The organism is Tritonibacter scottomollicae, assembly GCF_032924845.1.
Classification (GTDB): domain Bacteria; phylum Pseudomonadota; class Alphaproteobacteria; order Rhodobacterales; family Rhodobacteraceae; genus Epibacterium; species Epibacterium scottomollicae.
In genome coordinates this window covers 1,714,900-1,940,860 of the sequence record NZ_CP136704.1, presented here as the reverse complement: position 1 = coordinate 1,940,860, position 225,961 = coordinate 1,714,900, and the positions used below count along the sequence as shown (strand labels likewise).

Genomic DNA, 225,961 nt, shown 5'->3' with positions numbered 1-225,961 from the left:
GCTGGCGCGCACCAGCTCCGGCACGTTGATGCTGGCGCAGGATCAGCGGGGCTTGCGGGTGGAAACAGAGCTGGATCCGCAGGACCCGGACGTGCAGCGGATCCTGCCGAAGATGCGGCGCGGCGATCTTTCCAAGATGAGCTTTGCCTTCATTGCGGAGAAAGAAACCTGGGACGAGAGCGGCGATCACCCGCTGCGCTCGATTGGCTCGGTGCGGCTCTTCGATGTCTCGATTGTGACCGACCCTGCCTACCAGGGCACCGAGATCGGCCTGCGCTCGAAGGCGGCAGCCCTGGGCGGGGGCGCGCAGCTGTGTCGCCGCCGCATGCAGATGCGCGGGCGTCTGTCTGGCCTGCGCTGAGGGGCGCCGGTCATTGCCCTGTCCCGCGCCTTGGGCAAGCGCAAAAAGTTCACATCCATGAGGGTATTATGAGCAAGATCAAAGAACTGCGCGAACAGGCGCAAACCGTCCTGACCGAGGCCACCAGCCTGCGCGACGGGATCACCGACAAGACGCCGGCGGAAGAGGCCCGCGCGGCGAATGACAAGTTCGACACGCTGATGGATCAGTATGACGGGCTGGTGCGGGACGCGGATCGCGAAGAGCGCGCAGCAACCGCCCAGCGGGAGGCTGAAGAGCGCCGCGAGCAGGAAGAGCGCGCCCAGCGGGAACAGAACCGCCCCGGCCAGGACGAAAGCCGCCACCAGCCCGAGGGGGATGTGAGCGAGGAATATCGCGAGGCGTTCCGCCAGTATCTGGCCAATGGTGCGGATCTGTCGGAGATGGATCGCGAGGCACGGGCGGCCCTGCGAGGTGGCGCGCGGGAGGTGCGCACGCAGACCTCGGGAACCGGGGCGCAGGGCGGCTTCCTGGTGCCCACCACGCTTGCGGGCTTTATCAATGTCGCCGCCGCGGCGCATGGCCCGATGATGGATGGTCAGATCGCCACCGAGATCAACCTGGCCAATGGTGCGCCGTTTGATCTGCCGACGGTGGATGACACCGCAGAGGAGGCCAAACCCCATGCCGAGGGCGAAGAGGGTGTTGATGATGACAGCGGCGACATCGAGCTGGGCAAGACCACATTGCTGGCCTATGCGCTGGTGACGCCCTGGATCAAATGGTCCTTTGAGCTGGCACAGGATTCCGCCTTTGGGTTTGAGCCGCTTCTGGGCAAGCTGATCGGGGAGCGCATCGGGCGCAAGGGCAATGCCTGGCTGACCACCGGCAGCGGCAACAACCAACCGCTGGGCTTTGTCACCGGGGCGCCGGTGGGCCATGTTGCCACTGCCACGGATGCCATCACCTTTGATGAGATCTTTGATCTGGAGCACTCCGTCGACCCGGCCTATCGCGGTGGGCCCAAGGTGCGCTACCAGATGCATGACCAATCGGTGAAGGCGCTGCGCAAGCTGAAGGACGGCAACGGGCGCTATCTCTGGTCTGATGGCGATGTCACCAAGGGCGTGCCGGCCACGCTCAACGGGCGGCCCGTGTCGTTCAACCAGGCGATGGCGCAGATCGGCGCCGGCACCAAGCCCATCGCTTACGGTGACTTCTCGGAATATTACGTGCGCAAGGTGGGCAATCCGCTCCTTGGCGTGGCGCGCGAGAAGTTCTTCCCCAACCTCGGCATCATGGGTGTGCATCGCATTGACGGCGCGCCGGCGCAGACCAAGGCCATCAAGGTCCTGCAGATGAAAGCGGCCTGACCCATGGCGATGGATCGTCTTGTCCCACCGGCGGAGCCGCCGGTGGAGCTCGCCCAACTGCGCGCGCATCTGCGGCTGGAAGAGGGCGAAGAGGATGGCCACCTGCAACAGTGCCTGGATGTGGCGGTGGCGCAGTTTGATGGCGATGATGGTGAGCTGGGCCTCGCGCTGGTCCGCCAGCAATGGCAGCAGAGCTATCCCCATGTGCCCGGTGCCGGTGGCTCTGTTGAGCTGATCCTGGGGCCGGTGGCTGCGGTGGACCAGGTCGAGGTCTTCACCCCGGCGGAGATCTGGGACGCGGTGGCATCGCCGGAGCTGTTTGAGTTGGGCGGGCGGTTTTATGTCCGTGCCCGCAGCTGGCCGCGCCCGGGCCGCTGCGCGCTGCCGCTCAGGGTGCGGTATCAAACCGGCTTTGGTGCGGCAGCTGATGTGCCCAAGCCGATCTGCCATGCCATTCTGCTGTTTGCGGCCCATCTCTACCAGGCGCGCGAGCCGGTGGTGTTCGAGGGCACGCCGGCGGAGGTGCCGCTGTCGATCGCGCGGCTGATCGCGCCCTTCAAAAGCTGGTGGCGGTGATGGCAGAGGTCACCGAGCGAGATCGCCGCATTGTCTTTCTGGAGGCGCAGCGCGCGGAGAATGATGCAGGCGAAGAGGCCATCATCGGCTGGAACACGTTGTTTTATCGCTGGGCGGCCTATGAGCCGGTGAGCGATGGCGAGCGGCTCCGGGCGGCAGCGGTGGAACAGCGCAGCGATGCGCGGTTCCGGGTGCTGTGGTCGGGGCCAATGGTGCAGATCACCGGCGCGCATCGGCTGCGCTTTGACGGCGCGGATTGGCAGATCACCGGCCTCAAGCAGCGCGGCTTTAAAGGAGAGATCGAGATCACCGCCTGGAAGATCCCGGAGGTCGCCTGATGAGCGTCAAGATGAAGATCGAGGGCGCGGGCGACATCGAGCGCGCGCTGGCGGCGCTGCCGCGCGGCACCGCCAAGGGGGTGATGCGGCGCGCCATGAAGAAGAGCCTCAAGCCTGTGGCGCAGATGGCGGAGGCGGCCTCGCCCTTTACGGTTGCGGTGACCTCCAAGCTGACCGCGCGGCAAAAACGCGAGGCGCGCCAGGACCGGGGGCGCAGCAAGGTGGTGCTCTATGTCGGCCCGGTTGATGCGGCAGGTGACGGTGAGCCCCATGCCCATCTCTATGAGTTTGGCACCGGGATCCGGGTGCAATCCTCCACCGGGCGCAGTACGGGGCGGATGGCGGCGCGTCCGTTTCTGCGCCCGGCCTGGGATGCCAATCAGGCGCTGATGCTCGCCACGCTCAAACGCGAGGTCTGGGGCGAGATCGAGCGGGCGGTGGAGCGCGCCCGGCGCAAGGCGGCGCGGGCCGGCAGATGAGCATGGAACGGGAGCTGAAGGATCTGTTGAAGACCCTCGGGGCGCCGGTGGTCTGGGGGGCGTTTGACAGGGATGTGGGCTTTCCCCGGATCACCCTGCAGCGGATCTCCACGGTGACGCGCTACTCGCTCAAGGGGCGCGGAGATCTCGAGACGGCGCGGGTGCAGGTGAATGTTGCGGCCAAGACGTATGGCGCGCTGCTGAGCCTCGGTCGCGAAATCTCCACCACGCTCACCGACTATCGCGGCGGATCTGTGATCCGCATCAAAGAACTCTCCCGGCGGGATTCCACACAGGAGACCGGCGGCGATGTGATCCGGCTGCAAATGCTGGATGTGCAGGTGCGCTACCGCGCCTGATCTGGCCGGGCAACCGGCACTTCCCAAACAGTATGAAAGGACGAGCCATGGCAGAGAATGTCATCGCAGGCGATCTGGCGGACATTGAATGGTCCCCGGATGGAGAAGAGGCGACGTTTGTCGTCATCAAGGGCTGTAAAACCGTGGGGATCCCCGAGGAGAACCCGGAATACCGGGATCGCACCTCGCTCGATAGCCCCGGTCGGTCGCGTGAATGGGGCGTTGGCCTCACCGATACCAGCGAGCTGACGCTCAGCTGCTTTTATTCCGCCGCGCTTTACGAGTTGGCCGCCGGCTATAAGGCCTCCGGCAAGCCGGTGTTCTTCCGAGTGAAGCTGCCCATGATGGAGGGTCAGGCCACCACGGGGGATGTCTTTGCCTACAAGGCCTTCGTGAACCCCTCGGTTCCTGCGGTCGACCATGAGGGAGATCTGATGACGGATCTCAAACTGCGCCCCACCGGGCTCATCAGCTGGACCAAAGGGAGCTAAGGAATGATTGCTGCAGCAACACTGAAGCAGGGCAGAACGACCCATAAACTGCGCTTCACCACCGGCGCGCTGATGCGCTTTGAAGAAGACAACAACGGCAAGGCCTTTGACGTGCTGCTGGATGATTTGATCCAGGGCAAGGGCGGCGTGCGCCTGCTGGTCTCGGCTCTGTCGGCGGGGCTCGACAATGGCGCCGGGGTTGCGCGCGAGGAGGCGATTGCCCTGGTCGATGCCGCCGGTGGTGCGCGCCAGGTGGTGCCGTTTGTGGGCGATGCCATCGCCAAGGCCTTCCCGCCGCCCTCGGGCACGGGAGAGGGTGATGCACCCGGCAGGGGCGATGGGGATAAGACAGCGGGAAAGGTCAGCCCCCCGGCGGGGGCGTAGACTGGAGCGCGCTTTATGCGTCGTGGTGTGAGCTGGGCTTGCACCACGAACGCTTTGAGGCGGTCACCTTGAAGGAATACGACCTCATCACCCGTGCGCGGATCCGGGCCAGGGATGCGCAGGTGGAGGCGCGCCGGGTGCTGAACCAGGAGCTTGGCGTGCTGGTCAGTCACGCCTTCCACAATCCCAGGAAGATGCCGGATTTTACCAAAGCCGCGGGCCGCAAGGGCCACGGCAAAACCGACCCTGCGCAGGAGCTGGAACAGCTGCGCGCCGGTCTGATGAACATGCACTTCGAGAGTAAAAAGGGGCCGTAGATGTCGGCAGTTATTGGCGCGCTGCGGGGCGTGCTCTCCATGGATTCCGCCGCCTTTGAGACGGGTGCGAAGCGGGCCAAGGCCACCATGGGCACGGTGGAGCGCCGCATGGTGCGGCTGGCCGGGCGGATGGAACGGTCGGGGCGGCGCATGGCGCTTGGTCTCACCCTGCCGATGGCCGGGGCGGCAGCAGTGGCCATCCGCTCCAGCCTGCAGATCGTCGATGCGCAAGCCAAGATGGCGCAATCTCTGGGCACCACAGTAGCCTCGATGCAGGTTCTGGAGCGCGCCGCAGATCTCTCCGGGGTCTCCATGGGCGAGATGCAACAGGCCACATTGCAGCTCACCAAACGTCTAAGCCAGGCGGCGGGCGGCACCGGGGCGGCGGCCAAGGCGCTCGACCGGCTGCACCTGAGCGCCGCCGCGCTGCAGGCGCTCCCTCTTGATCAGCGGCTGGAACAGATCCAGGGCGCCCTGGCGGAGTATGTGCCGGAGGCGGAACGCGCGGCGGTGGCGTCAGAGCTGTTTGGCAGTCGCGCCGGTCTGATCTTCACCCGCGTGGATGGCGCCGCACTGCGCACGGCGGCGCAGGATGTGAACCGCTTTGGCGTGGCGATCTCCGAGGTGGATGCGGATCAGATCGAGCTGACCAATGACGCGCTGTCGCGGATGAGCCTTGCGGGCCGGGGTCTGGCCAACCAGGTGACCGTCGCGCTGGCGCCGGCGCTGCAGGGGCTGAGTGATCGGGTGGCGGATGTGGTGACCTGGTTCAACGGTCTGTCGGAGGGCACCAAACGGTTCCTCGCCACCAGCGCCTTGATTGTCGGCACGGTGGGGCCTGCAGCGCTGGCACTGGGGCTGGTGCTGAAGGTGGCCGCGCCGCTGGGGGTGGCGATGGCGGGGATGATCTCGACCGTGGCGCTGGCGCCTCTGCGCTTTGCGGCGGCGGCAAAATCGGCCATAGCGCTGGAAGTGGCGCTTGGGGCCACCTCGACCAAGGCGGCGGTGACCAGCCTTGCCATGAAAGGCCTGCAGCGCGGGTTGCTGTTGCTGCGCGGCGCGGTGATTGCCACCGGCATTGGCGCGCTGGTGGTGGGGGCGGGCTACCTGGCAATGAAGTTCCATCAGCTGGTGGTGGCCACCGGTGGCTGGGGCGCGGCGCTGCGCGCGCTTGGCGATCTTGCAGCGGGCGTCTGGCAGGGCATCCAGACCAGCGCCACGGCGATTGGCCCGGCACTGGCGGCGATCTGGGCGCGGGTGCAGGCGGGGTTCACCCGCATGGTGCAGGATCTGTCCCTGAGCTGGGGCAACTTCCTGTGGACGCTGTCGGAGGGGATGCATGGCATTCCGGCCCTGTCGGATGTGCAGCACCGCCTGCGCGACGCCTCCGACGGCGCCATCGACAAGGTGATGGAGCTGGATCTTGCTGCCAGCACGCTGGAGGGTCGGATGATCCGGCTGCGCAAGGAAGCCGGCGGCAAGCTCAAGGAGGGGTTCAAACAGGCCGGGGCGGCGATGGAGCGGTTGTCCGGTCAGATGGACAGCGCTAATTCTGAGCTGTCCGAGGGCGATGACAGCGCAGATGCGCTTGCCAGCTCTCTGGATGGTCTTGGCGAGACGCTGGATGACGGGTCCGGCGGCGGCGTGGCAGGGGGCCTGTCCAAAACCACCGAGGCGGCAGAGGATCTGGGGCAGGAGATGAGCGGGCCGCTGTCCTCTGCCGTGGATGGCGTGGCGCGCTCCTTTGGCGATTGGATCGCAGGGGGGCTGCGCAACTTCCGCTCGATGTGGGACGGGATCAAAGACGCGGCCCAACGGGGCCTTGCGGATCTTGCCGCCAGCTTTGCCAAAAACCAGATCCGCATCGCCCTGGGGCTGTCGCTCTCGGGGGCAGGCTCTGCAGCCAGTGCCGCCGGTGGGCTTTTTGGCGGTGGTGCCGGGGGCGGCGGCGGTCTGCTGTCGGGTATTCTGGGGCAGGGGGCAAGCGGCCTGTTGGGCGGCGGTGGCATTCTCGGCGGGCTGGGATCTGGTCTTGGCGGCGTGCTCTCCGGCGGTGGGCTGGGATCGAGCTTTGCCAACCTCGGTGGTTTGCTCTCCGGCGCGTCTGGCGGTCTGGGCGCCATCGGCGCGGCAATCCCGGCGCTTGGCATTGTGCTTGGCGGTGCAGCCCTTCTGAAGAAGGCGTTTAGCCGCAAGTTCGCCTTCTCCGCGCTGGAGGGCACGGTGGGGGCGGACGGCTTTGATGGCTATGCGCGGGACTTCTACAAGGGCGGCCTGTTCCGCAGTGACAAGAACGTCCATCGCGCCCTTGATGGCGGGCTGGATGCGGCGCTGGATCAGCAGGTGGCGGGGATCACCTCCGGGCTGTTGTCGATGTCGGATGCGCTGGGGCTTGGCTCTGATGCTTTGGCGGACTTCGAGGGCTACACGCTCTCGGTGATGACCTCGGGACGGACGCAGGAACAGATCCAGCAGGACATCGCGGATCACATGGCTGCGGCCTCCAATCAGATGGCGGATCTGATCCTGGGCACCGATGCGTTCACCCGCAGCGGGGAGAGTGCCTCGGAGACGCTGGCACGCCTGTCGGGCAGCCTGGTGGCGGTCAATGACGCCATGGATCTTCTGGACCGTGCCGCCTTTGATGTCTCGTTGGCCGGGGCGGATCTGGCCTCTGATCTGGTCGAGGCCTTTGGCGGCGCGGATCAGCTCTCCGCCTCGGTCACCTCCTACTTCTCGGGCTTCTATACCGAGGCGGAGCAGAGCGAGGCCGTTCTGCGCCGCCTGCGGGATGAGTTCGAAAGCCTCGGCATTGCCATGCCGACCTCGCGCGATGGCTTCCGCCAGGTGGTCGAAAGCCTCGATCTGACCACCGAGGGCGGGCAAAACCTTTATGCAGAGCTGCTGCGCCTTTCGGGCGCGATGAATGAGGTGCTGCCGCAGGTTGGGGCCTTCACGGCGGAGCTGGCGGGCCTTGCGGATGAGGTTGGCGGCGAGATCGGCGTTCAGATCGATGCCGCCCGCGACATGATCAGCGCGGCCCGCGCCGCCGCAGAGGAGTGGCGGCGCACGTCGGACAGTCTGCGCGGCTTCGTGTCGGATCTGGTCAACACCGAGCTGAGTGCGGCCAGCCGCAGCCAGTCGGAGGCGGTGCAGCGGGCGCGCCTTGATGCGGCCTTTGCAGGTGTCGAGGCGGGGGATGCCGAGGCGGCGGCAGGCCTGCCGGATCTGGCGCGGGCCTATCTGCGCAGTGCTCGGGATCAGGCGGGATCTGATCTGGAGTATCGCCGGATTGCCGCCGAGGTGCAGGCGCGCATGACCCGTGCCGCCGGGATCGCGGATCTGGAGGCGGGCAATGATGAGGTGCTGGCCGGTCTTTATCAGCAGCAAATCGATGTGCTGACCTCGCTCGGCCACTTCCTGCAGCTGGAAAGCCTGACCGGTGATCAGGTGGCGGAGCTGAGCGAGGGGGTGCAGGCGCTGGCGGCGGATTGGGATGGCACGGTATCGGCCTTTGAGGGCTCACTCTCCGCCCTGCAGGACGCCATCGAGACCGCCGAGGCCTTCAGCTATGACGACCTGGTGGGGGCGCTGGATGTGGCGGTGACTCTGGATGACAGCGCCCCGGTCTGGCTGCGGGAGCTGGTGGAGCAGGCCGACACCGGCATTCGCACGACGCTGGACTTCATCCTCCGGCGCGATGATCTGAGCGCGGCGGATCGCTGGATTGCCACCCATGCCCTGTCTCAGCATGTGGCGACGCTGGATCTGGTGCTTGGCGAGGATCTAGATGAGGCCACCCGCAGGCTGGCCCTGACCACGGCGGCAGACGTGCGCCGCAGCCTGCGTCTGGATCTGGCGCAGGATCTCGACCCCGACACCCGCGCTCTGGTGCTGACCCGCTCGGCAAACCTGTCACGCCGCATCAATGTGGCGCTCACCGGCAGCGGGGCGGAGACCGTGGCACAGCTCACCGAGATTGCCGGGCTGGTCGGCGATGGCAATGGCAGTGGTCGGCTGACCTTTGGCGGCGGCGTGGTGCTGGAGGCGGATGATGTCTTTGGCGATCTCGTTGATCGTACCGGCCAGTTGGTGGAGCCCATGGAGCGGCTGCGGGGCATGTTGGGAGAGCTGCGTGCAGCGGTCGATGCGGATCGTGAAGCGCGTGGGGCGCAGCAGCAGCTGGCCAACTTGCAATCGCAGGGACGGGGGCTGGCGCTGGGACTGGAGGATCGCGGTGAGGCCTCCGGAATTATTGCGCAGATCGCGGCACTTGAGCAGCGCACCGGCGTCTCGCTGCGCCGCAGTGGCAACCGCGACGCAGAGCTGCACGTTGATGGGGAGACAGGTCGCATCCAATATGATGCGGATTGGGTCTCTTATGGTTCGGGCGCGGATCTTGCTGGCTTCCGCCGCGCCTTCTGGGCGGATGGCGGGCTGGAAGATCAGATCGCGGCCTACAATCGCCGCCAAACGCAAAGCACCCGCCAACTGGAGCAGCTCAGGGCGCAGATCCGGGACCTCGGTGGCATTCCGGCCTTTGCACGGGGCGGCGCCCATCAGGGCGGCGCGCGCATCGTCGGCGAACGGGGCTGGGAGATCGAGAGCACCGGCCCCTCGCGCATTCACAGCCACGCGGAGTCTGTGGCGATGCTCGACAACCGACCGCTGGCCAAGGGGGTGGAAGATCTGACCCGCCATGTGGTGGCGCAGGGGCAGGTGGTGCGCATGCTGGTGGACCGGATCGCCAGTCACCTTGATGGCTGGGATGAGGTGGGTCTGCCGGGGGAGCGGCGCTGATGGACTTCAACATCCTCTCCCCGATGGCCGTCACAGAGGCCGAGCTGGTCGCCACCAATGTGCCCGAGGACGATCACCCGGACTGGAGCGCGACCGAGACCTATGAGGCCGGCGCGCGGGTGATCTCCACGGACACGCATCGGATCTATGAAAGCGTGATCGACAGCAACACCGGGCAGGATCCGACGCTGGATGATGGCAGCGCCTGGCTGGAGCTGAGCGTGACCAACCGTTGGCGGGCCTTTGACCAGAACCGCTCCAACACCGCCCGGCAGGCGGATCGGATCACCTATTCGATCGTGCCGACGCAGGACTGCGATGCGATTGCGCTGTTTGGGCTCACCGCCGGCAGCCTGCGGATCGAGGTCTGGGATGGGGGCGCACGGATCTATGACCAGCGCTTTGCCATGGTGGACGCGGGCCATGTGGTCAGCGCCTATACCTGGTTCTTTGGCAGCGTGGTCTATGCCCGCCAGAAGGTGGTGAACGGCTTTCCGGGCTATCTCGGGCACCGGATCGACATCACCATCGATGCCCCCGGTGGTGTGGCCGAGGCGGGCCATATCGTGATGGGGCGCAACAACCTGCTGGGCCGAGTGCTGAACCTGCCGAGCGTGCGCTTCGTCAGCCACAGCCGCAAAGGCTATGACGACTTCGGCAATGAGATCCTGGTGAAGCGCGGCTCCACCCGCAAGGTTGATCTGTCGCTGCTGGTGCCCACCCATCAGGCGCAGCGGGTGATGGATATCGTGGCCGAAGTGGATGGGCTGGCGACCGCTTTTTATCTCTCGGGAGACGGTCCGGGCTACGGCATCGAGGGGCTGGGGTTTGTGGATGACCACAGCCAGCCCATCGATGTGGCCGGCGAGTCCGTCTTCCCCCTGATCATCAAAACTCTCAAATAGGAGACACTCCCTCATGAGCATTCCCGGCTTCTCGCCGTTCCCCCCAATCCCCAAACGCAGTACGCCGGAGGCGGATTTTGACGCCAAGATGTATGCGCTGTTCCAGCACTTCGCGGTCACCCATCGCAATGAGCTGCTGGCCTTCATCGACTTCCTGGAGCGCAACGTCACCGCCATCGAGGGCGCGATCAATGGCGTCTCCGTGGGGCTGACCCATCCGGCGGCGGCGAAGTTCACCGATTTGGAGGTGCTGGGCGCGCCCGGCGTGCTGGCCAGGTTCCGCGACGGCGTGGCGTCGAACTTCTATGTGCAGACCGAGGGCAACAAGACCACCATCGGCAATGCTGCGGGCAGTTCCCGGCTGGCGCTGATGGCAGGTAATCAGGAGGCTATCGAGTTCGACAGCGCCGGTCGCGCCAGCGGCGCGGCGGTGCAGGCCAGCCTGACGGATCCAACCGCCGATCTTCTGATGAAAGTGGGCGCGTTTGGGCTGGGTAGCTCAATGATCGAATTTATCGGCGATATTGACGATGCCGGTTCGATGCCAAGTGGATTGTATCGTGTCCGGGGTGGTTCCACTGGCACACTACCACCGGGCCTTGCTGCTTTTAACCTGTTGCAGATACGCCGTGCAGCCGCTGATCCTCACAGCGAAACAACCCAGATCGCATTTGCGGCCAACTTCTCTTGCCTGCGCCAGAAACAAGGTGGCGTATGGGGCGCGTGGTCCGCTCATTACGGCCAGGGCAACCTTCTTGGCATGGTCTCCGAAAGCGGCGGCACGCCCACGGGCGCGGTGATCGAGCGCGGCAGCAATGCAAACGGCGAGTATGTACGCTTTGCCGATGGCACGCAGCTCTGCTGGCACTCCTTTCTGACAAGCAACAGTGCGGACAGTACTTGGGCATATCCGGCGACGTTTAGCGGTGCGCTCCGGGCCTTCGGGGCAGCGGAGAGCAGTATCGCGCGGATCGGAACGGTGCATCTGCCGGAGATCTCGTCTTTGCGATGCAATGTGTGGGACCTGGCAGGTGCCCGAACCGGCACTCGCATCAATTTAATGGCAATTGGCCGCTGGTTCTAAAGGAGCATCACAGCATGCAAATCTCATTCACGCCCACGCGCTGCGACACGGCGCTGACCGCAACCCGGCAGGGCGATGTGCTGACCCTCAACGGCGAGGCCTTCGACTTCACCGCATTGTCCGAGGGCGACGTGCTGCCCCGCGAGGCGGTGACCTGCGACTGGCTGGCCTCGGAGGCCACCCGTCAGAACGGCGAGATCCACCTGACCCTGATCCTGCCCCATGGTGCGGACGCGCCGGAGGAAACCCGCTTTCCGCAGCCCGTGACCCTGACCGGCGACGGGTCAGTGCCGCTGCCGCCCTATGAGGTGGTGCAGGCCGTAACGGATGAAGCGGAGGGTGAAGCATGAGCAATATCGACTTTTCCAAAGTGGTCACCGCTGCCGCGCGCATCGAACAGGACCGGGCCAAGGCACTGGCAAAGCTCGCCGACATTCGCTGGCAGTGTGCCATGGCGGGCGTGGTCCTGCCGGGTGGTCTGCAGGTGCCGGGCGATGGGGCGACGCGGCTGGCGCTCTCCGGCGCGGTCAGTGCCTTGCAGCAGGGCATGATCAGCGCGCCATTGGCGTGGAAAACACCCACCGGCTTTGTGGAGCTGACAAAGCCGCAGGTCGAGGCGGCGGCGCAAGCCGTGGTGCAGCACATTCAGGCCTGTTTTGCCGCCGAGGCCACAGTGGCGGCGCAGATCGAAGCGACGAGCGATCCGGCGGGCTTTGACGTGGCTGCGGCGTTCGGCACGGCGCTGGCAAACTGAGGACAGGACATGACCATGATCGAAAACAGCGACCGCGGGATCACGTTGAACAAGTCGCTGGCCTGGACCGTCGCCTGCGGGCTGGTGGGCGCGGGGCTCTGGGTCGGCTTGCAGGTCGCAACGCTGCGCGGAGAAACCGAGAGCCTTGCCCAAACAATCAACGGGCTGCGGGTCGACCTGACGGCCTCAGAGGCGCGGCAGACCGCCTTGACCGGGCGTGTGCGCGCCAATGAAACAAGCCTCGCCCGTCAGGATGAGCGCCTGTCTCTGATTCTCTCCACCCTGAACAAGATCGACAACCGGCTGGAGCGCATGGAGCGCCTGCCGATCCGCTAGCAACCGCAAATTTATCAACTCAACCAGCCCGCCAGCGGGCTCTTTTGCCATGGAGACATCCCATGAAACTCATCACTGATTGGAAATCCACCCTCACCGGTGCCTGGTCTATCCGCCTGCTGATCTTGGCGGCGGTGATCTCGGTGCTGCCGGTGTTCATCGCCTTGGTCAGCCCGGATCTGTTGGGGGTGAATCCGCTGATCTTTGCCGCCATTGCTGCCGGCGTGAATCTGATCGCCATCCCGGCGCGGGTTCTGGTGCAGCCCACCTCAAGCCTCTGGGCCCGATTCCGCCGCGATGAAAGCGGGGCCGTGCACAAGAAGACTGTCGGCGTGTTTGCTGCCGGCGGTGTCGCGCTGGCCTCGGCCGTCACCTTCATCGGAGATTGGGAAGGCCTCAGGACAACTGCCTACCGCGATATCGTGGGCGTCTGGACTGTCTGCTATGGCGAGACCAAAGGTGTGCGCCCCGGTGATCGCTACAGTGAGGCTGAATGCGACGCCATGCTGGCCCGCGAGATCATCGCCTATGAGGCCGCGCTGGATCGCTGTCTGCAGCCAGAGGTGCCGGTGGGCATGAAGATCGCGCTGGTGTCCTGGGCCTACAATGTCGGGCCTGGCGCGGCCTGCCGATCCACTCTGGTGCGCAAGGCGAACGCTGGCGATCTCGCCGGCGCATGCAAAGAGCTGCCGCGTTGGAACCGGGCAGGGGGATCGGTCATCCGTGGCCTTTCCAATCGGCGCATGTCGGAACGTGCCATGTGCCTGAAGGCGCTGGAGACGTGAGATCTTGGGGAATGATTGCGGCGCTGGGGCTTTCTGGTGCCGTCGTCTTATGTGCAGCGGGGTGGGGAATCTGGTCCCGGGGCTATCAAGCCGGCGTCGCTGCCGAAATTCTGCGTCAGGACAAGGTACGACAGCACCGGCAACAAGATCTGTTTCGTCTTGCGGATCAGCTGTCTCAACGCGAAACCGAATTGGAGACCTACCGCCATGCACAACAGATCCACGCGCAGGCGCTCGAGGAGGCCGCGCGTGCGGATCCTGATAGCACTCGTCCTGGGATCAGCTATGACGGGCTGCAGCGCCTGGAGCGGCGCTGGAGGCCTGCGCCTTGATTCTTTGCCGCCGGCGGTTGCGGCGTCCTGTCCGCATCCCTCAACACTTCTGAGCCGTGGCGGCACTGTTACAGATGACGAGATCAGCCTTGGGCGGATCGGAGATGCCTTGATCCAGTGCGGGCAGGAAAAAGCCATCGCCGTTAAAGCCTATAATGGTGTACGGAGGGTGTTGGTGCAGTAGTCGCGCGAGCACCTGCACATTGCTCCCTGCTTGCGCAGCGATGTGGCGGTGTACAAGCGTCACTCTAGGACATCCTCGAAGATGCCTTTCGAAACGGGAGCGTTGTTCCGACCTATGGCATAGGAAGACATTCTACGACATGTTGTGCAAATGAAAGAACTGCACAGAGCCATCAGGTTACTCTACACGGGTCATAGCCAGCGCGCCCGCCGGTTTCGCTATGGGCTGATCTTATTTGATGCGCTGACCATCATCTATTTTATCGCGACTGCAGCACTGCCCACGACGCCGACAATGTTCGCAATCAATACCGCGCTTGGGGTGCTGATACTATTGGACCTTGCGGCGAGGTCTTGGATATCCCAGAATTTGCGCAGAGAGCTTATGCGCATCTATACGCTGGCAGATTTGGTTGTTGTGGCATCACTGCTGTTCGCGCCGCTTCTCACCGGAAACTTTGCCTTCTTGCGTGTTCTGCGCGGGCTGCGTCTTATTCACGCCTACCATCTACTGCGTGACCTCAGGCGCGAGAGCCTATTCTTTCGACGCCATGAGGACGCGATCCTCGCGGCAGTAAACTTGTTTGTCTTCATCTTCGTGACCACGTCGCTGGTCTTCGTCCTGGCCTTCGATGAAAAGGCTGGTCTCACTGGCTATATTGATGCGCTTTATTTCACGGTGGCGACGCTTACAACGACGGGCTTTGGTGACATTACCATGACGACACCAAGCGGGAAGCTGCTATCAGTGTTCATCATGGTTGTAGGTGTGGCGCTGTTTGTGCAGCTGGCACGCGCCATCTTCCAGCCGTCTAAGATCAAGTACAAGTGTCCTCAATGTGGCCTGAACCGGCATGAACCGGATGCTATTCACTGCAAGCATTGCGGCGAGTCGGTGAAGATTGAGACCGAGGGCGAAGTAGGGGCATAGGGCAAGCTAGGCCGCGCCCTTCCCTGTGGTTGGCGCAACGTGGACGACGTTCTCGTCAAGGTTGACCATCACGTCGCCGTCCTGGGAATTGACCTGGAGCTTGATCGAGCGGCTGGCCAGATCGGCCAGTGCAGCAGTATCGGACACTGAAAAGTCGAGCTAGTGTTCTTACCCTTTTGATCGCGGTTCGGCCCCTAGCTGCCATCGGTCAAAGCCATCGACGCCGCGATGCGGCTTCCCAGATGTGGATGTAACGTTGCCGCTCAACCCCAATTGCTCCTACCTTCGGCGGTCTTTTAGCGTATTGGGAGAGAAACTCTTAGAAGGACGAACAATGGCAAACTCACAGCCCCTACCGGAACTGGTTCATGCAGCGCAGCGCTCGGCAAAGGCGTCCCTGGACCGGGTTTCAGAAATTTTGAAATGTGCCGAGGGTCAAACCCTTTCGGACGCACAAAGCAAAGAAATCGCATCTGAAACGGACTCTATTAAATTGGTTTCCGTGGATATTTTCACCATGTTTGAAGCACGGATGCAGCGCCATTTCAAACGCGGCCCGCTGTCACGCAAAGTAGAGGCCGCGCTTTTGGCGGCTGGGCATGCCGGCGTCGCTGATCGCCTTCACCAGTACTATTTGGCGATCAATGTCTTGAAGCACGGCCGAGGCGCGAGCCACCGCGAGCTACTGAACAACAAAAGTGCGATGTTGGTAGCGACGCAGGACAATGTTGAGGAGGCGGAATCACAGGGCGTGCCCACGTGTTTGATCGATGTAACCTCGCCGCACTTCTTTGATGAGCTGGCAGCAACCATACTTGACGCCTACCAATTTCTTGAACGCAGACAAAGCTAGCTGGCATGATCGGCTCAGACCGGACACTGTTAAGCTTTCTAGTAGACTGCATCGCAGCACACAAAAGCAGTCACTCATCGCGTGTGCGCAGCGTGGATTTATCCAGCTTTATTGGGTTTCTGCTTTGCTCGTTTTTGGTACTCTACATTAAGGTTGCCAAGAAGAAATTGAGCAATAAGGATTGGTAGATTATGCGCGACACGCTCCGTCGTATTTGTGAACTTCAGCCTACATACTCTTCCGAAAATACGCCGGCAATGCAGGAGCGTGGGCGGCTTATTCGCCAAAAACTTGTCGAGGAAATCCGCGCGCTCCGCAATCCACTGACACGCGCGCTCGGTCCTTTCGGCCATGACTTCCATGTTGAAGGTTCAGACGGGATTGGTCGCAAGACTGAGCTCGCTTGGGTACGTTTTTGTTCGAAAGAGATGTCGCCGCGCCCGACCGATGGCTTTTATGTCGTCCTGCACTTCTCAACCGATGGTTCAGGTGTAAACATCGCTGTCGGATGTAGCTCCTCCAAGTTCCACAATGGCTCTTCGATAGTTTTGCCGCTAGAGGAACTGGATAAACGCTGCGAATGGGCACGTGAGATTGTCTTTGAGGAACGCGGTAGGCTGAAATCTTTCACAGATGCGAATGATTTTGGCGCGAGAGCGAAGCTTCCCAAATCGTTCGAGCGCGCTTGCGCACTCGTGAAAAAGATCGCTTACAGCGACATTGAAGATGGTGTCATGGAGCAGCACTTGATCGAAGCCGCGGAAATGCTGCGGTCGATTTACGCGGCGCAGAGAATGGGCAGAGAGCTCTCCCCGGCAGACCAGGCCGAACTCGATATGCTCGACATCACTCGCCCGGCATCCGATGCACGAAAGGGTCAGGGCTTTGGCCTCAACGCCAAGGAACGTAAGGCAGTAGAGCTACGCGCCATGGATATCGTTGAGGATTGGTTGCGATCCCACGGGTATAAGCCAAGCAACACCTCTGCTACCAAGCCTTACGACTTCGAGGCCACGAAAGATGAGGAAACACTCTTTGTTGAGGTAAAAGGCACGACCAGCGATAGCGCTGATGCAATTGCAATGACGCATGGCGAGGTTGCGCTGCATCGCAAGGCGAAGGGGCGTACGGCTCTGATGATTGTGACATCCATTCGTTTAAAGAGGGATGAGACGCAGCCCGAAGCATCCGGCGGAATACTGGAGACACTTGTCCGCTGGGATATCGATGAATGGGTGCTGGAACCGACCTCGTTCCGCGTCTCGCGCGGCGAAGCAACCTAAGACCAATCGACTTGCTTGGCGGGTACGCCGGGCCAGAGCATGTCGGTATGCTTCTCGTGAACCCAATTGAATGGAAGTCCGCTAGTATTTTTGCAGAGCTCAAGAGCTTCCTCACCGCTCAACGCTAAGGCCCAGCCCCATTTTGAGTGCTGCTTCTCTTCGGATCGGCTGGCTTCGAGCTTCCATACACGCATGAGCATAAACTGATAGGCATTCGTTAAAGAAAGGTTTCCATTAATGAGAAGTTTTCCCTGAAGGCCGTAACTAGCAAGTCATTTTTCGACGCGACCCAAACAGTAGGTCTTGATCGTGTCTACTTGGACTTTGTTTCCGTCATCACTCCATCGGGACAAAACCACTCGTCCACTGGCGAAGTCACGGCTTGGCGCACAGATCACACGACATGTAGGCTTGCTCTGGCTTCAATTGATAGTTCCGCAAATCAGGCAAGCTTTATGTTGGCTTGCACGTAACGGCCCATACCGGGCATTGGCCCAACCTTCGGGTTGCTGCGCCTGCAACCCGCATAGCCGACATTCACTGCAGGTGCGCGATCTGGAGATATTCGAACTCACGGCCTGCGGACAATCGTAGCTGTGCAGAATTAGTCACGGGCTCCGGCATCACTCAGAAGCATCTTGAAGAGCGCCTGCTGGGTCAGATTGAGGCCGCTGATAAATGCCCTTTGGCGGTCTTCCAAATTGCGTTTGCGCCTCGCGTCGGTTGCGCCATGCACGATCGCCGAGCGAACGTCATAGAACTGCTTGATTGCAGCTCGTATGTCGTCCTTATGTGTTTCATCGACACCCAGCAATTCAGCCATCCCATCTTGGAGTTTTTGGCTGATCCGACCGCCTTTAGGCCTAAACATCAATTCCAACGATTGCGAAATGTCCAGAATTTGATCGTTGGCACCAAAACGCCCCAAACGCGCCAGAGCTTCTGAGAGCCGATGAATGATTGGCGCAAGGCGTTCAAATTCCTCGTCTCTTCGTTTGATATAGGCTTGTTTGGCCAGATTGATCGAGCTGTTCTGAAGCTGTGGAGGGGCTCGAAAAGGGTCGTGCCGACGTCCGACTTGACGTATCGGTTGGACACCACCTTGACTGTGAGCCAAGCCCAACAAGCTATGTGCGGATCGATGCACACACCCGTGCATCAACATGAAAGGTAAGATCGGCGTTTGGTTCGCAATGGACAGGATTTCCAGAAACGTGAGAGCGTCATCCTCAAATCTTGGCGGCCAACTGGGCCGCTCCTCCCGATAGTCAGTCTTCCTCCGAAACACCGGTCGCCAGTGGAACGGCCGCACCACAGCGCCAATCTGCCGCCAATCACGTCGATCCATCTCTTCTGGCACAAAATCCCGGATCCATTCGCGATCCAGATAATCAGAGAGGACGGCAGCAGGTTTGACGATTAAACCCTCCTGAATCTCAAATTCGTTGCGAATTTCGGGACCATGGAAGAGCAGTAGATCGTAGCCCAGACCGAGCCCGTTTGGGACATCGATTTCTAAGGTCGTCGAACTCAGATCAAGGACCGATCCAAGTTCGTTCGCAGCTTTTTCAAACCCGCCGTCGCCATGGGCATAGGCGCGCTCCAGTAGACCGGCCACGATCTGTGTCAGCCAGGTGAGCGATGTCCCGTTCAAAATTTTGACGTGAAATTCGTCATTTCCGATACACGTCCCAAGCGGCCTGGCGAGTGTCGGGTGTGACCTCAGGATACCTCTTACCGGGTCAAGCGATTCGCGAAGCGGCTTGTAGTATTTCTTCTCAATAGATCGTGAGGCAGAGCGCGCGAGATCATAGAGATGGGCCAAATCATCCTTTGGAAAGGGTGTTTCATCTTTGCCGTTGAATGACACGCGAGGCGGGTAAGAATTCGCCTGCCAATATGCTTCAAGAAATGGTTCTTGAACTTTGGCGAGATGGCCCAGTGATGACGCCAGGCGGGCGCACCATGAATTCAAAGAGTATGTCATCAGACACATCTAGCTGAAAATGGTGGAGATGACATCGGCCCATTGCAGAAATTGACCTGTGATCTGGATCGCTGCTGTGCGGCTCATCGAAGGAGACATTCGCTGTGAGCGCTAAATCTGGTGCTCGACGAAACGCTTGGCGAAGAAACAACTATCTACGAAGCTTCGTCCACGCAGGCCGACGCGGGTTTCGCAGAGGAATGCCTAGGCCAGAAACACGCACTTTCACACGCCGCCTTCCCACCTGCCGCCCGTTAAGTCTGACTACCACATCCATGAAATGGTCTCCTTTGTAGGCGCTGCTTTCTGTGTTTCGGATACCTGTCCCTGCGACGTGTCCTAAATCGTTCACAGACTCTGCCTCTGAGCCTTCGTTGCGAACCGTCCAAAAGACTTGGCAGCCTTCAGGAAGTTTTCCTGGCTCCGCAATAGAAAATGAGAGCTCACATCCTCTCGGGATCGGACCGATTTCGTTGTACCCGCTCCACCTTCGATTTCCTGCCGTTGCAGCAACGGCAATATCGGGGTCGCAGCGATACACAGAGACGGCACCATTTACCACTTTGGTACTTTCGGATTGCGTTTCTTTTTCCGGGAAGGGGAAGAAGTGCCGGAACGCTTCTGACCAAACATCCGCACTCTCGTACTCGTCGATTGCGTCGAGCGCCCGATCAGCGATTCCTAGGAACTTCTCCAACTCTACCTGAAGGGCCTCAAAGTCGTCTTCAGAGAGACGATTGAGGTCTTCTGCGCTGTTTGCTGGATTTCTAACAACACTCGAACTACTCAGACGATCTAGGATACCTTTGATCACGGCTCGCAAGATTTCATCATCACCCGACAGGTTGTCCGTAGCTGTTGCAACTAACGTTCTAGCAACGAGCACCGTGAGTAGAATGGAAGACGGCCTAGATGCCTCTTCAAAAGTTAGAGCCGCCCACATCTTTAGGTAGCGTGTCAGACGTCTGGCCCGGTCCCGCTCATTCCCGTCAAACTGATCCTTCCACCAAACATAGATCGCCTTTGGGTCGCTGTTTTCCCATTCGTCGTCTTCAGTGGCTAGCTCGCGCGCATCATCTTCACGATCTAGATGATAGCTTGGAACATCGATGTGAAAGTCTTCAGTGAACCGAATTCTGTTGCAGCGCGTTTTCGGCGCTGTCACCTCGGAAGCATCATTGGCATCGTCGTTGGCATAGTCTGAAAGGATCTCTTGAACTCTGTCTTTCAGCTGTTTTGCACCGACATCCCCGTCTTGTGCACTTCCATGCCATTCTACATACACGCCGAGGTCGATATCGAATTCTTCGTTTAAGCGTGCAGGTCTGATTTGCGTACCAAACTTGTAGGACCCTTGTAACCACGACGAGACCGGTTTGCTGAACTCTGACTTGAGACCCTCTTTGAGTACGCCAGCAAGGTCGTTCCAACGTTCTTGTTGGTCTTGCACTTGCTGCTCTGAGGGGCGAATTCGATACGAAAGAGTATTCTCACGATTTGATGTGCTGTGGAAAAGGAGTGCCGCAATGCCCATGTTCAACCTCTCAAACGTTTTAAATACAGCGAAACTTCCTCTCGCTGGAGAAAGTCTTCTTCGTCCACGGTATGGTCAAGTATTCCCGCAGCCCTAATCGTGGGTAGATAGTCACGGAGCGAAGATTCTGCTAAACCCATCAAGTCCTTGGCCACTTTGGGGTTGGCATTGTCCAGCGTGATATCAGAAAGCTGAGCAGCTGATGGCTCTGCATCAACCCTAATGTATCTGTCGCCAAGACGATGGCGCATAACAAAATCCGTATTCATTTGCTGCGCTGCAATCATCACAGAAATTGCCCGTTGCTCTTGAATCCAATCGAGCCAACTCATGTCGCTGGCTACGCTGGCTGGAAAGCTGAATTTCGATGTCGTTGTACCGATGCTCAGCACTTCTACGTCACCCAAATCCTGATCCAAGAAGTACTGAGCTTCATGAATGGCCAAATCATCAGGGCTATTAGCGTACATCCCGCCATCAGCAAAACGCTCGCTTCCAATGGTATGCAGCGGGAAATATGAAGGTGCCGCCGATGTCGCCATGGCCACATCCACAAGAGGTAACTTCCAATCACGGACAAGGCGCGGGTGGTGCGGTGTCTTGAAAGCTTGTGGGCTGCCCTTGGTCACGTTCACGGCAGGCACCAAGACCTTTTGCTTGAGGTCCCCGATGTAAGTGTCCTCTCCGACTAGTTCGGCGATCAAGTTTCTGAGCGGAGCCGGATCGTAGCGCGCAGCGCTCTTCGTTTTCCAATAGTCGAGATACTGCGCCATCTTGCCTTTGGGCGGGTTATCCTCGCCGAAGATGGCCGAGCCTTGGGATTCCATCGCGGCCGCAACTTCCTTCATCGACGTCTTCCCAGACGCTATTGCCAAAGCGAGAATCCCACCAATAGAAGTCCCGGCAATTAGATCGAAGCGACGGTGTAGCGGCACGTCCCCGCTCTCCTCCTCTAATCCAGCCAGGACTTGAGCAGTGTAAAGGCCGCGGTAGCCACCACCAGAGAGAGTCAGAATTCTAAATACCACCACCACAAGATAGTGATGTTTTGTTACCATGCAACTCTAGATGTGTCGTTTCTTGCGCCACACGGAAAACTCGTGAATGTCAGTTTAAGAACGAACAACGCAGAAGTTTCGCATTTGCAGCGAATGGCCGCTCTCCGCCGATTTTGTGGAAAAACTAACGTTTGCGTACGCAGAAATAGCTGCTCAAAATCCATCGCGAGCGCCTTTCTTATCAGGCTTTGCGCGTTTGCTGCGGTGCAGGAAGGATCTTGGCTAGTTTGCGGAGGTTTTGGGCGGTGGCGGCGAGGAGGAATTCGTCATTTGCTCCGCACGGCCCACGTAATCGTAGTCGTCCGAGTCCGAGAATGCGTTTCAGATGGGCGAAGAGCATTTCGACCTTCTTCCGAAGCTTCATCGCAATCACGTATTCATCAGTTTTGGCCAAATCCCTGGCAACTTGGCGGGCATCTTCGTGTTCTTCACGGGTGATCGACCTGGTGTCAGCATTGGGGCAACACTTCGGCTTGGATGGGCAAACCTGGCAGGTCAGTTTCAGAGCACGATACTTCGCGCGGCCCTTGCCGGTCGGGCCCCGGTCCGGATCGGAATAATTCCGACGGAACTGCTTGAGCGCGTGACCCTCGGGGCAGATATATTGATCGTTCTGTGCATCCCAGTCGAAATCTGTGCGCGCCCAGGTGCCATCAGGGCGTCCGGCCTTGTCGATCACCGGGATGTAAGGATCGATCTTGCGATCTACAAGCCAGCCGAGCATTGGGCCGGAACCATAGGCTGTGTCGGCGATCATCCAGTCAGGGACCAATCCGAACTTGTCTTTTACCCGCGTTAGCATGGTTTTTGTCGATCCAACCTCGGCTTGCCGGATCGAACGGGTGGGTTCCACGTCCAAGATAACACCGTGATCTGTGTCGATCAGGTAATTGTCGGAATAGCTAAAGAAAGCAGGTCCTTTCCGCGCCGCTGTCCACTGACTGGCCGGATCGGAATGCGAAGTGAACTTGGGCTGGACATCGCTGGCCGCGCCAAACGCAGCCTCATCCAGCGTGTCGAAATACTCTCGGACTGCGCGGGGTGCATCTACGGCATCGATGGACGACGCATCCCACTCTTCCTTCGGTGTTGAGTTTTGCTTGTTCGCATCCGCTTCGATCAGACTGGCATCGACTGCCATGCGCTGACCGCTGGCGAGACCTTCCTCGATACAGCGGGCGACGGTCGTCTCGAACAGGTGTCGCAGAAGTTCGCTGTCGCGAAAACGCCCATGCCGGTTCTTGGAAAACGTTGAATGATCCGGGATCCTGTCGGTCAGGTCGACGCGGCAAAACCACCGATACGCGAGGTTCAGATGCACCTCCTCGCAGAGCCGCCGCTCAGACCGGATGCCGAAGCAATAGCCCACCAATAGCATCCGGATGAGGAGTTCGGGATCGACGGAGGGCCGCCCGGTGTGGCTGTAGAAATCTGCCAGATGTGTCCGAATGCTGCTCAGGTCGACGAAACGATCAATGGATCGCAGCAGGTGATCCGTGGGGATGTGATCCTCCAGCGAGAACTCGTAGAAAAGTGCTGCCTGCGCTTCCTGCCTAGGTCCCAACATCCGCCACTCCTACCGCTCACGGGACGAATTGAATCAGCAGTTCAGGCCTCAATCAAGGAAGAGTTTTTCAACAAAATAAGCCCCTTGCATCACACGACGTGAACGGCCCAGAGCTGCAGTTCGCACAAAGCGCGGCGGATGACCGGCCAGCCTTAAAAGACGACCTATCGTAACATGGCGCAGCAAAACCGGTTGACAAAGGGTGACCTGCAACAAAGAGCACCATCAATATTGACCCTATACTGCAAATGTAGGAGAGGAGGGGTACCTCATCGTGTCTCATGTAGCAGATGCCAAGTGCGCTCGCAGCACAAAAAAATCTGGCTGACAGCCTAGCGTATTAACCTCGAACGCTAGAAACTAGGCCGGCGCTATAGTATGATTAGGTCAAAGCCCTGAGAGCATTGCGACTTCTATGATTATATTCCATTCTAGCTTCACAGCCGAAATTACGGATTTTCTACCGTTGACACACTTCGGAACGTATGCAGCTGCACGTGACAATATAGAGAGAAGTCGCAAAAAAAATCAGTGTAATGGTCCAGGCTATATTTATAAATGTAGCATTACATCACCCGACAAGATTATATCAATATCGGATCCAGGAACTACAAGGCCTTACGCTATTGTGACCTCGCTAGCCAAATCAAAATTTTTCGTTCCAAGCGGAGATTTTGAAGCCAACTGGAAAGCTTCCTCCCAAATACGAACGGAGCTAACAAAATTAATGGATGAGAATGAGGATGAGTCAGAGATTTTTCCTGGTGACAAGGAGCTATATAGAAATTGCAGGTGTCACCTTGCCAATTTCCTTGTCTCACAAGGCGTCAAGATGATGAGCTATAAGAATGAAGTTGAGGACACTGGCTCGACTTCATTTATCGTTGTGGACCCGACGATACTAGCGAATAAAAATTGCATGACGCGCATTTGAGAGATGAGTGTTAGTAATAGTGCATTCGTTACGCGGAAGAGGCAGAAGTGCGGCGAACGTCAACTGTCAGACCGCGATTTAGATCTCTCCGGCTTTGGATCGGATCACGGTGAGATGTCCGCTTCCATGTCTTGGCAAGGGTGCGTTCGCGCATGCTGAGAAAGTCGGCTCCCGGCCCTTGGCGTCGATCGAACGGGCTTCGGCCCTGATCCTCGCCTGAATGTCCGCTTCGGCGGTGCGGCAAGGGTGCCTTTGCGACCGCTGCGAATGACCGCTCTCCGCCCTTCGTTTCAGAACCTGGTCGCATCCGGCGCTTTGTACGAATGGGTAAGAATGGCTGGCAATGCCGCCACTGTCCACGGCGACGGGAGCGGCGGTTTCGTCCGCACCGTTCCCGTTCGATGAAGTCTAGAGGTTGCACCTGCGGTAATCCGCAGGCGTATCAGCAGTGGCACTACGATGGCGGTACACAAGGTTCGCCCGTCGAAGTGTGGTTCGCGTGTGAACTTCACTGATCGGCGGCTGGTGGATAGGGTGTGTTTGGCGGACAAGCCGACCATCGCGGAGTTGCAAGGGGGTAGATGGAGCGTTAGGGGGGCAGCCCTCAGGCATCCGTTGTACATCCCACAATCCTAACACCGCCCCGTGTGCTGACTTCGTATCGGCAGCTACACCTGACAAAGTAGCTGAAGAATTTCGAGTCGCTTATTGAATTTTCGATCCGTAGAAATGCGTTTTCGGGCGTGGTCCACCCTCATTGTAAGTGATTGATTTATTTAGAGGCGTATAGCCCTCGTTCGTGGTCCATATGCCCCCTGTATAATGGGGGTGAGACACTGATATGCGTTGACCGTGTGGGGGCACCATTTTACATTTCGATGTAAATCTCAGACAAATCTGAAATGTTATAGTGGTTTTTGGAGCTTGCTAGCCGTTTTCGCAATCGCATGCCGATGGGAATGGCCATTTTGCTTGTCGCACACACCCGTGCTCCGCCATAGTTGGACTTCATCAGGCACCCTCCTGCTTGCGCAGCTGGATCCTGTTTACGGCCAACCTCGTCTTCGTCGACGCCAAGAGGGCGACCGCGCGGTTCGACCGCCTTATCCACCATTGTGTTTTTGCCGAAACTGGCAGACGGAGTTGGCGCTTCAGAGACCGCGATGAGACGGTATCGCGCTTGCCCGATAGGGTGAAGGCGACACCGGTTCGGGCCATCTGCGGGTGTATATGAGACTGAGGTATACCCAAAGCAGCCATTCGCGGTGGTCAGAGCGGATGTTCCTCATGGCGTCCTGCATGATGGCGAAAGAGCACCGGGTGGGCGTTGGGGGGACGCTCTCCCACACTGCCGAGACATGCGAGCAGGCGTGTTGCTCTGATCACACCGGAATGGCATACCAGAACCGGCAAGGTGGGCCCGGCGGAGGCGCAACAGTCACGGATCGCTGCATGGACGCGCAGGATCATGTCGTTCCAGCCATCGCCGCCGTCGGGCGTTTCGTCTCGGGGGGGCAACCGGGTAAGCGGGCGTCCTTCGAAGACTCCCCAGTCGCGTTCTCGTAGCCCCGCATGCGGCGTTGTGACACGATCAGGAAAGCCAAGCTGGGCGGTTTCCTTCGCGCGCGCCATCGGGCTGCAGAACACTGTAATCGGTTCTTCCCAGGTCAACGTGGCCAGGCTGCGGGCCTGGCTGCGGCCATGGTCTGTCAGCGTGACGTCCAGGCGGCCGGCGATGATGCTGTCGCGGTTGGCCGTCGTCTCGCCATGGCGGATCAGGCAGATCGTGCGCGGCGGGAGGGGGGGCAGATCTTCCATCACAATGTCACCGTCTCATGCAGGAAAACCTGCGCCTCAAAGCCATTTTCCACAAGGTATTCCTCGGGCAAGGTGCAGAAGGCCGGGGCAAACCGCGTTGCACCAAGGCGCTGGATCATGGCGATTTGATCCGACAACGGCGGGTGGACGTTCCAGCGGCGGAAATAGCCGCCCTCAACGGTTTCGACACCACGGGCATGGGCGGTCATATGTCCGGTGAAAACCACATGCGCGTCGCGGCCCAACCGCCCGCTTTCACGCCACGCACGGACATAGGCCCAGGCGGCCCCGCCGTCGGCATTGGGCGTGTCGCAGATCAGAAACCGCGCCTCGTCCAGTGGGCCGCGCTCCAGCAACGGAGCGATTTCCTGTGCGCGATCCGCGACACCGCCAGAGGCAAGTGCGGCGCGCAATCTCATGCAGCATTCCGGGTCCAGCAAAACCGCCTCTGGTCCGAAGCGGCGCATCAGATGCAGCGCGAGTTCGCCGGCGCGCCCCGAGGGCGGCACGGGAAACAGGACCTGACCGGGCAATGTGTCGATCAGCGCGTCAAGGTCGGCGAGGCGTTGGGATTGAGGCACATTGCTCAGGTGATAGGAGCAGTCGATGATCGCGGTGGCCGCCTTGGGTGGCAGATCAAAGGCGAACCATGCGCTTTCCTCCGACCAATCGCCCGAATAGAACAGCCCTTCACCCAGATCAAAATGGAACCACACGCCGCCAAGCGCGTGCCCGTTGAGGCCGGTGGTCAGGCGAATGCCGTCGATCAGCATCTCGCCGCGTTCTGGCAGCTCGATCACCTGCGCCGATGGGGGAAGCGCCTGCGCAGTATGGCGGGTGGCGTAGATCGGCAGGCCTGCCTCTACCGCGTAGGCCGCGCCGCCGATGTGGTCGATATGGTCGTGTGTTACAAAGACCGCATCGACGCCGTCGAGCCAGCTGGGGTCGAATTTCGCATTGGCTTCGGGACCAAACCCGCAATCCAGCAACCAGCGCTGACGCCCGGTGTCCAGGCGCATGGCGGCGGGGCCCTTGTCTCCGATGCCGGAGAGAACGGTAATGGTGCTCATGTGTCTCTCCGGATCAGGCGGCAGCAAAGGCCCAGGGGGCCGTCAGCGCGAGGCCGATATGTTCGCCCGGCGCGTAGCGGGTGTTTGACTGGGTGACGAGAGGCTCGCCGCTTGCGGCCACCAGATCGAGCCGGTAGCGCCCGCCCAGATAGGTCACACGTTCCACGCGGGCGCGGATGTCGCCGGTCTCGGCAATCGTCAGGTTTTCCGGGCGCAGACAGGCCATCTCCGGGGTTGGGCTGTCCGTTTCAACCCTCAGTCGCGTGCCGAGCAGGGTGGCCTCACAGGCGCTGTCGGAATGGCTGGTCCCAGTCAGGGGCACAACGGCGCCATCGCCGATGAATTCGGCGACAAAGCGACTTCGGGGGCGGGCATAAAGCGCCTCGGGCGTGTCCAGCTGTATGATGCGCCCCTCATTCATCACCGCGATCCGGTCCGCCATCGCCATGGCTTCGGCCTGATCGTGAGTGACATACACCATGGTCGCGCCCGTGCGCTGGTGAAAGTCGCAGAACACGCCCTGCATGGAGGCCCGGAGTGCCACGTCGAGGTTGGCGAGCGGCTCATCCAGCAGCACGGCAGTGGGATCAGACACAAGGCAGCGCGCCAGGGCAACGCGCTGTCGTTGCCCGCCAGAGAGGTCGGAGGGCATGCGGTCGCCATAGGGACCGAGGGCCGTGGCCTCAAGAGCCGCATCGATGCGGGCCTCGCGATCAGACTTTGACAGTTTTCTGATCTCCAGCGGGTAGCCCACGTTACGGCGCACCGTCATATGCGGCCAGAGCGCGTAGGACTGGAACACATACCCGATGTTGCGCTCTTCCGGCGGCACAATCAGGCGCGTGTCTGCGTTGGCGACTTCGCGATTGCCGATGCGGATCGACCCTGCGTTGGGCTGTTCAAACCCGGCCAGCAGACGCAACAGTGTGGACTTGCCGCAGCCAGAGGGGCCGAGAAGGGCCAGAAATTCGCGATCATTCACACGAGTGGTAACCGATTGCAGGGCGGGGGCGCCGCCGAAATGCTTGCCGATGTTTGTGAGGGTCAGCTCTGCCATGGGACAACTCCTTTGGGCAGGCGGCGGGATGTAAGCTGGATCACCGCCATCAGGATCATGACGACAAAGACGATGGTCATGGCGACGGCAGAGGCCATCACCGTCTCGCCGCTGTCGTCGAGGTTGAAGATCACCACGCCAAGGGTTTCCGTGCCCGAGGACCACAGCAGGGCGGACACGGTCAGTTCGTTGAACGCGGTCAGAAAGACGAGGATCGCCCCCGCAGCGGCCGCCGGAGCGGAGAGCGGCAGAACGATATCGCGCAGGCGGCGCCAAAGCGGTGCACCAACAGATTGTGCGGCCTCGTTCATCGCGGGATCAAGCTGTCGCAGGCTGGATTGCACGGGCCGAAACATCACCGCAAAAAACCGGGCGAGATAGGCGAGGAAGATAATCCAGATCGTGCCGTACAGAGTCAGGTCGGTGAAGGGCAGGTTGATCAGTAGCAGGATCATGGCGATCGCCAGCACCACACCGGGCAGCGCGTAGGGCAGGTCCAGAAGACTGTCAAAGGCGCGGCTCAGGCGGGTTTGATGGCGGTCCATCAGCCAGGCCAGTGGCAGGCACAGGGCCATCAACACAACGGCAGCACCGATCGACAGACCAAAGGAATTCACAAAGGCCCGCCGGGTCGAGGGCTGACGAAACAAGGCCTCATACCACCCATCAAGCGACACCGTGTCGAGCCGAAGTGGCACGCCGTAGGCGGGCACCAGCGATGTTGCGAGCAATCCCATCATCGGCAGCACCAGAATCCCGGCAATCACCAGCCAGAGCGTGATTTCGACCGGCAGACGTGCCCGTCCCAGCGGTATTGCAAGCGGGCGGCCGGTACTTCCGACCAGATGTACACGTTGGCGGCGTTGGAAAAAGCGCTGTATCAGAATGCCGGTGATGGCCACGATGCCGATCAGGATCGCCAGCACTGCGACCTCTGCCAGAACGGTTGTGCCCATGCCCGCAAGCCGTTGATAAATCAGGGTCGGAAGGGTGGCGTAACCTGCGGGAATACCAAGCATTGCGGGGACGCCGAAATTGCCAAGCGCGGTCACAAAGGTGATTGCTACCCCGGCCAGCAGGCTCGGCAGTGTCAGGGGCAGCACCACTTGCCACCAGATGCGAAACCCGCGCGCGCCCGAAATCCGTGCGGCTTCGACCACCTCTTGTGGGATCGCGCGCAGACCAGCGCGCAGGGTCAGGAAAATGATCGATGTATGCTGGATTCCGAGAAGCAGAATGATCCCCCCAGGCGAATAAAGCGGCTGCGGCGCGCCAAGGGGCGGGGCAAGGCCAAGCGTCTTCAGCAAGACCGAGGACGGTCCCATCATCTGCGTCCAGGACAGGGCGGTGATCTGCGGCGGGATCATCATCGGGATCATCAGGCAGAACACCAGCGCAGCCTTGCGCCGCAGATCCGTCAGGGCCACCAGAAAGGCAAAGACACTGCCGATGAGAACGGAGATCACCGTTCCCAATCCGGCCGTCACCAGCGAATGACGCAGGGCGGAGTGGGTCGCAGGTTTGGCCAACACTTCGGAGAAAAACGTCAGGTTGAGGCTTCCGCCCGCAGTGACACCTTCAAAGAACAGTCGCGCGACAGGGGCGAGGGTCACCAGGATGGCCAGCCCCAGAATAAGCGACAGCAGCCGGCCCTCGGACCGGCTGCTGCTGGGATTTGCGGATGCGAGGGTCATTCGGCGCCGAAAAGCTCTGCGAATTTCGCCTTGTTGGCGTCAGCTGTGGACAGCGCCTGTGCCGGATCAAAGGACATCAGTTTGATGTCGTCACGGGCCGGGAAGCCTGCGGGCACGCCCATGTCGTTGCGGGCCGGGATGTAGCCCATGTCGAGGACCAGGTCCTGACCTTTCTGGGACAGCACGAAGTCGACGAACTTCTGCGCGGCATCGACATTCTTCGCGGTGTCGAGGATCGCAACAGGTTCGGTCACATAGGAGACACCTTCCTGCGGGAAGACGAATTCCACGGGGGAGCCGTCGGCCTTGTTGCGGATCGCGAGGAAGTCGACAACGACGCCATAGGGTTTCTCACCCGAGGCCACGGCCTTGAAGGTGCCGCCATTGCCGCCCTGTGCGCGCGCCTCGTTGGAGGCGAGATCGGTGTAGTAATCCCAGCCCAGAGCCTTGTCGCCGGTCAGGGTCGCCAAGTGAATGAGCGCGGCACCGGAATAAAGCGGCGAGGGCATCGCGACCTGACCCTTGAGGGAGGGATCGGCCAGATCGGACCAGGAGGTCGGCTGGACCTCGGCGCCGGTGTTGTAGACGATGCCGGTGGTGATCAGCTTGGTCGAGTGATAGAACCCCTCGGCGCTGTAGAGCGCGGGGTCATAGGCTGCGGCTTCCGGCGATTGGTAGGCCTTCAGGTGGCCGTCCTGTGCCATGCCCTCAAGCGTGACGGTGTCTGCGATCAGCAGGACATCGGGCTGCGGGTTGCCGGCTTCGATTTCCGCCATCAGACGGGCCATCAGCTTGGTGGTGCCGTCGCGAACCCACTCAACCTCGATCTCCGGGTTGGCTTCGGTGAAGGCATCGACGGTCATTTGCGCGTCAGCATTGGGTTGCGATGTGTAAAGGGTCAATGTCTCGGCAAACGACGCAGATGCGGTCAGGGCGAGGGCGGCGGCGGACAGAAGGGGTTTCATCCGAAATCTCCAATTTGGCTTTCGTTCGAAAGTTATGACGCTGCCCGTATCCACTGAGTTTGAAACGGTTTTGTGACGGTTTGGCAAAGAAAATATTATCTTGCTCGCTGCTGAATGCGCTTGCTAGGACCGTGGGGTGACTTGTTCACTTTCAAAGGAAAGCGAATGCGACGAAGCGAGTTAAATCGGCGGCGAGACGCCATCATCGGCCTGTTGTGTGACATTGATGAGATGTCTGCCGCAGCGCTCGCCGGCCAGCTGGAGGTTTCGGTTCAGACCATTCGCGCCGATCTGCGCGATCTGGATGAGGCGGGGCTGGTGCAGCGGCGGAACGGTGTCGTGCGCCTGCGGCAGCAGTCGGAGAACATTGGCTATGCGCCTCGGATCAGCGTCGCACGGGGAGAGAAGCAGCAGATCGCCCTCGAGGTACAACACCTCGTGGCGGACGGCGCGCGGGTGGCGCTGGGCACGGGAACCACGGTCGAGGCTTGCGCCCGGATGCTGGCGGCGACGCGCAAGGAACTGTTTGTGGCCACCAACAACATGCATGCGGTGATGGCGCTGCAGGGGGCGTCCGGTGCGACCGTTTCGCTGGCTGGAGGCGCCGTTCGGTTGCGCGATCTTGACCTGATCGGCACAGCCAGTCGTGAATTTTTTGCAAATTATCTCGCGGATATTGCGATCTTCAGCTGTGGGGGCGTGTCTAGTGCGGGCGAGGTGCTGGACTATAACACCGATGAGATCGCGGCCCGGGTTGCGGTCTCTGGCTGCGCTCAGCGGAAGGTTCTGGTGATGGATTGTGCGAAATTTGGTCGCGAACTGCCCTGTCGGAAACACATGCTCTGGGACTACGATGTCATTGTTACCGGGGCGGAATTCCCATCGACGCTTTTGGCGCGCTGCGCGTCAGAGGGATGTCGGGTGATCCAAGTGGAACGATCCGCAGAGCCGATGCGCGCGCCCCTCTGATCGATATATAAACTGGGCTTAGCGCAGATTTTTGGGGCGTCAATTTTCTGACAATCTAAATGATAATAATTTTAATAAATTTTGAAAATCATTTCGCTCGAATGGGGTGCGGGTGATTAAGGTTTCGGAAATAACTCTGCAACATCCTGCTGAAGTAGGCTGATAATCCAAAACGGATTCTTGGTGATGTCTCTATTCAGTAGGATGGTGAAATGACGAGTGTTTCTATTAAAGCCGCATTTGCGGTCGCAGCCATGGTCTCGATGTCGGCCTGTGGTGGCGATGTGCGATCTGATTATGATGCGTTCAATAGTGTCAGTACCCGATTGAATGTGGACAACGATCTGTCCAGCCTGACCCGCGTTGCGATTGCACCAACGCAAGAACAAAGCATGAACGCGTATCTGACAGGCTATAGCTGGTGGGATAACACGCCGCGTGGATCGGCCCAGATTGCGCGCCCGGTCATCCATCGCACCGCAGGTGGTGTCGGGACATACAAGGATCCCATCACGCTCGCCGTCGGGCACCGTAAAACCGGTGGCCGCAGTATCATGGACTACAAGCCGGGAACGCGCTTCTATATCGAAAACCTGAAGAAATACGCCATTGTCGAAGATATGTGTGGCGATGGACCTCGCCCGCAAGAGGGGCCGTGTCACACCGGACATCGCGGGCATGACTGGATCGATATCTATGTGGGGGGACGCCGCATGGACGAGGCCTCGGTGGATGCCTGCATGCGCCGGATTACCGGGATCCAGTCGGTTATCCTCAATCCGCGACCGGGCTATCCGGTTGTACCGGGCGAGATTGCCTCCACCGGGTGCCGCACGTTCTGATGGCAGGGGCAGGTCGCATTAAAACCGCTCAGCCAGTGGTGTTTAATTTATGCGCGATCGCTTGCAGGATGATGCTGTTGGTATTGAGGTCGGTGTAATTCTTGGTGGCGCGGCCCGTCTTGACGAAAATGCTGGACGCAAACCCATTTTGTGTTTTTGCGGTGTCGCGGACGTAATGCGTCAATCTATCAGAATAATCATGGGGCTGCATCGCCGACCATAAATAGGCCGCCTTGCTGCTGACCGCGAGGAATTCGTCACGGAATTCAGGCGTTCGATATTCCGGTTCTCGACCAACGGTGTCCATCGCCCAGGTCCGGCTTTGCGCGTCGAGCTGCAACCCTTGGTACAAGAACCACGGCGCGCTGTCGATCGGACCTTCGGAGACGCAGATCATGCGACCTGTCTCGCGATATTCCTCAAGCTGGGTGGTGAACAGCACGTCGGCCAGATATGCGCTTTCGTCACTCATGCCCAGTTCCAGGCCCTCCAGCAGGAGCGGCTCGGCGCCGATCGGGCCGATGCCCACCACCGCTTCGAGAAGTGCTATCTGGCCATCGTTGACGGAGCGCCCTGAAAACACCTCATAGGGAGATCGCACCTGATGCCCCCAACGCCGAAACGCCAGAGCCGAATAGTGGGCACTGTGTGAGATATAGGAGCTGTGCAAGGCCCCGTCGGTGACGGAGAATATCTCGCCATCACGGATCACCTGATCCAGATCATAGGACGCAACCAGCTCCTCCAGCTGATCTCCGAATGTGCTGTGGCGACGCAGGTTGTCGAGGGACGCAAGCAAGCGTCCGGCGTCGCTGCCATCAAAGTTCTTGTTCCCCCAGCGGGTGCGATCCGTGCGAATCCATCCCTGCGGCAGGCGCCGATCCTGTGAGACGCGGCCTGCGATATTGGGCAGAATCTTGGTGATTGCGGCTGCAAAATCCTTTGAGCTGATCAAGCCAATCTGCGAGGCCGCGACCAAGCCGTTGATCTGGCTGCCCACGTCCCACATTGTGACCGCCTCGTGCAGACGCCCGCCGGGAGAGAAATCCACAGTGGATGGGCACAGCCCCGTCTCGGGATGCGTGAACTGGTCGAGGTAGCGCCACGCCGCCTTGGCATCGTCAAGCAGAGTGTCTCGGGCGCGTTCCGACAGTCCGCCAACGGGGGGCACAAGTTCTGGTCGGGCCGCTGCCACGCGCCTGTGGCGCATGGGCACGGGCCCTTTGGGGACCACGCGTCGCGCCAGGTCATTGATCGAAATGCAGGTGGTGATGGCGTCAGCGCGCAGGGTTTCCAAGTGACGTTTCAGCGCGTCCGTTGCGTCCTGCGTGGCAAAATCTTCGGGGCGCAGCAGGACAACCATGTCGTCGACGCCAGCAAATGCCGCAGCGAGCGTGTCGGCTGTCACGGGCGTCTGGATGGTGCGCTGGGGCAGCGTCAAGACGCCCTCGGCGTCCAGCCCTCGTCGTGTCTGAGTGCTGGGGGCAATACGAACCGCGATGCCAGCTGCAAGCGGGCGGGTGGTGCGAATGGATGTGGTGCCGTCTGATTGCGATGCGATCAGGCGGATCGGGTGGGGTGCAGGCGGCGAAGGGGCTTCGCCCTCGGCGGGCGTAGGCGGTTCGGTGGGCACCCACATTCCAAGGTCCGCGTTCGGAGTGCCGGGTTCGATATCGGGGCCACGAGAGAATGGCAGCTCCATCTCGGCCAGCAGATCGAGAAGCGCATCGTGACCGGCCTGATCTGCGCCGGCGCTGCGCAACGGGTCAGTGACATGTAGGCAGACGAAGCGGTTGAACTGATAGGCGTCGCGCAGCTGTAGGTCGGACACGGGCAGCAACGACGCCGTTCCGTCCAGCTCTTGTTGGGTCAGGCGTTCGGCATAGGCCGCGGCTGCGGCCTCCAGGTCGTCCAGCGGCAGTTCTGAAAAGGCCCGTGCGGAGAGGTAGGCCACCGTTTGGGTCGGTGTCGTCCCGTCCTCTGCTGGTGGCGTATCTGCCGCAAGATCAACGCGGCTGCCACCAAACAGCCGGGCCACACCGTTCTGCCAGGTTTCGGAGCGCACCGGGGCGCTTTCCTCTGGAAGGCAGAGAATATTGAAGACCCCGGCCGTGCGCACCGCGATGGGGGACATCGGGCTTGCCACATCGTGACAGGCCAGGGTCTGAACTCGGATGGGGAGTCCGAGTGTTCGTTCCACGGGTTGCAGCATGCCCTGCAGGGCTGCGACCGCGTCATGTGCGGCGCGTGCCTGAAAATGCTGCGACAGCGTGGCGAGTTCTGGCTGAAAGGGCGCGATCTCGATGCCGCTGCCCCCCAGTAGAAAGCCGGAGAGTAATCGTGCCAGCGGGCTTTGTGGGCCCAGTGGGTGTCCCTGATCGTCGAAGGGTGAAACCAGGCAGGTCACTGGAATATTGCGGGCCCAGAACGCATCGAGCACGGCGATCAGATGCGGCGCGGACGTGCTGGCATCAATGCCGGCAATCACCGGGTAGGTCTGCGGCGCAACCGCTCCGATGAAACCGGAGGCAAAGGATTTCACCGGAATGAGCGCCGCCCCTGCGGCGACCGCTGATGTCAGGAATGTTCTGCGTTTCATGAGCCGCTCGTTGCCAGGGCGTAGTCCCGTCCCAATCGCTTCTGCGTGCCCCAGCTGAACAGACGTCCAGTGATGGCGCGCAGGATGGCCCGGATGACCGAATAGTAGAGCAACGGACGGTAAAAAATACGTTGAACCGGGAACAACAGCAGGGTCCACAGGCTCTCGTCCTTGTCGCGCGCCAGCGCAAAGGCTGCGATCAGCAACTCCAGCACGGGCAAGGTCAGATAGGCCAGTAGGTACTGCGCGGGTTGCGAGCCGAGCATGCCTGTGCTCTCGCCGCTCCAATCGCCGGACAGCAGCTTGTACAGCATGATCGCCACAAACAGATCCGCAAGCGGGGCCAGCAGTGGAAACAGATAGCCGAAGATGAACATGTCGGGGATCGAAACCAGGCCGACCGCGCGTCCTTCGAACAGGGCTTTCTTGTGCTTCCAGGCGCTCTGGAACATGCCGAACGACCAGCGCAGGCGTTGCTTCAGAAGCTGACCTACGCGTTCGGGGACTTCGGTATAGCCCCGCGCGTCGGGTTCATAGACGATGCGATAGCCAGCCCGGTTGACCTTGATTGTCAGGTCGGTGTCTTCGGTCATGGTTTCATCGCTGAACAGCCCGGCCTTGCGCAGCGCGGAGACGCGCCAGGCCCCCAGCGCACCGGGCACCACGAGAATGCCGTTGATGAGGTCAAAGGCCTTGCGCTCGACGTTTTGCGAGGTGGCGTATTCAAAGGCCTGCAAGCGGGTCAGAAGGTTGACCTTGTTGCCCGCCATGATCTTGCCTGCAACCGCGCCGATCTTGGCGTCGTTGAAGTGCTTGACCAGATGGCGGATTGCACTTTTTTCGATCTGCGTGTCGGCATCGATGCAAACGACGATATCCGAGGACACATTCAGCATGGCGCGGTTCAATGCGCTCCATTTGCCCTGGTTGGGCTGAGAGATCACGCGCACGTCCTGCTTGTGGCTGAAGGAAAACACCTCGTTGAGCGTGTTGTCAGAGGATCCATCATCCACCACGATAATCTCGATGTTCTTGTAGTCACTGGCGCGCACGCTCTCGATGCACTTGCGGATGACTTTTTCCTCATTGTAGGCAGGGATGACCACTGCGACGCTCGGGTCGATCAGCGAAACGGGGCTGCGGCCGCGCCAGTTCAGGATCGACAGCAGCAGGATCGCAAGGGAGCGGATGACGCCGATCCCCAGTGCCACCCAGAACAGGGTGACAATTGCCGACTGCACCCAGACCACCATCGAAAAGGACACCCGGTCGAATGTCTGGTAGCCACCCTCCGCCACGGGCATCAGATCTGCGCGTGTCGCACCTATCAGCTCCGCCAGCGTGGTAAACTCATAGCCTTTTGCGGTCAGCTCGCGGATGATGAGCGCCGTTGCCTCGACCGAGGCGGCGCGATCCAGTCCGCCATCGTGCAAGAGGATCACGTTGCCGGCGTCCTCTTCGACCTGCTTCACGACATAGTCGGCGATTTCACGGCCGCTCCACCCGGACCAGTCGTAGGGGACGATATCCATGCCGACCACCTGCAAGCCGCGCTCCCAAGCGATTTCGAGCGCGGCAACACGGTCGGCACTGATCGGGCCCTTGCTGCGCTGAAACGGTTCGCGATAGAGCATCGGTTTGCGGCCTGCTGCACCGGCGACCACCTTGTCCAGCATCGCATATTCCAGCGTTGCGCGGGTCTGTGACACCTCGTCCATGCGCGGGTGCGAGAAGGTATGCGCACCAATTTCATGGCCCTCGTTGATCATGCGGTTGAGCACGTCAGGCGCGTCCATCACGCTCTTGCCGGTCACGAAAAAGGCCGCGGGCGTATCTGTGTCCTTCAGAATGTCGAGGATCTGTTGGGAAAACACCGGATGAGGTCCGTCATCGAACGTCAGCACCAGCTTGCGCCCCTCGGGTTTGCCGTAGCGCTCCAGCGCGTAGGGGCGGGGCAGGATGTCATACTCCTGCGCGCTCACCCGTCCGGTGACCTCATCCATGCGCACTTGCCGGATGCCGGGCGATTGGCGATGCGTGAGCCGCAGCAGGGCACCTTCGCCCGTGTAGCTCACATGGTTTTCCAGCTTCACCAGAGCCAGCCCCGCACTCAGCGCATCTGGCGTCTTGTCGCGGGACCGCAGAACCGTCCAGACACCGGGATCTTCCATCCCCAGTGACCAGATACCGGTCGCGGAAATGCCCAGATCCGCCAGCGTCTTCAGTTGGTTGTGCAAGGTGGCGGCGTCCTGCATCCAGATTTTATGCGTGCGGCCGATCTCGTCGCGGTAGGAGGCAAAGCTGCCGGAGGTCTTGCTGCTGAAGCGGACGTCCGCGTCGGCCTCTGCAATCTGTTCCATCGCGGCGGCGTAGGAGAGCGTCTTGGGCATCGGGGTTCCCGACACCCATTCGACCGCAAAACTGCCAAGGGCGACCACCAGCTTGTCTTTGCCAAGCGTCTCAAGCGCCAGGCCTGCGGTTTCTGAAAACCAGGGATCTGCCGCAAGCGGCGAGGGGGCGGCCCCGACCCAAGGGTCAAGGAACAGCTTCAGGATTACCTTGTCGAACAGCGCCATGGTCTCCGCGTCCTGCCACACCGCATTGCTGCCGCTCAGTATGATGCAGGAAGCCATGCCGTTGGCCTGAAAGCTGCTGCTCAGGGTTTGCAGGAACGGCTGAAGCGCTGGCAGATCGCTTTGCTGCACATCCTGGAAATCCAGACAGGCGCCATGTGCGTAGATCGGCTTCAACTCGTCCAGAATTTGCCGCGTGGTGCTCTGTGCGACATCCGCTGTGCTGAGGGATGCGTAGAAGGCGGCTTTGTCCTCGCCTGCGTCGATAGAAATGCTCGGCATGAGAACCGGCGTGTGAGCGGCACTGGAGCGATAGTCCTCGACCGGCGCGCGGTTGGATGCGTCCTCCACTGTGAGGGTCGGCGCGTTTCCATCCGCTTCGATCTGCAGCCAATCCGGCACCAGCACGCCGAGCTGGTTGCAGCTGTCGTCAAGCGACAGGTGTGCGCCGTCTATGTCGCTTGGGAGGTGCCCAAACATGACGGGCGATGCCGGATCTGCCATGGCCGCGAAGTAAGGTTGGCTTGGTGCGTCGCAGGCTGTTTCCGGCGGCAGATAGGGCCGGGTTGAGGCAAGACGCAATGCGTCGGGCGTGTCGGTGCGCGGGCTGCTGAGGACTGTTTGCAGCGCCTCGTTTCCACGCCAGTAGCCATTCAGCTCCTGAACCGCAGATTGCCAGGAAAAGGCCCCGTTTAACAGCAGGCACACCCAGCTGACAAAGGAGATCAGACCAAAGGCAAGGACCATTCGGAAGCGGCGAATGCGGATGCGGCGCGGATCGTCAAAGACTTTCCGCCCTTCTTGCTCCACCGCCAGCTTTTCATAATGAAAGGCAAAGCGGCTCAAAGGGAGACCTCCCCGGTGCCGTCAGGCACTATGGTAACGCGCGACAAGCCACGGCTTGCCACAAATGCACTTTGCGCAATGTCTGACACGGTTCCCCACAACCTGAATTAAGCCTCCAGCCACCACTGGTCGCGATGCGACAGGAGTCCCCACCCCCGTTCCGCAGCAGCTGCGAAGCTGTTTGTTTGATGTCAGCAGTGTCCCGCCGACGATCATTAGAGTCAAAATTCTCTTAATCTTAAAGTGAATTTACATCAAATTCTTATGATATGTTGGTGATAATCCTCGATCAGCGATGCGATTGTTCACGATCCTGACGCCAATCTAACCTTTGGGTCGGGGAGAGCTAAGCCAACGAATCGCATTTTGACCACTTGCGCGCCCATTGTCAGCGACACCGGGCTCTGGCACTCTTTGCCGCGCGGCGGCCTGTGCAGGCCTTGGGGGCGAGTGGGGCAGGGCATGCATTACATCAATATTTCCGATCTGGTGGATCGGGACTGGCGGTTTCTGGAACCCGTCTCTACTGCGCCCGAGCTGAGTTGGGATATGCGATATGGGCGGCCGCAAAACCGTCTGGAGCGGCTGATTACCCGTCCCGCAGTGGCGCGCTACCGCGCATGCATGTCTGCGGTGTGGTCCGCACGTCGGCGCTCCGATGCAGTTCTGGTGTCGCATCTGCCGAATGTCACGCTGGCCACCGCCGGTCTGGCCCGGCTGATTGCGCCCGGGCGGCCACATGTCGCTTTTGCCTTTAACTACACGCATTTGCCAGAGGGGCGTCGCCTGGCTCTGTCGCAACGCTACTTTCAGGATGTGGCAGAGTTCGTGGTCTTCTCGCGACATGAGGTTGGACTTTATGCGGATCTCTTCGATCTGCCCCCCTCGCGGTTTACCTTCCTGCCTTGGGCCATGCAGGCCCCCGAGGTTGCGTCCCATCACCCGCCACCCTTTGAGGGCGCATATCTCAGCGCGATCGGTGGGGAGGGGCGTGACTATCACGTCTTGGCAGAGGCGATGCGGGCGGCGCCGGATCTGCAGTTGGCGATCGTGGCCCGTCCGGCCAGCATCGAAGGGATCTGCTTTCCAGAGAATGTGAAGGTCTTCACCAATCTGCCGGGGCCTGTGACCTGGGCGATCGCGCAGAAGTCCTGTGGCATGGCGATCCCATTGCGCACGGATCGCACGCCCAATGGACATGTGACACTGGTTGGGGCGCAGTTGCTGGGGGTGCCACTGGCGGTCACGCGATCAGCGGGGGTGGCGGACTATGTGGACAGCGAAACCGCGTTGCTGGTCTCACCGCAGGATGCAGGCGAAATGGCCCATGCGCTCAGCGCTCTGACCGAGGACGCCGAGGCTGCTCATACCCGCGCTGCCCTCGCGCAGAAACGCGCGGGGCTGCGCAGTGATGTTGCGGTCTGGCTGCGCTACTTTACAGAGCTTGATTTGCGATTGTCCGACGGTCGGCTGTGATGGATTTGGTCCGCATCGTTCAGCTGCGCAACACATATCCCTAACGCCGCCAGTCTCGACTGGATGCACCTGCGACGGGATGCGCGGTGGCGACTGCGATTCCAGTTCAGCGCGTAGCTAGACTGGCAGGCTCTGGCGGGCTCAGGTGAGGCGATCACCAATCTTGAGGTCGCCGGTGGTCAGCACGGGTGCGGCATCCATATCGTCTGCGTTCAGCATTGCGGCAACCCGCTCGAGCGAGGCCAGAAGCTGCGCCTGTTCCCAATCCTTGAGCTGCTCGAAGGCGCGCACATATCTTTGCTGCAGGGCGTCCGGCGCCGCTTTGACCGCCTCGCGTCCAGACGGTTGCAGCACCACATTGGTCTGCCGGCGATCCGCGTCAGACCGCATCCGGGTCGCCATGCCGCGCGAGACGATCTTGTCGACCAGTGTTGTCACAGTGGCCTGCGCGACCCCCATCGTCTGGGCCAGCTCCTTCGGCGTGGCGCTGCCACCGCTGGTCGCCAACAGCTGCAGCACGCGCAACTGAGCCGGCGTCAGGCCGGAGGCCTGCGCCAGATTGCGGGAATACAGCTCGGTCGCGCGCAGAATACGTCTGAGCGCGATCAGGCTTTCATCTGTTCGGTCGCGGGGCCTGTCATTCATAACGCTCTAAAATGTCATGGATGGCGATTTCCTTCAATACGCTAAGTATCGTCGCAACATTTTCTCAGGTTAAAGCAGTATTTTTCGGCCTTCATTTGTCTTGCTAAGGAGTTTTTCCCTGTAAAAACAGTGATAAACACGCCGGGGGAATAAAATTGCTGAGGTTCTTGAAGTTTTTACCGCTTCACTATATTTAGAAAGGCGAACGATAATGGAGATGGTAAGCGATGCCCAAAGACATCCTGCAGACTGAGACCGAAAGCCCCCGAACTTGCCAGCCCCGCCTGCGCAAGCCAAATGCGACGGACGGGGCCGAGATTTGGGAGCTGGTCAAGGCCTGTGAGCCTCTCGACCGCAACTCCATGTATGCCAACCTGATCCAAGCGGATCATTTCCGCGACACCTGCGTGGTGGCGGAGCTGGACGGCGAAATTGTCGGCTGGATTTCCGGCCATTTGATCCCGGGCGATGATGCGTTCTTCGTCTGGCAGGTCGCGGTGGGTGAAGCCGCGCGCGGCATGGGACTGGGTAAGAAGATGCTGAAGGCGCTGATCGCGCGTGACGGCATTTCTGACGCTTCCGTGCTGAAAACAACCATCACCAAGGACAATGCGGCCTCCTGGGGCCTCTTCCGCAGCTTTGCCCGAGACATCGGCGGCGAACTGACAGACGAGCCGCATTTTGAGAAAGAGGCCCATTTCGATGGCGCGCATGACACCGAACACATGGTGTCCATCACGCTTGAAAGTGATGCCAAGGTCCTGAAGCGCGCGGCCTAACTCCTCTCTCCTCATCCAGAATTTATCTTATCCGAAAAGGATTCCCCCATGCCCAAAGACATGGCAACCAATTCGTCTATCTATGTGAGCCGCGAAAGCAATGCGCGCTCCTACTGCCGTTCCTTCACCGCGTCTTTCGACACTGCACGCGGATCCGAGCTGTTCACCGAGGATGGCACCCGCTACATCGACTTCCTCGCGGGCTGTTCTTCGCTGAACTACGGCCACAATGACCCGGACATGAAGGACGCTCTGGTCGAGCACATCCTCAAGGACGGCATTACCCATGGTCTCGACTTCCACACCGAAGCCAAGGAAGCCTTCCTGCACAGCTTCAGCGATCTGATCCTGAAGCCGCGTGGCATGGATCACAAGCTGATGTTCACCGGTCCGACCGGCGCAAACGCCGTTGAGGCGGCGATGAAGATCGCCCGCAAGGTTACTGGCCGCACCAATGTGATTTCCTTCACCAACGGCTTTCATGGTGTGACCATGGGTGCGCTGGCGGCGACAGGCAATGGCTACCACCGTGGTGGTGCCGGCATGGACAAATCCGGCGTGACCCGCGTGCCCTTCGACGCCTATGTTGATGGCCTCGACAGTGCCGCGCTGCTGGACAAAATGCTCTCCGATCCGTCCGGTGGTATCGACGCCCCGGCGGCGATCATGCTGGAAGTCGTGCAGGGCGAGGGTGGCCTCAACGCCGCCTCCGCTGAGTTCGTCAAAAAGCTTGAAACCATCGCCCATGCCCATGGCGCGCTGCTGATCATTGACGACATTCAGGCTGGCTGTGGCCGTACCGGCACCTTCTTCTCCTTCGAGGAGATGGGCGTGAAGCCCGACATCATCACCATGGCAAAGTCGATTTCCGGCTTTGGTCTGCCGATGGCGCTGGTTCTGGTGCGCCCGGAGCATGACGTGTTTGGCCCCGCCGAACACAACGGCACCTTCCGCGGCAACACCCATGCTTTCGTGACCGCCCGCGTGGCGATCGAGAAGTTCTGGGCCGATGATGCCTTCACCACCGAACTGGCCCGCAAGACTGAACTGGTCACCAGCGCGCTGCAGGAAGTGGCCAGCCACATCCCCGGCGCCTACCTCAAGGGTCGTGGCCTGATGCAGGGTGTCGATGTGGGCTCTGGCGAGCTGGCCGGTGACATCTGTGCCCGCGCCTACGAGCTGGGCCTGGTGGTGGAAACCTCCGGTCCCAACGACGAGGTCGTGAAGATCCTCGCGCCGCTCACCACCTCCGAGCAGCTGTTCTGTGAAGGCTTCGCCATTCTCAGCACCGCCGCCCGCGAAGTGTTCGCAAAATCCAAAATTGCCGCGCAATAACTCGAAGACCGGAGATTAAGACCCATGATCGTACGCGATTTCAACGAACTGAAGACCTCCGACCGTACTGTTGCGGATGCGCGCTGGACCTCCACCCGCATGTTGCTGGCCGATGACGGGATGGGGTTCTCCTTTCACATCACCGTGCTGGAAGCGGGATCGGAGCATCAGTTCCACTACAAGCACCACTTCGAGAGTGTCTACTGCATGAAGGGCAAAGGCTCGATCACGGATATCGCCACCGGCGAGACCCATGAGATCAAGCCCGGCGTCATGTATGCGCTGAACCTGCATGACAAACACATCCTGCGGGCCGAAGAAGAACTGCACATGGCGTGCTGCTTCAACCCGCCGGTGACCGGCACTGAAGTCCATCGCGAAGACGGCTCCTATGCTCCTGCGGAGGAGCTGGCCTGAGACACAGGTGACGCATGACACATACCGTTGAAAAAATCGGCGGGACTTCGATGTCCCGAGTGAACGAGCTGGTGGATACGCTGTTTACCGGTGGCCGCGGCGCGGCTGGCCTTTATGGCCGCGTCTTTGTGGTCTCCGCGTTCGGGGGCATTACCAACCTCCTGCTCGAACACAAGAAGACTGGTGAGCCGGGCGTCTATGCCCGGTTTGCCGACGCAGAGTCCGACCATGGCTGGCATGAAGCGCTCAGCCGTGTGGGTGACGAGATGCGCAAGGCGCATGAGGCGGTGCTCGAAAATGCCGGTGACGTGACGCAGGCAGATGCCTTTGTCGCCGAACGCATCGAGGGCGCGCGCAACTGCCTGATCGACCTGCAGCGCCTGTGCAGCTATGGCCACTTCCGCCTGGCTGAACACATGCTGCAGATCCGCGAGCTGCTGTCGGGGCTGGGCGAGGCGCATTCCGCATTCGTTACCGCGCTCCTGCTGCAGCGTGGCGGCGTCAATGCGCGCTTCGTGGATCTGTCCGGCTGGCGTGACGAGGGCGATGTGACGCTGGAGGAACGTATTTCCAAGGCGCTCGAAGATGTCGACCCCGCCACCGAAATGCCCATCGTCACCGGCTACGCGCAATGCGTTGAAGGGCTGATGCGGGAGTTTGACCGCGGCTATTCCGAGGTGACCTTCTCCTGTCTGGCAGCCCTCACCGGCGCCAGTGAGGCGATCATCCACAAGGAATTCCACCTGTCCTCCGCCGACCCGAAACTGGTGGGCGCAGGCGTGGCAAAAAAGCTGGGTCACACCAACTATGACGTGGCGGATCAGATGTCGAACATGGGGATGGAGGCGATCCACCCCAAGGCGGCCAAGACCCTGCGTCAGGCCGATGTGCCGCTGCGCGTCACCAATGCGTTCGAGCCGGAAGATCCCGGCACGCTGATCGACGACAAGCCGGCAGAAAGCCCGGCGGTGGAGATGATCACCGGCCTTGATATCATCGCGCTGGAAGTGTTCGAACAGGACATGGTCGGGGTGAAGGGATATGATGCCTCGATCCTTGAGGTTCTGACGCGTCACGATGTGCGCATCGTCTCCAAGACCTCGAACGCCAATACGATCACCCACTACCTCGACACCTCGCTGACCGTACTGAAGCGGGTCGAAAAGGATCTGGCACGGATCTACCCCAACGCCGAGATTTCGGCGCGGCTGCTGTCCATGGCCTCGGCCATTGGTCGCGACCTCAAGGGGCTGTCTGTGCTGACACGTGGTCTGCAGGCGATTGCCGATGTGGGGCTGGCCAGCCTTGGGGCCTCGCAGGGGCCGCGCAACGTGGACGTACAGTTCATCGTTGAGCGTGAGGATCTGAAGCCGGTGATCAGTGCCCTGCACAAGGTGCTGATCGAGGATAAATCTGCCAAGCAGGCCAAAACGTCCAAGGCTGACAAGCCGATCAAAGCGGCAGCCTGAGGCAACGTATAGCATTCGCTTCTGACAGGGGGGGATGCAGTAGATGCATGAAAAGGGGCGCCATATACGGCGCCCCTTTTCATGTTGAATATGTGGTTTGACTGTCAGAGCGGCTCTTTCGCAAACCCCTTGCCGTGGATTGGCCCGGTGGGCAATCCGGTAGGAGAGCCCCCCGATTGTTCAAACGTGATCTCATAGAGCTGCTCCGGTCCCGGCGGTGGCAGCCCGTCAGCCGCAAGCGCGGTGCCGCGATTTTCGGCAAGCAGGCCAAGCGAGACAGGCGGGCCGTCGTCTTCCGGTTTGGTCCAGACCTGCATCACCTGTCCCTCCGGTACGGCGGTCTGCCCCAGCAGGGTAACGCGAGTCAGGTTTGCCTCCGTGCCTTCAACCAACGCCACGGCCTCGCCAGTGGTGTCATTGATCAGCACCGCAATCACGGTCGGATCGGGACGCGTCATCACGACCCAGCCAAGTGCCAGCGCCAACATGACCGAGGCCGCCAGTCCGGTGCAGGCCGCCATGAACCATGACCGCGGCGCATGGGGCTCATTTGCGGGCAGGATGGTATCTGTTTCGGCGTCGAATTCCGGCACTGTTCCGGGGGGCACACCAACCGCAGAACCTCGCTCGTCCAGGCGCAGGGTCACCCGGTCCCACATATCTGCGGGCAGCGTTTCCGGCGTTGCGGTGTCGTCCAGTTCGGCAAGCCGCATACGCGCATGGCTCAGGGCGGCGGCGGCCTCCGGATCCTGCAGGGCGCGGGCTTCCAGCTCTGCGGCTTCAGCCTCATCTGCAAGGCCAAGGGCAACCTCCATCGCCAAATCCATCAGGGATTGATGATCGCTCATGCCAAACACTCCCGTAGCGCGATCAGTCCACGCCGTACCCAGGCCTTGACCGATCCGAGCGGTGCCTGAAGGCGGCCCGAAATCTCGCCATGGGTGTAGCCCAGCACATAGGCCTGCAGGATGGCGACCCGTTTGGGCGGCTCCAGCCGGTCGAGGCAGCGGCGCAGGTCGCTGTTCATGTCCAGCCTGCCATAGGCGTCCATCACGACCTCCTCATCCTGCCGTCGCTCCAGTATGTCGGCACTTTCAGCGATTTCCCAGCTCTCCTTGCGCAGCATCGTCAGGCATTGGTTGCGCAGAATGGTGGTGATCCAGCCGCGCGCGCCGCCCCGGCTGGCATCGAATTGATGGGCTTTGCGCCAGACGGAGACAAAACACTCCTGCAGGGCGTCTTCCGCCAGATCCCGGCGCCGTAGCATGCGCAGGGCAATACCCAGCAGGCGCGATCCTTCCTGATCCATGATTGCGCGTAGCGCGGTCCTGTCGCCCAATGCGCAGGCCTCTATCCGGTCTGCCAAGTCGCTCAATCGCCTGTCCTCGTCCATCTGCGCATTCAATGCGTCCATTGCCTCATGCGTTGGCCCCGCAGAGGGGGAGAACGGCATGCTTTGGTGAACCGTATGAGGGCAGGGGGATGCGGTCAACGTCATGATGTCTTGAGAAATCAGTGAGCCGGGGGGCATCAGGTATCAACCCGACGACCCCCGGGGAAACGGTTCCCCGTGATGAACTGCATCACGGGGAGATACTCGTACTAACACAACCTTAGCACGAATTACGTTCCGGGGTGCAACCCGAAAATCACATGGCGGTCATGAAGGTGATGTCGCGCAATGGCGCGTCGGCCTCCTTGATCTCCCAGCTTTCAAGGATTTCGCCAGTTTCCAGCGACACTGTGTTCAGCATGCCGTCGGTCGCCAGCCACGCCGTGTTCTTGCCCTCTGCGTCGGTCGCGATATCAAAGGCATAGCTGTCGCTGCCGTCGATCCCGAGTTTGCCGATTGCCGCCAATGTGCCGTCGTTGGGCGAGGTCTGCTGAATCAGCGCCACGATGGTTGCGTCGATGTCGTACATCGCAGTGGTGTCCGGCTGACCGTAGGAGTTGATATAGGCCGCCGCGACGATGGCCGGGGCCTCGCCCGCGTGCATGTCGGCGTCCTCAAACGCCAGCGAGCCGTCCACGGTCACAGCACCGCTTTCGATGTCCACGCGGTGGTTGGTGGTGCCGCTCATGAAGCGCAGCTTGTTGGCCTTGGGGTTGAAATCCACGATCACGGGCGCGCCCTCAGCGATCGGCAGTTCCTTGTCCATGGTGGAAATCACCGTGGCTTCGCCGGTCATTGGGTCAATCTCGACAATGTCAAAGGTGGAGGTGACGCCGATCAGCTGGCCGGTGGCCGGACGCAGATCGATGCCAAGCAGCTTGTCGACGCCCTTGACCGGCATGGAGCCGGTGACACCTGCGGTCTCGGCGTTGATCATATGCAGCATGTTGTCGCCGCTCAGCCCGATCGCCATCGGTGCGGCGTGGTCGTCAGCCTGCGCCAGCTGCGCGGTTGCGAAAATGGATGCGGTCACAAAAGCGGTCTTAAGGGAATGCATAAAAAGCTCCTCTCTGTTTGACGAAAACGCGGACCATCCGCGTGCTGTCAGGGAGGAGACTCCGCCAGGGCCGCATTTGGATGCAGCGGAGGGCGAATTTTTTCGAAAAAAATTTCGAACGTGCGCTCAGGCGGGCGACGGGGCCGCGCCGATGCGGGTGATCGCGTGGACCTGTTCGGTGGCCAGACGCAGGGCTGCGCCGGTGCAGGTCATCATGGCGGGCAGCACCATCCATTCCAGCGTCCACATGGCGCCGGAGCGTTCCTGCTCATGCACCATCGCCTGATGCATCAACGGCAGTTGGCCTGCGGTGTAGCGCGCCAGCGTCACCAACAGCTCTGCCGTCACCGGGTTCTGCTTATGCGCCATAGCAGAGCTGCTGCCACCGCCCTGCTGCGCCAGCGCATCGACGCCCTGCTGCGCCATCAGGCAGATATCCTGCCCGATCTTGCCGAGGCTGCCGGTCAGGGCCGAAAGCCAGCTGGCGTATGTCGCCAGCCCGTCGCGCTCCGTGTGCCAGGCGCGCTCAGGGGCGCTCAGCCCCAGTTCGGTCGCCATGAGACGGGTGATGGCGTCGCCATGGGGATGGCTGCGCTGGCGATCCCCCACCGGGCCGCCGAACTGCAACAGCTCCACCTCGGGGCGCAGCGCCTCCAGCCGTGCTCGGTGGCGCTGCAGAGGCGCGGCCCATGTGGTGACCCGGTGCCCGGCAGTGATCGGCAATGCTGCCTGCATCCGGGTGCGCGCCATCAGGACGTTCTCACCTTGTGTTCGCCCCAGCTCCTCCAGTGCGGCGCTCAACGCGTCCAGCCGGGACAGGTAGATTGCGTTTGCCGCACGGATCGCCAGCACCAGCGCGGTGTCGATCAAGTCCTGACTGGTGGCACCGGGATGGATCGCAGCGGCAAGCTCGGCTCCCGCATGGGCCTTCAGCTGCCGCACATAGCCCGGCACAGCCATGCCATCGACCATCAGATCCGCCTGCAATGCTGCCGTATCGGGGGTGAAATCCGTCATCGCCGCCAGCGCCCGCCGTGCGAGGTCATCCTCAATCTGACCCACTGCGGCGGCGGCGCGGGTCAGCGCCATCTCGAAGCCCAGAAAGGCCTCCGCCGTGGCGGCACCGGAAAACAGCCCGGTGATCGCCTCATCAGCAAAGAGGCCGGCAAAATAGGGGTTTGTCGAGGTCAGCGGGTTCACGGGGCAAACAGTCCTTGAATGCGGCGATGAGGTAAGGAGATCAGCCGCGCAGCGGCACGTCAAGGATCTCGCGCGCCTGTTGCCACGTGGCGACGGGGCGTTCATATTTGTCGCACAGCTCCGCCGCGCGCCGGATCAGCGCCGCATTGGAGGGCGCAAGCGTCTGGCGATCCAGCCGGACGTTGTCCTCCAGCCCTGTGCGCGTGTGACCCCCGGCGGCAATGGCCCATTCGTTGACCACCAGCTGATTGGCCCCGATGCCTGCCGCGCACCAATTGGCCTCCGGGGCGCGGCGTTTGACCAGATCGACATAGAGGTCAAAGACCTCCTTGTCGGCGGGCATGGCGTTCTGAACCCCCATCACGAATTGCACATAGAGCTTGCCATAAAGCGCACCCTCCCGGTGCAGCCGGATCGCCTGCAGGATATGGCTGAGGTCAAAGGCCTCCACTTCCGGCGTGATGTGATGCGTTCGCATTTCAGAGGCGAGCCAGTCGACCAGATCCGGCGGGTTTTCGTAGACGCGGGTGGGAAAGTTGTTCGACCCCACCGACAGGGAGGCCATGTCGGGCTGCAACGGCAGCATGCCGCCGCGCGTCTTGCCCGCGCCAGAACGTCCCCCGGTGGAGAACTGCAGGATCATGCCGGGGCAGTGTTTCTCCAGCCCTTCTTTCAGCGCCGCGAATTTCTCCGGATCGGAGGAGGGGGTCTGGTCGTCATTGCGCACATGGGCGTGACAGATGCTGGCCCCGGCCTCGAACGCCTCATGAGTGCTCTCGATCTGTTCGGACACCGTGATCGGCACCGCCGGATTGTTGGCCTTGGTGGGTAGCGAGCCGGTGATCGCCACGCAGAGGATACAAGGATTGCTCATGATCTGGCCTCAGATGTCGAAAAACACGGTTTCATTATGCCCCTGCAGACGGATTTCGAAATGGATGTGCCCGTCGCCCTTATCCTCGCCAATCAGGGTTTCGACGCGGGTCTGATGTTCGATGCGGCTCAGGATCGGGTCGGCGGCATTTGCGGCCTCTTCGTCCGGGAAATACATCCGCGTGTGCAGGCCGAGGTTGATCCCCCGTGCCACGATCCAGAGCGTCACATGCGGGGCCTGCATGCGGCCATCGACAAAGGGCACCGCGCCGGGCTTGACCGTGTCAAAGGCAAATTCACCCGTGGTCATATCGGAGGCACAGCGCCCCCAGCCGGTGAAGTTCGGATCTGCCGTGCCGCGCGTCTCGGCGGGGGAGTTGAACAGCCCGGCCGCATCCGGCTGCCAGATCTCGATCATCGCATCGCGCAGTGGCGTGCCGGTGCCGTCGATGACGCGGCCGGTGATGCGGATACGCTGACCCTGCACGTCGCCGGTGATCATCTCATGGCCGAGGTCTTGCGGATAAACACCTTCGATCTCGGCGAAATTCGGCGTGCAGCCTATGTGCACGTAAGGTCCGGCGGTCTGCGATGGGGATTCCTTCAGCCGCTCCAACGGTTGCACCATGGTCAAAGCCCCTCCATGCGGTTTTCAAACAATGTCTGGCGTCGCCCGCGCAGGGTGATGTCGAACTTGTAGGCCCGCGCATCCATCGGCACCGTGCGCGCCATATCCAATGCCGCCACCAGGCTCTCGATCCCCTCGCGGGTCGGGATGGTGTCGACGATGGGACAGTACCAGATCAGCGGGTCGCCCTCGAAATACATCTGGGTGATCAGGCGCTGGGCAAATCCCGCACCAAAGATGGAAAAATGGATATGCGCCGGGCGCCAGTCGTTCATCGTGTTGGGCCAGGGGTAGGGGCCGGGCAGGATGGTGCGGAATTCGTAAAACCCCTGTGCGTCGCTGATGCAGCGCCCGCAGCCGCCGAAATTCGGGTCCAGCGGTGCCAGATAGCTTTCCTTCTTGTGGCGATAGCGCCCGCCCGCATTGGCCTGCCAGACCTCGATCAACGCGCCCGGAACACCGCGGCCAAACTCGTCGCGCACCTGCCCATGCACGATGATGCGCGGGCCGATCGCCATGCCACCGTCCTTGGCAAAGTTCAGGATCAGGTCGTTGTCCCGCTCGCCCAACATATCGTGGCCGAACACCGGCCCGGTTTCCTCGACCAATGTGGTGGGAAAGGACAGCGGCGCGTGACGTGGGCCGCGCGCCACCGATGTCTTGTAGTCGGGCGTGAGGCTGGGCGGATGCCAGCGCCGGTCGCGGTTTACATAGCCGTTGGTCATTCTTCGCCCGCCTCCTGTTCCATTTCAGCGTAAGTCTCCTTGGCCAGTTTCAGCGCGTGATTGGCGCGCGGCACCCCTGCGTAGATCGCCACATGTTGGAATACCTCCAGCACGTCGCTCTTGCTGGCGCCGGTGCGGGCGGTGGCGCGGATATGCATCGGGATCTCGTCGAAATTCCCCAGCGCTGCCAGCAGTGCCAGCGTCAGCATCGACCGCTCCCGGTCGCTGATCGCCTCGCTGGCCCAAACATTGCCCCACGCGGTCTCGGTGATCAACGTCTGGAACGGCGCATCAAATGCGGTCTTGGCGGCCTCGGCCCCGTCCACATGGGCGTCACCCAGAACCTTGCGGCGGATCTGCATGCCGCTGATGTAGCGGTCGTTGGGGGGCTGTTTAGACATGGCCCAGCTCCTTCAGGAAATCGGTCAGCGCGCCAGCATAGGCGTCGGGGGCTTCGACACAGGGCAGGTGGCCCGTGTCCTCGATCAGGGTGAAGCGGGCGTCGGCGATCAACTCCAGCGTTGCCTCTACCAGCGCCGGCGGGCTGGCGCCGTCCTCACTGCCGGCAATTCCTAGCACCGGCTGGGTCAGCGATTGGCTGGTCGCACTCAGATCAGCGCCCGCGATGGCCTGGCAGCAGGCGACGTACCCTGCCTGCGGCGTGCGCTCCAGCATATGCCGCCAAGGAAGATGCGCCTCCGTCTGCAGGAAGCCGGGCGCGAACCAGCGCTCTAGGATCATATCCGTCAGGGCCGCAATCCCGTCCGCCTCGATGGCGGCAATCCGGTCCTGCCACATCTGCGGCTCGCCCATTTTGGCGGCGGTGTTCGACAGCACCAGCGCCGAGATGCGTTCCGGCGCGCGCACGGCCAGCGCCTGGCCGATCATGCCGCCGATGGAGAGGCCGACAAAGACGCAAGTCTCGACGCCTGCGTGATCCAAAAGCTCCAGCGCATCGCCCGCAAGGGTGTCGATGGAATAGGGGCCGGGCGGGCAGCTCGACAGCCCATGGCCGCGCCTGTCGTAGCGGATCAGCCGCAGGTGTCGCGGCAAACGCTCCACCACCGCGTCCCAAAGCCTCAGATCGGTGCCAAGGGAATTGGCAAAGACCACCGCAGGCCCCTCCGGGGGGCCATCCTCGCGCCAGTGCAGCGCCGCATCTGTCAGCTGCGCCATCCGCATCAGTAGGGCAGCCCGACGTAATTGGTGGCCAGCACCCGCTGCGCGTCCTCATTGTCACGCAGGAAGGCCAGTTCCGCCGCCTGCATCTTTACATCAAACGGGCTTTGGTCCGGAAACCGATGCAGTAGCGAGGTCATCCACCAGCTGAACCGCTCCGCCTTCCAGACCCGAGCGAGGGCTTTTTCGGAATAGCGATCAAGGCCTTCGCTGTCCTGGTCGTGGTAGAATTGCAGCAATCCGGTATAGAGATAATGCACGTCCGAGGCGGCGGTGTTCAGCCCCTTCGCCCCGGTGGGGGGCACGATATGGGCGGCATCGCCACAGAGGAACAGCCGCCCCCAGCGCATCGGCTCGCTGACGAAGGAGCGCAGCGGCGCGATGGATTTCTCGATCGACGGGCCGGTCACCAGCGCCTCGCCCACCTCGGCAGGCAGGCGGCGGCGCAACGTGTCCCAGAACCGCGTGTCAGTCCAATCGCCCACGTCATCGCCCAGCGAACACTGCACGTAATAGCGGCTGAGGTGGGCATTGCGCATCGAACACAGCGCAAATCCGTCCTCGGAATTGGCGTAGATCAGCTCGTCGTTGACCGGCGGGGTTTCCGACAGGATGCCGAGCCAGCCGAAGGGGTAGACCTTTTCATACTCGGTGCGCACGGAGGCCGGAATGGTGCGGCGGCTGACGCCATGGAATCCGTCACACCCGGCGATGAAATCGCAATCAATACGCTGTTCCCGCCCGTCCTTGTGAAAGCTCACATAGGGCGCATCGGTGTCCGCGTCGTGAATGGCCGCGTCCGACACATCAAAAATCGTCTGCGCGCCAACCTTTTCGCGTGCCTCATAGAGATCGCGCGTGACTTCGGTCTGACCATAGAGCACCACCGATTTGCCGATCAGCGCCTGAAAATTGATCCCGAACAGGTCTTGGTTGTGCGAAATCAGTGTGCCCTCATGGCGAAAGCTCTCCCGCTCCAGCCGCGCACCGACACCGGCTTTGTGCATCAGCTCCACCAGCCCCTGTTCCAGGATCCCCGCGCGGATGCGGCTGAGGACATGCGTCTTGCTGCGCCGTTCCAGCACCACAGTGTCTATACCCGCAAGATGCAGCAGCTGTCCCAGCAACATGCCCGACGGTCCGCCGCCGACGATCACCACCTGAGTCCGCATTGATGCCCTCCCTGTTTCCAGATGAGCGTATCATGCCGTTTCGGTATTCAAAAATGAGTTATCCGCGAATATACATATCGATATGGTAAACTATCAACGTTCTCGGCAGGTGAAGGTCCGGCATATGCAATGCCTGTCGGAGGTGGTGGCGCGTGGCAGTCTCAAGGGCGCGGCGGAGCATCTGGGCCTGACCCAGCCAGCGATGTCGCGCACCCTGAAGGAACTGGAGGAGATCCTCGGCACCACGCTGCTGCTGCGCAGTCGCGCCGGGGTGGAGCTGACCGAGGCGGGCGAGGTCTTTGCGCATTTTGCGGCGATGAGCCTGGCGGCGCTGGATCACGGGCTGGAAAGTGTCGACCGCACCCGTGGCGGCGTGCTGCGGCAGGAGGTCACCGTGGGGGCCTTGCCGAGTGTGGCCGCGGGGCTGCTGCCGAAGGTCGCCGAGGGGTTTCGGCGGCTGGCACCGGAAGCGGTGCTGCGGCTCTCGGACGGGCCGCATGGCATGTTGGTGGACCTGTTGCGCAGCGGCGCGGTCAGCATGGTGATCGGGCGGCTTGGCGATCCCGCGTCGATGCAGGGGGTGTCCTTCACCCAGCTTTATACCGAGGAGGTGGTCTGCGTGGTGCGCCCGGGTCATCCCTGTCTGGCGGCGCCCGACCTGAGCGACCTGGCCCGCTGGCCGGTGATCTTTCCGCCCACCACCGCCGCCATCCGCCCGCAGGTGGAACGCTGGTTGATCAGTCACGGGCTGTCCGAACCGCCGCAGCGGATCGAGACGGTTTCCGGCGCTTTTGCCCGGGTGCATGCGCGTGACACGGATGCGATCTGGATGATCTCGCATGGGGTGGTCCGCAATGAGCTGGCGGACGGGCGGCTGATCCGGCTGCCGTTTGACACCTCGCTCACCAAGGGGCCGGTTGGGCTGATGCAGCGACAGGAGGCGGAGCCGACACCGCTGGAGCGGCTGTTCGTGAAGGCGCTGCAGGAGGCGATCGGCGCGCTGGGCTATGATGTGAGCTGAGCTATTGTGTGCCGACCGGGGAGAGCTCCCGCGCCCGCAGGTGCCCGGCCCGCGGCAGGATCCGTTGGCGACCTTGGGCCCAGCGCCCGGACAGGGTCCGGGCGCAAGGGGGCGCTGCCCCCTCGGGCCTTGCGGCCCTCACCCCCGAGATATTTGGAAAAAGATGAAGGTGGGGCGGTGGCACGCCGCGCGCCAGCGCGGCGCCGGGCCCAACCGGGCAAGGGGATCTGTGATCCCTGCGGCCTGGGCGGGAGCCCTCCCCGCGTGGCGGTTGGGATTGGCGAATTGTGCCCTGCGTTTGGTCAGATGGGAGGTTTGCCGCGATACTTCTGGGTTAAGTCAGCTGGCACGTCATCCGCCTCATAGACTCCCAGCAGGATGCCCTTGCCGCGCGAGGCCCCGCGCCCGGAGATGATCTGCGCGTCGGAACGGGTGAGGCGCTGCGACATGCGCCGTCCCCATTGGCCCAGACGGGCATACATCAGATCGATCACCGCGCCATGATCGGCGCTCCGGCCAAGGTCGTGAAGCTCTTGCGGGTCGTTTCTCAGATCAAACAGCATTGGCGGCAGGCCACCTTCGGCGTGCATGAACTTCCAGCGTCCGTCGGTGATCATGAACAGTCGCGCATCGCGAGGGGCAATCCCCAGCTTCACGCTCATCGGCGTGCCGGAATAATCGTATTCGCTGACCGCATACTCCCGCCATTTTTCGGGTGCTCGGCCATGCAGCCAGGGCGTCAGCGCCCGGCCTTCGAGGATGTGATCGGCCACCTCGCCGCCTGCGGCCTCCACGAAGGTGGGCAGCAGGTCGATGTTTTCCACCAGCGCGTCGCAGGTGGTGCCACGGGTGGCATCGGCCGCGCGCCGGGGGTCATAGACGATCATCGGCACTTTCACGGAGGGGTCGTGAAAGAGATCCTTCTCACCCAGCCAGTGATCGCCCAGATAGTCTCCGTGGTCAGACGTGATCACGATCATCGTGTCCTGCATCCGGCCGGTGTCCTCAAGGTATTGAAACAGTCGCCCCATCTGGTCGTCGCATTGCTTGATGAGGCCCATATAGGCCGGGATCGCCGCCTGCCGCACCTCTTCGCGCGAGAAGGCCTGACCGATGGCATTGCCCATGAAGGCGCCGTAGACCGGGTGCGGATCGTCGCGCTCAGCGGGGTCTTTGACGGCGGGCAGCACATGGTCCGGCCCGTACATGTCGTGATAGAGCGCGGGCACGATATAGGGCCAATGCGGCTTGATGTAGCTCACATGCGCGCACCATGGCCCTTGGGCCTGTTCAATGAACTCAATAGTCTTGGTGGTGAGCCACGGGGTCTCGCTGTCTTCCTCATTGATGTTCGCGGCCTTGCGCGCATTGGCCATGAACCAACCGGAGGCCATCTCCTCGCCCTCAAGCCCCGCATTGGCGAAGTCGTGCCAGGGATTATGGCCCGCGTAGCCCTTTGATTTCAGGTACTCATTATAGGGGCTGCGCTTTTGGTCATAGAACCCGTCCGGCCCTTCGGCCCAGAGACCATCGTCCCGGATCCAGACGTCAAAGCCACATTCGGCTTGTCGTGCGCCAATCACGCTGTCGGGGCTGAGGCCAAGGCGGGCCATGCCTTCGCTGTCGGCACTCATATGCGTTTTACCAATGAGCCAGCAGCCCATGCCCGCCTTGCGCAGATGATCGCCCATGGTCCACTCCCCCACCCGCAAGGGCGAATTGTTCCACTGCGCCCCGTGGCTGGACACATAGCGCCCGGTGTAGCAGCTCATCCGGGCCGCGCCGCAGATGGGCGACTGCACATAGGCATTGGTAAACCGCACGCCGCGCTGTGCCAGCCGGTCGATATGCGGCGTCTCCAGATGCGGATGCCCGGCGCAGCTCAGATAGTCGAACCGCAGCTGGTCGAACATGATGAAGAGGATATTCATGGCGCGCGCTGCTCCCGTGGTGTCGGCACCAAGCCTAGAAGAGGGCAGGGGGCGCAGAAAACCTTTGTCAAATCGTGCCGCAGGGTGGCATGAGGGGCCATGCTGAAGGAAAACCGCTCACTTGATCGCGGGATCGAGATCTTGGAAACGCTCGCGCGCGAGGGCGCCATGTCGCTGGCGGATCTGCACCGCGCCACCGGATTGCCCAAGAGCACCATCCGGCGGTTGCTGCAGACGCTGATCCAGCGCAAGATCGTGCGCCGCTCGCTGGCGGATCAGCTCTATCGCACGCTGCTGGTGTTTCCCGATATATCCGGCGAGGTGATGCCGAAGGGTATGTTGCAGATGGCCGATGCGGCGATCCCGCGGGCGCTGGCGCTGACGCAGCAGATCGGCTGGCCGTCGGACATCCATATCCGCGAGGCGCGCAGCATGCGCATCATCGACAGCACCCGGCAGGCCAGCAATTTCCACGTCGAACAGGGTCAGATCAACCGGCAGGTCAGCCACTTCGGGTCAGCCACAGGGCTGGCCTGTCTGGCGGCAATGGGCGACGGCGAGATTGCCGCCATCTATGAGGCGCTGAAAGCCGACCGGCACTGGGGGCCGGTGCGCTTTGGCCTGGACCTTGCCACGCTGATGCAGCGGATCGCGCAGATTCGCGCCCAGGGCTATGCCGAGCGGCTGCCTGCGCATCTGAGCGACCGGGAATGGGACACTGACCTGCGCGCCATCGCGGTGCCGATCAAGGCGCGCGGGCAGGTGCTCGGCGGGATCTCGGTGCTGTGGCTCAGGACCTACAAGCCGGTGAAAGGTTTTGCGGCGCTGCATCTGGAGGCGCTGCAGCAGGCCGCCCGCGACATCAACGCGGCCCTGGATCTGGTCTGGGACGACGCCCCCGGCTGATCGAGCTGACCCGGGCTGATCCAGGGCCGCCGGATCAGAGCAGGCTTTCGGCGGTCTGTTTGGCAAGGAAGGCCGTGCGATAGAGCGGTGCCTTCAGCGCGCGGCCCCGGTCCGGCACCAGATCGGTGATCGGCAGCGGCAGGCTCTCTTCCGGTGCGCCGGAGAACAGCTCCGCCAGCGCCCGGCCAAACAGCGTGCCAGTGGTGATGCCGCGGCCATTGTAGCCCACCGGAGTGTAAAGCCCGTCATCCAGCCGGTGAATGCGGAACAGATGGTCGGGGGTAAAGGCGATCTGCCCGTGCCAGGCGTCCTCGAAACTCAGCGGCCCGAGGGCCGGGTACAGACGGCGCAGCTTGCGCTCCGCCCAGCGGCGCGACAGACCCGTGGTGCCGCCCACCACTGACCCCATTGAGCCGATGATCAACCGTCCGGCCTGATCACGGCGCAGCGAGAACATGATCTTGCCGGTGTCCCACAGGCCTTGCCCCTCGGGCAGGATCGCCTGCGCCTCCTCGCCGAGAGGAGCGGTGGCCAGCTGGAAGAACTGGATCGGGGTGAAGCTTTGTTCCAGTCCCGGCCACAGGCCGGTGCTATAGGCATTGGTGGCCAGCACCACCTGGCCTGCGGTAATGACGCCGCGCTCCGTCTCGACCTTCCAGATGTCGCCGTCCTTGGCCAGCGACAGCACCTTGGTGCCGGTTGAGATCTCCGCCCCTGCCGCCCTTGCCGCGCGGGCCAGTCCGCGTGCGTATCCCATCGGGTTGATGGTGCCGGCGCGGGCATCCAGCAGGCCGCCGTGGAATTTGCCTGTGCCGGTCTTTTCCGCCGTCTCTGCAGCGCTCAGCAGGCGCACCGGCGCACCGCGTGCCTGCCAGGCGGCGGCGCGGGCCTCCAGGTCGCGCAGGCCCGAGGGCGCATGGGCGGCGTGGATGGTGCCCGCACGGGTGGCCTCGCAGCGGATCTGATATTGCTCGATCAGCGAGAACACGTAGTCGGGCATATCCCCCAACTCCCGCACCAATGCGGCGCCATGGCGCTGGCCCAGCAGATGCTCCACCTCCTGCGGCGGCAGCCACAGCCCGGCGTTCACCAGACCGACATTGCGCCCGGAGCCGCCATGGCCGATCTCCTCGGCCTCCAGCACATGGCACGACAGCCCCTTGAGCGCCCCATGCAGCGCGGTTGACAGGCCGGTGTAGCCGCCACCGACGATGGCCACGTCGACTCGCGCATCCTGTTGCAGCGGCTCGGAATGGGTGGGTTCTGCGGACGAGCGGTCCCACAGGGAAATGGACGTGTCTGCGCTCACGTTGGACGCCTCACATGCTAGGGGTGCGCCCGGAGCGGGGATGCCCGCCGGGCCTGCAGGGAACACTGGGGCAGCGCAGAACGCCTGTCAATCGGCGGCGTGACACGGGCTGGCGCAGGGCTCCGACTGGGCCTAGAGTGCTGGAAACGCAGCAGGGCTCGACCCACAGCAGGAGGCGACATGATGGCCAAGCTCAAGACCTCATCGGCGGACATGGTGGCAGCAGCCCGCGCCCGCATCGCGGAGATCGACAGCGCGGATGCGATCGCGCTGCATGGGCGCGACGACGTGATCTTTGTCGATCTGCGCGACGTGCGCGAGCGTCAGCGCACGGGCTTTATTCCCGGCAGCTTTCACTGCCCCCGCGGCATGCTGGAGTTCTGGGTGGATCCCGACAGCCCCTATTTCAAGGAAATCTTCGCCGAGGAGGACAAGCGGTTCGTCTTTCACTGCGCGTCCGGCTGGCGCTCGGCGCTTTCGGTGGCGATGTTGCAGGACATGGGATTTGAGGCCGCGCATATCAGCGACGGCTTCTCCGGCTGGGTCAAGGCAGAGGGGCCGGTGGTGCCCGCGGTAGATAGCGCCGACTGATCCCGAATCCCTCAGTAAGCTCAGGAACTTTCCCCGCCGTGCTGCGGCGCGCCCTTTTTGTTTCGCCTTGTCGTGGCGCAGATCACCGCTGTCCTGCGCCCCGCAGGAGAGGGTGACGTGGCCATTTCATCACGGTTCATTTGGGAATAGTGACCCTGGCCCCCGTGTGAGGACTTTCCCGCCGCGCCTCAATTTGTTAACGCTTCGTTAAAATAAGAAGCAGTGACTGAGGCAGGCTAGAGCATGAAGACGGGCTTTCGTGGCACGTTTGTCATTTCCTGGACGCAGACAGAAATCGACGGTCTCGACGCAGCGCCGATATCTGCGCTCGATGTCGGTGCCGCGTGGTCATGGCATGGGGATGCCCTGCGCGTGGATGGACCGTCGGACCTATTGCGTCTCGACATGGCAGATGGCGAAAAGGATCTCCGCCGGCGCGCGGCGCATTCGGTGCGTCGTCTTGTTGGCGCAGCCGTGCAGAATCGCACTGATATTCATGCAATCAACGTCAAGGATCCGGTGATGGACAGCAGCTTTGTCGTCACCAATGGGGTGCGCAGCTATACGGTGACCGTGATTGATGCCGGCAAGGGGCGACCACCTCTGCTGATGTTTGTCGATGACATGCCGCCGCGCCACACCGATCTCTGGGTCGTACATCATGCGCTTGGGTCCTTGGGCGTGGCTCAGGCGCCGCGCGATCCTGGGGTGATCTGCTTTACCCCCGGCACCCGCATCGCCACACCGGATGGGCCCAGAGCCGTCGAAACCCTGCGTGAGGGCGACCGGGTGCAGACCCGCGACAACGGTGTCCAGATGATACATTGGATCGGCGCGCGACGCATGACGGGCGCGCGGCTCTTCGTGATGCCGCAGCTGCGGCCGGTGCGCATCGGCGCGGGCGCGCTTGGCATTGATCGCCCCGAACAGGAGCTGCTGGTCTCTCCCGAACACCGCATGTTGTTGCGCGGCCCTGCGGCGCAGGCGCTGTTCAATGAGCCGGAAGTTCTGGTGGCCGCGCGTGATCTGGTGAATGACCGCACGATCCAGGTGGACCGCGCCGTGACAGAGGTAACCTATGTCCATCTCCTGCTGGAGAATCATCAGGTGCTCTGGGCCAACGGAGTGGAGACGGAGAGCTTTCATCCGGCCCACGCGGCGCTGTCGGCGCTGGATGATTCTGATCGCAAGCGGCTGCTGCGGCAGTTGCCGGATATCGAAGGCGACCCGAGCAGCTACGGCGGTTTCGCCCGACGCAATCTCTCTGCTTCGGAGGCGGCCATTCTGCTGCATGACGCAGCCTAGCGCCGCCGCGTTGATCGCGCTGTGGTCCGGGATCTGTGAGGGCGGGCAGGGCATCCAGTCCCAGTGTTCCAGCAGATCTGCTGTTGTGACCTGACCGAAGGTCCCGGCGCGGCAATGGCCGCTGCATTGAACGGTGCCATAATCCGCGGCTTCTCCCTTGACACCACAGCGCGTTCCTATAGAAGCGCGGCTTCATTGGTGTTGGTGGCTCCCGCAAGGGAATGCCTGTCATGGCAGAGGGTCGCAAGATCCAAACCCAAGAGGACAACGCCCTTTATCGCCGTGGCGAGCCTGATCTGGTTCTGACGGTTGTGTGTCGCTCGCGTCCGCAACCGAAAAGTGGGAACCGGTTTTCGGAGCAAGTCGCGGAGCCAAATATAAAGGAGAACAGCCGTGACCAAACGCACGTCTGCCAAGTACAAAATTGACCGTCGCATGGGCGAAAACATCTGGGGCCGCGCAAAATCCCCGGTGAACCGTCGTGAATATGGCCCCGGCCAGCACGGTCAGCGCCGCAAGGGCAAGCTTTCCGATTTCGGTATCCAGCTGCGCGCCAAGCAGAAGCTGAAAGGCTACTACGGCGACCTGACCGAAAAGCAATTCCGTCGCATCTACGGCGAAGCCGAGCGTGTGAAGGGCGACACCGGTGAAAACCTCATCGGTCTGCTGGAGCGTCGTCTGGACGCCGTCGTCTACCGCGCCAAGTTCGTGCCGACCGTCTTTGCGGCCCGTCAGTTCGTCAACCACGGCCACGTGCTGGTGAACGGCAAGCGCGTCAACATCCCCTCCTACCGCGTGAAAGAGGGTGACGTCATCGAAGTGCGCGACAAGTCCAAGCAGAACGTTGCTGTTCTCGAGGCCGTGCAACTGGCCGAGCGTGACGTGCCTGACTACATCGAAGCCGACCACTCCAAGCTGACCGCCACCTTCGTGCGCGCGCCCTCGCTGGCCGACGTGCCGTACCCGGTGATCATGGAACCGAACCTCGTGGTCGAATTCTACGCCAAGAACTGATCCTGTCGCCCGCAGGGCGTATTGGATACGAGATTTGCAAAAGCCGCTCCCGAAAGGGGCGGCTTTTCTTCTGTTGTGTGGAGCGGGTGGGCTTGCGCGCCGCATGACGTCAGGAATCTCTTGGGTCATCGCGGGTTTGCTGCCTATGGTGCCCCTGACACCGGCCCCAACCCCTGAACAAATACGTGGTCCGGACAGATTGGGAGTTCACCATGTCGATCACATCCGCCACCCTTCGCACCCTCACGCTTGCCACCGGGCTGATTGCCGGGTTGGCCGCCGCCGCGGTCGCCGCCCCGGTGCAGCTGACACCCGCAGACCCGCAGCCTTCGGGGCTGAAGCCGGGGCTTTCGGTGCGCTATGCTTATCCCTCGGACGTCAAGAGCCTGGGCGCGGCCCGCAACGCGCTGAAATACAAGGTCGAACAGGGCGCGCCGCTCAAGGGGCTGGACTACCGCGACACCGAGCTGGGCGAGAATGTCCTCACCTCCAAGCGGGCCGAACGGGTGGTGGCCGATATTCGGGGCTATGTGCGATTTGACGCGCCCGGAGTCTACACCATCGATTTTCTGACCAACGACGGGCTGCACGCCGTGGTGGGCGGCCAGCTTGTTGGCGAATTTGATGGCCGTCAGGCCTGCGAGGAGACATTTGCGGTAGAGGTCGAGGTCCCGCAAGCGGGCTGGTATCCGCTGCAGGCGCTCTGGTTCCAGCGCACCAACACGGCTTGTTTGCACATGCGCGCCGCGCCGGCGGGCAAACGCCCGACCTGGATGCCCAACGCGGCCTTCGGGCACTGATCCGCGCGTCCGGAGCCACCGAAGAGCCCATGCAGATCACGTATCGCCCAGCGGAGCTTTCGGATGCGGCGGGGCTCTCCGCCGTGCTCGAAGCGCTGCGCAGGGCTGGCAAGCGGCACAAGGCTGGGGATGCCGCCTTTGTCCGGACGCATTACATTCGCCACTCCGACCAATTGGCCTGCACCGTTGCGACCGATGAAACGGGCGTGGTTCTTGGCTTTCAATCGCTGAAGCGCGCGGTGCCGGGCAACCCCTATGGCGCGCTGGTGGGTTGGGGCGTGATCGGCACCCATATTCATCCAAGCGCGGCGCGTTGCGGGATCGGGCGGGGGCTGTTTGCCGTCACCACGGCGGCGGCACGGCAGGCCGGACTGCCCGCCATTGACGCCCTCATCGGAGCCGCAAATGCAGAAGGGTTGGGCTATTACGCCGCCATGGGCTTCGTCGACCATCGCTCTGAACCCGGTGGCGTCGGCAAGGCATTCCATTTGCCGCGCGGCTAAGCCTCAGACCGGCAGCGGACGCCCCTCGGCGATTGTCTCCATCGCGAAATAGGACGTCACGCTGTCCAGTTCCACGCCGCCGATCAGCCGCTGATAGACCTTGTCGTAGCTGGCCATGTCGCGGGTCACCACCTTCAGCTGGTAATCGTAATCGCCACCGATGCGATGGAAATCCACCACTTCGGGAATGGTCAGCACATGGCGGCGGAACTGCGCCAGCCAGTCTGCCGAGTGATGCCGGGTGCGCAGCATGACAAAGACCACCAGACCGAGATCCAGCTGGCTGCGATCCACCTCCGCCCGGGTGCCGCGCAGAATACCCTTGTCCTGCAAGGCCCGGAGCCGCCGCCAGCAGGCGTTCTGCGACAGGCCGACACGCTCCGCCAGGTCGCGCTGCGACAGGCTGCCGTCCCTTTGCAGGATATGCAGGAGGTCGCGGTCAATCTGATCTATGGTTTTTGTCATATCTCGATCATATGATAGCGAATTAGCGCTGTCACCTGTGATGTTTTGTGAGAATGACCCTACTTCGGTGGTCTATGATGAGCAAAATAACCATGAGGGCGCAAAAATGATCCTGCAAGAGTTCAAAACGGCGATCAAACACACCGCGGATGCGGGCAAGCTGGCTGAAACGCTGATCGGCGAGGGGGTGATGATCCCCGGCCTGAACGGCGATGTGCCGCTGGTCTATGCGGATTACGTGGCCTCGGGCCGCGCCATGCGCCCGGTGGAGGCGTTCATCGCCGAGAAACTGCTTCCGTTTTACGCCAATTCCCACACCGAAGCCTCCTATTGCGGGCAATATGTGACCCGCCTGCGCCGCGAGGCCCGGGCCGAGATCGCGCGGCTTACCGGCGCGGGGCAGGCGTGCGAGGTGATCTTTGCCGGCTCCGGGGCGACGGCGGGGTTGAACCGGCTGGTGAAACTGCTCGGGGTCGAGCAGGCGGAGCGGCCGGTGGTCTTCATCGGCCCCTACGAGCATCACTCCAACATCCTGCCTTGGCGCGAGAGCCGGGCCGAGGTGGTGGAAATCCCCGAGGGCGCAGAGGGTGGCGTTGATCTGGCGGCCTTGGAGGCGGCATTGTTGCAGCATGCGGATGCGGATCTGAAGATCGGTAGCTTCTCGGCGGCCTCGAATGTCACGGGGATCGTCACCGATCCGGACCCGGTGACCCGGCTGTTGCGGGCGCATGGGGCGCGGGCGGTCTGGGATTACGCGGGGGGCGGACCCTATCTGCCGATCGATATGGGGGAGCATGGCGCCGAGCCAAAGGACGCCGTAGTGGTCTCGCCGCATAAATTTCCCGGTGGTCCGGGTGCCTCCGGGGTGCTGATCCTGCGCCGCGAGGCGGTGCGCTCGACCATGCCCTCCTGGCCCGGTGGCGGCACCGTCAGTTTTGTGTCGCCCTGGTCGCATCGCTACGCCGACAGTCTTGCCGCGCGCGAAGAGGCGGGCACGCCCAATGTGGTTGGTGACATCCGCGCCGCGCTGGCCTTTCTGGTCAAGGAAGCGGTGGGGCAGGAGTATATCGAGGCGCGCGAGGCGCAGTATGCGGCCAAGGCCCGCGCGGCATGGGGGGCGCTGCCGGGCTTGACGCTGCTGGGTCATGAGAGCGCACATCGGCTGCCGATCTATTCCTTTACGGTGCGTGGGGCCTCCGGTGCGCCGGTGCATCAGCAGCTCTTCACCCGCATGCTGAGTGATGTCTATGGCATCCAGGCCCGCGGTGGCTGTGCCTGCGCAGGACCTTATGCGCACCGGCTGCTGGAGATCGACCAGCCGCAGTCCGAGGCGTTGCTGGGGGATCTTCTGGCGGGGCGCGAGTTGCAGAAACCCGGCTGGGTGCGGCTCAACTTCTCCTACCTGATGGAGGAGGCAACGGTGGATTATGTGATCGAAAGCGTCGCTAAATTGGTGGCGGAGGCGGAACAAATCGCCGCGTCCTATGATGCTGATCCGAGTACCGCCCGGTTCCAGCCGCGCGCTGCGTAAAGACGTAGCGCATCGGATATCTGTGTTTGCATGAGCCGTTGAATTGAGAGGTTTCGCCTCGGGCTTTGCCCGAGGCGACCCGCGCCGCGCGCCCCTTTTGGGGCGCGCGGCGCGGCCCGGCCCAACGGGAGGATCTGTCCGTTTGCGGGCAGGGACGACGGGCGGGAGCACGCCCTCCCATCCCGGATTGCGCGCCACTGGTGTAGGCCTGCGCGCAGTTGCCGCTTTTCCCATCGCCTTCAGACCGCTATGAGAGACGGGTTCGCGAAGGAGCTCGACCGATATGACCCAAATCACGCCGCAACCCGGTATCATGGACATCGCCCTGTATCAGGGGGGCGCGGCCCATGTGGACGGGGTGAGCAATGTGACCAAGCTCTCCTCCAATGAAAACCCGCTGGGCGCCAGCCCCAAGGCGGTGGAGGCCATGGCCCAGGCTGCGGCCAAGATGCATCGCTACCCAAGTTCCGACCATGCCGCCCTGCGCAGCGCGATCGCCGAGACCCACGGGCTCGACGCGGATCGCATCATCTGCGGCGCGGGCAGTGACGAGATCATCGCCTTCCTCTGCCAGTGCTACGCTGGTCCGGGTGACGAGGTGCTATATACCGAGCACGGCTTTGCCATGTACCGCATCTCTGCGCTGGCCGCGGGCGCAACCCCGGTCGAGGTCAAGGAGCGTGAGCGTGTCACTGATGTGGACGCGCTTCTGGCAGGCTGCACACCGCAGACCAAGCTGGTCTTCATCGCCAATCCCAACAACCCCACCGGCACCATGATCTCCGAGGCCGAGGTGGCCCGGCTTGCCGATGGCCTGCCCAAGGGCGCGCTGCTGGTGCTGGATGGTGCCTATGCGGAATATGTCGAGGGCTTTGATGCCGGTGCAAAGCTGGTCGAGGCCCGCGACAATGTGGTGATGACGCGGACCTTCTCCAAGATCTACGGGCTTGGTGGTGCGCGCATCGGCTGGGGCTATGGCCCGGCCGAGATCATCGACGTGCTGAACCGTGTGCGCGGGCCCTTTAACGTGTCCTCCACCGCATTGGCGGGGGCGGAGGCGGCGGTGCGCGACCGCGACTACGTGGAGGCCTGCCGGGTTGAGAACGCGAAATGGCGCGGCTGGCTTGCCGATCAACTGGCCGAGGCGGGCGTGCCGTCGGATACCTCCTGCACCAATTTCATCCTCGCCCGCTTTGCCAGCCAGTCCGAGGCCGAGGCCTGCGATGATTTCCTCAAGGCTCGCGGCCTGATCGTGCGCCGGGTGGCGGGCTATAACCTGCCCACCGCGCTGAGGATCACTATCGGGGATGAGACCGCCTGCCGCGCCGTGGCTGCGGCCGTGAAGGCGTTTAAATCCGGGCAGGGCACAGAATGACCGAAGCGCAGGCTAAACCCGTCTACAACCGCGTGGCGCTGATCGGCTTGGGGCTTATCGCCTCGTCGATGTTCTGGGCGATGAAACGCTCCGGTCTTGCGGGCGAGGTCACCGGCTACGCCCGCAGCGCCGAGACCCGCGACACCGCTCGCCGCATCGGCCTGTGCGATCGCATCTGCGACACGCCACAAGAGGCCGTCGAGGGCGCCGACCTGGTGGTGCTCTGCGTGCCCGTCGGAGTGATGGGCGCTGTCGCCGCCGAGATTGCCCCGGTGCTGATGCCGGGGGCCACGCTCTCCGATGTGGGGTCGGTGAAGCGCCATGTGATCGAGGATGTCGCGCCGCATATCCCCGAGGGGGTGCATTTTGTCCCCTCCCACCCGCTGGCCGGCACCGAACACTCCGGGCCCGAATCGGGCTTTGCCGAACTGTTCGACAACCGCTGGAGCCTGCTGGTGCCGGTAGAGGGCAGCGACCCAGAGGCGGTGGCCTGTCTTCGCGCGCTCTGGGAGGGCATGGGCGCGCATGTGGAGGAAATGGACGCCGACCACCACGATCTTGTGTTGGCGGTGACCAGCCACGCGCCACACCTCATCGCCTATACCATGGTTGGCGTGGCCGATGATCTGCGCCGGGTCACGGATAGTGAGGTCATCAAGTATTCCGCCGCGGGTTTTCGCGATTTCACCCGGATTGCGGCTTCCGATCCAACCATGTGGCGCGATGTGTTCCTGACCAACAAGGATGCCACGCTGGAAATCCTCGGTCGCTTCACCGAGGAGCTCTTTGCCCTGCAACGTGCCATCCGCACCGGCGACGGTGAACATCTGCACGCCTATTTCACCCGCACCCGTGCGATCCGTCGCGGCATCATCGAGGCTGGCCAGGATACGGATGCGCCGGACTTCGGGCGTGGGCCGAAGAAATGAGCGTGCGGGCGCATATGAGGCTGGCCGGGGTTGCGATGGTTTTGCTCCATGCGGCCAGCGGTGTCACCACTGCTGCGCCGGAAACCACCCCGCGGCCACCGCTTGAACGGGGCATAGAGGTGGCACTGGCGGAGATCTCTGACCTGTCTGCGTCTACCGCAATCAGCGCGGCGGCCGCCGCCGTGATCATGCCATCGCTGGCGGCTCAGCTGCGCCCACAGATCCGCCCCGTGTCGCCACAGATCCTGGCCGCCGCCGCGCGCCCGATGGATCTGAGTCCGGTGGCGCCAGAGGTGACCCTGCGCCCGATGATGCGCACACCGGAGTTGATGCAGCAGGTGCTGTTTGGTCGCGCCAAAAAACGGCGCGGCTCGGTCTGCGGCGTCCTGGACATCCAGGGTGAGGTCGCGGGCGACATCCCTGGCAAGCTCAAGGGCTGTGGTGCCAAGAATGCGGTGCGGGTACGCTCGGTCTCCGGGGTTGCGCTCAGCACACCGGCGCTGATGACGTGCGACACCGCCAAGGCGCTGAACAAATGGGTGGCGCGGGATGTGGAAACGGCCTTTGGCCGGTCCAACCGCGTGGTGCGGCTACGGGTGGCCGCACATTACAGCTGCCGCACCCGTAACAATCGGCCCGGCGCTAAAATTTCTGAGCATGGGCGCGGGCGGGCGATCGACATTTCCGGGTTCACTCTGGAGAATGGCACCACCGTGAGCGTCCTCAAGGGCTGGCTCGACAAGCCCACCCGCAAGGCCCTGCGTCGCATGTGGAAATCCGCCTGCGGTCCGTTTCACACGGTGCTGGGGCCGGAATCCGACATCTATCACCGCGATCATTTCCACCTCGACACAGCCCGTCATCGCAGCGGCCGCTACTGTCGCTAAGGGCATCGTCGCGGATCTTGTGGTTCGCGCCGCGCAGTCAGCGCTGAGTCGTCCGGGCAAAATCGCTAGGGCAGGGCTCCCGCTCCCGCAGGTGCACGCCCCCTGACGTGGGCCTCCCCCTTGGCGGGGTTGGGCCTGGCAGCCTGTCCCGGATCGGGACAGGCTGCGGCGCCGGGCCGAAGGGCCCGGCGCCATGCCCAACGCGGAGCGATGTGCCCCGCAGGGGCGCAATGAACCGGGGCGGGAGCCCCCCCCCATTAGCCCTTGCGCAGCCTCAGCGGATGATCAGGCGCGGGGCAGGGCCAAGCGGGATCGGGCCGATGGTGATATAGCCACCGCGAAAGCCAAGCGTGATGTCCAGATCCTCCGGGTTGCCGCTGGCGCGCGCCAGTATCGCCACCACGCGTGCGGTCTGATCCCGGGCACCAGGGGTGATGAAGCCGGTATCCACCGCCATATCCAGAAACTCGGCCCAGGCTTCCACCTGCAGAGCCAGCTCGCCTGTGGGGACGCCCGAGGCATCTACATCCAGCGTTCCGGTGCTCTTCAGCCGCATCTGGCCCCATCGGGCCTCAAGCCGATCAAGGTCAATCCGGCGCGGTTGCGGGCGACGGTCCTCCAGTGCGCTGCGATCCCAGGCGGTGTCGAACGTCACATCTGCCTGCAGGGTCAGAGTGTCGAATGTTTGCGGCAGCTCGGGCGCGGCCCGCAACAGACGGCGTAGGCGGAGGCCGGGGCGAAAGGCGCGGGCCTGCATGTCGATCCGATACGCCTCCGGCTGTGCGCCTTGCACCATGCGCAGATCCAGATCCTCGGCGCTGAGCGTGATGGTCTCGCCATCACCGATGCGCCACGCGCCCGAACTCAGCCCTAGCTCTTCGAGCTCCAGCGCAAGACCGGGCGCGAGGAACAGATCCGCGCGCAGCCCTTCAGTGCCGATCACGGCGGTCTGGTCAAAATAGGACAGACGCTGATCTCCATCGGCAAACCGCAGGCTCTGACGTCCAGGCCAGATCGCGGGGCTGTGCAGTTCCAGCCAGTCTGCGCGCCACGCCGCCCCGGTGCCCGGATCGGCCAGTGTGGGGGCCTCGATGCGGGTCACATGGCGCCAGGGAAAGCCCCCCAGCGCACCACGGGGCGCAATGCCGCCCACCTCCACCTGCCAGCCGCGTGCTGCCTGTGTCTCAAACCAGTTCGCAACGCTTTGACGCAGGCCCCATGCCGCGACGGCCCAATAGAGCACCCAGATGACACAGAGCCCCAGAAGGACCTTCAACCCGCGTTTCATGCCGCACTGCCCCTTTTGTTTCCACCCGTTTTGCTGTTTACAGGCGCACGGAAAAAAGGACCAGTAACATGACGATGTGGGTATTCGGATACGGCTCTCTCCTGTGGAACCCGGAGTTCCCAGTGGCGCAGAGCGAGGTGGCAACGCTGCATGGCTTCGCCCGATCTTTCTGCATGCGGTCCATCCACCATCGCGGCAGCGACGAGGTTCCGGGCCTGGTGCTGGCACTTGATGCGCAGGAGGATGCCCATTGCAAGGGGCTGGCGCTCCGGGTGGAGCCGGGCCACGAGGAGACGACCCTCGCCGCGCTGCGCGAACGCGAGCTGATCTCCTCGGCCTATGTCGAACGTTTCTTTGACGTGGAGCTTGCCAGCGGCGAGCTGGTCAACGCGGTGGTCTACGTGATCGACCCGCATCACGTGCAATACTGTCATCTGGAGCTGGAAGAGCAGGCGCAGATCATCGCCCGTGCCGTGGGGGGGCGTGGTCCCAACAGCGAGTATCTGTTCAACACGGCCGGCCATCTGGATGAAATCGGGCTCAGCGATCCCGACCTCAGCTGGCTCACGCAGCGCGTCCGGCAAATTTTATCATAAATCCTTGGCGACCATGAGGTTTTCGGTCTAGGCTGCAGGCGCAGAACCACGTCGAAGCCTATCGGGAGCCGCAAGGAATGGCGCATCACGAACGCGAACGCCGGCCGCAGTTTTCACAGCCGGTGCGTCAGGTTGTCATGATGCTGATCGCATTGGCGCTGGCCGGGGCAGGGGCCGTGATGGCGCTGCCGCGGGTGATGCCGGTGTTCGAGGCGAACCCCTATCTCAACGGGTTTATCGTCTTTGTCTTTGTCATCGGGGTGCTGGCCACCTTCTGGCAGGTGCTGCAGCTGATCAACTCCGTGCGCTGGATCGAACGCTTTGCCGCCGAGATTACCACCGATGATGATCGTGCGCCCTCGATGCTTGCACCACTGGCCTCGTTGTTGCGATCCCGGGGTGCGCGAATGCAGCTGGGGTCCTCCTCGACCCGGTCAATCCTCGACTCCGTGGCCGAGCGCATTGATGAAGCGCGCGAAATCACCCGCTATATCGTCAACCTGCTGATCTTTCTCGGCCTGCTGGGGACCTTCTACGGTCTTGCCACCACGGTTCCGGCTGTGGTCGACACCATCCGCAGTCTTGCCCCGCAGGAGGGCGAAGAGGGCATCGCCGTCTTCAACCGTCTGATGACCGGGCTCGAGGCGCAATTGGGCGGCATGGGCGTTGCCTTTGCCTCCTCGCTGCTGGGTCTTGCAGGCTCGCTGATTGTCGGTCTGCTGGAGCTGTTCGCCGGGCACGGGCAGAACCGGTTCTATCGCGAGCTGGAGGAATGGCTGTCGTCCTTCACCCGCGTCAGTTTCTCGTCCGGGGAGGAGGGCGTTGGCGACAGCAACCTCGTGGCCGGTGTGCTTGATACCATGGCGGAACAGATGGACGCGCTGCAGGCGATGTTTGTTCAGACCGCCGAGAGCCGCGCCGAGGTGGATGGAAAACTGTCGCGGCTGGTCGAACTCGATTGATGACATGAACCGCCGTCAGGACGATGTCTCCTCGATCTCCGGGGCGCTGGAACGGGTCGCGTTGGGGCAGGAAACCCTGACAGAGCTGATGCGCGCCCATGGTGACGTGGGCATTGACGCCGAAAGCCGCATGCGCCTGCGTTCCATCGACGTGCAGATGCTGCGCATTCTCGAGGAACTCTCCGCCGGTCGTCAGGAAAGCCTCGCCGAGTTGCGCAAGGACATCGACCTTCTGGTCAAGGCCTTCGCCGGTCCGCGTGGCATGGATCGGGCGGCGCGTGTGGCGGCGCGGAAAGAGAGCTGATCCATGGCCCTGAAACGCCGTACCGGCCAACGTTTCCAGGGCGCGATCTGGCCCGGCTTCGTGGACGCGATGACCGGTCTTTTGTTGGTGCTGATGTTTGTGCTGACCATCTTCATGGTGGTGCAGTTCGTGTTACGCGAAACGATTTCCGGACAAGAAACCGAACTTGATGACCTGTCGACCGAGGTCCGGGCGCTGGCGCAGGCGCTTGGGGTGAAGGAACGCGAGGCCAGTCAGCTGCAGGCCCGTTTGGGCGCTTTGGGCGCCACGCTCAATTCGGCGCGCTCCGATCTGCAGGCCGCGCGGGATCAGATTTCGGCGCAGCAGGCGCGCATCAGCACATTGACGCAGGAGCGGGATGCGGCCACCTCTGATCTTGCCTCGGCGCGGACTCAGATTTCCGATTTCGAGGCCCAGGTGGCGGCGTTGATCGCAGGCCGGGACCAAGCCGAGACGCAGATTGCGGAACTCACCGCCGAACGGGACGATCTTGCGGCCGCGCGCAGCGAGCTGCTGTCGGAGCAGGACGCGCTGAACCTCGCGTTGGCGCAGGCGCGCGACGAGATGGATGCGCAGGTCGAGGCCGCGCGCTTGGCCGCCGCCCGCACCGAGGCGCTGCAGGCCCTGGTGGAGGATCTGCGCAGCGAAGACGACGCGCAGGCCGCCCGTGTCTCGGAGCTGGAAGAGGCGCTGTCCGAGGAGGAAGCTGCCCGCCTGACCGAAGCAGCCGCCGCCGAGGCGCTACGCAACCGGTTGGAAAATGCCGACGCCGAACTCACCGCGATGACGCTGGCGTTGGAAGAGGAGCGCAAGAAAGCCGAAGACACGTTGACGCTGTTGGCTGCCGCAGAGGCCGCTCGCGAGACGCTTGACGAGGAACTGGAACAGGCGCTGTCGACGATCGAGCAGGCCAAGGCACAAGCCCAGGATCGCGATGAATTGGCTGAACGGCTGACCCGCGTGCTGGCTCAGATGGAGGTCACCGAAAGCAGCGCCGCCGCCCGAGTTTCGGCATTGGAGGCGGAGTTGGAGCGTGTGCGTGCCGACAGCAGCGCCACGCGCGCCCGGCTGTCGGCAGAGGTCGACGCCGCACGTCAGAAGGCCGCAGACACCCGCAGCCAGTTGGAAACCGAACTGACCCGCCAGCGGGCCGCCACGGTGGAGACGGAAACCCAGTATCAGGCGCAGTTGCGTGCTTTGCAGGACAGCTTTGATGTCGAACGGCGCGCGCTGGAGGATCAGCTTGCCGCGCTGGGGGCCGAGGCGGACGAAACCCGCCGCACGCTCGAAACACAGCTGGCAGATCTTCGCGCCGAAACCGCAGAAACCCGCAGCGGTTTGCAGACGCGCCTCGACCGTGCCGAGGCCGATCTACAGGCCGCCCGCAGCGCCGCAAGCTCTACCGCGGAAGAGCGCGCCTCTGTCGAGCAGCGCCTGCTGGTCGCCTTGGAGGCGCTGGAGCGGGCGCAGGCTGCGGCCTCCGATCAGGATGTGTTGCAAAGCCGTCTGCTGGCCGCCTTGTCGGACAAGGACGAATTCGCCTCGCAGGCCGCCGAACAAAAGACCCTTGCCGAACAACGCGCCGATCTCCTCGCACAGGCCCGCGCCGCCCTTGCAGACGAGAAAGCGGTTTCCGAGGAGGCGCGACGCGAAACCGCGCTGCTCAACCAGCAGGTGGCGGCGCTGCGCGAGCAGCTTGGCGGATTGCAGGCGCTGTTGGATGACTTCAAGGAACGCGATGCCGCGCAGTCCGTGCAGGTGCAGTCGCTTGGCAAGGATCTCAACACCGCATTGGCCCGAGCCGCGTCAGAGGAGCGTCGCCGCCGCCTGTTGGAGGAGCAGGAGCGCAAGCGTCTGGAGGCCGAACGGGAGCGTCTGGCCAACCGGGCGGAGGATCTGGAGCGGTACCGGTCCGAGTTCTTCGGTCAGCTGCGTGATGTCCTGGGCGATCAAGAGGGTGTGCGAATCGAAGGTGACCGATTTGTTTTTGCTTCAGAGGTGCTCTTCGCGCTTGGCAGCGCCGAACTGTCAGAGGCGGGCAAGGTCGAGATCGCCAAAGTCGCGCGTATCTTGCAGAACGTGGCAGCGGTGATCCCTGAGGAGATCAACTGGATCATCCGGGTTGATGGCCATACCGACAATCTGAGTTTTTCGAGCACTGGGAAGTACGCCGACAATTGGGAACTCAGCCAGGGCAGGGCGCTGTCGGTTGTGCGCTACATGATTGATGCGCTTGGGATCCCTCCAGATCGGCTTGCCGCCAATGGTTTTGGCGAATTTCAGCCGATCAATCCAGCCGACACGCCGGCTGCGCGGGCGCAGAACCGCCGCATTGAACTGAAGCTCACCGAGCGCTGAAGTCAAAGATAAACATATGATATCTCTAAAATAAAAAGGCTCCGGCGACATGACATCGCCAGAGCCCGAACTGCTCAAATAACATCTTTGAAATCTGGACGTCTCCACCACTCACGGCTATTGGGTTCGCCCAGTAGGTGAGTAGCACGGCGACAGCTAAATTTCAATAAATTCTCATGCGTGAGAATTTTTATGTGCTATGCTGATCCTACAGATTATTTGCTTTGGCCCCTGGAGGGCATATGCATCTTCTTGGAGGGGCATTTTGATTGGATAGACTACGCGCGATCTTTGAACTTCGCGACATGTTGCGTCAGATGGAGCGCGACATAGGGCTGGAGGATTTGAGCCGGGCCGAAAAGGACGTGTTTCAGGCGGCACATAAATTGACGGATGAGCCCGGACAATTGGTGCGCTCCGAGCAAATTCGACAGCACCCTCTGACATGCGACATCACCCAGGCCACCTTTCATCGGGCATTGCGCTCGCTGCTGGATCTCGGCTTTCTCGAACGTCCCGAGGGCGCACGGGCCAAGCATTACATCGTTCGACGAGACTTGTTGCACGATTGATTTCGCAAAGGACGTGGCGTTTGTTCTCGGTTTGAGGGTCAAGGTCGCGACAGGAATTGTTTTGTGAATATGTGGGCGATACACCAGATGCATGAGAACTGCTGACGGCTTCATACCCGGTGTCCCCGGCATGGTGATGATCGCCATGGCCTATATAATTTGTCACGGTGCCACCATCTGGGTGATCGCGCCGGTGCAGCATTTCTTCTGGGAAAGCGCGTCCGTGTTTGCCAGCCTGGCGTATTTGCCGCACGGGGTTCGGGTGCTGAGCGTCTGGCTGATGGGGTGGCGGGCGATCCTGCCGTTGGTTCTTGGCGCGGTGCTTGCGAACCTGATCTTTACGGGAGCTGACATCCGAGACTTGATGCAGAACCGGATGTGGATCTCGATCTTGACGAGCACGCTTGCCACCTATCTGGCATTTGAGCTGCTGCGCGTGTTCGGCGTTTTTGCCTATGCCGGAAGCGGCAGACGCATGAATTGGCGGCAGCTGCTGCTGGCAGGGCTGCTGGCATCTGTTTTCAACTCGATGGGGCAGACGCTGGTGTTCTCCGGCATCGTTGATCCCAGCAGTCAGATTGGCGAGGTTGCTGCGTATATGGTTGGCGACATCCTCGGGCAGGTGGTGCTGATGATGGTTCTGATGTTGATCTTTCGCGCCTTGCGCAGTCCCATCCGCCGCAGCTGAGCCGCGACTTCGTGCGGGGGGCACTGTCCTGCTCGACGGGGCGATGCCGCGATATAGAGCAGTCTTTTTCCAGGGTGTGTTTGCTGAACATTTGGGGGGAGGGGCGGCACCCGCCGCAGTCTGAACTCTGACATGAAAAACGCCCACCTTCGACTGAAGGTGGGCGTTGTCCGTTGCTGCGCCTGAGGCAGGCAGCGCGCGTTATTCGGCGGTCAGCAGGGGTGGCTTGTTGCCACTGAGCTGCGGCTTGTTTGGTCCCTCGATCCGCAGGTCGAGCTTGCCGTCCTTGATACCAACCTGAACCACCCCGCCCTTGGCGAGCTTGCCAAACAGCAACTCCTCCGCCAGCGGTTTCTTGATGTGCTCCTGGATCACGCGACCCAGTGGGCGGGCGCCCATCTTGTCGTCATAGCCCTTGTCCGCCAGCCATTCGGCAGCTTTGCGGGTCAGTTCGATCGACACGTTGCGGTCCATCAACTGTGCTTCCAGCTGCAGCACGAACTTCTCTACCACCTGCAGGATGACCTCTTTCGGCAGCGCGCCGAAGGAGATGGTGGCATCCAGACGGTTGCGGAATTCCGGCGTGAAGGTGCGTTCGATGGCCGCTGTGTCCTCGCCCTCGCGACGGTCGCGACCAAAGCCGACAGCCGATTTCGCCAGCTCCGTGGCGCCCGCGTTCGAGGTCATGATCAGAACCACGTTGCGGAAGTTCACCGTGCGGCCGTTGTGGTCCGTCAGCTGACCGTTGTCCATCACTTGCAGCAGGATGTTGAACACATCCGGATGCGCCTTCTCGATCTCGTCGAGCAGCAGCACGCAATGTGGATGCTGGTCGACGCCATCGGTCAGAAGACCGCCCTGATCGAAGCCGACATAGCCCGGAGGCGCGCCGATCAGCCGTGAGACCGCGTGTTTCTCCATGTATTCGGACATGTCAAAGCGCAAGAGCTCCACACCCAGCGTATCGGCCAGCTGCTTTGCCACCTCGGTCTTGCCGACGCCGGTTGGGCCGGCAAACAGGTAGTTGCCGATCGGTTTTTCCGGCTCGCGCAGCCCGGCACGGGACAGTTTGATCGCCGAGGACAGCGCGTCGATGGCGGCATCCTGACCAAAGACCACGCGTTTCAAGCTGGCCTCCAGATCCTTCAGCACCTCGGCATCGTCCTTGGAGACACTCTTTGGCGGAATGCGGGCGATCTTGGCCACCACGGCCTCGATTTCCTTGACGCCGATGGTCTTGCGACGCTTGCTTTCCACCACCAGATGCTGGGCCGCACCGGCTTCGTCGATCACGTCGATGGCCTTGTCCGGCAGCTTGCGGTCGTTGATATAGCGCGCTGCCAGTTCCACCGCGGATTTGATCGCATCCGAGGTGAACTTGATCGAATGATGCTCCTCGAAATAGGGCTTCAGCCCCTTCAGGATGGCAATGGAATCCTCCACCGACGGCTCGTTCACATCGATCTTCTGGAACCGGCGCGACAGGGCGCGGTCCTTCTCGAAATGCTGGCGGAACTCCTTGTAGGTGGTGGAGCCCATGGTGCGCAGCTTGCCGCCCTGCAGGGCAGGTTTCAGCAGGTTGGAGGCATCCATGGCACCGCCGGAGGTGGCGCCGGCCCCGATCACCGTGTGGATCTCGTCGATGAACAGCACCGCGTCGGGGTGGTCTTCCAGCTCGGTCACCACCGCCTTCAGGCGTTCCTCGAAATCACCGCGATAGCGCGTACCGGCCAACAATGCGCCCATGTCGAGCGAGTAGATGGTGGTTTCCGACAGCACCTCGGGCACTTCGCTTTGCACCACCTTGCGAGCCAGACCTTCGGCGATGGCGGTCTTGCCGACACCGGGATCGCCCACCAGCAGCGGGTTGTTCTTGCGACGGCGGCACAGCACCTGGATGCAGCGCTCCACCTCGGAGTCGCGACCGATCAGCGGGTCGATGTCGCCTTCGCGGGATTTGGCATTCAGATCGACACAGTATTTCGCCAGTGCCGACTCTTTCTGTTCGCCTTCTGCCACGCCCGGGCCGCCGCCGAGTTCTTCCTCGGCCTCGGGTGCGCCGGACACGGGGCGATTTTCGCCATAGGCGGGATCCTTGGCGACACCATGTGCGATGAAATTCACCGCGTCATAGCGGGTCATGTCCTGGTCCTGCAGGAAGAAGGCCGCATCGCTTTCGCGTTCGGCAAAGATCGCCACCAGCACATTGGCCCCGGTCACTTCGGTTCGGCCCGAGGATTGAACGTGGATCGCGGCACGTTGAATGACGCGCTGGAAGGCCGCGGTCGGAACCGCCTCCGATCCGTCGATGTCGGTGACCAGATTGGCCAGATCTTCTTCTACGAACTCCAGAAGGGTTGATCGCAGTTCGTCAAGATTGACGCTGCAGGCGCGCATGACGCGTGCGGCATCAGGTTCCTCGATCAGTGCCAGCAGCAGATGTTCGAGGGTTGCGAATTCGTGACGCCGTTCATTCGCCAGCGCCAGCGCCGCGTGAATGGCTTGTTCCAAAGTGCTCGAGAATGAAGGCACGGGCGTGCTCCTCTGTCTTGGGTTATGGGGACCCGTCGCCACCGGGCGGCCCGGTCCTGTCCCATAACCATGTCCTCATACTGTTAGAGTTTGGTTGATAGAGCGTAAGCTTCAAGGGCTTTTTACGTGATTGTGGTCACAATTCCCGTCATTGTGCTCACATATCTTGCGTAGATTTGATGAGGCAGAGCCCCGGTGCGTTAGAACCTGTCCTTTGCCGACCGGATATGGGCAAAGACCTCGACGTCTGCAACCCCTTCCATGCCAAGGGTTTTCTTCATTTCCGCATCGCCTGCGCGCAGGAATGGATTGGTGGCTTTTTCCACGCCCAATGCGACGGGCACTGTGGGGGCGTTTTTTACGCGCGCCTGCGCAATTTCTTTTGCCCGGCGTTGCAGCGCGGCGTTGTCCGGGTCGATACTGAGTGCGAAGGAGGCGTTGGACTGGGTGTATTCGTGCCCGGAATAAACCATGATTTCGTCGGGCAGGGCGGCCAGCGACGTCAGCGACTGCCACATCATGGCCGGTGTCCCCTCGAACAGGCGACCGCATCCCAGCGCCATCAGGCTGTCGGCGGTAAAGAGCGCGCCGCCTTCCGGGTAGTAGAAGGCGATATGACCCAGCGTGTGGCCGGGAACCGCCAGAACCTGGCAGCGTCCCGCGCCGGTGCCGCCCTCAAATCCGGGCTCCAGCTCCATGTCGAGCGCTTCGCCCTGGGCAGCGATCTTGTCGGCCTCGGCCTTGGGGCCCATCACCGTGCAGCCGTATCTGTCGCGCAGCGCCTTGATGCCGCCGACGTGGTCGTGGTGATGGTGGGTGATCATCACCACTGCGGGCGTCCAGCCGCGCGCCTCAAGGGCGTCGATGATCGGAGCAGCCTCTGGCGCGTCAATCACGGCAACCCCGTCGGGGCCCTTCACCAGATAGGCGTAATTGTCCGACAGGCAGGCGACCGTGACGATTTCGAGGGCAGAAGCGGAGGTAGAGGCTTGATCGGGCATGGTCATTCGCTTTCACATTGCTAGACTGCCCCCAAACTGACCGAAGCAGTGGGCCTCTGCAATGCATCTGGACGTGCAGGATCTAAGGAACTTCTATTATCGCAGTACGCTGGGGCGTGCGGCACAAGCATCGATCCGGGGCCAGCTGTTGCGCATGTGGCCGGATGCGATAGGCGAGACAGTTGCGGGCTTTGGCTTTGCTGCCCCTCTGTTGCGGCCCTACCTGCCGGAGGCGCGTCGCGTGCTGGCGTTGATGCCGGGGCCACAGGGGGTGATGCAATGGCCTGCGGGGATGCCCAATGTCTCTATTCTGTGCGAGGAGACCTCCTGGCCGGTGGAGACGGGGCGGGTCGACCGTCTGGTGGTGTTGCACGGGCTGGAAACCTCAGAACGGCCGTCCGACCTTCTGGATGAATGCTGGCGGGTTCTGGGGCCGGGCGGCCGGGCGATCTTCATCGTGCCCAACCGGGGCGGCTTCTGGGCGCGTTCGGATGCCACGCCCTTTGGCTTTGGCCGTCCTTATACGCTGACCCAGGTGGAAAATCAGCTCCGAGGGCACCAGTTTGTCATCGAACGTCACGCGGCGGCGCTCTATCGCCTGCCGAGCCAACGGCGGTTCTGGCTCAAGTCCGGCGCCATGATCGAGCGGTTTGGACGGCGTTTGCCCGCAATGATGGCGGCGGGGGTGTTTCTGGTCGAAGTGTCCAAGCAGACCCACCCGCAGAAGGGCCATATGATCAAATCGCGACGCACAAACCCGATCCGGGTTCTGGAGGGGCTGTCCAATCCGGTTGCGGAACCGGCCTGATCTCTTGGGGCCGGCGCCATGCCGGGGGGCGTCCCCGCCGCGCTTCGGAGTGTCGCTGGCGTGGGGAGGGACACAGTCGACGCTTCATGTGCGAGATTCGACATTGTATGCGTCGGTGTACTGAAATAGCGCAATTTGTCACATCGGAATCGCATCCGGTTCGCTCGCGGACGTAATTTTTTTGCGGCCCGACCTGCAATAAAGCGTCGCACTTTTGTTAAGTGATTGAAAAACATAGAAATCGGTTTTTTGTGTCGCGGACAGAGGGAGTTGCTAGGTCGCAAAGGCTCTGCTACATCCACGCTGATTTCGATGCCCGGCCAAAATCGGGTTGACCTCACGCCCCCGGATGCAACCTGCCAGGACGCATTAAAAACCGGGGCCAAAATAATATCGGAAGGGTGGACGTGTCCGAACCAGCTTCGATTTCCGCAGGCATTGCCGACCGCTATGCCACAGCGATCTTTGATATCGCTGTCGAGAGCAATGCTCTTGATAAACTCGAGACAAGCATCAACGATCTGGCAGCCGCGCTGGCTGACAGCGAAGACCTGCGTACTCTCATCTCTTCTCCCCTCGTGTCGCGCGAAGAGCAGGCTTCGGCCATCTCCGCCGTAGCGGAGAAGATGGGGATTGACGAAGTGCTCCGCAATGCCCTGTCCGTGATGGCGGCCAAACGCCGCCTGTTTGCGGTTCCGGCGCTGATCACTGCGTTGAGCGCGCGCCTTGCCGAGGCCCGTGGTGAGGTCACCGCAGATGTCGTCTCTGCCAAGGCGCTGACCAAGACCCAAAGTGAAAAACTGGCCAAAACCCTCGCCGAGCGCGTGGGCAAGACGGTCAAAATCAATGCCACCGTTGATGAGAGCATCATCGGCGGTCTCGTCGTAAAAGTGGGCTCGAAGATGATCGACAGTTCGATCCGCTCCAAGCTCAACTCCCTACAGAATGCAATGAAAGAGGTCGGATAAATGGGTATCCAAGCAGCAGAGATTTCTGCGATCCTGAAAGACCAGATCAAGAATTTTGGTCAAGAAGCCGAAGTGGCCGAGATCGGCCGCGTTCTCTCCGTCGGTGACGGTATCGCCCGTGTCTACGGCCTCGACAACGTCCAGGCGGGCGAAATGGTCGAGTTCCCCGGCGGCATCATGGGCATGGCGCTGAACCTCGAATCCGACAACGTCGGTGTGGTGATCTTCGGCTCCGACCGCGACATTAAAGAAGGCGACACCGTCAAGCGCACCAACTCCATCGTGGACGTGCCTGCCGGTCCCGAGCTTCTGGGTCGCGTTGTGGACGGCCTCGGCAACCCGCTGGATGGCAAAGGTCCGATCGAAGCCAAAGAGCGCAAAGTTGCAGACGTGAAAGCGCCGGGCATCATCCCGCGTAAATCCGTGCACGAGCCGATGGCAACTGGCCTCAAGTCCGTGGACGCGATGATCCCCGTTGGCCGCGGCCAGCGTGAGCTGATCATTGGTGACCGTCAGACCGGTAAGACCGCGATCGCCCTGGACACCATCCTGAACCAGAAATCCTACAACGAAGCGGCAGGCGACGACGAGAGCAAGAAGCTCTACTGCGTCTATGTTGCGGTTGGTCAGAAGCGCTCCACCGTGGCGCAGCTGGTGAAGAAACTGGAAGAGTCCGGCGCGATGGAATACTCCATCGTTGTGGCCGCGACCGCGTCCGACCCGGCGCCGATGCAGTTCCTGGCACCCTACGCCGCGACCGCGATGGCCGAATACTTCCGCGACAGCGGCAAGCACGCGCTCATCATCTATGATGACCTCTCCAAGCAGGCCGTGGCCTACCGTCAGATGTCCCTGCTGCTGCGCCGCCCGCCGGGCCGTGAAGCGTATCCGGGTGACGTGTTCTACCTCCACTCCCGCCTGCTGGAGCGTTCCGCGAAACTCAACGAAGACTTCGGTTCGGGCTCGCTGACCGCGCTGCCGATCATCGAAACCCAGGGCGGCGACGTGTCCGCGTTTATTCCGACCAACGTGATTTCCATCACCGACGGTCAGATCTTCCTGGAAACCGAACTCTTCTACCAGGGTATCCGCCCGGCCGTGAACACCGGTCTGTCGGTGTCCCGTGTGGGCTCCTCGGCTCAGACCGATGCGATGTCCTCCGTCGCCGGGCCGGTGAAACTGTCTCTCGCCCAGTACCGCGAGATGGCTGCCTTTGCTCAGTTCGGCTCCGACCTTGACGCCGCGACCCAGAAACTGCTGGCCCGTGGCGCGCGTCTGACGGAGCTGATGAAACAGCCGCAGTATTCGCCGCTGACCAACTCCGAAATCGTCTGCGTCATCTTCGCGGGCACCAACGGCTATCTCGACAATGTCGACGTGAAGCAAGTGGGCCGCTTTGAAGCGGAACTGCTGACCTTCCTGCGCACCAAGAAGGCCGACTTCCTGGCTTGGATCACCAATGAAGATCCCAAGTTCAAGAAGGGTGAACCGCTCGAGAAGATGAAGGCTGTTCTGGACGAATTCGCCGCAGACTTCGCGTAAGGAGAGAGACAGCACATGCCTTCTCTCAAGGACCTCAAAAACCGGATCTCGAGTGTGAAAAACACTCGTAAGATCACCAAAGCCATGCAGATGGTCGCGGCGGCGAAACTTCGCCGCGCCCAGGAAGCGGCTGAGGATGCACGCCCCTACGCCGAACGGTTCAATGCCGTGATGGCGGGGCTGGCAGCTTCTGTCGGCCAAAGCGATACCGCGCCGAAGCTCCTCGCGGGCACCGGCTCGGATCAGGTTCAGCTCCTGTTGGTCATGACCGCCGAACGCGGCCTGTGCGGTGGCTTCAATGCCAATATCGCCAAGCTGGCACGTCTGAAGGCGCAAGAACTTCAGGCGGCTGGCAAGACCGTGAAGATCCTCACCGTGGGCAAAAAAGGCCGCGACGTTCTCAAGCGCGAGTTCGGCGAGCTGTTCATCGGCCATGTGGATCTGACCGAGGTGAAGCGCCTGGGTTATGTCGACGCGCAGAACATCGCCAAGGACGTGCTGGCACGTTTCGACGCGGGCGAGTTCGACGTTGCGACGATGTTCTACGCGAAGTTCCAGAACGTCGTGACCCAGATCCCGACCGCACAGCAGATCATTCCTGCTCAATTCGATGCTGACGACGCCGATGCCGCATCCGGTCCGGTGGATTACGAACCAAGCGAAGAGGCGATCCTTGCGGATCTCCTGCCGCGCGGTGTCGCCACCCAGATCTTTGCGGGGCTGCTGGAAAACGGGGCCTCCGAACAGGGGGCTCGGATGAGCGCGATGGACAATGCGACCCGCAACGCGGGCGAGATGATCGACAAGCTGACCATCGAGTACAACCGCTCGCGTCAGGCCGTCATCACCAACGAGCTGATTGAAATCATTTCGGGCGCCGAGGCGCTCTAAGAGACAACCGGAGACGAACAAATGGCAAATGCAAAAGGCAAGGTGGTTCAGGTCATCGGCGCCGTTGTGGACGTCCAGTTCGACGGCGACCTGCCGGCGATCCTGAACTCCCTGACCACCGACAACAATGGCAAGAAACTCGTTCTTGAGGTGGCACAGCACCTCGGCGAGAACACTGTCCGCACCATCGCTATGGACGCCACCGAGGGTCTCGTGCGCGGTCAGGCCGTGGCCGATACCGGCGCTCCGATCACCATCCCGGTCGGCAACGCAACCCTGGGCCGCATCCTGAACGTCGTCGGCGAGCCTGTCGACGAAGGTGAGCCGGTCAACGCGACCGAGCACCGCGCGATCCACCAGCCTGCTCCGGAGTTCTCCGAGCAGTCCACCGAATCCGTGGTTCTGGAAACCGGCATCAAGGTTATCGACCTGCTGGCGCCCTATTCCAAAGGCGGCAAGATCGGCCTCTTCGGCGGTGCCGGCGTTGGTAAAACCGTTCTCATCATGGAACTGATCAACAACATCGCAAAAGTGCACTCGGGTTACTCCGTGTTCGCCGGTGTTGGTGAGCGGACCCGTGAAGGCAACGACCTTTACCACGAGATGATCGAATCCAACGTGATCAAGCCCGACAACCTCGAAGAGTCGCAGGTTGCTCTGGTTTACGGTCAGATGAACGAGCCTCCGGGTGCGCGTGCCCGTGTTGCGCTGACCGGCCTGACCCTGGCCGAGCAGTTCCGCGACCAGTCCGGCACCGATGTTCTGTTCTTCGTGGACAACATCTTCCGCTTCACGCAGGCCGGTTCCGAGGTGTCCGCACTTCTGGGTCGTATCCCCTCCGCTGTGGGTTACCAGCCGACGCTGGCCACCGACATGGGGGCGATGCAGGAGCGTATTACCTCCACCAAGAACGGCTCGATCACCTCGATCCAGGCTGTGTATGTTCCCGCGGACGACCTTACCGACCCCGCGCCGGCAACCACCTTTGCGCACCTCGACGCAACCACCGTTCTCAACCGTGCCATCTCCGAGCTGGGCATCTACCCGGCTGTGGACCCGCTCGAACTCCTCGTCGCGCCTGATGGACCCGCAGATCGTTGGCGAAGAGCACTACAAAGTGGCCTCCGAGGTTCAGCAGATCCTCCAGCGCTACAAGTCGCTGCAGGACATCATCGCCATCCTCGGCATGGACGAACTGTCGGAAGAAGATAAGCTGACCGTGACCCGTGCGCGGAAAATCCAGCGTTTCCTCTCCCAGCCGTTCGACGTTGCGAAGGTCTTCACCGGTTCTGACGGTGTGCAGGTTTCCCTCGAGGACACCATCTCTTCGTTCAAGGCGGTTGTGGCCGGCGAATACGATCACCTGCCCGAAGGCGCCTTCTACATGGTTGGCGGCATCGACGAAGTGATCGCCAAAGCCGAAAAAATGGCTGCTGACGCGGCCTAAGGAGGGCCCTTATGGCTGATACGATGCAATTCGACCTCGTCAGCCCGGAGCGGAGCCTTGCTTCGCTTCAGGCCAGCGCGGTCCAGATCCCCGGGTCCGAGGGTGACATGACGGCCATGCCTTTGCATGCGCCGACCCTCACCACCCTGCGTCCGGGCATCCTGAAGGTCGATGCGCCTGAAGGATCGTCGGAGTATCTTGTCACCGGCGGCTTTGCCCAGATCACCGCAGAGGGCCTTTCGGTCCTCGCGGAGCGGGCAATTCCGATGGACGAGATGACCCGCGCCCATATGGACGAGCTCATCGAGGAAGCCCGCGCCATGTACAAGACCGCAAAGGACGATGACTCCGAGCACGGTCTGGTGGAAGACGCGGCCAAGCTGCTTTCGGACATGGAAGCGCTCGGGACCCACATGAGCCTCTGACGCCTGTCGTCAGACTGAAATCTTTGAAACCGGCCTGTTTACGCAGGCCGGTTTCTTTTTGGTAAGAAACCCGCGATAGTTTCACTTTGTCGCATATTTTACCTTTGAGGTTCGCCTTGCACTCCACTCGTCTTCACAGCGCACGCACCGGGATTATTCAGGGTGATGCAGAGATCTTCTCTGAATTTGAGTCCGGCGGCACCATGTGGACCGGAGAGGGGGAGCGCGAGCGCCGCCTGCACCTGCGTTTTGACGAGGCGTTTGCTGCCCCGCCTGCGGTGCATCTCACGGCTTCCCTGATGGACATGGACCACGCCGCCGCCTACCGCGCGGAACTGGTGGCCGAGGAGATCTCGGCCGAGGGCTTTGATATCGTGTTCCGCACCTGGTCCGACAGCCGCGTTGCCCGCGTGCGGGTGTCCTGGATGGCGATTGGCGATCTGCCGTTCGAGGATGACTGGGACGTGGAGTAGGGGCCGAGCCCAACCGCGCGGACACAAAATGAGGCTGGCAGGAAGCCGGATTTATGCACCCGCCCTCATGTCATCGCAGGTCGGTGTTGTGGCCTATGTACCGATGTTGCGCGTGGTGTGAGTGCCAGCGATGTGAAGCGATCAGGCACGACACCGCATTATTGTGAATGAGTGAGTACCAAGATGCCTGAGGAGGAGGATTTTCTTATGAATAGCTCCACCAGGATCAGGTTGATCGGGAAGCAGATCATATGCGCCAGCCCGTATCCGCGTTCCGCATCCAACCCCATCAGTGCGAACACCGCGACGAGCAGGTAGACGGTTAGAATTGCCATCAAGACGGCATAGCTTCTCAACATCCATTGTGCATGCTTCAGGTACTGTTTCTTTGAGATGTAGATGAACGAAACCACCACAAACCCGATGCCCAATGCGCCACCGATGACGTTGGAAATGATGGTCTTCGTGCCACCAATCATTGGGAGGGAAAATGAAATATAGGCACCTAGCCCCAATCCCAGGATCGCGGTGAAAGCATACAGATAGCCGCTCGCCCGATGCAGGAGCGGTGCGTTCTGCCGAATGAAAGGGGTCAGCTGCAAGATACCCGCGAGCAATGCTATTGATGCCGCACTAATGTGCCCGACAACTGCAAACTCGTTCAAATGATAGAGCGGTTTCTGACTGATGGAAAAACTGTACCAGAATGTGCTCTGCCGCCCCGAAAGATACTCCAGCAGCGCGTCTGTCTCGGAGAGTGCGGAAACGGCCTCCGCACCGTCGAAGAGATACCGAAGAGAGTGTAGAGCGATCAGCATTGTGAATGCCATGCCCATATACAGTACGATGTGTCTTGCGGTTCTGAACATGAGCTATCCTTGGTTCGGCTCACCCGCGCCTGTCCGTCTAGGACAAAGATGCGTGTACCTGCCGTCTGCATTGTAATAATTGACCACGGTCATATTGAGTTAATTGACCGCGGTCAATATTATTGATTGGCAAGAGAACAGGCACACTGAAATCACAAGGCAATTTGAAGGCGAGGGCATGGGTCTCGGGTCAGGGCTGAAGGGGGCAAAAAAATTTCGCCGTGCTGTTCATCGCAGGGATCGCGTTCCACACCGGTAGTTGAACGGGGAGAGTGGCCTGCATTTCTTTCTCTAGGAAAAAATCTCAAATTTCCCCTTGAGCCTCCAGTGACTGGAAGCCCTACATGGAAGGCAACAGGCAATAACGGAGTCGTTCCATGACCCAACCGATCACCGCCCGCCTCTCGATTAAGGGCATGACCTGCGCTGGATGCGTGGGGCGTGTCGACCGCACCCTGGCCGCACTGCCGGGGCTCAGCGATGTCTCGGTGAACCTCGCCAATGAGACCGCGCAGATCACCGCCACCACCCCGGAGGCGCTGCAGCAGGCCGACAGCGCCCTGCGCGATCTGGGCAAACCGGCGCGCCATCAGATGGTGCAGCTGTCCATCGCGGGTATGACCTGCGGCGGCTGTGTGGGCCGGGTGGAGCGCGCCATCAAGGCGCTGCCCGGTGTGGTCTCGGCCAATGTGAACCTCGCCGCCGAGAGCGCGCAGGTGGAGATCCTGCAAGGGGTGGTGACGCCGTCGCAGGTGGCGGCAGCCAGCACCGAAGCGGGCTATCGCGCCCGCCCGGCAGAGGCGCGCGACAGCGAGGACCGCAGCGCCCGCAAGCACCGTGAGGCACGCGATCTGCGCCGTCAGGTCTGGATCGCCGCCATGCTGACCCTGCCGGTGTTTCTGCTGGAAATGGGCGGCCACATGGTCCCGGCGGTACATCACTGGATCGCGCAGACCATCGGCATGCAGACCTCATGGGTGATCCAGGCCGTGCTGACCACGGCGGTGCTGTTCCTTCCCGGTCGGGCCTTTTTCACGCTGGGTCTGCCCGCCTTGCGCAAGGGCGCGCCGGATATGAACAGCCTCGTGGCACTGGGGGCAGGGGCCGCGTGGATCTATTCTCTGGTGGCAACTTTTGTCCCGTCTCTGCTGCCTGCTGATGTGCGTGCGGTTTATTTCGAGGCGGCAGCGATGATTGTCACCCTGATCCTGATCGGCCGCTGGCTGGAGGCCCGCGCCAAGGGCCGCACGGGGGCCGCCATTCAGGCGCTGGTGGGCTTGCAGGCCCGCCATGCGCGGCGACTGACCAAGGATGGCCAGCCCGAGGATGTGGACGTGGATGATCTTGCCCCCGGTGATCGCATCCTTGTGCGTCCCGGCGAACGCATCCCCACCGATGGCGAGGTGCTGGAGGGCAGCGCCCATGTGGATGAGAGCATGATTTCGGGCGAGCCGATCCCGGTGGAGAAAACCGCAGGCGCTGCGGTCACCGGCGGGACTGTCAATGGCGAGGGCAGCCTCACCGTGCATGTGACCCGGACTGGCGCGGACACGACACTGGCGCAGATCATCCGTATGGTGGAGGACGCGCAGGGCGCCAAACTGCCGATCCAGAGCCTCGTGGATAAGGTCACCCTGCGCTTTGTGCCAGTGGTGATGGGGCTGGCGCTGCTGACGGTGGCCGTATGGCTGATGGTGGGGCCGGAGCCTACAGTGACCAACGCATTGGTGGCCGGGGTGTCGGTGCTGATTATTGCCTGCCCCTGCGCCATGGGGCTGGCGACGCCGACCTCGATCATGGTGGGCACGGGGCGTGCGGCAGAGCTTGGCGTGCTGTTTCGCAAGGGCGACGCGCTGCAATCCCTCAACGAGGTCGACATCATCGCCTTTGACAAGACCGGCACCCTGACCGAGGGCCGACCTGCGCTGGTCGCGCTGCACCCGACTGCAGGGTTCGAGCGCGCCGAGGTGCTGGGTGCGGTGGCCGCGGTGGAGGCACGCTCCGAGCACCCCATCGCCCGCGCGCTGGTGACAGCCGCACAGGACAAGGGCCTGACCCTCGCGGAGGTCAGCGATTTCCAGAGCCACACAGCCCGCGGTGTCACCGCCAAGGTTGCCGGGCGCGAGATCCATATCGGCAGCGCGCGGCTGATGTCGGAGGCTGGCATCAGCGTCGATGCGCTGGCGGCAGAGGCGGTGGAGCGCGCCAACCGGGGTGAAAGCGTGCTCTACACCGCCATCGACGGCCAGCTTGCGGCGCTGCTTGCGGTGGCAGACCCGATCAAACCCACCAGCGCAGATGCGATCAGAGCGCTGCGGGCGATGGGCAAGGATGTGGCGATGATCTCGGGCGATGCCCCGGCTACGGCAGAGGCCATTGCCCGCGATCTGGGCATCTCCCATGTGGTCGCAGGGGTTCCGCCTGAGGGCAAAGTGGCCGCGCTCAGGGATCTTGCCTCGCGCGGGCGCAAGCTGGGCTTTGTCGGGGATGGGATCAATGACGCACCGGCCTTGGCGCAAGCAGACGTAGGCATCGCCATCGGCACCGGCACCGATGTGGCGATCGAGGCCGGCGATGTGGTCCTGATGTCGGGCGACCTGAGTGGTGTGGTGACGGCGATCCGTATCTCGCACAAGACGCTGATGAACATCCGCCAGAACCTCGGCTGGGCCTTTGTCTACAACGCCGCGTTGATCCCACTGGCGGCGGGCGCGCTTTATCCCGCGTTCGGCATATTGCTGTCGCCGGTCTTTGCCGCCGGGGCGATGGCGCTGTCGTCGGTCTCGGTTCTGACCAATGCGCTGCGGCTGCGGCGGGCCTGACCTGCAGTCGCAAAGGCTACATGAAAATCAATCGCCAGAAGACGGCCGCAGGACGAACTATCTTTCAATTGTGTCCTGCGGCCTGCAACATTCCGACATTGAGATGATTCTAAAATATTGGAGTGTTTGTCATGAAGCCCTTTGGACCGTCCATTGCTGCAATTGTTGCCGCGTCCTTTCTGCCCTCAATGGCTGTTGCGACCGAAATGGGGGTTTTAGCCTCCGACGACTGCATTCTGACCGCCGGGCGCGATGTCAAACCGAGCGCTGGCTTTGTTGTGCCGGTCGCGTTCATCGACATCACGCGCGAGACGCAAGCGCCTTCAGACACCAAGAGCGCAATCGCTGCGGCAATTGGCGTAAAGCTGGTGGAATTCGCCTTTGATGCAGGCGTCAATTACCTGAGTAAAAAGGCAAATCCTGAACCGGAAAAAGCCCAGGATGTGCTTCCGATCAATCTGTTTCGGGTCGAGAATGACATGCCCGTATCGGTCCCTGCCAAGACCAAAGAAGCCGCCGACAAAGAGGACACGAAGGCCCCTGAGAAAAAGACTGTCAGGCCGGTATTTTTGAACCCGGCGCTGAACTGCCTGACCATAGTGACTGCATCTGCTCCGGTCCTGACCGAGAATGGCTCGGTCTCCACCGCCGATCTGATCATGGCGATCGAGAACGACGGCAACAGCCTTGATCCATGGTCGCGCGAGGCAGAGATCAACGGGCTGAAAGATGAAACTGTCAATTACCGCCTCGCCAAAGCCGGTTTGTCTGTTTTTGATGGGGGCGAGATCGGATCCATCCTCGAGCTACGATTGGAGATTTCGGCGGATGGCAGCGCATTTCGATATGTTCCTGTGTATTTCGATGTCCGGCGCTTTGCGACCAGCGGCACCCAGGACCGCGACATCGCATTTACCGTGAAACTGTCGACGCCCGCGCAATCAGGCGATGAGAATATCGCCTTGGCGAGCTTTCACGCCACGAATGTGAAACGCACCGACAGCGGCGGTGTCCAGCGGGTGTCGGTGCAGGACAGCAAGGATTATTTGGGGTTTGGTCCCATGACGGCCGCAGCGGTGCTGGGGGGGCATGCGTGGTCGCAATTCACCATGCCGAAGTCTGATCCGCCGGAGAATATTGAAAAGCTGCTGAACTTGAGTCTGACAACCGAGGATAAGCAACTAGAGGGGTTGAGTGATTTTGCAGATGTCGTGCAGCGTTTGCAGACCACCCCCTTCACCTACCGGGCTATGAACGTCTCTGTGTCCTTTGAGGAAAGCACGGAACCGTCAAAAATCGTGGCCTTCCTGAACGACTTTGTCGAAGAGAATGACGGGCTGCAGGACAAGCTGGAGAAAGCGACGATCAAGGCCTTGGGGCTGCAGTCGGATGCCGATGCGCTGGCGGAGATTGTTGCGATCAAACAGCGGGAGATCGACGCGGCCAAAGCACATCTTGCCGTGTTCAAGGCAGATCCGAAACATCTGCTGCCCGCAAAGAAGGATTGGTTTGACAAGCAGGTCGCTGATCGAGAGAAACAAATCGCCAAGATGGAGGCCGCCCTCGCTGCGCGTCAGTATGGTGCGGACACTTATGTTCCGACAAAAGGCCTCGACAATCCTGAACCGGAGATCTAGGCGAAAGGCCGCGCGGACCCGCGGGGCGGGGCGATCATCGGGGCGATCAGGCCCGAAGCAGTGCAGGCGTGGGTGTGTGTGGCACATGCCGCTCCCGTATGGGGCGCGGTGCCACATGTCAGGCGACCTGAATGCGGCAAAGACACATAGGGCACTACGGAGGCGCAGGCAGGATGATCGGGCGTATTTCACCTAAGTCAGGCCGGACACCGGGGAAGGGCAGCGCATGACCTTCGAGCTGATCTTCGCCATCGGTATGGGCTGTGCTGTCGTTGGATTGATCGGCTTTGGGTTTTCCTACTACCTGACGCCGGAAGATGACAACGACGACATGCGCGAGGATGAGGAAGCAAGCCGCAGGTGACCGCTGCCTGACGCCAGTGTCAGGCCCGTGGTGCCATCTTTGACAGCCTGAGCCGCTGCACGACGAACCACGCCGGACAGCAAAACGCCCCGCAAAATTTTGCGGGGCGTATCGTGGTCCATCTCTGAATCGTCTGCGGCGTTAGCCGGTGTAAAGCGACTCGTAGATCGGGATCAGGGTCTTGTCCTCAAACAGCGAGGACACAGAGGTGCCATGCCAGATGTTCAGGATCGCCTGGGTGAACAGCGGTGCGGTGGGCACGATGCGGATGTTCGGCGCGTCCAGGATCGGCTGGGTCGGCTGGATCGAGTCGGTCAGCACCAGCGACTTCATCACCGAGTTTGTCACACGCTCCACCGCCGGGCCGGACATGACCCCGTGGCTGATGTAGGCGTGTACTTCCTTGGCGCCGTTGTCGAGCAGGATCTGCGCCGCCTTGCACAGGGTGCCTGCCGTGTCGCAGATGTCATCGACGATGAGGCAGATCTTGTCCTTCACGTCGCCGATGACGGTCATTTCGGCGATCTCGCCCGCCTTCTCACGCCGTTTGTCGACGATGGAGAGCGGCGCGTTGATGCGCTTGGCCAGCTCGCGGGCGCGGGCCACGCCGCCCACGTCGGGCGAGACCACCATCAGGTCGTCCATCTGGTCCTTGAACTGTGCCTTCACGTCCAGCGCAAAGATCGGGCTGGCGTAGAGGTTGTCCACCGGAATGTCGAAGAAGCCCTGGATCTGTGCGGCGTGCAGATCCATGGTCAGCACGCGCTCGATGCCGGCACCTGTTAGCATGTTGGCGACCATCTTGGCAGAGATGGGCGTGCGTGCCTTGGTGCGGCGGTCCTGACGGGCATAGCCGAAATACGGAATGACCGCGGTAATCCGTTGTGCCGAAGATCGGCGCAGCGCATCCGCGATGATCAGAAGCTCCATCAGATTGTCGTTGGCCGGATTCGAGGTCGGCTGGATAATGAACATATCCTCGCCGCGCACGTTCTCGTAGACTTCGACAAAGATCTCGCCATCGTTGAAACGCTCGACCCGAGCATTCACCAGGTTCTGATCGACCCCCCGGTGCATGCTCATACGGCGCGATATGGATTGGGCGAGAGGAAGATTGGCGTTCCCAGCGATCAGCTTGGGTTCGTTCAAGGTCGGCATTGGCTGATTATCCCCGGGCAGCAATGTGACAGATTCGTGATATTGAACCCCGCTTAACACGCACATAGGGTCAGGCCTAGTTCTAAGCACGAGGAATTCGTCCCATGGCCGCATCGATCCCATCAATCGACTATTATTTCTCTACCCTGTCGCCGTTCAGCTACCTTGCCGGGCAGCGGTTGGAGGAGATCGCGGCCCGCCACGGCGCTGCCATCACCTACAAGCCCTTCGACATCATGACGCTGTTTGCGCGCACCGGCGGCACTCCCCCCAAGGACCGGCACCCCGCGCGGCAGGACTACCGCCTCATCGAGATCGAGCGGCAGTCCAAACGCACCGGCCTGCCGCTGAACCTGAAGCCTGCGCATTGGCCCACCAATGCGGCCCCGTCCTCCTACGCGATCATCGCGGCCCAGAAGGCGGGGGGCGGTGATCCTGGCGCGCTGGTGCATGGCACCCTGCGCGCGATCTGGGCCGAAGATCGCGACATCGCGCAGGACGATGTGGTGAAATCCCTGCTCGAAAGCGCCGGTTTCGACGCCGCGCTGGCCGACAGCGGACTTCTGACCGGCGCGGAGATCTATGCGCGTAACCTCGAGGACGCTGTCAACGCCGGCGTTTTTGGCGCGCCGTTTTATGTGACCTCGGACGGGGCAAAGTTCTGGGGGCAGGATCGACTGGATGATCTCGACCTGCACCTTGCGGAGCAGGGCGCATGAGCCTCGACATGGGCGCATTGCCGCAAGAGGTGTTTCACCGCCGCTTTGGCCAGGGCACGCGGCCCGTCTTTGCGGTGCATTGCTCGCTGGCGCATTCCGGTGCCTGGCGCGGCCTGGTGGCGGCCCTGGGCGAGGATGCGGTGTCCTGCGGGGCCTTCGACATGCTGTCGCACGGCAAAAGTCCGGACTGGGACGGGCAGGGTCTGCTGCAGCAGCGCAATGCAGAGGCCGGGCTGCACCTGCTATCGGCTGAGGTCGAGGCTGCGGGTGCCCCCGTCGATCTGATCGGGCATTCCTTTGGCGCCACGGTGGCGCTGGCGATGGCGCAGGCCCGCCCGGATCTGGTGCGCACGCTGACCCTGATCGAGCCGGTGCTCTTTGCCGCCGCCAGCGCGCGCGACCCGGCAGCACTCGCGCAGATGCGCGCCGATCACATGGCGGTGCGGGAGCCTTTTGCCGCAGGCGATGTTGAGCTGGCCACCCGCCTGTTCAACCGCGCCTGGGGCACCGGTCACCCCAAATGGCCCGACCTGCCGGAGACCGCCCGCGCTGCGATGATACGGTCCTTCCCGGCGGTGATGGACTGCGACAGTCAGGTCTATGACGACGCCGCCGGTCTGCTGGCGCCCGGCGCGCTGGAAGCGCTGGCTATGCCGGTTCTGCTGATGCAGGGGGGCGCGACCCAGCCCATCATGTCGGCGGTCACCCAGGCACTCTCGGCGCGGATGCCGGAGGCGCAGGTCGCGGTCATCGAGGGCGCGGGCCATATGGTGCCGGTGACACATCCCGAGGCCGTGGCGGAGGTTCTGCGGTCGTTTTGGCCCTAGGGCGCGACGCCGCCGTCTCGGCGGAATCGCTCGACCCACTCTCGGCTTCTGGGGTCATCTATACGGGCAACATCCGGCTCTACACTGTCCGCGACCTGAGTTGGTAAATTAAGTTGCTCCAAGATGTCTCGTATCTGCGCTTGTGGAGCGTCTGCCAGAGTTTCATATGTCACCGTAAATGGCGCGACACCTTGCATGTTGAACCACGCTTGCCAGTTCTGATCCCATTCCGTGAGCTTTGCCACCGCCGCCGCGATGGCCTCGTATGAGTATGTTGGCAACTGCGGCGCCGCTGTGCGCTCCAACTCCGTTCCATCGGCGTGTCGATGCCACAGCCCGGTTTGTTGAGCCAATAGGTAGGACACCGCTTGGCTCACCTTGTCCGCCCGAGTCAGATAGATGAAGCGCAGCGGACCAAAGACCGAGGTGAGCCGGACCAAATCAGTCTGGGCGGCAGGGAAGAGAAGGGCGAGCTGAGCTTGCAGAAACGCGAAGCTATGCCATTGTTGGCGTAGGGCAAAGACCGCCGTGTCGCCTTTTCCCAATGCATGCGCCGCAGCCATAATGTCGCGGAGTTGCACTGTCGAGGATGCATCGGAGGGCGCAAGTGCCATGCGGCGCCGCCACTCAGCGAGGGAGGTGCCGAAGAACAACGAGGCGGGTGCCCCGGCGATGCCGGTTGTGCGCAACATTCGGCACAGAAGGGTGCTGCCACTGCGGGGAGTTGTGCATATAATATACGCGTTGGCCATCACGGCAGCCTAGCCGACTTCGATGACAAAGGAATGACGCCGTGCTCAGACCGGCTCTTCGATGATGTAGTCTTCCCATTCTTCCAGCGGCGTGTCGAATTCCGACACGGTCATGCCGCGCACCGAGACCCCGGCGCGGTGCACGCTGTCCGGATCGCCGGTCACAAGCGGGTGCCAGTCGGGCAGGGATTTGCCCTCCCACAGCCGGCGATAGGCGCAGGTCTGCGGCATCCAATAGGCGTGGGTGTCGAGGTTTTCGGGCTTCAGCACGATGCATTCGGGAATGAAACTGTGCCGCGTCTCGTAGTGCGCGCATTGGCAGGACTGATCGTCCAGCAGGCGGCAGGCCACACGCGTCAGCGCCACCTCGCCGGTGTCCTCGTCCTCCAGCTTGTTGAGGCAGCATTTGCCGCAGCCGTCACACAGCGCTTCCCACTCGTGCGCGGACAGCGTCTTTAGCGGCTTCCTTTCCCAAAACCGGTCGACGAGACCGTTGCGGTCGATTTGATTGGTCATATCCGCCCTCTCAGAGTGCGTTGAGGATGGCGCGCGCCTGATCACAATCGGCGTGCATCTGGGCGATGAAGGGCTCCAGCCCGTCAAATGTCAGCTCCGGGCGCAAGAAATCCACCAGTCCGACAGACAGATGCGCACCATAGAGGTTGCCCTTGAAATCAAAGAGATAGGTCTCAATGTTCGGCTGGTCGCCGTCAAACATCGGCCGCACCCCGACTGAGGCGGCACCGTGGTAGCTGCCCATATGGGGGCCGTCGAGCACATCCACCAGCACCGCGTAGACGCCAAAAGCAGGCGGGTGCAACCCGTCGATGGATTGGTTGGCGGTGGGAAAGCCAAGCTCGCGGCCGCGCTGCTCGCCGCCGATCACCTCACCCTCGATGCGGTGCCAATGACCCAGCATGGCGGCGGCGTCGCGCGGGCGGCCCTCGCTCAGGGCGGTGCGGATCGCGGTGGAAGAAACGGTGTGCTCGGAATATTCCATCAAGGGCGCGATGGTGACGCCAAAGCCCATCTCTTCACCGAAGCGCTGCAGATCTTCGGCGGTGCCGGCCCGCCCCTTGCCAAAGCAGAAGTCGGCGCCCACCACCACATGCGCCAGCCCCAGACCTTCAAAGATCACCTTGCGGGCAAACTCTTCGGGGGGAAGCGACGACAGTGCGTGGTTGAAGTTCAGCTGATAGAGCTTCTCGACGCCGATCTTCTCCAGCCGATGCGCGCGGGCCTCTGCCGACATCAGCCGGAAGGGCGGTGCGTCGGGGGCAAAGAATTCACGCGGATGCGGCTCGAAGGTCATCACGCCCAGCGGGGCGTCTGGTACCGCCTGACGTGCCAGATCCACCACCGAACGATGGCCGCGATGAACGCCGTCGAAATTGCCGATCGCAACGGTTGCCCCGCGATCCTGCTCTTCGACAAATTGATAGTCCCGGATGATGCGCATGGCGCTTCCCTAGCCGCCGCGGCTGGGCGGCGCAAGAGTGCTGTGGTCAGTGGCGACCTCTACCGCGCGACCTGCGCGTGAAATCCCTTGCCCGAAGGGCGGGAGCCAGAGAGGCAGCCGGCCTCCCCCGTTCACCTTCTTGTAAATATCCCCACCGGAGGCTCCTGCAGCGCGACAACCGACCCCGGTCTGAAGGACCTGTTGCGCTGTCGGCGTGCGCCCGCTTCACCGGGATCTCATTCGATGGCGTTAGGCTGGCCGGGATCGATCACCAAGATGGGGACGCGGGATAGCTGTGGGCAGCGCCGTGTCTAGGGTCAGGACCCATTGATTTTCGGTTGGCTGCGTGATTCACCGCATCAAAAATGGGCGGTGACGATGTCTGATCTTTTCTGGTTGAGCGATGCGCAGATGGCGCGTCTTGAGCGCTTCTTTCCCAAGTCTCACGGCAAGCCGCGAGTTGATGACCGGCGGGTCCTAAGTGGCATTATCTTCATCAATCGCAATGGCTTGCGGTGGCGTGATGCACCGAAGGAATACGGCCCACACAAAACGTTGTACAACCGCTGGAAGCGGTGGAGCGATAAGGGCATTTTCGCACAAATGCTGGTCGGTCTGGCCGCAGATCATCGCGAAGAACAAACTGTCATGATCGATGCGACGTATCTCAAAGCGCACCGTACGGCTTCCAGCCTACGGGCGAAAAAAGGGGACCTGGAGACAAGCGCGGGCGGGTGATCGGTCGCACAAAAGGCGGGATGAACACGAAGCTGCATGCGATCTGCGACAGCCGTGGTCGCCCGCTCAACTTGTTCATCACTGCCGGCCAAGTCAGCGATTACGTCGGAGCACGGGCTCTGTGCAGCAGCCTGCCGACGGTCGGATGGCTGCTGGGCGACCGGGGCTATGACGCTGACTGGTTCAGAGAAGCGTTGGAAGACAAGGGGATAAAGGCGTGCATCCCTGGGCGCAAACAGCGTAAAACCCCTGTCAAGTACGATAAGCGCCGTTACAAACGCCGCAACCAGATCGAGATCATGTTCGGCAGGCTGAAAGACTGGAGAAGGGTCGCAACACGATACGACAGATCACCAACAGTGTTCCTGGCAGCTATCGCTCTCGCCGCTCTCGTCATCTTCTGGCTATGAAGGATAACGAGTCCTGACCCTAAGGCAACGACCGGCCCCGATAAAAAGGGGGTGGATGATGCAGATGCACACCCAGCAGGCGCCGTAGTGCGACCTGTCCAGATGCCTGAGCAAGCGGTACCGCGACCCGTCCTGTATTGGATAGATCATCGGCTCCGACTATGAAAATGAACCGGCTTCATCGTCGGCACTCCGTCCGGGGGCATCCCCGAGGCGGCCTGATGCGCGGCCGCGCGTCAGTCGAACTTGCGCGAGGGGGCCATCACCATGGCCTCGCCCACCAGTACCTTTTGGCCCTCGACGATGCAGCGGCAATCCAGCTTCACCCGGCGCTTGTCGATCTGGATGTCGGTCACCTCGACCTCGGCCAGCACCATGTCGCCGGGGCGTACGGGGGCGAGGAATTTCAGGTTCTGACTCATGTAGATGGTGCCATGGCCGGGCAACTGCTCGCCGATCACCGCCGAGATCAGCCCGGCGGTCAGCATGCCATGGGCGATGCGCCCTTCAAAGATCGTGTCCTGCGCATAGCTGTCATCAAGATGCACCGGGTTGCGGTCGGTGGAGACCTCGGCAAACAGCTCGATGTCGCGGTCGGTGATCTGCTTGCGCAGGTAGCGGGTCATGCCCATCTCGATGTCTTCGATGCAGATGGTGCCGCGGGGGAAATTGTCCAACATCCCTGCCTCCCTGAAGGATTTGAGCGGCAATAAATATACCGCTGAATTGCGTGTTTGGTAATTTTATTACCTCGCAACTGCAGAAAGTCAAGCCCGCCCGTCCGGCCCCTATGGCGCAGGTATCCCAGCGGACGCCCTGACGGGCGACAGCAAAAGGCCCGCCCGCTCCGGGTGGAGCAGACGGGCCCGATTGGCGCGAAACTGCAAGTGTCAGCGCAAAAAGCCGATGCTGTAGGTCGGGGCCACCTGCTCTTGTGCCAGATAGGTCTCCAGCGCGGCCGGGTCGGGCTGCTGGTCGGTCTTGGTGTCCTTGGCCGCCAGCCCGCCGGTGATGAACAGCGTGTCCACGCCTTCGCCCATGCCGCCGGAGATATCCGTGTGCGGGCCGTCGCCGATTGCCAGGATCTCGCGGTCGCTGACATCATGTCCGATTTCGCTCAGACGGCGACGCGCCAGATCGTAGATCGGCGGGTAGGGTTTGCCGAAATAGAGGCTCTCGCCGCCCATCTCGGTATAGAGCTTCGCCAGCGCCCCGGCGCACCATTCCCGCACCTCGCCGCGGTCGACGATGATGTCGGGGTTGGCGCACAGCAGCTTCATCCCCATCTGCTTGGCGTAGAGGAACTCCGCCCGGTTCACTTCCGGATCGGCCATGGTGTCGAAGGGACCGCAGCAGACGATGCCCTCGGCCTCCTTGAGCGGCACGCGGGTGATCTCGACGGGATCGTGGATCACCTTCATCGGTTCGAAAAAGCCCGCATCGCGCTCCCACTCGCCCATGAAATAGACCTTGCTGCCCACCGCGCCGGTGAACATCGCCGCGCGGGCGGAATCGCCAGAGGTGGAGATGGTGTCATAGGCGTCATCGGGCACCCCGAACTGGCTCAGCTGTTCGGCCACCCCGGCGCGGGGTTTGGGCGAGTTGGTCACCAGCACCACGACGCCGCCCCGCTTGCGATAGGCTTGCAGTGCGGCCACCGCGTCGGGGTAGGCGGTGATGCCGTTGTGCACGCAGCCCCAGAGGTCGACGAACAGGGCCTTGTAGTCGGCGGAGACCTCGGAAAGGGCGGAGATGATCTGGCTCATGGGGCGCCTCATGGGAAAGGAATATGCGTCCTTCCTATGCCAGGGGCAGCCGTTTGGCCAGATGCAGGCGGAGCGCGGCGCGGGCGTCCGGCGAATGGGCGCGCTCGGTGAAACGGATCGCGTGCCCCGAAATGCGTTGCGCCCGCCCCGGTTTCGGGACGGGCGCAAGCCGATGTGTCTATGTTTCACAAGGCCGGGCGGGGCTTAGCCCCTCTTGCTGGGCGGGGTGAAGCGCTTGGAGGTATCCGAAGCACCGCGGGCCTTGTTCTTCTTGCTGGAGGGCTTGCCCGCGGGGGGCGGCGGGCCCTTGGGCTTGTCGCTGCGCGGCTTGTCGGAGCGCGGTTTATCGAATTTCGGCTTGTCGCCGCGAGGTTTGTCCGAGCGCGGCTTGTCAAACTTCGCCTTGTCCCCGCGCGGCTTGTCGCCCCGGGGTTTGTCATAGGCGGGTTTGTCACCGGACGGGCGTGGTTTGGCCGCGCGTGGTTTTACCGGGTGGTCTGTGCTGTCCTCGCGGGCACGATAAGGCTTGCGGTCGCTCTTGTAGTCGCCACCGCTCTTGCGGTCGCCGCCGCCCTTGTAGTCACCACGATCACCGCCCTTGTAGCCGGGCTTGCCGCCGCCAAAGCCACCACGGCCCTTGCCGCCACCGGGTGCGCCACCTTTGCGGAAGGGCGGTTTGGAGCGTTCGGGCAGGTTTGGCGCTTCGTTCAAACGCTCCAGCGCGGAGCCATCATCCAGCGCCATTTCGCCGCCAAGGGTGGCCATGAAGCCATCGACCTTGTCTTGCGAAATCTCGGCATAGCTCTTGTCGCCGACGATGCGGATCGCACCAATGGCGGATTTGTCGATGCCGCCGGCCTTGCACAGCATCGGCAGCAGGCGACGCGGATCGGCACCGGCGTCGCGCCCGCCATCAATGGCAAACCAGACCGAGGGGCCAAAGGGCACGCGGTCTTCTTTCTTCTTGCGGGCATCCACGGAGGCCACATCGGTCAGCTCTTCCGGCGCGGAGCGGGCGGCGGACCACAGGCGCAGATAGCCAGCGGCCAGCTGCTCGGGTGAGAAGCTCTCGACCAGTTTCGCCAGCGTTTCCGCCTGGCTTTCGGGGGCCTCTTCGGTCCAGACGGCGTCGGACAGCATCCGCTCCATGTCGCGGCCACGCACCTCATCGGCGGAGGGCGCATCGACCCATTCCGCTGACAGTTTGGCATCGCGCAGCAGGCGTTCGGCCTTGCGCACGGAGCGCGGCGTGACCATCAGCGCGCTGGCGCCCTTGCGCCCGGCGCGCCCGGTGCGGCCTGAACGGTGCAGCAGGGTCTCATGGCTCGACGGCAGATCGGCATGCACCACCAGATCGAGGTTCGGCAGGTCGATGCCGCGCGCCGCCACATCGGTGGCCACACAGATCCGGGCGCGACCATCGCGCATTGCCTGCAGGGCACCGGCGCGTTCCGCCTGGCTCAGCTCGCCCGACAGTGCCACCACCTGAAAACCGCGGTTCGACAGCCGGGTCAGCAGCCGGTTCACCGCAGCGCGGGTATTGGCAAAGACGATGGCATTTGGGGCCTCGTGAAAGCGCAGCACGTTGATGATGGCGTTTTCAACGTCATGCGGCGCAACCACATGGCTGAGATAGGAAATATCGCTGTGCTGTTCGGATTTGTTGATCGTGGAAATCCGCTGCGCATCGGTCTGGTAGGTCTGCGCCAGCGTGGCGATCGGCTTGGACACCGTGGCCGAGAACAGCAGGGTCTGGCGCTCTTCCGGGGTTTCCTGAAGGATGAACTCCAGATCCTCGCGGAAGCCCAGGTCGAGCATCTCGTCGGCTTCGTCCAGCACCACGGCGGCGACGCCGCTTAGGTCGATGGAACCACGGGTGATGTGATCCCGCAGACGGCCCGGGGTGGCGACGACGATATGAGCGCCGCGTTCCAGTGCGCGGCGTTCGTCGCGCATGTCCATGCCGCCCACACAGGAGGCCAGCACCGCGCCCGCATCACCATAAAGCCAGGTCAGCTCGCGCTTCACCTGCAGCGCCAGCTCGCGGGTCGGGGCGATCACCAGCGCCAGCGGGGTGCCGGCACGGGCAAAGCGGCCGTCCTCTTCGAGGATGGTGGATGCAATGGCGATGCCAAATCCCACCGTCTTGCCGGATCCGGTCTGTGCCGACACCAACAGGTCCGCTCCCGCCAGCTCTGGGTCGGAGACTGCCTCCTGCACAGGCGTGAGAGAAGTGTAACCACGGCGCTCTAGCGCCTGCTGCAAGGTGGGTATCAAGAGGGGATCCGTTCATATCGAAGTGAGGCGCACGGGGCGCAGGGCCACAGAGGCGCCGATGGGTCAAGATCGCGCGTATAGCGTAAGGTTTCGGCTTTGTATAGCATATCTCGCCCGTGTTGGCTGCATGGCTGTATTGCGTTTTTTAAGGGAACGGCGCCGCGCAGGCGCTTCGGAGTTGATTTGCGGCGGGCAGCGCGCCAATTTGGCGGCCTTAGGTCCAGAGTCCAGTCGCAGGCCCGCTGTCGGACCCGCACGCCTTTGCTGCCTGTTCGCGCGGGGGGCGGGACATGCCGCAAGGCGCGACAGATGTGACGAGGGACACGGGCATGACAACGTCATGGCAACAAGGAGACGGCACATGAGCAAGCTGCCCCCGGAGGTGATCGCGGAGATTGATGCCGCGATTCGCCTGATCGTCGCGGATCTGGCCCCCGATGCGCGCTATCTGCCGAAATACGGCGGCGTGGTGATCGCGCCCGACCCCGCGAGCGACCAGTTTGTCGGCGGGCTGTTTACCTATACCGAACATGTCTCGCTCGAGTTCTCGCAGGGGGCGCGTTTTGCGGATCCGCAGGGGGATCTGGAGGGCAAGGGCAAGGCGCGCCGACATCTGAAATTCCGCCATCCGGATGATGTGGCGGCACGGGATGCGCGCGGTTTCCTGCAGCAGGCGCTTGCGCTGCGAAACGCGCCTTGAGGTGAGCGTTCGCCGACGCCCGCAACGCCTCTTGTGGCGGGCGCAGACACTGCTAATCTGCGTCGCGGTCAGATCCGTTTCCCTGCCAGATAGAGCGATACCTTCATGATGTTTCTGCGGTCCCCCGGTTCCTCCTGTCGCGCCCTGCTTGCGGGCGGGATATGCCTTGTCGTCAGCGCCTGTGGCACCACTTACGAGTTGCCCGACAGCGGCGGTGTTCACTCCGAGGAGGCGGCACGCCTCTTTGCCGAAGCGCGTCGCAGCCCGCCACCGGCCACCCTGTCCAGATCCGCCGCCGAAGCGCGGTTTGCGCGGGTGGAGCCCCGGGTGATGCGAGCGGGGCGCGAGACATGCCAGCGGCTGAGAACCGGCGTCAATTGCAACGTCGATATCGCCATCGACCGGCAGATGACGGAGCGCAACGCCTATTTCACCTATCAGAACGGCCAGCCGGTGATCCGCATTTCGCTGCCGCTGATTCAGGACACCGGCAGCGATGACGAGGTCGCCTTTGTGCTGGCGCATGAATACGGTCATCTGATCGGACGGCACGTCGAGAAACAGCAGCAGCAAGTGCTGGCGGGGGCGCTGATTGGCGGCGCGCTCGCCGGGCTGGTGGGCGACAGCGGTGATGCGGTGGGGCTGGGGCTTGGTGTTGGCGCGACGGCGGGCGGGATTGTCTATTCGCAATCCTACGAGCTGGAGAGCGACACGCTGGGCACCCGCATCGCCTATGACGCAGGCTATGATCCGGTAGAGGGCGCGAAGTTCTTTGCCCGCTCCGAGGCGGCCACCGGCACCAGTGGCGGCTATTCGATCTGGGGCACCCATCCGCCGGACCGTCGGCGGGTGGCGACAGTGTTGGCCACCAAGGCCCAGATTGATGGTCAGGTCGGGCTGCGCAACGTGCGATAATCAACAGGACCTGTTTCAAAACGGAAAAACGCCCGCTGCAGGCAGCGGGCGTTTTGCATGTTAGGGAGGTCCGGGACCGCCAGCGCGATCAGACCTTGAGGTTCGGGATGATCTGCTTCTTGCGGGACATCACGCCCGGCAGCACCACGAGGTCGCCCTCGACACTGGCGTCAAAGCTCTTCTCGGCCACGGATTTCACCAGATCGTTTGGCACCAGCAGGGTGGCTTCTTCCTTCAGGATGTCGACCACGAACAGCAGCACCTGATCGACGCCGTCTTCGGCCTGAACAGCCTTGAAGGTCTCCATCAGGCTGTCCTTGCGGCCCAGCGGGATTTCCGGCGCGGTGGTTTCCAGCACGGAGACGCGGAACTTGGTGCCGTCGACCTCGTATTCCTTGGAGTCCATGCGGATCAGCTCTGCATCGGAAAACGCGGAGACGTCGGATTTGGCGGCAAACATCTCGGCGGCGTAGTCGGTGACGTCGAGGCCCAGATCCTTGGCCAGCTTCTCCGCCACGGCGCGGTCATGCGGCGTGGTGGTGGGGGAGCGGAATTCCAGCGTGTCCGACAGGATGCAGGTCAGCGCCGCGCCCTTGATGTCGTCGGGCATGCGGTCGGCGTCTGTGCCCATCAGGTCGTGCATGATGGTGGCGGTGCAGGCCAGCGGGCGCACGGTGATGTCGATCGGACCCTTGGTTTCCAGGCCACCGACCAGCTTGTGGTGGTCGATGATGGCGCGGATGTCGGCGCTGTTGATGGAGGCGGGCAGCTCTGCGGGGTTGTTGGTGTCGACGATCACCACCGGCGCGTCGGCTTCGACATCGGCGATGATTGCGGGCTGCTCGAAGCCCCAGCGCTGCAACATGAAGGCGGCTTCGGTGTTCGGCGCGCCCAGCAGGACGGGGGTGGCGGCTTCGCCCTTCACCTCGTTCAGATACCAGGCCCAGATGATCGCGGAGCCGGTGGAATCGGTGTCGGGAGATTTGTGGCCGAAAACTTGAATGGTCATGAGGTCAATCCTGTCTGACGGGGTCTGTTGCCGCGCCTTACACCAGCGGGGCAGGGTTTGTCACCCCGCCACAGGCGGGCGACGGAGTTCTGCGCAGCGCATGGCTCGGTCACGGCCCCCTTTAAGGTGGCACCGCAACGCAAGGGGCAGTTGCCCGGGGTCGGGGGGCATGTAAACCCGTTAAGGCGGCGGGGGCCGTGATTGGTAAACGTGATTGGTCGTGATTGGTAAAGAGGAGGGATTTCAGATGATGAGTGTATTTCGCAGGGGGGTCGGCGGGGCCGGCGGGCTGTTGTTGCAGGTGGCGGCTGGCGTTGCGCTGGCCGAAGGCGACAGCGCGCCCAAAGACGTGGCCACAACGGAACCGGCGGCATTCTACAGCGGCAGCTGGCAGGGTTTGGACGTGGACAAACAGTGGATCATCAACGGCCTCGCCAACCGCCACCTGATCCGCATCACCTGCGAGGGTATCTCCAATGATCAGGAGTTCCCCAGTTTTCTACTGGTGACAGAGGCTGGAGAGTACCGCTGGCCGGTCAACGAAAGCGGCGCCGCCTTTGTGGATGCGAAAACCCTCGCGCTGCGTGAGGCGGGGGCGGGCAAGGTGGTGGAGTGCACCTGGGCCTCGGTGAGTGATGCCGCCACGCAGCGCGATACCGTGCAGGTCGACGTGCTGCCGGGGCACAATATCCTGCTGGGTGGTTTTGCAACGACGCGGGAGTTCTCGGTCGCCTTTCACAGTACCGCCGGATGCAGTGATCTGTCTGCGCAGCTTTACATTGACGATGCACCATTGGTCACGGCAGACAGCCAGCCGCAGCTGCTGACACCAGATGCCAGCTATTTCGGGGTAGCGCAGACGGTGGAGGCCAAAATCAATGGGCTCTGTCCCACGGGGGGCATTCCGATCCTGGAATTCTCACTCGCCCGCTGATCGCGGGTGAGCCCCGCGCCTTGGCGAGTCCGGTGCAGGCCGGATCAGTTGCGGGCCGGGGTCAGCTGATACCCGGCCCGTTGCAGCAGGTTCAGCACACCGGTGTCCCCGGCCAGATGCGCCGCGCCGACGGCGACAATCAGATGGGGGTCCTGGCGGGCGCGCAGGTGTTTGACCCAGGCGCGATTGCGCTGGGTCAGCACGGCCCGGTCAAAGCTGGCGAGCAGCCGGTGGACCTCGCGGCGCGGCACGTCGAGGTCGCGGTAGATCATCCAGCTCATGACAATGCGCCCCTCGGTCAGCCGGTCGTCGAAATAGGATTCGGAGAGGGTGACATAGAGGTCTTCGTGCCGGGTCTCGCTGCGCAGATCGAGGCGCAGCATCTTGACCTGATCCGCCAGCGGCATGGAGGCCAGCGCAGCAAGGCCGCTTTCCGGCGCCTCCAGACCCAGCGTCGGGATGCCGGCGTTTCGGGCGCTGCGCTCAATGCGGTCGTCGAGCCCACGCCGGGCGCCAAAGCCGCGCTTGCGGCAATCGGTTCCGGTGAGGAAATCGGAGATATACCACGGCTGCATCCGTTTGGCGGCCTCTGCCGTGATCCCGTAGAGCGCCAGGCGGGCGGTCAGCAACCGCCAGTCGGCGGCGGGCATCATCCGGTCCAGTTGCTGGCCCGGTCGCAACAGAAAATAGCGCGCAAAGGCACCCTGATCGCCATCTGCCGCCTGCATCTGCGTCTCGGTGACCTCCAGAAATACCGCGTCGGCCTGCCGGATCAGCGGACGCAACTGCCGCACGGTCTTTGCCATGCGCGCATCGCCGCTGTGCTGGGTGCCGACGATATCGATCCGCTGCGCGCCGCGGGTGGCGATCCAGTGGTTGCCGATGGCAAAGGGCACCTTGCCAAGGTCACTGTCGAGCCGGCTGCGGGCGCTGTCAGTCAGGTGATCCCGCAGGTCGATGCCGGAGCAACGCGCCTCGGCGCGGTCAACCCCGGTGAGCAGGGACAGCGCCAGCGTGGCGGCCATCATGCCCCGGGGCAGGCGGCGGGCCATTGCCCGTAGCACAGACAGCGTGGCGGTGCCGGTCATAGTGGTGCCTCTTCGATCTCGTAGCCCTCTGCGTCCAAGAGGGCCAGCACCCCCTGCGTGCCGGGAAGATGCGCGGCGCCAACGGCCACCACCAGCCGTGATCCCTGCGTGGCCTCGATCACCGGGATCCAGTTGCGGTTGCGTTGGTAGAGCAGCAGCTCCATCAGCTCATCCACCTGTGCCTGCCGCTCGGCCTCGGAGAGGCTGCTTTCCGCGGTCAGATAGTCCTTCAGCTGCAGCAGTGTGAATTCCTGCACCGCGCCGTCAAAGTAGCTTTCCACCATCGTGTAGAAGTCGTCCGGCCCCACGCCCATCATGGCGATATAGCCGCGCAGCTCCGCCACCTGCTGCTCCAGCGGGGCGGCGTCGAGCAGCTGAAACACGCTCAGCGGATCCTCAAGCGACAGAGTCGGGACGGCGGCTTCCTCGGCCACCTCCATCAGCTGCATGTCGAGGCCGCGCGTCACATCCTTGATCGTGCGGGCGCATTGCGGCACCGACAGGGACATGGTCAGGAACCAGGGCCGCATCTTGGCCGCCATGAAGGCAGGCACCCCGGCGGCGCGGGCCTGATCGGCGATCTGCTGCCAGTCCTCTTCGGGCAGGCGATCAATCAGGGTTGGCCCTTCGGTGATGAACATCATTGACGGCGTTTCGGCCAGGGTGCGGTTCAGCGCGGCCTTGTCGGCGCGGTTCACCTCCAGCAGCACGGCATCGGCGCCTTCCACCACCGGCGTCATATGCGCCACCAGCGCGGCGTGACGGGGGTCGTTCAGGTGCATGGTGCCGATGATATGCAACCGCCGCTCGCCCCGTGTGGCGATCCAGCTGAGCCCCTCCGCATAGGGGGTCTGCGCCAGCTCCGCGTCCACCTCGGCGCGGATCTCCGGGGGGGCGGTGGCGCGCAGGTCGGTGCCGGAACAGGCGGCCTGAAGGGCGGTGCCCGCCAGCATCGGGCCGATCAGAAATGCGGATGCCCAGAGCCGCAGCGAAGCTTGCAAGGACGGGCGCGCGGGTTTGTTGCGCAGCGCGCAGCCATGCCCAAAGGTCTCCACCGTCCATGCCGGGGCAGGGCGGAGGCGAGAGAATAGTCCGGTCATGACTCACCGCTCGGTTTTTTCATTTGTCTCACATTGCCATTGCCGCCGGGGCGGGGCAAGCATGGCCGGGATGGAACGTGAACAAGATCTCTACGCCCCGGTGAAGGCGCTGTTCGAAGGGCAGGGCTATACCGTGAAGGGCGAGGTGGGTGCCGCCGATGTGGTGGCGCTGCGCGGCGCGGAGCCGCCGGTGGTGGTGGAGCTGAAGCTGCGCTTCACCCTGTCGCTGTTCCATCAGGCGGTGACGCGGCTTGCGGTCACCGATCTGGTGTATCTCGCGGTGCCGCGCCCCAGCGGCAAGACCGCGCGCCGGGCGCTGAAGGACAATCTGGCGCTCTGCCGGCGGCTTGGCCTCGGGCTGATCACGGTGCGCGCGGATGGCCGCACCGAGGTGCATTGCGATCCCGGCCCCTACGCGCCGCGTAAATCCAAGGTGAAAACCGCACGGCTGCTGCGTGAATTTGCCCGCATCCAGGGGGACCCCAACACCGGCGGCGCCACGCGGGGCGGGTTGATGACCGGCTACCGGCAGGACGCGCTGGCCTGCGCGCGTCACCTTGCGGCCCATGGCCCATCGCGCGGGGCCGAGATCGCCCGCGCCACCGGCGTCAGCCGCGCCACGCAGGTGATGTACTCCAACCATTACGGCTGGTTCGAGCGGGCGGCCAAGGGCATCTATGCCCTGACCGAGACGGGGCGGGCGGAGCATCTGGACTGGCCGGAGCCACAGACGGCCCGCACGGAGACAGACACCGACTCAGGGTCGGGATCTGGATCGGTGGCGCGTTGAGGCGGTCCGCTTGCAGGGGCAGATGACGATAAATATATCGCCAAATGCGCAATCCAGAGCCCCTTGCATTCCGGTATCCGCGCACAGGTCCGGCCGTCACAAAAATTCCACCAAGTTTCATGCAGGGATTGGTTGACAGGCCAATTCTCACTGCCTAACTATCCGGCAGTTAGCACTCGACTAAGGTGAGTGCCAACGTCCTCGCGGCCCATGATGGGCGTGGGGTAAGGAAAACACTTTGAGCCTTTTGAGGAGCTGCAAAGATGGCATTGAAACCGCTTCATGACCGCGTGCTGGTTCGCCGTACCGAAAGCGAAGAAAAAACCGCTGGTGGTCTGATCATTCCCGACAGCGCCAAGGAAAAACCGTCCGAGGGCGTAGTTGTCTCGTGTGGCGATGGCGCGCGCAAGGACAGCGGCGAACTGATCGCGATGGCCGTGAAAGAGGGCGACAAAGTCCTGTTCGGCAAGTGGTCCGGGACCGAAGTCACCGTCGACGGCGAAGAGCTGCTGATGATGAAAGAGAGCGACATCATGGGTGTGATCGTCTGAGCCACCGGCTCCGACACATCCTCCATCGCATAGATACAGTATTCTCAAGGAGACTGAAAAATGGCTGCTAAGGACGTCAAATTCGACACCGATGCCCGCAACCGTATGCTGAAGGGTGTCAACACCCTCGCAGACGCTGTCAAAGTAACCCTGGGCCCCAAAGGCCGTAACGTGGTTCTGGAGAAATCCTTCGGCTCCCCGCGCATCACCAAAGACGGTGTGTCCGTGGCGAAGGAAATCGAACTGGAAGACAAGTTCGAGAACATGGGCGCCCAGATGGTGAAGGAAGTTGCTTCCCGTACCAACGACGAAGCAGGCGACGGCACCACCACCGCAACCGTGCTGGCGCAGGCCATCGTCAAAGAAGGCCTGAAGCAGGTTGCTGCTGGCCTGAACCCGATGGACCTGAAGCGCGGCATCGACATGGCGACCACGAAAGTCGTCGCAGCGATCAAAGAGATGGCCCGTCCGGTCAACGATTCCGCTGAAGTTGCGCAGGTTGGCACCATCTCCGCCAACGGCGAAGCCGAGATCGGCCGTCAGATCGCAGACGCGATGCAGAAAGTCGGCAACGAGGGTGTCATCACCGTCGAAGAGAACAAAGGCATGGAAACCGAGACCGACGTGGTCGAGGGCATGCAGTTCGACCGCGGCTACCTGTCCCCCTACTTCGTGACCAACGCTGACAAGATGACTGCAGAACTCGACGACTGCATGATCCTGCTGCACGAGAAGAAACTCTCCTCCCTGCAGCCGATGGTTCCGCTGCTGGAGCAGGTGATCCAGTCGCAGAAGCCTCTGCTGATCATTGCAGAAGACGTCGAAGGCGAAGCGCTGGCAACCCTGGTTGTCAACAAGCTGCGCGGCGGCCTGAAGATCTCTGCTGTCAAGGCACCGGGCTTTGGCGACCGTCGCAAGGCCATGCTGCAGGACATCGCGATCCTGACCGGCGGCCAGGTGATCTCCGAAGACCTCGGCATGAAGCTCGAGTCCGTGACCATGGACATGCTTGGCACCGCCAAGAAGGTTCAGATCACCAAGGACGAGACCACCATCGTTGACGGTGCAGGCGAGAAGGCCGAGATCGAAGCACGTGTTGCTCAGATCCGTAACCAGATCGAAGAGACCACCTCCGACTACGACAAAGAGAAGCTGCAAGAGCGCGTTGCCAAACTGGCAGGCGGTGTTGCCGTGATCCGCGTCGGTGGCATGACCGAAACCGAAGTGAAAGAGCGCAAGGACCGTGTGGACGATGCTCTGAACGCGACCCGCGCTGCTGTGCAGGAAGGCGTGATCGTCGGTGGCGGTGTTGCTCTGGTTCAGGGCGGCAAGGCTCTCGAAGGTCTGACCGGTGAGAACTCCGATCAGAACGCCGGTATCGCAATCGTGCGTCGCGCTCTCGAAGCGCCGCTGCGCCAGATCGCCGAAAACGCCGGTGTTGACGGTGCCGTGGTTGCCGGCAAGATCCGCGAATCCGACGACAAGACCTTCGGTTACAACGCTCAGACCGGCGAATATGGCGACATGTTCTCCTACGGTGTGATCGACCCGGCCAAAGTGACCCGGACCGCTCTGGAAGATGCGGCCTCGATCGCTGGCCTGCTGATCACCACCGAAGCCATGGTTGCCGACAAGCCCGCCAAAGAAGGCGCAGCTGCCGGTGGCGGCATGCCCGACATGGGCGGCATGGGCGGCATGGGCGGCATGATGTAAATCACGCCATCCAGTCTGGATGTCTGACCCGCAAGGGTCGGGATGGGGTCGCCTTCGGGCGGCCCTTTTCTGTTTCACCATACCCTGTCGAAATGGCTGATCTTGCGGTTGCCATATGGATAGTTTGCCCCGACACAAGGTAGTTTTGAGGCCCGTGCAGGCATGGCCAAGGCGATCCCGTCCACCGATAATATCCTGGGGTCCTTTTCGCCGGTGTTTCCCTGCACGGACTTCTCACACAATCTGTTTCGTGACTGGGACCACTGTCTGCGCTTTGAGCTTGGCGGAGACGATGTTTCTGATTCCTTGTGTCTGCGGCGGTTCATTCAGGCGTTCGAGCGGGCCGATGCGGTGGCCTCCTGGCTGTTTCGCGACACGGAGGAGCTGTGGCTGCTGTCATCGGATTATGGGGATGAAAAGGCCAGGAAGAAGCGCCTGAAACCCTATAAGAAAACACCCCTCAGGCCCTCCGACTTCCAGTATCTCGGCAAGGTGTTTCAGGAGGACTCGGACGACTTTACCGGCGATATTTATCGTCACTGGGATGCAACGATCCTGAAGGAGCGATGGCAGCTGCGCGAAGTGCTTTGGCTGACCCTCGGCGCCGAGGTGGGGGTGCGACCGACCGTGTCCGCAGATATCTATGTCGTGGATTTTGCGCGGGGGCTGGTTCTTCACCCTTATGATGATAGCGGCATGGATGTGTCAGCGACCCGGAAGGAGACGCTGGTCCCACTCTACCAAGAGTATCACGACTGGTTGCAGACATTTCGGATCGATGAAATGCGCGCTGCCTTTGAGGGCTGAGGGGGCGCTCCCGCCCGTGGGCCATGCCCCTGCGGGACCTGTCCTCCGGTTGGGCCCGGCGCCACGCGCGCCCAAAGGGCGCGCGTGGCGCGAGTCGCTTCGAACGCAGGTCGAAGCGAAACCCCGCTGGCCCGCCCCGAGTTTGTGTACCGCCTGAGTGAACAGCACCGAGCCTGTCGAGATGCATCTATTGTATCGGCACAGAACTGCGACCTTGAGCTTTTTGGGGTGGGATGCTTGCCTGCAGCACAAAGACACAGCAGGAGCACGAGATGCCTGAGTTTCAGTTCGATTGGGTCGATGCCTTCACCGACCGGCCCTTTGGCGGCAATGGCTGCGCGGTGGTGCATGGCGGGGCCCATCTGCCGGAAGCTGTGGCCTGCGCCTATGTGCGCGAGACCTCCTTGGTGGAATGCACCTTTACCGGCCCCTCTGAGGTGGCGGATATCCGGGTGCGCTACTTCCTCGCCAGCCGCGAGATCCCCTTTGCCGGGCATCCCACCATCGCCACCGTGGCGGCAATGCGGGATCGCGGCATGATCGCGGGCAATCGGATCACACTGGAGACCGGGGCGGGGATCGTGCCCGTGGCGCTGGAGGGAGATCGGATCGTCATGCAACAGGTGGCGCCGGAGTTCGGCCCCGCGCCGGACCTTGCACTGGTGGCGGCGGCGGTGTCCCTGCCGGAGGACGCCATCATCGGTCAGCCTCAGTTGGTCTCCACCGGCCTGCCGTTTTGCATCACCGTGCTGAACGATCACGCGGCACTGAAAGCGGCCCGCCTGAACGCCGAGGCGATGGTGCCGCTGGGCGCGGCGCTGGGGGCAGATGGCAGCGATATCATGGAGCCCTTTCTGGTGACGCTTGACGGGTATACCGGCGCGGGGGACACGTTTTCGAGGTTGCTGATGTTGCCCCCAAGCCCGCCGGAAGATCCGTTCACAGGGTCCGCCACCGGCGCCATGGCGGCCTATCTCTGGCACCATGGGCTGATGGAGAAAGAGAGCTTTGTCGCGGAGCAGGGGCACCTGATGGGGCGGCCCGGGCAGGCCCATGTGACGCGGATCGGACCACCAGACGCCATCGAGGGCGTGTGCGTCGGGGGCACTGGGTTTGTGTTGATGCGGGGCAGTGTCACCTTGCCCGAAGACCTCTCCCTCTAAGAGTACATATTCGTCACAGGGAGGCTCCCGCCCGTGGGTCATGCCCCTGTGGGACACGTCCCTCGGTTGGGCCCCGCGCCACGCGCGCCCTTTGGGCGCGCGTGGCGCGGGTCGCTTCGAACGCAGGTCGAAGCGAAATCCGTTGACCTGCCTGTTACAGCGCTTGTTGAACTCATAATGTTCATGTATTGTTCTTTTCAAGTTCAATAAATACGGGAAGAGGCAGGATGATCGAGGGAAGCTGTTGTTGCGGCGCGGTGCAGTTCACATTGGATCGGCCGCCGTCGATGATGGGCACCTGCCATTGCTCGCGCTGCCGCAAGGTCGGGGCCAATGTGCTGGTTTTTGTGGCACGCGACAGCGTGAGCTGGGTACAGGGGCGCGAGAATGTGGCGCGTTACCAGCCCGAGGCGCCTTATACATACGGCCGTTGTTTCTGCAGGACCTGCGGCACCTCATTGGGAGAGATCCTGTCGGAGGAGGAGAGCTTTCCAATCTCGGCCCATGCGCTGGACAGCGATCTTGAGATCCGCAATCGGTTTCACGAGTTTGTGGCGGAAAAGCCGTCCTGGTATGAGATTTGCGACGCGGCAGAGCAGTATGACGGGCATCCCGTCACCACGTGATCCGGCTTTAGTCGCGGCGGGGGCGGAGGCTCAGGTCTCATCCTCCGCCCTGCAGTCCCACAGGACCCAGACCATTCGGTCTAGCATCCAGAGTTTGGTCAGCATGGTGATGGCCAGCCCGGTCGCGGTTAACCCGGGATGCAAGACTGCCAGACCGGCGAAATACAAAAGCCCACCACAGAGACCACCCAGCGTCAGGGCATGGACCACCCTGCGATGGTGGGCGAGCGCCGGTGTGTCGCTGCGCTGCAGCCAGAGCTGTTCACCCAAGACGCCCTCTGACATCCAGTTGTCGGTGCGAGCTGGAACCGGGAAAACCCTCGGGTTGAGCCAGGTCCACAGCAGCAGCAGCGCTACAGGCAGCAGCGCGCCCCAGCCGAACCAGACGCGGCTCCAGACCGCCAGGGCGAGAAGCGGCAGCACGGGCAGGCGGCTCCAGCCGCTCCAGGGATTGGCGTGGCGGGCCCAGACCTGCGGTGTCATGCCCATCATGGCCGCAGTATGGTGAAAGGCATTGCGCTTGGCCATTGGCGTGCTTTCCCTCTCGACGTTCTGCGCCATTAAGGCACGGCGGGGCACAAATGAAAACGGCCCGCCACCGGGGCAGGCCGTTGTTGTGATCGAACTGCACGCCTGCAGTGGTGGGCCGAGGTCAGCCGATCATGCGATTGATGGCAATGAACAATACGCCCGAGAGGGTTGCCGCAGCCGGAACGGTGATCACCCATGCGGCGATGATGGTCATGAAATGCGACCGGCGCACAAGCTTGCGACGACGCCGTTCCGCGGCGCCCACACGCGGGGCATCGGGGGTCACGGCCTTGGCCCGGCGCAGGCGGCGTTCGGTGTCCCACTCGCGGAAGAACCCGACGCCGAACACCCCGCCGATGGCGATATGGGTGGAGCTGACCGGCAGGCCCAGCCCGCTCGCCACGATAACCGTGATCGCCGCCGACAGCGCCACGCAGTAGGCGCGCATCGGGTTCAGCTTGGTGATCTGGCTGCCGACCATGCGGATCAGCTTGGGGCCAAACAGGAACAGGCCAAAGGAGATGCCGAAGGCGCCGATGATCATCACCCAGAAAGGGATCGAGACCGCTTGGGTGAAATCGCCGGAGGTGGAGGCCTGCACGATCGCCGCGAGCGGGCCGACCGCATTGGCCACGTCATTGGCCCCATGGGCAAAGCTGAGCAGCGCGGCGGAGACGATCAGCGGGATCGCAAACAGCACCTTCAACGATTTGTTGCGGTTTTCCAGGCCGCGTGACTGGCGGCGCACCACCGGGATCATCACCAGCCACAGCAGCAGGGCAACGGCGACGCCGATCATGATCGCATCGGTCAGGTCGATCTTGATCAGTTTCTTCAGACCCTTGACCGAAAGATAAGCGGCAAAGGCGCCGCCCATGATGCCGACAAGAACCGGTACCCAGACACGGGCAGCGGCGATCTTGTCATCGCGGTAGATGATGCGCGACTTGATGAACCACAAGAAACCCGCCGCGATCAGCCCGCCGAGCATGGGCGAGATCACCCAGCTGGCGGCAATGGCGCTCATCTGCGCCCAGTTCACGGCGGCAAAGCCGGCTGCGGCGATGCCGGCGCCCATCACGCCGCCCACCACAGCATGGGTGGTGGAGACAGGTGCGCCGATCCAGGTCGCGAGATTGACCCAGAGCGCGGAGGCCAGAAGCGCCGACAGCATCGCGGCGATGAACATCGAGGAGGTCGCCATGGTGGTCGGCGAGATGATGCCCTTGGCGATGGTCGAAACCACATCGCCCCCCGCGATCAGCGCCCCGGCGCTTTCGAAGATGGCGGCCACGACGATGGCAAACCCCATCGACATTGCATTGGCGCCCACGGCGGGGCCCATGTTGTTGGCGACGTCATTGGCGCCGATGTTGAGGGCCATATAGGCCCCGAAGGCAGCAGCGATCACCACGATGACGGTGTTGTTGGCATCGCCCAGCATCAACCCGGTCGCGGCAGCGACAATCAGGATGAAGACGAAGGCAATTCCAAGCCCGACATTGGACCGCCCGACATAGGCTGTCGCCTGTTCCAGCGAGGACAGGCGGTCGAGATCCCGGTCCAGGGTTTCAAGGTGACGCGGGTCTAGATCGTTTTGGGACACCTGGCCTCTCCGTTTTTTCACGCGAGCTGCGTGTAACGGTTTTATGACAATCCGGCAATGCGTGACCTGTGCGGTGGTGAAGATTAGATGCGGCTGTGTCCTTGCAGGGCAGGCAGCCGCGCCCTGCTTTTGGACCCTGATGGGCACATGACCTGCGCAGCACGCCGTCCAGATGGCCGCGGAAAAGGAAAACCGCCCCAACTGTTGTCGGGGCGGTTTCTGATGCCTCGGCCAAAGGCCGGGAGAGTGTTCTGAACGGGTGCTCAGCGGCGGTATCAGTTGCCGTTGATGAGGCCCATGCTTTCCAGCTTCAGCAGAACCTGATGGGCGCAATTGTCGACTTCGACATTCTCGGTCTCGACGCTCAGCTCCGGGTTCTGCGGCACGTCATAGGGGTCGGAGATGCCGGTGAATTCCTTGATCTTGCCCTCGCGCGCCAGCTTGTACAGGCCCTTGCGGTCACGACGTTCGCATTCCTCGATCGTGGTGGCGACATGCACCTCGACAAAGGCGCCGAACTGCTCGATCTCTTCGCGCACGTGGCGGCGGGTGGCCGCATAGGGCGCGATCGGGGCGCAGATGGCGATGCCGCCGTTCTTGGTGATCTCGGATGCGACATAGCCAATGCGCTTGATGTTGAGATCGCGGTGCTCTTTCGAGAAGCCCAGCTCGGAGCTGAGGTTCTTGCGCACGATGTCACCATCGAGCAGCGTGACCGGACGGCCCCCCATTTCCATCAGCTTGACCATCAGGGCGTTGGCGATGGTCGACTTGCCGGAGCCCGAGAAGCCGGTGAAGAACACGGTAAAGCCCTGTTGCGCGCGCGGTGGCTTGGTCTTGCGCAGCTCTTCCACCACTTCGGGGAAGGAGAACCACTCGGGGATTTCCAGACCTTCGGACAGGCGGCGACGCAGTTCGGTGCCGGAGATGTTGAGGATGGTCACGTCATCCTTGTCGGCGATCTCGTCGGCGGGCTCGTATTGGGCGCGCTCCTGCACATAGACCATGTGCTTGAAGTCGACCATTTCGATGCCGATTTCGTCCTGATGTTCGCGGAACAGGTCCTGCGCGTCATAGGGGCCGTAGAAATCCTCGCCGGCGGAGTTCTTGCCGGGGCCGGCGTGGTCGCGGCCAACGATGAAGTGGGTGCAGCCGTGGTTCTTGCGGATCAGCCCGTGCCAGACCGCCTCGCGGGGGCCGGCCATGCGCATCGCCAGGTTCAGGAGGCTCATGGAGGTGGTGGCTGCCGGGTATTTGTCCAGCACTGCCTCGTAGCAACGCACGCGGGTGAAGTGGTCCACATCGCCGGGTTTGGTCATGCCCACCACGGGGTGGATCAGCAGGTTGGCCTGCGCTTCGCGCGCGGCGCGGAAGGTCAATTCCTGGTGGGCGCGGTGCAGCGGGTTGCGGGTTTGGAAGGCCACGACCTTGCGCCAGCCCAGCTTGCGGAAATAGGCGCGCAGCTCGTTCGGGGTGTCGCGGCGGGCGCGGAAGTCGTAGTGGATCGGCTGCTGGATGCCGGTCACAGGGCCGCCGAGGTAGATCTTGCCGGCCTGGTTGTGCAGGTAGTTCACTGCCGGATGCGCGTCGTCATCGGCGCCAAAGACCTTTTCGGCCTCGCGGGACTTGTTCGGCTCCCAACGGTCGGTGACGGTCATGGTGGCGAGGATCACACCTTCCTGGTCGCGCAGGGCGATGTCCTGACCGATCTCGATGGAGGCGGCGAAGTCCTCGGAGACATCAAGGGTGACAGGCATCGGCCACAGCTGGCCGTCGGCCAGGCGCATGTTCTCGACAACGCCGTTGTAATCCTCTTCGGAGAGGAACCCCTTGAGCGGGTTGAAACCGCCGTTCATCAAAAGTTCGAGGTCGCAGATCTGGCGCGGAGTCAGGTCGTGGCTGGTCAACTCGCCTGCTTCGATCTTCAGTTTCTGCGCGGAGTCATAAGATACATAGAGCTCCGGGATCGGAGCCAAATTACTCGACATGGGCATAATTAGTCTCTCTCGTCTGGCGTCGGGTCTGCGCTAATGCAGCACTCGGGATGGGCAATAGCTTCTTGACATGACCAAAGTCCACCAGCGCGTTCAAAAAAGGACAGCGTGGGCATATACTGTCTCGTTTGGATCACCATTCACCCAAAGCGGCCGAAGTGCGGAACAGAATTCGCCGGGTTTCGCGCGCAGTCGGTCCAGTGGTTCAGGAGCGGAGCGTGGCCACCATCGTATCGAGGCTTGATGCGCGGGGCAGGGGCAGCGCGTCGACGGGGGCATCGACACCGCGCAAGGCAAATGTCTCATACCCAATGTCCGGATGCGGTAGCTCCGCCGCCTCGAACACCGCGCGCGAGACCAGAAGCTCGACCCCAAGGTCCTTGGTCTTGGCCTCAAGCCGACTGGCAGCATTGACTGCCGCGCCGATCAGGGTGCGCGGGGCCTGACCGGCCGCGCCGATCTCGCCCAACACAACCGTGCCGACATGCAGCCCCATGCCGATTCGCACCGGCGCCTCGCCTTCGGAGGACAGCAGCTGGTTGAAGCGGGCAAGCGCCGCGCCGATATTGGCCGCCGCCGTCAGCCCGGCTGCGGCAGAGCTGTCAGGCGTGTGTGTCTCGAACAGGGCAAGCATACCGTCGCCCATGTATTTGTCGACGGTCCCCCCGGCGCGGGTGACCTCGGGCACGATGGCGTCAAAGAACCGGTTCAGCAGAAACACAACATCATAGGGCAGCAAGCCTGCAGAGCGTGCGGTGAAGCCGCGAATATCAAGGAACAGCACTGCGATGGTTTTCTCCTCGCCCTGTGCCGCATGTAGCTGGCGGCGACCCTGTGGCGCATAGACCCGTTTCACACTCAGCGCCGAGGTCGGGCGGATCTGGCAGGCCAGCCGCATATTGTCGGCGGCGTTGATGGCGGCGAGGCTGCGTGCTTCGGCGGGGCTGGGGGGAGGGAGATCCTCGACCCCATCGGTGATGGCAACCCGGCAGGTGGTACAGCGCCCCTTGCCACCACAGAGCGAGGGATGGGGTATGCCTTTCATCTGTGACATTTCCAGCAATGTCAGGCCACGGTCGGCGGTGATTGCTGGACCGTTTTCGTAGGTGATACGCACCGAGCGGCTGCGCTTTATCAGGCGACGCAGGATGTAGGCACCGCAGGCCAGCCCCAAGAGGGCGAAGAAGACGCAGACACTGGCGCTGTTTATGGTCGCCAGTTGGGCAAACCCGGCGGCGTCGGGCCAGTTGTAATCCGCCATGATCTGCGCGGCAAAGCCATCTTCGGCAAAGAACCCCCACATCCGGCGCCCCTCGGTCACCAGACCAGCCAGCGCCAGGGCAGGCACCAGCACCGCAAGACCGATCATATAGGGCACATATGCGGCCCACCAGCGGGTCAGGCGCAGCCACATGTGCAGGCCGATGCAGCCGTGTATCCAGACCGCGAGCAACAGCAGATATTGGTGCAGCGCTTCGGGCGAGCTCCAGAGCATCAAGATCACCGAGGACATCTCGTCCTGATAGTCATAGACGCGGGCGGCGTAATTGGTGTGCACGATGTGCTGAAACAGTTGCAGTGGAATGAGGATCCCGAGGCTCAGCTGTAGCCACTGGGTGAAGCTCATCCGCAGGGTGCGCCGGGTGGCCACCTGCCAGAGCGCCAGTCCCGCATGCACAAGGAGCGACCCGTAGAGGACGACCTGGCCAACGGGGTTCTTGGTCACCGCCTCGCGCGCTTCCTGTACCGTTTCCAGTAGCTCGGGCGAAACCAGCCCGGCTGCGACGTTCAGAAAATGGAAAAAGGCGAAGGTGAACAGCACCAGCCCGGAGACCAGTCTGCTGCGTTGAATCCAGTTGCCCCGCCAGAGTGCCTGCGCCACGGGTGTTCCGCCTCTGTTGCTATCTGGTTGGGTGTAGGCGATCCGGAGCGGCCTGTCACCTCTGCGCTACGCGCTGCAGGCCGCGCATCTCTCAACCATGCGAGGGAGGGGGATCGGTCGGGCCCCGGATGTCGGGGCGTCGCTGCCGCGCCACGGCCCGGCCTGCGATAGGCGGCGGGCTGTGGCGCGGCAGGGGCTTAGGCGGGTGTCGGCGTGAAGGCGTCGGCCAGTGTGACCAACCGGCGACGCTCTTCATCCCAGAGCTTCAGTCGCACGCAGCGCAGGCTTTCGCCGAGGCTGAGCCGCTGGGCACCTTCAAGGCCGGGATGGTCTCGCAGCACGGCGGGAAGGCGATAGAAGGGAATGCGGCTGTTGAGGTGATGCACGTGATGCAGACCGATGTTGGCGGTCAGCCAATGCAGCGGCGCGGGCAGGTCGTAATGCGAGCTGCCGTGCAGGGCGACCTCATGCAGGTTCCAGTCCGGCTCGTGTTCATACAGTGTGTCTTCGAACTGGTGCTGAACATAGAACAGCCACACGCCTATTGTTGCGGCGCAGACGGTGGTGGGAAGGAACAGAAACAGCAGCGGATCAAGCCCGCCGAACATCACGACGGCACCAAGCACGAGGAAGACGGCGATATTGGTGCCCATCGCGCTGACCCAATAGCGCGCACCGGCGCGCATCAGACCAAGGGGCAGGCGGTTCTCGAACAGGAACACCCAGGCAGGGCCGATCCCGAACAGTACCACTGGGTGCCGATAAAGCCGATACCGCAGGCGGCCCAGCCGCGATTCTGCGCGATATTCTGCGGTGGTCATCGTGTAGACTTCGCCGGGGCCGCGGCGGTCCAGGTTGCCAGCGGTGCCATGATGGGCGGCGTGGATGCGCTGCCAGACATCATAGGGGGTGACTGTCAGCACCCCAAGCGCGCGCCCGACCCAATCGCCCAGCGTCTTGTTGCTGAACAGGGCCCCATGACCGCAGTCATGCTGGATCACGAACAGCCGGACCAGAAAGAAACCGTTGAAAATCGCGATGGGCACGGCGAGCCAGGGGCTGATCGACAGAGCCCACCACCCCAAACCCCAAAGCAACAGGAACGGACCGAGCGTCAGGCCAATCTCCAGCAGGCTGCGGCGATCCGATGGGTCGCGATAGCGCGCGAGGATGGGAACCCAGCGCCGCGCGTCTGCGGCTGCATCACTGGGGTGTGGGGCGGTCATGGCAGGAGTCTCCGGTGGAGGGCCCGAACCGGTCTGGCTCGAAGCGCGATGAGATAGAGTGTCCGGCTGCCGCAGGACGCGGACCGGGTCGTGAGCGCCTCGGCGATCTGGACACCTCACATCAGGATCGACCCAGCGCACTGGGTCGCAACGGGTTGAATGTCAGCGAGACAAAATGACGTTTCGCGCATCGGCCTTGTCGCCGTGGACTAGTCGACGCAGTCCGTCAACCCCGCCCGTTGCCTTTTTGACCGGATCCGAGGCCCTGAATGCCTGCTGAAGTATCCCTGAGTAGGAGGAATAAAGGCGCTATTTCAAGGGCTTGCCGGGCTGGTGGCGCGGATACGCTCCCGCAGGCTGAGGCCATCCGCCGCGCGCGCCATGGCTGTCACTGGCGGCTGGAGGTCAGTCGCGAACAGGCTCCCGAGGGGGACCGCGGGAGCCTGTTCTGATGCGTTACGGGCCAGAAGCGCGGTTTACTCCTGCTCAGCCAGGAACCGTTCCGCGTCGAGTGCGGCCATGCAACCCATGCCAGCAGAGGTGACCGCCTGACGGTATTTGTGGTCGGTCAGGTCACCAGCGGCAAAAATACCGGGGATCGAGGTCTCGGTGGAGCCGGGTTTCACCGTCACATAGCCGCCATTGTGGGTCTCCAGCACGTCCTTCACCAGTTCGGTCGCGGGGGCGTGACCGATGGCGACAAAGACGCCCTTGGCGGCAATCTCGGTGATCTCGCCGGTCTTGGTGTGTTTCACCCGCACGCCCTCGACGCCAAGCGGCGCATCGGTGCCGACAACCTCTTCCAGCTCGTGGAACCACAGCGGCTCGATCTTGGGGTTCTTCATCAGCCGGTCGATCAGGATCTTTTCGGCGCGCAGCTCGTCGCGACGGTGGATCAGGGTGACCTTGGAGGCGAAGTTGGTGAGGAACAGCGCTTCTTCCACGGCGGTGTTGCCGCCACCGATCACCACGATTTCCTGACCGCGATAGAAGAAGCCGTCGCAGGTGGCGCAGGCGGAAACGCCAAAGCCCTTGAACTTCTCTTCCGACGGCAGGCCCAGCCATTTGGCGCGCGCGCCGGTGGCCAGGATCACCGCATCCGCCGTGTAGGTGGTGCCGCTGTCACCCTTGGCCACGAAGGGGCGCTGGGAGGTGTCGAGCGAGGTGATGATGTCGCCGATGATCTCTGTGCCCATCGCCTTGGCGTGGGCTTCCATGTTGACCATCAGGTCGGGGCCCTGGATCTCGGTATGGCCGGGCCAGTTCTCCACCTCGGTGGTGGTGGTCAGCTGGCCGCCGGGCTCGATGCCCTGCACCAGGACCGGTTCCAGCATCGCGCGGCTGGCGTAGACTGCGGCAGTGTAGCCGGCCGGGCCGGAGCCGATGATCAGGACCTTGGTGTGGCGCGTGTCGCTCATGGTTTTTCCCCACGTCTGAGTGTTTGCGGTCTTGCCGCCGTCGGAGACTGCATATAACTGCGGCGCGCGCATGCTTAAAGACCCTCGTTGATGCACCCTGTGCAAACCGGGCGACCCGTTCTCTGGGCCGGTCACGGTGCACGGGGCGATGGGTGTTAGAAGAATGTTGTGAGTTTGTGAAATAATGTTGCGTGAATTTGCGTCCCTGCTATAAGAAACGCAACTCTCAGGAGATAGCACCCCAATGGTCACCACACGTCTGGACCCGATTGACCGGAAGATTCTGTCGGAGCTACAGGCCGATGGCCGAATGACGAATGTCGAACTGGCCAAACGCGTCGGAATTTCTGCGCCGCCCTGTCTGCGCCGCGTGCGCGCCTTGGAAGAGGCCGGATTGATCCGCGGCTACCACGCGGAAGTGAACGACCGCGAGCTGGGATTCGAGGTTCAGGTCTTTGCCATGGTCGGGCTGGAAAGCCAGGCGGAGTCAGAGCTGACGGCCTTTGAGGAAAAATGCCGTAGCTGGCCGCTGGTGCGTGAGTGTCACATGCTGAACGGCGAGGTGGATTTCATCCTGAAATGCGTCGCACCGGATCTGTCCACCTTTCAGGCCTTTCTGACCAGCGATCTGCTGACAACGCCGAATGTGGCCAGCGTGAAGACCTCATTGGTCATTCGGGGCGCCAAGGACGAACCCGGCGTGCCCTTCGATGTGCTTGAGGCACGGCTGGCGCGTCAGGCCTAACCTCGCACCTCCGGTTGAGAACATCCTGCTGCCGCTCCTCATGAAAGGGGCGGCATTTTTGTTGGGTCTGTGCCTCAGGCCTGCAGCGCGCGGGCGCGATCAAAGGCGAGCGGGCCAAAATCCGCGATCTTGTCCACATGCGGGAACATGTTCAGAAAGAGCGTCTTGATCGGGTAGCTGACCAGCCGCAGCGCGTCGAGGCCGGGATGGTAGGTTTCAAACTCCAGCCCACCGACGCGGATCACCGCATGGCGCGCAAGGCAGAGGTGATACATGTCCACCGGCGCTGGCGGTGTGGTTTCGACAATGTTCATTCCGTCGAGGAACTCTGTAACCGGGGTCAGCAGCGGGCCATCGCCCTCGGCGTGGCGCAGGTGGGCCGGGGTGCGTAGCAACCGTGCCGAGGGGCCGCTGATCACACAGGACATCGGCTTCTCCATGCCGAGGCTGTCGGCCATGAAACTTGTGAGGGCGTGGCGCGTGCCGGTGGCAGCCTTGCGACCGGGCACCAGGGTTGTCATGCCTTTCCAGATCAACGGCTGATAGCTGCCGTCGCGGGTCAGGACCTGATCGCCGGGATAGAGATCCTCGATCGCCACAGGACCGAAGTCCGTCTCCACCAAGGAGCCCCGGGTGAAGGCGCAGAAGGCCTGTTCGAACAGCGGCAGCGCCGGCGCAATGTGACGGGTCTCGGCCAGGTTGCCATTGGGCAGCAGGCTGGCGACCTCGTAGCGGCGCAGCTGCGGTTTCGGTCCGGCCTGCGCGGCCGCCTGATCCCGCAACACCGGTTGGGTTTCGGTAATATTTGCGGCAGCGCGCTGCAACGACTGGGGCAAGGTCATCATGCTTGGCCTTCTTTCCCTAAGGGCGCGACCTCCGGCCCCCACCGAAGGTATCGCGCGTGATCTTCAGCCCAGAACCTGCCCGGCCCAGAGCAGCCCGTTATCCGCACCCCCTGCCTGCAGAAAGCATGGGGCGGACACAGAAACGAGCGTCTCGGCCGTAGGGCGGGACGGGCAATGCGCCTGCAGGTGGCCTGCAGGTGGGCCGGTTTCTCCGGCGGGTCCGCTCTGTCGAACGATCGATGGATCGTTCAGGCGGATTTCGCGACAGGCGTCGCGTCAACGAGGTCTTTCCGGCGGCGTGCAATCATGGCCTTGCGGGGCGCACCACGGGTCCAGGGCAGGCGGATGTCCTGTGCCTTGGACGTGGCGACGATGGATTTCACAAAACGTGACTGCGCGGGCATTCTAAATCTCCTGTCCGCCAAATTCGGGCAACTGAATTCTTTCTACCGTCAGTTTTCGTTGAATATTGCGGTCTGAATATGGCCAGCGCGTGGAAACAGCGGTTCAACAGCGGAAAAGTCCGCCATCGCCCGGATGTGCCCTTAAGGTATTGAATTTATTGAGTGTGGTGGATGCGGCTTACGCAGGGGAAGGTGATGGTCGGTCATCACGCATTCAAATTATGGCAGAACTTCAAAGCCGCCGCCACAATGCGCGGGCTGCGGCCACTTAAAGCCGGATGCAGGAAATCAGGCGCCCGTAGTCGGCTTCCTTGGCATGGGTTGTGCGACGATAGGAATAGAACCGATCCGGGTCCGAATAGGTGCAGTGCCGGGTCCATTCGCACTGCTGGATGCCTGCGGCGCGCAGCCGTGCAAGGCCCAGGGCCGGCAGGTCGAAGAGCATGCGATCGTCTTTGCCCTGCGCGAAGAAGCGCGCGTTTTCGGGGGACTGCGCCATGAAGTCGTCAAAGAACTCCGGTCCGACCTCATAGGCGCGCTGGGAGATCGTTGGGCCGATCACCGCGCGGATGCCCTCGCGGGTGGCCCCGAGCGACAGCATGGCCTCAATGGTGGCCTCAAGCACCCCATCAAGGGCGCCGCGCCAGCCGGCATGTGTCGCGCCGATGACCCCAGCCTCGTGATCGGCAAAGAGCACTGGCTGACAGTCGGCAGTGAGCACAGAGAGCGCCACGCCGGGGGTGGCTGTCACAAGCGCGTCGGCACGGGGGCGCGGGGCGGTGGGATCTTCGGGCAGCCCGTCGATGACTGTTACATCTGCGGAATGAACCTGATGCATGCCCACCAGCGCGTCTGTTGCGACCCCCATCGCCTCGGCCACACGGGCCCGGTTCAGCATCACCGCCTCGCGCTGATCGGAGGAGCCGACACCGCAGTTCAGCCCCTGAAACACGCCGGAAGAGGCGCCACCCCTGCGGGTGAAGAAGCCATGGTGAGCCGGGGTCAGAAGATCCGAGGTAACGATTTCGAGGGTCATTTTTCCAGTCCTGCGGGGGGAGAGCATTTGGCGGGATAGAGGCCGAGCACTTTGAACAGGGTTCCCATTTCTTCGGGGTGCGTCAACCGTCGATGTGCGGCGATCAGCTGATCCAGCGGCGCGCCGTCCAGATTGGCGGCGAGGGTTTGCGCGCGTTCGGTGATGCCCAGCCGTTCCAGAAACACTCCCTGCGGGGTGACGCGGGTGTGGGCACAGCCCGAGGCCCGGGCGGCGCGGCAGAGCACCTCGAAATCCACATGCGCGGTGAGGTCGGACTGGCCCGGATCGATGAGCGGGTCGGCGGGCGCATGGGCGCGCATCGCCTGCAGCGTATCACCAAGTGAGCGCCAGTCGCCATAATCCACCAGCAATGCGGCCCCGCCACACTCCGCAACCCGCTGGGCAATGGCCTCGCAGAGCACGCCGGCGATCTCGCAGAGCTCGACCAGCTTTCCGTCGGGCGTGTCCTCAAGCCGGTGGTCCAGCGCGGGTTGCGGGGCAGGGGCGCCAAGCCCGAGGCAGAGTGCGGCGCTCTCGGTGTCATAGCCAACCCGGCGTTCGCGCCAGAGGTCGCCATCACGCTGGAACTGACGGACTGGCAGGGCGTCGAAGAACTCGTTGGCGATCAGAAAGAGCGGCTGTTGCGGCAGATCCTCGACCGAGGGCAGCCACTGCGGGGCATAATCCCGAAGCGCGCTGGCCTGTTGGTCACGCAGGCGCGGTGAGGCCTCGATCAGCACCAGATCCATCGCGTCATGAAACCCCGGCACCATGCGGGTGGCGCGCAGCATATCCGCCATCAGGGTGCCCCGTCCGGGGCCCAGCTCGGCCAGAGTGAACGGCGCGGGGCTGCCTTGGTCGAGCCAGGATTGCACCAGCGCCAGCCCCAGCAACTCGCCAAACATCTGGCTGATTTCCGGCGCGGTGATGAAATCGCCCTCCGCGCCGATAGCGGTGGCGGTGGTGTAATAGCCATAACTCGGGTTCAGCAGGCATTCGGACATATAGTCCGCCAGGCTGATCGGACCATCAAGCAGGATGCGGCGTCGAAGCGTGTCGGTCAGGCTCATGCTGCGGCCCCGGTCTTGGCGCTGGTGCGGCGGGCCCGAAGGGCGAACCACAGCCCCAGTGCGATCATCGGGATCGACAGCGCCTGGCCCTGGGTGAGACCAAAGCCGCCGATCTGCCAGGCCAGCCCCAGCGGATTGCCGTCAGAGATGAACTGCGCGTCCGGCTGGCGGAAGAACTCAACGATGAAACGGGCGATGCCATAGCCGGCGAGAAAGGTGCCAAGGATGCGGCCCAGTGCGTGAAAGGCGTGGCGGCGGTAGACCATCCAGAGGATCAGAGCGCCGAGGATCAGCCCCTCCATCGCGGCCTCGTACAGCTGACTGGGGTGGCGGGCGCAGATTTCGCCCAGTGCCTGACCGCAGTCCTGTGCCGCACGGCCCGGAAAAGCAACGCCCCAGGGCAGATCCGTCGCGCGGCCCCAAAGCTCGGCGTTGACGAAATTCGCCAACCGTCCCAGCAGCAGGCCGGGGGCCACGGTATGGGCCACCAGATCGGCCATGGCCAGTTTGTCGATGCCCTGGGCACGCGCATAGGCCCATGCCGCCACTACCACGCCGAGAAGACCACCATGAAAGGCCATGCCGCCCTCCCAGATGCGCAGGATCTGGGCCGGATTTTCAAGATAGACGGCAGGTTGATAGAACAACACATAGCCCAGACGGCCTCCCAGGATGACGCCGAGGATGATCCAGGTCATCAGATCTTCGACCTGACGGGGCGCCATGGGGGCGGTGCCATTGGCCCAGAGGGCCGGGGTTTTCACGGCACGCACCGCCAGATGCCAGGCGATCAGGATGCCGGCGATATAGGCCAGCGCGTACCAGCGCAGGGCGAAGTCCATTCCAAAGAGGGAGATGGAGAAAATCTCCGGCGACAGGTTCGGGAATTGGATCATCTCAGCCAGCATGGGGGTCTCTGTGCCTCTTTGGAGCAAGTGCTGTCAACGACTTGCCGTTTGGTGTTCTAGCGCCCATATAGGCAGCAAGCCTCACAGAGGTAAGACATGAAACGGGAGATGGCCATGCAGACCCGCAACAAGATTATGGATGATATTTCGCAGCTGATGACCAACGCCATGGGCGTGGCGCAAGGGGCGAAGGACGAAGCGGAAACCGCGATGTCGGGCATGATCGACCGATGGCTCGCCGATCGCGATTTCGTGACCCGCGAGGAATTCGATGCCGTGCGCGCCATGGCGCAGAAGGCCCGCGAAGAGAACGAAGCGCTTAAGGCGCGTCTGGATGCGCTGGAAGCCAAATCCAACTGAGTGCGCTGATCTTGTCCGAAGGGCGTGCGCCGTGCAATTCGCGGCGGGTCACCGGCATATGAACGCTCTTTGTCATATGGGAAAAGGGATGCGGCAGTGCATCCCTTTTTCAGTTTGAGCCTCCGCAGGGGCGCAGAGCGGCCCCGGCAGAGGCCGTGGCGTCTGACGCTGCTCGCGATCCCACTGCCCGCAGGCGGAGCGGGGGCCTTGAGCCGGAAGAACGCCGCGGCGCGGGCATGCGGCTGCGGCGTTTGACGCCGGAACAGGGCGGGGAATCGCGGATCGGCGGCTTGGGCGGGCGTTTTACGGTGATGTATTGGTCGTGCCGTTCTGCGGTCACAAAACAAGGGCCGCCTGCCTCCATCCCGGAGCGCCAGTCTAGGCCGCTCGGGTAACGCCTGTGTGTCAGCCTAGCAGAACCCCGATATTTTGCACAAGAATTCCAGTCATCCACAACTTATTGCAGTTGTCCCCAAATAAAGGGTTGCCACGGATGCGGCACGCGCCCACCATATCTGGTAGGGAGCAGGGGAACCCTCCCTGTCCTTAGATAAGACAGCTAGCAATAGGGGCTCACTGCGGGTCCAAAAGCTAGAGACCAGAGAGGTGGCATCATGGCACTTTCCGAGCACGAGCTGCAGGACGACCTTCACCCGATCGACCTTGTCGAGAACCTCGCGTCCCATCATGACTGGGATTTCGACCGTATCGCCGATGACCAGATCGCCATGGCGGTGGAAGGGCAGTGGCGCACCTATTCCCTGACCCTGGCGTGGTCCGATTATGACGAGACATTGCGCATGGTCTGCAGCTTCGAAATGGAGCCGCCGGAGGCCAAGGTGCCGCAGCTCTATGAGCTGATCAACCACATGAACGATCAGTGCTGGGCCGGGGCGTTCAGCTACTGGCCGGAGCATCGGCTGATGCTTTATCGCTACGGGTTGGTGCTGTCGGGCGGGCAGATGGCGACGCCAGAGCAGGTGGATGCGATCGTGCAGGCCGCAGTCAGCAATTGCGAACGCTACTACCCGGCGATCCAGCTGATGGTCTGGGGCGAGCGCCCGGCCAAGGAGGCCATGCAGGTCGCCATTGCAGAGGCTTATGGGCGCGCGTAAGTCTTAGCCCCATCAGCTGACCTCGGGTCGGCATCAACCGGAACGACAGATGGTGGATATCATGGATATGGAACAGATCGCGGCGCGCGGGCTGGTGCTTTTGGGCTGTGGCAAGATGGGGTCGGCTATGCTTGCGGGCTGGCTGGAACGCGGATTGCCGCGCGAGGCCGTCTATGTGATGGACCCCAAACCCTCAGATTGGCTGAAGGGCACCGGCGTGCGGATCAATTCGGCCGCGCCCGAGCAGCCTGCCATCGTTCTGGTGGCGTTGAAGCCGCAGGTGATGGCCGCAGCGCTGCCCACAGCAAAATCCTACGGCGGCGGCGACACCCTGTTCATTTCGGTAGCTGCCGGCACCTCCATCGCGACCTTCGAGAAGATGCTCGGCAGTGGCACCCCGATCATCCGCGCCATGCCCAACACGCCGGCGGCGGTCGGGCGTGGGATCACCGCGATCATTGGCAATGCCGATGTGACCGAGGCGCATCTGGCGCAGGCCGAGGGGCTGTTGCAGGCGGTGGGTCAGACCGTGCGATTGGAGAGCGAAGGCCAGATGGATGCGGTCACCGGGGTCAGCGGCTCCGGCCCGGCCTATGTGTTCCACCTGATCGAGACGCTGGCCGCCGCGGGCGTGGCGCAGGGCCTGCCGGAGGATTTGTCCATGCAGCTGGCCAAGGCGACGGTGGCGGGCGCAGGCGCGCTGGCCGAGGCCGCAGAGGAAGATCCGGCGCAGCTGCGGGTCAATGTGACCAGTCCCAATGGCACCACGCAGGCAGCGCTTGAGGTGCTGATGGATGAGACCGCCGGCTTCCCGCCGCTGTTGCAGCGCGCCGTGGAGGCTGCGGCCAAGCGTTCTGAGGAGTTGTCGCGTGGCTGAGATTTCCTTTGATGACTTTCTGAAGGTGGATGTGCGCGTCGGCAAAGTGCTGCGGGCGGAAACCTTTCCCGAGGCGCGTCAGCCCGCCATCAAGATGTGGATCGATTTTGGCGACGAGATCGGAGAGCGCAAGTCCTCGGCCCAGGTGACGGCGCATTACGCGCCCGAGGATTTGGTGGGCAAGCAGGTGATGGCGGTGGTGAATTTCCCGCCGCGCCAGATCGGCAAGTTCATGTCCGAAGTGCTGGTGCTGGGTTTGCCGGATGCCGATGGTGAGATCGTCCTGATCGGCCCTGACGGCGAGGTAACTGCCGAGGTGCCGACCGGCGGGCGGATGCACTGATGTCGGGGGCGATGACAGGCACGGGGACGGGCGCCAGGACGGGCCGGGTGCTGATCACCCGGCCCATGACAGCAGCGGTGGAGGCCCGGGCACGGGCAGAGTTTGATGTGGAGATCCGCAGCCAGACCACGCCGATGACCCCAGATGAGATGATCGCCAGTCTGCGCGATTTCGACGTGGTGGTGCCGACCTTGGGCGATGCCTATGGGGCGGAGATCTTTGCCGCCGCATCGGCGCCGCGCTGCCGGTTGCTGGCCAATTTCGGCGTCGGTTTCAATCATATCGATGCTGAAGCGGCGCGCAGGGCAGGGGTCGAGGTCGCCAACACGCCCGGTGCTGTGACCGGTGCGACGGCGGATATCGCGCTGACCCTGATGCTTATGACGGCCCGGCGGGCGGGCGAGGGCGAGCGATTGGTGCGGTCCGGCCAATGGGCGGGCTGGCACCCGACCCAGATGCTGGGGCTACACCTGTCGGGCAAGCGGCTCGGTGTCGTTGGACTGGGGCGGATCGGGAATGCGATCGCGCGGCGGGCGCATTACGGGTTCGGCATGCAGATCGCCTATGTTGCGCGCAGCGACAAGGCCACCGACTATCCTGCCGAACGCGCGGAAAGCCTGATGGCGCTTGCGTCCATGGTCGACATGCTGGTGATCGCCGTGCCCGGCGGGGCGGAGACCCGGCATCTGGTCGACGCGCAGGTGCTGAAGGCGATGCGCCCCCATGCGCATTTGGTCAATATTGCCCGCGGCGAAGTGGTGGAAGAGGCGGCACTGATCGCGGCGCTGCAGTCCGGGCAAATCGCCGGTGCGGGGCTGGATGTCTACGAGTTCGAACCCGAGGTGCCGCAGGCGTTGCGCGATCTGGACAATGTCACGCTGCTGCCGCATCTGGGCACTGCGACCGAAGAGGTGCGCAGCGATATGGGCCATATGGCGCTGGACAATGTGGCAGCACTTCTGGCCGGGCAGCGCGTGCCGAACCCCGTCTAGTCTGCATCGACCCCGGATCGAGACGGCATAGCGCCCAGTGCTTCAGACGCACGCCTTCCGTCAAGACCGATCTTTTAGGGCTGTATTGGGGCGGGCAGCCAGCCCGATGGGCTGGCTGCGGCACGCAAGGTGCCAAAGGCACCTTGCGTGCCGGGCCCAACCGAACCGGCGGCGCCTTGGCGCAGCCCGGGTGCGGGCGGGAGGTCCACCGGCCCTGACCGAACCTGAGGTCGACGCTTGCGTTCAGAGCACGCTCAGCTGCTTTCAGGTAGATCACCCATGGCGGCGCGCCAGTGGCGGCGGCAGAGGGAGACGTAGCTTTCATTGCCACCGATCTGCACCTGATCGCCTTCGGTCAGTACATTGCCCTGATCATCCTGGCGCACAACCATGGTGGCTTTCTTGCCGCAATGGCAGATGGTGCGCACCTCGCGCATTTCATCAGCCAGTGCCAGCAGGGTGGCAGAGCCGGGGAAAAGCTTGCCCTGGAAATCCACCCGCAGCCCATAGGCCAGTACCGGAATGCGCAGGTCATCCACCACACGGGCCAGTTGCCAGACCTGATCCGGCGTCAGGAACTGCGCCTCATCCACAAAGATTGCCGCTACCGCCCCCTGCTCTAGCCGGGCGCAGATGCGGGCGTGCAGGTCGTCCTCGGGTCGGAACACATCCGCTTCGGCGCCAATGCCGATGCGCGACGCAATGCGGCCAGCGCCCGCCCGGTCGTCAACGCTCGCGGTCAGCAGATAGGTCTGCATGTTGTTTTCGCGGTAGTTGTGAGACGCCTGCAGCAAGACGGTCGATTTACCGGCGTTCATGGTGGAGTAATTGAAGTAGAGCTTGGCCATGGGCTGGGGTCTATCCACATCCGCGACTTTAGAAAAGGTGAAAAGCTTGCGGCGCCCGAGATGCTGCAAGGAGGTGTATTCTGGCGGAAGCTCGGCGTGTCGCGGGCTGTTTCGGCGGCGTCACGAAGGGTCGGTAACACTCAGCCTAAAAGGTCCAGACCGCACGGAAACCAAAGCGACGCCGAGGGTGATGCCCCCAGAGAGCCGGAGTTGCGATCCAAGGCGTCAAAAGCCCTTCTGAGAACCACGTTCCGTCCCTGGGAGACATCTTTCTCGGCAGACCAATTGCCACTTGAAAAGACAGGCTACTCACTCACAATGCCGATCCTTCCGACCTGTCGTGACTCAAACGCCAACTCACACCACTCTTGAAGCTCAAGTCGTCACGGCAGGTCTGGCAAAGGTATTACAATTCGGTTAAGCAAACTGAATGGGAATTTAATCGTGAGGTTCCCCCAAGCCGTTGGTTCGGGGGGCATACATGTAGGTAAAAGAGTATTATGGCGGATATCGGGACGTATCTGAAAAAACATACCGAAGCACTTGTAAAGGACGTGGGGATCGAGTCCGCTTGCCAGATTACCGGCAAATCCAAGGCGACATTAGGACGGTATTATTCCGAGAATACGGAACACGCGGATCGTTTCATTCCGGTGGATGCAGTGGCAAAGCTCGAGGGGGCGTCTTCGTTCCCGCATGTCACCTCTGCGCTGGCTGATCTGAAGAACATCACCCTGTCCTATTCCGGCACGCCGGGGGCTGTTACCCGGCCCGGTGGGGTCAATACCGACGTGATCGCGTTGAGCCGTCGGTTTGCGCAACTGATGAGCGAGTATCAGGATGCCATCGCCGATGGAATCATCACCGTGAATGAGGCAAAGCGGCTGTTGAGGGAGACGGTCTTGCTGCAGCAGGTGCTGATCGACATGAAATTGCACCTGGAAGAAGAAAGCGCCTGAAGCCTTTCCGCTGCATTTGAGCGGGAGCTGAAATCTTGGTCGTTCACTGAGACAGGTTGCGCAGCTTTGAGCGGATACAAAAAAGCACGCGCCCAGATCGGGCGCGTGCTTTTTATGTGTAAGCGCGCGCGTCGTCGGCACTGCGACAGAGAAGACGCACCCGTCAGCCGTGGCGGCGCAGAATCACCGAACCGACCGAGTAGCCCGCACCAAAGGAGCAGATCAGACCGGTGTCGCCATCGCTGAGGTCGTCGGAGAACTGGGAGAAGGCGATGATGGACCCCGCCGAAGAGGTATTGGCGTAGTCCTGCAGGATGTTTGGCTGCTCACCCGCCTCGGGCGTGCGGCCAAGAACCTTCTTGCCGATGAAGTCATTCATGGATTTGTTGGCCTGATGCAGCCAGAGGCGTTTGAGATCGCTGGCGGTCACGTCCTCGGCCTGCATGTGGTCGGCGATGTGCTGGCTGACCATGGGCAGCACTTCCTTGAACACCTTGCGCCCGTTTTGCATGAACTGCATGTCGCGGCGGTCGGCCACCCCGTCGGGGCGGGAGCGGCGCAGATAACCGTTGTTGTTGCGGATGTTGTTGGAAAACTCGGTGGCGCAGCGGGTGGAGAGGATCTCGAAATGCGCGCCGGTGGCGTCCTCTTGACGCTCGATCAGAGTTGCGGTGGCCACATCCCCAAAAATGAAGTGGCAGTCCCGGTCACGCCATTCCAGATGGCCGGAGCAAATCTCCGGGTTCACCACCAGCGCGGAGCGAATCGACCCGGAGCGCACCATGTCGGCGGCGGCCTGAATGCCGAACGTGGCCGATGAACAGGCAACGTTCATATCGAAGGCGAACCCCTTGATGCCGAGGATTTGCTGGATTTCGATGGCGACAGCGGGGTAGGCGCGTTCCATGTTGGAGGCGGCGCAGATCACCGCATCGACGTCCGCGGCGGTCTTTCCGGCCTGCGCGAGCGCCTTTCGGGCGGCGTCCACACCCATTTCGGCCATGATGCCGGGTTCGTCGTCACTGCGCTGGCGCAGCTGCGGGTGCATCACCTCCGGGTCGAGCACGCCGGATTTGTCCATTACAAAGCGGCTGTGGATGCCGGAGGCTTTCTCGATGAACTCTTCCGAAGAGTAGTGCAGCGGCTCGCGCTCACCGGCAGCGATGGCCTCGGCGTGTCGGGCGTTCTGCAGGTCGACATAGGCGTTGAACGCCTGGACCAGTTCCGCGTTGGAGATGCGCTCTGCGGGGGTGAAGACCCCGGTGCCGGTAATGGCGGGTGTGTACATGTTTGCGTCCCAGGTGGCGGGGCCTGAACAGGTCCCCTGTCTCGAGGTGGCGCATATAGGGCCTTTTTCAAGGCGAGAGGTCAAGGGCGGCGGGCTGCATGCCCTCGGGTCAAGAGCAATGTAGTGGGGGCGAATCACACCCGGCGAACAGCGAAAACCTCAGACGAATAGCTTTGGCGAAAGGTGAGGCGGGATATGTGGTCTGACCGCAGGTCCCGCAGCTGATCTGCGACATTTGCGTGAAATATACGCTTTGACCGGTGAGATGTGACATAATGCTTCGGGATGCGCGCAGAAAGAGGAGGGGCCCCCTTTAAATACTTCAGTTCGTGAACTATTTGGCTCTCAGGAGCGAGACATGACTTCAGATCATTCCGACAATTGGGATCTCCATACACCAGAAGTGCAGGCCATGATGGGGGTCTTTGCACTGCACTGGCAATTGGAGCAGCGCCTGAATGATGCACGTCTCGGGGAACAGCTGGGCCGGATGGAATGCCATCTGTTGCTGCTTCTCGTGCGACCCTGTCGCATGGGAGAGCTGGCGCGGCTGACGATGAAGGCGCCTTCGGCCGTTACGGCCGGAGCAGGGGCGCTGGAACGTCAGGGCCTAATCCGTCGGGTGCGTGATGCCGATGACGGGCGCGCCTGGCTGCTGGAACTGACGCAGAACGGACATGCAAGGCGGCGGCAGCTTGTCGCTGATGCGTCCGAGGTATTTTATGAAACGTCGGGCCTGACGCGAGAGGAAGCACGAATTCTCGCAGGGCTCGCACAGAAAATTCACAACAAGGCCGTTCAGTCGGGCGCTGTAGGACCCTGTGAAGGAGATCAGACATGACAATGACATCAATCCGGGCCGTGCTGCTGGGGGTGGTGCTTGCGGCACCGCTGGCGGCGCAGGCACAGGATGCGGAGCAGGCGGTGGACACATCGCTGAAACCGGTGAAGCTGATGACTGCCGATGGGGGCGCCGCACCGATGGAGCGGCGTTTCTTCGGTCAGGTGGCCGCCAAGGAGACCGTCGATCTGGCGTTTCAGGTTGGCGGCCAGGTGCTGAAACTGCCGGTGACCGAAGGCGATGTGGTGCCACAGGGCGAACTGATTGCGCAGCTCGATCTGGAGACCTTTCAGTTGCAGTTGGAACAGGCGGTGCTGAACAAGCAGCAGGCCGACCGCAACAAGGAACGCAATGCGCGCCTTGCGGGTACGGTGAGCCAGGTGGTGATCGAGGATGCGGAGACCGCGGCGGGCCTGTCCGAGGTATCCCTGCGTACGGCGCAGACCAACCTCAATCACGCCACGCTCTATGCGCCCTTTGATGCGCTGGTCGCGCGACGTGAGGTGGCGCTGTTCTCCACGGTGTCTGCCGGAACACCGATCACACGTCTGCACGACATGTCGGAGCTGCATGTGGAAATCGACGTGCCGGAGCTGCTGTTCCAGCGGACCAACGAAAGTGATCGTTTCGAGATCGTTGCGACCTTTCCCGGGTCGGATAAGGAATATCCCCTGGAGATCCTGGAATACACGGCCGAGGCCTCAGCAGTGGGTCAGACCTATCGGGTGACCCTGTCGATGGAGCCGCCGGAGGACCGGCAGGTGCTGCCGGGGGCCTCGACCACCGTCAGCGTGCGGGTGATGATCGGGCGGCATCGGATTTCCCTGCCAGCCACAGCCATCGTGACCACACCTGCGGGGGTGACGGGCGTGATGATCTTTACCCCGACCGGCGCGGATCAGGGGGCTGTGACCTGGACCGAGGTCACGGTCGAGCCGAACCAGTTTGGTGAATTCGAGGTCTTGTCCGGTGTCAATGACGGGGACGAGGTCGTGCTGACCGGCGGTGCGGCGTTGAAAGACGGTCAGGCGGTTCGCCGCTTCACCGGCTTCAGCAACTGAGGCCCGCGACATGGACATTGCACGCGGATCCATTCAACGGCCGCTTTATACGTGGCTGATCATGTTGTTTGCCCTGTTCGGGGGCATCTGGGGCTTTCTCAGCCTCGGGCGGTTGGAAGACCCGGCCTTTACCATCAAACAGGCGGTGATCCAGACCACCTATCCCGGCGCCACCGCCGAACAGGTGGCGATGGAGGTCTCCGAACCGCTGGAATCCGCCATTCAGAAGATGGCGGAAGTGAAGGAAATCAGCTCGATGAACCGGCCCGGCGTGTCGATCATCGAGGTCGAGATGCAGGACACCTATGACGGGTCCGAGCTGCCACAGATCTGGACCAAACTGCGCGCCAAGGTGCGCGATGCGGCGCGGGGTTTGCCCGATGGTGTCAGTGAGCCGCTGGTCAATGACAGTTTCGGCGACGTCTTTGGCATTTTCTACGCGGTGACGGCGGAAGGATTCTCCGACAAGGAGAAATACGAGCTGTCCACCTATCTGCGGCGGGAGCTGCTGACGGTGGAGGGCGTGGCCGACGTCAATATCGCTGGTTTGCGCAACGAATCCATCTATGTCGAACCCGACATGCCGATCGCGACCAATCTGGGCGTTTCGGTGAATGCGATCGCCAATGCCATCGCCACATCGAACTCCGTCACACCGGCGGGGGAGATCAAGGCCGGCACTGTGAACACGCTTCTGCAGACGCCGGAAGGGACCGACTCGGTATCTGAAATCGCCGGTCTCACGGTGGGCGTGGGTGGTGAAACCATCAACATCATCGACATTGCCAATGTCTGGCGCGGGCGCGAAGTCGACCCGAACGAGCTGATCCGGTTCAACGGCATGGAAGCCTTCACGCTGGGCGTGTCGGGCGTTGCCAACGAAAACATCGTCGATGTGGGGCACCGGGTGGATGACAAGCTGGCCGAGTTGGACAGCGAAATTCCCTTTGGTGTCGAGCTGCACCCGATCTACCAGCAGCATATCGTGGTGGAGAAGGCCTCCAACGACTTTCTGGTGAACCTTGCCATGTCGGTGGCCATCGTGATCGTGGTGCTGGCGCTGTTCATGGGCTGGCGTGCGGCGATCGTGGTGGGCACGACGCTGCTGCTGACGGTGGTGGGCACGCTGTTCTTCATGGCGCTGTTCTCGATCGAGATGGAGCGGATTTCACTGGGTGCGCTGATCATTGCCATGGGCATGCTGGTGGACAACGCCATCGTTGTGGCCGAAGGCATGCAGATCACCATGCAGAAGGGCAGATCCTCGCGCGAAGCCGCGCATGAGGCGGCTGCCAAGACACAGATCCCACTGCTGGGGGCGACGGTCATCGGCATCATGGCCTTTGCCGGTATTGGTCTTAGCCCGGATGCCACCGGTGAGTTCATGTTCTCGCTCTTTGCGGTGATCGGGATTTCGCTCCTGTTGAGCTGGCTTCTGGCGCTGACCGTGACGCCGCTGCTTGGGCATTACTTCTTCAAGCGTGGCACCGGCGAGGATCTCGACAGCTATGGCGGGTTGATGTTCCGCGCCTATGGTGGCCTGTTGCGGGCGGCGCTGAAGCTGCGCTGGTTCGTCGTGGCTGGTCTGATTGCGGTGACGGTGGTGTGCTTCATGGGCTTTGGCATGCTGAAGCAGCAGTTCTTCCCGAACTCCAACACGCCGCTGTTCTATGTGCACTACAAGCTGCCACAGGGCACCGCGATCGAGACCACCTCGGCGCATCTGGCGGTGGTCGAGGAGTGGCTGGACGCGCGCGATGATGTGGTGTCCACCGCGACATTCGTGGGGCAGGGCGCAACCCGGTTCCTGCTGACCTACGCCGCACAGAAGGCAAACCCGAGCTATGGTCACCTGATCATCCGCACCGAAAACATCGAGCAGATCCCGGCGCTGCAGGCGGAGCTGGAAGCCTTTGGCAAGTCCCGCTTCCCGGAAGGCGAGTTCCGCACCGAACGGCTGGTCTTTGGCCCCGGCGGCGGGGCTCCGGTGGAGGTGCGGTTCTCCGGGCCCGATCCGGCCGTGCTGCGACAGCTGGCACAAGAGGCCAAGGTGGTCCTTGAGACGTCAAGCGACCTGACGCGCGACGTCCGACATGACTGGCGGGAACAGGAACTGGTGCTGAAGCCGGTCTATGCAACGGATCGCGCCCAGACCGCAGGCGTGACGCGGGAGGCGATCTCCAACGCGCTGAAGTTCTCGACCAATGGTTTGACCACCGGGGTGTTCCGCGAGCGGGAGCGTCTGATCCCCATCGTCATGCGCCAGCCGCCGGAAGAGCCATACAACCTGATGAATCAGGTGGTGTTTTCCGAGACTGCGGGCACCTGGATTCCGATCGAGCAGATGCTCGACGGGGTGGGCTACGAGGTGCAGAACACCCTCGTTCATCGTCGGGACCGGGTCTACACCATCACCATCGGTGCAGATATCTCATCCGAGGTGACGGCGGCGACGGTGTTCAGCGAGGTGCAGTCTGCAGTGGAGGCCATCGAGGTGCCGCTGGGCTACAAGATGGAGTGGGGCGGGGAGCATGAGAACTCCGCCGAAGCGAACGAAAGCCTTGGAAAGCAGCTGCCGCTGTCGCTCCTGATCATGGTGCTGATCTCGGTGCTGCTGTTCAATGCCATCCGCCAGCCGATCATCATCTGGCTGCTGGTGCCGATGAGCGTGAACGGCGTGGTGATCGGACTGATGGGCACCGGGCTGCCCTTCACCTTTACCGCGCTTCTGGGTCTGCTGAGCCTTTCGGGGATGCTGATCAAGAACGGCATCGTCCTGGTGGAGGAGATCGACATCGTGCGCCGCGAGGAGGCGCTGCCCTTGCGCGAGAGCATCGTCAAGGCTTCGGTCTCGCGTCTGCGGCCGGTGATGCTGGCGGCGGTGACCACCATCCTTGGCATGGCGCCGCTGATGAGCGATGCCTTCTTCGTCTCCATGGCGGTGACCATCATGGGTGGTCTGGCCTTTGCCACCGTGCTGACCCTGGTGGCCGCACCGGTGTTCTACCTGATCTTCTTCAAAGGAGTAGAACGCCGCGAGAAGGCCGAGGCGGCTGCGGCGGCCTGATGGCCTGACAGACATCCGGTTGCGCCTTTCGTAGCGCGGCCGGAACAAACAAGACTGAGAAAAGCCCCGGGGATCCTGTCCCACGGGGCTTTTCCGTTAAAGGGGAGATCAAGGGTTGGCCATCTGTGAGGGGGTGAGAGAGAAGGTGATGGCCGGAGGGAACATGATCTTCCGCTGCTCTTCTGAGCTGCTCTATGCAGGACTAACTCTGCCTGCGCGATTGAGTCGTCGCAACGCAGACGTCGTGAGCGCTCCGTAAACATCTGATTCAATTGTACGAAAAATCACCGAACGCGGCGAGGGATCAGATCAGCGGGACCAAGGGCACATCACATGCAGCCAGCGATAAAAACAGTGAGAGGCAGAGAAAGCGGCGGATCATCATCAGAGCACCTATCAGCAAGAGAACGCGCGTGTCTGATGCGTTCCTAGCATATATGGCGCGTCGCGTATGCAGGTGTGCCTGCCGTGCGGCTATGGCAGTCCCTGGCCCGCCATAGACAGGACAAAGCCGTTGTTGGGCAAAAGAAAACGCCCCCGGATCGGGGGCGTTTGTCTGTCTTTATGTGATGGAGGCTCAGCCTTGCAGGCTTTTGACCTCTACCTCGCCCTCGGCCTGCGCCTGGATGGCGCGGGCGGCGGCATGGGCACCAGCGGCGGTGGTGAAGTAGGGGATCTTGTCATAGAGCGCCACTTCGCGCATCGGCTTTGAATCCTCCACTGCCTGCGCGCCCTCGGTGGTGTTCAGCACCAGCTGGATGCCGCCATCCTTGAGCATGTCGACCACATGCGGGCGGCCCTCGTAGACCTTGTTGACCACCGAACACGCAACTCCGTGACCGGCCAACCAGCCCTGGGTGCCGCGGGTGGCGACCAGTTCAAAGCCCTGACCCAGAAGGATGCGGGCGGTGTCGAGCATCACCTCGGTCTTGTCGGTGTCGCGGATCGAGATGAAGGCGCGCCCCGATGCGGGCAGCACCATGCCGGCGCCCATCTGCGCCTTGAGGAAGGCGCGGGCAAAGCTGCGGTCCCAGCCCATGACCTCGCCGGTGGAGCGCATCTCCGGGCCGAGGATGGTGTCGACACCGGGGAAGCGAGCGAAGGGCAGCACCGCCTCCTTCACCGAGAACCACGGCATGTTCGGGTCGGCCAGCGTCATCGGGTCGGCCATCGGCGTGTTGACGTCATAGCCCGCGTCCGGTTCATACGGCGCGCGCTTGGGGAAATTCGACAGCGGCTCGCCCGCCATCACCCGCGCGGCGATCGAGGCAATGGCGCTGTCGGTGGCCTTTGCCACAAACGGCACGGTGCGCGAGGCACGCGGGTTGACCTCGATCAGGTAGATGTCGCCATCCTTGACCGCGAACTGGATGTTCATCAGGCCAACCACATTGAGCGCCTTGGCCAGCGCAAAGGTCTGCACCTTGATCTCTTCGATGATGTCCTTGTCGAGCGAGTAGGGCGGCAGGGAGCAGGCGCTGTCACCGGAGTGCACGCCGGCCTCCTCAATGTGCTGCATGATGCCGGCCACATGTACATCGGTGCCGTCGCAGATCGCGTCCACGTCCAGTTCCACCGCGCCGGAGAGATAGCTGTCCAAGAGCACCGGGCTGTCGCCGGAGACCACCACGGCCTCGTTGATGTAGCGCTTGAGGTGATCCATGTCGCGAACGATCTCCATCGCGCGGCCGCCCAGAACATAGGAGGGGCGGATCACCAGCGGGAAGCCGATCTCACCTGCAATTTCAAGAGCTTGTGCATCGGTGGAGGCGATGCCGTTCTTCGGCTGCTTCAGGCCCAGCTCATTGACCAGCGTCTGGAACCGCTCGCGGTCCTCTGCCAGGTCGATGGCGTCGGGGGTGGTGCCGAGGATCGGGATGCCCTCGGCCTCCAGCGCATTGGCCAGCTTCAGCGGGGTCTGGCCGCCGAACTGCACGATCACGCCATGCAGAGTGCCGTTGTCCTGCTCGACGCGCAGGATTTCCATCACGTGCTCCATGGTGAGCGGCTCGAAGTACAGACGATCCGAGGTGTCATAGTCGGTCGACACCGTCTCCGGGTTGCAGTTGACCATGATGGTCTCGTAGCCCGCGTCAGTCAGCGCGTAGCAGGCGTGACAGCAGCAATAATCGAACTCGATCCCCTGGCCGATCCGGTTTGGACCACCACCGAGGATAACGACTTTTTTGCGGTCGGAGGGGCGGGCCTCGCACTCGACCTCGCCCATCATCGGGCTCTCGTAGGTGGAGTACATATAGGGGGTCTGCGCCTCGAACTCGGCGGCACAGGTGTCGATGCGTTTGAACACCGCCTTGACGCCGAGGTTGTGGCGGGCGCGGCGGACGTTGTCCTCGTCACGACCGGTCAGCAGGCTAAGGCGGGCATCGGTGAAGCCGAGCATCTTGAGGGCGCGCAGGCCATCTTCGCGCATCGGCAGGCCGTTCTTGCGGACGTCGCGCTCGGCGTCGATGATCTCGCGGATGCGGGCCAGGAACCAGGGGTCGAATTTGGTGACGCCAAAGATCTCGTCATTCGACAGCCCGTGACGCATCGCCTGAGCGATGGTGCGCAGCCGGTCCGGGGTCTGCTGGCTGATCGCCTTGATGACCGCGGCCTTGTCGTCCGAACCGACGCTTTCCCAGTGACCGGCGGTGACGCCGGGGATGGTGACCTCGTCAAAGCCGGTGAGGCCCGATTCCATCGAGGCCAGCGCCTTTTGCATCGATTCGTGAATGGTGCGGCCGATCGCCATTGTCTCGCCCACGGATTTCATCGCCGTGGTCAGGAAGGGCTCGGAGCCCGGGAATTTCTCGAAGGCGAATTTCGGGATCTTGGTGACCACATAGTCGATGCTCGGCTCGAACGAGGCCGGCGTCACCTTGGTGATGTCGTTGTCCAGCTCGTCCAGCGTGTAGCCCACCGCCAGTTTCGCGGCGATCTTGGCGATCGGGAAGCCGGTGGCCTTGGACGCCAGCGCCGAGGAACGCGACACGCGGGGGTTCATCTCGATGACGACCATGCGGCCATCGTCGGGGTTTACCGCCCATTGCACGTTGGAGCCGCCGGTCTCGACACCGATTTCCCGCAGCACCGAGATCGAGGCGGAGCGCATCATCTGGTATTCTTTGTCGGTGAGCGTCAGCGCCGGGGCCACGGTGATGCTGTCGCCGGTGTGCACGCCCATCGGGTCAATATTCTCGATCGAGCAGACGATGATCGCGTTGTCCGCCTTGTCGCGGACCACTTCCATCTCGTATTCTTTCCAGCCCAGAAGGCTCTCGTCGACGAGGATCTGGTTCACCGGCGAGGCATCCATGCCGGAGCGGCAATAGTGGATGTAATCCTCGCGGTTGTAGGCCACGCCGCCGCCTGTGCCGCCGAGGGTGAAGGCTGGGCGAATGATCGCTGGGAGACCCACATAGTCAAGCGTTTCCAGTGCCTTGGCGACGCCCGCGTCGAGGTCCGCCTTGCCGTCGTCCTTGGTCGGAGCGGTGACGATGGTGGCTTTGGGGTTTTCCAGGCCCAGCCGGTCCATCGCTTCGCGGAACAGTTTGCGGTCCTCGGCCATCTCGATGGCCTCGCGCTTGGCGCCGATCATCTCGACGTTGTATTTTGCCAGCACGCCCATTTCTTCGAGCGCCAGAGAGGTGTTGAGGCCGGTCTGCCCGCCCATGGTCGGCAAAAGCGCGTCGGGGCGTTCCTTTTCGATGATCTTGGCGACCACCTCGGGCGTGATCGGCTCGATATAGGTGGCATCGGCCAGGCCGGGGTCGGTCATGATCGTCGCCGGGTTGGAGTTCACCAGGATGACCCGGTAGCCTTCTTCGCGCAGCGCCTTGCAAGCCTGAGCGCCGGAATAGTCGAATTCGCAGGCCTGCCCGATGACGATCGGCCCCGCGCCAATGATCATGATCGACTGGATATCGGTTCTTTTGGGCATGGCGTGGCGTCCTCTTGGAAAACTATGCGGGTGGCAGTCTGAATCAGGCGCGGGCAGCGCCCAAATTGTCCTGCGTTATAGGGAGCGAGACAAAAGGTGCAAGGGGGATCGGCCCCGCAACGCAATTTGCCGCTTTCGGGCCTTTCCCGAGGCGATCAAACCGCTATATGCGGGGCTCCAACAGTCTGTGAGGAGACTTTGACGGTGCGACTCCGGTTTGACAATGGCCCTGTGTGTGGTGAGGGCGGCGGTGCGGCGCAATTTGCCGAGCCGCTGCGGATGATCCGTGCCGCCTGCGCACAGGAGGTGCCGGGTGCGCTGGCGGCCCTGGATGAGGCGCGCGCCGAGGGCTATTGGGTTGCGGGCTATGCCTCCTATGAGCTGGGCTATGCGCTGGAGCCACGGCTTTCGACGCGGATGCCGGAGCGCCGGCGTCTGCCGTTGATGCAGTTCGGGGTGTACCGCGCGCCGGCGGTGGCAGAGGTTCCGCGCTGGGCGGGTGATGCAGGCTTTGGCGAGGCGGTGCCACGCTGGGACGCGGCGCGCTATGCGCAGGCCTTTGATCAGGTGAAGGCGCTGATTGGCGCGGGCGATATCTATCAGGCCAACCTGACCTTTCCCATTGATGTCGCGGCCTGGGGCAGTCCGGATGCGCTATACGCGGCGCTGGCACAGCGTCAGCCGGTGGGTCACGGGGTCCTGATCGAGCAGGAGGGCTTGCCCGCGGTCCTGTCGCGCAGCCCGGAGCTGTTCTTTCGCACCACGGGTGAGGGCGTGATCGAGACCCGCCCGATGAAGGGCACGCAGCCGCGCAGCGCCGATCCGGCAGAGGACGCGCGGCGGCGTGATTTCCTGCAGGCGGACGAGAAGAACCGCGCGGAAAACCTGATGATCGTGGATCTCTTGCGCAATGACATCAGCCGCGTGGCCGAGACCGGATCGGTGCATGTGCCGGAGCTGTTCGCGATCGAAAGCTACACCACCGTGCATCAGATGGTGTCGCTGGTGCGGGCACGTCTGGCGGCGGGCTGTGGTCTGGCGGAGATCTTTGCCGCGCTGTACCCTTGCGGGTCGATCACCGGCGCGCCGAAGATCCGCGCCATGGAGGTGCTGCGAGATCTGGAACCTTGGGCCCGTGACATCTATTGCGGCGCCATCGGCTGGGCGGCGCCGGATGGCCGGTCGGAATTCAACGTGGCAATCCGCACCGTGCTTCTGGACGGCGACCGCGCCACTTTCAACGTCGGCGGCGGGCTTGTCTGGGACAGCACCGCCGCCTCGGAATATGAGGAAGCGCTGTGGAAAGCCCGTTTTGCGCAGGTGACGACCCCGATTTCCGCCTGATCGAGACCTTCGGCTATGTGCCGGGGCAGGGGGCGCGCGTGGCGCGGCTGAATCTGCATTTGGCGCGGATGGCACGGTCGGCGGCGGTGTTTGGCATCCCCTTCGATGCGAAAGGAGCCAGCCGTTTGGTGGCGGGCTTATGTGGCTCGGTGCCGCTGCGCTGCCGTATGACCCTTGCGGCAGATGGCGCGCTGGATCTGGCGACCTCTCCGATGCCGCCCGTCGCACCTTTGTGGCGATTTGCCATCGCCGAGGCGCGGCTGGAGGCAGATGACCCGATGTTGCAGCACAAGAGCACTCGGCGGGCGCTCTATGACCAGGTGCGGCGCGACCTTCCGGCGGGGGTGCAGGAGATGGTGTTCCTCAACACGCGCGGGGAGCTTTGCGAAGGAACGATCACCAATATCGCCGTCACCACCGCGCAAGGCGACAGGCTCACACCACCGTTGGCCTCCGGTTGTCTGCCGGGGATCTACCGTCAGAGCCTGCTGGAGGCCGGCGCGCTGCGCGAGGCGGTTATGACGATGGATGATTTGAGGCAGGCGCGGCAAATCCATCTGATGAACGCACTGCGCGGGCAGATCGCGGCGCGGCTTGGCGCGTAAACACGCGCCTCTCTCCCGACGAATGTGTCAGACAGGATGCCCGAGCGGAGGGGGGCAGCCGGTCCCCGCCGGGGACCGGCTGCGGCGCCGCGCAACGCGCGGCGCCCGGCCGAACCGCAAGGTGTTGCCCTGCCTGTGCAGGGCGGCCCGCGTGGGCGGGAGCCCCCCGCGCCGCTGCAGTGGTGCAAAACAGGGCGGTGAGGTCGGTCAATTGGCCCGGTTTGCTTGACAAGACCGGTTGAACCCTGTGTACGGGTGCGGATGAATTTTGCCCGGCGATGATGCCCCGCATCTCGCCAGCCGCAGCCGAGAGAGACCAGATCCATGCACGCATACCGCAGCCATACCTGCGCCGAGTTGAACAAATCCCACGTCGGCGAAACCGTTCGCCTGTCCGGCTGGGTCCATCGGGTCCGCGACCACGGCGGCCTCTTGTTCATCGACCTGCGCGACCATTACGGCGTCACCCAGGTCATGGCGGATCCGGATAGCCCGGTGTTTGCCGAGATCGAAAAGGTGCGCGCCGAATGGTGTATCCGCATCGACGGCGAGGTGAAGGCCCGCGACGAAAGCCTGATCAACGCCAAGATCCCGACCGGCGAGGTCGAAGTCTTCATCCGCGACATCGAAGTGCTCGGCAAATCCGAAGAGCTGCCGCTGATGGTCTTTGGCGAACAGGAATACCCGGAAGAAACCCGCCTGCGCTATCGTTACCTCGACCTGCGGCGCGAGAAGATGCAGAACAACATGGTGCTGCGCTCGCAGATGATCCAGTCGATCCGCAAGCGCATGTGGGATCGTGGCTTCAACGAATACCAGACGCCGATCATCACCGCATCGTCCCCCGAGGGCGCACGTGACTTCCTGGTGCCTTCGCGTCTGCACCCGGGCAAATTCTACGCTTTGCCGCAGGCGCCGCAGCAGTTCAAGCAGCTGATGATGGTGTCCGGCTTTGACAAGTATTTCCAGATCGCGCCCTGTTTCCGCGACGAGGACCCGCGCGCCGACCGTTCGCCCACCGATTTCTACCAGCTCGACCTCGAGATGTCCTTTGTCACTCAGCAGGATGTGTTCGACACCATCGCGCCGGTGATGGCGGGCGTGTTCGAGGAATTCGGCAAGGGCCGCAAGGTGGATGCCGCCGAAGACTGGCCGCAGATCTCCTACAAGGACGCGGCCCTGTGGTATGGTTCCGACAAGCCGGACTTGCGGAACCCAATCAAGATGCAGGTGGTGTCCGAGCATTTCGCGGGCTCCGGCTTCGCAATCTTTGCCAAACTACTGGAGCAGGACGGCACTGAAATTCGCGCCATCCCCGCGCCGACCGGCGGCAGCCGCAAGTTCTGCGACCGCATGAACGCCTTTGCCCAGAAGGAAGGTCTGCCCGGCATGGGCTATATCTTCTGGCGCGATCAGGGCAACGGCATGGAAGCCGCAGGTCCGTTGGCCAAGAACATCGGTCCCGAGCGCACCGAGGCAATCCGCCAGCAGCTCGGTCTGGGTGTCGGCGATGCGGCCTTCTTCCTCGGCGGCAAGCCAAAGACCTTCGAGAGCGTTGCCGGCCGCGCCCGCAATGTGATCGGCGAGGAGCTGGGCCTGACCGACAAGGACCGCTTTGCCTTTGCCTGGATCGTAGATTTCCCGATCTACGAGAAGGACGAAGAAACCGGCAAGGTTGATTTCGAGCACAACCCCTTCTCCATGCCGCAGGGCGGGATGGAGGCGCTGCAGGGCGACCCATTGGCCGTGCGCGGTTTCCAGTATGACCTGGCCTGTAACGGCTATGAGCTGGTCTCTGGTGCGATCCGGAACCACAAGCCGGAGATCATGTTCAAGGCCTTTGAAATTGCAGGCTATGGCAAGGATGAGGTCGAGAAACGCTTTGGCGGTATGGTCAACGCGTTCCAATACGGCGCCCCGCCGCATGGTGGTTGCGCGGCCGGCATCGACCGGATGGTGATGCTGCTGGCAGATGAGGCCAACATTCGCGAGGTCATCATGTTCCCGATGAACCAGCGCGCCGAAGATCTGATGATGGCGGCCCCGAGCGAGCCCATGTCAGAGCAGCTTATGGAGCTGGGCCTGCGGGTGATTCCACAGCACAACTGATCCACGGGCAAATGCGCTGCAAATCCTGGAATGGGGTCGCCAATTGGCGGCCCCATTTGCTTTTGCAGTGTTCTGTGAGTGTTGGTGAGGTGTTGGTGCGAGCGGGGATTGCCGCCTCCGCGCGCGAAGGTCATGCGGACCCAAGACGCCGGGCGCAGATCGCTGCTGTGGCGTTTGCGGCGCGGCACGCACGCTTTCGTAGAGGCCGAGGCGAGATGCGAAGGCCGTTCAACCCCTCGCGCCTGGACCAGACAGGACAGCCACCGCAGGTTCAGGACCTCGCGCGGTGGACCCTTTGCTTTGATGGGCGGGGCTGACGCGTGCTGATGCGGGATTGCAGCAACAATACAATGGCCAGTGTTGCGGAGGCGATCAGGAGCGTTTCAATCATGATCAGATCGCAATTTTGCGCTGCAGACGTTCTTGCACGAGGTCGGCGATCACCGCTGTTTCCACAGCCAACGGACCTCCGGATTCGCGGGTTTCAGCCAGACGGGTCGCGGCTGTGGCCAGCGAGGAGTCCCCGACGCTGCGGGCGACGCTGCCGAGGAACTGGGCCAGATAGTCCAGCGTCTTTTCGTCCCGGGCTTCGTCGAGAACTTCGGCCGCATGTGCCATATCATCGCGAAACGCGAGAATATCGGGTTCGACCGCCTCGTCGGTGATGGGGCGCGGGCCGATCGGCTGACGCTCCGGTGGCATGTTGTTGAGGATGGCGTTCTGAAACGCGGCGACGGAGACGATGGGCTTGGGCAGAAACCCATCCGCACCGGCGGCCAAAGCGGCGCTTTCAGTGTTTTCGTCCCCCGAGATGCCGAGGATGACGGCAACCTGACGCGAGGCGCCCGACAGAGCTTCGATCAGTTCGGCGCCGGAGCCATCAGGCAGGCCCATGTCGATGATCACCACCGAGGGGCGGTAGACCTGCAAATGTCGGCGGGCGGATTTCAGACTGTCGGCCCGGCGGATGCGGGCCCCGCTGCGCAAACACAGCAGGCGCATCGCCTCGCAGGCGTAGCGGCTGTCTTCTACCACAAGGATCGTCAAACCCAGAAGCGGGCGGCGTCCACTTCCCAGCCGGGTCGCAGAGGCAAAAAGATCCGAATCGTCCATGTTCTGACCTCACTGATTACATACTCCGACGCTATGGAATCTGGGCTAACAAGTTCTTAATAGCGGCCGACGTGACGTCTCGACGCGGTCATATACATCTCTGGCGTGTGCCAGTGGGCTTGCAAGAAACGTAGGGTTTTGATCTTTACGGGGACATATTGTTTCGGATGCTGAGGGAGCCTGCCATGATCGGACGACTGAACCACGTAGCTATTGCCGTGCCGGACCTGGAGGCCGCGATGGCGCAGTATCGCGATGCGCTTGGCGCAAGCGTGGGGGCGCCACAGGATGAGCCGGACCATGGGGTGACCGTGGTCTTCATCGAGCTGCCGAACACCAAGATCGAGCTGCTCTATCCGCTGGGGGAGGGCTCGCCGATCCAGGGATTTCTGGACAAGAACCCGGCGGGCGGTATCCACCACATCTGCTATGAAGTCGACGACATTCTGGCGTCGCGGGACCATCTGAAATCCGAAGGCGCGCGGGTGCTGGGCACGGGAGAGCCGAAGATCGGGGCGCATGGCAAGCCGGTGCTGTTCCTGCATCCCAAAGATTTCAACGGCTGCCTGGTGGAACTCGAAGAGGTTTGAGACTAGATGGCCACTGTCGGGCCACGTGTCCGAACTGATTGTCCCGCAGGCTGTCCTGCATTCTGGCCCCGTGAAAGGAACATCCTATGGGTATCACATCCGGTCTCGTGCTTTATGCGGTCATCTGGTTCATGACCTTTCTGGTGGTGATCCCGATCCGACTGGAGACCCAGGGCGATGCCGGAGCGGTGGTGCCCGGCACCCATGCTGGCGCGCCCGAGCGGCATTTTCTGAAGCAGAAGGCCTGGATCACGACCGGGGCGGCGGCTGTGCTCTGGGCGATCATCGCCGGGGTGATCTGGTCCGGTGTCATCAGCGTCAACGATTTCGACTGGCTCAACCGTCTGCCGGACCGTCCCTGATCGGATCATTCGAGAAATCAGCGGCGAGAGGGGCGTTCTCCCGCCCGTTGCGACGGCATGAAACATGCCATCGCGCCCGTTGGGCCGAGCGCCGAACCTGACGGCCCGGCGCAGATCACCTGGCCGGACCCGGATCGGGCCAGTGACCATGCGGTGGCAAGTGACCATGCGGTGGGCGGCGCTGGCGTGCAGGTCGCAGCTACCAGATCAAATTTGATCGCCGCACCCGCAGGTTGGCTGGCATCTCAGGCGGTCACTCCGCACGCCATAGGGCGTGGAAGATATGGGTGAAGGTCGCCGCTCCGAGGATGGGGATCAGCAGGTTCACCAGCGGAACCGACAGCGGCATTGCCATCAGCACACCGGCCGCCCAGATGGTTGCGCCATGGCGTCGGCGCAGGCGCTTGGCCTCCACCAGCCCGACCCTGCGTGCAGCGGCGAGGGTGAAATACTCACGTCCCAGCAAAAAGCCGTTGAGCCCCCAGAAGATGAACAATGCCGCCGGGGCAAAGAGTGCGTAAAGCACCAGCGCCAGCACGTTGGCGGTAATCAACACACCGAGGAAATTCACCGTGTCTTTGACGCCTTCCCAGACCGACAGGCCCGGCACGGGCGCAAGATGCGGATAGTGGCGCGCCTCGACCGCGGCGGCCACCTCGTCGAGGAACATCGAGGTGATCGCCGAGGCGACCGGCACCATCAGGAACACCGACAGCAGCATCATAAAGAAGAACGATCCCACCGACAGCAGGTCGTTCATCCACGTGACCTCACCGATCAGGGGCAGGGAGGTCTCTGGCCCGACCAGCGATTGGATCAGCATCAAAAGCGCGGCATAGGCGGCCACCAGAAGCGCAAAGGTCAGCCCGATGCCAAGCAGGAGCACCCGACGAAAGCGCGGGTCCCCGACCTGGCCCAGGGCCTTGCCAAAAGCGGTAAAGATCATGCGTCGACCCAGGTGGTGATCGTCTCCAGATCCGGGCGCGGGCGCTCGGGCGGCACGGAGCCTTCGGTGGCGATGTGGATCAGCCCGGCGACCCGCTCGTTCGGCGCAAGATCAAAGGCGGCCTCGCAGAAACCGCGATCATGGCTCATCCAGCCGGACAGCCAGTTGGCGCCCCATCCCGCAGCCAGCGCCGCGTTCAACAAGGCCAGACAGACGGCGCCTGCGGAATAAGTGATCTCCAGCGGCGGGATCTTGGGATTGTTCTTCTGGATCTCGATGACCACAACGGCAAGCTGCCCAAGGTCGAACTGGCTGCGGGCCTTGGCGATATCCTCGGCGGATTTTCCGAGCCGCGCGCCTGCCGCTTCGGTCAGATCGCCGAGGCGGCCCATCGCGCCCTGTTCCACCACGATGAAGCGCCAGGGCTCCAGTTTGCCATGATCCGGCGTGCGGGCGGCGGCGGTGAGCAGGGGCATCAGCTCGTCGCGGCTGGGAGCCGGGGCGATCAGGGTCTTGGCCGGGCGAGACCGGCGGGTTTGCAGAAAATCGAGGGCGGCATCATTGCGTTGCGGCATATGTAAAACCTTATTACATCTATCCTGCCCTATGTCGGGCAGCGTGGCGTGGGTTTCAAGAGGCAAGACGCCTTGCATCTGGCCACCTCTGCGATGCAGGGGCCGGGCTGGGAACTGTCCTGTCTGGCGTGTAGTGAAGCAGGCGCGATCTGTCCACGGGCAGGCCCGCACAGGGTGCCCCGCGCCCTTGCACATGGGGTGCACGGCGCACATGGATAGGCGAGCAGGTAGGAGCAGCAGGCGATGGCAAAGCCGAAGGCGCGGCAAATGGCGGACCTCAGCGACCTCGCCGTGGCAGGGGCTGAAGTCACGGTGCGGGTGACGCCCAAGGCGGCGTTCAATGCTGTGCAGCGGCAGGGTGATATCATCAAAGTTCTGGTGACAACCGTGCCGGAGGGCGGCAAGGCGACGGCAGATGTGCAGGCGCTTCTGGCCCGCGCGCTGGGTCTGGCGCCGTCACGGCTGGAGCTGAGACGGGGTGCGACCAGCCGCGACAAGACATTTGTGGTGCGCGCAGCCTGAGGCCGAGGGCGACAACCGGATCCCCACCGCAGGCGGTCCCTTGACCAGAGCCACACGGGCGCGGCGTCAGCTGTTCTTTTCCAGCACCAGCCGATAGACGCCTTCTGGCAGGTCGAGCGCGGCCGCAAGATCCTGCAGCTGCTCGGGAGAGAGGGTGATGCGCTGAACCGAGTTGGTGCGCGGGTCGAATTGCTCGACCGTGACACATTCGGAAAAGGCGTTGATGATCACATCCTCGTTCAGATGCGCCTTGCCCTCGTCGACGAGGGTGATCACCGTGGAATCGAATTCATGCTCGATGGTAAACATGTCTTCAGCTTGCCACCGGCCGGGCGGCACTGGCAAGCGGTGATCTTGGGCCGCATCAGGTGGCAGGACCGCAATGTGGATGCACAACCGCGCCAGTTGATTGCACCCTCGCCCGGAACCGGGCTAGCCTGAGTGTGTTCAACCGTGGAATGTCATGCGTCGTTTCTTGATTCTCATTGTCCTGTGGGTTGCCGGCTGTGCCGGTATCACCGCCGATGACCCGACCTATCGCGCCTTTGTCGCGGTGGCGCAGGATGTGGAGCCGGTGGCCGAGGCCGAATGCCGCAAGCGCAATCCCAACCGCAACTGTGACTTCGAGTTGCAACTGGATATGGACCCCAAGGCGCCTGCCAATGCCTTTCAGTCGGTGGACCGCAGCGGGCGTCCGCTGGTGATCTTCACGGCGTCCATGCTCGAGAGCTTCAGGAACCCGGACGAGATGGCCTTTGTGATGAGCCATGAGGTGGCGCATCATATCCTCGGCCATCTGGACCAGCAGCGGCGCAATGCCGTGCAGGGGGCCGTGTTTCTGGGGGAGCTGGTCTCGCTTGAAGGGGGCACGCCGGAGGAAATCGCCAATGCGCAGTATGTGGGCGCTGTGGTGGGCGCGCGCAGCTATTCAAAGGCGTTTGAGTTGGAAGCGGATGCGCTGGGCACGGTGATTACCCATCTGGCGGGCTATCGTCCCAGCATCGGGGTCCAGTTCTTCGATGCCATCCCGGATCCGGGGGATGCCTTTCTGGGCACGCATCCGGCCAACCCCGACCGCATCTTGGTGGTCAAGAAAACCATCCGTAAATACGGTCTGAACTGAGGGCTGATGATGACGAAGAACCCGGACGCTGCGCCCGTGGGGTTGACGAAACTTGGCGTGGTGCTGACGGATCGCGGCTCTAAGTATGCGGTCACCGGTGCTCCGGTGGGCAGTCGCGCGGATGTGGATGCGGTGCTTGCGACGCTGAAGACGGAGCGCGCTTATGCCAAGGCCACCCACAACACCTGGGCGGCGATGCTGCCCACCGGCGCCCTCAAGGCCGACGATGGCGAGAGCGGCGCCGGCATGGTGATCCTGCGGATGATGGAGCGCGAGGGGCTATCGGATCACGTCATCATCGTCACCCGCTGGTATGGCGGCAAGAAGCTGGGCGGAGATCGCTTTCGCCGGGTGCAGGACGCGGTGCGCGCCTATCTGGAGGCCCGCTGAGCGAGGCGCTGTGGCCATAGGTCTATTTGACCTGCATCAAGGCGTCCGCCCCTGCGCGCTGGCAGAGTGATCCGCGTGAACAGGATCAGGAGCGCGTATCATGACCGACCCGGAACAGCTGAAGACACACGCGGCCCTCTTTGACCGTATGGGCAAGGCCATGGGGCTGGACCTTGAGGAAGAGGCGGTCAGCGGTACCCTGCAGTTCGAGGAAATCGCCGAGGCGGTGCTGCGCTGCACCCGCTGCGCCTGCCCGCAGGTCTGTGATCGCAAACTGGCAAGCCTTGAGGGCGAGATCGAGCGCACGCCGGATTACTGCCGCAACGCCGATCTGCTCGCCTATCTGAAGGAAGAGCACGCGGTGGCGGCGGAGTAGGGTCCGGGCCGGGGCGAAGCAGCAAGCAGGACCGAAGTCTTCACTCAGAATACAACACAAACTGAACAACGAAATGCGCCGCCCTTCCGGATTTGTCGGGCGGCGCTTCCTTTATCTTGATACTAGGTGTTCGACGCCCGTGAGGCGCAGTGTCACCTGTTCACGTTGTCAGACTTGGACCGATCAGGATTGTCCCGCACGTACTTGCGTTTCTTCACCTTGATGACGTGGGCGTCCGGGTGCAGGCCCTGCTCGACTTCCTTGACTGCTTTGCTGCGGGGGACGTCTTTGCGTCGACCGATGTCGTAGGTCTCATTGCGGCCGCCGGGGCCATCATTGTTGCCCTTGATTTTGGTCATGCGTTCCACCCTGCATATTCCCGCGGTGCGACTTCGGGAAAGCGATGGCCATTGATGACCTCCGAGACGCGTCCTTGGTTCAATGCGCCAAGGAGGGACGCGATCTGAGCCTGGTTGAGCGGCGTGAATTGCCAAAGCCACTTGATGTAAGCGGCGAGAGTGGGGGTGAGCCGGGGGCTCGATTTCTTCTGCGGCATGGAAAACCTCCATGTTGCCAAATCAGCAACCATTGAATTTTCCGCGTCCCAAACATACACTCACTTTGTCAGGAGAGAGATGCATGTTGGGACGAGGCAGGCCGAAAGGGTTGCTTGGACCATGGCCTCTTTTCAAAAGGCGAGGCCGCGATCTGCGTGCCTCGCCTTTTATTTTTATAGCCACAAGCTGTCTAAAATTCAATAATTCGTTAAACGATAGCTCTCGGTGTCTGCCTTCTGCCGAAATGCGCTTATTTTCAAGGGCTGTCAAGGGGTATGAGGCGCGAATTCGAATGGTGGCGAGAAGCCGCGCATGCCCGGTCTGCATTTAGTGCAGGGCCGGATGAGTAGCGCTAAATGCTGATGCGATTCGCTTAAGCGCTGACTCTCGGTCAGCGCCTAGCTCGAAATCTTTGGTTGAATTACATGTAAGACGGCCCCGACCTCGGGTGGGGGTGACGCCCCCCCCTCTCGTTTTGCCGGAGGCAAACCTACGGTTTGACGTGGAGGTCGGGGGCTGTCCGGCCTATCGGCCAGACAAGAGGAGGCTATTGTGGTTAGCGCAGTGCGCCCCAGAGGTCATACTCCCCGGCCTCGTCCACCTCGACCGTCACCAGATCGCCAACGTTCAGCGCATCGGTGCCCTCGTCGATGAACAGGTTGCCGTCGATCTCCGGCGCGTCGGCCTTGGTGCGGCAGGTGGCGATGCCGTCTGCGTCGATGTCGTCCACGATAACCTGCATGGTCTGACCCACCTTGGCGGCGAGCTTGGCCTCGGAAATTGCCTGCGCCTTCTGCATGAACCGCTCCCAGCGCTCCTGCTTCAGCTCCTCGGGCACGTGATCCGGCAGCGCGTTTGAGCGCGCACCATCGACGTTTTCGTATTTGAAGCAGCCCACCCGATCCAACTGCGCCTCGTCCATCCAGTCCAGCAGATGCTGGAATTCGGCTTCCGTCTCGCCGGGATAGCCGACGATGAAGGTGGAGCGCAGGGTGATCTCGGGACAGATATCGCGCCAGGCGCGGATCTCGTCCAGCGTCTTGGCGCCAGCGGCAGGGCGGGCCATGCGGCGCAGCACATCCGGGTGGGCGTGCTGGAAGGGGATGTCGAGATAGGGCAGCACCGCGTTGGCGGGATCGGCCATCAGCGGGATCAGCTCGCGCACAGATGGGTAGGGGTAGACGTAATGCAGCCGCACCCACAGCTCCTCCGCCGGGGCCAGTTCCCCCAGGGCGCGGGTGAGGTCGGTGATATGGCTGCGGACTTCGCCGTCCTTCCATGGGTTCACGTCATATTTGCGATCCAGACCATAGGCGGAGGTGTCCTGGCTGATCACCAAGAGTTCGCGGACGCCGGCGCCAACCAGCTTTTCCGCCTCGCGCAGCACCGCATGGGCCGGACGCGAGGCCAGTTTGCCGCGCATGTCCGGAATGATGCAGAACTTGCACTTGTGATTGCAGCCCTCTGAGATCTTCAGATAGCTGAAATGGCGCGGTGTGAGGCTGACGCCAGTGGCGGGCAGCAGGTCCACAAACGGGTCCGGGCTGGGCGGCACGGCGGCATGCACCGCATCCAGCACCTGTTCGTATTGATGCGGGCCGGTCACGGCGAGGATGCGCGGGTGGTGTTCGCGGATGTAATCGGGTTCGGCCCCCAGACAGCCGGTGACGATGACCTTGCCGTTTTCCTTCAGCGCCTCGCCAATGGCCTCCAGGCTCTCGGCCTTGGCACTGTCGAGAAAGCCGCAGGTGTTGACGATCACCGCATCGGCGCCGGCGTAATCGGCGGAGATGCCATAACCCTCGGCGCGCAGTCGCGTCAGGATGCGTTCGCTGTCCACCAGCGCCTTGGGGCAGCCGAGGGAGACCATGCCGAGGCTCGGCTGGTCCTTGCGGGGGGCGGCGCCAAAGGAGGGTTTCGGCGCGAGGTCGGGGCGGAGATCTGGCGGATTGCTGGTCATGGCCGTCCTATAGACCGCGCGCGCGGTCAAGGGAATAGGGGGTTTGCGCGCAATGTGCCCCTGATTGACGAGGCGGGGCGGCCATCTGCCTTTCGCGGAACACAAAAGCTGCGCTAGGCTCCGGGCAGTTGATTTGCAATGACGTGAGACTTTGATGCCCGATTCCGCCGACACGCGCCCACCAAAGACCCCGAAGGGCCTGCGCCCGGCCAATGAAAACCCCTGGTACATCCTGATGACGCTCTATGGCGAGCAGGAGGGAGAGGAAGTTGATCGGGAATTGCACGAAAAGAACCGCCGGGCGTGGAATGCGTGGTCGGGACACGCGCTGAATGCTGAGGAACGCGAAGCGGCGGCGAAGAGTTCTGAAATCGATATGTCAGAGCTGGAGGCCTGGGACGGACTGGCAGAGGAGATCAAGGCACGGTTCGTAGCGGAGTATCAGCGCCGCAATCCAAAGGTCGACGACGTACCAGATCTCCCCGCTCCCGAAGGCCCGATAGAGCTGTCAAAAACAGCCTTCTCCAATACAGTTGTTTTGGAGAAGGCTGTTTTTGCCTCCAGAGCTCTGTTCGAACTCGGCAACGTTCACGCAGGACGCTTGGTTCGAACTCGGCGACGTTCACGCAGGGCGCTCGGTTCATCTCGGCGACGTTCACGCAGGACGCTTGGTTCATCTCGGCGACGTTCACGCAGGACGCTTGGTTCGAACTCGGCGACGTTCACGCAGGACGCTCTGTTCGAACTCGGCGACGTTCACGCAGGACGCTTGGTTCGACTCGGCGACGTTCACGCAGGACGCTTGGTTCGAACTCGGCGACGTTCACGCAGGGCGCTTGGTTCATCTCGGCGACGTTCACGCAGGGCGCTCGGTTCATCTCGGCGACGTTCACGCAGGGCGCTCGGTTCATCTCGGCCACGTTCAGCGGCTTTGCCTATTTCACAGGAACCCGTTTTGGGAGTTCTACTGAAGAACCCTGCATCCCGGATTTCAGAGACTGTCAGCTTGAAAAACCAACCTCCTTTCGTCAGGCGTTGTTCTGTGATGGCTATCCAGATTTCTCGGGCGCGGTGCTGCATGACAAGACCAGCTTCACCGCGCGGATGCTGCCGACTTCGGATAAGATTTCCGAAGATGAAGACCTTGAGGGGCAGACCTACTGGCCCGAGAAAACCAAACAGGACCCGGTCAGTGCGCGCGAAAGCTGTGCCACCATCCGGCATGTGCTGACCCAGCAAGGGCTGCCGGAGGACGCGCATTTCTTCTTTCGCCGGGAAATGCGCTTTGCCGGGATGGCAAGCGCAGGACGCAGCTTCACCGAGCGGCTGCCTTATCTGCTGTACGGCTGGCTGTCTGACTTTGGGTATTCGATCCAGCGGCCCTTGATTGGTCTGCTCGGTCTCTGGTTTCTAGGGATGGCGGTGCTTTGGGCGGTGTTCTCCTTTCCCGGCGCAGCATCCGTACTCACTCAGAGCGATCTTGGCACGGCGGCGGCGCTCAGCTTTTCCAACCTCTTTCCGCTCTTTGGCTTTGGTCGGGTGTTTCTGGGCGATGTGCTGACAGAGCTCCCCCGTTGGGCGCAGGTGCTATGTGGCCTGCAAACCGTGTTTTCACTGCCGCTGCTGTTTTTCCTCGGTCTGGGGTTGCGCCAGAGGTTCCGGCTGCGCTGAGCCATGGTTTTGAGGACACGGCCGGATTGATCCCGCGGGTGAGGGTTGTAATCTGGTGCAAAGCCCTGAACTTGGGCCAGACATCCGCTGAATTCCCAAAAAGGGGCCACGAGCCATGCGCCTGATCCTTCGTCTTCTTACCGCCCTCGTTCTGACCGTCGCTGCGGCCTTTGCCATTCTGGCGTTTATTCCGGGGCAGAAGCTGGCAGAGCTGGTGGGGCAGCAGATCGAAAAGCAGACCGGTCGGCAGGTGGTGTTTGGCGGTGACGTGCGATTCTCGCTCTGGCCGACGCTGGGCATTCAGGCCGACACCGTGGCGCTTGCCAATGCGGATTGGGCGGGGCCGGAGCCGATGCTGACCGCCGGGCGGCTGGTGATCGGCGTGGATGCGGCGGATCTGATCCGGGGCGATGTGCGCATCACCGAGCTGACGGCGATCGTGCCGCATCTCAACCTGGAAACCCGCGAGGACGGGACGGGCAACTGGGTGTTTGAAAGCGCACAGGCCGAAGCGGGCGCAGCGGGTGAGAGCGCGACGGATGAGAGCGCCTCCTTTGCGATCGAGGCGGTGACGCTGAACGGGGCTTCGCTGCGCTATGCACCGCATGGTCAGGACGTGATCGAGATGAGCCAGGTGGACCTGAACCTGCTGTGGCCTGATCCCAACGGCACCGCGACGATAGATCTGACAGTGCGCCCATCGGGAAAACCGGTGCGGGTTCAGGGGGAAGTGGGGAGCTTCAAGCAATTCCTGCTGGGGCAGGTGGCCTCGGTCGGGGCGACGGTGACGACACAGGCCAGCAAGGCGCGGCTGGATGGGCGGGCGGATCTGACCGGCGCATTTGACGGACGTGTGACGGGCGCCAGCGAGGACACGAGCGCGTTGATGGCGGCGTTGGGACTTGCACCGGCAGAGATCCCGCAGGGGCTGGGCCGGACGGTCGAATTTGCTGCCGACACCACCTATACGCCGGACGGCCGCATCGCGCTGCGTGACCTGAGCCTGTCGCTGGATCAGAACACGGTGACGGGGGAGGCTGATGTGAACACAAGCGCCTCGCCGCTGCAGCTGACGGCAGCGTTGAAGGGCGATGTGCTCGATCTAAGTGCGCTGGATGCTGCACCGGCGCCCTCCGCCGGGGACGCAGGGACGGGCGGCGCTGCGGCGCGGGGCTGGTCGACAGAGCCGATTGATGCCTCGGCCCTTGCGCTGTTGGACGGGCAGATTTCGCTGGATGTGCAGGGGCTGAAAACCTCCTCGCTGACGCTTGGACCAAGCCGGCTGACGGTGGCGGTTGAGCGCGCGCGTGCGGTGCTGTCGTTGCTGCCGGTGCAGGCCTTCGGCGGCGCGTTACAGGGGGAGTTGATTGCCAACAACCGCAACGGCCTGTCGGTCGCCGGGCGGCTGAGCTTTGCCGAGGTGCAGATGCAGGAGGCGCTGGGCCAGCTGGCGGGATATGACAAGCTGCACGGCGAGGCATCCGGGGCGCTGAATTTCCTAGGTGTTGGCAATTCCATGGACCAGATCATGAGCTCGCTGGATGGCAAGGGCAACGTGGAGCTTGGCAAAGGGTTTTTCACCGGCTTTGACTTGCAGGCGATCATGGACCCGGACGGGGGCAATGGCGGTTCCACCATCTTTGAGGGGCTGACGGCCAGTTTCGCGATGGAAGATGGCACCCTGCGCAATGATGATCTGCGGGCTGCGCTCAAGGTGCTGAAGGCCGAAGGTGAGGGCCGTGTGGGGCTTGGCGCGCAGGATCTGGATTACACCTTCACCCCTACGGCATTCGCCAGCGATACGTCGTCGGGCATTTCTGTGCCGGTGCGGATCCGTGGGTCCTGGTTCGACCCGGAGATCAAGCCGGATCTGAGCAAACTGGTGCAGCCGAAGCTGGATGAGGCTGAGGAAAAGGCCAAGCAAGCGGTGCGTGACAAGTTGAGCGAGGAGCTGGGCGTGCCGGTCGAAACTGAACAAGACGTCAATGACGCGCTGAAGCGCCGCGTTGAGGAAGAAGCACGCAAGCAGTTGCTGAAGTTCCTCGGAGGCGACTGAGGCGAGTATGGACCGGGGCGCTGCCCCGGACCCCGAGGTATTTGAGAAAAGCTGAAGGGTGCCGTCGCGCTGGTTCGCGATATGACATGAGAAAGGCCGCGTCTCCGGAAAGGAAGGCGCGGCCTCTTTGGTCTTCATCGCTGAGGGCGTGCTCAGATGGTTTGGTCGTAATCGCCAACGCCCGGTTCGGTGCGGATGACATCGTCGATATCGGCAAAGATCGCGCGCATCTCGGCTTCGCTCTCAGAGCTTTCGCAGACCACCACCAGATTGGGCGTGTTCGATGAGGCGCGCACCAGACCCCAGGAGCCATTGTCGAGGATCACCCGAGCGCCGTTCACCGTGACGACGTCCTGAATGGCGCGGCCGGCAACTGTCTCTCCGGCGGCGTGTTTGGCGACCAGCTTGTCGACCAGACGTGCGAGTATGTCGTATTTTTCGGTGTCAGAGGCGTAGGGGGACATGGTGGGCGTCGCCCAGGTCTTTGGCAGCGCCTTGCGCAGGTCGGACATCTTCATGTCGGGGTTGCGGTCCAGCATCTTGCAGACCTCGACCGCGACGCGCATGCCGCAGTCATAGCCGCGACCGATCGGTTCCGCGAGAAAGTAATGGCCGGATTTCTCAAAGCCAGCCAGCGCGCCGATTTCCTTCACCCGGCGCTTCATGTGGCTGTGGCCGGTCTTCCAATAATCGGCCTTCACGCCGTTTTTCAGCAGCTCGGGATCAGACGCATAGAGGCCGGTGGATTTCACATCTGCAACAAAAGTGGCATTTGGATAGATCTTGGACAGATCGCGCGCCATGATCACGCCAACCTTGTCGGCAAAGATCTCTTCACCCTCGTCATCGACCACGCCACAGCGGTCGCCGTCGCCGTCAAACCCAAGCGCCAGATCAGCCCCCGACGCTTTGACGCTGTCGGACATATCATGCAGCATTTCAAGGGCTTCTGGGTTGGGGTTGTAGTGGGGGAAGGTGTAATCCAGCATGTTGTGGCTGGGCACAACCTCAACGCCGATGCGTTCAAAAATCTCAGGGGCAAAGGCCGATGCCGTGCCGTTACCAGTGGCGCAGACGACCTTGAGAGGGCGGGACATTTTGAAGTCGCCGACCAGATCGTCGATATAGGCCTCTTTCACTCCCTCAACAAATTCGTACGAGCCGCCCTCGCGCCGCTCTCCTTCGCCGCGCAGCACGATATCGCGCAGCTCGCCCATCTCGTCCGGACCATGAGTGAGCGGACGGTCAAAGCCCATCTTCACCCCGGTCCAGCCGTTGGGGTTGTGCGAGGCGGTGACCATGGCGACCGCGGGCACATCGAGATGGAACTGCGCGAAATACGCCATCGGAGACACGGCGGGACCGATGTCCTTGACCTGAATGCCAGCCTGCATGAGGCCTAGCATCAGCGCGTTCTTGATGGCAAGGGAGTAGTCGCGGTAATCATTGCCAACGGCAATCACCGGCGCGATGCCCCGGCGGATCATCTGGGTGCCGAGGCCAAGCCCCAGTGCGGTCATGCCGGGCAGGTTGATCTCTTCCGGGTACTTCCAGCGCGCGTCATATTCGCGAAAGCCCGTGGGCTTGATCATCGCGTCGCGCAGGAACTCCCAGGTGTTGGGCGTCACTTCGGGCTGAGGCTTGGTCATATGTGTACTCTTTATCTCGGAGCTCAGAGACGGATCGGATCCGCTTTTGCAAGCGCATCAAACCCCATCAATGTATCAATCAATTGCGGCATATCTTTTAGGTAAATCATATTCGGCCCATCGGAGGGCGCGTTGTCCGGATCTTCATGGGTTTCGATGAAAACCGCAGCAATGCCCAGAGAAACGGCAGCACGCGCCATCACCGGCGCAAATTCGCGCTGTCCACCGGTCGATCCGCCCTGACCGCCGGGCTGCTGCACCGAATGGGTGGCGTCCATGACGACGGGATATCCGGTTTGCGCCATCCGGGGCAGGCCGCGCATATCGGCGACCAGCGTATTGTAGCCAAAGGAGGTGCCGCGCTCTGTCAGCAGGATCTTGTTGTTGCCGGTGCTCTCGACCTTGGACACCACATTGTCCATGTCCCAAGGCGCCAGGAACTGACCCTTTTTGATGTTCACGGCCTTGCCGGTGTTACCAGCGGCCAAAAGCATGTCGGTTTGACGGCACAGGAACGCCGGGATTTGCAGGATGTCGACGACGTCACCGGCGACGATGCACTGGGCTTCGGTGTGGACATCTGTCAGCACCGGCACGCCAAACATGTCGCGTACGTCGGCGAGCACCTTTAGCCCGGCGTCGATGCCAAGGCCGCGCTTGCCGGAGAGCGATGTGCGGTTGGCCTTGTCATAGGAGGCCTTGAAGACGAATTGTGCGCCGGCGGCGTCGCAGGCTTCCTTCATCTTGCCGGCAATCATCTGCGCGTGATCGGCGCTTTCCAGCTGGCAGGGGCCGGCAATGACGGTCAGAGGACAGTCATTGCCAATGGTGATACCATTGATGTCAATTTTTTTCATGAGTTTACGAAGATACCTGTTCCCGAAGAATGGATGCCGTCAGGGCACACATCAGGTAGATACCGGAAAAGATCAGGAAAGCCAAAATCGTATTTTCGAACTTGCGCGGGCTGGACGGGCTGTCGGAGGGAACCGGCTCAACCGCGGTGGTGAGGTAGCGCACCTGACGATTGGCCTCCATGCGGGTCTGTTCCACCTGCTGTAATGCCGATTGCAGCATCATGTCGCGGGTCGCGAGATCAGCCTGCGCCATCTGAATCTTGACACTCAGAGAGGCAAGCGAGTTTTCGCCTTGCGACGCATCCGTCATCCGCTTGTTCAGGTTGTCGATCAGGGTTTCCAGCCGTTTGACATCGGCTGCGGTGCCTTCGACTTTTGCCGCGTTCGGGCGCAGGTTGTCCTGCAGGGCGGCCAGTTCCAGCTTCTTTTGCTGCAGCTGCAGTTCGAATGTGTTGATCTGGCTGCGCAAAGACGCAATCACGCCTTCCGGGTCAAGGACGGCGCCCTGCTGTTGCAGACGCACCAGTTCGGCCTGCGCGTCCCGGCGCTGCTGTTCTGCCAGTTCCAGCGCACGCTCGGCATCGCCGACCTGGTCGTCCCGTTTCTGCTCGGACAGGTGGTTCACCTTCTCCTGCGCGTAGGAAATCAGTCGGCTGGAGAATTCCGCCGCAACCTCAGGCTCGGCAGCGGATACTTCCATCCGCACCACGCCTTCGGTCGGATCATAGCCGATCTTCACATTGCGTTCGTATATCGTATAGGCGTCGTCGTTGGTGGCGCCAGGTTCCAACCGCTGGATCGGATCAATCCAGTCCTGGGTGAAATGCGCGCGAAAGCCCGCTTCTTCGTCGAGACGGCGCATCGCCTCCTTGGATTGCAGATAGGCCTGCACGGCGATCGAGTCCTGGCTGGTGGCAAACTGAGTGCCGCTGAGCAGGCCGCCAAACCCGGATGCGCCCGTGCTGTCGGCCTTCAGCACCAGAAATTCCGAATGGGAAGAGTACATCGGCGTGGCGACGTTGTAATAGTAAAACCCCACGACAAATGTGGGGATCATCACGAAGGCCCCAACCCGTGCGCCGAGCAGCGCCATCTTGCGCCGACGGCGGCGGGCAATGTCACGCTGGATGGATTGGATTTCGCGGTTGCGACGCTCAGCGGGGCTGAGGTGTCCGGGCGTGGGAGGCGCGGCTTTCTCCCGGCTGACTGTCTGCGGCAAGGTCTGTGCATCGGCCCCTGACGGTGATGTCGGGGCGGGCACTGACGCCTGTTTTGACTGCGGAACCACCAGTTCCAGCATGTTCGAGCGTTTGAACGGATCAATACCGATCTGACGCAGCTGGCGCACGGCGTCATAATCCGAGGTCGCCGGCAAATCGTGTTTCTGCGCCACGCGACGGGCCAGGCGGAGTTGGCGCCCGGTGAGACCTTCGCGTTTGATCTCTTCGATGTCAGTGGATCCTGCGCCCGCAGCTGCGGACGCTGCCTGATCGCCACTGGTTTGCGCGGCGTTTGCGGCTGGTTGCGACGGTGCCGCGGGCGATGGTCCTGACGGCTGTGCCTGCTGGTGCTCTGCCCCGGTGGGCTCGGTTGCGGCCGCAAAGGAGGCAGGGCTTTGCCGTGGCGGGTCTACCGGACGGGCGGTCGCAGAGGTGCGGGCCTCGGCCTCCCCGAAGGAGGACGGTGAACGCCGGATGCGAAATCTCTTAGCCTTGGGTTTCGTAGTCATAGAGCTGTTTCGCTTCTTCCAAGGTTTCAAACATGTGGAGCTGCCCGTTCGACAGCACGGCGGCGCTGTTTGCGAATTTCTCCAGCGTGCTGGGCTGATGGGAGACGATGACAATCGTCGTGGTTGCCAATCGTTCCTGCAAAATGGTGCCAGCCTTGCGATTGAACTCCACATCGGTGGAGCTGGGCATGCCCTCGTCAATCAAATATATATCGAAATCAAGAGCCAGCATCAGCGCAAAGGTGAACCGGGACTTCATACCGGCGGAAAACGTCCCAAGGGGCTGGTCGAAATACTCATTCAGACCACACAGCCAGCGGCAATAGGATTCGACGTAATCCGGGTCCAGACCATACAGGCGGGCGATGTAGCGGCTGTTTTCCATTGCCGAGAGACGTCCGACAACGCCGCCCATGAACCCCAGTGGAAAGGAAATCTTGCAGCCGCGGTAAATTTCGCCGTCGTCCGGCTTTTCGAGACCAGCCATCATGTTGATCAGGGTGGTCTTGCCGGTGCCGTTTGGAGCCAGAATGCCAAGCGAGGTGCCAAGCTCTACCTGAAAGGAGACCTTGTCCAGGATCACCTTGCGCTGGGTCCCGGTCCAGAAGGATTTACTGACGTTCACAAATTCCAACATGACCTGCTCGGCTTGCCGTCTCTTACCTCAATCAACAGAGTGCCCATACACCCTGCTATGTTCCCTCAGCGCATTCGCGCCATTCTTGTTGTTCGCCCGCTCGGGCGGTGTTTTCATTCGCGTGATGCGAACCATATGCCCTGCCGGGCGTTTAAAGCGACCCGACGCGTTCCTGTGCAGCGAGTGCTAACACAGGAACGTTAACGGTTTACGCGTTGATTCAGGCGCAAATATGTCGAATTTGAGCGATGTCATGCCATAGAGCAGGAACGATTGCGTTATCGCACGTGGCACGGTCAGGTCAGTATCGCAGCATTTCAGCGAAAGGAAAACGGGTGAAGCGGGTCTCGGAACTGCAGCAAATGATTGCCGAATGTCGCATCTGTGCCGAGCGGTTCGCGGCGACGCAAACGGCCCATCGGCCGCGTCCTGTGGTCTGGTTCGCGGGCGGTGCACGGATCTTGATCGCCGGTCAGGCTCCGGGGCTGCGGGTGCATGAAAGTGGTAAACCATTTACCGATCCCTCCGGCGACCGGTTGCGCGCATGGCTGGGGCTCAGCGAGGCGCAATTCTATGACCGTGAACGGGTGGCCATCGTGCCCATGGCGTTCTGTTTTCCCGGCTATGACGCCAAAAAGGCCGACCTGCCGCCACCGCGCATCTGTGGTGAAACCTGGCACGACAGCGTGATGGACGCATTGGACGGGGTGCGCCTGCATATTCTGGTTGGCGGGCATGCGCATCGCTATCACCTCGGCACCCGCAAAGGCGTGACGGAGGTCGTGCGGGACTGGAGATCCCTGCCGGAGGATGTCTTCGCCTTGCCTCATCCGTCCTGGCGCAATACGGCTTGGTTGAAACGCAACCCCTGGTTCGAGGCAGAGCTGCTGCCGGTCCTGCGTGCTAGGGTGAAGGAGCTGATGGATAATGACTGAACTGACCCCGCTGGATCTGGCTCACGCAGCTATGGAGGCGGCTCCGGACGACGACGCGGCCCGTTTGCGGTTTTTTGAGCGGCTTGCGGATAGCGAGTTGTTCATCCTGCTGGACAAGGAGCCGGAGGGCGAGCGGATCAGCCCGCAGGTGTTTGATACTGGCGAGGGGCAGTTTGTTCTGGTGTTCGACCGCCAGGAACGTCTGGCGCAGTTTGCCGACCGGATCGTGCCCTATGCCGCGCTTTCAGGTCGGGTGATCGCGCAGATGCTGGCCGGGCAGGGCATTGGTCTGGGCGTCAATCTGGAGGTTGCGCCGTCGTCGATCCTGATCCCGGAGGCGGCGATGGGCTGGCTGGCAGAGACGCTGTCGCATGCGCCGGGCGAGGTGGAGGCATCCATATCCGAGGTGCGCCCGCCCAAGGGGCTGCCCGAGGTTCTGCTGACAGCGCTGGATGCCAAGCTGGCGACTGCCGCCGGCCTGGCGCAGACCGCCTATCTTGCGGCAGTGACCTATGAGAGCGGCGGCAGCGGTCACCTCTTGGCTTTTATCGGGACAACCGAAGGGGCCGAGGCCTCGCTGGCGAAGGCCGCCGGCGAGGCATTGACCTTTTCGGGGATCGAGGCCGGAGCGCTGGATGTGGGGTTCTTTGCGGCCAGCGAGGAGATCTCGGCGCGGCTGTCGCGCGTGGGGTTGCGGTTCGACCTGCCGAAGGTGGAAGCCGCCCAAAGCTATCAGCCGCAGATGCCGGGATCAGATCCGGCCAAGCCTCCGCGTTTGAAATAACGATCCGATTGCGCAGAACAGAGACGGGGGCTCTCCCGCCCGTCGCCGGATCACTTGGGTGATCCGCTCCCGTTGGGCGTGGCGCCGGGCCATTCGGCCCGGCGCTGCCTCCAGCCCCTGATGGGGGCTGGAGGCTCGGCCCAACCCTGCCAGGGTGCTCTGCCAAGGGCAGGGCGCCTGCAGCGGGGGCGGGAGGCCTCCCCTATCTGGGATATGTCACGGACCAAGGCCCAACGGAGCAAAAGAAAACCGCGCCGGGATGCGGCGCGGCTTTGCAGATGTTCTGGGCGGTCGAAGTTACTCCGCCGCTTCGGACTCCAGCTTATCCTGGGTCCGCGTTGCGAAATCCTCCGCCGAATGGCGTTCGCGCAATTGCGAGGACAATTCGCCGAAGGATCGGTTGACCATGCGGCCGCGTTGCACGGCGGGGCGGGCGTCGATCGCCTTGGCCCACCGCATCACATGCTCGTAGCTTTCCACGTCCAGGAACTCTGCCGCATCATAGAGACGCCCAAGAACCAGCTGACCATACCAGGGCCAGATCGCGATATCGGCGATCGAATACTCTTCACCGCCGAGATAGGTCTTGCCCGCCAATTCGCGGTTCAGCACGTCCAGTTGGCGTTTGGCTTCCATGGTGAAGCGGTTGATCGGGTATTCGAATTTCTCCGGTGCGTAGGCGTAGAAATGGCCGAAGCCGCCGCCGAGATAGGGCGCAGAGCCCATCTGCCAGAACACCCAGTTCATCACCTCGGTGCGGGCGGGGCCGTCCTTGGGCAGGAAATGACCGAACTTCTCGGCCAGATGCATCAAGATCGATGCGCTTTCGAACACGCGCACCGGTGCCTCGCCAGAGCGGTCGTGCAGCGCCGGGATCTTGGAATTCGGGTTGATTTCGACAAACCCGGAGCCGAACTGATCGCCATCACCGATGTTGATCAGCCAGGCATCATACTCGGCGTCTTTCACGCCCAGTTCCAGCAGCTCTTCCAGCATCACGGTCGCTTTGACGCCATTGGGGGTGGCCAGCGAATAGAGCTGGAACGGGTGATCCCCAACGGGCAGCTCCTTGTCGTGGGTGGCACCCGCGATGGGACGGTTGATGGAGGCAAACTTGCCACCGCTTGCTTGATCCCAGGTCCAGACCTTCGGAGGGGTGTAGGTCGTATCGCTCATGGAGGGCCTCATCATGTTACGTGTCAGACTATGGTAGCGTAGCCACCCATGCTGGGGTGTCGTGAAGCAGACGTCCCGGGGCAGCGTCCCAAATCAGATGGGGACAATAATGAAAATTCCAATGACTGGAAGGTCTGGTGCGGTAAATTTTCCGACACCGGGGGCTCTCCCGGCCTGAAACGGCGAAGAATTCCACGGATCGCGCCATGCCCGGTTTCCATTTCCTGTCATGCGGGTATGTATGGACAAAGCCCTTTCACAGACAGGATCTCCGATGTCCAATAGCGAAAAACCACCCCTTCTGGCGGTCCTGATCGACGCGGATAATATCTCTGCCAAACATGCCGAGGCCATGTTCGAGGAGATCGCCTCGCTTGGCGAAGCCAGCATCCGGCGCATCTACGGCGACTTTTCCGGCGGTGGCCCACAGGGCTGGAGCAAGGAGAAGCTTGCGGCCTATGCCATTGTGCCGCATCAGCAATTTGCCAATACCACCGGCAAGAATGCCAGCGACATCGCGCTGGTGATCGATGCGATGGACATCCTGCATTCGGGTCGCTTCGACGGGTTTGTGCTGATTTCATCGGATAGCGATTTTACTCGCCTGGCGAGCCGCATCCGCGAACAGGGTCTGGATGTCTACGGCATGGGCATGCGCAAGACGCCGGCGGCTTTCGTGCGGGCCTGCAAGCGGTTCATCTATGTGGAGAACCTGCTGAACGAGGTGCCGAAACCCTCTCGACCGCGTCAGAAACCGGCAGCCCATGCCAGCAGCGCCACGCCGGAACAGGCCAGCGAACTTGCCAGCGACCAGATCACGGAACAGACTGCCGCGGCGCAGGACGACGAGGCCCCGGCAGAGCTGGAGGATCCGCAAAAGCTGGTGCTGCGCGCGATGGATGCGATCAGCCAGGAGGACGAGTGGTTCTCTCTGGGCCAGATCGGCCAGTATATCACCGCGGCCAGCCCGGATTTCGACACCCGCAGCTACGGCAAGCGCAAGCTGTCGGATCTGATCGCCACCATGAAGATCCTGGAAACCCGGCGTGGCGAGGGCAACCAGATCGTGGTGCGTAGGCTGGACTGATGGACGTGCCGGAGCAGTCCGTCATCCGCTGGCAAAAGGCCGAAGGCGCGGTGATTTGCGCCGTTGGGATCTGGCTTTATGCCGGGGCGGAGACGGTGCTGCCGGTCTGGGCGGCGGTGCTGGTGTTCTTTGCGCTGGATCTGAGCTTTCTCGGGTATCTGTTTGGTCGGCGCTTTGGCGCGGTTTGTTACAATCTGGTGCATGTCTATGCCTTCGGCGCTGTCACATTGGCGCTGGGGCACCTGTGGCATGCGCCGCTCGGATGGGAGCTGGGCGCGCTATGGTTGGCGCATTGCGGCTTTGACCGGATGCTGGGCTATGGGCTAAAAACGATGCAAGGGTTTGAATTCACTCATCTTGGCCGCATTGGGCGGGCTCGAAACAGCTGAGGCCGACGCGCCGTTTCCGCATCATCACAGCGATCTCACGCAGGCTCGTCTGCCAACACAGGCGCGTGAGAGCGGCTTCGCAAGGACGATGCTTCGAGTATCTTCTCCTCAGATCCTGCGCTTACTGCAGGTGTCTCAGTTTATGGTGCGCCGCGGCGCCCGAGGAGAGGAATTCGCATGAAACGTTTCGCTTTGGCTGCAGTGGCAGCCCTGACCCTTGGCCTGCCAGCGTTTGCAGGCGAACAATTCGTCGATGAGACAGGCTATGCGGCCTCCGGCTATGATGTGGTTGCCTATCGCAGCCTGACGCAGGCTCCGGTCGGCGAGGCGCAGCCCGCCGCGGTTCCGGGCAAGGCGGAGATCACTGCCGATTACAACGGTGCGACCTTTGCCTTTGCCAGCGAAGAGAACCGCGACATGTTTCTGGAAAACCCTGCGCATTACGCGCCCCAGTACGATGGTCACTGCGCCTATGGCGTCTCCAAGGGGGGCAAGGTGCCGGGCAACCCGAACCTGTGGCGTATCATCGACGACAAGCTTTATCTGAACATCACCACGAATGTGGTTGGCTTCTGGGAAGAGGACATTCCGGGCAACATTACCTTGGCCGAGGGCAACTGGCCGGAGATCGACCCGGCGCCCGCCTCGACCAGCACGATCCCAAACTTCTCCTCGCCCGCACCGGCCCAGAACTGATTCGCTGATCCTGGTCGGGATTATGGCCGGATGGCCCGCCGAAGCCCCGCATGTTGTGCGGGGCTTTTTTGATGGGCGGCGCTTAGTCTGGCCGACACAGACGTCGCCAGCGGCCCGGTGACATGCCGATGGCGGCAGTGAACTGGCGGGTCATATGGGGCTGATCGCTGAAACCGGCCAAAACGGCGGCCTCGGCTAGGGGTATGTCGGCCAGAATCGCCTGCCGCGCGCGCTCCACCCGGCGCAGGGTCAGGTAGCGGTAGGGGCTGGTGCCAAGCGCGGCGCGAAACTGTCGCGACAGGCTGTAGCGATCCAGCTGAGTGACCTGTTCCAGCTCTTCGGAGGGCACCACCCGCGTCGCATGGGCGTCGAGATAGTCGCGGGCGCGATCCACCGCGCGCATGTCGATACGGGCGCGGCGGGCACGCCCGGCGCTCTTGTCCTGAGACAGCACCCCCTGTGCCAGAAGCGCGATCACCTGATCCTGTTGCAGCGGCTCCAGCGTGCGGTCCATGTCGGCGCAGGCCATGTGCAGCGCCTGCAAAAGGGCAGGGTTGGTCAGCACCGGATCTTTGGCAAAGGGCAGGCTGCGGGCGGCAGGGCCAAGTGCTTCGCGGATGCGGGCGGGCTCCAGATAGAGCATCCGGTAAGAAAACCCACCTTCCTGACCGGCCTCGCCGTCATGCAGCTCGTCCGGGTGGATCACGATCACATTGCCCGCCAGACTGTCGGCGCGGGCGCCGCGGTAGCGGAAGCTCTGCACCCCGTCGAGTGTGTAGCCGATGGCGTAGCTGTCGTGGCGGTGAAGCCCATAGGCATGGCCGTCAAAATGCGCCTCGATCCGCTCCAGCCCGGTCTCCTTTGGTGCGACGCGCAGCCAGTCGCCCGCACCGGGCAGGGCGCAGGATCGTTCAAGACCGCATGGGCGCGGCATGGCAGTTTCGGAGCCTGAGCACGTGTCGGTCATCGGAGAGCAGTCCCGGTGCGGCGCGGACCACGTCCGGCTGGCCCTGCGCGGGCCGGTTGGTGAATTAAAGAAGGAGTATCCCCGTGCCACCCGAAAAACTCAATATACTCGACCGCGTGGAGGCGCAGATTTCACAGGTCTTCGATCCGCATATCGTGGCGGATGTGAACGACGCCCAGATCAAGGTCGCCAAATTCGGCCCCCGCTTCGACTGGCACAGCCACAGGTCGGAAGACGAGGCGTTTCTGGTGCTGCGCGGGCGCATCGCCCTCGATTTCCGCGATGGCGTGGTGGAGCTGGGAGAGGGCGATTTCCTCTGCGTGCCGCGCGGCGTGGAACATCGCCCCCGCGCCCTGACCCCGGAGCCGGTGGTGGTGATGGTGGAGCCGGCGGGGACGCTCAACACCGGCGATGCCGACAGCGCCCTGACCGTCTCCGCGCCCAAGCGCCTGCGGGCAGGGGGTTGAGCGATGCAGTTTGACACCAAGATCGCTATTGTCCTGCGTGCGGACCTCGCCCCCTGGCAGAAGCTGAATGTCACCGCGTTTCTGATGTCGGGGATCGTGGGCGCAACTCCTGGGCTGATCGGTGAGCGGTACCGGGACGGCGACGGCATTGGCTACAACGCGCTGGCGGTGCAGCCGGTGATCGTGCTGGGCACCGATGCGCCGGGGATTCGCAAGATCTTCGACCGCGCCGGAGCACGCGGTGCGGCGCTGTCGATCTACACCGAAGAGATGTTTTCGACTGGAGATGATGCGGCCAACCGGGCTGTGGTGGCGGAATACGCCACGGCGGATCTGAACCTGGTCGGCCTGGCGCTGCGCGAGGAGCGGAAGCTGGTCGACAAGATCACCAAGGGCGCGCAGATGCATCCCTGAGCGTGCCACCAGTCTCCCGGTAAAAGAAAAACCCCGGTGCCGAAGGGCGCCGGGGTCTTGCATGTTGATCGTTCCGAAGTCTCAGCGCTTGCGGTCGCGGCGCGAGCTCATCGGCTGGAACGCGACGCCGACATGGGCCTCGCAATAGGGTTTGCCCTGCTGCACCGGCAGGCCGCAGAACCAGAAGTCCTCGGTCGCGGGATCGCCCACGGGCCATTTGCAGGTGCGCTCGGTCAGCTCCATCAGGGTCAGCCGCTTGGCCTTTTTCTCGATCTCGTTGACCTTGGCTAGCGCCTCGGCGGGGATCTCGTTGGCCGAGGGCTGCGGCGGCAGCGGCTGGCCAGCCGGGATGATCTGCTTGCGCGTATGGGTCGAAGGCTTCGGCTCCACCGCGGGGGCCTCCGCCGCAACGGGTTCCGGCGTCACCGGGCGGGCCGGTTCGGTCTTTGGCTGGACCTTCGGCTTAGCGGGAGCCTTCGGCGCGGGCTTTTCCTTTGCTTCAGCTGCAGGCTTGCTGCTGCTGGTCGTGGTGCGGTTGGACAGACCGAGACGGTGAACCTTGCCGATGACCGCGTTGCGGGTCACGCCACCGAGTTCCTTTGCGATCTGACTGGCCGACTGGCCTTCGCCCCACATTTTCTTGAGCAGTTCGACGCGCTCGTCTGTCCAGGACATTAGGTGCCTTTCAAAGCGGATAGCGGCCTCAGGGGTCCTGTGGCCGCCATCGAATTCCAAGTTACCTCGCTATATTAATTACTGACGGGCGAGATACAAGTCATGAACAGGTCCGACTGCGGTCAGATCCGCAGCTTGCATCCCTGAAAACAGCCATTATGCAGGCAGGATACAGAAAATGAGGGTGGCATGTCCGACAACAGCACGCAGATGAGCTTTCGTATCGAAGTGGGCGAGCGCCGGTTCGGCCGGATCAACTGGCTGGGGCTGCAGACCCTTGCCGGTCGCGAGATCAAGCGCTTTTTGGTGGTCTACACCCAGACGTTGGTGGCGCCGATGGTGACGGCGGCGCTGTTCCTCTTGATCTTCAATATTGCCATCGGCCCGCGCCGGGGCGACGTGATGGGGGTGCCCTTCATGTCGTTCATCGCGCCGGGCATCATGATGATGACGGTGATCCAGAACGCCTTTGCCAATACCTCCTCGTCGCTGGTGATCTCCAAGGTGCAGGGTAATATCGTCGACACGCTGATGCCGCCGCTGTCGGGACTGGAGATCCTGCTGGGCTATCTTTGCGGTGCGATTGCACGCGGCGCGTTGGTGGCGCTGGGAATCGGGCTGGGGATGGTGCTGTTCCTCGGGCTGGTGCCGGCACATCCGCTGGTGGCGCTGGGCTTTGTGGTGCTGGGCGCGGCCTTCCTTGGCGGGCTGGGTATCGTCGCCGGGGTGTTCGCCGAGAAGTTCGACCAGATGGCCGCGATCACCAATTTCGTGGTGACTCCGCTGGCCTTCCTGTCGGGCACTTTCTATTCGGTCGAGGCGCTGCCGCCGGTGCTCTATGCGATTTCCCACGTCAATCCGGTGTTCTACCTGATCGACGGGGTGCGCTACGGAATGATTGGTGTCTCCGACAGCGATCCGCTGTTTGGCGCGCTGGTGTGCCTTGGTGCGACCGCCGCCATCACGGCGCTGGCCTGGCAGATGCTGCGTACCGGCTACCGCCTGAAGGCCTGATCCTGAATGTGCTGACGGGTCAGGGCGCGGGGCGGCGCAGGGTCACGGACGGACGCTTGCCATTGACGCTCTCGCGCCAGGCCAAGAGCGCCGCACCGGACAGGATGATACAGGCCCCAAGCACGGTGATCGCATCCGGCAATACGCCAAAGATCGCCGCGTCATAGATCGCGGCAAAGACCAGCGTGCCATAGGCAAAGGGCGCCACAAAGGACGCATCCGCCCGCGCCATACCGTTGATGAAACAGGCCTGCGCGCAGGCCATCAGCCCGCCAAGCGCCGCCAGTGCGCCCCATTGAGCCAGCGTCGGCATCTGCCAGACGGCGATCGCGGCGGTGCTGGCGATCACCATGCCGATCAGATTGTTGACCCAAAGGACCTGTAGCGGTGGCTCGCGCCCTGCCAGTTTCTTGATGAAGATCAGCTCCGCCCCCATGGCCAGCGCCGCCCCAAGCGCCAGCAGCGCGGCGGGTTGAAAGCTCTCTGGTGTTGGACGCAGCAGCACCATGGCGCCGCCCAGGGCAATCGCCGCGGCCAGCCAGCGCCAGGGGCCGACTTTCTCGCCCAAAAATGGGATCGCCAGCAGCATGCCGATCACCGGGTTCAGAAAGGAAATCGCCGTGGCATCCGCCAGCGGGATGAAGGCGACGGAGGCAAACATCAAGGTGACCCCGCCCCAGCCGAAGGTCGACCGCCCGATGTGCAGCCCCCAATGCGGCGCCCGGATCTTCTGGCGCATCACCACCACGGCGGTGGAAATCCCGATGAAGGCAAAGACAAACCGCCCCTGGCTGATCTGCAGCGGGTGCAGCGGCGGCCCCAGCGTGTCGGTGCCGAGCGACTTTGCCAGCAATGTGGTGCCAGCGATGAAGACGGTCGCAAGCAGGATCAGCGCGGCGGCCAGCGGGGGATTCTGTGGGGTCATATGCGTCATGGTACAAGCGGTGCGCGAGCTGGGCCGCAAAGGCAAGCGCAAAGGCTGCGGTCTGCGACGCACTGTCTGACGCAATGACGGGCGACCGGATGCCATTTTGTGCGCCACCGGGTGCCAAAGGGGGTTTTCAGGCGGCAAAGCTTCCGTTATGGAGCCTTTCTATGATCAAACACGCATGCCTCCTGTCGACTCGACGTCGACGCCACTGTGCCTGACACGCTGCCACCCGCAGCGCTTTTGATCCCGCGCGCCTCGCTTGTTCATCAAGAGGGCGCGACCTTCTCAAACCCAGACCGGACCAGTTATTGACCGTCGCCCCGTGGTGGGGCACTGATTTGGTCCTGATCCCTGTTAGACCGCACTGCAAAGGATGATCCAGATGATCGCTTCCGTTCTTCCGACCTATAATCGGGCGCCCCTGACCTTCGTCAAAGGCGAAGGCTCCTGGCTGATCGAGGCGGATGGTCGACGCTTCCTGGACCTCGGCTCCGGCATTGCGGTGAACGCGCTTGGCCATGCGCATCCGTCGCTGGTGGAGGCGCTGACAAGCCAGGCACAAAACCTGTGGCATGTCTCCAACCTCTACGAGATCCCGCAACAGCAGGCGCTGGCGGACAAGCTGGTGGCAGAAACCTTTGCCGATACGGTGTTCTTCACCAATTCCGGCACCGAGGCCTGCGAGCTGGCTGTGAAGATGGCGCGCAAATATCACTTCGAGCGGGGCCAACCGGAGAAAGTGGAAATCATCACCTTCGAGGGGTCTTTCCACGGTCGATCCTCCGCCGGCATCGCGGCGGCGGGATCGGAAAAGATGACCAAGGGCTTTGGCCCGCTGCTGCCGGGATTTGTGCATTTGCCCTGGGGCGACGCCGAGGCTGTCGAGGCCGCCATTGATGAGACCACCGCGGCAGTTCTGGTGGAGCCGGTGCAGGGCGAGGGCGGCATCCGCCCGATGCCCGATCAGGAGCTGAAGGACCTGCGCGCGCTCTGCGACGCACACGGCATCCTGCTGATCCTCGACGAGGTCCAATGCGGGGTGGGCCGCACTGGCAAGCTCTTCGCCCATGAATGGGCGGGCATCACCCCGGACATCATGATGGTGGCCAAGGGCATCGGCGGCGGCTTCCCGCTGGGCGCGGTGCTGGCAACCGAAACGGCCGCCTCCGGCATGACTGCGGGCACCCATGGTTCCACCTATGGCGGCAACCCGCTGGGCTGCGCGGTGGGCTGCGCGGTGATGGATCACGTGGCGGCGCCGGAGTTCCTCGCGGAGGTGAACCGCAAGGCGGGCCTCATGCGCCAGAAGCTCGAAGGGCTGGTGGCCTCGCACCCCGAAGTGTTCGAGGAGGTGCGCGGCTCCGGCCTGATGCTTGGGCTGAAATGCAGGGCGGTGAACGCCGATGTGGTCAAGGCAGGCTATGCCGCCGAGGTCATCACGGTGCCCGCCGCCGACAATGTGATCCGCCTGCTGCCCGCGCTGACCATCACCGATGCGGATATCGAGGAGGCCGTCCTGCGCCTCGATGCGGCCGCTACGGCGGTCGAGGCTGCCTGACCTTCATCTTTTCCCAAATACCTCAGGGGTGCGGGGACTGGTCCCCGCGTTTCCTCCGGCACAACAAAGCGATACATCTCATGAACCATTTCCTCGACATCCATAAGACCTCTCCCGACGACCTGCGCCAGATCATCGATCAGGCCGCACAGATGAAGTCCGCCCGCGCCGGTCGCCCCAAGGGCACCCCCGACGACGACCAGCCGCTTGCGGGGCGCATGGTGGCGCTGATCTTCGAGAAACCCTCGACCCGGACCCGGGTGTCGTTCGACGTCGGCGTGCGCCAGATGGGCGGTGAGACCATGGTGCTGTCCGGCAAGGATATGCAGTTGGGGCACGGCGAGACCATCGCCGACACCGCGCGGGTGCTGTCGCGCTACGTCGATCTGATCATGATCCGCACCTTTGACGAGACGGTGCTGACCGAGATGGCGGAATATTCCGATGTGCCGGTGATCAACGGGCTGACCGATCGCACCCACCCCTGCCAGATCATGGCCGATATCCAGACCTATGAGGAGCATCGCGGCCCCATCAAGGGCAAGAAGGTGGTCTGGACCGGCGATGGCAACAATGTCTGCGCCTCCTTCCTGCATGCGGCGGGGCAGTTTGGCTTCGACCTGACGTTCACCGGCCCGTCGCAACTGGACCCGGAGGAGGAATTCATCGGTCTGGCGCGCAAGGCGGGCTCCACCATCACCATCGAACGCGACGCGGCCAAGGCCGTGGCGGGTGCCGATCTGGTGGTGGCGGACACCTGGGTGTCGATGCATGACAGCCAGTCCTCCAAGGAGCGGCGCCACAACATGCTGCGGCCCTATCAGGTCAATGATGCGCTGATGGCGCACGCCAAGCCGGACGCATTGTTCATGCATTGCTTGCCGGCGCACCGCGAGGAAGAGGTGACCTCTGCGGTGATGGACGGGCCGCAATCGGTGATCTTCGACGAGGCCGAAAACCGCCTGCACGCGCAGAAGGCCGTGATGCGCTGGTGTCTCGGCGTCTGATCCGCCGGCATCGATGAGGTCGCGGCGGGGAGGCTCCCGCCCGTCGCACCTGCATTGAAATGCAGATCCGCCCGTTGGGCGTAGCGCCGGGCCTTTGGCCCGGCGCGGTGCATTTGCGCAGGCGGTTCACATCTGGTCTGGCCGGGATGGCTCAGTCAGGGTGCGGACACTGCAATGCGCCGGGAAGAGGCCAGATGGTCGACGGACATGTCATTGACATGGGGGAGCCTGCTGCGGCGGGCTCTTGCGCCGGTCTCTAGGCGGCGGGGCATGTTCCGAACCGTAAAGTTCTGTCCGCTGTCCTGTCCTATCAGATCGAGCTGCGGCGCAGCCCGCTCGAGCGATGCGGCGCTCTGGCTGCATCGCGTTGATCAGGGTCCACTGGTGATCGCAAATGACGCTGAGACATTGATGCGTGATCTTGATGCGCCGTGCCTAGAGGTGAGGGCACGGCGCGACGTCACCGGATCAGTATGAGGGCGATGCCTGCCGGAACCGGCACAGCTCTGCCCGGTCGCCGCGAAGCTGTCATCGTCGGCGCTGTCGGAGGAGAAGGCGCCAGCAGACAACAGGGCACAGGGTCGGAGGGACCACCTAAGGTCGCGGCAAGGGACATGCGATGGATGACCGCGCGGCTCAGCCTGCAAAGAAACGCAGCACCGTAAACACAAGCGCCGAGACCATGGCAGAGAGCGGCACCGTGATCAGCCAGGCCGCCAGAATGGTCAACACATGGCTGCGCCGCACCAGACGTCGGCGACTGCGATCTTCGCGCGGCAGACCGGGGCGGTTTGATTTCCCGCCCGCACGCCGGGTCTGGGCGGCCGCATATTCGCGATAAAAACCGACACCAAAGACCGCGCCGACCGCCACATGTGTGGAGGAGACCGGCAGGCCGAGCCAGCTTGCGACGATGACCGTCAGGGCGGCGGAGGTGGAGACGCAATAGGCGCGGATGGGATTGAGCTTGGTGATCTGCGTGCCGACCATGTTGATCAGGCGCGGCCCAAACAGCAGTACCCCCATGGCCATGCCGAGTGCGCCGATGATCAGCACCCAGAACGGTACGCTGATCGGGGCAAAGGCGTCGATTTCGGCAGGGTGGGTGCCAATGCTTTCCTGGCCCATGACCTGAACAATGCTGGCCAGCGGGCTGATTGCATTGGCCACGTCATTGGCACCATGAGCGAAGGACATCAGCACCGCTGCGATGACCAATGGCAGGCGGAACAAGGCCTTGATAGCGCCCTTCTGGTGTTCAAGCTGCGCGGCGCGGTAGCGGATGACTGGACGGGCGATCATGAAAGAAAGCCCGCCTGCAAGTGCCCCAACGCCGAGAGCCTGCTCAGGTGTGACGGTGGCGATGGTGTCCGGTAGTTTCAGCGCGAAGAAGGTGCCAAAGGCCCCGCCCATGCCCGCCAGAAGAACTGGAACCCAGCGCCGGGCGGCGGCCATCTTGTCGTCCCGGCGGCTGATCAGGCGCTGGATCAAGGCCAGCAGCGCCATTGCCAGCGCAGCGCCGATCAGCGGGGACAGCATCCAGCTGGTGGCGATGCTGCTGAAGGTCAGCCAGTCGACTGCTGCGACGCCCGCGGCGGCGCAGGTGGCGCCCAGAATGGCTCCGATGATGCTCTGGGTGGTGGAAACAGGGGCAGACAGCCAGGTTGCGAGATTGACCCAGAGCGCCGATGCGATCATCGCCGACATCATCGCCAGAACCACCACTTGGGGGCTGTTCATTGCGGTCGGGTCGATCAGGCGGCGCGATACGGTGTTGACCACCTCGCTGCCGCCAAGCAACGCGCCGGAGACCTCTGCCAGCGCGGCGGCGATCAGCGCGGCGGTCATTGGAAGCGCCTTGGCGCCCACCGCCGGGCCCATATTGTTGGCCACATCGTTGGCGCCGATGTTGAGCGCCAGATAAGCGCCAAACACCGCCGCCACCATGGCCATGATGGTGGTGGGCGAGGTGCCCATGACCAGCGCAGCTTCAAGCCCGGCAAAGGCCATGAAAGCAAGCGCCAGCCCCAGCCCCAGCAGCGGACGCACCACATAGCCTGTCGCGCGCTCCGTCTGATTGAGACGGGCAAGGTCCTTGTCCAAGGATCTCCAGTCGGGGCCTGTGGTCATGTCGCCTCCTCAGGATGCGCCGCGCAAGCCGGGCCGGTCGGTGGAGTGCCGACGTTCAGGCCCAGTGCGATGGCAGTCGTTTTGGCGGGGAGATGTGACACGCGGATCAAGAGGATCAAAAAACGCTCAATAAATCGCGCAACTGCGGCTCATTCACGAGTTCCGCGGCCTCGGACGGTTTCATCCAGCGGCGGCTGCGTTCATGTGCCTCGGGAAAGTCATCGCACAGCTCTTCAACCTCCAGTGCATAGACCAGGGTTTCCAGCGGTTCGACCGCGCCGCTGTCGAGACGTTTGTCATATTCATAGCGCCCAAGCGGGGTGTCATCAAAGCGCCCCTTGCGCACGCCGGCCTCTTCCCAGGCTTCCTCCGCTGCGCTTTCGGCGCTGGATTTGCCTGCCATTGGCCAGCCCTTGGGCAGCACCCAACGTCCGGTGTCGCGGCTGGTGATCATCAGCACTTCGCGCTCGTCGCCCGTCTGGCGATAACACAGCGCGGCCACTTGCAGTCGGCGCGGGCGCGACAGCATGGGGCGCAGTGTCTGGAACCAGAGCTTGTGCAGGGAACGTTGCATCGGGGTGATAAACAGTCCGGCGTGACCGGGTGTCCTTGAAGGTGAACGGATGTGATTGACCGATGGTGAGTATGCAAATTCGGCTGATAGTGCAACGGTTTTATGACACCGCAGGCCGGGGGTGCCGCGCCTGCATGATACGAATTGGTGCAAATTTTGCGATCTCAGCGCCGGGGGCGGGCGCGCAGGGTGGCCTCGGCCTGGGTCGGGTCTTCGGGCCAGGGGTGTTTCGGGTACTGCGCGCGCATGTCCTTGCGCACATCGGCATAAGAGCCGGACCAGAACCCCGGCAGATCGCGGGTGATCTGGATCGGGCGGCGGGCAGGAGACAGCAGCGTGACCTTGAGCGGCACGCCCGCCACGGTGGGGTGTCGCGTGACGCCGAACATTTCCTGCAGCCGGACCTCGATGCCCGGCACCTCACCGGCGTAGTCGATGGGGATCTTGCGCCCCAGCGGGGTGATGAAGCTGCCCGGCACCTCGCGGTCCAGAAGCTGGGTTTGATCCCAGGTCAGTGCCGCGCGCAGGGCGGGCAGCGCGTCAAAGCCCTTCCAGTCGCTGTCGTTGCGGACAGCGCCGAGCATGGGCAGCAGCCAATCGTCGAGGCTCGCCATCAGCCCGGCGTCGGAGAAATCCGGCAGGTCATGTCCTTCGGCGCGCAGCAGTTCCACGCGGGTGGCCAGCCGCGTGGCCGCCGGGGAGAGGCGCAACCCGAGATCGCGCACCCCGTCGAGCATGGCAGTGGCCACGGCCTCGGGCGGCACGTCCTTCCAGATGCGGTCCTCCAGCACCAGCGCGCCAAAGCGTTCCTGCCTGCGCGCCACCACGCGACGATCCCGTTTGGACCAGCTGCAGACATCCTGCCATGTGATCTGGTCGGCAAACAATCCGCGGATCTCGGGCAGGGTGATCTGGGCCGCCAGCCGTACCCTTGCCTCGCGCGGGTTGCCGTCGCTGTCGGTCACCACCAGATAGGGGGCGGAGGCCAGCGGGTCGGAATTATCCAGCACCGCGCCCTTGCCCCCGGCCAGCACATAGCGCGCGTCATCGCCCTTGCGCCGCTGTGCCACCCGGTCGGGGTAGGCCAGCGCGGCCATGGCGGCGGGGGAAGGGGGCTCGGATGTGAGGGATGCGGCGGGTCCACCCTTGGCGCTCGCGGCCCTGTCGTTCTGCCCGCCGCGCCGCGTGCGCAGGCGCTTGGCCTCGGCGGTGATCGCCTGGAGGGCGGGGGTCTTGACCTGATAGGGGCGGCGGTCGCGAAAGCGGCGCAGATCGCGCAGGGCCTCCAGGCGCAGGGCCAGATCCACCGGCGCGCCGCGCAGGGGATCGCGGTCGGCCATCAATGCGGCAAGCAGGGCACTGTCCGTGCCGGCCACAGCCAGCATATGCGCCAGGCGTGGATGCAGCGGGAGGCGAGCCAGCGCGCGGCCATGGTCGGTGATGCGCATCTGCCCATCCAGCGCGCCCAGCATCTGCAGCAACGCGCGGGCCTCCGACAGGCTGCCTGTGGGAGGCTGGGTCAACAGTGGCAGATCATCGGGTTCTGCGCCCCAAAGCGCCAGTTCCAGCGCCAGTCCGGTGAGGTCGGCCGCCTCGATCTCTGCCGGGGGATAGGCCATCAACGCGCCTTCTTCGCCCTTGGCCCAGAGCCGATAGCAGGTGCCCTCGGCGACCCGTCCTGCGCGGCCCTGTCTTTGCGTGGCCTCGGCGCGGGTCACACGTTCGGTCACCAGCCGCGACATGCCTGCGCCGGGATCGAACCGCGCGCGCCGGGCCTGTCCCATGTCCACCACCACCCGGATGTCCTCGATGGTGAGTGAGGTCTCGGCAATGGAGGTCGCAAGCACCACCTTGCGGCCTTCGGATGCGGGGGCGATGGCGGCGCGTTGCTCGGCAAAGGGCAGGGCGCCGAACAGCGGGCGGATGTGGCAATCGCCGGGCAGGCGGCGCTCCAGCGCGCTGGCGGCGCGGCGGATTTCGCCCTCTCCGGGCAGGAACACCAGAAGGCCGCCGCCACCACCGCCGCTGTTGCGGGTCTCGGCCTCGGCGCGGGTCACGAGGTCCACCAGCGCGTCCAGTTTACGCGCCCGGGCGGGTAGCGGACTGTCGAGCCAGCGTGTCTCCACCGGGTAGCTGCGCCCTTGGGACGTCACCACCGGCGCTTCCATCAGCGCGGCCACCGGACCGGCATCGAGTGTGGCGGACATCGCCAGCAGCATCAGATCGTCGCGCAGGGCGCCGGCGACCTCGAGGCAGAAGGCCAGGCCCAGGTCACCGTTGAGCGAGCGTTCGTGAAACTCGTCGAAGATCACCGCACCGATGCCCGGCAGGTCCGGGTCCGATTGCAGCATCCGGGTCAGGATGCCTTCGGTCACCACCTCGATGCGGGTCGCCTTGGAGGTCTTGGCCTCGCCGCGCACCCGGTAACCGACGGTCTGGCCGGTGCTTTCGCCCAAGGTTGCGGCCATGCGCTCGGCGGCGGTGCGGGCGGCGAGGCGGCGCGGCTCCAGCATCAGGATGCGACCCTCGGTCAGCTTCGCCTCCAGCATCGCCAGCGGCACCTTGGTGGTCTTGCCCGCACCCGGTGGCGCCTGCAGCACGGCGCGGCCGCTCCGGCGCAGGGCAGAGATCAGGTCGGGCAGCGCGTCATCGATGGGGAGCCGTGTCATGGCGGCGCTTATCGCCAATCGCAGGCGCGAGGTCCAGACAGTGTAACGCCGCCCCTCAACGGAATCGCATCATGAACGGAGCCGATCAGCGCCTTGTCCAGTCCAAAGCCGCGCGTTCGGTGGTCGCGGAGAACCTAGGCGGAGCCACGGGCCGCGAGGGAAGGCGATGGTGCCGTTACAGCGGCGTCATTTCTAGCAGACTGTCGGCTGGGTTTTCTATGGGTTTTGCGGCGGGCGCCACTGGACAAGCGCGTCTTGCCTGCGTCATCAATGCGCGGTGAGGACAAGAGGCGCGCCATGGACATCGCACAGCTGAGTGACAGGATCTTGAACGCGGACCGGCGGGCGCTGGCCCGGGCGATCACGCTGGTCGAAAGCGCGCGGGCGGACCATCGCGCTCAAGCCGACGAACTGCTGTCATCGCTCAACAAAAGTGGCCGTCAGGCCTTGCGCATCGGGATGTCGGGAACGCCGGGAGTGGGCAAATCCACCTTCATCGAAACCTTCGGCATGATGCTGGTCGGGAAGGGGCTGCGCGTGGCGGTGCTTGCGGTGGACCCAAGCTCTGCGCGTTCTGGTGGCTCCATTCTTGGCGACAAGACCCGGATGGAGCGGTTGAGCCGCGAACCCGCAGCCTTCATCCGCCCCAGCCCGAGCCAGACTCATCTGGGCGGCGTTGCCCGCCGCACCCGCGACGCGGTCGCCCTGTGCGAGGCGGCGGGCTATGACGTGGTGCTGATCGAGACCGTGGGGGTGGGACAATCTGAAACCGTGGTCTCCGAGCTGTCGGATCTGTTCATGCTGTTGCTTGCCCCTGCTGGCGGGGACGAACTGCAGGGGGTGAAGCGCGGCATCATGGAGATTGCGGACATGATTCTCGTGAACAAGGCGGATGGTGATCTGAAATCCACCGCCACCCGCACCTGTGCCGACTATGCCGGGGCATTGCGGTTGCTGCGCAAGCGCCCCCAGGACCCGGAAGGGTTTCCCAAGGCGCTGACGGTCTCTGCGGTGGAGGCGACAGGGCTTGATACCGCTTGGGCAGAGATCCAGGCCCTGGCTGAGTGGCGGCGACAAAGCGGCCACTGGGATCGCAACCGGGCGGCGCAGGCGCAATACTGGTTCGCCGAGGAGGTGCGTCAGGCGCTGTTGGCGCGGCTCGACACGCCCTGGGCCAAATCCCGCATGACCGAACTCTCCGCCGAGGTGGCCAAAGGGGTGCAAACACCTCAGGCCGCAGCACGGGATTTGCTGACCGGGCTTGGTGTGACCAATCGCTGACGACTCGGGTGCGGGCAGGTCGGGAATATCGGGGGGGCTGCCTGCCGCGATCAGGCACATCGCCTGACCTCGGGGCTTGTCTGATCCGGTGAAAATTGTACAAGGCCGCCAGCGCTGATGGGAAGGGTGCAGGAATGTCGGTCGGACTGCCACAAAAGCGTCGCATATGGCTTGACCATCCCGGTGATTCCTCCTAAACGCATGCAACCAGTTTTCGGGCGCAGCCAATGGCAGCGCCCTTGTAATTTGGCGACTGACTTCACACGGCCGGGCAGGCCACACAGAGGTCGGGACGCCGCAGATACGAAGGATAACACCATGTCGCGCCGTTGCGAACTGACCGGAAAAGGCCCGATGACTGGCAACAATGTCAGCCACGCCAACAACAAAACCAAGCGTCGCTTTCTGCCGAACCTGAACGACGTCACCCTGCAGTCCGAGATCCTCGGTCGTGGTGTGAAGCTGCGCATCTCCGCAGCGGCTCTGCGTTCTGTCGATCACCGCGGTGGTCTGGACGCCTTCCTTGCAAAGGCGAAGGACGTTGAACTGTCCGACACTGCGCTGAAGGTCAAGAAAGAGATTGCAAAGGCACAAGCTGCTCAGGCCTGATTGGTCTGACGCGTCCTTGTGATCCTGCCCAGAATTATAAAGACCGTCGTGCGTTCGCACGGCGGTCTTTGCGTGTGTGATAGCCTCAGACCCGCGCTGGGCGCGCAGGCGCGAACTCTTTGCCCGTTACATACGCTTGAGGCTTGAGGCAGGGCGGGCTTCCTGAGATATCTAACGCAATGAAACGGCTCAGACAGTATATTGCCCTGCTGCTTGCTGCAGCCCTGCTGATGACCGGCCATAGTGCCGCCGCCAGCCGGTTTGCGCGTGATGCAACGGGACAGGTGATCCTGTGCACCGGCAGCGGGCCGGTGAGCGTCTATGTCGATGAAAATGGCGAACCGACGGGCGCGCCGCATATTTGCCCGGATTGCATCACCCATCTCCTTGATTTGGTTCAGGATCCTTCTGCGCTGACGGCGCCGCATGCGACCGCGCGGCGGGCCGCTCCGGTTGCACCGCGCGCGCAATGCGACGTCGGATCTGCTCTCGTTGCCCGCGCGCGCGCGCCGCCGCTGGTCTGATCTGAAGCACCTATCACACTCAGATCGGCCGCGCCGAAGGCATCCGGCCAACACCCAGTTTTCAAAGGAGACACGAGATGTCTTTCAAATCCCTCACCCTATCCGCTGCCCTTTCGACCGTAGCGACCCTTGCCCTCGCGGGCGCCGCCTCTGCTCATATGATTATCGAGGATGCCTATGCGCGCGCCTCGAACAAGATGGCGGGCGCCGCATTTATGGAGATCATCAATCACAGTGATGTCGATGACCGGCTGGTTGGTGTGCGGTCCGACGTGGCCAAGCGCGTGCAGCTGCACACTCATAGTGAAGACGAAAATGGCGTCATGAAAATGATGCATGTGGAGGAAGGCTTTGCCATTTCGGCAGGCGAGACCCATCAGCTGAAACGTGGCGGCGACCATGTGATGTTCATGGGGCTGACCCGCGAGCTGAAGGACGGCGATACCGTCAACGTCACGCTTGTGTTCGAGAGCGCCGGTGAAGTCACCGTCGAGATCCCGGTCGATATGGCGCGTCAGCCCAAGACTGGCCACGGCAGCCATGAAGGTCACGCCGATCATGACGGCCATTCTGATCATGGCGACGGCGAGTCCAACTAAGAGACAGGCCATCGCCGCGGGTTTGATCTCGTTGCCATCTTGCAAAGCCCCGGCCCCTGCGCCGGGGCTTTCTGCATCCGGCGGGCGGTGTCAGGCAGGCTGGGCTGAGTCAGGCCGGGTCAGGCAGAAGGCGCGCGACCCACTGCGGCACGACCTCCGACGCGGGGCCATAATGGCGCTGTGTGAAGGCGTCGCTGATCTCTGAGGGTTCCAGGTTCAGCTCTATGGTCTCTGCGCCCTGCATTCTGGCCTCCTGCACGAAGGAGGCCGCCGGGTAGACCTGTCCCGACGTGCCGATGGAGACAAATATATCGGCCTCTTCCAGGTGGGTCAGGATCTCGTCCATATGATAGGGCAGCTCGCCGAACCAGACCACATCGGGGCGGGCCGTGCGCGCGCCACAGGCGGGGCAGGTGGTGTCAGGCGTCATCTCCGGCGGTGCCGTCCATCGGTGCTGACAATTGGCGCAGAGCGCGCCTGAGAGTGTCCCGTGCATGTGCAGAACCCGATGAGCGCCGGCAGCCTCATGCAGGCCGTCCACATTCTGGGTCACGATCACCACATCACCGGGCCAGTCGCGCTCCAATCGCGCCAATGCGGCGTGGGCGGCATTGGGGACCGCTTGCGCAGCCTGCTGGCGGCGCGCGGAGTAGAAGCGATGGACCAAGCCAGGGTCGCGTGAAAACCCGTCCGGGGTGGCGACATTCTCGATCTTGTGCTGCGACCAAAGCCCGCCTTCATCACGAAAGGTGCCGAGCCCACTTTCGGCGGAAATACCTGCACCGGTCAGGATCACGATTTTTGTCATCGGTACTGTGCCCTTCTGCTGGTCCGTGCTTGGCCTGTCGGAGTATGATTTGACACGGAGATTACGCCGGGTAAATCCTCGCATTCCATCATTTCTGATCGAAAGGGGCTATCTGATGAAACGCATCCTGTTTGTCTGCCTCGGCAATATTTGCCGTTCTCCCGCAGCAGAGGCTTTGGTTCGGGATAAATGCCCGGAAATCGAAACCGACAGTGCCGGAACATCGGATTTTCACACAGGGGCTCCGCCATATGGCCCAAGGCAGGCCGCAGCGAAAAAACGTTCTATTAATATGTCGGACTTGCGGGCGCGGAAATTCACGCCCGAGGATTTTTTGAAATTCGATTTCATCATCGTTATGGATGGCGAAAACCTGCGCAATGTCGAAGACCTGCGACCGAGTGGAAACACCACGCCTGTGGAGTTATTCGCCCCGATGGCACCGGGGCTCGCCGCGCAGGATGTGCCGGATCCGTATTACACCCGCGATTTTGACGGCTGTCTGGATTTGCTGGAGGCCGCGGCGACGGGCCTCCAGCGCAGGATCTTGGGGGCGGGTTAAAGGCTTAGGCGTCGATCACGCGCATCTGGCCAGCGAGCCAAGGCAGCCGGTTGACCGCCGGGGTGATCATCTGGCTCTGAACCAGGCGGCGCACGGTATCTGCAACCTCGAGCGGCACCGTATCGGGCCAGTCCGACTGCGAGAAGAGCGAGATCCGACGCGAAAATCCTGTGAAGGGCAGGGCGAAGGCGTCGATGTCATCGTGAAAGCGCACCGCTCGCATGTATCCAAGCGGCGTAGTGATCGCCCAGCCAATGCGGCGGGCCACCATCGCCATCAGCGCCAGGTGAGAGCCGATCTCGAAGCGGTCCTCGAACTCCAGCTTGCTGCGGGTCAGATGCGACTCGATCTGCTGAGAGATCAGCTGATCGCGTGCGTAGCGCAGCAGGGGGAGGTGGTTCAACTGGCTGCCAATGTCTTCTGGCGCGGTGACTGCGCCGCGCGGTGCCACAAGGATGAAAGGATCCTCGACCAGGGGGTATTCGGTCACGCCACTGCGCAGCTCTCCGGTCGATGCGGCGATGCCGATGTGCAGGTCCTTGGCTTCCATCGCTCGATAAATATCATGGCTGGAGGACGTCACCATCTTGAACCGGCATTGGGTCAGGCTGTCCGCCAGAATGGTGGCCAGACGCGGCGTGAGGTCATTGTCGAAATCATCGATCAACCCCAGCGACAGGGCCGGCAGATGCGAAAGATCCATGACGGTCAATTCACTCTGTGCCAGTCGCAGTTCGCTGAGGACGGCCTGGGTTCGGGACAGGAAACTGCGGCCTGCTGATGTTAAAACCATAGGTCTGCGCCCATGGTCCACCAAATCGGAACTCAGCGCTTTTTCAAGATTGCGAAGCTGCTGGCTCACAGCTGGCTGGCTCAGTCCGGTAATTTCAGCCGCCTGCGCGACTGAACCCGACTTTGCCAGTGCTTCAAAAACCTCTAGCCCCCGAAGTGTGACGCCTTTCATCAGCATGTAAAAGCTCCAAAAAGTTCAATCTCTCTCAAACTCCATCACGCGATACTTCTGCCGGGGGGGAGCGTCCGAACACTGCACAGCACAGGATTTTCCCGCACATGAAACAATATGCAATGGTTCTATTTTTATTTTATTAGTTTGGGAAGAGAAAAAGTTATCAAAAGTGATGATTTGCAAAGGGATTCAGTTTTTTCAAAACTATTTCGTTAACACCCGAGAGGGAATTAACCATTTCCATGTTACGGGCCGGATGATTTAGCCGCAAATCCGTTCCGCATCACTGCCAAAGGTCTTGTATCGCTTCCAGAGCCGCTCATCGCTTCGGCTGGAGGATTGACGAACCTCCTGAGCGCGGTGCGGGTCGGCAAACCATTTTGCGACGGTGCGCTGCTCGGAGCGGGTCAGGCGCAATTCCGCGACCTTCTGGATGCAGCCGCACAGCGACGCTTGTGCGGCACCTCGGCCGGAGCTGCGGCAGGCGCGTTCGATGGTCCCGGCGTCGGCAGTTGGGACCGTGGCCAGAGTGGAGGATATGCAGAGGCAAGCGGCTAGGGCGAGGCGAAACACGATGTTTGATCTCCGGTTTTGCGCAGTTTGGAAAGGGATGAGAACTGACTGCTTATTTCACATTTCATCCAGACGGATCAATGGGGCAAGGAGGCCCGGACGACGGGAAGTCGCAGAAGCGGCAACACGTCGCACAGGGACTGCCGGTTGCGCGCGGTGCGACGCATGATCCATCTTGACCAAAGGCAAAATCCCAATCATATGCGCTTGTCATGACAGAGCTCTCCAAAATCCGCAACTTCTCCATCGTCGCCCATATCGACCACGGCAAGTCCACGCTTGCTGACCGCCTCATCCAATCGACGGGGACGGTGCAGGATCGTGACATGAAAGAGCAGCTGCTCGACGCCATGGACATCGAACGCGAACGGGGCATCACGATCAAGGCCAACACCGTCCGCATTGACTATGTGGCCGATGACGGCGAGCACTACGTGTTGAACCTGATCGACACCCCGGGTCACGTCGACTTCGCCTATGAGGTCTCCCGCTCCATGCGCGCGGTTGAAGGCTCGCTCCTGGTGGTCGACAGCACGCAGGGGGTCGAAGCGCAGACGCTGGCCAATGTTTATCAGGCGATCGACGCAGATCACGAAATCGTCCCGGTGTTGAACAAGATCGACCTGCCGGCCGCCGATTGTGCGCGTGTGGCGGAGCAGATCGAGGATGTGATCGGCATTGACGCCACGGATGCCATTCAGGTCTCCGCCAAGACCGGCATCGGCATCAAGGAAACGCTGGAAGCCATCGTGACGCGTCTGCCTGCGCCCACAGGCACCCGCGATGCGCCGCTGAAGGCCATGCTGGTCGACAGCTGGTATGACGCCTATCTGGGCGTGATCGTGCTGGTGCGGATCATGGATGGTGTCCTGAAGAAGGGCGACCAGATCAAGATGATGCAGACTGGTGCGCGCTATGGCGTCGAACGGATCGGCGTATTCCGTCCGCCCATGCAGGTTGTGGACGAATTGGGCCCCGGCGAGATCGGCTTTATCACGGCCTCGATCAAACAGGTGCGCGACACCAAGGTCGGCGACACCATCACTCACGAGAAAAAGGGCTCCGAGACGGCATTGCCGGGCTTCAAGCCTTCTGTGCCGGTGGTGTTCTGTGGTCTGTTCCCGGTCGATAGCTCGGAATTTGAGGATCTGCGCAACGCGATCGAGAAGCTGGCGCTGAACGACGCCTCTTTCTCTTATGAAATGGAAACCTCTGCCGCACTTGGGTTCGGTTTCCGCTGCGGCTTCTTGGGGCTGTTGCACCTTGAGGTGATCCGCGACCGGATCGAACGCGAATACAACATCGAACTGATCACCACGGCACCGTCCGTTGTGTATCACGTCTATGCCAAGGACGGGGAGATGCAGGAGCTGCACAATCCCGCCGACATGCCCGACCTGTCCACCATCGACCACCTGGAAGAGCCACGCATCAAGGCGACCATTCTGGTGCCCGACGACTTTCTCGGCGATGTGCTGAAGCTCTGCCAGGACCGTCGCGGTATTCAGCTGGATCTGTCCTATGCGGGCTCTCGCGCCATGGTGGTGTATGACCTGCCGCTGAACGAGGTGGTGTTTGACTTCTATGACCGTCTGAAATCGGTGACCAAGGGCTATGCGTCCTTCGACTACCAGATGATCGGCTATCGCACCGACAACCTGGTCAAGATGTCGGTGCTGGTGAATGATGAGCCGGTGGATGCGCTTTCGACCATGGTGCACCGCGACCGGGCCGAGCAGCGAGGCCGGGCCATGTGCGAGAAGCTCAAGGATCTGATCCCGCGTCACATGTTCAAGATCCCGATCCAGGCGGCCATCGGCGGCAAGGTGATCGCGCGCGAAACCCTGTCGGCTCTGCGCAAGGACGTCACCGCGAAATGCTACGGCGGCGATGCCAGCCGGAAGCGCAAGCTGCTGGACAAGCAGAAAGCGGGTAAGAAGAAGATGCGTCAGTTCGGTCGCGTGGAAATCCCGCAAGAGGCCTTCATCTCGGCCCTCAAGATGGACGACTGAGCGCGTCTGACACCATGGATGAACAAAAAGCGGGGCGTTTGCTCCGCTTTTTTTTATGACAAGGCGTCTGGTGTGCGAGGGGCGTATTGAGCGCGCGTCCAAGGTGCCGCGTCATATCGGGGCGAGCCGAATTGAAACGCAGGTCGTGACCTGACTCAGATCAATGCAAAGAGGTCCAAGGCCGCGTTAGACAGGGCCAAAGTTCAATACATGAGGTTCGACATGCTTCGCTTGGCCCTGATCTTGCACATTTTCATTGGCTCGACACTGGCAGGGAGCGCCGTGATTGCCGCGCTGGTGACCGGATACTCGACGCTCTGGTCGATATTGATCGCCGCGCTGGCGGGGTTCATTGCCGCAGTGCCGGTCAGTGCCATCATTGCCCGCAAACTCTACGGCGGTTGAACTGCGATCAGATCGAGTTCTGGACGTTCCGGGCCGTATTGGAAATCGTCTGCCCGGCTTTCTGCAGATCACGGCCTGCGCCTTTGGTCGTTTCACAGGCAGCAAGGCCGAGGATCATGAGGCCGAATAGGAACATGCGAATCATGGGCGAAATCTCTCCATGCATGCGCGATTCACGAGAGAGAACCGCTTCTGAAGGTTCAAAAATCTCCGATCCCGGCGCAAATGGCAAGGAGATTGAAGTTGCGGCCTGATCCTGCGCTGGTGCCCGGCGTGTGCGCAGACGATTTGGTGATGTTTTTTCGCCCTATGGTTGTGTGAGTGTTGTACAGTATTGTGGTGTGTGGACGTGCGATGCTGCCGACGCGTGGTGGCAAGATTTGGCCTGCTCGGGGCCTGAAGTGCACAATGACACTTGTTTGTCGTGATGCGCGTTCCAAATCGAGGCGTAGCTGTTGCAGGAGGTGGCGCAATGGATTTCAAGGTTCAGAAGGAAAGTCTGGAAACTCGGTTGAGCGCTTTGTCGATGGGCATGCATGCAGGGATGGGCTTGTCTGCGCTGGCGAAGATTGAGCGGCCAAGCGGTCGTTCTGTCAATAAAGGGAGCGGCGAAGTGGGGGCTATTCTCACCGCGCTCGACAGGTTGAACGCGGGTGAATACGGCTACTGCAGGATCTGTGGTGCGGACATTGCACCAGATCACCTGCGCGCGCATCCGGAGACCCCGTTTTGCGAATCCTGCTCGGCCTGACCGCTGCGTTGCCGAAATGCGGCCCGAGCGCAGCCCGACGCTGGTCTGAAGTGTTGCCCCTTGGGCGCGTGGCTTGTGTGGTGACGCGCCCCTGGATGCGGCGGCTTCGCCTGAGAGAGTTTGGCGTGGAGCCATCACGGCCTGTAGATACCTCCGCTGCGCGGGGGTATTTTTTTGCGCCGACTATAAATTCAGGCCGTGGAGGGCAGCTTGAGGGCAACAGCCGCGACCGTTCCCGTCGCATTGCACAAAAGGGGCCGTTGCCGCGCTCGCCGCGATGTGTCAGTACTCATGCAAATGCCTGAACATACGAGTTTAGCAGATGACTGATTTCGCCGACCGCCGCCGCATGATGGTAGATACTCAGATCCGCCCGGCGGATGTGACCAAATACCCGATCATTGAGGCCTTGCTTGCCATCCCGCGCGAGAATTTTGCCCCCGACGCCCAGGCCGAGGTCGCTTATGCCGACCAGAGCATTCCGCTGGGCGAGGGCCGCGTCATTCCCGAGCCTCGGACATTGGCCAAGATGCTCGATGCGCTTGATGTGCGCGAAGATGAGCTGGTGCTCGATGTGGGTTGCGGGCTCGGGTACTCGACTGCGGTCGTGGCGCGACTGGCGCAAATGGTGATCGGTGTCGAAGAAGATGAGGCACTTGCGTCGGAAGCGCAGGACCTGTTGAGCGACAGCAACGCCGACAATGCCATCGTTCACCAGGGCGCGTTGGTCGACGGGGCTGGCGAACATGGCCCTTATGACGTGATGATCATCGAGGGCGGCGTCGAGGATATTCCTGCCGGATTGTTGGCGCAGGTCAAGGATGGCGGGCGCATTGCGGCTCTGTTCATGTCGGGGGCGCTTGGCGAGGTGAAGATCGGCTACAAGAGCGGCGATCAGATCTCGTGGCGGTTCGAATTCAATGCCGGTGCGCCGGTGTTGCCTGGCTTTGGCAAGACGGCAGAATTTGCGCTCTGACAAGTTTTGTCTGTTGTGCTATGATCTTTTTGTGCGGATCGAGGGTGCAGGCCCTTTTCAATTTAGTGTGACATTCACATATGTTGAGCGCAATCAGACCGTAAACGGGTTTGAACGAACCCCAACAAAACCGAGGCGACAGCATGCAACGATTTGTAAACACAAAGAGGATCAGGGCTTTTGCTGCTATAGGCGTCCTGGCGACCGCTGCGGTCAGCGCACCGCAGGTCCGGGCCGACAATGTGACCGACGCGATGATCGGCGCCTATACCAGCAGTGGCCTGCTCGAACAGAACCGCGCCTTGCTGCGCGTCGCTGACGAAGGGGTCGCGGCCACCGTCGCGCGACTGCGGCCAGTGATCAGCACAGCACTGTCGATTTCCCGTGACTATAACCGCACCGGACTTGGGTCGCTGGGCGCAAGCTCCGACCATCGGACCGGCGCTGCGCTGAGCCTGAGCATGAACTGGCTGCTGTTCGACAACGGCGCCTCACGTCTTGATACCGCCGCCGCGCAAGAGACGGTTCTGGCCACACGCCAGACGCTATTGGATGTCGAGCAGCAAGTGCTCTTCTCGGCGGTGCAGGCCTATGTGAACGTCTTGACCCAGCAAGACATCGTGTCCCTGCGCAGCAACAACCTGCGTCTCCTGCAGGAAGAACTGCGGGCGGCCAATGACCGGTTCGAAGTGGGTGAGGTGACGCGGACGGACGTGGCCCTGGCGGAGAGCCAGGTGGCCGAGGCCCGCGCCAATCTGACCGATGCCAGGGGTGATCTGCTGACGGCCCGTGCCACCTACGAGGAGGTCGTGGGCCGGGCTCCCGGAACGGTCACATCCTACCCGCCACTGCCGCGCCGCGCGTCCAGCCTGCAGACTGCGCAAGCGCTTGCGCTGCGCAGCCACCCAAGCCTGCGTGCCCAGCAGCATGCGGTCAAGGCGGCGCAGCTGACCGCTGACAGCTCCCTGCGGGACATGGGGCCGACCGTGAACCTGTCCGCATCCGCCTCCCATGGCGAAGTGCGCGGCAACGACACGCGGACCGACAACTTTGATATCGGTGTGTCGCTGAACCAGACAATTTATGCGGGCGGGTCCCTTGCGGCCGCGCGTCGTGCAGATCTGGCACGTCTGGATGCGGAGCGGGGGGCGTTGATCTCCACCCAGCGCAGCATTTCCAGCAACACCGCCAGCGCCTACACGGCGTTTGAGACGGCTGCTGCAAGTCTTGTGTCCTCGAACGAACGGGTGCGGGCCGCGCAGGTGGCCTTCAACGGTGTCCGCGAAGAGGCAACGCTGGGGTCGCGCACCACGCTTGATGTGCTGCAGGCCGAGCAAGAGCTGCTGGATGCGCAGACCGCGCGTTTGTCGGCCCGTGCAACGCAGGCGCTGGCCGCGTACGACCTGCTGCAGTCTCAGGGCCTGTTGACGGCGGAGAACCTGAGCCTTGCGGTGGAACGCTATGACCCTGAGATCTACTACAATCAGGTTCGGTCCGCGCCGGCATTCGTGACCAAGCGCGGTCAGGATCTGGACCGGGTGCTCAAGGCTCTGGGAAAGAACTGATCGTCTGACGTTGCTGTTGTGTGATGGGCGCAAGCTGGCTAGACTTGCCCCTAAGAGGTGATCTTGGCTCATAAAAATGTCTGAACCCGTTACGCACTCCGAAATCGAGGATGTATTGTCCTCCATCCGCCGTCTGGTCAGTGAGACCAATGGTCATGGGGACAGTGCATCGCCGACACGCAACGAAGGCAGGCCTGCAACCCGCCTGGTGCTGACACCTGCGCTGCGGGTTCCGGCCTCTGACCTGTCGGAGGATATACCGCAGGAAAGCCAGAGCGCGTCGACCTCTGAAAATGGGCGCGAGGGGCAACCCCAGCAAGATCACTATGCACGCGAGAAGGCGCCGGTTGTGGCGTCGTTCAAGCCCGATGCGACTGCGGCGGCGGAGGATTCATCCGCCCGCGCAGAGTTGGTGCGCCAGATTGCGAAGGTAAACCTGTCCACGCGGCGCGATCCTGTCACAGAGCAATCCCGTAATGAGGCTACACGCATATTGGCCTCAGCGGCAAAACCATTGCCGCAGGGTGATGCGGAGCTGTCGCCCTGCGAAGGGTCATCCGGGGCGGACAGGGATGAAGAAATTGCCGAAGCGCCTTTCGTCGCGGTGGAGGACACTGAAGAGATCGGAGCGGCGGATCCGATCCAGCTGAGACGGTCGACCAGCCCGTCTGAGGCAGAGCTACCTGAGCGGGAGCCCTCTGTGGAGGCCGGGGGTGATGCACCCTGGCGCGACCCGGCGGCGAAACTGTTTGATAGCCTGGCCGATGCAGAAACAGGCACAGAGACCGGCGCAGAAACAAATTCCGAGGCGCAGGTGACGGATGCGGTTCAGGACCCAGTTCAGGATCCAGCACCCAAGGCGCAGGACACGCCGCGCGAGCAGAGCGCCCGTGTCGCTGCCGTCGTGCGTCGTATCGCGGAACTGGAAACCGCCGGACGGAACACAGATGAGGCGGCTGCCGACCGTAATGGCACTGCTGTGCCCGACCTGAACGAAGACGATATCGAGGCGGTGCCGCACAGTGGCCCCTCGGTCGAGACCATTCAATGGGAAGATCACCAGCAGGACGACGTCGCAGCCGACAGTTTTGTCTCCGCGCGGGAGCCTGCAGAGGATGAGATCGGTGCAGTGGCACGCGGCGCCACGGAAGAGGTCGCCATGGAGGCCTTGTCTTCTGCCGAGGATTTCCTTGACGAGGACTCGCTGCGCGCATTGGTGTCCGACATCGTACGAGAGGAGCTTCAGGGCCCCCTTGGCGAGCGCATCACCCGCAATGTGCGCAAGCTGGTGCGCCGCGAAATCCAGCGTGCACTCGCATCTCAAGAGCTGCTCTGACCTGTGAATGAACGCACTTGGACGTCGTGCCACGCACGGCGCCAGTCGCGGCAGGCCTGACGTTTCAGTGCGTCAGCGCGTCAGGCCGGGAATGGGGTCTGCCAATTCCAGCAGGAGATCCACGTTCATATATTCTTCGAGGTGCGCGGCCAGCGCATCCAGGGTATCTTCCACCCCGGCATCGTATCCGATGGATGAGCTATGACCGAGAGAACTCAGGAAGTGGGATCGAAACGCGTCCAATGTGAACAGACCATGCAGATAGGACCCGCGCACGTGGCCATCTGTTGAGGCCGCACCTTCGTCGCGACCCTGCACTGTCAGCCAGGCGCGCGCGCAGTCAGGGCCCGTTGTTCGGCCCATGTGGATCTCATAGCCGGAGACGGGCAGGGCGCCGTCGCGTGTCTGCGCGTCGCTCAGGGTGACGCGCTTGTCGCCGGCCATCACGGTATGCACATCCAGAAGCCCCAGCCCCTCCACCGTGCCCGGGGAGCCATCGAGGCCCTCCGGGTCATCGATGGTCTTGCCGAGCATCTGGTAGCCACCGCAAAGGCCGAGCACATGTCCGCCGCGCCGGTGGTGGGCGAGGATGTCGATATCCCAGCCTTGCGCGCGCAGATAGGCGAGATCGCCGATGGTGGATTTGGAGCCGGGGATCAGCACCAGATCGGCGTCCCCCGGAAGCGCCCGTCCGGGCGGGACGATTTCGATGGTGACATCCGGCTCGGCGGCCAATGGGTCCAGATCGTCGAAATTGGCCATCCGCTCCAGCTGAGGCACCACGATCTTGCAGCCTCCGCCCGCGTGGGAGGCGATATCCATCATGTCCTCGGCGGGTAGCTTCCAGGCGTCCCAGAACCACGGCACCACGCCGAGGGAGGGCCAGTCGGTCCAGCGGGAAATATCGTCGCGACCGCCGTCAAACAGGCTAAGGTCACCACGAAAGCGATTGACCGCAAAGCCCTTTATGCGGGCACGGTCGTCCGCATCGAGCACCGTATGAGTGCCGACAATCTGCGCGATCACGCCACCACGATGGATGTCGCCCACCAGTACCACCGGCACCCCTGCGGCCTCTGCAAAGCCCATATTGGCGATATCGCCCTTGCGCAGATTGGTTTCTGCCGGTGAGCCGGCGCCCTCGATGAGGACAATATCATGCTGGGCGGCAAGGCGATGAAAGCTCTCCAGCGCGGCCTCCAGCAAGCCTGTCTTGTCGCGCATGAAAGACCCCGCCGCACGGGTGCCACGCCGTTTGCCCTGCACGATCACCTGCGCGCCAGTGTCGGTTTCCGGCTTCAACAGCACCGGGTTCATATCGGTATGCGGGGGCAGCCCCGCGGCACGGGCTTGCAAGGCCTGCGCCCGGCCAATCTCACCTCCGTCAGAGGTGACGGCGGCATTGTTGGACATGTTCTGCGACTTGAATGGCGCAACCGACAGGCCCCGGCGACGCAACGCCCGTGCCAGACCTGCGACAAGCATCGACTTGCCCACATTGCTGCCGGTGCCCTGTATCATGATTGCCTTGGTGCCCATCGGGAGTTCTCGCTTGCCAGATCTACTGGTGACAGTTGCACCGTCGCGGGCTGCTAGGTCAATCACGCAAGCGACGGATCAGGGATCGCGAGGGGCGTCAAACGGCCGGAGCACGCTGTTCGCGTGATGCGCCACGTGTGTTTCGGCGAGGTTGCGTCGTGGCGCCCTTGGGCCACGTGATTGCGGTCCAAAATCGCCTGAGAGCCTACGGCCTGCACGGCTCAGCAATGCGCTAAACGTATCGCCCAAAAGAAAAACGCGCCCCCCAGGACGCGCTTTTCTCAAATCAGCTTGGCAGCTTATTTATGTGCGATCAGGCCGCTTCGGCCTGCGCAGCATTCCGGCGTTCACTTTCTTCGCGCGACAGCGCGACAGAGGTCCGAACACCGCGACCAACGAAGTCCATCAGGCCTTCGACCACACGCTCGTTGGGGTCGATACCTGCGCAGGTCAACACTTCACGCCCATCGCGCGAACGTGCCCAGCGGGCGATCTGCTCGGGTCCGTTGCCGTATTTCTTGTCGTCGGCAATGGCATCATCCAGGGCAGCCAGCACAACAGCGGCAAAAAGCTTGCGCGCCCGGTTGCCCTGTTCGTTATTGAATGCGGTGCCGTCAACGAAATCTCGCATCTCGTTTCCTTTGTTGTTCTTGCTATTGCATTTTCGGCGTGTCGCTTCTTATGGCGGAATTGTGACGATTCGGGTACCCCAAAGATGCATATCATTTATGCACCTTGTGCATGCCTATTTCGCGGTCTTTCGACCATGACACACGATATATCGTCATCTTGTCAGCCTTTCCTCACCCGGATATAGGAGGGGCAAAGCTGTCATCAACCACCTGAAAGAGTTTTCCATGCCCAAGATCAACGGCAACGAGATCCGCCCCGGCAACGTTCTGGAGCATAACGACGGTCTGTGGGCCGCGGTCAAGGTCGACCATGTGAAGCCCGGCAAGGGGGGGGCCTTTGCCCAGGTCGAGATGCGCAACCTGCGTAACGGCTCCAAGTTGAACGAGCGGTTCCGGTCTGCGGACAAGGTCGAACGCGTACGTCTGGAGCAGAAGGATCAGCAGTTTCTTTACGAGACCGACGGCATGCTGGTGTTCATGGATACCGAAACATACGAGCAGATCGAATTGCCGGCCGAGCTGCTGGGCGAACGTCGCCCGTTCCTGCAGGATGGCATGACCATCGTGGTGGAGTTCTATGACGCCGAGGCGCTGAATGCGACCGTACCGCAAAAAGTGACCTGCCAGATCGTCGAGACAGAGCCGGTCGTCAAAGGTCAGACCGCGGCGAATTCCTTCAAGCCGGCGATCCTGGACAATGGTGTGAAGGTCATGGTGCCGCCCTTCGTCGGCCAGGATGAGATGATCATCGTCAACACCGAGACCATGGAATATTCGGAACGGGCCTGATCCGCGCCACAAGATGACCAAAGCCCCGGGCCAGCGCATGGTTCCGGGGCTTCTTTGTGTCAGGCGTCTGGGTCGATTGCGCCGCGCAGCGGCGCGCGGCCCAACGGGAGATGTCGCATGTCCCATGCGATAGCGACGGGCGGGAGCGCCCCGGTCGCCATCTGACATGCTCTAGCGTGGAATCTCGATCGAGTGACCGCAGCTGTCCATCATTTTGCCATAGGCTGCGGTGAAGCCGTTCATCGAGGCAACATAGACCTGATTGCTCGCTCGATAGGCATCCAGGGCGCGCACTTCCATCTGCGAGGCGGCCTTCATCCACAGCAGCATGTTCTTCACATCCTGCCAGCGCGGACTGGCAGCCGCCCAGGCGATCCCCTCTTCGTCGATGCCGCCCTCGGCAACGCCAAAGAATGTGCCCTGTTGATCAAAGACAAATGCCACCCCCTGTGCGTTGCCCACCTGCGTGCGATAGCCGCGCGGCGCGCTGGTGGAATATGTCGGGGTTGGATAGCCATGTGGCGGGCCTGCATCGCCATCGCTGAACTCCAACCAAAGCGTCGGCATTCCATCGCCACCGGTGCTGGCGCGGCAATATCGACGCACGTTTTGGCCTGCGGTTTCGTCAGTAATGTTGACCCGCCAGTCGCCATATTCCCAATAATGGTCTGCCGCTGCTGGCACGGCCAGAACCGTTAGCCCGACCGCACCCATCAGATGTCGAAAATTCATAAATTTGTTCCCTTTGCGCCTCCCAAACGGAGGCGGTCGGCGACACCTTAGAGCGCAAATTTTAAATATTCCACAACTGAGATGGGCAGGGCTGTGCTCCGGGGGAGGGCGGTTTAGGAGGTCGCGCCCGATGGCCAGCGCAGCTCGGCCTCTTCGGCTTGCAGCGCACCCTTTGCGCGGTCATAGCGCAGATAGGCGATCGCCTTGCCCTCAGCCTGCGTGAAGACCTGCCCAACCGGTTTGCCGTCGGCGGTGATCTTTGCGCCCACCGGGGCGCTGCCCTCGATCTCGACCTGTTGCAGACCTTTGCGCAGTTCTGTCTTGTGCTTCATGCGGGCAGTGACTTCCTGCCCGACATAGCAGCCTTTGCGGAAATCGACGCCATTCAGCCGCTCGAACCCGACTTCGAGAATGAAACTGTCCGGGGACAACTCAATCCCGGTTTCGGGGATCACATGCGCCACGCGGATCGCATCCCAGTTGCTGCCGTCATCTCCTGCCTCTTCTCCATAGAGCCGCCAGCCGAGATCGGGATGACGGGGATCGGCAAAGGCGCCCTCGGGGGGCTCTCCAGTGCCCCGGCGCAGCTTCAGCGTGCTGTCCTCAAGGGTGACATCAGCGCGCAGCTTGTACATCTTCAGGCGTTTGCTCAGCCCATCCGCGAGCTCTTCTGCCACGTCCAGCAGCACGGCATCGCCATCGGGAACCAGAAAGAAATCCGCCAGGTACTTTCCCTGCGGGGTGAGCATCGCGGCATAGACCATCCCCTGATCCAGCTTGCCGACGTCATTGGTGACCAGCCCCTGCAGGAAATCGCGGGTTTCTGAGCCGGATAGGCGGAGGATGCGGCGGTCTGCCATGCTGGGTCTCCCTCTCTTGGGTTTGGGCGTTGGCCAAGATGTGACGCGGCCAGAGCCAAAGTTCAAGCGGTCGTCCAAACTGGGAGAGGGCCAGCGTATTGTTCAGCCGAACAGACGGCGGGCAAACCGACGCAACAGACCAGCTTGTTCACCATCGTTGCGGTTCTCGTTGCGTGTGAGTTGCGCATTGACCCCATCGGTATCGATCACCGTTTTGCCATCCTGAAACTGCAGCCGGTAAAGGTCGGCGTAGATCCCGCCGCGCTCCAACAGCTCCTCGTGACGGCCTTCGTCCATCACCCGGCCGCGTTCCATCACCACGATCTTGTCAGCGGCACGGATGGTCGAGAGCCGGTGTGCGATTACGATCGTCGTGCGTCCGCCAGAGAGTTTCTCCAACGCCTGCTGCACCACCTTTTCCGATTGTGCATCAAGCGCCGAGGTCGCCTCGTCCAGCAGCAGCAACGGTGTGTCGCGCAACAGGGCACGGGCAATCACCACCCGTTGGCGTTGACCGCCAGACAGGGCAGAGCCGCGCGGCCCCACCCGTGTCTCAAGCCCGTCTGGCATCTTGTGCAGAAAGTCCGACACATGGGCCGCGTCCAGAACTTCGGTCAGGCGCTCGTCGCTGACATCGGTCCGCCCCAGCAGAATGTTTTCCTTGAGGGTCTCGTCGAACAGCAATGCATCCTGCGTCACCACGGAGAAGAGGTTGCGCAGGTCGCCGAGATCGAGATCCCGGACCTCCGTGCCATTCAGCGTCACGGAGCCTTCCTGCGGGTCCACAAGACGTGTCAGGATGTTGAAAATGGTGGATTTACCCGCCCCGGAGGCGCCCACCAATGCGGTGGTCTTGCCGGCTTCGGCGACCAGTGACAGATCGCGCAGAATATGTGCCTCGCCGTAGAACAGGTTCACGTTGTCCAAGCGGATTTCCGGCAGGCCGGTCGGGGCTGGCTTCGGATCTGTCGGCGAGACCAGTGTAATCGGCGCATCGATCAGCTCCTTGATGCGCTCCATGGCGGCGGCGGCAGCCTGCCAGACCCCCATGATCGAGGCGAGACGCCGCATCGGGTCAAAGGCGAGACCGATCGCGGTGAAGAAGCTCATGAATTCGCCAACGGTTTTGTCCCCGTTGATGATCTCGCGACCACCAAACAGAATCACGCACATCACACCCAGTCCGGCCATCAGGTCCACCAGACCAGAGGTCGACGAAGCACCAAGTGCCGCCTTGATCTGAGCGCGCACAAACGCTGTTGTCGCGGTGCGGTAGCGCCCGGTTTGATAGCTCTCAAGCCGGTTCAGCTTGATCGGGACGATGCCGTGAAACACTTCGTCGAGACGCGTGGCCTGCACCGCGCCAAGATCGCGCGCCAGGCTGGCCTTCTTGCGCACGTAGCGCTGCACGATGGAAAGCGGCAGCACCAGAAGGGGCACCCCGATCAGCATGATGGCGGTCCAGCGCCAGTCTACGCTGATCGCCACGCCAAGCACCGCGACGAGCTGCGCCACGTCGCGTCCGGACCCTGTGATGATCGCCTGCCAGACCTGGTTGATGGCAGAGACGTCGGATTGAACGCGCTGGATCAGAAAGCCGGGCGGGTGATGCTGGTGAAAGCTGGCGTCCTGATGGATCAGCCGATCCAGCATATCGGTCCGCATATGCGCTTCGGAGCGCTGGTTGATGGTGGCCAATATGACCTTCTGCGTGACCGAGCTGATCCCGCGGAGCAGAAAAATGCCAAAAAAGGCAATGCTGACCCAGATCAGCGCATCCGAACTGCCGTCGACAAACACCAGGTCAAACATCGGCTGCATCATGTAGCTGAGCCCACCGACGGAGGCCCCTTCGAGCAGCATGAAGAAGATGGCGATCGACAACAATCCCATATGATGCCGTAGGTAGCCGCGCCAGAGCCAGCGCAACAACTCGCGCGAGGACATGTATTGCGTGCTCATTGTGCTCTTCCCATGCGTAGAAACGTGTCGATGCGCCGCGTTTCTTGCGACAAGTCCCGACATTTAAGCAGCTTAGCTGCAGCGTGCAAGCCATCTGCAACGACCGGGTCGGCGCCTGCTTGGCAATTGACCTCAGCCGGGGCTGCGCTAGGCTACTTGAGATTTTCAAATACGCTCCGGTCGATTTTGCGATCAGACCCTGACTTGGAGCACCCAGCAGGACATTCGAACATGCGCGATTCTGTGAAACTCTCGTCCGGGCGATCATATCTGGCGATCCCGGGGCCGTCGATCATGCCCGATGAGGTGCTGCAAGCCATGCACCGGGCCTCGCCGAATATCTACGCGGGCGAGCTGGTGGATATGACCAACACATTGCCCCCCGACCTGCGCAAGGTCGCGCGCACCGAGCACCATGTCGCCATTTATATCGCCAATGGCCATGGGGCCTGGGAGGCGGCCTTGTCGAATACTCTGAAGGAGGGTGACAAGGTGCTGGTGCCGGCGTCGGGGCGGTTTGCCTATGGCTGGAGCGAGATGGCCGAGGCGCTGGGGCTCAACATCGAGGTGATGGATTTTGGTCTGCAGGCCCCGTTTGATCTGGCGCGGGTCGCGGATCGTCTGGCCTCAGACCGGGGGCATGAAATCAAGGCTGTGCTGGGCGTCCATACGGATACGTCCACATCAATTCGAAATGATATCAGCGGGTTGCGTGGCGCAATAGATCACTCAAACCATCCGGCGTTGTTGATGGCCGACTGCATTGCTTCGCTGGGGTGTGATCGGTTTGAAATGGATGCCTGGGGCGTTGATGTGATGGTCACCGGAAGCCAGAAGGGGCTGATGGTGCCTGCGGGGATGTCGTTTGTGTTCTTCAACGACAAGGCCGCCGAGGCCCGTGCTGCGCTGCCGCGCGTCAGCCGGTACTGGGATTGGACCCCGCGCGCCAACCCGGAGTATTTCTATCAGTTCTTTGGCGGCACCGCACCAACACATCACCTTTATGGGCTGCGCGCGGCGCTGGACATCCTCCACGCCGAGGGGATTGAGCAGGTCTGGACCCGTCACGAAATGCTGGCCCGGGCCATTTGGGCGGCGTGTGAATGCTGGAGCGAGGGTGGTGCGCTGGCGATGAATGTCACGGATCCCGCGCTGCGCTCTCACGCCGTGACGGCGTTGCGGTTGCCATCGCCACGGGCGACGGATCTGCGGATGTGGCTGGAAGAGAACCTTGGCCTGACCCTGGGTATCGGGCTGGGTATGGCGCCGCCTGACAGTTCGGAATGGCACGGATTTTTCCGCCTTGGCCATATGGGGCATGTGAATGGTCACATGATTATGGGGCTACTGGGAGGGATCGAAACAGGGCTGAAGGCGCTGGATATCCCTCACGGCACGGGCGCGCTCGACGCCGCAACACGGGTCCTGTCCGGCAACCATTCGGGCTGACGGCGCGATCCCTCTCATTGTCAGAGAACATGCCAGCGAAAGGCGGGGGCGGGCGTTCCACCCGTGACCGCCTTTTCAACCGCGAGTGATATCTCCTCGGTCAGGCAGATTGCCGTCGCGGGATCCGGTTTCAAAACGGCGTGCACATTTGCGGTGAAAGAAGAAGAGTCTGAGCGCAGTGGCGTAAAGCCGGATTCTGGTCCGCAATGGCCATAGAGCGCACTTAGAATGTAGACACATGGATCGCGGCCCGCATCTCGCGGGCAGATCAATTCCGCTCCGCAGGCGCCTGCCAGAGACGACGCGTCGACGGCTGGCATCCCCACAGGCGGATCTTGCGAGCTGCCTTAGGCGCGTCGCTCCGACTTCTGGTGAGCCCACAGCATGCGAACCTCCAGTCGGTTGATCATGTGGTTCATCACGACGGCCAGCAGAAGCACCGGCGCAAGCCCGTAAAGCAACCACAGCACGATGAAGATCCACAGCAGGTTCACGGTCAGAAAGCTGAGCGTGGCGGACAGCAAGTCCGTCGAGGCAGGCGGTACATCATGGCGTCTCATATTACCCCTCCAGACAGGCAATGCCCGTTCAGACTAAAGCCAAAGAGGTAAATCCCGAGTAAAGCCGCTGGCGCGCGTGCTCCGGTTTATCGGTCTGCTTGTGATCGGGCCTCCGCCAAGGCCTCTGGCAGGGCCGCTGCGAAGGCCGCCCGCTCGGCCTCCGGGCCGCAACTGACACGGATGCATCGGTTCTGAGGTTCGGCAAAGGGCATCCGCACGAACATGCCCCGGCTGACCAAAGCGTCCAGCACCGCCTTGGCGAACGCACCGTCCTGGCCACAGTCGATGGCGACAAAATTGGTGGCCGAAGGCAGCGGCGTCAGGCCATGCTCGATGGCGATCCGGGAAATCTCGTCCCGTGCGGTGGCAATCTCTGCCTGCACATGAGCCAGCCAGTCCTGATCCTTGATTGCCTCCGTCGCGCCGATCTGCGCGCAGCGGTTCATGCCGAAGTGGTTTCGCACCTTGTGAAAGGCGGAAATCACCTCAACCGCGCCCAAGGCGTAGCCCACGCGGGCGCCAGCCATACCATAGGCCTTGGACAGCGTGCGCATGCGGATGACGCGGGGATCATTTACATCAACCGGCGCTGCCGTGCCGTCGGGGGCGCACTCCACATAGGCCTCGTCCAGCAGCAACAGACTGCCTTCGGGCAGGTCGTCCAGCGCTGCCACGATATCTGCGCCGCGATGCCAGCTGCCCATCGGGTTGTCGGGGTTGGCGAGGTAGACGATCTTTGCGCCCACCTCATGCGCCTTTGCCATCAAGGCTGCGATATCCTCGTGATCATCGCGATAGGGAACCGTGTGCAGCACGCCGCCAAAGCCCGCCACATGGTAGTTGAAGGTCGGATAGGCCCCAAGCGAGGTCACAACCGCATCACCGGCGCCCACATATAGCCGCACCAGATTGCCCAGCAGCCCGTCGATGCCCTCGCCAACCATGATGTGATCGGGTGCAATCCCGTGCAGCGCGGACAGCGCCTGCCGCAGCTCGTAGCTTTCCGCGTCGCCGTATTTCCAGATCTCACCCGCTGCGGCCTGCATCGCCGAAACCGCTTTGGGGGAGGGGCCAAAGAGGTTCTCATTCGCGCCGAGCCGCGCAACGAAGGGCGCGCCACGCTGGCGTTCATGGGTTTCCGGTCCCACAAACGGGACGGAGGCGGGCAGGGACTGGGCGAGCGGGGTTTGGCGCAAATCTGTCATGGGCCAAGACCTAGCCGGGCGGGCGCAGCTGGGCAAGTGTGCATGATGCGCCAACCATGCCCCGGCGTCAGGCTGGAAAGCGCGCCCGATGCGCTGCAAGCTGACGACAAGAGAGATTGCCAGAGGGAGGAGCCATCATGGCAGAGGACAACGCCCGCGTTTCAGTCGAGATCCGCGACCATGTCGCCCATGTCACGCTGACCCGCGCCGACAAGATGAACGCCGTCGACAAGGACATGCTCGCCGCCGTGATCGCCGCCGCCCATGAGGTCGCCGCGTCAGACGCGCGCGCGGTGGTGCTGTCGGGGGCGGGCAAGAGCTTTTGCGCCGGGTTGGACGTGATGAGCTTTGCCGCCATGGGACAGATGAAAGATAGCGCCTGGATCATGGACCGCACCGAGGGTGAGGCGAATGATTTTCAGGCGGTGGCAATGCTGTGGCGCGCACTGGAGATCCCGGTGATTGCCGCCCTGCACGGGGCCACCTTCGGGGCCGGTCTGCAGATCGCGCTGGGGGCGGATATCCGGATCGCGGCACCGGAGGCCAAACTGGCGGTGATGGAGATGAAATGGGGCCTGATCCCCGACATGGGCGGCATGGCGCTGCTGCCGCAGCTGGTGCGCTCGGATGTGTTGCGGCTGCTGACCTATACCGCCACGCCGGTGGAGGCGACGCAGGCCGAACGTTGGGGCTTGGTGACCGAGATCGCGGAGGATCCGCTGGCCCGTGCCCAGGCGCTGGCCACTGAGATCGCGGGCAAGGGTCCTAATGCCATCCGTGCTGGAAAACGTCTGGTTGCCTATGCCGAGAGCGGTGCCAGCAGTGCCGAGGTGCTCTTGCGCGAAAGCGAAGAGCAGGCGGCGCTGATCGGCAAGCCGGAACAGATGGAAGTGGTCATGGCCAATATGCAGAAACGCGCGCCGGTCTTTAAGTAGGCCATAAGTAGGCCATTCAAAACGGGAGCCCGATGGGCGGCCCAACAGACAGGTCCAATCGGGGAGGAGCGGACATGATGCGGTTGAAACTCTTGCTGTCGCACCCATCGGTGCCGGTGATGCTGGGCGCGGTGGGGCTGGGTCTGGCGATCCTTTTGATGCAGGGGGCGACCTGGCAGTGGGGCTTTGTCGTGCTGGGAGTAGGCCTGCAGATGCTCAATGAATACGGGCTGCATCGCTATATCTTTCACCTGAAGCCGCCGCGTCGCCAATGGGCCTTTGATCTGCTCTATCAGGCACATTACGGCCACCATGACTTCCCTACCAATCACCAGCTGTTCTTCGCGCCGATCTGGGTGGCGCTGCCTATGCTGGCGGTGAATTTTGCGGTGATCTACGGGCTGTTGTGGATGGTGGTGCCGCTGCATGCACTGTCTCTGGCGGCGGCGATCGTGCTTGTCGGGGGCGTGGCAACCTTCCTTGGTTACGAGTGGTTCCACATGACCGCACATTTGAACGTGAGCAAAACGCGGGTGGAGCGCCATGTGACCCAGCTGCACAACCAGCATCACTTTCGCGACTTTTCCAAATGGTTTCATGTGTCACCCGGCGGTGAGGTTATCGACCGCGCCATGGGCACTGCCATCGACCGCGAGGCGCTGAAGCGCCAGCAGCGCATCGAGTTCATCCGCACGCTGGGCATGAGCCCCGATGACCCGCGTCTGGTAGCGGCACGCCTGCGGTTTGCGCAGCGCTACGACCTCAGCACAGAGGACATCGCCCGCGCCGCCCGCGGCTGATGTCCTCTGGTCGTCTTTTGACCCGATCCAAAACAGACGGGCCGCAACTGGTGTTGCGGCCCGTTTCAATTCAAATGGAATGTGCCCCCGTAGGAGCCAAGATCAGATCGAGGCCTTATAGATCTTGTCGATATTCGCCCCCAGCGCGGAATTGTAGTCGGCATCCGACATGCCAGCGTTCAGCCCCTCGGTCAGCGCGCGGCTAAAGGAGGCGATCATCTTGCCGTTCTTGGACAGCCGTTCGCAGGCGTCATCGGTGGAATAGCCGCCCGACAGGGCCACCACGCGCACCACGGCGGCATGATCGGCCAGGCTGTCATACAGACCGGCCTCATTGGGGATGGTCAGCTTCAGCGCCACCTTGGTGCCGGAGGGCAGGGCGTCCAGCTGTGCGGCGATCTCCGCCTTCAGCAGCGCCTCGGCCTCGGATTTGCTGGCGGAGTGGATGTCGACTTCTGGTTCGATGATCGGCACCAGACCCGCCTTGGCAATCTGCAGGCCAACCTCGAACTGCTGCGCGACCACGGATTTGATGCCAGCCGCATTGGCGTCTTTGACCACCGAGCGCATCTTGGTTCCGAAGATTCCGGCAGCCTTGGCACGCGTGAGCAGCGCATCGAGATCGGGCATCGGCTTCATCAGCTGTACGCCGTCGGCCTCATCCGCAAGACCCTTGTCCACTTTCAGGAAGGGCACCACGCCACATTTTTCCCACAGGTAGGTCGGCACCGGCGTACCATCGATGGCATTGTCCATGGTCTTTTCAAACAGGATCGCGCCGAGGATCTTTTTGCTGTTGAAATCCGGGGCGGTGATGATGCGGGCGCGCATCTTCTGGATTTCGGCGAACATTTCCTCATCATTGGAATAGGCATCTTCCATCACCCCGTAGAGCGCCAGCGCCTTGGGGGTGGAGCCACCGGACTGATCCAGCGCGGCGATGAAGCCCTCGCCGGTTGCGATGCGGTCAAACTGTTGCTCATGGGTTGCGGTGTCTGTCGCCATGACGCGCGGCCTCCTTGGGAAATGCACGGGTGTTGTGTCGCTCCTTCTATACCGCCGCCGATGAGAGAAACAACAAGCGCTTTCTGGTGGTTGCGCTAACCTAGGCCGTGACCCAGCGAAAAAACGCCCCCATGGGGAGCATGTGCGGTCATGTCGTGCATCTCAAGAATGATGAGGGCGATTATGACTGGCGCGGCCTGACGGCCGCACCGCTGGCCGGAGGTGTTGGCGATGTCAAAGCCTGTGAGCCTGCACGAACTGCTCAGACACCTCAGTCCGATGCACGAACCCGACCGCATTGCCGAAAGAGCCGGTGAGACCGGCGCCGCATCGTCGCAGTCCTGCAGCGGGGCGCTCCGGCGATTCCAGTTGGGCAGGAAGCTGGCATGGCTGCCTAGGCGGCGGCTGCCGAGCCGATGAAATGGCGCAATGCCAGTTGGGGCGCGCGCTTTTCGCGGGTGCGTCCAGCCAGGCGTACGGTGTCGAACAGCACCGTCAGGGTCATGTCGCTGAACGACAGGCTCCAGTAGCGGGCATCCATTGCGGCCCAGCGTGCGGCCTTCTCGCTGCCGCAGATCTCGGTGATATTCCAGGCGGATACTGGATAGGGGGAATCGGACAGCTCATCGACATTCATCGGGTCGACACGGAAATCCAGCACATCATCGAATTCCAGAATGGCCAGCCCACCGCCGGCGATCGGCGCGACCTCGTAACACAAGAGCAGCTTGTCCCCGTCGAAAAAGACGGCCGGGACCTCTTCGGTTCCGATCACCGGGAACTCTTCCCGGGGCTCCTTGCCTGTTTCTGGCATTTGCTTGTCTCCAGCGGCCATTCTCGGCCTCGCTTTGATCGCATCGTCAACTCGGGACGATAGGCGATTCAAGCTTCCAAATTGCTAACAAAGATCAATTGTTTGCAGAGCTTCCGGCGCGACTGGAGACGGAGACCGAGTTGCCACTGGGGTCCTTGCAATTGGAAAACTGGTAGCCATCAGCATCGTGTATAGTCCCAAAGGCAAACCCGGCATCAGCAGCGTCGGCGCAGAATGCGAAGACATCTGCGACGTCAAAGACCAGTTTCACGCAGGCCTGCCCCTGTTTCTGGCTGCGGGCGGCCGGGTGCAGCAGGATTGGTATGCCCGCGGTGGACGGGCGAAGCTCGACGATGCGGTCCCCCGGAGCATCCTGTCGGGTGTAGCCGAACAGCACGGTGTAGAACGCGACCATCTCGTCGATGTGCTTCGTGTAGAGAATGATGCGGCCCAGTCCAGCTTGCATAGCTCGCTCCTTCTAGCTTGGGCGAGAGTGTTGCACCCCTCAACTCTCGTGCCAAGAGAACAAAAAAAGGGCACCCCGCGTCGGGATGCCCTCCTAAAATCATGCTGCTATGGCAGGCGCTCCTGACCTCAGACCAGACGCGACGTTTCCTTGGCCGCGCGGACGAAGTCCTTGAACAGCGGATGTGGATTGAACGGCTTGGACTTCAGCTCCGGGTGGAACTGCACGCCAATGAACCACGGGTGGTCGGTCCATTCCACGATCTCCGGCAGGCGGCCATCGGGGCTCATGCCGGTGAATTTCAATCCGCAGGCCTCAAGCTTGTCACGGTACTTGATGTCGACCTCATAGCGGTGACGGTGGCGTTCCTCGATGGTGGTGCTTTCGTAGACCTCTGCCACCCGAGAGCCCTCGGCCAGAGATGCATCATAAGAGCCCAGGCGCATGGTACCGCCCTTGTCGTCATCGGCGCTGCGGCTGACCCGGTGGTTGCCCTGTACCCATTCCTTTAGGTGGTAAACCACGGGTTCAAAACGCTTTTTACCCGCCTCATGGTCAAACTCTTCCGAACCTGCTTCCTCGATTCCGGCCACATTGCGGGCGGCTTCAATCACCGCCATTTGCATGCCGAGGCAGATGCCGAGGTAGGGCACCTTGTGCTCGCGGGCATATTGCGCAGCTTTGATCTTACCTTCGGTGCCGCGCTCGCCAAAGCCGCCGGGAACGAGGATCGCGTGGAAACCTTGCAGGTAGGGTGTCGCGTCTTCCGTGTCGAACAGCTCTGCGTCGACCCATTCGATACGCACCTTCACCCGGTTCGCCATACCGCCATGGGTCAGCGCCTCGGCGATGGATTTATAGGCGTCCTCAAGCTGGGTGTATTTGCCGACGATGGCGACTTTGACCTCACCCTCGGGGTTGTAGATGCGGTCGGCCACGTCTTCCCATGTGTCCAGCGTCGGGCGCGGGGCAGGGGCGATGCCAAAGGCGTCCAGAACCGCCTGATCGAGACCTTCGCGGTGATAGGCCAGCGGCGCCTCGTAGATGGATTTCAGATCCTGCGCCGCGATCACGCTGTCGGCGCGCACGTTGCAGAACAAGGCCAGCTTTTCGCGTTCCTTCACGGGGATCGGACCCTCGGAACGGCAGACCAGAATATCGGGGGCCAGACCGATGGAACGCAGCTCCTTCACGGAGTGCTGGGTCGGTTTGGTTTTCAGCTCGCCAGAGGCCTTGATGTAGGGCAGCAGCGTCAGGTGCATGAAGATACACTGACCGCGCGGCTTATCCTGGCTGAACTGGCGAATGGCCTCAAAGAAGGGCAGCCCTTCGATGTCGCCTACGGTGCCGCCAATCTCGCAGAGCATGAAATCGACCTCATCCTCACCAATGGAGATGAAGTCCTTGATCTCGTTGGTGACGTGCGGAATCACCTGAATGGTCTTGCCGAGGTAGTCGCCGCGGCGCTCCTTCTCCAGCACGTTGGTGTAGATCCGGCCCGAGGAGATCGAGTCGGTATTGCGCGCAGGCACGCCCGTGAAACGCTCGTAGTGGCCTAGGTCGAGGTCGGTTTCCGCACCGTCATCCGTCACGAAGACTTCGCCGTGTTCAAACGGGCTCATGGTGCCCGGATCGACGTTCAGATACGGATCGAGTTTACGCAGGCGTACCGAGTAGCCCCGCGCTTGCAGCAGCGCGCCAAGAGCGGCGGATGCCAGCCCTTTGCCCAGTGATGAAACAACACCGCCAGTAATAAAGATGAAACGCGCCATGTTTTCGGCTGCCCCCGTGAGATCGTGTCAGGTCCAAATCGGTTCAGTCGCGACCCGGGAACCCCCGGATCTCTAGCTGCCCGGCGGTTGTTCAAAACGTGAATTTTCACGCCGGAAAAACCGCAGCATCACGGGACTTAACAACTATCAGATTCGCACAGCATGCGCAAGGGAACCGCAAGATGCTGTTACGGTTCCCGAAAGTTTGTCTAGGTTTTGTAGGTTAGTCGGCGCTGGGTACCAGCGGCGCGTTTTCGTCCTGGCTCGGCGGCAGCAGGTCGCTGCCCAAGGGAGAAGCGGGCGCGGAGGGTGCGCCATTTTCCGCCGGTGTGCCGAGGCCGTCGGTGATCGAGGAACGGCTGGATTTCTGTGCTGCCAACACCGTGAGGGTGATGGAGGTCGCGATGAACGCGATGGCCAGAACCCATGTGATCTTGCTCAATGCGGTTGCTGCGGCACGTCCGCTCATGGCGCCGCCGCCACCGCCGCCACCCATGCCAAGTCCTCCGCCTTCGGAGCGTTGCAGAAGAACAACGGCAATGAGGCCGAGCGCCAGAAGAAGATGGATGATGAGAACGACGTTTTCCATAGGTTCCTGCGGCTGTTGGCTGAGTATCGAGCGGTTCATAGGGAAGATTGCCGGTCGGGGCAAGGGCCGAGTTACGGCGTGCCCGCCCCTGTGGCCTGTCATTCCGTGTCGAACATCTGGACAGGGCGCATTTGCAAGGGCAAGGTCCAGATCATGCCGCATGACATAGATGACCCGCACAGCCAGCCGCATTCCCATTTGCCCTCTGATCCGGTGCTCCGGGTGCGGGCGCTGGAGACGATTCTAACTCGTAAGGGGCTGATCGATCCGGCTGCCTTGGATGAAATCATCGACACTTACGAAAACCATATCGGCCCGCAAAATGGCGCCCGCGTGGTCGCCCGGGCTTGGGCAGAGCCAGAGTTTCGCGAGGCGCTGCTGGCAGATGCAGATACGGTTCTGGCAAAGCTCGACCTCAATGGGCGGCAGGGCGAACATGTAGTGGTGGTGGAAAATACGCCCGCGCGCCACAACATGGTCGTCTGCACCCTGTGCAGCTGTTATCCGTGGCCGCTGCTGGGCATTCCGCCGGGGTGGTACAAGTCTGACGCTTATCGCGCCCGCGCCGTGAGGGAGCCGCGCAAGGTGCTTGCGGAATTTGGCGTGACCCTGCCTGCCGAGGTGGCCGTGCGTGTCTGGGACTCCACCGCCGAGGTCCGCTATCTGGTGCTGCCGATGCGTCCGGCAGGAACCGAGGGCTGGAGCGTCGAGGCGTTGGAGCGGCTGGTCAGCCGTGATTCGATGATCGGCACCGGCCTTGCCCTCCAGCCAGACGATGCCGCAGCCCGGGGGGCGCAGCGGTGAGCCGTCTTCATGACATGGGGGGGCGTTACGGTGACGGCCAGATTGAACCCGAAGCGGAGGACGCGCCGGTCTTCTCCGAGGAGTGGCACGCCCGCGCGCTTGCAGTGACGCTGGCGTGTGGCTCGCTCGGCCAGTGGAACATCGATATCTCGCGCCATGCGCGCGAGCGGCTCAGCCCGGTGGATTACACCCGTTTCAGTTACTACGAGAAATGGATGGCAGCCTTGGCCAATCTGCTGGTGGAGCAGGGGGTGCTGAGCCGTGAGGATCTGCTTGACGCGCCGGGTATCGTATCGGAGGGCGCGTCGGAGGGCGAACCTCCTGCCAAGGCGCATCCACTCAGCCCACGCCGACTGGCAGCTCAAAAGGTCGCAGGTATGTTGGCAGCGGGTGGTCCCGCGGATCGCGCCAGCGCGGTGGAGGTGCGATTCCAGCCCGGAGATCGCGTGCGGACCCGGCGCAGCGCCAATACGCTGGTGGATGGCGGTCACACCCGGCTGCCGACCTATGCCAGTGCCGCGCAGGGGGTGATCCTGCGCCAACATGGCAGTCACGTGCTGCCGGACTGCAATGCCCACAGTCTGGGCGAGGCGCCGGAGCCACTTTATGCGGTGGTGTTCGAGGCTGGCGCGCTGTGGACACATGCCGAGCATCCCGGCGACGAGGTGGTGCTGGATCTGTGGCAAAGCTATCTGGAGCCCGTGTGACCATGCCGCAATGTGACACTCTCCCCACGCCGGTGTTTGAGGCGCCTTGGCATGCGCAGGCCTTTGCTCTGGCCGTGCATTTGAATGAAAGTGGGCTGTTCACCTGGCCCGAATGGGTCACGCAGTTCTCTGCGGCACTTCAGGAGGCCGGGCTGGCGCGTGAGCTGAACGGTGGGGACGATTACTTTGAGATCTGGCTGGCGACCATCGAAGCCATGATGACCGCCAAAGGACATGTGACGGCCACCGAGGTCGAGCATGTGAAGCAGGGCTGGGAACGTGCCTACCTCGCAACCCCGCATGGCCAGCCGGTGCATTTGCCAGAGGGCGTCTGACAGCAGTATTGAGTGCCGTGATTGCGGTGAAGTCGCGTCGGATAGAAGTTTCCGGTTTCATCGCCCGCACCGGCTCGCTATACGGGGCGTCGGTTTCAACCCAGCATGCAAAGGACCTGAGATGGCCAATGTCGTGGTAGTCGGCGCCCAATGGGGCGATGAAGGTAAAGGCAAGATCGTTGACTGGCTCAGCGAACGCGCCGATGTGATCGCGCGCTTTCAGGGCGGCCACAATGCCGGCCACACGCTGGTCATCGATAGCAAGGTGTACAAGCTGCACGCGCTGCCCTCGGGTGTGGTGCGCGGCGGCAAGCTCTCGGTCATCGGCAATGGGGTTGTGCTTGACCCCTGGCACCTGATGAAGGAGATCGCCACGGTGCGCGCGCAAGGCGTGGAGATCACGCCAGACACGCTGATGATCGCGGAAAACACGCCGCTGATCATGCCGTTCCACGGTGAGCTGGACCGCGCCCGTGAAGAAGCCGCCTCCAAGGGCACTAAGATCGGCACCACAGGGCGTGGCATCGGCCCCGCCTATGAGGACAAGGTCGGCCGCCGTGCCATTCGCGTCGCTGATCTCGCCGATCACGCAACACTTGAGGCCCGCGTGGACCGCGCGCTGCAGCACCATGACCCGCTGCGCAAGGGTCTGGGTGTGGAAGCGATCGACCGCGATGCTCTGGTGGCATTGCTGAAGGAGATCGCGGGCGAGATCCTGCCTTTTGCGGCCCCGGTCTGGAAGGTGATGAACGAGAAGCGCAAGGCCGGCAAACGCATCCTGTTCGAAGGCGCTCAGGGCGCGCTGCTGGACATTGATTTCGGCACCTATCCCTTTGTCACCTCGTCGAATGTGATCGCAGGCCAAGCCGCCACCGGCGTCGGCATCGGCCCCAATTCGATCGATTATGTGCTGGGCATCGTGAAGGCCTATACCACCCGCGTCGGCGAAGGGCCGTTCCCGACCGAGCTGCTGGACGCCGAGGGCAAGCCCGACGCAGATGGCGACCGGCTCGGCACCCGTGGCCATGAGTTCGGCACCACCACCGGCCGTCAGCGCCGCTGCGGCTGGTTCGATGCGTGCCTCGTGCGCCAGACCTGCGCCACCTCCGGCATCAACGGTATTTCCTTGACCAAGCTCGATGTTCTTGACGGGTTTGAGACGCTGAAGATCTGCACCGGCTATGACCTGGACGGCGAACGGCTGGACTACCTGCCCACTGCCGCCGACCAGCAGGCGCGCTGCAAGCCGATCTACGAAGAGCTGGAAGGCTGGAGCGAATCCACCGAGGGCGCGCGCTCCTGGGCGGACCTGCCGGCCAATGCGATCAAATACGTGCGCCGCGTCGAGGAGCTGATCCAATGCCCCGTCGCCCTTCTGTCCACCAGCCCGGAGCGGGACGACACCATTCTGGTGACCGATCCCTTCGCCGACTGATGGCGCGCGAGGGTCTGAGCTATCGCGCCCGCCGGATCTGGGCGCTGGTGATCCTCCTGGTGGGGATGCCGGTTTATATCGTATTGGCGGTGACGGTCCTGAACCTTCTGGATCGTCCGCCGCTCTGGCTCGAACTTCTGGTCTATGTCGCGCTGGGCGTGGCCTGGGTGCTGCCCTTCAAGTTCGTGTTCAAGGGTGTGGGCAAGGAAGACCCGGATGCGCTGCACGACGAACACCCGAAGTAGCTCACATAACGGTCGGGGACCAAAGGGCGGGGGAGGCTCCCGCCTGGTCTCAGTGTCCCTGGCGGAACACATCGTCCAGTTGGACCCGGCGCCGCGCACCCCAAAGGGGTGCGCGGCGCCGGTCGCTTCGGGCAAAGCCCGAAGCGAAAAACCTCTCTTTCGATGCGCATTTTGACTGGCGGACAGGGCGCGTTTCATCACTTGATATGCAAAACGCCGCTCCGGAATGGGGCGGCGTTTTGCATGTGATCTCTCTGGTGCAGGCCGGGGCGTGTTCAGCCCGCAGCGCGATTGTCGGGGCGAAACCCAATCTGGGAGGATACTGAGAAGCGGCCGTTTGACGCTTTCTTCAGCTTGCCTTCGCGCAGCAGTAGCCCAAACGAGCGCAGGCCATCTTCGCGGTTGAAGCCATCCTTGGCCGTGTCCAGCGTCCGAACCTTGTTGATCAGCTGCGGCCGGGAGAAGCTTTCGCGTCCTTCGACAAAACTCATGTAAGAGGCCGCGGCCTCCAGCAGTTCACTCAGCTCGACAGCTCCCTTGTCCGACGCATAGTCAGCAAACGCGCCGTCCTGCTGGGTCGCGCTCGTGGCCTCATCTGGCTCTGGTGTCAGAAGCGCGCTGGAGACGCGACGCGGGCGCACGGGCGCGGTGGCCGCCTGGCGTGCGCCTTCGGCCACGGCCGAGGCAACCTCGGAGGGAGTGTGTTTCTCCGACGGGTCGATGCGCTGTTCCGCAACCAATTTCAGCGGTGCGGACGGCGCCTTTGCGCGCATCGGTTCTGCCGCGGTATCGCCCATTGCGTCGGAGGCGGGGCGACCGGGGCGCACAACGCTGGCCAGATCATCGCGGAAGGCGCGGGTGCGCGCCTCGCGGCGGGCCTCGTCGGACCCGTCGCTGTCGGCCTGAGCGGCGGCCACGGCTGCGCGCAGCTGATTGTAGGTCTCGCGTGACGTCGTGGCGTCTTCGTCGTTTAGCCGGTGATCTGCTGCGGCCATCAGGCGCGACACATCCCCATCCGAGGCGCTGTCGCGTGACGTAAGAATGTCGCGTGCCGGGCGGGCGGAGGCCGCTTCGTCTGCTGCGCTGCCACTGTCAGCGAAATGCTGGCTGGCTTGCGGCGTGACATAAGGCGCGTCTTCTTCCTCCGAGGTTTCATCCTTCGCAGCGTCATCGTCAGCCCTGTCTGTCGAAGATGCCAGAAGCTCGGCCTCAACGGCTGCCAGTTCCGCAGCCAAATCGGCTTCGTCATCCTCGGACAGGCTGCTGGCAGCGGCGAGGGCGGGCGTCTTGGAGGGTTCGGAGGGCTGCGGTTCGGCCAAAGGCTCGGCGGTTGCGTCGATCAGATTGGGGTCGACTTGAGCCCGCTTCACGCGGATCACCCGGCCTTGCTTGGGACGGCGTGGCGTTACCTTTTCGCGTGGCGGGTCCCCTGCCGGTCCTGCGCTGGCGGCTCCTGCATCGGCCGGTTCTGCACCGACAGGTGATGCTGCGGTCGGGGGCGTTGCGGCCACGGGCGCGTGTTCCGGCTGGATTTCAGCCTCGTCCTCGATCTCCTGAGCGACGGCCTGTTCTTCGATCTCATCGGCGGGATCTTCGTCCGCGTCACGGGATGCGGCGCGCGACCCGGTCAGGTCCAGCCGGTCCAGTATGTCGCTGACCGATTCCTCTTCGGAGGCAGATACCGCTTCGCTGTCCGCGTCATCGCCGGTGGTCAGGACATCCTCCAGTTCGGAGGTCTCCTCTGTGACGACGGTCTCTGCGTGTTCATCTTCGGTGAAATCATCGTTGTCTGCGGGCGTTTTTGCAACAACCGCGCGGATGCGCTGCAGCTTGGCGGCAATGCTGTCCTGCGCAGGTACGGTATCTTCACGCGGCGGTGCAGTGGCTGGCGACGCCGGGGTGATGTCTTCGGCGTCCGGGTCTGCTGCGGCCACGGGCTCAGCCGGGGTGAGCGTGGTGTTGACGCTCCAGAGGATGGCGTCGGAGGCGTCGTTGTCCGTGTCGGCCTCGGAGGTGTCGTCCTCGCTGCGCGCCGTCGCGGTTTCTTCATCGGTGGATTCTGCATCCTCAGCAGCCGCGGAGGATTGCGTGGGCGTCGCGTCCTCGGGCTGCGAATCAGTCTGCGGCGCTTCGGACACGGAGGGCGCGACCTCGGCTGCGGTAGAAGGTGCTGAAGTCAGGGCGGGTTGGGCCGGGGCAGGTGGCTGCTCGGCGGCCGCCGCCGCGCGCAGATGGATGCCGCCTTCGCCGCTGCGGGCCTCGACCTGACGGGCGATCTCTTTCTGGGCGATGCGGGCCAGCATGTCGGCGTCGGGCTGTGGAGGCTCTGCGCCAAAGTAGCGATCATCAGATGCGAGGTCGCGAAAATACTCAGCGATCACCTTCATGGTGCCAAAGGAGTCCTCAAACCCCTCGAGCGTGCATGAAAACGTCCCATAAGAAACCGTTAGAACTTTGTTATTATGTACCATTTGTCGGTTCGTCCTCACCAAAGTCGCACCGTTCACCCTATTCATCCTCAGGTCAAATTCGGCCCGAATCCTAGCAATTGTTCGTATAATTTTGTGTTTAGATTGTGGCTTGTTTCCATTTCTGCGAGGTATCCTCTCATGACAGAGGTGATTGTTCATGAAACCACCCCGGTAACGCTGATTGGCGGCGGAGAGGTGGCAAAGTCCGACCTTGCGGACGCCCTGAGCTATGCGCCGTTTCTGGTGGCCGCTGATGGCGGTGCCGATCAGGCGCTGCGTCTGGGCTATGAGCCGCGCGCGGTGATCGGCGATTTCAACTCGCTCTCTGCAGCTACGCGATCATCCCTGTCAGACAGTATACTGCATCATGTACCGGAACAGGAAACCACTGATTTCGATAAGGCCGTGAGGGCGGTCACCGCGCCGCTGATACTGGCTGTGGGGTTCCTCGGGGCGAGGGTGGATCACCAACTGGCGGCCCTGCACGTCTTGGCGCAACCGCATGACACGCCCTGTATTCTGATCGGGGCGCATGAGGTCGTGGTGCATGTGACGGCGCCACTTGAGCTGGAGCTGACACCGGGCGATGTGGTCTCGCTGTTTCCACTGGCACCTGTGACGGGGCGCTCCAGCGGGCTGGAATGGCCCATCGAGGGGCTCGACCTGTCGCCCATGTCGCGGATTGGAACCTCGAATCGGGCCACTGGAGCGATCCGGATCGAGGCAGATGGGCCGGGGTTGCTGGCGCTGCTGCCGCGAGACTGCCTGCCGGCGCTTATTCCGGCGATGCGGGCAGGCCGCTCTCCGTCGTTGCAGCGGGATTAACCTCGCGTGCGGCGCGGTTGACCTGCCGTTCGCGCAAGACAGCATAGAGCCCGGCCGCCACCGTCAGCGCGATGCCACAGGCCGCGATACTGTTGGGCAGTTCAGAAAACACCAGCCAGCCGACAAAGACCGCCACCGGAATTTCAAGATATTGCATCGAGGCCAGCGTGCTGGTCGGCGCGTAGCGCAGCGACCAGGTCATCAGCAGATGCGCCATCGTCCCAAGCACGCCTGCAAGGGCCAGAAGCTTCAGTTCCGGTGTCGCGGGCAGGGCGGTGTTCAGCTCCTCAATGGAAAAGCCGTAACCCAGCGCGAAAAAACCGGCCATCAACAGGCAGGCAATGCCGCCGGAGACCGCTTGGATGGCGATCGGGTCGGTGTCGCGGGCGAGGGTGCGGGTGACCATCATGAAGACTGAGAAGATCACCGCCACAGCAAGTGGCCAGAGCGCGTTGAGGCCGACCTCGGCAAAGCTCGGCTGGATCACCAGCAGGGTACCGGCAAAGCCCACCACGCAGGCCAGCAAGCGGCGCAGGCCGACTTCTTCCTTCAGGACGTATTTGCCCAGGAGCAGCATGATGAAGGGCATCACGAAGGCAATCGCCACCGCATCGGCCAGCGGCAGGTAGCGCAGGGCCATGAACATTGCGGTGATCCCGGCCATCTGCAGCAGCGTGCGCAGGATGACCTTCGGCATCACGCGGGAAGGTAAGCGCAGTGAGATCCCCATGAGCAGGGCAACCGGCGCGAGGATGAGGCCCTGTGCGGCAAAACGGGCCAGGACGATCTGCCCGACAGGGATGCGGGTGGAGAGGATCTTTGCCACCGCATCGCCAAGCGGGATCAAGGCGCAGAAGCCCAGCATCAGGGCAATGCCGAGCAAGGGGCGATCCGTATCGGAGCGGCTTTGGGCTGCGGGGGAGGTACTCATGAGGGGACGCTAGGGGCGGGGTGGGACCTTGGCAAGTGCTGAAGATGTTCAGGAGTTTGCGAGGTGTGTTCTCGGCAGCTGTCGTCCGGGCATCCGGGGCTGTCCGTCATGCTGAGCGAGGGGTTTCGCTTCGGGCTATGCCCGAAGCGACTCGCGCCGCGCGCCCCTGCGGGGCGCGCGGCGCGCTCGGCCCAACCGGAGGGGCCGCATTTTCAATGCGGATCACACGGGCGGGAGCAGCCCCCGTCTTTGGCACGCGCGTCGACTGGGGGGCCTTGTGTCAGCAGTTCGGTACGTTCACTGCAAGGCCACCAAGCGAGGTTTCCTTGTATTTCTCATGCATATCCTGACCCGTCTGGCGCATGGTCTCGATGACCGCATCCAGGGGCACAAAATGCTCGCCGTCGCCGCGCAGGGCCAGCGAGGCGGCGGAGACCGCCTTGATCGCGCCGAGGCCGTTGCGTTCGATGCAGGGCACCTGCACCAGCCCCTTGACCGGATCGCAGGTCATCCCGAGGTGATGCTCCAGCGCGATCTCGGCGGCATTCTCGACCTGCTCCACGCTGCCGCCCATGACGGCACAGAGACCGGCAGCAGCCATGGCGGCGGCGGACCCCACCTCGGCCTGGCAGCCCGCCTCGGCGCCCGAGATCGAGGCATTGTATTTGACCAGCCCCCCGATCGCAGCGGCGGTCAGCAGGAAATCCTCCATGTGTTTCTCCGACGCCCCCGGCACATGGTCGAGGTAGTAGCGCAGCACCGCAGGCAACACGCCTGCGGCGCCATTGGTGGGGGCGGTTACCACCTGTCCCCCGGCGGCGTTTTCCTCGTTCACTGCCATGGCGTAGACGCTCATCCAGTCGTTGATCGTATGCGGCGCGGTCAGGTTCATGCCACGCTCGGCCATCAGCGCATCATAAATGCCCTTGGCGCGGCGGCGCACCTTGAGGCCGCCGGGCAGGATGCCGTCGCGCTCCAGCCCGCGGTTGATGCAGTCGTTCATCACCTGCCAGAGCCGCGCGGTGCCCCGGTTGAGGCTTTCTTCGCAGCCGCGCGACACCTCATTGGCGCGTTTCATCTGGGCGATGGTCAGGCCGGAGGATTTTGCCATCTCCAGCATTTCGACGGCGGATTTGAACGGGTAGGGGATCGGGTCGCCCTCATCGGTCGCCTTGCCCTGCGCCAGCTCCTCTTCGGTCAGCACAAAGCCACCACCGACAGAGTAGAACACCTGCCGCAGGGTGACATCGCCCTGCGCATCGGTGGCCATCAGCACCATGCCGTTGGCGTGGCCTGTGAGCGCATGATCGTAGTCGAAGATCATGTCTGCCTTGGGATCAAAGCGCAGAGTGCCAAGACCGTCCAGCTCGATGGTGCCGGTCTCATTGATGGCGGCCAGCGTCGCTTCGGCCTTGTCGTCGTCATAGGTGTCGGGCCGGAACCCGGCGAGGCCGAGGATTGTGGCGCGATCAGTGGCATGGCCGACGCCGGTGAAGGCCAGCGAGCCATGCAGCGAGGCCCGCAGCCCGTGAAAGGCAAAGGGCGAGGCGCGCATCATGTCGAGAAAGCGCGCAGCCGCGACCATCGGGCCCATGGTGTGCGAGGAGGACGGGCCGATGCCGACCTTGAACATGTCGAAGACGGAGAGGAACATTTAGGTGGCTGATCCTTCTGGAGGGGTGGCGAGTATGGGGGCGGTGAAGGGCGTGGCGCCAAGCCCTTCGGCGCGTTGCGCCGCATGGGTGCTGGCGCGGGTCTCGGCCCGTTGGCAGACATGCAGCAGGGCGGGGTAGGCGGCGAGGTCGAACCAGGGCGCCTCGGGCGGGTCGGCGTAGAGTTTGGTCCATCGCAACAGACAGGGCAGGTAGAGGTCAAGCACCGTCGGCTGATCGCCGCCGGCCAATGCGGGCGCCTGCCGCAGGGCGGTGTCAATCATGCGCAGATCATTCTGCAGGCGCCCACGCAGCATGGCGCGCAGCTGCGCCTGATGGGCGCGGTCATCGCCGATGTATTTCTCTGGATAGAAGCTCTGGCGCAGGTCGATATGCAGCGTGTTGGAGCACCAGAACAGCCAGGTGAGGCATCTGCCGCGCGCGGGCGCCTCCGGTGCCGGCAGCAGGCGGCGCTCCCGGTCGGCGAGCCAGAGCAGGATAGCAGCGGTCTCGAACATCGCACCATCGGGCGTTTCCAGCACCGGGATGGTGCCATTCGGGTTCATTCGCAAGTAGTGCGGTGCAGTTTGGCCTTGGGTCTTGCGATCCACCAGCACCGCCTCATAGTCCAGCCCAAGCTCTTCCAGCGCCAGTCGCAGGATGAGCGAGGCGTTGTCGGGCGCATAGTGAAGGCGAAGCGGTGCAGTCATGCGGCGATCCTAGTCTCGCTCCGCCGCCGCGAAGCGTTCGTTTCCGACGTTTCCGATAGGAAACGCGCAGCTGCAATCTATGTTATATGTGCCTGAGTGCAACCGTTGCGGCGATCTGTTCATGATCTGCCTGTGGCATTAGGGTTTTCGCTTCGGGCAAGGCCCGAAACGACCCGCGCCGCGCGCCTATGGCGCGCGGCGCTTGGGGAACCTCGCAACGGTGCTTTCTGACGCGTTGGCAGGCGTGGATCGCAGCACTTGCCCTAGAGGTGATGCGCATTTCGGGTGCCACTTCGGTCCTCGCACAGGGCGGACAATCGGCCTATACCTCTTGCAAAATCGGTGAGTGCAGTCATCGTCCAATTCAAATACACGGAGGTCACGAGATCATGAGCGGAGAGCTTTCCCCTATCGACAAGGCCAAGTTCGTGGCCGCCAAACGCGCCGCTGAAATGGTCGAGGACGGCATGCGCGTGGGGCTTGGGACCGGGTCCACGGCCGCCTGGCTGGTGCGCTGTCTTGGCGAGATGGTGCGCGAGGATGGTCTGAAGATCACCGGCGTGCCTACCTCTGCCCGCACAGCCGCGCTGGCGCGTGAAGTTGGCATCGAGGTGATCACTCTGGATGAGGCCAAATGGCTCGATTTGACCATTGATGGGGCGGATGAATTTGACAGCGATCTGAACCTGATCAAGGGAGGTGGTGGCGCGCTGCTGCACGAGAAGATCGTGGCCACCGCCTCGGACCAGATGGTTGTGATCGCCGACAAGGCCAAGGAGGTGGCAACACTGGGGGCCTTTCCGTTGCCGATCGAGGTTATCCCCTTCGGCTGGCAGACCACACAGGCCCTGGTCGAGGAAACGCTGATTTCGATGGATGTGATGGGCCGGACCTCCACCCTGCGGATGAATGGTGCCAGCCCCTATGTGACGGATGAGGGCAATCACATCCTCGATCTGCATCTGACCCGTATCGGCAATCCGCGTCAGTTGGCGCTGGTCATCAACCAGATCCCCGGCGTGGTGGAGAACGGGCTGTTCATCGACATCTGCGATACGGTGGTGATCGGCTATGGTGACGGCAAGGTTGAGGTGCGCGACATCAACGAGGGCACGGTGGAGACTGATCGCATCGACTTTGTCGATGATGAGAACCTGTTCACCGACCTGAGCGAGTAGACGCGCCGGTCCCAGGCCCGCCCTGGCCCTCCCTGGCCCTCCGTGCCGGGCGCGCACGAAGCGGGCGCGTCCCTACTCCTTAGCTGTTCTGCCGGGCGTTTTGCCACTCCGGCAGGGGAAACAGCCGGTCGTAGGCCCAGTTGAAGCAAAAGGCATAGGCCATGTAGAACAGGGCGAAGGACACATCCATCACGAAGGCCTGCCAGAGACTTACGCCGAGATACCAGGCGATAAATGGCATCAGGACCAGCAGCAGGCCGACCTCAAACAGCACCGCGTGAAAGACCCGTATCGGTGTGGTTTTCAGCGTCGTGCCCGTCCGGCGTTTCAGAATGCTATCAAAGGCGTAGTTGTAGACGAAGTTCCACAATGTCGCGAGCGTAGCGCTGACTACGCCGACCGCCCCGATGTCATGAATGGGGAGGTGAAACAGATAGGCCCCCAGCGGGATAACCATCAACAACGCGATGATCTCAAAACTCAGGGCATGACGGATACGGTCAAGGGGGGAGCGCATGGGCGACCTCATACTGCGTAATCGGGTCGTCCCGAAGTGACAAACCACGTCGCCATCGGGGTGGCTCCGTGCGCAGGGTCGTCCCTGCAAGGGGCAATGTGGGACAAGGATTGCCGGGGTTCAACCCCACTGATGAGGTGGCTAGGCGATGTGGCTGGCGCATGTGATCTTGTGGCTATGAGCGGGGCATTCTGTTGCGGGGGCCAGACCGGCGTTGGTGCATTCCGAAGTGTCGTGGCAGGGGCGCCACATCCCCCGACTGCGTGCAGTGGACCTCACGCTGCACAGGGTGGGAACAGGTGGACGCCGCATCAGACCTGTGCCAATCCAACGCCATCACATTATGTGGGGCGGACGCTCTGCTGTGGTTTGGCGCGGGGCGTGCCGGACCTGCCCAACTGTTGAAAGGCCGCCATGTCTCAGTCTCATCCGATGCTGCACCTGCTGTGTGGCAAGATCGCATCCGGAAAATCCACCCTCGCCGCGCAGCTTGCGGCGCAGGACGCCACGGTGCTGCTGGCGGAGGACGCATGGCTTCATGGGCTATATGCGGATCAGATGTCTTCCCCGGCGGATTATGTCCGCTGTTCGGCCAGCCTGCGCTCAGTCATGGCCCCACATGTGGCGGCGCTGTTGGAGGCCGGGGTTTCGGTGGTTCTGGATTTTCCCGCCAATACCGTCGCGACCCGGGCCTGGATGCGGGACCTCCTGACACAGACCGGGGCGGCGCATCAGCTCCATCTGCTCGATGTATCTGATGACACATGTCTGGCCCGGCTGCGTCGCCGAAATGCTGCTGGCAACCATGCCTTTGCCGCGACAGAGGCGCAGTTTCACCAGTTCACCCGGCACTTCGCGCCCCCAACACCGCAGGAAGGCTTTGACGTTGTGGTGCATTCGCATACGGAGTGATCTGAGCACGCGCTGTTCTTCACGCGGACTTCACGCTTTTGCGACAAAAGCCCTGACAGGCATATGAAAAGTCACGCCGCGCCCCCACTTGCGACACTGGCAATTCACATCGCGCTGTGGGATACCTCGCGCAAGACCAAAGAAGGGCGACGACTATGAGCTTTGATTATGATCTTTTTGTCATTGGGGGCGGCTCCGGTGGGGTGCGCGCCGCGCGCGTTGCAGCCGCAGGCGGTGCATCGGTGGCCCTGGCGGAAGAGGACCGCTATGGCGGCACCTGCGTCATTCGCGGCTGCGTGCCGAAAAAGCTGATGGTTTTTGCCTCCGAGTATGCCGGCATCGTCGAAGATGGCCGGGCCTACGGCTGGGACCTTGAGAACAAAGGCTTCGATTGGGATCACTTCAAGACCAAGCTCAACACCGAGCTGGACCGGTTGGAAGGCATCTATCGCAACCTGCTGAAAAACTCCGGCGTGGAGAGCTTTGACGCCCGCGCGAAGCTGGCGGATGCCCACACGGTGGAGCTGTCTGACGGCACCCGAAAAACCGCGAAACACATCCTGATTGCCACCGGCGGTCGCCCTTGGGTGCCGGAGTTCCCGGGCTCCGAGCTGGCGATTACCTCGAACGAGATGTTCCACCTGGAGACGCTGCCAAAGCGTATCCTGATTGTGGGGGGCGGCTATATCGCGTCCGAGTTTGCCGGCATCATGAACGGCCTCGGGGTGGACACCACGCAGTATTATCGCGGCGCCCAGATCCTGCGCGGCTTTGACGAGGAAGCGCGCGGTCTGGTGGCCGAGGAAATGATCCAGTCCGGTATCGACCTGAAACTCGGCACCAACGTGCTGGAGATGCGCAAGGAAGGCGACCAGATCTGGGTCAAGGCCACCAATGGTGACGAAAGCCTGTTCGATCAGGTGATGTTTGCCACCGGCCGCAACCCGAATGCGGATGACCTCGGGCTGGAGGAATTGGGCATCGCGCGCGGCAAGGGCGGCGAAATCAAGGTGGATCAATACAGTCAGACGGCAGTGCCGTCGGTCTATGCGATCGGCGACGTGACCGATCGCGTCAACCTGACCCCGGTGGCGATCCGCGAGGGCATGGCCTTCGTCGAGACCGTGTTCAACGGCAATCCCACCAGCCCTGACCACGAGCTGATCCCCACTGCGATCTTCACGCAGCCGGAAATGGGCACCATCGGCCTGAGCGAGGAAGAGGCGGCAGAACAGGAAACGATCGAGGTCTATTCGACGTCCTTCAAGCCGATGCAGCAGAGCTTTGCCGGGCGGGCGCAGCGCGTGCTGATGAAACTGATTGTAAGTCAGGCCAGCCGCAAGGTGCTGGGCTGTCATATTGTCGCACCCGGTGCGGGCGAGATGATTCAGCTGGCGGGAATTGCCGTCAAGATGGGGGCGACAAAGGAAGATTTCGACCAAACTGTTGCAGTTCATCCGACCATGTCGGAAGAATTGGTAACACTAAAAACCCCTGTCCGGACGCTTTGACGCGTTCGGTCACTTTGGGAGCTGCTCCGCCTTGAATATCGGCGCGGTGACCACAGGTTAGAGGGCAATATCCGCTGATACGGCGGGGAGAGATGGATAGGAGACACATGGCTGGGAACAGTGGTGGCCCCTGGGGGGGCGGCGGTTCCTCCGGCGGCGGAGGCAACCGGGGCAATAATGGTGGTGGTGACGGTAGCGGTGGCGGTGGCCGCCGTCCGGAAGACAACCAGATCCCCGAGATCGACGAGCTGGTGAAGAAAGGGCAGGAGCAGCTGCGCGTCCTCATGGGCGGTCGTGGCGGCGGTGGCAACGGCAAGGGTCCGCAAGGTGGCGGCTCTGGCGGTGGCAGCCCGCTCTTTTCCAAAGGTGGCGTCGCACTGGCGGCCTTGGTGGCTGCGGGCCTCTGGGTTTACGGCAGCTTCTATACCGTGAAAACGGAAGAGAAGTCCGTGGAGCTGTTCCTGGGCGAATTCTCCAGCGTTGGCGAACCCGGCCTGAACTTCGCTCCGTGGCCGCTTGTCACCTATGAGGTGGTCCCGGTCAGCGTTGAGCAGACCGAAAGCATCGGCGCGGGCGCCCGTGGCTCCGACGCTGGTCTGATGCTGACGGGAGATGAGAACATCATCGACGTGGATTTCCAGGTGGTCTGGAACATCTCCGCGCCGGATCAGTATCTCTTCAACCTGCGCGACCCCAAGGCGACCATTCAGGCGGTGTCTGAATCCGCCATGCGCGAGATTATCGCGCAGTCGCAGCTGGCACCGATCCTCAACCGCGACCGGGGTTTGATCTCTCAGCGCCTAGAAGAGCTGATCCAGTTCACGCTCGACAGCTATGATTCCGGCGTCAACATCGTCCGGGTCAACTTTGACGGCGCCGATCCGCCGGAGCCGGTCAAGGACGCCTTCCGCGAGGTGCAATCCGCTGGTCAGGAACGTGACCGGCTTGAAAAGCAAGCGGATGCCTACGCCAACCGCAAGCTGGCATCGGCCCGTGGTCAATCCGCCCAGACGCTCGAGGAGGCCGAGGCCTACCGCGCGCAGGTGGTGAACGAAGCCCAGGGTGAGGCGTCGCGCTTCTCCGCCGTTCTGGCGGAATACGAGAAGGCCCCCGAGGTGACCCGCAAGCGTCTCTATCTGGAAACGATGGAAGATGTGTTCAGCCGCGTCGACAAGATCATCCTCGACGAAACCACCAGTGGCGCTGGCGGACAGGGGATCGTTCCGTATCTGCCGCTGAATGAAATCCGTCGATCGGGAGGAGACAACTGATGAACCGCTCTGTCATTTCTTTGGTTGTTCTTGCCGCTCTGGTCTTTGCAGGCCTGTCGGCGGTTTTCATCGTGGACGAACGGGAAAAGGCGCTGGTGATGCGCTTTGGCCGGGTCGTGAACGTGCAGGAGGCCCCGGGCCTCGCCCTCAAGATGCCCTTCGTCGATGAAGTGGTGAAATACGACGACCGTATTCTCAGCCTCGAAGTCGGCCCGCTTGAGGTCACACCTCTGGACGACCGCCGCCTGGTGGTTGACGCCTTCGCGCGCTATCGCATCACCGATGTGCGTCGTTTCCGCGAAGCGGTGGGTGTCGGCAATATCGGCGCTGCCGAAAGCCGTCTCGACAACATCATGCGCGACCAAACTCGTGAAGTTCTGGGTACCGTCAGCTCCAACGACATCCTGTCGTCGGATCGTGCGGCGCTGATGCTACGCATCCGCAACGGTGCCATTGCACAGGCCGAGGGTCTCGGACTCGAGGTGATCGACGTGCGTCTGAAGCGCACCGACCTGCCGCAAGCCAACCTTGAGGCGACCTTTGCCCGGATGCGCGCTGAGCGTGAACGCGAAGCCGCCGACGAGATCGCCCGTGGTGAAGAGGCCGCGCAGCGTGTGCGGGCCCAGGCCGACCGGACCGAGGTCGAGCTGGTCTCCGAAGCCGAGCGTGAGGCGGAAGTCATTCGTGGTGAGGCTGATGCACAACGGAACAGCATCTTTGCCGAAGCCTATGGCGCGGATCCGGAGTTCTTTGAATTCTACCGCAGCCTGACCGCCTATTCGCGGTCGCTGCAGGCGGGCAACTCCTCGTTGGTGCTGTCTCCGGACAGCGAGTTCTTCAACTACCTGAAGTCCTCGCAAGGGACCGCTGGCGCGGCGCGCGAGTGATCGTATCTGCGAAAGCATGAGAAACAGGAAAAGGCCGCTCTTCGGAGTGGCCTTTTTCACAGGTGGCTTCGACAGGCCGCTTTGATGCGTGACAGCGGCTGACTGGGCGGATGTCCCGATATGGCAGCTTTTATTGGGCGAAGATCCGCCTGTTGCCGCCGCGACGCCGTCGCGGAACCTTCACCAGCCTTCACGTCGAATTGAGATGGCTGCAACCCCCATTGCGACCTCTCGCGGAGTGGCTACATTGTAGCCAGAGATTTCACCCCGGCGTGTGTCGACCCGAGCGTTGGCGCGCTGCAAGTGCCTGAGGCAGGGTGGCGCCCTTTCCCCTTGTCCGCAGGGGCGGGCAAAGACAGAGTTGACAGGCCAATTCAAGGAGTATGTCCGTGCATCCCATCACAAGTACCAAGACACTGAGCCAGGACCGTGCCCTCCCGCGCACGCAGACCGGTTGGCGTCTGTTCTGGATCGCGGTCCTCGGGACCGCAATGCTGGTCCTGCAGACATTGTCCGCATCGGCACGGCCCGAAAGCCTCGCGCCGCTGGCCGAAAAGGTCAGCCCCGCCGTGGTGAATATCACCACATCGACCGTGGTCGAAGGGCGGACCGGCCCACAGGGCATCGTGCCCGAAGGCTCCCCTTTCGAGGACTTCTTCCGTGAGTTCCAGGATCGCAATGGCGGTGGCAACCGCCCGCGTCGTTCTTCGGCGCTGGGATCGGGTTTCGTGATTTCCGAGGACGGCTATATCGTCACTAACAACCACGTGATTGATGGCGCTGACGAGATCGAGATCGAGTTCTTTCCCGGTGATGGCCAGCCTGCTGATTTTCTGCCCGCAACCGTTGTGGGCACCGATCCCAACACCGATATTGCGCTGTTGAAAGTGGACGCTCCGATGCCGCTGAAATTCGTCAAGTTCGGGGACAGCGATGTCGCCCGCGTTGGCGACTGGGTTGTCGCCATGGGCAATCCGCTTGGGCAGGGGTTCTCTCTGTCTGCCGGGATCGTGTCTGCCCGCAACCGGGCGCTGTCGGGATCCTATGACGACTACATCCAGACCGACGCGGCCATCAACCGCGGCAACTCGGGCGGTCCGCTGTTCAACATGG

General features: G+C 62.4%; 214 protein-coding genes and 4 pseudogenes (2 of these 218 running past the window's edge). 124 read left to right on the top strand and 94 right to left on the bottom strand.

Translation table 11 applies throughout. The features are described from left to right. The 17 genes from R1T40_RS09895 to R1T40_RS09815 form a co-directional block, all read left to right on the top strand. Window positions 1–361 carry the 3' portion of an HK97 family phage prohead protease gene (locus R1T40_RS09895; RefSeq protein ID WP_317386799.1) on the top strand. It extends 233 nt beyond the left edge of the window, so 361 of the gene's 594 nt are visible here — the last part of the coding sequence; the start codon falls outside the window, past its left edge; it ends in the stop codon at window positions 359–361. Between the two features lie 68 nt (window positions 362–429). After that, window positions 430–1,713, top strand: a complete 1,284-nt coding sequence (locus R1T40_RS09890) for a phage major capsid protein (RefSeq protein WP_317386798.1) — start codon at window positions 430–432, stop codon at window positions 1,711–1,713. A 3-nt stretch (window positions 1,714–1,716) separates the two neighbouring features. Beyond that, the gene (locus R1T40_RS09885; protein WP_317386797.1) at window positions 1,717–2,289 is read left to right on the top strand and encodes a head-tail connector protein; all 573 of its coding nucleotides are present in this window, start codon (window positions 1,717–1,719) and stop codon (window positions 2,287–2,289) included. Beyond that, window positions 2,289–2,627: a head-tail adaptor protein gene (locus R1T40_RS09880; protein ID WP_317386796.1), complete on the top strand. Its 339-nt coding sequence runs from the start codon at window positions 2,289–2,291 to the stop codon at window positions 2,625–2,627. The genes R1T40_RS09885 and R1T40_RS09880 overlap by 1 nt, the downstream gene beginning before the upstream one ends. Further along, window positions 2,627–3,106, top strand: coding sequence for a hypothetical protein (locus R1T40_RS09875; RefSeq protein ID WP_317386795.1), 480 nt, complete (start codon window positions 2,627–2,629; stop codon window positions 3,104–3,106). The genes R1T40_RS09880 and R1T40_RS09875 overlap by 1 nt, the downstream gene beginning before the upstream one ends. Next, window positions 3,103–3,465: a tail completion protein gp17 gene (gene gp17, locus R1T40_RS09870; RefSeq protein ID WP_317386794.1), complete on the top strand. Its 363-nt coding sequence runs from the start codon at window positions 3,103–3,105 to the stop codon at window positions 3,463–3,465. The genes R1T40_RS09875 and gp17 overlap by 4 nt, the downstream gene beginning before the upstream one ends. A gap of 47 nt (window positions 3,466–3,512) precedes the next feature. Then, a complete protein-coding gene (locus tag R1T40_RS09865) occupies window positions 3,513–3,956 on the top strand; it encodes a phage tail protein (protein ID WP_317386793.1) in 444 nt (147 codons plus the stop codon). A 3-nt stretch (window positions 3,957–3,959) separates the two neighbouring features. After that, window positions 3,960–4,340, top strand: coding sequence for a hypothetical protein (locus R1T40_RS09860; RefSeq protein ID WP_317386792.1), 381 nt, complete (start codon window positions 3,960–3,962; stop codon window positions 4,338–4,340). Between the two features lie 38 nt (window positions 4,341–4,378). After that, the gene (locus tag R1T40_RS09855) at window positions 4,379–4,657 is read left to right on the top strand and encodes a hypothetical protein (protein ID WP_317386791.1); all 279 of its coding nucleotides are present in this window, start codon (window positions 4,379–4,381) and stop codon (window positions 4,655–4,657) included. Continuing rightward, window positions 4,658–9,457 (top strand): hypothetical protein, encoded by a 4,800-nt coding sequence (locus tag R1T40_RS09850; RefSeq protein ID WP_317386790.1) that lies wholly within the window; start codon window positions 4,658–4,660, stop codon window positions 9,455–9,457. Then, on the top strand, window positions 9,457–10,362 hold the full coding sequence (locus tag R1T40_RS09845; RefSeq protein WP_317386789.1) for a hypothetical protein: 906 nt from the start codon (window positions 9,457–9,459) through the stop codon (window positions 10,360–10,362). Before R1T40_RS09850 ends, R1T40_RS09845 begins: the two co-directional genes overlap by 1 nt. Window positions 10,363–10,375: 13 nt before the next feature. Next, complete coding sequence (locus R1T40_RS09840) at window positions 10,376–11,446, top strand: hypothetical protein (protein ID WP_317386788.1); 1,071 nt, start codon at window positions 10,376–10,378, stop codon at window positions 11,444–11,446. A 14-nt stretch (window positions 11,447–11,460) separates the two neighbouring features. Next, entirely contained in the window at window positions 11,461–11,796 is a 336-nt protein-coding gene (locus R1T40_RS09835) for a hypothetical protein (RefSeq protein WP_317386787.1), read from the top strand. Then, the gene (locus R1T40_RS09830) at window positions 11,793–12,200 is read left to right on the top strand and encodes a DUF4376 domain-containing protein (protein ID WP_317386786.1); all 408 of its coding nucleotides are present in this window, start codon (window positions 11,793–11,795) and stop codon (window positions 12,198–12,200) included. Before R1T40_RS09835 ends, R1T40_RS09830 begins: the two co-directional genes overlap by 4 nt. A gap of 9 nt (window positions 12,201–12,209) precedes the next feature. Further along, window positions 12,210–12,536, top strand: coding sequence for a hypothetical protein (locus R1T40_RS09825; RefSeq protein WP_106163722.1), 327 nt, complete (start codon window positions 12,210–12,212; stop codon window positions 12,534–12,536). 62 nt (window positions 12,537–12,598) lie between these two features. Then, window positions 12,599–13,321, top strand: coding sequence for a lysozyme (locus R1T40_RS09820; protein ID WP_317386785.1), 723 nt, complete (start codon window positions 12,599–12,601; stop codon window positions 13,319–13,321). Between the two features lie 11 nt (window positions 13,322–13,332). Continuing rightward, window positions 13,333–13,653, top strand: a complete 321-nt coding sequence (locus R1T40_RS09815) for a hypothetical protein (RefSeq protein WP_317386784.1) — start codon at window positions 13,333–13,335, stop codon at window positions 13,651–13,653. 40 nt (window positions 13,654–13,693) lie between these two features. On the opposite strand, the gene R1T40_RS09810 is transcribed toward R1T40_RS09815, so the two are convergent. Beyond that, on the bottom strand, window positions 13,694–13,900 hold the full coding sequence (locus R1T40_RS09810; RefSeq protein WP_317386783.1) for a hypothetical protein: 207 nt from the start codon (window positions 13,898–13,900) through the stop codon (window positions 13,694–13,696). Between the two features lie 87 nt (window positions 13,901–13,987). Here R1T40_RS09810 and R1T40_RS09805 point away from each other — a divergent pair, with 87 nt between their 5' ends. After that, entirely contained in the window at window positions 13,988–14,767 is a 780-nt protein-coding gene (locus R1T40_RS09805) for an ion channel (protein ID WP_317386782.1), read from the top strand. Window positions 14,768–14,773: 6 nt separating this feature from the next. Here R1T40_RS09805 and R1T40_RS09800 read toward each other — a convergent pair whose 3' ends face one another. After that, the gene (locus tag R1T40_RS09800) at window positions 14,774–14,914 is read right to left on the bottom strand and encodes a YaeQ family protein (RefSeq protein ID WP_317386781.1); all 141 of its coding nucleotides are present in this window, start codon (window positions 14,912–14,914) and stop codon (window positions 14,774–14,776) included. 187 nt (window positions 14,915–15,101) lie between these two features. On the opposite strand from R1T40_RS09800, the gene R1T40_RS09795 reads away from it, so the two are divergent. Together R1T40_RS09795 and R1T40_RS09790 are read left to right on the top strand one after the other, a co-directional pair. Beyond that, the gene (locus R1T40_RS09795; protein ID WP_317386780.1) at window positions 15,102–15,620 is read left to right on the top strand and encodes a hypothetical protein; all 519 of its coding nucleotides are present in this window, start codon (window positions 15,102–15,104) and stop codon (window positions 15,618–15,620) included. A 191-nt stretch (window positions 15,621–15,811) separates the two neighbouring features. Next, window positions 15,812–16,903 (top strand): MrcB family domain-containing protein, encoded by a 1,092-nt coding sequence (locus tag R1T40_RS09790; protein ID WP_317386779.1) that lies wholly within the window; start codon window positions 15,812–15,814, stop codon window positions 16,901–16,903. A gap of 604 nt (window positions 16,904–17,507) precedes the next feature. Here R1T40_RS09790 and R1T40_RS09785 read toward each other — a convergent pair. From R1T40_RS09785 to R1T40_RS09745, 9 genes are all read right to left on the bottom strand, one after another. Then, a complete protein-coding gene (locus tag R1T40_RS09785) occupies window positions 17,508–18,890 on the bottom strand; it encodes a HEPN domain-containing protein (RefSeq protein WP_317386778.1) in 1,383 nt (460 codons plus the stop codon). A 151-nt stretch (window positions 18,891–19,041) separates the two neighbouring features. Then, complete coding sequence (locus R1T40_RS09780; RefSeq protein ID WP_317386777.1) at window positions 19,042–20,424, bottom strand: CBASS cGAMP synthase; 1,383 nt, start codon at window positions 20,422–20,424, stop codon at window positions 19,042–19,044. A gap of 2 nt (window positions 20,425–20,426) precedes the next feature. Continuing rightward, entirely contained in the window at window positions 20,427–21,482 is a 1,056-nt protein-coding gene (locus R1T40_RS09775; RefSeq protein ID WP_317386776.1) for a CBASS cGAMP-activated phospholipase, read from the bottom strand. A 181-nt stretch (window positions 21,483–21,663) separates the two neighbouring features. Next, the gene (locus tag R1T40_RS09770; RefSeq protein ID WP_317386775.1) at window positions 21,664–23,049 is read right to left on the bottom strand and encodes an IS1182 family transposase; all 1,386 of its coding nucleotides are present in this window, start codon (window positions 23,047–23,049) and stop codon (window positions 21,664–21,666) included. Window positions 23,050–25,252: 2,203 nt separating this feature from the next. Beyond that, window positions 25,253–25,801 (bottom strand): histidine phosphatase family protein, encoded by a 549-nt coding sequence (locus R1T40_RS09765; RefSeq protein ID WP_317386774.1) that lies wholly within the window; start codon window positions 25,799–25,801, stop codon window positions 25,253–25,255. Then, window positions 25,801–26,871 (bottom strand): MBL fold metallo-hydrolase, encoded by a 1,071-nt coding sequence (locus tag R1T40_RS09760; RefSeq protein ID WP_317386773.1) that lies wholly within the window; start codon window positions 26,869–26,871, stop codon window positions 25,801–25,803. Before R1T40_RS09760 ends, R1T40_RS09765 begins: the two co-directional genes overlap by 1 nt. A gap of 13 nt (window positions 26,872–26,884) precedes the next feature. Then, window positions 26,885–27,928 (bottom strand): ABC transporter ATP-binding protein, encoded by a 1,044-nt coding sequence (locus R1T40_RS09755; protein WP_317386772.1) that lies wholly within the window; start codon window positions 27,926–27,928, stop codon window positions 26,885–26,887. After that, window positions 27,916–29,622, bottom strand: coding sequence for an ABC transporter permease (locus R1T40_RS09750; RefSeq protein ID WP_317386771.1), 1,707 nt, complete (start codon window positions 29,620–29,622; stop codon window positions 27,916–27,918). Before R1T40_RS09750 ends, R1T40_RS09755 begins: the two co-directional genes overlap by 13 nt. Further along, a complete protein-coding gene (locus tag R1T40_RS09745; protein ID WP_317386770.1) occupies window positions 29,619–30,587 on the bottom strand; it encodes an ABC transporter substrate-binding protein in 969 nt (322 codons plus the stop codon). The genes R1T40_RS09750 and R1T40_RS09745 overlap by 4 nt, the downstream gene beginning before the upstream one ends. A 165-nt stretch (window positions 30,588–30,752) precedes the next feature. Here R1T40_RS09745 and R1T40_RS09740 point away from each other — a divergent pair, with 165 nt between their 5' ends. Beyond that, the gene (locus R1T40_RS09740; protein WP_317386769.1) at window positions 30,753–31,556 is read left to right on the top strand and encodes a DeoR/GlpR family DNA-binding transcription regulator; all 804 of its coding nucleotides are present in this window, start codon (window positions 30,753–30,755) and stop codon (window positions 31,554–31,556) included. Window positions 31,557–31,768: 212 nt separating this feature from the next. Beyond that, window positions 31,769–32,398 carry a hypothetical protein gene (locus tag R1T40_RS09735; RefSeq protein WP_317386768.1) on the top strand — a complete coding sequence of 210 codons (630 nt, stop codon included), beginning with the start codon at window positions 31,769–31,771 and terminating at the stop codon, window positions 32,396–32,398. Between the two features lie 28 nt (window positions 32,399–32,426). Here R1T40_RS09735 and R1T40_RS09730 read toward each other — a convergent pair whose 3' ends face one another. Next, window positions 32,427–34,997 carry a DUF3131 domain-containing protein gene (locus R1T40_RS09730; RefSeq protein WP_317386767.1) on the bottom strand — a complete coding sequence of 857 codons (2,571 nt, stop codon included), beginning with the start codon at window positions 34,995–34,997 and terminating at the stop codon, window positions 32,427–32,429. Continuing rightward, complete coding sequence (locus R1T40_RS09725; protein WP_317386766.1) at window positions 34,994–38,416, bottom strand: glycosyltransferase; 3,423 nt, start codon at window positions 38,414–38,416, stop codon at window positions 34,994–34,996. Before R1T40_RS09725 ends, R1T40_RS09730 begins: the two co-directional genes overlap by 4 nt. Before the next feature lie 462 nt (window positions 38,417–38,878). Between R1T40_RS09725 and R1T40_RS09720 the strand changes: the two genes are divergently transcribed. Further along, window positions 38,879–39,892 carry a glycosyltransferase family protein gene (locus R1T40_RS09720; protein ID WP_317386765.1) on the top strand — a complete coding sequence of 338 codons (1,014 nt, stop codon included), beginning with the start codon at window positions 38,879–38,881 and terminating at the stop codon, window positions 39,890–39,892. Window positions 39,893–40,033: 141 nt separating this feature from the next. Here the strand turns inward: R1T40_RS09720 and R1T40_RS09715 are convergent, their stop codons facing one another. Continuing rightward, complete coding sequence (locus R1T40_RS09715) at window positions 40,034–40,537, bottom strand: MarR family winged helix-turn-helix transcriptional regulator (RefSeq protein WP_106163074.1); 504 nt, start codon at window positions 40,535–40,537, stop codon at window positions 40,034–40,036. Window positions 40,538–40,764: 227 nt separating this feature from the next. On the opposite strand from R1T40_RS09715, the gene ectA reads away from it, so the two are divergent. The 4 genes from ectA to R1T40_RS09695 are packed head-to-tail and all read left to right on the top strand — an operon-like array spanning window position 40,765 to window position 44,537. Beyond that, complete coding sequence (gene ectA, locus R1T40_RS09710) at window positions 40,765–41,316, top strand: diaminobutyrate acetyltransferase (protein WP_106163073.1); 552 nt, start codon at window positions 40,765–40,767, stop codon at window positions 41,314–41,316. Window positions 41,317–41,364: 48 nt separating this feature from the next. Continuing rightward, a complete protein-coding gene (gene ectB / locus R1T40_RS09705) occupies window positions 41,365–42,651 on the top strand; it encodes a diaminobutyrate--2-oxoglutarate transaminase (protein WP_106163072.1) in 1,287 nt (428 codons plus the stop codon). Window positions 42,652–42,675: 24 nt separating this feature from the next. Next, window positions 42,676–43,068 (top strand): ectoine synthase, encoded by a 393-nt coding sequence (locus R1T40_RS09700; protein WP_106163071.1) that lies wholly within the window; start codon window positions 42,676–42,678, stop codon window positions 43,066–43,068. A 14-nt stretch (window positions 43,069–43,082) separates the two neighbouring features. Beyond that, window positions 43,083–44,537: an aspartate kinase gene (locus tag R1T40_RS09695; RefSeq protein ID WP_317386764.1), complete on the top strand. Its 1,455-nt coding sequence runs from the start codon at window positions 43,083–43,085 to the stop codon at window positions 44,535–44,537. 104 nt (window positions 44,538–44,641) lie between these two features. On the opposite strand, the gene R1T40_RS09690 is transcribed toward R1T40_RS09695, so the two are convergent. The 10 genes from R1T40_RS09690 to pobA all read right to left on the bottom strand — a co-directional run bounded on the left by R1T40_RS09690 (window position 44,642) and on the right by pobA (window position 52,764). Further along, the gene (locus tag R1T40_RS09690; RefSeq protein WP_317386763.1) at window positions 44,642–45,385 is read right to left on the bottom strand and encodes an anti-sigma factor; all 744 of its coding nucleotides are present in this window, start codon (window positions 45,383–45,385) and stop codon (window positions 44,642–44,644) included. After that, a complete protein-coding gene (locus R1T40_RS09685; RefSeq protein WP_106163130.1) occupies window positions 45,382–45,912 on the bottom strand; it encodes a sigma-70 family RNA polymerase sigma factor in 531 nt (176 codons plus the stop codon). The genes R1T40_RS09690 and R1T40_RS09685 overlap by 4 nt, the downstream gene beginning before the upstream one ends. 274 nt (window positions 45,913–46,186) lie before the next feature. Further along, a complete protein-coding gene (locus R1T40_RS09680; protein WP_106163068.1) occupies window positions 46,187–46,987 on the bottom strand; it encodes a DUF4394 domain-containing protein in 801 nt (266 codons plus the stop codon). Between the two features lie 126 nt (window positions 46,988–47,113). Next, complete coding sequence (locus tag R1T40_RS09675) at window positions 47,114–48,187, bottom strand: 3-carboxy-cis,cis-muconate cycloisomerase (protein WP_317386762.1); 1,074 nt, start codon at window positions 48,185–48,187, stop codon at window positions 47,114–47,116. Window positions 48,188–48,227: 40 nt separating this feature from the next. Next, window positions 48,228–49,061 (bottom strand): BKACE family enzyme, encoded by an 834-nt coding sequence (locus R1T40_RS09670; RefSeq protein ID WP_317386761.1) that lies wholly within the window; start codon window positions 49,059–49,061, stop codon window positions 48,228–48,230. Between the two features lie 9 nt (window positions 49,062–49,070). After that, entirely contained in the window at window positions 49,071–49,688 is a 618-nt protein-coding gene (pcaG, locus tag R1T40_RS09665; RefSeq protein WP_317386760.1) for a protocatechuate 3,4-dioxygenase subunit alpha, read from the bottom strand. A gap of 2 nt (window positions 49,689–49,690) precedes the next feature. After that, entirely contained in the window at window positions 49,691–50,413 is a 723-nt protein-coding gene (gene pcaH, locus R1T40_RS09660) for a protocatechuate 3,4-dioxygenase subunit beta (RefSeq protein ID WP_317386759.1), read from the bottom strand. Next, window positions 50,410–50,814 (bottom strand): 4-carboxymuconolactone decarboxylase, encoded by a 405-nt coding sequence (gene pcaC / locus R1T40_RS09655; protein WP_317386758.1) that lies wholly within the window; start codon window positions 50,812–50,814, stop codon window positions 50,410–50,412. The genes pcaH and pcaC overlap by 4 nt, the downstream gene beginning before the upstream one ends. Beyond that, the gene (gene pcaD / locus R1T40_RS09650; protein ID WP_317386757.1) at window positions 50,807–51,595 is read right to left on the bottom strand and encodes a 3-oxoadipate enol-lactonase; all 789 of its coding nucleotides are present in this window, start codon (window positions 51,593–51,595) and stop codon (window positions 50,807–50,809) included. The genes pcaC and pcaD overlap by 8 nt, the downstream gene beginning before the upstream one ends. Beyond that, on the bottom strand, window positions 51,595–52,764 hold the full coding sequence (gene pobA / locus R1T40_RS09645) for a 4-hydroxybenzoate 3-monooxygenase (RefSeq protein ID WP_317386756.1): 1,170 nt from the start codon (window positions 52,762–52,764) through the stop codon (window positions 51,595–51,597). Before pobA ends, pcaD begins: the two co-directional genes overlap by 1 nt. Window positions 52,765–52,846: 82 nt before the next feature. On the opposite strand from pobA, the gene pcaQ reads away from it, so the two are divergent. Continuing rightward, window positions 52,847–53,785, top strand: a complete 939-nt coding sequence (gene pcaQ / locus R1T40_RS09640; protein WP_317386755.1) for a pca operon transcription factor PcaQ — start codon at window positions 52,847–52,849, stop codon at window positions 53,783–53,785. Window positions 53,786–54,087: 302 nt separating this feature from the next. On the opposite strand, the gene R1T40_RS09635 is transcribed toward pcaQ, so the two are convergent. Next, complete coding sequence (locus tag R1T40_RS09635; RefSeq protein ID WP_317386754.1) at window positions 54,088–55,716, bottom strand: sulfatase-like hydrolase/transferase; 1,629 nt, start codon at window positions 55,714–55,716, stop codon at window positions 54,088–54,090. Between the two features lie 99 nt (window positions 55,717–55,815). On the opposite strand from R1T40_RS09635, the gene R1T40_RS09630 reads away from it, so the two are divergent. Continuing rightward, window positions 55,816–56,622 carry an IclR family transcriptional regulator gene (locus R1T40_RS09630; RefSeq protein ID WP_317386753.1) on the top strand — a complete coding sequence of 269 codons (807 nt, stop codon included), beginning with the start codon at window positions 55,816–55,818 and terminating at the stop codon, window positions 56,620–56,622. A 34-nt stretch (window positions 56,623–56,656) separates the two neighbouring features. Here the strand turns inward: R1T40_RS09630 and R1T40_RS09625 are convergent, their stop codons facing one another. Next, window positions 56,657–57,931 carry an NAD(P)/FAD-dependent oxidoreductase gene (locus R1T40_RS09625; protein ID WP_317386752.1) on the bottom strand — a complete coding sequence of 425 codons (1,275 nt, stop codon included), beginning with the start codon at window positions 57,929–57,931 and terminating at the stop codon, window positions 56,657–56,659. A 183-nt stretch (window positions 57,932–58,114) separates the two neighbouring features. On the opposite strand from R1T40_RS09625, the gene R1T40_RS09620 reads away from it, so the two are divergent. The 5 genes from R1T40_RS09620 to R1T40_RS09600 all read left to right on the top strand — a co-directional run bounded on the left by R1T40_RS09620 (window position 58,115) and on the right by R1T40_RS09600 (window position 62,144). After that, a complete protein-coding gene (locus R1T40_RS09620) occupies window positions 58,115–58,522 on the top strand; it encodes a rhodanese-like domain-containing protein (RefSeq protein ID WP_317386971.1) in 408 nt (135 codons plus the stop codon). 243 nt (window positions 58,523–58,765) lie between these two features. Then, window positions 58,766–59,827 (top strand): Hint domain-containing protein, encoded by a 1,062-nt coding sequence (locus tag R1T40_RS09615; RefSeq protein ID WP_317386751.1) that lies wholly within the window; start codon window positions 58,766–58,768, stop codon window positions 59,825–59,827. 393 nt (window positions 59,828–60,220) lie between these two features. After that, a complete protein-coding gene (gene rpsD, locus R1T40_RS09610) occupies window positions 60,221–60,841 on the top strand; it encodes a 30S ribosomal protein S4 (protein ID WP_106163055.1) in 621 nt (206 codons plus the stop codon). 212 nt (window positions 60,842–61,053) lie between these two features. Further along, complete coding sequence (locus R1T40_RS09605) at window positions 61,054–61,641, top strand: PA14 domain-containing protein (protein WP_106163054.1); 588 nt, start codon at window positions 61,054–61,056, stop codon at window positions 61,639–61,641. A 29-nt stretch (window positions 61,642–61,670) separates the two neighbouring features. After that, window positions 61,671–62,144, top strand: coding sequence for a GNAT family N-acetyltransferase (locus R1T40_RS09600; RefSeq protein ID WP_317386750.1), 474 nt, complete (start codon window positions 61,671–61,673; stop codon window positions 62,142–62,144). Window positions 62,145–62,147: 3 nt separating this feature from the next. Here the strand turns inward: R1T40_RS09600 and R1T40_RS09595 are convergent, their stop codons facing one another. Next, on the bottom strand, window positions 62,148–62,609 hold the full coding sequence (locus R1T40_RS09595) for an Lrp/AsnC family transcriptional regulator (protein WP_317386749.1): 462 nt from the start codon (window positions 62,607–62,609) through the stop codon (window positions 62,148–62,150). Between the two features lie 106 nt (window positions 62,610–62,715). On the opposite strand from R1T40_RS09595, the gene R1T40_RS09590 reads away from it, so the two are divergent. From R1T40_RS09590 to R1T40_RS09575, 4 genes are all read left to right on the top strand, one after another. Continuing rightward, window positions 62,716–64,140, top strand: coding sequence for an aminotransferase class V-fold PLP-dependent enzyme (locus R1T40_RS09590; RefSeq protein WP_317386748.1), 1,425 nt, complete (start codon window positions 62,716–62,718; stop codon window positions 64,138–64,140). A 283-nt stretch (window positions 64,141–64,423) separates the two neighbouring features. Then, a complete protein-coding gene (hisC, locus tag R1T40_RS09585) occupies window positions 64,424–65,515 on the top strand; it encodes a histidinol-phosphate transaminase (RefSeq protein ID WP_317386747.1) in 1,092 nt (363 codons plus the stop codon). Continuing rightward, the gene (locus tag R1T40_RS09580) at window positions 65,512–66,444 is read left to right on the top strand and encodes a prephenate/arogenate dehydrogenase family protein (protein WP_317386746.1); all 933 of its coding nucleotides are present in this window, start codon (window positions 65,512–65,514) and stop codon (window positions 66,442–66,444) included. The genes hisC and R1T40_RS09580 overlap by 4 nt, the downstream gene beginning before the upstream one ends. 35 nt (window positions 66,445–66,479) lie before the next feature. After that, window positions 66,480–67,331, top strand: a complete 852-nt coding sequence (locus tag R1T40_RS09575; protein WP_317386745.1) for an extensin-like domain-containing protein — start codon at window positions 66,480–66,482, stop codon at window positions 67,329–67,331. Between the two features lie 274 nt (window positions 67,332–67,605). Here the strand turns inward: R1T40_RS09575 and R1T40_RS09570 are convergent, their stop codons facing one another. Continuing rightward, a complete protein-coding gene (locus tag R1T40_RS09570) occupies window positions 67,606–68,619 on the bottom strand; it encodes a DUF2125 domain-containing protein (RefSeq protein ID WP_317386744.1) in 1,014 nt (337 codons plus the stop codon). Window positions 68,620–68,687: 68 nt separating this feature from the next. Here R1T40_RS09570 and R1T40_RS09565 point away from each other — a divergent pair, with 68 nt between their 5' ends. The 5 genes and pseudogenes from R1T40_RS09565 (at window position 68,688) to R1T40_RS09545 (ending at window position 74,099) form a co-directional block, all read left to right on the top strand. Then, window positions 68,688–69,215: a gamma-glutamylcyclotransferase gene (locus R1T40_RS09565; protein ID WP_317386743.1), complete on the top strand. Its 528-nt coding sequence runs from the start codon at window positions 68,688–68,690 to the stop codon at window positions 69,213–69,215. A gap of 77 nt (window positions 69,216–69,292) precedes the next feature. Beyond that, window positions 69,293–70,481, top strand: a pseudogene (locus R1T40_RS09560) (biopolymer transporter ExbB). 3 nt (window positions 70,482–70,484) lie between these two features. After that, entirely contained in the window at window positions 70,485–72,839 is a 2,355-nt protein-coding gene (locus R1T40_RS09555) for a peptidoglycan -binding protein (protein ID WP_317386742.1), read from the top strand. Between the two features lie 269 nt (window positions 72,840–73,108). Continuing rightward, window positions 73,109–73,411: a hypothetical protein gene (locus R1T40_RS09550; protein WP_106163043.1), complete on the top strand. Its 303-nt coding sequence runs from the start codon at window positions 73,109–73,111 to the stop codon at window positions 73,409–73,411. A 91-nt stretch (window positions 73,412–73,502) separates the two neighbouring features. Beyond that, window positions 73,503–74,099: a hypothetical protein gene (locus R1T40_RS09545; RefSeq protein ID WP_317386741.1), complete on the top strand. Its 597-nt coding sequence runs from the start codon at window positions 73,503–73,505 to the stop codon at window positions 74,097–74,099. Window positions 74,100–74,300: 201 nt separating this feature from the next. On the opposite strand, the gene clpA is transcribed toward R1T40_RS09545, so the two are convergent. Together clpA and gloB are read right to left on the bottom strand one after the other, a co-directional pair. Next, complete coding sequence (clpA, locus tag R1T40_RS09540; RefSeq protein ID WP_106163041.1) at window positions 74,301–76,631, bottom strand: ATP-dependent Clp protease ATP-binding subunit ClpA; 2,331 nt, start codon at window positions 76,629–76,631, stop codon at window positions 74,301–74,303. A gap of 200 nt (window positions 76,632–76,831) precedes the next feature. After that, complete coding sequence (gene gloB, locus R1T40_RS09535) at window positions 76,832–77,638, bottom strand: hydroxyacylglutathione hydrolase (protein WP_317386740.1); 807 nt, start codon at window positions 77,636–77,638, stop codon at window positions 76,832–76,834. 55 nt (window positions 77,639–77,693) lie between these two features. On the opposite strand from gloB, the gene R1T40_RS09530 reads away from it, so the two are divergent. The 7 genes and pseudogenes from R1T40_RS09530 to R1T40_RS09500 all read left to right on the top strand — a co-directional run bounded on the left by R1T40_RS09530 (window position 77,694) and on the right by R1T40_RS09500 (window position 84,186). Continuing rightward, complete coding sequence (locus R1T40_RS09530; RefSeq protein ID WP_106163039.1) at window positions 77,694–78,440, top strand: class I SAM-dependent methyltransferase; 747 nt, start codon at window positions 77,694–77,696, stop codon at window positions 78,438–78,440. 407 nt (window positions 78,441–78,847) lie between these two features. Further along, window positions 78,848–79,408: a F0F1 ATP synthase subunit delta gene (locus R1T40_RS09525; RefSeq protein ID WP_317386739.1), complete on the top strand. Its 561-nt coding sequence runs from the start codon at window positions 78,848–78,850 to the stop codon at window positions 79,406–79,408. Next, window positions 79,409–80,950 carry a F0F1 ATP synthase subunit alpha gene (gene atpA / locus R1T40_RS09520; protein WP_106163037.1) on the top strand — a complete coding sequence of 514 codons (1,542 nt, stop codon included), beginning with the start codon at window positions 79,409–79,411 and terminating at the stop codon, window positions 80,948–80,950. A 15-nt stretch (window positions 80,951–80,965) separates the two neighbouring features. Then, on the top strand, window positions 80,966–81,841 hold the full coding sequence (locus R1T40_RS09515; RefSeq protein ID WP_106163036.1) for a F0F1 ATP synthase subunit gamma: 876 nt from the start codon (window positions 80,966–80,968) through the stop codon (window positions 81,839–81,841). A gap of 21 nt (window positions 81,842–81,862) precedes the next feature. Continuing rightward, window positions 81,863–83,288 (top strand): annotated as a pseudogene (gene atpD, locus R1T40_RS09510) (F0F1 ATP synthase subunit beta). Window positions 83,289–83,299: 11 nt separating this feature from the next. After that, entirely contained in the window at window positions 83,300–83,713 is a 414-nt protein-coding gene (locus R1T40_RS09505; protein ID WP_106163034.1) for a F0F1 ATP synthase subunit epsilon, read from the top strand. A 116-nt stretch (window positions 83,714–83,829) separates the two neighbouring features. Beyond that, a complete protein-coding gene (locus tag R1T40_RS09500) occupies window positions 83,830–84,186 on the top strand; it encodes an H-type lectin domain-containing protein (protein WP_106163033.1) in 357 nt (118 codons plus the stop codon). A gap of 158 nt (window positions 84,187–84,344) precedes the next feature. Here the strand turns inward: R1T40_RS09500 and R1T40_RS09495 are convergent, their stop codons facing one another. Beyond that, a complete protein-coding gene (locus R1T40_RS09495; protein ID WP_317386738.1) occupies window positions 84,345–85,055 on the bottom strand; it encodes a DUF2306 domain-containing protein in 711 nt (236 codons plus the stop codon). Window positions 85,056–85,432: 377 nt separating this feature from the next. On the opposite strand from R1T40_RS09495, the gene R1T40_RS09490 reads away from it, so the two are divergent. The 3 genes from R1T40_RS09490 (at window position 85,433) to R1T40_RS09480 (ending at window position 89,878) form a co-directional block, all read left to right on the top strand. Next, window positions 85,433–87,877 carry a heavy metal translocating P-type ATPase gene (locus tag R1T40_RS09490; protein ID WP_317386737.1) on the top strand — a complete coding sequence of 815 codons (2,445 nt, stop codon included), beginning with the start codon at window positions 85,433–85,435 and terminating at the stop codon, window positions 87,875–87,877. A gap of 131 nt (window positions 87,878–88,008) precedes the next feature. Beyond that, complete coding sequence (locus R1T40_RS09485) at window positions 88,009–89,514, top strand: hypothetical protein (protein WP_317386736.1); 1,506 nt, start codon at window positions 88,009–88,011, stop codon at window positions 89,512–89,514. A gap of 226 nt (window positions 89,515–89,740) precedes the next feature. Beyond that, window positions 89,741–89,878 carry a hypothetical protein gene (locus R1T40_RS09480; protein ID WP_317386735.1) on the top strand — a complete coding sequence of 46 codons (138 nt, stop codon included), beginning with the start codon at window positions 89,741–89,743 and terminating at the stop codon, window positions 89,876–89,878. Between the two features lie 141 nt (window positions 89,879–90,019). On the opposite strand, the gene R1T40_RS09475 is transcribed toward R1T40_RS09480, so the two are convergent. Beyond that, window positions 90,020–91,036 (bottom strand): ribose-phosphate pyrophosphokinase, encoded by a 1,017-nt coding sequence (locus R1T40_RS09475; protein ID WP_317386734.1) that lies wholly within the window; start codon window positions 91,034–91,036, stop codon window positions 90,020–90,022. Window positions 91,037–91,140: 104 nt separating this feature from the next. Here R1T40_RS09475 and R1T40_RS09470 point away from each other — a divergent pair, with 104 nt between their 5' ends. Next, window positions 91,141–91,755, top strand: coding sequence for a 2-hydroxychromene-2-carboxylate isomerase (locus R1T40_RS09470; protein WP_317386733.1), 615 nt, complete (start codon window positions 91,141–91,143; stop codon window positions 91,753–91,755). After that, window positions 91,752–92,582, top strand: a complete 831-nt coding sequence (locus tag R1T40_RS09465; protein WP_317386732.1) for an alpha/beta fold hydrolase — start codon at window positions 91,752–91,754, stop codon at window positions 92,580–92,582. Before R1T40_RS09470 ends, R1T40_RS09465 begins: the two co-directional genes overlap by 4 nt. Here the strand turns inward: R1T40_RS09465 and R1T40_RS09460 are convergent. The 3 genes from R1T40_RS09460 to R1T40_RS09450 are packed head-to-tail and all read right to left on the bottom strand — an operon-like array spanning window position 92,579 to window position 94,793. Then, a complete protein-coding gene (locus R1T40_RS09460) occupies window positions 92,579–93,334 on the bottom strand; it encodes a Stf0 family sulfotransferase (RefSeq protein ID WP_317386970.1) in 756 nt (251 codons plus the stop codon). The genes R1T40_RS09465 and R1T40_RS09460 overlap by 4 nt on opposite strands. 45 nt (window positions 93,335–93,379) lie before the next feature. After that, entirely contained in the window at window positions 93,380–93,850 is a 471-nt protein-coding gene (locus R1T40_RS09455) for a YcgN family cysteine cluster protein (RefSeq protein WP_317386731.1), read from the bottom strand. Between the two features lie 10 nt (window positions 93,851–93,860). After that, window positions 93,861–94,793 carry a bifunctional riboflavin kinase/FAD synthetase gene (locus R1T40_RS09450; protein WP_317386730.1) on the bottom strand — a complete coding sequence of 311 codons (933 nt, stop codon included), beginning with the start codon at window positions 94,791–94,793 and terminating at the stop codon, window positions 93,861–93,863. A gap of 378 nt (window positions 94,794–95,171) precedes the next feature. Here R1T40_RS09450 and R1T40_RS09445 point away from each other — a divergent pair. Further along, window positions 95,172–95,941: pseudogene (locus R1T40_RS09445) on the top strand (IS5 family transposase). Window positions 95,942–96,177: 236 nt separating this feature from the next. On the opposite strand, the gene R1T40_RS09440 reads toward R1T40_RS09445, so the two are convergent. From R1T40_RS09440 to R1T40_RS09430, 3 genes are all read right to left on the bottom strand, one after another. Further along, window positions 96,178–96,621 (bottom strand): MaoC family dehydratase, encoded by a 444-nt coding sequence (locus R1T40_RS09440; RefSeq protein WP_317386729.1) that lies wholly within the window; start codon window positions 96,619–96,621, stop codon window positions 96,178–96,180. A gap of 210 nt (window positions 96,622–96,831) precedes the next feature. After that, window positions 96,832–97,707, bottom strand: a complete 876-nt coding sequence (locus R1T40_RS09435) for a TIGR01459 family HAD-type hydrolase (RefSeq protein ID WP_317386728.1) — start codon at window positions 97,705–97,707, stop codon at window positions 96,832–96,834. 204 nt (window positions 97,708–97,911) lie between these two features. After that, window positions 97,912–99,984: a DEAD/DEAH box helicase gene (locus R1T40_RS09430; RefSeq protein WP_317386727.1), complete on the bottom strand. Its 2,073-nt coding sequence runs from the start codon at window positions 99,982–99,984 to the stop codon at window positions 97,912–97,914. 361 nt (window positions 99,985–100,345) lie between these two features. Here R1T40_RS09430 and R1T40_RS09425 point away from each other — a divergent pair, with 361 nt between their 5' ends. Continuing rightward, a complete protein-coding gene (locus tag R1T40_RS09425; RefSeq protein ID WP_317386726.1) occupies window positions 100,346–100,684 on the top strand; it encodes a DUF1801 domain-containing protein in 339 nt (112 codons plus the stop codon). A 105-nt stretch (window positions 100,685–100,789) separates the two neighbouring features. Continuing rightward, window positions 100,790–101,599 (top strand): M48 family metalloprotease, encoded by an 810-nt coding sequence (locus tag R1T40_RS09420; RefSeq protein ID WP_317386725.1) that lies wholly within the window; start codon window positions 100,790–100,792, stop codon window positions 101,597–101,599. Between the two features lie 88 nt (window positions 101,600–101,687). Here R1T40_RS09420 and R1T40_RS09415 read toward each other — a convergent pair whose 3' ends face one another. Further along, a complete protein-coding gene (locus R1T40_RS09415; protein WP_317386724.1) occupies window positions 101,688–102,608 on the bottom strand; it encodes a manganese-dependent inorganic pyrophosphatase in 921 nt (306 codons plus the stop codon). 247 nt (window positions 102,609–102,855) lie between these two features. Between R1T40_RS09415 and R1T40_RS09410 the strand changes: the two genes are divergently transcribed. Next, window positions 102,856–103,542, top strand: coding sequence for a hypothetical protein (locus R1T40_RS09410; protein WP_317386723.1), 687 nt, complete (start codon window positions 102,856–102,858; stop codon window positions 103,540–103,542). A gap of 44 nt (window positions 103,543–103,586) precedes the next feature. Here the strand turns inward: R1T40_RS09410 and R1T40_RS09405 are convergent, their stop codons facing one another. Further along, window positions 103,587–104,630 carry a TraB/GumN family protein gene (locus tag R1T40_RS09405; protein WP_317386722.1) on the bottom strand — a complete coding sequence of 348 codons (1,044 nt, stop codon included), beginning with the start codon at window positions 104,628–104,630 and terminating at the stop codon, window positions 103,587–103,589. Next, entirely contained in the window at window positions 104,627–105,730 is a 1,104-nt protein-coding gene (locus tag R1T40_RS09400) for a TraB/GumN family protein (protein WP_317386721.1), read from the bottom strand. Before R1T40_RS09400 ends, R1T40_RS09405 begins: the two co-directional genes overlap by 4 nt. 70 nt (window positions 105,731–105,800) lie before the next feature. Between R1T40_RS09400 and R1T40_RS09395 the strand changes: the two genes are divergently transcribed. From R1T40_RS09395 to R1T40_RS09370, 6 genes are all read left to right on the top strand, one after another. After that, window positions 105,801–106,520, top strand: a complete 720-nt coding sequence (locus tag R1T40_RS09395; protein WP_317386720.1) for a DUF2161 domain-containing phosphodiesterase — start codon at window positions 105,801–105,803, stop codon at window positions 106,518–106,520. Window positions 106,521–106,783: 263 nt separating this feature from the next. Further along, window positions 106,784–107,071, top strand: coding sequence for a co-chaperone GroES (locus tag R1T40_RS09390; RefSeq protein ID WP_106163016.1), 288 nt, complete (start codon window positions 106,784–106,786; stop codon window positions 107,069–107,071). Window positions 107,072–107,131: 60 nt separating this feature from the next. Further along, the gene (groL, locus tag R1T40_RS09385) at window positions 107,132–108,784 is read left to right on the top strand and encodes a chaperonin GroEL (protein WP_106163015.1); all 1,653 of its coding nucleotides are present in this window, start codon (window positions 107,132–107,134) and stop codon (window positions 108,782–108,784) included. 162 nt (window positions 108,785–108,946) lie between these two features. Further along, on the top strand, window positions 108,947–109,591 hold the full coding sequence (locus tag R1T40_RS09380; RefSeq protein WP_317386719.1) for a DUF3885 domain-containing protein: 645 nt from the start codon (window positions 108,947–108,949) through the stop codon (window positions 109,589–109,591). Between the two features lie 272 nt (window positions 109,592–109,863). Beyond that, window positions 109,864–110,754: a PhzF family phenazine biosynthesis protein gene (locus R1T40_RS09375; RefSeq protein ID WP_317386718.1), complete on the top strand. Its 891-nt coding sequence runs from the start codon at window positions 109,864–109,866 to the stop codon at window positions 110,752–110,754. Window positions 110,755–110,981: 227 nt separating this feature from the next. Then, window positions 110,982–111,380 carry a GFA family protein gene (locus R1T40_RS09370; protein ID WP_106163013.1) on the top strand — a complete coding sequence of 133 codons (399 nt, stop codon included), beginning with the start codon at window positions 110,982–110,984 and terminating at the stop codon, window positions 111,378–111,380. A gap of 30 nt (window positions 111,381–111,410) precedes the next feature. Here the strand turns inward: R1T40_RS09370 and R1T40_RS09365 are convergent, their stop codons facing one another. The 6 genes from R1T40_RS09365 to trxB form a co-directional block, all read right to left on the bottom strand. Beyond that, window positions 111,411–111,908 carry a DUF6653 family protein gene (locus R1T40_RS09365; RefSeq protein WP_317386717.1) on the bottom strand — a complete coding sequence of 166 codons (498 nt, stop codon included), beginning with the start codon at window positions 111,906–111,908 and terminating at the stop codon, window positions 111,411–111,413. A 124-nt stretch (window positions 111,909–112,032) separates the two neighbouring features. Further along, the gene (locus R1T40_RS09360; RefSeq protein ID WP_317386716.1) at window positions 112,033–113,517 is read right to left on the bottom strand and encodes an inorganic phosphate transporter; all 1,485 of its coding nucleotides are present in this window, start codon (window positions 113,515–113,517) and stop codon (window positions 112,033–112,035) included. A 275-nt stretch (window positions 113,518–113,792) separates the two neighbouring features. After that, on the bottom strand, window positions 113,793–115,511 hold the full coding sequence (locus tag R1T40_RS09355) for a bifunctional sulfate adenylyltransferase/adenylylsulfate kinase (RefSeq protein ID WP_317386715.1): 1,719 nt from the start codon (window positions 115,509–115,511) through the stop codon (window positions 113,793–113,795). 205 nt (window positions 115,512–115,716) lie between these two features. Further along, window positions 115,717–117,393 (bottom strand): adenylate/guanylate cyclase domain-containing protein, encoded by a 1,677-nt coding sequence (locus tag R1T40_RS09350; protein ID WP_317386714.1) that lies wholly within the window; start codon window positions 117,391–117,393, stop codon window positions 115,717–115,719. Between the two features lie 197 nt (window positions 117,394–117,590). Beyond that, window positions 117,591–118,619, bottom strand: coding sequence for a fatty acid desaturase (locus R1T40_RS09345; RefSeq protein WP_106163008.1), 1,029 nt, complete (start codon window positions 118,617–118,619; stop codon window positions 117,591–117,593). Between the two features lie 476 nt (window positions 118,620–119,095). After that, window positions 119,096–120,037, bottom strand: a complete 942-nt coding sequence (trxB, locus tag R1T40_RS09340; RefSeq protein ID WP_317386713.1) for a thioredoxin-disulfide reductase — start codon at window positions 120,035–120,037, stop codon at window positions 119,096–119,098. A gap of 244 nt (window positions 120,038–120,281) precedes the next feature. Between trxB and R1T40_RS09335 the strand changes: the two genes are divergently transcribed. Next, a complete protein-coding gene (locus R1T40_RS09335) occupies window positions 120,282–120,782 on the top strand; it encodes an Lrp/AsnC family transcriptional regulator (protein WP_317386712.1) in 501 nt (166 codons plus the stop codon). Between the two features lie 74 nt (window positions 120,783–120,856). Here R1T40_RS09335 and R1T40_RS09330 read toward each other — a convergent pair whose 3' ends face one another. From R1T40_RS09330 to lgt, 5 genes are all read right to left on the bottom strand, one after another. Next, on the bottom strand, window positions 120,857–121,624 hold the full coding sequence (locus R1T40_RS09330; RefSeq protein ID WP_106163123.1) for a Hint domain-containing protein: 768 nt from the start codon (window positions 121,622–121,624) through the stop codon (window positions 120,857–120,859). A gap of 251 nt (window positions 121,625–121,875) precedes the next feature. Further along, window positions 121,876–122,031, bottom strand: a complete 156-nt coding sequence (locus R1T40_RS09325) for a hypothetical protein (RefSeq protein WP_165798099.1) — start codon at window positions 122,029–122,031, stop codon at window positions 121,876–121,878. A 268-nt stretch (window positions 122,032–122,299) separates the two neighbouring features. After that, window positions 122,300–123,067 carry a peptidoglycan editing factor PgeF gene (pgeF, locus tag R1T40_RS09320; protein ID WP_317386711.1) on the bottom strand — a complete coding sequence of 256 codons (768 nt, stop codon included), beginning with the start codon at window positions 123,065–123,067 and terminating at the stop codon, window positions 122,300–122,302. Continuing rightward, window positions 123,064–124,137: a class I SAM-dependent methyltransferase gene (locus tag R1T40_RS09315; protein ID WP_317386710.1), complete on the bottom strand. Its 1,074-nt coding sequence runs from the start codon at window positions 124,135–124,137 to the stop codon at window positions 123,064–123,066. The genes pgeF and R1T40_RS09315 overlap by 4 nt, the downstream gene beginning before the upstream one ends. Continuing rightward, the gene (gene lgt / locus R1T40_RS09310) at window positions 124,134–125,045 is read right to left on the bottom strand and encodes a prolipoprotein diacylglyceryl transferase (protein WP_317386709.1); all 912 of its coding nucleotides are present in this window, start codon (window positions 125,043–125,045) and stop codon (window positions 124,134–124,136) included. The genes R1T40_RS09315 and lgt overlap by 4 nt, the downstream gene beginning before the upstream one ends. 114 nt (window positions 125,046–125,159) lie before the next feature. Between lgt and R1T40_RS09305 the strand changes: the two genes are divergently transcribed. The 5 genes from R1T40_RS09305 (at window position 125,160) to R1T40_RS09285 (ending at window position 128,732) form a co-directional block, all read left to right on the top strand. Beyond that, window positions 125,160–125,405: an accessory factor UbiK family protein gene (locus R1T40_RS09305; RefSeq protein WP_106163122.1), complete on the top strand. Its 246-nt coding sequence runs from the start codon at window positions 125,160–125,162 to the stop codon at window positions 125,403–125,405. Window positions 125,406–126,019: 614 nt separating this feature from the next. Continuing rightward, window positions 126,020–126,520 (top strand): type III secretion system chaperone family protein, encoded by a 501-nt coding sequence (locus tag R1T40_RS09300; RefSeq protein ID WP_106163002.1) that lies wholly within the window; start codon window positions 126,020–126,022, stop codon window positions 126,518–126,520. A gap of 61 nt (window positions 126,521–126,581) precedes the next feature. Then, a complete protein-coding gene (proC, locus tag R1T40_RS09295; RefSeq protein WP_317386969.1) occupies window positions 126,582–127,397 on the top strand; it encodes a pyrroline-5-carboxylate reductase in 816 nt (271 codons plus the stop codon). Continuing rightward, window positions 127,390–127,740 carry a tRNA-binding protein gene (locus tag R1T40_RS09290; RefSeq protein WP_106163001.1) on the top strand — a complete coding sequence of 117 codons (351 nt, stop codon included), beginning with the start codon at window positions 127,390–127,392 and terminating at the stop codon, window positions 127,738–127,740. The genes proC and R1T40_RS09290 overlap by 8 nt, the downstream gene beginning before the upstream one ends. Before the next feature lie 11 nt (window positions 127,741–127,751). Next, window positions 127,752–128,732, top strand: a complete 981-nt coding sequence (locus R1T40_RS09285; protein ID WP_317386708.1) for a 2-hydroxyacid dehydrogenase — start codon at window positions 127,752–127,754, stop codon at window positions 128,730–128,732. 254 nt (window positions 128,733–128,986) lie between these two features. Here the strand turns inward: R1T40_RS09285 and R1T40_RS09280 are convergent, their stop codons facing one another. Further along, window positions 128,987–129,580 carry a thymidine kinase gene (locus tag R1T40_RS09280; RefSeq protein WP_317386707.1) on the bottom strand — a complete coding sequence of 198 codons (594 nt, stop codon included), beginning with the start codon at window positions 129,578–129,580 and terminating at the stop codon, window positions 128,987–128,989. A 500-nt stretch (window positions 129,581–130,080) separates the two neighbouring features. On the opposite strand from R1T40_RS09280, the gene R1T40_RS09275 reads away from it, so the two are divergent. Beyond that, entirely contained in the window at window positions 130,081–130,539 is a 459-nt protein-coding gene (locus tag R1T40_RS09275; protein WP_106162998.1) for a hypothetical protein, read from the top strand. A gap of 163 nt (window positions 130,540–130,702) precedes the next feature. On the opposite strand, the gene R1T40_RS09270 is transcribed toward R1T40_RS09275, so the two are convergent. Further along, window positions 130,703–131,827, bottom strand: coding sequence for a beta-ketoacyl-ACP synthase III (locus R1T40_RS09270; RefSeq protein ID WP_317386706.1), 1,125 nt, complete (start codon window positions 131,825–131,827; stop codon window positions 130,703–130,705). A 358-nt stretch (window positions 131,828–132,185) separates the two neighbouring features. On the opposite strand from R1T40_RS09270, the gene R1T40_RS09265 reads away from it, so the two are divergent. The 3 genes from R1T40_RS09265 to R1T40_RS09255 are packed head-to-tail and all read left to right on the top strand — an operon-like array spanning window position 132,186 to window position 136,796. Beyond that, entirely contained in the window at window positions 132,186–132,668 is a 483-nt protein-coding gene (locus tag R1T40_RS09265) for a MarR family winged helix-turn-helix transcriptional regulator (RefSeq protein ID WP_106162996.1), read from the top strand. Next, window positions 132,665–133,729 (top strand): efflux RND transporter periplasmic adaptor subunit, encoded by a 1,065-nt coding sequence (locus tag R1T40_RS09260; RefSeq protein ID WP_317386705.1) that lies wholly within the window; start codon window positions 132,665–132,667, stop codon window positions 133,727–133,729. Before R1T40_RS09265 ends, R1T40_RS09260 begins: the two co-directional genes overlap by 4 nt. Before the next feature lie 10 nt (window positions 133,730–133,739). Then, on the top strand, window positions 133,740–136,796 hold the full coding sequence (locus R1T40_RS09255; protein WP_106162994.1) for an efflux RND transporter permease subunit: 3,057 nt from the start codon (window positions 133,740–133,742) through the stop codon (window positions 136,794–136,796). A gap of 577 nt (window positions 136,797–137,373) precedes the next feature. Here R1T40_RS09255 and carB read toward each other — a convergent pair. After that, window positions 137,374–140,736, bottom strand: coding sequence for a carbamoyl-phosphate synthase large subunit (gene carB, locus R1T40_RS09250; RefSeq protein ID WP_317386704.1), 3,363 nt, complete (start codon window positions 140,734–140,736; stop codon window positions 137,374–137,376). 204 nt (window positions 140,737–140,940) lie between these two features. On the opposite strand from carB, the gene R1T40_RS09245 reads away from it, so the two are divergent. From R1T40_RS09245 to aspS, 3 genes are all read left to right on the top strand, one after another. After that, complete coding sequence (locus R1T40_RS09245) at window positions 140,941–142,080, top strand: aminodeoxychorismate synthase component I (RefSeq protein ID WP_317386703.1); 1,140 nt, start codon at window positions 140,941–140,943, stop codon at window positions 142,078–142,080. After that, the gene (locus tag R1T40_RS09240) at window positions 142,035–142,685 is read left to right on the top strand and encodes an aminotransferase class IV family protein (RefSeq protein ID WP_317386702.1); all 651 of its coding nucleotides are present in this window, start codon (window positions 142,035–142,037) and stop codon (window positions 142,683–142,685) included. The genes R1T40_RS09245 and R1T40_RS09240 overlap by 46 nt, the downstream gene beginning before the upstream one ends. A gap of 324 nt (window positions 142,686–143,009) precedes the next feature. After that, complete coding sequence (aspS, locus tag R1T40_RS09235; protein WP_317386701.1) at window positions 143,010–144,794, top strand: aspartate--tRNA ligase; 1,785 nt, start codon at window positions 143,010–143,012, stop codon at window positions 144,792–144,794. A gap of 393 nt (window positions 144,795–145,187) precedes the next feature. Here aspS and R1T40_RS09230 read toward each other — a convergent pair whose 3' ends face one another. Further along, complete coding sequence (locus R1T40_RS09230) at window positions 145,188–145,907, bottom strand: response regulator (protein ID WP_317386700.1); 720 nt, start codon at window positions 145,905–145,907, stop codon at window positions 145,188–145,190. Between the two features lie 185 nt (window positions 145,908–146,092). Between R1T40_RS09230 and mce the strand changes: the two genes are divergently transcribed. Both mce and R1T40_RS09220 read left to right on the top strand, forming a co-directional pair. Beyond that, a complete protein-coding gene (gene mce, locus R1T40_RS09225) occupies window positions 146,093–146,497 on the top strand; it encodes a methylmalonyl-CoA epimerase (RefSeq protein ID WP_317386699.1) in 405 nt (134 codons plus the stop codon). Window positions 146,498–146,583: 86 nt separating this feature from the next. Continuing rightward, complete coding sequence (locus R1T40_RS09220) at window positions 146,584–146,859, top strand: DUF1467 family protein (RefSeq protein WP_106162987.1); 276 nt, start codon at window positions 146,584–146,586, stop codon at window positions 146,857–146,859. Window positions 146,860–147,112: 253 nt separating this feature from the next. On the opposite strand, the gene R1T40_RS09215 is transcribed toward R1T40_RS09220, so the two are convergent. Together R1T40_RS09215 and R1T40_RS09210 are read right to left on the bottom strand one after the other, a co-directional pair. After that, the gene (locus R1T40_RS09215; RefSeq protein WP_106162986.1) at window positions 147,113–147,805 is read right to left on the bottom strand and encodes an EI24 domain-containing protein; all 693 of its coding nucleotides are present in this window, start codon (window positions 147,803–147,805) and stop codon (window positions 147,113–147,115) included. Further along, window positions 147,802–148,380 carry a nitroreductase family protein gene (locus R1T40_RS09210; protein WP_106162985.1) on the bottom strand — a complete coding sequence of 193 codons (579 nt, stop codon included), beginning with the start codon at window positions 148,378–148,380 and terminating at the stop codon, window positions 147,802–147,804. The genes R1T40_RS09215 and R1T40_RS09210 overlap by 4 nt, the downstream gene beginning before the upstream one ends. Window positions 148,381–148,623: 243 nt before the next feature. Here R1T40_RS09210 and R1T40_RS09205 point away from each other — a divergent pair, with 243 nt between their 5' ends. Further along, window positions 148,624–148,902 (top strand): DUF167 domain-containing protein, encoded by a 279-nt coding sequence (locus tag R1T40_RS09205; protein WP_106162984.1) that lies wholly within the window; start codon window positions 148,624–148,626, stop codon window positions 148,900–148,902. A 66-nt stretch (window positions 148,903–148,968) separates the two neighbouring features. Here R1T40_RS09205 and R1T40_RS09200 read toward each other — a convergent pair whose 3' ends face one another. Next, a complete protein-coding gene (locus R1T40_RS09200) occupies window positions 148,969–149,211 on the bottom strand; it encodes a hypothetical protein (protein ID WP_106162983.1) in 243 nt (80 codons plus the stop codon). Between the two features lie 154 nt (window positions 149,212–149,365). Here R1T40_RS09200 and R1T40_RS09195 point away from each other — a divergent pair, with 154 nt between their 5' ends. The 3 genes from R1T40_RS09195 to R1T40_RS09185 all read left to right on the top strand — a co-directional run bounded on the left by R1T40_RS09195 (window position 149,366) and on the right by R1T40_RS09185 (window position 150,791). Continuing rightward, a complete protein-coding gene (locus R1T40_RS09195) occupies window positions 149,366–150,025 on the top strand; it encodes a M48 family metalloprotease (RefSeq protein WP_106162982.1) in 660 nt (219 codons plus the stop codon). 9 nt (window positions 150,026–150,034) lie between these two features. Then, window positions 150,035–150,415 carry a YigZ family protein gene (locus tag R1T40_RS09190; RefSeq protein ID WP_317386968.1) on the top strand — a complete coding sequence of 127 codons (381 nt, stop codon included), beginning with the start codon at window positions 150,035–150,037 and terminating at the stop codon, window positions 150,413–150,415. Between the two features lie 100 nt (window positions 150,416–150,515). Beyond that, on the top strand, window positions 150,516–150,791 hold the full coding sequence (locus R1T40_RS09185) for a DUF6455 family protein (protein WP_317386698.1): 276 nt from the start codon (window positions 150,516–150,518) through the stop codon (window positions 150,789–150,791). A 152-nt stretch (window positions 150,792–150,943) separates the two neighbouring features. On the opposite strand, the gene R1T40_RS09180 is transcribed toward R1T40_RS09185, so the two are convergent. The 3 genes from R1T40_RS09180 to rimO form a co-directional block, all read right to left on the bottom strand. Beyond that, window positions 150,944–151,150 (bottom strand): DUF3892 domain-containing protein, encoded by a 207-nt coding sequence (locus R1T40_RS09180; protein WP_317386697.1) that lies wholly within the window; start codon window positions 151,148–151,150, stop codon window positions 150,944–150,946. Beyond that, entirely contained in the window at window positions 151,147–151,347 is a 201-nt protein-coding gene (locus R1T40_RS09175) for a hypothetical protein (RefSeq protein ID WP_317386696.1), read from the bottom strand. Before R1T40_RS09175 ends, R1T40_RS09180 begins: the two co-directional genes overlap by 4 nt. Window positions 151,348–151,904: 557 nt before the next feature. After that, entirely contained in the window at window positions 151,905–153,308 is a 1,404-nt protein-coding gene (rimO, locus tag R1T40_RS09170; protein WP_317386695.1) for a 30S ribosomal protein S12 methylthiotransferase RimO, read from the bottom strand. Between the two features lie 393 nt (window positions 153,309–153,701). Here rimO and R1T40_RS22280 point away from each other — a divergent pair. The 3 genes and pseudogenes from R1T40_RS22280 to R1T40_RS09160 all read left to right on the top strand — a co-directional run. Further along, window positions 153,702–154,250 (top strand): annotated as a pseudogene (locus R1T40_RS22280) (pentapeptide repeat-containing protein); the annotation flags it as partial. A 93-nt stretch (window positions 154,251–154,343) separates the two neighbouring features. Further along, entirely contained in the window at window positions 154,344–154,979 is a 636-nt protein-coding gene (locus R1T40_RS09165; protein WP_317386694.1) for a hypothetical protein, read from the top strand. Window positions 154,980–155,094: 115 nt separating this feature from the next. After that, window positions 155,095–157,035 (top strand): AsmA family protein, encoded by a 1,941-nt coding sequence (locus R1T40_RS09160; protein WP_317386693.1) that lies wholly within the window; start codon window positions 155,095–155,097, stop codon window positions 157,033–157,035. Window positions 157,036–157,187: 152 nt separating this feature from the next. Here the strand turns inward: R1T40_RS09160 and R1T40_RS09155 are convergent, their stop codons facing one another. From R1T40_RS09155 to R1T40_RS09140, 4 genes are read right to left on the bottom strand one after another with little or no spacing between them, the layout of a single operon-like run. Then, window positions 157,188–158,684 carry a phosphomannomutase/phosphoglucomutase gene (locus tag R1T40_RS09155; RefSeq protein WP_317386692.1) on the bottom strand — a complete coding sequence of 499 codons (1,497 nt, stop codon included), beginning with the start codon at window positions 158,682–158,684 and terminating at the stop codon, window positions 157,188–157,190. Between the two features lie 23 nt (window positions 158,685–158,707). Beyond that, on the bottom strand, window positions 158,708–159,541 hold the full coding sequence (gene kdsA, locus R1T40_RS09150; protein WP_317386691.1) for a 3-deoxy-8-phosphooctulonate synthase: 834 nt from the start codon (window positions 159,539–159,541) through the stop codon (window positions 158,708–158,710). 4 nt (window positions 159,542–159,545) lie between these two features. Beyond that, window positions 159,546–161,270: a capsule biosynthesis protein gene (locus tag R1T40_RS09145; protein ID WP_317386690.1), complete on the bottom strand. Its 1,725-nt coding sequence runs from the start codon at window positions 161,268–161,270 to the stop codon at window positions 159,546–159,548. Continuing rightward, the gene (locus R1T40_RS09140) at window positions 161,248–161,907 is read right to left on the bottom strand and encodes an ABC transporter ATP-binding protein (protein WP_106162973.1); all 660 of its coding nucleotides are present in this window, start codon (window positions 161,905–161,907) and stop codon (window positions 161,248–161,250) included. Before R1T40_RS09140 ends, R1T40_RS09145 begins: the two co-directional genes overlap by 23 nt. A 362-nt stretch (window positions 161,908–162,269) precedes the next feature. On the opposite strand from R1T40_RS09140, the gene R1T40_RS09135 reads away from it, so the two are divergent. After that, window positions 162,270–162,842: a uracil-DNA glycosylase family protein gene (locus R1T40_RS09135; RefSeq protein WP_317386967.1), complete on the top strand. Its 573-nt coding sequence runs from the start codon at window positions 162,270–162,272 to the stop codon at window positions 162,840–162,842. Then, the gene (locus tag R1T40_RS09130) at window positions 162,835–163,626 is read left to right on the top strand and encodes an SseB family protein (protein ID WP_317386689.1); all 792 of its coding nucleotides are present in this window, start codon (window positions 162,835–162,837) and stop codon (window positions 163,624–163,626) included. Before R1T40_RS09135 ends, R1T40_RS09130 begins: the two co-directional genes overlap by 8 nt. 297 nt (window positions 163,627–163,923) lie before the next feature. Here R1T40_RS09130 and yghU read toward each other — a convergent pair whose 3' ends face one another. Then, entirely contained in the window at window positions 163,924–164,802 is an 879-nt protein-coding gene (gene yghU, locus R1T40_RS09125) for a glutathione-dependent disulfide-bond oxidoreductase (protein ID WP_106162971.1), read from the bottom strand. A 274-nt stretch (window positions 164,803–165,076) separates the two neighbouring features. On the opposite strand from yghU, the gene R1T40_RS09120 reads away from it, so the two are divergent. From R1T40_RS09120 to R1T40_RS09110, 3 genes are all read left to right on the top strand, one after another. After that, entirely contained in the window at window positions 165,077–165,889 is an 813-nt protein-coding gene (locus R1T40_RS09120) for an NYN domain-containing protein (RefSeq protein WP_106162970.1), read from the top strand. Then, on the top strand, window positions 165,889–166,278 hold the full coding sequence (locus R1T40_RS09115) for a DUF4260 domain-containing protein (RefSeq protein WP_106162969.1): 390 nt from the start codon (window positions 165,889–165,891) through the stop codon (window positions 166,276–166,278). Before R1T40_RS09120 ends, R1T40_RS09115 begins: the two co-directional genes overlap by 1 nt. 177 nt (window positions 166,279–166,455) lie before the next feature. Further along, window positions 166,456–166,974, top strand: coding sequence for a YHS domain-containing (seleno)protein (locus R1T40_RS09110; protein WP_317386688.1), 519 nt, complete (start codon window positions 166,456–166,458; stop codon window positions 166,972–166,974). A gap of 82 nt (window positions 166,975–167,056) precedes the next feature. On the opposite strand, the gene R1T40_RS09105 is transcribed toward R1T40_RS09110, so the two are convergent. Next, complete coding sequence (locus R1T40_RS09105) at window positions 167,057–167,941, bottom strand: AraC family transcriptional regulator (protein WP_317386687.1); 885 nt, start codon at window positions 167,939–167,941, stop codon at window positions 167,057–167,059. 83 nt (window positions 167,942–168,024) lie between these two features. On the opposite strand from R1T40_RS09105, the gene R1T40_RS09100 reads away from it, so the two are divergent. Together R1T40_RS09100 and R1T40_RS09095 are read left to right on the top strand one after the other, a co-directional pair. After that, window positions 168,025–168,408 (top strand): cupin domain-containing protein, encoded by a 384-nt coding sequence (locus tag R1T40_RS09100; RefSeq protein ID WP_317386686.1) that lies wholly within the window; start codon window positions 168,025–168,027, stop codon window positions 168,406–168,408. Window positions 168,409–168,411: 3 nt separating this feature from the next. Next, window positions 168,412–168,822: a DUF2000 family protein gene (locus R1T40_RS09095; RefSeq protein WP_317386685.1), complete on the top strand. Its 411-nt coding sequence runs from the start codon at window positions 168,412–168,414 to the stop codon at window positions 168,820–168,822. 81 nt (window positions 168,823–168,903) lie between these two features. Here the strand turns inward: R1T40_RS09095 and R1T40_RS09090 are convergent, their stop codons facing one another. Continuing rightward, window positions 168,904–169,497 carry a GcrA family cell cycle regulator gene (locus R1T40_RS09090; protein WP_106162964.1) on the bottom strand — a complete coding sequence of 198 codons (594 nt, stop codon included), beginning with the start codon at window positions 169,495–169,497 and terminating at the stop codon, window positions 168,904–168,906. A gap of 189 nt (window positions 169,498–169,686) precedes the next feature. On the opposite strand from R1T40_RS09090, the gene R1T40_RS09085 reads away from it, so the two are divergent. After that, complete coding sequence (locus tag R1T40_RS09085) at window positions 169,687–170,511, top strand: ABC transporter permease (protein WP_106162963.1); 825 nt, start codon at window positions 169,687–169,689, stop codon at window positions 170,509–170,511. A 19-nt stretch (window positions 170,512–170,530) separates the two neighbouring features. Here the strand turns inward: R1T40_RS09085 and R1T40_RS09080 are convergent, their stop codons facing one another. Next, the gene (locus R1T40_RS09080) at window positions 170,531–171,445 is read right to left on the bottom strand and encodes a DMT family transporter (protein ID WP_317386684.1); all 915 of its coding nucleotides are present in this window, start codon (window positions 171,443–171,445) and stop codon (window positions 170,531–170,533) included. Between the two features lie 379 nt (window positions 171,446–171,824). Here R1T40_RS09080 and R1T40_RS09075 point away from each other — a divergent pair, with 379 nt between their 5' ends. Continuing rightward, on the top strand, window positions 171,825–173,000 hold the full coding sequence (locus R1T40_RS09075; RefSeq protein WP_317386683.1) for an aspartate aminotransferase family protein: 1,176 nt from the start codon (window positions 171,825–171,827) through the stop codon (window positions 172,998–173,000). A gap of 80 nt (window positions 173,001–173,080) precedes the next feature. Then, a complete protein-coding gene (argF, locus tag R1T40_RS09070; protein ID WP_317386682.1) occupies window positions 173,081–174,007 on the top strand; it encodes an ornithine carbamoyltransferase in 927 nt (308 codons plus the stop codon). Window positions 174,008–174,643: 636 nt separating this feature from the next. On the opposite strand, the gene R1T40_RS09065 is transcribed toward argF, so the two are convergent. From R1T40_RS09065 to hrpB, 3 genes are all read right to left on the bottom strand, one after another. Next, entirely contained in the window at window positions 174,644–176,137 is a 1,494-nt protein-coding gene (locus tag R1T40_RS09065; RefSeq protein WP_106162960.1) for an inorganic phosphate transporter, read from the bottom strand. 115 nt (window positions 176,138–176,252) lie between these two features. After that, entirely contained in the window at window positions 176,253–176,711 is a 459-nt protein-coding gene (locus R1T40_RS09060; protein ID WP_317386681.1) for an NUDIX hydrolase, read from the bottom strand. A gap of 164 nt (window positions 176,712–176,875) precedes the next feature. Continuing rightward, entirely contained in the window at window positions 176,876–179,380 is a 2,505-nt protein-coding gene (gene hrpB, locus R1T40_RS09055; RefSeq protein ID WP_317386680.1) for an ATP-dependent helicase HrpB, read from the bottom strand. Between the two features lie 297 nt (window positions 179,381–179,677). Here hrpB and meaB point away from each other — a divergent pair, with 297 nt between their 5' ends. The 4 genes from meaB (at window position 179,678) to R1T40_RS09035 (ending at window position 182,393) form a co-directional block, all read left to right on the top strand. Then, entirely contained in the window at window positions 179,678–180,661 is a 984-nt protein-coding gene (meaB, locus tag R1T40_RS09050) for a methylmalonyl Co-A mutase-associated GTPase MeaB (protein WP_317386679.1), read from the top strand. Window positions 180,662–180,979: 318 nt separating this feature from the next. Then, the gene (gene rpmB, locus R1T40_RS09045; protein ID WP_106162957.1) at window positions 180,980–181,270 is read left to right on the top strand and encodes a 50S ribosomal protein L28; all 291 of its coding nucleotides are present in this window, start codon (window positions 180,980–180,982) and stop codon (window positions 181,268–181,270) included. 179 nt (window positions 181,271–181,449) lie between these two features. Continuing rightward, window positions 181,450–181,794: a hypothetical protein gene (locus tag R1T40_RS09040; RefSeq protein ID WP_317386678.1), complete on the top strand. Its 345-nt coding sequence runs from the start codon at window positions 181,450–181,452 to the stop codon at window positions 181,792–181,794. A gap of 77 nt (window positions 181,795–181,871) precedes the next feature. Beyond that, a complete protein-coding gene (locus R1T40_RS09035) occupies window positions 181,872–182,393 on the top strand; it encodes a copper chaperone PCu(A)C (RefSeq protein ID WP_317386677.1) in 522 nt (173 codons plus the stop codon). Window positions 182,394–182,502: 109 nt separating this feature from the next. On the opposite strand, the gene R1T40_RS09030 is transcribed toward R1T40_RS09035, so the two are convergent. After that, on the bottom strand, window positions 182,503–183,201 hold the full coding sequence (locus tag R1T40_RS09030) for an NAD-dependent deacylase (RefSeq protein WP_317386676.1): 699 nt from the start codon (window positions 183,199–183,201) through the stop codon (window positions 182,503–182,505). A 112-nt stretch (window positions 183,202–183,313) separates the two neighbouring features. Here R1T40_RS09030 and R1T40_RS09025 point away from each other — a divergent pair, with 112 nt between their 5' ends. After that, window positions 183,314–183,763, top strand: a complete 450-nt coding sequence (locus R1T40_RS09025; protein WP_317386966.1) for a low molecular weight protein-tyrosine-phosphatase — start codon at window positions 183,314–183,316, stop codon at window positions 183,761–183,763. 4 nt (window positions 183,764–183,767) lie between these two features. Here the strand turns inward: R1T40_RS09025 and R1T40_RS09020 are convergent, their stop codons facing one another. Both R1T40_RS09020 and R1T40_RS09015 read right to left on the bottom strand, forming a co-directional pair. Next, on the bottom strand, window positions 183,768–184,733 hold the full coding sequence (locus tag R1T40_RS09020; protein ID WP_317386675.1) for a LysR family transcriptional regulator: 966 nt from the start codon (window positions 184,731–184,733) through the stop codon (window positions 183,768–183,770). 258 nt (window positions 184,734–184,991) lie between these two features. Then, entirely contained in the window at window positions 184,992–185,303 is a 312-nt protein-coding gene (locus R1T40_RS09015; protein ID WP_317386674.1) for a hypothetical protein, read from the bottom strand. A 212-nt stretch (window positions 185,304–185,515) separates the two neighbouring features. On the opposite strand from R1T40_RS09015, the gene lepA reads away from it, so the two are divergent. Together lepA and R1T40_RS09005 are read left to right on the top strand one after the other, a co-directional pair. Continuing rightward, window positions 185,516–187,315, top strand: a complete 1,800-nt coding sequence (gene lepA / locus R1T40_RS09010) for a translation elongation factor 4 (protein ID WP_106162951.1) — start codon at window positions 185,516–185,518, stop codon at window positions 187,313–187,315. A gap of 222 nt (window positions 187,316–187,537) precedes the next feature. Next, entirely contained in the window at window positions 187,538–187,720 is a 183-nt protein-coding gene (locus R1T40_RS09005; RefSeq protein ID WP_106162950.1) for a CTP synthetase, read from the top strand. Window positions 187,721–187,727: 7 nt separating this feature from the next. Here R1T40_RS09005 and R1T40_RS09000 read toward each other — a convergent pair whose 3' ends face one another. Beyond that, window positions 187,728–187,865 carry an entericidin A/B family lipoprotein gene (locus R1T40_RS09000; RefSeq protein ID WP_106162949.1) on the bottom strand — a complete coding sequence of 46 codons (138 nt, stop codon included), beginning with the start codon at window positions 187,863–187,865 and terminating at the stop codon, window positions 187,728–187,730. 327 nt (window positions 187,866–188,192) lie between these two features. On the opposite strand from R1T40_RS09000, the gene R1T40_RS08995 reads away from it, so the two are divergent. The 4 genes from R1T40_RS08995 to R1T40_RS08980 all read left to right on the top strand — a co-directional run bounded on the left by R1T40_RS08995 (window position 188,193) and on the right by R1T40_RS08980 (window position 192,348). After that, on the top strand, window positions 188,193–188,471 hold the full coding sequence (locus R1T40_RS08995) for a TraR/DksA family transcriptional regulator (RefSeq protein WP_317386673.1): 279 nt from the start codon (window positions 188,193–188,195) through the stop codon (window positions 188,469–188,471). Between the two features lie 322 nt (window positions 188,472–188,793). Beyond that, the gene (locus tag R1T40_RS08990) at window positions 188,794–189,447 is read left to right on the top strand and encodes a protein-L-isoaspartate O-methyltransferase family protein (protein WP_317386672.1); all 654 of its coding nucleotides are present in this window, start codon (window positions 188,794–188,796) and stop codon (window positions 189,445–189,447) included. 143 nt (window positions 189,448–189,590) lie between these two features. After that, complete coding sequence (locus R1T40_RS08985; RefSeq protein ID WP_317386671.1) at window positions 189,591–191,012, top strand: TolC family outer membrane protein; 1,422 nt, start codon at window positions 189,591–189,593, stop codon at window positions 191,010–191,012. A 76-nt stretch (window positions 191,013–191,088) separates the two neighbouring features. Further along, complete coding sequence (locus R1T40_RS08980; RefSeq protein WP_317386670.1) at window positions 191,089–192,348, top strand: prolipoprotein diacylglyceryl transferase; 1,260 nt, start codon at window positions 191,089–191,091, stop codon at window positions 192,346–192,348. Between the two features lie 72 nt (window positions 192,349–192,420). Here R1T40_RS08980 and R1T40_RS08975 read toward each other — a convergent pair whose 3' ends face one another. After that, on the bottom strand, window positions 192,421–193,887 hold the full coding sequence (locus R1T40_RS08975; RefSeq protein WP_317386669.1) for a cobyric acid synthase: 1,467 nt from the start codon (window positions 193,885–193,887) through the stop codon (window positions 192,421–192,423). A 313-nt stretch (window positions 193,888–194,200) separates the two neighbouring features. Next, window positions 194,201–194,518, bottom strand: coding sequence for a DUF6280 family protein (locus R1T40_RS08970; RefSeq protein WP_106162943.1), 318 nt, complete (start codon window positions 194,516–194,518; stop codon window positions 194,201–194,203). A gap of 226 nt (window positions 194,519–194,744) precedes the next feature. Between R1T40_RS08970 and efp the strand changes: the two genes are divergently transcribed. Continuing rightward, window positions 194,745–195,308: an elongation factor P gene (efp, locus tag R1T40_RS08965; RefSeq protein WP_106162942.1), complete on the top strand. Its 564-nt coding sequence runs from the start codon at window positions 194,745–194,747 to the stop codon at window positions 195,306–195,308. A gap of 171 nt (window positions 195,309–195,479) precedes the next feature. Here efp and R1T40_RS08960 read toward each other — a convergent pair whose 3' ends face one another. The 3 genes from R1T40_RS08960 to R1T40_RS08950 all read right to left on the bottom strand — a co-directional run bounded on the left by R1T40_RS08960 (window position 195,480) and on the right by R1T40_RS08950 (window position 198,862). Continuing rightward, the gene (locus R1T40_RS08960; protein WP_317386668.1) at window positions 195,480–196,040 is read right to left on the bottom strand and encodes a hypothetical protein; all 561 of its coding nucleotides are present in this window, start codon (window positions 196,038–196,040) and stop codon (window positions 195,480–195,482) included. Between the two features lie 113 nt (window positions 196,041–196,153). Next, window positions 196,154–196,900, bottom strand: a complete 747-nt coding sequence (gene ygfZ / locus R1T40_RS08955; RefSeq protein ID WP_317386667.1) for a CAF17-like 4Fe-4S cluster assembly/insertion protein YgfZ — start codon at window positions 196,898–196,900, stop codon at window positions 196,154–196,156. A 102-nt stretch (window positions 196,901–197,002) separates the two neighbouring features. Continuing rightward, a complete protein-coding gene (locus R1T40_RS08950; RefSeq protein WP_317386666.1) occupies window positions 197,003–198,862 on the bottom strand; it encodes an ABC transporter ATP-binding protein in 1,860 nt (619 codons plus the stop codon). 231 nt (window positions 198,863–199,093) lie between these two features. Between R1T40_RS08950 and R1T40_RS08945 the strand changes: the two genes are divergently transcribed. After that, on the top strand, window positions 199,094–200,311 hold the full coding sequence (locus R1T40_RS08945; RefSeq protein WP_317386665.1) for a pyridoxal-phosphate-dependent aminotransferase family protein: 1,218 nt from the start codon (window positions 199,094–199,096) through the stop codon (window positions 200,309–200,311). Window positions 200,312–200,658: 347 nt separating this feature from the next. Here the strand turns inward: R1T40_RS08945 and R1T40_RS08940 are convergent, their stop codons facing one another. Both R1T40_RS08940 and R1T40_RS08935 read right to left on the bottom strand, forming a co-directional pair. Next, a complete protein-coding gene (locus R1T40_RS08940) occupies window positions 200,659–200,871 on the bottom strand; it encodes a hypothetical protein (RefSeq protein WP_106162937.1) in 213 nt (70 codons plus the stop codon). Window positions 200,872–200,957: 86 nt separating this feature from the next. Continuing rightward, complete coding sequence (locus tag R1T40_RS08935) at window positions 200,958–202,076, bottom strand: pyridoxal phosphate-dependent aminotransferase (protein ID WP_317386664.1); 1,119 nt, start codon at window positions 202,074–202,076, stop codon at window positions 200,958–200,960. Between the two features lie 137 nt (window positions 202,077–202,213). Here R1T40_RS08935 and R1T40_RS08930 point away from each other — a divergent pair, with 137 nt between their 5' ends. Continuing rightward, on the top strand, window positions 202,214–203,011 hold the full coding sequence (locus R1T40_RS08930) for a crotonase/enoyl-CoA hydratase family protein (protein ID WP_317386663.1): 798 nt from the start codon (window positions 202,214–202,216) through the stop codon (window positions 203,009–203,011). 74 nt (window positions 203,012–203,085) lie between these two features. Further along, window positions 203,086–203,811: a sterol desaturase family protein gene (locus R1T40_RS08925; protein WP_207796898.1), complete on the top strand. Its 726-nt coding sequence runs from the start codon at window positions 203,086–203,088 to the stop codon at window positions 203,809–203,811. Window positions 203,812–203,913: 102 nt separating this feature from the next. Here the strand turns inward: R1T40_RS08925 and R1T40_RS08920 are convergent, their stop codons facing one another. The 5 genes from R1T40_RS08920 to secG all read right to left on the bottom strand — a co-directional run bounded on the left by R1T40_RS08920 (window position 203,914) and on the right by secG (window position 208,457). Then, the gene (locus R1T40_RS08920) at window positions 203,914–204,816 is read right to left on the bottom strand and encodes a fructose bisphosphate aldolase (protein ID WP_317386662.1); all 903 of its coding nucleotides are present in this window, start codon (window positions 204,814–204,816) and stop codon (window positions 203,914–203,916) included. Between the two features lie 394 nt (window positions 204,817–205,210). Continuing rightward, the gene (locus R1T40_RS08915; RefSeq protein ID WP_317386661.1) at window positions 205,211–205,630 is read right to left on the bottom strand and encodes a hypothetical protein; all 420 of its coding nucleotides are present in this window, start codon (window positions 205,628–205,630) and stop codon (window positions 205,211–205,213) included. A gap of 94 nt (window positions 205,631–205,724) precedes the next feature. Beyond that, entirely contained in the window at window positions 205,725–206,096 is a 372-nt protein-coding gene (locus tag R1T40_RS08910) for a VOC family protein (protein ID WP_317386660.1), read from the bottom strand. 128 nt (window positions 206,097–206,224) lie between these two features. Then, a complete protein-coding gene (locus R1T40_RS08905) occupies window positions 206,225–207,868 on the bottom strand; it encodes a CTP synthase (protein ID WP_106162932.1) in 1,644 nt (547 codons plus the stop codon). Window positions 207,869–208,091: 223 nt separating this feature from the next. Beyond that, entirely contained in the window at window positions 208,092–208,457 is a 366-nt protein-coding gene (secG, locus tag R1T40_RS08900; protein ID WP_106162931.1) for a preprotein translocase subunit SecG, read from the bottom strand. Window positions 208,458–208,610: 153 nt separating this feature from the next. Between secG and nthA the strand changes: the two genes are divergently transcribed. From nthA to R1T40_RS08875, 5 genes are all read left to right on the top strand, one after another. Further along, window positions 208,611–209,261 carry a nitrile hydratase subunit alpha gene (gene nthA / locus R1T40_RS08895; RefSeq protein ID WP_317386659.1) on the top strand — a complete coding sequence of 217 codons (651 nt, stop codon included), beginning with the start codon at window positions 208,611–208,613 and terminating at the stop codon, window positions 209,259–209,261. Next, entirely contained in the window at window positions 209,258–209,968 is a 711-nt protein-coding gene (gene nthB / locus R1T40_RS08890) for a nitrile hydratase subunit beta (RefSeq protein WP_317386658.1), read from the top strand. The genes nthA and nthB overlap by 4 nt, the downstream gene beginning before the upstream one ends. Window positions 209,969–209,970: 2 nt before the next feature. Next, a complete protein-coding gene (locus R1T40_RS08885) occupies window positions 209,971–210,303 on the top strand; it encodes a nitrile hydratase accessory protein (RefSeq protein ID WP_317386965.1) in 333 nt (110 codons plus the stop codon). A 121-nt stretch (window positions 210,304–210,424) separates the two neighbouring features. After that, window positions 210,425–211,738: an adenylosuccinate synthase gene (locus R1T40_RS08880; RefSeq protein ID WP_317386657.1), complete on the top strand. Its 1,314-nt coding sequence runs from the start codon at window positions 210,425–210,427 to the stop codon at window positions 211,736–211,738. Next, window positions 211,738–211,983, top strand: coding sequence for a DUF2842 domain-containing protein (locus R1T40_RS08875; RefSeq protein WP_106162927.1), 246 nt, complete (start codon window positions 211,738–211,740; stop codon window positions 211,981–211,983). The genes R1T40_RS08880 and R1T40_RS08875 overlap by 1 nt, the downstream gene beginning before the upstream one ends. A gap of 275 nt (window positions 211,984–212,258) precedes the next feature. Here R1T40_RS08875 and R1T40_RS08870 read toward each other — a convergent pair whose 3' ends face one another. Further along, entirely contained in the window at window positions 212,259–214,454 is a 2,196-nt protein-coding gene (locus R1T40_RS08870) for a chemotaxis protein CheA (protein WP_317386656.1), read from the bottom strand. 138 nt (window positions 214,455–214,592) lie between these two features. Here R1T40_RS08870 and R1T40_RS08865 point away from each other — a divergent pair, with 138 nt between their 5' ends. Continuing rightward, window positions 214,593–215,279, top strand: coding sequence for a thiamine diphosphokinase (locus R1T40_RS08865; protein ID WP_317386655.1), 687 nt, complete (start codon window positions 214,593–214,595; stop codon window positions 215,277–215,279). On the opposite strand, the gene R1T40_RS08860 is transcribed toward R1T40_RS08865, so the two are convergent. The 3 genes from R1T40_RS08860 to R1T40_RS08850 all read right to left on the bottom strand — a co-directional run bounded on the left by R1T40_RS08860 (window position 215,230) and on the right by R1T40_RS08850 (window position 218,572). Beyond that, window positions 215,230–216,210, bottom strand: coding sequence for a DMT family transporter (locus tag R1T40_RS08860; protein WP_317386654.1), 981 nt, complete (start codon window positions 216,208–216,210; stop codon window positions 215,230–215,232). The two genes, R1T40_RS08865 and R1T40_RS08860, sit on opposite strands and share 50 nt — an antisense overlap. Before the next feature lie 280 nt (window positions 216,211–216,490). After that, complete coding sequence (locus tag R1T40_RS08855) at window positions 216,491–217,864, bottom strand: L-serine ammonia-lyase (RefSeq protein WP_106162923.1); 1,374 nt, start codon at window positions 217,862–217,864, stop codon at window positions 216,491–216,493. Further along, the gene (locus R1T40_RS08850; protein WP_317386653.1) at window positions 217,865–218,572 is read right to left on the bottom strand and encodes a glutathione S-transferase family protein; all 708 of its coding nucleotides are present in this window, start codon (window positions 218,570–218,572) and stop codon (window positions 217,865–217,867) included. 389 nt (window positions 218,573–218,961) lie between these two features. On the opposite strand from R1T40_RS08850, the gene rpiA reads away from it, so the two are divergent. Next, the gene (rpiA, locus tag R1T40_RS08845) at window positions 218,962–219,750 is read left to right on the top strand and encodes a ribose-5-phosphate isomerase RpiA (protein WP_106162921.1); all 789 of its coding nucleotides are present in this window, start codon (window positions 218,962–218,964) and stop codon (window positions 219,748–219,750) included. A gap of 79 nt (window positions 219,751–219,829) precedes the next feature. On the opposite strand, the gene R1T40_RS08840 is transcribed toward rpiA, so the two are convergent. Beyond that, window positions 219,830–220,267, bottom strand: a complete 438-nt coding sequence (locus tag R1T40_RS08840; protein ID WP_317386652.1) for a PACE efflux transporter — start codon at window positions 220,265–220,267, stop codon at window positions 219,830–219,832. A gap of 414 nt (window positions 220,268–220,681) precedes the next feature. Between R1T40_RS08840 and R1T40_RS08835 the strand changes: the two genes are divergently transcribed. The 5 genes from R1T40_RS08835 to R1T40_RS08815 form a co-directional block, all read left to right on the top strand. Continuing rightward, window positions 220,682–221,179: an AAA family ATPase gene (locus R1T40_RS08835; protein ID WP_317386651.1), complete on the top strand. Its 498-nt coding sequence runs from the start codon at window positions 220,682–220,684 to the stop codon at window positions 221,177–221,179. A gap of 155 nt (window positions 221,180–221,334) precedes the next feature. Further along, window positions 221,335–222,690 carry a glutathione-disulfide reductase gene (gene gor / locus R1T40_RS08830; RefSeq protein WP_317386650.1) on the top strand — a complete coding sequence of 452 codons (1,356 nt, stop codon included), beginning with the start codon at window positions 221,335–221,337 and terminating at the stop codon, window positions 222,688–222,690. 107 nt (window positions 222,691–222,797) lie between these two features. Continuing rightward, a complete protein-coding gene (gene hflK, locus R1T40_RS08825; protein WP_106162917.1) occupies window positions 222,798–223,961 on the top strand; it encodes an FtsH protease activity modulator HflK in 1,164 nt (387 codons plus the stop codon). Continuing rightward, the gene (gene hflC, locus R1T40_RS08820) at window positions 223,961–224,848 is read left to right on the top strand and encodes a protease modulator HflC (protein ID WP_317386649.1); all 888 of its coding nucleotides are present in this window, start codon (window positions 223,961–223,963) and stop codon (window positions 224,846–224,848) included. Before hflK ends, hflC begins: the two co-directional genes overlap by 1 nt. Before the next feature lie 383 nt (window positions 224,849–225,231). Then, a protein-coding gene (locus R1T40_RS08815) for a Do family serine endopeptidase (RefSeq protein ID WP_394805024.1) crosses the window boundary here: on the top strand, window positions 225,232–225,961 show its beginning. It continues 779 nt past the right edge of the window; only the first 730 of its 1,509 coding nucleotides appear in the window; it begins with the start codon at window positions 225,232–225,234; its stop codon lies beyond the right edge, outside the window.

Excerpts from the sequence above, each read along its gene's own strand:
- R1T40_RS09890 (WP_317386798.1), top strand. The coding sequence starts at position 430 with ATGAGCAAGATCAAAGAACTGCGCGAACAGGCGCAAACCGTCCTGACC.
- R1T40_RS09885 (WP_317386797.1), top strand. The coding sequence starts at position 1,717 with ATGGCGATGGATCGTCTTGTCCCACCGGCGGAGCCGCCGGTGGAGCTC.
- R1T40_RS09880 (WP_317386796.1), top strand. The coding sequence starts at position 2,289 with ATGGCAGAGGTCACCGAGCGAGATCGCCGCATTGTCTTTCTGGAGGCG.
- R1T40_RS09875 (WP_317386795.1), top strand. The coding sequence starts at position 2,627 with ATGAGCGTCAAGATGAAGATCGAGGGCGCGGGCGACATCGAGCGCGCG.
- gp17 (WP_317386794.1), top strand. The coding sequence starts at position 3,103 with ATGAGCATGGAACGGGAGCTGAAGGATCTGTTGAAGACCCTCGGGGCG.
- R1T40_RS09865 (WP_317386793.1), top strand. The coding sequence starts at position 3,513 with ATGGCAGAGAATGTCATCGCAGGCGATCTGGCGGACATTGAATGGTCC.
- R1T40_RS09860 (WP_317386792.1), top strand. The coding sequence starts at position 3,960 with ATGATTGCTGCAGCAACACTGAAGCAGGGCAGAACGACCCATAAACTG.
- R1T40_RS09850 (WP_317386790.1), top strand. The coding sequence starts at position 4,658 with ATGTCGGCAGTTATTGGCGCGCTGCGGGGCGTGCTCTCCATGGATTCC.
- R1T40_RS09845 (WP_317386789.1), top strand. The coding sequence starts at position 9,457 with ATGGACTTCAACATCCTCTCCCCGATGGCCGTCACAGAGGCCGAGCTG.
- R1T40_RS09840 (WP_317386788.1), top strand. The coding sequence starts at position 10,376 with ATGAGCATTCCCGGCTTCTCGCCGTTCCCCCCAATCCCCAAACGCAGT.
- R1T40_RS09835 (WP_317386787.1), top strand. The coding sequence starts at position 11,461 with ATGCAAATCTCATTCACGCCCACGCGCTGCGACACGGCGCTGACCGCA.
- R1T40_RS09830 (WP_317386786.1), top strand. The coding sequence starts at position 11,793 with ATGAGCAATATCGACTTTTCCAAAGTGGTCACCGCTGCCGCGCGCATC.
- R1T40_RS09825 (WP_106163722.1), top strand. The coding sequence starts at position 12,210 with ATGACCATGATCGAAAACAGCGACCGCGGGATCACGTTGAACAAGTCG.
- R1T40_RS09820 (WP_317386785.1), top strand. The coding sequence starts at position 12,599 with ATGAAACTCATCACTGATTGGAAATCCACCCTCACCGGTGCCTGGTCT.
- R1T40_RS09815 (WP_317386784.1), top strand. The coding sequence starts at position 13,333 with ATGATTGCGGCGCTGGGGCTTTCTGGTGCCGTCGTCTTATGTGCAGCG.
- R1T40_RS09805 (WP_317386782.1), top strand. The coding sequence starts at position 13,988 with ATGAAAGAACTGCACAGAGCCATCAGGTTACTCTACACGGGTCATAGC.
- R1T40_RS09795 (WP_317386780.1), top strand. The coding sequence starts at position 15,102 with ATGGCAAACTCACAGCCCCTACCGGAACTGGTTCATGCAGCGCAGCGC.
- R1T40_RS09790 (WP_317386779.1), top strand. The coding sequence starts at position 15,812 with ATGCGCGACACGCTCCGTCGTATTTGTGAACTTCAGCCTACATACTCT.
- R1T40_RS09785 (WP_317386778.1), bottom strand. The coding sequence starts at position 18,890 with ATGACATACTCTTTGAATTCATGGTGCGCCCGCCTGGCGTCATCACTG.
- R1T40_RS09780 (WP_317386777.1), bottom strand. The coding sequence starts at position 20,424 with ATGGGCATTGCGGCACTCCTTTTCCACAGCACATCAAATCGTGAGAAT.
- R1T40_RS09775 (WP_317386776.1), bottom strand. The coding sequence starts at position 21,482 with ATGGTAACAAAACATCACTATCTTGTGGTGGTGGTATTTAGAATTCTG.
- R1T40_RS09770 (WP_317386775.1), bottom strand. The coding sequence starts at position 23,049 with ATGTTGGGACCTAGGCAGGAAGCGCAGGCAGCACTTTTCTACGAGTTC.
- R1T40_RS09765 (WP_317386774.1), bottom strand. The coding sequence starts at position 25,801 with ATGGAAGATCTGCCCCCCCTCCCGCCGCGCACGATCTGCCTGATCCGC.
- R1T40_RS09760 (WP_317386773.1), bottom strand. The coding sequence starts at position 26,871 with ATGAGCACCATTACCGTTCTCTCCGGCATCGGAGACAAGGGCCCCGCC.
- R1T40_RS09755 (WP_317386772.1), bottom strand. The coding sequence starts at position 27,928 with ATGGCAGAGCTGACCCTCACAAACATCGGCAAGCATTTCGGCGGCGCC.
- R1T40_RS09750 (WP_317386771.1), bottom strand. The coding sequence starts at position 29,622 with ATGACCCTCGCATCCGCAAATCCCAGCAGCAGCCGGTCCGAGGGCCGG.
- R1T40_RS09745 (WP_317386770.1), bottom strand. The coding sequence starts at position 30,587 with ATGAAACCCCTTCTGTCCGCCGCCGCCCTCGCCCTGACCGCATCTGCG.
- R1T40_RS09740 (WP_317386769.1), top strand. The coding sequence starts at position 30,753 with ATGCGACGAAGCGAGTTAAATCGGCGGCGAGACGCCATCATCGGCCTG.
- R1T40_RS09735 (WP_317386768.1), top strand. The coding sequence starts at position 31,769 with ATGACGAGTGTTTCTATTAAAGCCGCATTTGCGGTCGCAGCCATGGTC.
- R1T40_RS09730 (WP_317386767.1), bottom strand. The coding sequence starts at position 34,997 with ATGAAACGCAGAACATTCCTGACATCAGCGGTCGCCGCAGGGGCGGCG.
- R1T40_RS09720 (WP_317386765.1), top strand. The coding sequence starts at position 38,879 with ATGCATTACATCAATATTTCCGATCTGGTGGATCGGGACTGGCGGTTT.
- R1T40_RS09715 (WP_106163074.1), bottom strand. The coding sequence starts at position 40,537 with ATGAATGACAGGCCCCGCGACCGAACAGATGAAAGCCTGATCGCGCTC.
- ectA (WP_106163073.1), top strand. The coding sequence starts at position 40,765 with ATGCCCAAAGACATCCTGCAGACTGAGACCGAAAGCCCCCGAACTTGC.
- ectB (WP_106163072.1), top strand. The coding sequence starts at position 41,365 with ATGCCCAAAGACATGGCAACCAATTCGTCTATCTATGTGAGCCGCGAA.
- R1T40_RS09700 (WP_106163071.1), top strand. The coding sequence starts at position 42,676 with ATGATCGTACGCGATTTCAACGAACTGAAGACCTCCGACCGTACTGTT.
- R1T40_RS09695 (WP_317386764.1), top strand. The coding sequence starts at position 43,083 with ATGACACATACCGTTGAAAAAATCGGCGGGACTTCGATGTCCCGAGTG.
- R1T40_RS09690 (WP_317386763.1), bottom strand. The coding sequence starts at position 45,385 with ATGAGCGATCATCAATCCCTGATGGATTTGGCGATGGAGGTTGCCCTT.
- R1T40_RS09680 (WP_106163068.1), bottom strand. The coding sequence starts at position 46,987 with ATGCATTCCCTTAAGACCGCTTTTGTGACCGCATCCATTTTCGCAACC.
- R1T40_RS09670 (WP_317386761.1), bottom strand. The coding sequence starts at position 49,061 with ATGAGCAATCCTTGTATCCTCTGCGTGGCGATCACCGGCTCGCTACCC.
- pcaG (WP_317386760.1), bottom strand. The coding sequence starts at position 49,688 with ATGGTGCAACCGTTGGAGCGGCTGAAGGAATCCCCATCGCAGACCGCC.
- pcaH (WP_317386759.1), bottom strand. The coding sequence starts at position 50,413 with ATGACCAACGGCTATGTAAACCGCGACCGGCGCTGGCATCCGCCCAGC.
- pcaC (WP_317386758.1), bottom strand. The coding sequence starts at position 50,814 with ATGTCTAAACAGCCCCCCAACGACCGCTACATCAGCGGCATGCAGATC.
- pcaD (WP_317386757.1), bottom strand. The coding sequence starts at position 51,595 with ATGCGGATGGCGCAGCTGACAGATGCGGCGCTGCACTGGCGCGAGGAT.
- pobA (WP_317386756.1), bottom strand. The coding sequence starts at position 52,764 with ATGCGGACTCAGGTGGTGATCGTCGGCGGCGGACCGTCGGGCATGTTG.
- pcaQ (WP_317386755.1), top strand. The coding sequence starts at position 52,847 with ATGGTAAACTATCAACGTTCTCGGCAGGTGAAGGTCCGGCATATGCAA.
- R1T40_RS09635 (WP_317386754.1), bottom strand. The coding sequence starts at position 55,716 with ATGAATATCCTCTTCATCATGTTCGACCAGCTGCGGTTCGACTATCTG.
- R1T40_RS09630 (WP_317386753.1), top strand. The coding sequence starts at position 55,816 with ATGCTGAAGGAAAACCGCTCACTTGATCGCGGGATCGAGATCTTGGAA.
- R1T40_RS09620 (WP_317386971.1), top strand. The coding sequence starts at position 58,115 with ATGGCCAAGCTCAAGACCTCATCGGCGGACATGGTGGCAGCAGCCCGC.
- R1T40_RS09615 (WP_317386751.1), top strand. The coding sequence starts at position 58,766 with ATGAAGACGGGCTTTCGTGGCACGTTTGTCATTTCCTGGACGCAGACA.
- R1T40_RS09605 (WP_106163054.1), top strand. The coding sequence starts at position 61,054 with ATGTCGATCACATCCGCCACCCTTCGCACCCTCACGCTTGCCACCGGG.
- R1T40_RS09600 (WP_317386750.1), top strand. The coding sequence starts at position 61,671 with ATGCAGATCACGTATCGCCCAGCGGAGCTTTCGGATGCGGCGGGGCTC.
- R1T40_RS09595 (WP_317386749.1), bottom strand. The coding sequence starts at position 62,609 with ATGACAAAAACCATAGATCAGATTGACCGCGACCTCCTGCATATCCTG.
- R1T40_RS09590 (WP_317386748.1), top strand. The coding sequence starts at position 62,716 with ATGATCCTGCAAGAGTTCAAAACGGCGATCAAACACACCGCGGATGCG.
- hisC (WP_317386747.1), top strand. The coding sequence starts at position 64,424 with ATGACCCAAATCACGCCGCAACCCGGTATCATGGACATCGCCCTGTAT.
- R1T40_RS09580 (WP_317386746.1), top strand. The coding sequence starts at position 65,512 with ATGACCGAAGCGCAGGCTAAACCCGTCTACAACCGCGTGGCGCTGATC.
- R1T40_RS09575 (WP_317386745.1), top strand. The coding sequence starts at position 66,480 with ATGGTTTTGCTCCATGCGGCCAGCGGTGTCACCACTGCTGCGCCGGAA.
- R1T40_RS09570 (WP_317386744.1), bottom strand. The coding sequence starts at position 68,619 with ATGAAACGCGGGTTGAAGGTCCTTCTGGGGCTCTGTGTCATCTGGGTG.
- R1T40_RS09565 (WP_317386743.1), top strand. The coding sequence starts at position 68,688 with ATGACGATGTGGGTATTCGGATACGGCTCTCTCCTGTGGAACCCGGAG.
- R1T40_RS09555 (WP_317386742.1), top strand. The coding sequence starts at position 70,485 with ATGGCCCTGAAACGCCGTACCGGCCAACGTTTCCAGGGCGCGATCTGG.
- R1T40_RS09545 (WP_317386741.1), top strand. The coding sequence starts at position 73,503 with ATGAGAACTGCTGACGGCTTCATACCCGGTGTCCCCGGCATGGTGATG.
- gloB (WP_317386740.1), bottom strand. The coding sequence starts at position 77,638 with ATGACCATGCCCGATCAAGCCTCTACCTCCGCTTCTGCCCTCGAAATC.
- R1T40_RS09530 (WP_106163039.1), top strand. The coding sequence starts at position 77,694 with ATGCATCTGGACGTGCAGGATCTAAGGAACTTCTATTATCGCAGTACG.
- atpA (WP_106163037.1), top strand. The coding sequence starts at position 79,409 with ATGGGTATCCAAGCAGCAGAGATTTCTGCGATCCTGAAAGACCAGATC.
- R1T40_RS09515 (WP_106163036.1), top strand. The coding sequence starts at position 80,966 with ATGCCTTCTCTCAAGGACCTCAAAAACCGGATCTCGAGTGTGAAAAAC.
- R1T40_RS09505 (WP_106163034.1), top strand. The coding sequence starts at position 83,300 with ATGGCTGATACGATGCAATTCGACCTCGTCAGCCCGGAGCGGAGCCTT.
- R1T40_RS09495 (WP_317386738.1), bottom strand. The coding sequence starts at position 85,055 with ATGTTCAGAACCGCAAGACACATCGTACTGTATATGGGCATGGCATTC.
- R1T40_RS09490 (WP_317386737.1), top strand. The coding sequence starts at position 85,433 with ATGACCCAACCGATCACCGCCCGCCTCTCGATTAAGGGCATGACCTGC.
- R1T40_RS09485 (WP_317386736.1), top strand. The coding sequence starts at position 88,009 with ATGAAGCCCTTTGGACCGTCCATTGCTGCAATTGTTGCCGCGTCCTTT.
- R1T40_RS09480 (WP_317386735.1), top strand. The coding sequence starts at position 89,741 with ATGACCTTCGAGCTGATCTTCGCCATCGGTATGGGCTGTGCTGTCGTT.
- R1T40_RS09475 (WP_317386734.1), bottom strand. The coding sequence starts at position 91,036 with ATGCCGACCTTGAACGAACCCAAGCTGATCGCTGGGAACGCCAATCTT.
- R1T40_RS09470 (WP_317386733.1), top strand. The coding sequence starts at position 91,141 with ATGGCCGCATCGATCCCATCAATCGACTATTATTTCTCTACCCTGTCG.
- R1T40_RS09465 (WP_317386732.1), top strand. The coding sequence starts at position 91,752 with ATGAGCCTCGACATGGGCGCATTGCCGCAAGAGGTGTTTCACCGCCGC.
- R1T40_RS09460 (WP_317386970.1), bottom strand. The coding sequence starts at position 93,334 with ATGGCCAACGCGTATATTATATGCACAACTCCCCGCAGTGGCAGCACC.
- R1T40_RS09455 (WP_317386731.1), bottom strand. The coding sequence starts at position 93,850 with ATGACCAATCAAATCGACCGCAACGGTCTCGTCGACCGGTTTTGGGAA.
- R1T40_RS09450 (WP_317386730.1), bottom strand. The coding sequence starts at position 94,793 with ATGCGCATCATCCGGGACTATCAATTTGTCGAAGAGCAGGATCGCGGG.
- R1T40_RS09440 (WP_317386729.1), bottom strand. The coding sequence starts at position 96,621 with ATGTTGGACAATTTCCCCCGCGGCACCATCTGCATCGAAGACATCGAG.
- R1T40_RS09435 (WP_317386728.1), bottom strand. The coding sequence starts at position 97,707 with ATGAGCCAGATCATCTCCGCCCTTTCCGAGGTCTCCGCCGACTACAAG.
- R1T40_RS09425 (WP_317386726.1), top strand. The coding sequence starts at position 100,346 with ATGAGCAAGCTGCCCCCGGAGGTGATCGCGGAGATTGATGCCGCGATT.
- R1T40_RS09420 (WP_317386725.1), top strand. The coding sequence starts at position 100,790 with ATGATGTTTCTGCGGTCCCCCGGTTCCTCCTGTCGCGCCCTGCTTGCG.
- R1T40_RS09415 (WP_317386724.1), bottom strand. The coding sequence starts at position 102,608 with ATGACCATTCAAGTTTTCGGCCACAAATCTCCCGACACCGATTCCACC.
- R1T40_RS09410 (WP_317386723.1), top strand. The coding sequence starts at position 102,856 with ATGATGAGTGTATTTCGCAGGGGGGTCGGCGGGGCCGGCGGGCTGTTG.
- R1T40_RS09405 (WP_317386722.1), bottom strand. The coding sequence starts at position 104,630 with ATGACCGGCACCGCCACGCTGTCTGTGCTACGGGCAATGGCCCGCCGC.
- R1T40_RS09400 (WP_317386721.1), bottom strand. The coding sequence starts at position 105,730 with ATGACCGGACTATTCTCTCGCCTCCGCCCTGCCCCGGCATGGACGGTG.
- R1T40_RS09395 (WP_317386720.1), top strand. The coding sequence starts at position 105,801 with ATGGAACGTGAACAAGATCTCTACGCCCCGGTGAAGGCGCTGTTCGAA.
- R1T40_RS09390 (WP_106163016.1), top strand. The coding sequence starts at position 106,784 with ATGGCATTGAAACCGCTTCATGACCGCGTGCTGGTTCGCCGTACCGAA.
- groL (WP_106163015.1), top strand. The coding sequence starts at position 107,132 with ATGGCTGCTAAGGACGTCAAATTCGACACCGATGCCCGCAACCGTATG.
- R1T40_RS09380 (WP_317386719.1), top strand. The coding sequence starts at position 108,947 with ATGGCCAAGGCGATCCCGTCCACCGATAATATCCTGGGGTCCTTTTCG.
- R1T40_RS09375 (WP_317386718.1), top strand. The coding sequence starts at position 109,864 with ATGCCTGAGTTTCAGTTCGATTGGGTCGATGCCTTCACCGACCGGCCC.
- R1T40_RS09370 (WP_106163013.1), top strand. The coding sequence starts at position 110,982 with ATGATCGAGGGAAGCTGTTGTTGCGGCGCGGTGCAGTTCACATTGGAT.
- R1T40_RS09365 (WP_317386717.1), bottom strand. The coding sequence starts at position 111,908 with ATGGCCAAGCGCAATGCCTTTCACCATACTGCGGCCATGATGGGCATG.
- R1T40_RS09355 (WP_317386715.1), bottom strand. The coding sequence starts at position 115,511 with ATGCCCATGTCGAGTAATTTGGCTCCGATCCCGGAGCTCTATGTATCT.
- R1T40_RS09345 (WP_106163008.1), bottom strand. The coding sequence starts at position 118,619 with ATGACCGCCCCACACCCCAGTGATGCAGCCGCAGACGCGCGGCGCTGG.
- trxB (WP_317386713.1), bottom strand. The coding sequence starts at position 120,037 with ATGAGCGACACGCGCCACACCAAGGTCCTGATCATCGGCTCCGGCCCG.
- R1T40_RS09335 (WP_317386712.1), top strand. The coding sequence starts at position 120,282 with ATGGTCACCACACGTCTGGACCCGATTGACCGGAAGATTCTGTCGGAG.
- R1T40_RS09330 (WP_106163123.1), bottom strand. The coding sequence starts at position 121,624 with ATGACCTTGCCCCAGTCGTTGCAGCGCGCTGCCGCAAATATTACCGAA.
- R1T40_RS09325 (WP_165798099.1), bottom strand. The coding sequence starts at position 122,031 with ATGCCCGCGCAGTCACGTTTTGTGAAATCCATCGTCGCCACGTCCAAG.
- pgeF (WP_317386711.1), bottom strand. The coding sequence starts at position 123,067 with ATGACCCTCGAAATCGTTACCTCGGATCTTCTGACCCCGGCTCACCAT.
- R1T40_RS09315 (WP_317386710.1), bottom strand. The coding sequence starts at position 124,137 with ATGAGCCTGACCGACACGCTTCGACGCCGCATCCTGCTTGATGGTCCG.
- lgt (WP_317386709.1), bottom strand. The coding sequence starts at position 125,045 with ATGCTGGCTGAGATGATCCAATTCCCGAACCTGTCGCCGGAGATTTTC.
- R1T40_RS09305 (WP_106163122.1), top strand. The coding sequence starts at position 125,160 with ATGCAGACCCGCAACAAGATTATGGATGATATTTCGCAGCTGATGACC.
- R1T40_RS09300 (WP_106163002.1), top strand. The coding sequence starts at position 126,020 with ATGGCACTTTCCGAGCACGAGCTGCAGGACGACCTTCACCCGATCGAC.
- proC (WP_317386969.1), top strand. The coding sequence starts at position 126,582 with ATGGATATGGAACAGATCGCGGCGCGCGGGCTGGTGCTTTTGGGCTGT.
- R1T40_RS09285 (WP_317386708.1), top strand. The coding sequence starts at position 127,752 with ATGACAGGCACGGGGACGGGCGCCAGGACGGGCCGGGTGCTGATCACC.
- R1T40_RS09280 (WP_317386707.1), bottom strand. The coding sequence starts at position 129,580 with ATGGCCAAGCTCTACTTCAATTACTCCACCATGAACGCCGGTAAATCG.
- R1T40_RS09275 (WP_106162998.1), top strand. The coding sequence starts at position 130,081 with ATGGCGGATATCGGGACGTATCTGAAAAAACATACCGAAGCACTTGTA.
- R1T40_RS09270 (WP_317386706.1), bottom strand. The coding sequence starts at position 131,827 with ATGTACACACCCGCCATTACCGGCACCGGGGTCTTCACCCCCGCAGAG.
- R1T40_RS09265 (WP_106162996.1), top strand. The coding sequence starts at position 132,186 with ATGACTTCAGATCATTCCGACAATTGGGATCTCCATACACCAGAAGTG.
- R1T40_RS09260 (WP_317386705.1), top strand. The coding sequence starts at position 132,665 with ATGACAATGACATCAATCCGGGCCGTGCTGCTGGGGGTGGTGCTTGCG.
- R1T40_RS09255 (WP_106162994.1), top strand. The coding sequence starts at position 133,740 with ATGGACATTGCACGCGGATCCATTCAACGGCCGCTTTATACGTGGCTG.
- carB (WP_317386704.1), bottom strand. The coding sequence starts at position 140,736 with ATGCCCAAAAGAACCGATATCCAGTCGATCATGATCATTGGCGCGGGG.
- aspS (WP_317386701.1), top strand. The coding sequence starts at position 143,010 with ATGCACGCATACCGCAGCCATACCTGCGCCGAGTTGAACAAATCCCAC.
- R1T40_RS09230 (WP_317386700.1), bottom strand. The coding sequence starts at position 145,907 with ATGGACGATTCGGATCTTTTTGCCTCTGCGACCCGGCTGGGAAGTGGA.
- mce (WP_317386699.1), top strand. The coding sequence starts at position 146,093 with ATGATCGGACGACTGAACCACGTAGCTATTGCCGTGCCGGACCTGGAG.
- R1T40_RS09220 (WP_106162987.1), top strand. The coding sequence starts at position 146,584 with ATGGGTATCACATCCGGTCTCGTGCTTTATGCGGTCATCTGGTTCATG.
- R1T40_RS09215 (WP_106162986.1), bottom strand. The coding sequence starts at position 147,805 with ATGATCTTTACCGCTTTTGGCAAGGCCCTGGGCCAGGTCGGGGACCCG.
- R1T40_RS09210 (WP_106162985.1), bottom strand. The coding sequence starts at position 148,380 with ATGCCGCAACGCAATGATGCCGCCCTCGATTTTCTGCAAACCCGCCGG.
- R1T40_RS09205 (WP_106162984.1), top strand. The coding sequence starts at position 148,624 with ATGGCAAAGCCGAAGGCGCGGCAAATGGCGGACCTCAGCGACCTCGCC.
- R1T40_RS09200 (WP_106162983.1), bottom strand. The coding sequence starts at position 149,211 with ATGTTTACCATCGAGCATGAATTCGATTCCACGGTGATCACCCTCGTC.
- R1T40_RS09195 (WP_106162982.1), top strand. The coding sequence starts at position 149,366 with ATGCGTCGTTTCTTGATTCTCATTGTCCTGTGGGTTGCCGGCTGTGCC.
- R1T40_RS09190 (WP_317386968.1), top strand. The coding sequence starts at position 150,035 with ATGACGAAGAACCCGGACGCTGCGCCCGTGGGGTTGACGAAACTTGGC.
- R1T40_RS09185 (WP_317386698.1), top strand. The coding sequence starts at position 150,516 with ATGACCGACCCGGAACAGCTGAAGACACACGCGGCCCTCTTTGACCGT.
- R1T40_RS09180 (WP_317386697.1), bottom strand. The coding sequence starts at position 151,150 with ATGACCAAAATCAAGGGCAACAATGATGGCCCCGGCGGCCGCAATGAG.
- R1T40_RS09175 (WP_317386696.1), bottom strand. The coding sequence starts at position 151,347 with ATGCCGCAGAAGAAATCGAGCCCCCGGCTCACCCCCACTCTCGCCGCT.
- rimO (WP_317386695.1), bottom strand. The coding sequence starts at position 153,308 with ATGACCAGCAATCCGCCAGATCTCCGCCCCGACCTCGCGCCGAAACCC.
- R1T40_RS09160 (WP_317386693.1), top strand. The coding sequence starts at position 155,095 with ATGCGCCTGATCCTTCGTCTTCTTACCGCCCTCGTTCTGACCGTCGCT.
- R1T40_RS09155 (WP_317386692.1), bottom strand. The coding sequence starts at position 158,684 with ATGACCAAGCCTCAGCCCGAAGTGACGCCCAACACCTGGGAGTTCCTG.
- kdsA (WP_317386691.1), bottom strand. The coding sequence starts at position 159,541 with ATGAAAAAAATTGACATCAATGGTATCACCATTGGCAATGACTGTCCT.
- R1T40_RS09145 (WP_317386690.1), bottom strand. The coding sequence starts at position 161,270 with ATGACTACGAAACCCAAGGCTAAGAGATTTCGCATCCGGCGTTCACCG.
- R1T40_RS09140 (WP_106162973.1), bottom strand. The coding sequence starts at position 161,907 with ATGTTGGAATTTGTGAACGTCAGTAAATCCTTCTGGACCGGGACCCAG.
- R1T40_RS09135 (WP_317386967.1), top strand. The coding sequence starts at position 162,270 with ATGATTGCCGAATGTCGCATCTGTGCCGAGCGGTTCGCGGCGACGCAA.
- R1T40_RS09130 (WP_317386689.1), top strand. The coding sequence starts at position 162,835 with ATGACTGAACTGACCCCGCTGGATCTGGCTCACGCAGCTATGGAGGCG.
- yghU (WP_106162971.1), bottom strand. The coding sequence starts at position 164,802 with ATGAGCGATACGACCTACACCCCTCCGAAGGTCTGGACCTGGGATCAA.
- R1T40_RS09120 (WP_106162970.1), top strand. The coding sequence starts at position 165,077 with ATGTCCAATAGCGAAAAACCACCCCTTCTGGCGGTCCTGATCGACGCG.
- R1T40_RS09115 (WP_106162969.1), top strand. The coding sequence starts at position 165,889 with ATGGACGTGCCGGAGCAGTCCGTCATCCGCTGGCAAAAGGCCGAAGGC.
- R1T40_RS09110 (WP_317386688.1), top strand. The coding sequence starts at position 166,456 with ATGAAACGTTTCGCTTTGGCTGCAGTGGCAGCCCTGACCCTTGGCCTG.
- R1T40_RS09105 (WP_317386687.1), bottom strand. The coding sequence starts at position 167,941 with ATGACCGACACGTGCTCAGGCTCCGAAACTGCCATGCCGCGCCCATGC.
- R1T40_RS09095 (WP_317386685.1), top strand. The coding sequence starts at position 168,412 with ATGCAGTTTGACACCAAGATCGCTATTGTCCTGCGTGCGGACCTCGCC.
- R1T40_RS09090 (WP_106162964.1), bottom strand. The coding sequence starts at position 169,497 with ATGTCCTGGACAGACGAGCGCGTCGAACTGCTCAAGAAAATGTGGGGC.
- R1T40_RS09085 (WP_106162963.1), top strand. The coding sequence starts at position 169,687 with ATGTCCGACAACAGCACGCAGATGAGCTTTCGTATCGAAGTGGGCGAG.
- R1T40_RS09080 (WP_317386684.1), bottom strand. The coding sequence starts at position 171,445 with ATGACGCATATGACCCCACAGAATCCCCCGCTGGCCGCCGCGCTGATC.
- R1T40_RS09075 (WP_317386683.1), top strand. The coding sequence starts at position 171,825 with ATGATCGCTTCCGTTCTTCCGACCTATAATCGGGCGCCCCTGACCTTC.
- argF (WP_317386682.1), top strand. The coding sequence starts at position 173,081 with ATGAACCATTTCCTCGACATCCATAAGACCTCTCCCGACGACCTGCGC.
- R1T40_RS09065 (WP_106162960.1), bottom strand. The coding sequence starts at position 176,137 with ATGACCACAGGCCCCGACTGGAGATCCTTGGACAAGGACCTTGCCCGT.
- R1T40_RS09060 (WP_317386681.1), bottom strand. The coding sequence starts at position 176,711 with ATGCAACGTTCCCTGCACAAGCTCTGGTTCCAGACACTGCGCCCCATG.
- hrpB (WP_317386680.1), bottom strand. The coding sequence starts at position 179,380 with ATGACACGGCTCCCCATCGATGACGCGCTGCCCGACCTGATCTCTGCC.
- meaB (WP_317386679.1), top strand. The coding sequence starts at position 179,678 with ATGGACATCGCACAGCTGAGTGACAGGATCTTGAACGCGGACCGGCGG.
- rpmB (WP_106162957.1), top strand. The coding sequence starts at position 180,980 with ATGTCGCGCCGTTGCGAACTGACCGGAAAAGGCCCGATGACTGGCAAC.
- R1T40_RS09040 (WP_317386678.1), top strand. The coding sequence starts at position 181,450 with ATGAAACGGCTCAGACAGTATATTGCCCTGCTGCTTGCTGCAGCCCTG.
- R1T40_RS09035 (WP_317386677.1), top strand. The coding sequence starts at position 181,872 with ATGTCTTTCAAATCCCTCACCCTATCCGCTGCCCTTTCGACCGTAGCG.
- R1T40_RS09030 (WP_317386676.1), bottom strand. The coding sequence starts at position 183,201 with ATGACAAAAATCGTGATCCTGACCGGTGCAGGTATTTCCGCCGAAAGT.
- R1T40_RS09020 (WP_317386675.1), bottom strand. The coding sequence starts at position 184,733 with ATGCTGATGAAAGGCGTCACACTTCGGGGGCTAGAGGTTTTTGAAGCA.
- lepA (WP_106162951.1), top strand. The coding sequence starts at position 185,516 with ATGACAGAGCTCTCCAAAATCCGCAACTTCTCCATCGTCGCCCATATC.
- R1T40_RS09005 (WP_106162950.1), top strand. The coding sequence starts at position 187,538 with ATGCTTCGCTTGGCCCTGATCTTGCACATTTTCATTGGCTCGACACTG.
- R1T40_RS09000 (WP_106162949.1), bottom strand. The coding sequence starts at position 187,865 with ATGATTCGCATGTTCCTATTCGGCCTCATGATCCTCGGCCTTGCTGCC.
- R1T40_RS08995 (WP_317386673.1), top strand. The coding sequence starts at position 188,193 with ATGGATTTCAAGGTTCAGAAGGAAAGTCTGGAAACTCGGTTGAGCGCT.
- R1T40_RS08990 (WP_317386672.1), top strand. The coding sequence starts at position 188,794 with ATGACTGATTTCGCCGACCGCCGCCGCATGATGGTAGATACTCAGATC.
- R1T40_RS08985 (WP_317386671.1), top strand. The coding sequence starts at position 189,591 with ATGCAACGATTTGTAAACACAAAGAGGATCAGGGCTTTTGCTGCTATA.
- R1T40_RS08980 (WP_317386670.1), top strand. The coding sequence starts at position 191,089 with ATGTCTGAACCCGTTACGCACTCCGAAATCGAGGATGTATTGTCCTCC.
- R1T40_RS08975 (WP_317386669.1), bottom strand. The coding sequence starts at position 193,887 with ATGGGCACCAAGGCAATCATGATACAGGGCACCGGCAGCAATGTGGGC.
- R1T40_RS08970 (WP_106162943.1), bottom strand. The coding sequence starts at position 194,518 with ATGCGAGATTTCGTTGACGGCACCGCATTCAATAACGAACAGGGCAAC.
- efp (WP_106162942.1), top strand. The coding sequence starts at position 194,745 with ATGCCCAAGATCAACGGCAACGAGATCCGCCCCGGCAACGTTCTGGAG.
- R1T40_RS08960 (WP_317386668.1), bottom strand. The coding sequence starts at position 196,040 with ATGAATTTTCGACATCTGATGGGTGCGGTCGGGCTAACGGTTCTGGCC.
- ygfZ (WP_317386667.1), bottom strand. The coding sequence starts at position 196,900 with ATGGCAGACCGCCGCATCCTCCGCCTATCCGGCTCAGAAACCCGCGAT.
- R1T40_RS08950 (WP_317386666.1), bottom strand. The coding sequence starts at position 198,862 with ATGAGCACGCAATACATGTCCTCGCGCGAGTTGTTGCGCTGGCTCTGG.
- R1T40_RS08945 (WP_317386665.1), top strand. The coding sequence starts at position 199,094 with ATGCGCGATTCTGTGAAACTCTCGTCCGGGCGATCATATCTGGCGATC.
- R1T40_RS08940 (WP_106162937.1), bottom strand. The coding sequence starts at position 200,871 with ATGAGACGCCATGATGTACCGCCTGCCTCGACGGACTTGCTGTCCGCC.
- R1T40_RS08935 (WP_317386664.1), bottom strand. The coding sequence starts at position 202,076 with ATGACAGATTTGCGCCAAACCCCGCTCGCCCAGTCCCTGCCCGCCTCC.
- R1T40_RS08930 (WP_317386663.1), top strand. The coding sequence starts at position 202,214 with ATGGCAGAGGACAACGCCCGCGTTTCAGTCGAGATCCGCGACCATGTC.
- R1T40_RS08925 (WP_207796898.1), top strand. The coding sequence starts at position 203,086 with ATGATGCGGTTGAAACTCTTGCTGTCGCACCCATCGGTGCCGGTGATG.
- R1T40_RS08920 (WP_317386662.1), bottom strand. The coding sequence starts at position 204,816 with ATGGCGACAGACACCGCAACCCATGAGCAACAGTTTGACCGCATCGCA.
- R1T40_RS08915 (WP_317386661.1), bottom strand. The coding sequence starts at position 205,630 with ATGCCAGAAACAGGCAAGGAGCCCCGGGAAGAGTTCCCGGTGATCGGA.
- R1T40_RS08910 (WP_317386660.1), bottom strand. The coding sequence starts at position 206,096 with ATGCAAGCTGGACTGGGCCGCATCATTCTCTACACGAAGCACATCGAC.
- R1T40_RS08905 (WP_106162932.1), bottom strand. The coding sequence starts at position 207,868 with ATGGCGCGTTTCATCTTTATTACTGGCGGTGTTGTTTCATCACTGGGC.
- secG (WP_106162931.1), bottom strand. The coding sequence starts at position 208,457 with ATGGAAAACGTCGTTCTCATCATCCATCTTCTTCTGGCGCTCGGCCTC.
- nthA (WP_317386659.1), top strand. The coding sequence starts at position 208,611 with ATGCCGCATGACATAGATGACCCGCACAGCCAGCCGCATTCCCATTTG.
- R1T40_RS08885 (WP_317386965.1), top strand. The coding sequence starts at position 209,971 with ATGCCGCAATGTGACACTCTCCCCACGCCGGTGTTTGAGGCGCCTTGG.
- R1T40_RS08880 (WP_317386657.1), top strand. The coding sequence starts at position 210,425 with ATGGCCAATGTCGTGGTAGTCGGCGCCCAATGGGGCGATGAAGGTAAA.
- R1T40_RS08875 (WP_106162927.1), top strand. The coding sequence starts at position 211,738 with ATGGCGCGCGAGGGTCTGAGCTATCGCGCCCGCCGGATCTGGGCGCTG.
- R1T40_RS08870 (WP_317386656.1), bottom strand. The coding sequence starts at position 214,454 with ATGGTACATAATAACAAAGTTCTAACGGTTTCTTATGGGACGTTTTCA.
- R1T40_RS08865 (WP_317386655.1), top strand. The coding sequence starts at position 214,593 with ATGACAGAGGTGATTGTTCATGAAACCACCCCGGTAACGCTGATTGGC.
- R1T40_RS08860 (WP_317386654.1), bottom strand. The coding sequence starts at position 216,210 with ATGAGTACCTCCCCCGCAGCCCAAAGCCGCTCCGATACGGATCGCCCC.
- R1T40_RS08855 (WP_106162923.1), bottom strand. The coding sequence starts at position 217,864 with ATGTTCCTCTCCGTCTTCGACATGTTCAAGGTCGGCATCGGCCCGTCC.
- R1T40_RS08850 (WP_317386653.1), bottom strand. The coding sequence starts at position 218,572 with ATGACTGCACCGCTTCGCCTTCACTATGCGCCCGACAACGCCTCGCTC.
- rpiA (WP_106162921.1), top strand. The coding sequence starts at position 218,962 with ATGAGCGGAGAGCTTTCCCCTATCGACAAGGCCAAGTTCGTGGCCGCC.
- R1T40_RS08840 (WP_317386652.1), bottom strand. The coding sequence starts at position 220,267 with ATGCGCTCCCCCCTTGACCGTATCCGTCATGCCCTGAGTTTTGAGATC.
- R1T40_RS08835 (WP_317386651.1), top strand. The coding sequence starts at position 220,682 with ATGTCTCAGTCTCATCCGATGCTGCACCTGCTGTGTGGCAAGATCGCA.
- gor (WP_317386650.1), top strand. The coding sequence starts at position 221,335 with ATGAGCTTTGATTATGATCTTTTTGTCATTGGGGGCGGCTCCGGTGGG.
- hflK (WP_106162917.1), top strand. The coding sequence starts at position 222,798 with ATGGCTGGGAACAGTGGTGGCCCCTGGGGGGGCGGCGGTTCCTCCGGC.
- hflC (WP_317386649.1), top strand. The coding sequence starts at position 223,961 with ATGAACCGCTCTGTCATTTCTTTGGTTGTTCTTGCCGCTCTGGTCTTT.